Annotated in this window: 213 protein-coding genes, 2 pseudogenes and 2 riboswitches; of the genes and pseudogenes, 90 read left to right on the forward strand and 125 right to left on the reverse strand. The window is 69.4% G+C overall.

What is annotated here, in order from left to right:
- Both ITJ61_RS10350 and ITJ61_RS10355 read right to left on the reverse strand, forming a co-directional pair.
- Nucleotides 1-851: ice-binding family protein (locus tag ITJ61_RS10350; protein WP_194686116.1), on the reverse strand; the 851-nt coding region annotated here is incomplete at its 3' end.
- 133 nt (nucleotides 852-984) lie between these two features.
- The gene (locus tag ITJ61_RS10355) at nucleotides 985-1911 is read right to left on the reverse strand and encodes a LysR family transcriptional regulator ArgP (protein ID WP_104342150.1); all 927 of its coding nucleotides are present in this window, start codon (nucleotides 1909-1911) and stop codon (nucleotides 985-987) included.
- A gap of 69 nt (nucleotides 1912-1980) precedes the next feature.
- Here ITJ61_RS10355 and ITJ61_RS10360 point away from each other — a divergent pair, with 69 nt between their 5' ends.
- The 5 genes from ITJ61_RS10360 (at nucleotide 1981) to ITJ61_RS10380 (ending at nucleotide 4658) form a co-directional block, all read left to right on the forward strand.
- A complete protein-coding gene (locus ITJ61_RS10360; protein WP_194686117.1) occupies nucleotides 1981-2595 on the forward strand; it encodes a LysE/ArgO family amino acid transporter in 615 nt (204 codons plus the stop codon).
- 112 nt (nucleotides 2596-2707) lie between these two features.
- A complete protein-coding gene (locus ITJ61_RS10365; RefSeq protein ID WP_194686118.1) occupies nucleotides 2708-3652 on the forward strand; it encodes a hypothetical protein in 945 nt (314 codons plus the stop codon).
- Complete coding sequence (locus ITJ61_RS10370) at nucleotides 3649-3984, forward strand: GntR family transcriptional regulator (protein ID WP_104240053.1); 336 nt, start codon at nucleotides 3649-3651, stop codon at nucleotides 3982-3984. Before ITJ61_RS10365 ends, ITJ61_RS10370 begins: the two co-directional genes overlap by 4 nt.
- 108 nt (nucleotides 3985-4092) lie before the next feature.
- The gene (locus ITJ61_RS10375) at nucleotides 4093-4239 is read left to right on the forward strand and encodes a hypothetical protein (RefSeq protein WP_181057671.1); all 147 of its coding nucleotides are present in this window, start codon (nucleotides 4093-4095) and stop codon (nucleotides 4237-4239) included.
- Nucleotides 4240-4370: 131 nt separating this feature from the next.
- On the forward strand, nucleotides 4371-4658 hold the full coding sequence (locus ITJ61_RS10380) for a hypothetical protein (RefSeq protein ID WP_104240052.1): 288 nt from the start codon (nucleotides 4371-4373) through the stop codon (nucleotides 4656-4658).
- Here ITJ61_RS10380 and ITJ61_RS10385 read toward each other — a convergent pair.
- Genes ITJ61_RS10385 through kdpF form a run of 6 tightly spaced genes read right to left on the reverse strand, consistent with a single transcriptional unit; the run spans nucleotide 4655 to nucleotide 12513 of the window.
- Nucleotides 4655-5380: a response regulator gene (locus tag ITJ61_RS10385; RefSeq protein ID WP_104342147.1), complete on the reverse strand. Its 726-nt coding sequence runs from the start codon at nucleotides 5378-5380 to the stop codon at nucleotides 4655-4657. The genes ITJ61_RS10380 and ITJ61_RS10385 overlap by 4 nt on opposite strands.
- Complete coding sequence (locus tag ITJ61_RS10390) at nucleotides 5377-7929, reverse strand: ATP-binding protein (protein WP_194686119.1); 2553 nt, start codon at nucleotides 7927-7929, stop codon at nucleotides 5377-5379. The genes ITJ61_RS10385 and ITJ61_RS10390 overlap by 4 nt, the downstream gene beginning before the upstream one ends.
- Before the next feature lie 3 nt (nucleotides 7930-7932).
- Nucleotides 7933-8571 (reverse strand): potassium-transporting ATPase subunit KdpC, encoded by a 639-nt coding sequence (gene kdpC, locus ITJ61_RS10395; RefSeq protein ID WP_194686120.1) that lies wholly within the window; start codon nucleotides 8569-8571, stop codon nucleotides 7933-7935.
- A gap of 41 nt (nucleotides 8572-8612) precedes the next feature.
- On the reverse strand, nucleotides 8613-10739 hold the full coding sequence (gene kdpB, locus ITJ61_RS10400) for a potassium-transporting ATPase subunit KdpB (RefSeq protein ID WP_194686121.1): 2127 nt from the start codon (nucleotides 10737-10739) through the stop codon (nucleotides 8613-8615).
- 2 nt (nucleotides 10740-10741) lie between these two features.
- The gene (kdpA, locus tag ITJ61_RS10405) at nucleotides 10742-12403 is read right to left on the reverse strand and encodes a potassium-transporting ATPase subunit KdpA (RefSeq protein WP_416366853.1); all 1662 of its coding nucleotides are present in this window, start codon (nucleotides 12401-12403) and stop codon (nucleotides 10742-10744) included.
- Between the two features lie 20 nt (nucleotides 12404-12423).
- Entirely contained in the window at nucleotides 12424-12513 is a 90-nt protein-coding gene (kdpF, locus tag ITJ61_RS10410) for a K(+)-transporting ATPase subunit F (RefSeq protein ID WP_104240046.1), read from the reverse strand.
- 306 nt (nucleotides 12514-12819) lie between these two features.
- Between kdpF and ITJ61_RS10415 the strand changes: the two genes are divergently transcribed.
- Complete coding sequence (locus ITJ61_RS10415) at nucleotides 12820-13812, forward strand: NAD(P)H-binding protein (RefSeq protein ID WP_194686123.1); 993 nt, start codon at nucleotides 12820-12822, stop codon at nucleotides 13810-13812.
- On the opposite strand, the gene ITJ61_RS10420 is transcribed toward ITJ61_RS10415, so the two are convergent.
- Complete coding sequence (locus ITJ61_RS10420) at nucleotides 13802-14419, reverse strand: biotin transporter BioY (RefSeq protein ID WP_194686124.1); 618 nt, start codon at nucleotides 14417-14419, stop codon at nucleotides 13802-13804. The two genes, ITJ61_RS10415 and ITJ61_RS10420, sit on opposite strands and share 11 nt — an antisense overlap.
- 69 nt (nucleotides 14420-14488) lie before the next feature.
- On the opposite strand from ITJ61_RS10420, the gene ITJ61_RS10425 reads away from it, so the two are divergent.
- A complete protein-coding gene (locus tag ITJ61_RS10425) occupies nucleotides 14489-15169 on the forward strand; it encodes a TetR/AcrR family transcriptional regulator (RefSeq protein WP_194686125.1) in 681 nt (226 codons plus the stop codon).
- Here the strand turns inward: ITJ61_RS10425 and ITJ61_RS10430 are convergent.
- Nucleotides 15166-15813: a TrmH family RNA methyltransferase gene (locus ITJ61_RS10430; protein WP_194686126.1), complete on the reverse strand. Its 648-nt coding sequence runs from the start codon at nucleotides 15811-15813 to the stop codon at nucleotides 15166-15168. The genes ITJ61_RS10425 and ITJ61_RS10430 overlap by 4 nt on opposite strands.
- An 88-nt stretch (nucleotides 15814-15901) precedes the next feature.
- Between ITJ61_RS10430 and ITJ61_RS10435 the strand changes: the two are divergent.
- The 5 genes and pseudogenes from ITJ61_RS10435 to ITJ61_RS10455 all read left to right on the forward strand — a co-directional run.
- Nucleotides 15902-16552: pseudogene (locus ITJ61_RS10435) on the forward strand (NUDIX hydrolase); the annotation flags it as partial.
- A 22-nt stretch (nucleotides 16553-16574) separates the two neighbouring features.
- Nucleotides 16575-17873: a quinolinate synthase NadA gene (gene nadA, locus ITJ61_RS10440; RefSeq protein WP_104305740.1), complete on the forward strand. Its 1299-nt coding sequence runs from the start codon at nucleotides 16575-16577 to the stop codon at nucleotides 17871-17873.
- Between the two features lies 1 nt (nucleotide 17874).
- Complete coding sequence (locus tag ITJ61_RS10445; RefSeq protein ID WP_194686127.1) at nucleotides 17875-19596, forward strand: L-aspartate oxidase; 1722 nt, start codon at nucleotides 17875-17877, stop codon at nucleotides 19594-19596.
- Nucleotides 19596-20477 carry a carboxylating nicotinate-nucleotide diphosphorylase gene (nadC, locus tag ITJ61_RS10450; protein ID WP_194686128.1) on the forward strand — a complete coding sequence of 294 codons (882 nt, stop codon included), beginning with the start codon at nucleotides 19596-19598 and terminating at the stop codon, nucleotides 20475-20477. The genes ITJ61_RS10445 and nadC overlap by 1 nt, the downstream gene beginning before the upstream one ends.
- 1 nt (nucleotide 20478) lies before the next feature.
- The gene (locus tag ITJ61_RS10455; RefSeq protein ID WP_194686721.1) at nucleotides 20479-21615 is read left to right on the forward strand and encodes a cysteine desulfurase family protein; all 1137 of its coding nucleotides are present in this window, start codon (nucleotides 20479-20481) and stop codon (nucleotides 21613-21615) included.
- On the opposite strand, the gene ITJ61_RS10460 is transcribed toward ITJ61_RS10455, so the two are convergent.
- A complete protein-coding gene (locus ITJ61_RS10460) occupies nucleotides 21612-22550 on the reverse strand; it encodes a DNA-methyltransferase (RefSeq protein ID WP_194686722.1) in 939 nt (312 codons plus the stop codon). The genes ITJ61_RS10455 and ITJ61_RS10460 overlap by 4 nt on opposite strands.
- A 138-nt stretch (nucleotides 22551-22688) precedes the next feature.
- On the opposite strand from ITJ61_RS10460, the gene ITJ61_RS10465 reads away from it, so the two are divergent.
- A complete protein-coding gene (locus tag ITJ61_RS10465; RefSeq protein ID WP_194686129.1) occupies nucleotides 22689-23267 on the forward strand; it encodes a sugar O-acetyltransferase in 579 nt (192 codons plus the stop codon).
- Nucleotides 23268-23296: 29 nt separating this feature from the next.
- A complete protein-coding gene (locus tag ITJ61_RS10470; protein ID WP_194686130.1) occupies nucleotides 23297-23947 on the forward strand; it encodes a TMEM175 family protein in 651 nt (216 codons plus the stop codon).
- Nucleotides 23948-23974: 27 nt separating this feature from the next.
- On the opposite strand, the gene ITJ61_RS10475 is transcribed toward ITJ61_RS10470, so the two are convergent.
- Complete coding sequence (locus ITJ61_RS10475; protein ID WP_194686131.1) at nucleotides 23975-25324, reverse strand: PLP-dependent aminotransferase family protein; 1350 nt, start codon at nucleotides 25322-25324, stop codon at nucleotides 23975-23977.
- 89 nt (nucleotides 25325-25413) lie between these two features.
- Between ITJ61_RS10475 and ITJ61_RS10480 the strand changes: the two genes are divergently transcribed.
- Nucleotides 25414-26256, forward strand: a complete 843-nt coding sequence (locus tag ITJ61_RS10480) for an NAD-dependent epimerase/dehydratase family protein (protein ID WP_104240036.1) — start codon at nucleotides 25414-25416, stop codon at nucleotides 26254-26256.
- Between the two features lie 210 nt (nucleotides 26257-26466).
- On the opposite strand, the gene ITJ61_RS10485 is transcribed toward ITJ61_RS10480, so the two are convergent.
- The 10 genes from ITJ61_RS10485 to ITJ61_RS10530 all read right to left on the reverse strand — a co-directional run bounded on the left by ITJ61_RS10485 (nucleotide 26467) and on the right by ITJ61_RS10530 (nucleotide 34960).
- Nucleotides 26467-27525, reverse strand: a complete 1059-nt coding sequence (locus ITJ61_RS10485) for an ABC transporter substrate-binding protein (protein ID WP_104240035.1) — start codon at nucleotides 27523-27525, stop codon at nucleotides 26467-26469.
- Nucleotides 27526-27560: 35 nt separating this feature from the next.
- Nucleotides 27561-28370, reverse strand: a complete 810-nt coding sequence (locus tag ITJ61_RS10490; protein ID WP_104240034.1) for an ABC transporter permease — start codon at nucleotides 28368-28370, stop codon at nucleotides 27561-27563.
- A gap of 102 nt (nucleotides 28371-28472) precedes the next feature.
- A riboswitch (FMN riboswitch) is annotated at nucleotides 28473-28599 on the reverse strand.
- Nucleotides 28600-28789: 190 nt separating this feature from the next.
- Nucleotides 28790-29218, reverse strand: coding sequence for an SRPBCC family protein (locus ITJ61_RS10495; protein WP_104305733.1), 429 nt, complete (start codon nucleotides 29216-29218; stop codon nucleotides 28790-28792).
- Nucleotides 29219-29241: 23 nt separating this feature from the next.
- A complete protein-coding gene (locus ITJ61_RS10500) occupies nucleotides 29242-29832 on the reverse strand; it encodes a septum formation family protein (protein WP_194686132.1) in 591 nt (196 codons plus the stop codon).
- 9 nt (nucleotides 29833-29841) lie between these two features.
- Complete coding sequence (pyrE, locus tag ITJ61_RS10505; RefSeq protein WP_104240031.1) at nucleotides 29842-30405, reverse strand: orotate phosphoribosyltransferase; 564 nt, start codon at nucleotides 30403-30405, stop codon at nucleotides 29842-29844.
- Nucleotides 30406-30436: 31 nt separating this feature from the next.
- Nucleotides 30437-30655: a hypothetical protein gene (locus ITJ61_RS10510; RefSeq protein ID WP_146081914.1), complete on the reverse strand. Its 219-nt coding sequence runs from the start codon at nucleotides 30653-30655 to the stop codon at nucleotides 30437-30439.
- A 313-nt stretch (nucleotides 30656-30968) separates the two neighbouring features.
- The gene (locus ITJ61_RS10515) at nucleotides 30969-31805 is read right to left on the reverse strand and encodes an alpha/beta fold hydrolase (protein WP_194686133.1); all 837 of its coding nucleotides are present in this window, start codon (nucleotides 31803-31805) and stop codon (nucleotides 30969-30971) included.
- Between the two features lie 97 nt (nucleotides 31806-31902).
- A complete protein-coding gene (locus ITJ61_RS10520) occupies nucleotides 31903-33033 on the reverse strand; it encodes a GNAT family N-acetyltransferase (protein WP_194686134.1) in 1131 nt (376 codons plus the stop codon).
- Nucleotides 33030-34097, reverse strand: a complete 1068-nt coding sequence (locus ITJ61_RS10525) for an LLM class flavin-dependent oxidoreductase (protein ID WP_104240027.1) — start codon at nucleotides 34095-34097, stop codon at nucleotides 33030-33032. Before ITJ61_RS10525 ends, ITJ61_RS10520 begins: the two co-directional genes overlap by 4 nt.
- Complete coding sequence (locus ITJ61_RS10530; protein WP_104305727.1) at nucleotides 34094-34960, reverse strand: DUF1684 domain-containing protein; 867 nt, start codon at nucleotides 34958-34960, stop codon at nucleotides 34094-34096. Before ITJ61_RS10530 ends, ITJ61_RS10525 begins: the two co-directional genes overlap by 4 nt.
- Nucleotides 34961-35195: 235 nt before the next feature.
- On the opposite strand from ITJ61_RS10530, the gene ITJ61_RS10535 reads away from it, so the two are divergent.
- The 3 genes from ITJ61_RS10535 to ITJ61_RS10545 all read left to right on the forward strand — a co-directional run bounded on the left by ITJ61_RS10535 (nucleotide 35196) and on the right by ITJ61_RS10545 (nucleotide 37692).
- Entirely contained in the window at nucleotides 35196-36464 is a 1269-nt protein-coding gene (locus tag ITJ61_RS10535) for an ammonium transporter (protein ID WP_104330269.1), read from the forward strand.
- A 125-nt stretch (nucleotides 36465-36589) separates the two neighbouring features.
- Nucleotides 36590-37171 carry a hypothetical protein gene (locus ITJ61_RS10540; RefSeq protein ID WP_104240024.1) on the forward strand — a complete coding sequence of 194 codons (582 nt, stop codon included), beginning with the start codon at nucleotides 36590-36592 and terminating at the stop codon, nucleotides 37169-37171.
- A gap of 125 nt (nucleotides 37172-37296) precedes the next feature.
- A complete protein-coding gene (locus tag ITJ61_RS10545) occupies nucleotides 37297-37692 on the forward strand; it encodes a hypothetical protein (protein WP_104240023.1) in 396 nt (131 codons plus the stop codon).
- A gap of 61 nt (nucleotides 37693-37753) precedes the next feature.
- Here ITJ61_RS10545 and ITJ61_RS10550 read toward each other — a convergent pair whose 3' ends face one another.
- From ITJ61_RS10550 to ITJ61_RS10560, 3 genes are all read right to left on the reverse strand, one after another.
- Nucleotides 37754-38524 carry a lytic transglycosylase domain-containing protein gene (locus tag ITJ61_RS10550; protein WP_146081268.1) on the reverse strand — a complete coding sequence of 257 codons (771 nt, stop codon included), beginning with the start codon at nucleotides 38522-38524 and terminating at the stop codon, nucleotides 37754-37756.
- Nucleotides 38525-38699: 175 nt separating this feature from the next.
- Nucleotides 38700-39053 carry a DMT family transporter gene (locus ITJ61_RS10555; protein WP_104240022.1) on the reverse strand — a complete coding sequence of 118 codons (354 nt, stop codon included), beginning with the start codon at nucleotides 39051-39053 and terminating at the stop codon, nucleotides 38700-38702.
- A 2-nt stretch (nucleotides 39054-39055) separates the two neighbouring features.
- Nucleotides 39056-39370, reverse strand: coding sequence for a DMT family transporter (locus ITJ61_RS10560; RefSeq protein ID WP_104240021.1), 315 nt, complete (start codon nucleotides 39368-39370; stop codon nucleotides 39056-39058).
- Between the two features lie 10 nt (nucleotides 39371-39380).
- Nucleotides 39381-39447: riboswitch (guanidine-III (ykkC-III) riboswitch) on the reverse strand.
- Between the two features lie 156 nt (nucleotides 39448-39603).
- Here ITJ61_RS10560 and ITJ61_RS10565 point away from each other — a divergent pair.
- Both ITJ61_RS10565 and ITJ61_RS10570 read left to right on the forward strand, forming a co-directional pair.
- Nucleotides 39604-40929 carry an APC family permease gene (locus ITJ61_RS10565; protein WP_194686135.1) on the forward strand — a complete coding sequence of 442 codons (1326 nt, stop codon included), beginning with the start codon at nucleotides 39604-39606 and terminating at the stop codon, nucleotides 40927-40929.
- A 114-nt stretch (nucleotides 40930-41043) separates the two neighbouring features.
- Nucleotides 41044-41997: a manganese catalase family protein gene (locus ITJ61_RS10570; RefSeq protein WP_194686136.1), complete on the forward strand. Its 954-nt coding sequence runs from the start codon at nucleotides 41044-41046 to the stop codon at nucleotides 41995-41997.
- 31 nt (nucleotides 41998-42028) lie between these two features.
- Here ITJ61_RS10570 and ITJ61_RS10575 read toward each other — a convergent pair whose 3' ends face one another.
- The 9 genes from ITJ61_RS10575 to ITJ61_RS10615 form a co-directional block, all read right to left on the reverse strand.
- Complete coding sequence (locus ITJ61_RS10575) at nucleotides 42029-43564, reverse strand: HNH endonuclease signature motif containing protein (RefSeq protein WP_194686137.1); 1536 nt, start codon at nucleotides 43562-43564, stop codon at nucleotides 42029-42031.
- Between the two features lie 102 nt (nucleotides 43565-43666).
- Nucleotides 43667-45220 (reverse strand): PepSY-associated TM helix domain-containing protein, encoded by a 1554-nt coding sequence (locus tag ITJ61_RS10580; RefSeq protein ID WP_194686138.1) that lies wholly within the window; start codon nucleotides 45218-45220, stop codon nucleotides 43667-43669.
- Nucleotides 45178-46416 carry a Dyp-type peroxidase gene (locus ITJ61_RS10585; protein WP_194686139.1) on the reverse strand — a complete coding sequence of 413 codons (1239 nt, stop codon included), beginning with the start codon at nucleotides 46414-46416 and terminating at the stop codon, nucleotides 45178-45180. The genes ITJ61_RS10580 and ITJ61_RS10585 overlap by 43 nt, the downstream gene beginning before the upstream one ends.
- Nucleotides 46416-47069 (reverse strand): copper chaperone PCu(A)C, encoded by a 654-nt coding sequence (locus ITJ61_RS10590; RefSeq protein WP_228496647.1) that lies wholly within the window; start codon nucleotides 47067-47069, stop codon nucleotides 46416-46418. Before ITJ61_RS10590 ends, ITJ61_RS10585 begins: the two co-directional genes overlap by 1 nt.
- Nucleotides 47070-47118: 49 nt before the next feature.
- Complete coding sequence (locus tag ITJ61_RS10595; RefSeq protein ID WP_194686140.1) at nucleotides 47119-47826, reverse strand: copper resistance CopC family protein; 708 nt, start codon at nucleotides 47824-47826, stop codon at nucleotides 47119-47121.
- A 140-nt stretch (nucleotides 47827-47966) separates the two neighbouring features.
- Nucleotides 47967-48803, reverse strand: a complete 837-nt coding sequence (locus ITJ61_RS10600; RefSeq protein WP_194686141.1) for a hypothetical protein — start codon at nucleotides 48801-48803, stop codon at nucleotides 47967-47969.
- Between the two features lie 22 nt (nucleotides 48804-48825).
- Nucleotides 48826-50145: a glycosyltransferase gene (locus ITJ61_RS10605; protein ID WP_194686142.1), complete on the reverse strand. Its 1320-nt coding sequence runs from the start codon at nucleotides 50143-50145 to the stop codon at nucleotides 48826-48828.
- Nucleotides 50142-50843, reverse strand: coding sequence for a lysophospholipid acyltransferase family protein (locus ITJ61_RS10610; RefSeq protein ID WP_194686143.1), 702 nt, complete (start codon nucleotides 50841-50843; stop codon nucleotides 50142-50144). Before ITJ61_RS10610 ends, ITJ61_RS10605 begins: the two co-directional genes overlap by 4 nt.
- Before the next feature lie 70 nt (nucleotides 50844-50913).
- A complete protein-coding gene (locus ITJ61_RS10615; protein WP_194686144.1) occupies nucleotides 50914-51510 on the reverse strand; it encodes a hypothetical protein in 597 nt (198 codons plus the stop codon).
- A gap of 170 nt (nucleotides 51511-51680) precedes the next feature.
- On the opposite strand from ITJ61_RS10615, the gene ITJ61_RS10620 reads away from it, so the two are divergent.
- Nucleotides 51681-52727 (forward strand): alpha/beta hydrolase, encoded by a 1047-nt coding sequence (locus ITJ61_RS10620; protein WP_258063719.1) that lies wholly within the window; start codon nucleotides 51681-51683, stop codon nucleotides 52725-52727.
- A 92-nt stretch (nucleotides 52728-52819) separates the two neighbouring features.
- On the opposite strand, the gene ITJ61_RS10625 is transcribed toward ITJ61_RS10620, so the two are convergent.
- From ITJ61_RS10625 to ITJ61_RS10640, 4 genes are all read right to left on the reverse strand, one after another.
- Nucleotides 52820-54301 (reverse strand): MFS transporter, encoded by a 1482-nt coding sequence (locus ITJ61_RS10625; RefSeq protein ID WP_194686145.1) that lies wholly within the window; start codon nucleotides 54299-54301, stop codon nucleotides 52820-52822.
- 17 nt (nucleotides 54302-54318) lie between these two features.
- Nucleotides 54319-55341 carry an ABC transporter substrate-binding protein gene (locus tag ITJ61_RS10630; RefSeq protein ID WP_104240009.1) on the reverse strand — a complete coding sequence of 341 codons (1023 nt, stop codon included), beginning with the start codon at nucleotides 55339-55341 and terminating at the stop codon, nucleotides 54319-54321.
- Between the two features lie 71 nt (nucleotides 55342-55412).
- Nucleotides 55413-56231, reverse strand: a complete 819-nt coding sequence (locus tag ITJ61_RS10635; RefSeq protein ID WP_104240008.1) for an amino acid ABC transporter ATP-binding protein — start codon at nucleotides 56229-56231, stop codon at nucleotides 55413-55415.
- Nucleotides 56228-57325: an amino acid ABC transporter permease gene (locus ITJ61_RS10640; RefSeq protein ID WP_104305832.1), complete on the reverse strand. Its 1098-nt coding sequence runs from the start codon at nucleotides 57323-57325 to the stop codon at nucleotides 56228-56230. The genes ITJ61_RS10635 and ITJ61_RS10640 overlap by 4 nt, the downstream gene beginning before the upstream one ends.
- A gap of 340 nt (nucleotides 57326-57665) precedes the next feature.
- Here ITJ61_RS10640 and pcp point away from each other — a divergent pair, with 340 nt between their 5' ends.
- Nucleotides 57666-58307, forward strand: coding sequence for a pyroglutamyl-peptidase I (pcp, locus tag ITJ61_RS10645; protein WP_194686146.1), 642 nt, complete (start codon nucleotides 57666-57668; stop codon nucleotides 58305-58307).
- 8 nt (nucleotides 58308-58315) lie between these two features.
- Here the strand turns inward: pcp and ITJ61_RS10650 are convergent, their stop codons facing one another.
- The 4 genes from ITJ61_RS10650 to ITJ61_RS10665 form a co-directional block, all read right to left on the reverse strand.
- Nucleotides 58316-59377, reverse strand: coding sequence for a sulfate/molybdate ABC transporter ATP-binding protein (locus tag ITJ61_RS10650; RefSeq protein WP_194686147.1), 1062 nt, complete (start codon nucleotides 59375-59377; stop codon nucleotides 58316-58318).
- Complete coding sequence (locus tag ITJ61_RS10655) at nucleotides 59374-60195, reverse strand: ABC transporter permease (protein WP_258064891.1); 822 nt, start codon at nucleotides 60193-60195, stop codon at nucleotides 59374-59376. The genes ITJ61_RS10650 and ITJ61_RS10655 overlap by 4 nt, the downstream gene beginning before the upstream one ends.
- An 11-nt stretch (nucleotides 60196-60206) precedes the next feature.
- The gene (gene modA, locus ITJ61_RS10660) at nucleotides 60207-61016 is read right to left on the reverse strand and encodes a molybdate ABC transporter substrate-binding protein (protein WP_194686148.1); all 810 of its coding nucleotides are present in this window, start codon (nucleotides 61014-61016) and stop codon (nucleotides 60207-60209) included.
- Between the two features lie 213 nt (nucleotides 61017-61229).
- The gene (locus tag ITJ61_RS10665; RefSeq protein WP_194686149.1) at nucleotides 61230-62663 is read right to left on the reverse strand and encodes a hypothetical protein; all 1434 of its coding nucleotides are present in this window, start codon (nucleotides 62661-62663) and stop codon (nucleotides 61230-61232) included.
- Between the two features lie 137 nt (nucleotides 62664-62800).
- On the opposite strand from ITJ61_RS10665, the gene ITJ61_RS10670 reads away from it, so the two are divergent.
- Both ITJ61_RS10670 and ITJ61_RS10675 read left to right on the forward strand, forming a co-directional pair.
- On the forward strand, nucleotides 62801-63841 hold the full coding sequence (locus ITJ61_RS10670; RefSeq protein WP_194686150.1) for a Gfo/Idh/MocA family protein: 1041 nt from the start codon (nucleotides 62801-62803) through the stop codon (nucleotides 63839-63841).
- 88 nt (nucleotides 63842-63929) lie between these two features.
- The gene (locus ITJ61_RS10675; RefSeq protein ID WP_194686151.1) at nucleotides 63930-68708 is read left to right on the forward strand and encodes an NAD-glutamate dehydrogenase; all 4779 of its coding nucleotides are present in this window, start codon (nucleotides 63930-63932) and stop codon (nucleotides 68706-68708) included.
- 33 nt (nucleotides 68709-68741) lie between these two features.
- On the opposite strand, the gene ITJ61_RS10680 is transcribed toward ITJ61_RS10675, so the two are convergent.
- Together ITJ61_RS10680 and ITJ61_RS10685 are read right to left on the reverse strand one after the other, a co-directional pair.
- Nucleotides 68742-69371, reverse strand: coding sequence for a Fic/DOC family protein (locus ITJ61_RS10680; protein WP_104240000.1), 630 nt, complete (start codon nucleotides 69369-69371; stop codon nucleotides 68742-68744).
- Nucleotides 69371-69610 carry a hypothetical protein gene (locus ITJ61_RS10685; RefSeq protein ID WP_194686152.1) on the reverse strand — a complete coding sequence of 80 codons (240 nt, stop codon included), beginning with the start codon at nucleotides 69608-69610 and terminating at the stop codon, nucleotides 69371-69373. Before ITJ61_RS10685 ends, ITJ61_RS10680 begins: the two co-directional genes overlap by 1 nt.
- A gap of 129 nt (nucleotides 69611-69739) precedes the next feature.
- Between ITJ61_RS10685 and ITJ61_RS10690 the strand changes: the two genes are divergently transcribed.
- Together ITJ61_RS10690 and ITJ61_RS10695 are read left to right on the forward strand one after the other, a co-directional pair.
- Nucleotides 69740-70207 (forward strand): DUF1348 family protein, encoded by a 468-nt coding sequence (locus tag ITJ61_RS10690; protein ID WP_194686153.1) that lies wholly within the window; start codon nucleotides 69740-69742, stop codon nucleotides 70205-70207.
- Nucleotides 70208-70212: 5 nt separating this feature from the next.
- Nucleotides 70213-70776 (forward strand): TetR/AcrR family transcriptional regulator, encoded by a 564-nt coding sequence (locus ITJ61_RS10695; RefSeq protein ID WP_104342400.1) that lies wholly within the window; start codon nucleotides 70213-70215, stop codon nucleotides 70774-70776.
- 73 nt (nucleotides 70777-70849) lie between these two features.
- On the opposite strand, the gene ITJ61_RS10700 is transcribed toward ITJ61_RS10695, so the two are convergent.
- The 4 genes from ITJ61_RS10700 to ITJ61_RS10715 all read right to left on the reverse strand — a co-directional run bounded on the left by ITJ61_RS10700 (nucleotide 70850) and on the right by ITJ61_RS10715 (nucleotide 75179).
- Nucleotides 70850-71689, reverse strand: coding sequence for a DNA-3-methyladenine glycosylase family protein (locus ITJ61_RS10700; protein WP_194686154.1), 840 nt, complete (start codon nucleotides 71687-71689; stop codon nucleotides 70850-70852).
- 240 nt (nucleotides 71690-71929) lie between these two features.
- Nucleotides 71930-72919: a C-terminal binding protein gene (locus ITJ61_RS10705; RefSeq protein WP_104239995.1), complete on the reverse strand. Its 990-nt coding sequence runs from the start codon at nucleotides 72917-72919 to the stop codon at nucleotides 71930-71932.
- Nucleotides 72919-73704: an HpcH/HpaI aldolase family protein gene (locus ITJ61_RS10710; RefSeq protein WP_104239994.1), complete on the reverse strand. Its 786-nt coding sequence runs from the start codon at nucleotides 73702-73704 to the stop codon at nucleotides 72919-72921. Before ITJ61_RS10710 ends, ITJ61_RS10705 begins: the two co-directional genes overlap by 1 nt.
- Nucleotides 73705-73781: 77 nt before the next feature.
- On the reverse strand, nucleotides 73782-75179 hold the full coding sequence (locus tag ITJ61_RS10715) for an MFS transporter (protein ID WP_104305705.1): 1398 nt from the start codon (nucleotides 75177-75179) through the stop codon (nucleotides 73782-73784).
- 75 nt (nucleotides 75180-75254) lie between these two features.
- Between ITJ61_RS10715 and ITJ61_RS10720 the strand changes: the two genes are divergently transcribed.
- On the forward strand, nucleotides 75255-75926 hold the full coding sequence (locus ITJ61_RS10720; RefSeq protein WP_104342399.1) for a GntR family transcriptional regulator: 672 nt from the start codon (nucleotides 75255-75257) through the stop codon (nucleotides 75924-75926).
- 70 nt (nucleotides 75927-75996) lie between these two features.
- Here ITJ61_RS10720 and ITJ61_RS10725 read toward each other — a convergent pair whose 3' ends face one another.
- From ITJ61_RS10725 to ITJ61_RS10740, 4 genes are read right to left on the reverse strand one after another with little or no spacing between them, the layout of a single operon-like run.
- Entirely contained in the window at nucleotides 75997-76749 is a 753-nt protein-coding gene (locus ITJ61_RS10725) for an ABC transporter permease (RefSeq protein ID WP_194686155.1), read from the reverse strand.
- Nucleotides 76750-76754: 5 nt separating this feature from the next.
- Nucleotides 76755-77720 carry an ABC transporter ATP-binding protein gene (locus tag ITJ61_RS10730; protein WP_194686156.1) on the reverse strand — a complete coding sequence of 322 codons (966 nt, stop codon included), beginning with the start codon at nucleotides 77718-77720 and terminating at the stop codon, nucleotides 76755-76757.
- A 1-nt stretch (nucleotide 77721) separates the two neighbouring features.
- Nucleotides 77722-78027: a winged helix-turn-helix domain-containing protein gene (locus tag ITJ61_RS10735; RefSeq protein ID WP_104239989.1), complete on the reverse strand. Its 306-nt coding sequence runs from the start codon at nucleotides 78025-78027 to the stop codon at nucleotides 77722-77724.
- Entirely contained in the window at nucleotides 78024-78728 is a 705-nt protein-coding gene (locus ITJ61_RS10740) for a hypothetical protein (protein ID WP_194686157.1), read from the reverse strand. The genes ITJ61_RS10735 and ITJ61_RS10740 overlap by 4 nt, the downstream gene beginning before the upstream one ends.
- 66 nt (nucleotides 78729-78794) lie before the next feature.
- Here ITJ61_RS10740 and ITJ61_RS10745 point away from each other — a divergent pair, with 66 nt between their 5' ends.
- A complete protein-coding gene (locus ITJ61_RS10745; protein ID WP_104297979.1) occupies nucleotides 78795-79631 on the forward strand; it encodes an exodeoxyribonuclease III in 837 nt (278 codons plus the stop codon).
- 25 nt (nucleotides 79632-79656) lie between these two features.
- Here ITJ61_RS10745 and ITJ61_RS10750 read toward each other — a convergent pair whose 3' ends face one another.
- The 3 genes from ITJ61_RS10750 to ITJ61_RS10760 form a co-directional block, all read right to left on the reverse strand.
- Nucleotides 79657-80586, reverse strand: a complete 930-nt coding sequence (locus ITJ61_RS10750) for a carbohydrate ABC transporter permease (RefSeq protein WP_104342394.1) — start codon at nucleotides 80584-80586, stop codon at nucleotides 79657-79659.
- On the reverse strand, nucleotides 80583-81434 hold the full coding sequence (locus ITJ61_RS10755; RefSeq protein ID WP_201297692.1) for a carbohydrate ABC transporter permease: 852 nt from the start codon (nucleotides 81432-81434) through the stop codon (nucleotides 80583-80585). The genes ITJ61_RS10750 and ITJ61_RS10755 overlap by 4 nt, the downstream gene beginning before the upstream one ends.
- 129 nt (nucleotides 81435-81563) lie before the next feature.
- The gene (locus tag ITJ61_RS10760; protein WP_194686158.1) at nucleotides 81564-82820 is read right to left on the reverse strand and encodes an ABC transporter substrate-binding protein; all 1257 of its coding nucleotides are present in this window, start codon (nucleotides 82818-82820) and stop codon (nucleotides 81564-81566) included.
- Between the two features lie 225 nt (nucleotides 82821-83045).
- On the opposite strand from ITJ61_RS10760, the gene ITJ61_RS10765 reads away from it, so the two are divergent.
- Nucleotides 83046-84281: a Gfo/Idh/MocA family protein gene (locus ITJ61_RS10765; RefSeq protein WP_104305700.1), complete on the forward strand. Its 1236-nt coding sequence runs from the start codon at nucleotides 83046-83048 to the stop codon at nucleotides 84279-84281.
- 86 nt (nucleotides 84282-84367) lie between these two features.
- Nucleotides 84368-85348: a LacI family DNA-binding transcriptional regulator gene (locus tag ITJ61_RS10770; protein WP_104239982.1), complete on the forward strand. Its 981-nt coding sequence runs from the start codon at nucleotides 84368-84370 to the stop codon at nucleotides 85346-85348.
- A 57-nt stretch (nucleotides 85349-85405) separates the two neighbouring features.
- On the opposite strand, the gene ITJ61_RS10775 is transcribed toward ITJ61_RS10770, so the two are convergent.
- The 4 genes from ITJ61_RS10775 to ITJ61_RS10790 are packed head-to-tail and all read right to left on the reverse strand — an operon-like array spanning nucleotide 85406 to nucleotide 89773.
- Entirely contained in the window at nucleotides 85406-86125 is a 720-nt protein-coding gene (locus tag ITJ61_RS10775) for an NUDIX hydrolase (protein WP_194686159.1), read from the reverse strand.
- Nucleotides 86126-86153: 28 nt separating this feature from the next.
- Nucleotides 86154-86954, reverse strand: a complete 801-nt coding sequence (locus ITJ61_RS10780; RefSeq protein ID WP_194686160.1) for a DeoR/GlpR family DNA-binding transcription regulator — start codon at nucleotides 86952-86954, stop codon at nucleotides 86154-86156.
- Between the two features lie 7 nt (nucleotides 86955-86961).
- Complete coding sequence (locus ITJ61_RS10785) at nucleotides 86962-88392, reverse strand: GntP family permease (protein WP_104239979.1); 1431 nt, start codon at nucleotides 88390-88392, stop codon at nucleotides 86962-86964.
- Entirely contained in the window at nucleotides 88385-89773 is a 1389-nt protein-coding gene (locus ITJ61_RS10790; protein WP_104305698.1) for a homoserine dehydrogenase, read from the reverse strand. Before ITJ61_RS10790 ends, ITJ61_RS10785 begins: the two co-directional genes overlap by 8 nt.
- A gap of 140 nt (nucleotides 89774-89913) precedes the next feature.
- Between ITJ61_RS10790 and otnK the strand changes: the two genes are divergently transcribed.
- Nucleotides 89914-91167: a 3-oxo-tetronate kinase gene (otnK, locus tag ITJ61_RS10795; RefSeq protein ID WP_219820165.1), complete on the forward strand. Its 1254-nt coding sequence runs from the start codon at nucleotides 89914-89916 to the stop codon at nucleotides 91165-91167.
- Nucleotides 91164-91817, forward strand: coding sequence for a class II aldolase/adducin family protein (locus ITJ61_RS10800; RefSeq protein WP_104305696.1), 654 nt, complete (start codon nucleotides 91164-91166; stop codon nucleotides 91815-91817). The genes otnK and ITJ61_RS10800 overlap by 4 nt, the downstream gene beginning before the upstream one ends.
- Before the next feature lie 18 nt (nucleotides 91818-91835).
- Here ITJ61_RS10800 and ITJ61_RS10805 read toward each other — a convergent pair whose 3' ends face one another.
- Both ITJ61_RS10805 and ITJ61_RS10810 read right to left on the reverse strand, forming a co-directional pair.
- Entirely contained in the window at nucleotides 91836-92369 is a 534-nt protein-coding gene (locus tag ITJ61_RS10805; protein ID WP_104239975.1) for a ferritin, read from the reverse strand.
- Entirely contained in the window at nucleotides 92366-92920 is a 555-nt protein-coding gene (locus tag ITJ61_RS10810) for a hypothetical protein (RefSeq protein WP_104305695.1), read from the reverse strand. The genes ITJ61_RS10805 and ITJ61_RS10810 overlap by 4 nt, the downstream gene beginning before the upstream one ends.
- Nucleotides 92921-93013: 93 nt before the next feature.
- Here ITJ61_RS10810 and ITJ61_RS10815 point away from each other — a divergent pair, with 93 nt between their 5' ends.
- Both ITJ61_RS10815 and ITJ61_RS10820 read left to right on the forward strand, forming a co-directional pair.
- On the forward strand, nucleotides 93014-93673 hold the full coding sequence (locus tag ITJ61_RS10815) for a helix-turn-helix domain-containing protein (protein ID WP_104239973.1): 660 nt from the start codon (nucleotides 93014-93016) through the stop codon (nucleotides 93671-93673).
- Nucleotides 93674-93729: 56 nt separating this feature from the next.
- Complete coding sequence (locus tag ITJ61_RS10820; RefSeq protein ID WP_194686161.1) at nucleotides 93730-94455, forward strand: GOLPH3/VPS74 family protein; 726 nt, start codon at nucleotides 93730-93732, stop codon at nucleotides 94453-94455.
- 477 nt (nucleotides 94456-94932) lie between these two features.
- Here the strand turns inward: ITJ61_RS10820 and ITJ61_RS10825 are convergent, their stop codons facing one another.
- The 3 genes from ITJ61_RS10825 to ITJ61_RS10835 form a co-directional block, all read right to left on the reverse strand.
- Nucleotides 94933-97413, reverse strand: a complete 2481-nt coding sequence (locus tag ITJ61_RS10825; RefSeq protein WP_194686162.1) for a YhgE/Pip domain-containing protein — start codon at nucleotides 97411-97413, stop codon at nucleotides 94933-94935.
- Between the two features lie 14 nt (nucleotides 97414-97427).
- Nucleotides 97428-98114, reverse strand: a complete 687-nt coding sequence (locus ITJ61_RS10830) for a TetR/AcrR family transcriptional regulator (protein WP_104297969.1) — start codon at nucleotides 98112-98114, stop codon at nucleotides 97428-97430.
- 276 nt (nucleotides 98115-98390) lie between these two features.
- A complete protein-coding gene (locus ITJ61_RS10835) occupies nucleotides 98391-99635 on the reverse strand; it encodes an FAD-binding protein (RefSeq protein WP_219819680.1) in 1245 nt (414 codons plus the stop codon).
- A 321-nt stretch (nucleotides 99636-99956) separates the two neighbouring features.
- Here ITJ61_RS10835 and ITJ61_RS10840 point away from each other — a divergent pair, with 321 nt between their 5' ends.
- Complete coding sequence (locus ITJ61_RS10840; RefSeq protein ID WP_194686163.1) at nucleotides 99957-100499, forward strand: AAA family ATPase; 543 nt, start codon at nucleotides 99957-99959, stop codon at nucleotides 100497-100499.
- 109 nt (nucleotides 100500-100608) lie between these two features.
- On the opposite strand, the gene ITJ61_RS10845 is transcribed toward ITJ61_RS10840, so the two are convergent.
- Genes ITJ61_RS10845 through glnT form a run of 4 tightly spaced genes read right to left on the reverse strand, consistent with a single transcriptional unit; the run spans nucleotide 100609 to nucleotide 105188 of the window.
- Nucleotides 100609-101979, reverse strand: coding sequence for an FMN-binding glutamate synthase family protein (locus tag ITJ61_RS10845; RefSeq protein WP_201297698.1), 1371 nt, complete (start codon nucleotides 101977-101979; stop codon nucleotides 100609-100611).
- A gap of 21 nt (nucleotides 101980-102000) precedes the next feature.
- The gene (locus ITJ61_RS10850; RefSeq protein ID WP_323744340.1) at nucleotides 102001-102783 is read right to left on the reverse strand and encodes a protein glxC; all 783 of its coding nucleotides are present in this window, start codon (nucleotides 102781-102783) and stop codon (nucleotides 102001-102003) included.
- Nucleotides 102771-103679: a glutamine amidotransferase gene (locus ITJ61_RS10855; protein ID WP_104244798.1), complete on the reverse strand. Its 909-nt coding sequence runs from the start codon at nucleotides 103677-103679 to the stop codon at nucleotides 102771-102773. The genes ITJ61_RS10850 and ITJ61_RS10855 overlap by 13 nt, the downstream gene beginning before the upstream one ends.
- A 51-nt stretch (nucleotides 103680-103730) precedes the next feature.
- The gene (gene glnT / locus ITJ61_RS10860; protein WP_228496649.1) at nucleotides 103731-105188 is read right to left on the reverse strand and encodes a type III glutamate--ammonia ligase; all 1458 of its coding nucleotides are present in this window, start codon (nucleotides 105186-105188) and stop codon (nucleotides 103731-103733) included.
- Between the two features lie 1140 nt (nucleotides 105189-106328).
- Here glnT and ITJ61_RS10865 point away from each other — a divergent pair.
- The 4 genes from ITJ61_RS10865 to ITJ61_RS10880 all read left to right on the forward strand — a co-directional run bounded on the left by ITJ61_RS10865 (nucleotide 106329) and on the right by ITJ61_RS10880 (nucleotide 109155).
- Entirely contained in the window at nucleotides 106329-107297 is a 969-nt protein-coding gene (locus tag ITJ61_RS10865; RefSeq protein ID WP_194686164.1) for an aldo/keto reductase, read from the forward strand.
- Nucleotides 107298-107434: 137 nt separating this feature from the next.
- Entirely contained in the window at nucleotides 107435-108241 is an 807-nt protein-coding gene (gene fabG / locus ITJ61_RS10870) for a 3-oxoacyl-ACP reductase FabG (protein ID WP_228496650.1), read from the forward strand.
- A gap of 97 nt (nucleotides 108242-108338) precedes the next feature.
- Nucleotides 108339-108596, forward strand: a complete 258-nt coding sequence (locus ITJ61_RS10875) for a hypothetical protein (RefSeq protein ID WP_104244802.1) — start codon at nucleotides 108339-108341, stop codon at nucleotides 108594-108596.
- Between the two features lie 175 nt (nucleotides 108597-108771).
- The gene (locus ITJ61_RS10880; protein WP_194686165.1) at nucleotides 108772-109155 is read left to right on the forward strand and encodes a hypothetical protein; all 384 of its coding nucleotides are present in this window, start codon (nucleotides 108772-108774) and stop codon (nucleotides 109153-109155) included.
- On the opposite strand, the gene ITJ61_RS10885 is transcribed toward ITJ61_RS10880, so the two are convergent.
- On the reverse strand, nucleotides 109152-109592 hold the full coding sequence (locus tag ITJ61_RS10885; protein WP_194686166.1) for a bleomycin resistance protein: 441 nt from the start codon (nucleotides 109590-109592) through the stop codon (nucleotides 109152-109154). The two genes, ITJ61_RS10880 and ITJ61_RS10885, sit on opposite strands and share 4 nt — an antisense overlap.
- Before the next feature lie 122 nt (nucleotides 109593-109714).
- Here ITJ61_RS10885 and ITJ61_RS10890 point away from each other — a divergent pair, with 122 nt between their 5' ends.
- Nucleotides 109715-109900, forward strand: a complete 186-nt coding sequence (locus ITJ61_RS10890; protein WP_194686167.1) for a hypothetical protein — start codon at nucleotides 109715-109717, stop codon at nucleotides 109898-109900.
- A gap of 58 nt (nucleotides 109901-109958) precedes the next feature.
- Here the strand turns inward: ITJ61_RS10890 and ITJ61_RS10895 are convergent, their stop codons facing one another.
- From ITJ61_RS10895 to ITJ61_RS10925, 7 genes are all read right to left on the reverse strand, one after another.
- The gene (locus tag ITJ61_RS10895) at nucleotides 109959-110654 is read right to left on the reverse strand and encodes a cache domain-containing protein (RefSeq protein ID WP_104244808.1); all 696 of its coding nucleotides are present in this window, start codon (nucleotides 110652-110654) and stop codon (nucleotides 109959-109961) included.
- A 97-nt stretch (nucleotides 110655-110751) separates the two neighbouring features.
- On the reverse strand, nucleotides 110752-111255 hold the full coding sequence (locus tag ITJ61_RS10900; protein ID WP_194686168.1) for a DUF5956 family protein: 504 nt from the start codon (nucleotides 111253-111255) through the stop codon (nucleotides 110752-110754).
- 61 nt (nucleotides 111256-111316) lie between these two features.
- A complete protein-coding gene (locus ITJ61_RS10905; protein ID WP_181062847.1) occupies nucleotides 111317-112108 on the reverse strand; it encodes a FadR/GntR family transcriptional regulator in 792 nt (263 codons plus the stop codon).
- 145 nt (nucleotides 112109-112253) lie between these two features.
- Nucleotides 112254-113339: a DUF4870 domain-containing protein gene (locus ITJ61_RS10910; RefSeq protein ID WP_194686169.1), complete on the reverse strand. Its 1086-nt coding sequence runs from the start codon at nucleotides 113337-113339 to the stop codon at nucleotides 112254-112256.
- 79 nt (nucleotides 113340-113418) lie between these two features.
- Nucleotides 113419-113682, reverse strand: a complete 264-nt coding sequence (locus ITJ61_RS10915) for a hypothetical protein (RefSeq protein WP_104244816.1) — start codon at nucleotides 113680-113682, stop codon at nucleotides 113419-113421.
- Nucleotides 113683-113694: 12 nt separating this feature from the next.
- Nucleotides 113695-115044, reverse strand: coding sequence for a TRAP transporter large permease subunit (locus ITJ61_RS10920; protein WP_194686170.1), 1350 nt, complete (start codon nucleotides 115042-115044; stop codon nucleotides 113695-113697).
- Nucleotides 115045-115131: 87 nt separating this feature from the next.
- A complete protein-coding gene (locus ITJ61_RS10925) occupies nucleotides 115132-116487 on the reverse strand; it encodes an NAD(P)-binding domain-containing protein (protein WP_194686171.1) in 1356 nt (451 codons plus the stop codon).
- A 165-nt stretch (nucleotides 116488-116652) separates the two neighbouring features.
- Between ITJ61_RS10925 and ITJ61_RS10930 the strand changes: the two genes are divergently transcribed.
- The gene (locus ITJ61_RS10930; protein ID WP_323744341.1) at nucleotides 116653-117405 is read left to right on the forward strand and encodes an IclR family transcriptional regulator; all 753 of its coding nucleotides are present in this window, start codon (nucleotides 116653-116655) and stop codon (nucleotides 117403-117405) included.
- A gap of 51 nt (nucleotides 117406-117456) precedes the next feature.
- On the opposite strand, the gene ITJ61_RS10935 is transcribed toward ITJ61_RS10930, so the two are convergent.
- Nucleotides 117457-118497, reverse strand: coding sequence for a cation-transporting ATPase (locus ITJ61_RS10935; RefSeq protein WP_194686172.1), 1041 nt, complete (start codon nucleotides 118495-118497; stop codon nucleotides 117457-117459).
- Nucleotides 118498-118666: 169 nt separating this feature from the next.
- Between ITJ61_RS10935 and ITJ61_RS10940 the strand changes: the two genes are divergently transcribed.
- Nucleotides 118667-119275 carry a hypothetical protein gene (locus ITJ61_RS10940; protein WP_194686173.1) on the forward strand — a complete coding sequence of 203 codons (609 nt, stop codon included), beginning with the start codon at nucleotides 118667-118669 and terminating at the stop codon, nucleotides 119273-119275.
- 61 nt (nucleotides 119276-119336) lie between these two features.
- Nucleotides 119337-120833, forward strand: coding sequence for an RNB domain-containing ribonuclease (locus tag ITJ61_RS10945; protein ID WP_194686174.1), 1497 nt, complete (start codon nucleotides 119337-119339; stop codon nucleotides 120831-120833).
- A gap of 1005 nt (nucleotides 120834-121838) precedes the next feature.
- On the opposite strand, the gene ITJ61_RS10950 is transcribed toward ITJ61_RS10945, so the two are convergent.
- From ITJ61_RS10950 to ITJ61_RS10965, 4 genes are all read right to left on the reverse strand, one after another.
- Entirely contained in the window at nucleotides 121839-122063 is a 225-nt protein-coding gene (locus ITJ61_RS10950) for a hypothetical protein (protein ID WP_104244826.1), read from the reverse strand.
- A gap of 235 nt (nucleotides 122064-122298) precedes the next feature.
- Nucleotides 122299-122952 carry a GNAT family N-acetyltransferase gene (locus ITJ61_RS10955; RefSeq protein ID WP_194686175.1) on the reverse strand — a complete coding sequence of 218 codons (654 nt, stop codon included), beginning with the start codon at nucleotides 122950-122952 and terminating at the stop codon, nucleotides 122299-122301.
- The gene (locus ITJ61_RS10960; RefSeq protein WP_194686176.1) at nucleotides 122949-124184 is read right to left on the reverse strand and encodes an MFS transporter; all 1236 of its coding nucleotides are present in this window, start codon (nucleotides 124182-124184) and stop codon (nucleotides 122949-122951) included. Before ITJ61_RS10960 ends, ITJ61_RS10955 begins: the two co-directional genes overlap by 4 nt.
- Complete coding sequence (locus ITJ61_RS10965; RefSeq protein WP_194686177.1) at nucleotides 124181-124735, reverse strand: cyclophilin-like fold protein; 555 nt, start codon at nucleotides 124733-124735, stop codon at nucleotides 124181-124183. The genes ITJ61_RS10960 and ITJ61_RS10965 overlap by 4 nt, the downstream gene beginning before the upstream one ends.
- A 140-nt stretch (nucleotides 124736-124875) precedes the next feature.
- Between ITJ61_RS10965 and ITJ61_RS10970 the strand changes: the two genes are divergently transcribed.
- The 4 genes from ITJ61_RS10970 (at nucleotide 124876) to ITJ61_RS10985 (ending at nucleotide 128434) form a co-directional block, all read left to right on the forward strand.
- Nucleotides 124876-125790 carry a helix-turn-helix transcriptional regulator gene (locus ITJ61_RS10970; RefSeq protein WP_194686178.1) on the forward strand — a complete coding sequence of 305 codons (915 nt, stop codon included), beginning with the start codon at nucleotides 124876-124878 and terminating at the stop codon, nucleotides 125788-125790.
- 121 nt (nucleotides 125791-125911) lie between these two features.
- Entirely contained in the window at nucleotides 125912-126877 is a 966-nt protein-coding gene (locus tag ITJ61_RS10975) for a Gfo/Idh/MocA family protein (RefSeq protein ID WP_194686179.1), read from the forward strand.
- The gene (locus tag ITJ61_RS10980; protein ID WP_194686180.1) at nucleotides 126874-127899 is read left to right on the forward strand and encodes a lactonase family protein; all 1026 of its coding nucleotides are present in this window, start codon (nucleotides 126874-126876) and stop codon (nucleotides 127897-127899) included. The genes ITJ61_RS10975 and ITJ61_RS10980 overlap by 4 nt, the downstream gene beginning before the upstream one ends.
- A 28-nt stretch (nucleotides 127900-127927) precedes the next feature.
- Complete coding sequence (locus tag ITJ61_RS10985) at nucleotides 127928-128434, forward strand: GNAT family N-acetyltransferase (RefSeq protein WP_104305677.1); 507 nt, start codon at nucleotides 127928-127930, stop codon at nucleotides 128432-128434.
- Here ITJ61_RS10985 and ITJ61_RS10990 read toward each other — a convergent pair.
- On the reverse strand, nucleotides 128400-129305 hold the full coding sequence (locus ITJ61_RS10990) for a LysR family transcriptional regulator (protein ID WP_104244840.1): 906 nt from the start codon (nucleotides 129303-129305) through the stop codon (nucleotides 128400-128402). The two genes, ITJ61_RS10985 and ITJ61_RS10990, sit on opposite strands and share 35 nt — an antisense overlap.
- Nucleotides 129306-129380: 75 nt before the next feature.
- Between ITJ61_RS10990 and ITJ61_RS10995 the strand changes: the two genes are divergently transcribed.
- From ITJ61_RS10995 to ITJ61_RS11010, 5 genes are all read left to right on the forward strand, one after another.
- Nucleotides 129381-130928, forward strand: coding sequence for an aminotransferase class I/II-fold pyridoxal phosphate-dependent enzyme (locus ITJ61_RS10995; protein ID WP_104342365.1), 1548 nt, complete (start codon nucleotides 129381-129383; stop codon nucleotides 130926-130928).
- Nucleotides 130929-131006: 78 nt separating this feature from the next.
- A complete protein-coding gene (locus ITJ61_RS11000; RefSeq protein WP_194686181.1) occupies nucleotides 131007-132452 on the forward strand; it encodes an amino acid permease in 1446 nt (481 codons plus the stop codon).
- Nucleotides 132453-132521: 69 nt separating this feature from the next.
- Nucleotides 132522-132716, forward strand: a complete 195-nt coding sequence (locus tag ITJ61_RS19840; protein ID WP_228496651.1) for a hypothetical protein — start codon at nucleotides 132522-132524, stop codon at nucleotides 132714-132716.
- On the forward strand, nucleotides 132713-132925 hold the full coding sequence (locus tag ITJ61_RS19845; protein ID WP_104244848.1) for a DUF2945 domain-containing protein: 213 nt from the start codon (nucleotides 132713-132715) through the stop codon (nucleotides 132923-132925). The genes ITJ61_RS19840 and ITJ61_RS19845 overlap by 4 nt, the downstream gene beginning before the upstream one ends.
- A 10-nt stretch (nucleotides 132926-132935) precedes the next feature.
- Nucleotides 132936-133799, forward strand: a complete 864-nt coding sequence (locus ITJ61_RS11010) for a Cof-type HAD-IIB family hydrolase (RefSeq protein WP_104244850.1) — start codon at nucleotides 132936-132938, stop codon at nucleotides 133797-133799.
- 778 nt (nucleotides 133800-134577) lie between these two features.
- Here the strand turns inward: ITJ61_RS11010 and ITJ61_RS11015 are convergent.
- Genes ITJ61_RS11015 through rhaI form a run of 4 tightly spaced genes read right to left on the reverse strand, consistent with a single transcriptional unit; the run spans nucleotide 134578 to nucleotide 140580 of the window.
- Complete coding sequence (locus ITJ61_RS11015) at nucleotides 134578-135837, reverse strand: alpha-hydroxy acid oxidase (RefSeq protein WP_104244852.1); 1260 nt, start codon at nucleotides 135835-135837, stop codon at nucleotides 134578-134580.
- Nucleotides 135838-135856: 19 nt separating this feature from the next.
- Nucleotides 135857-137338, reverse strand: a complete 1482-nt coding sequence (locus tag ITJ61_RS11020) for a rhamnulokinase (RefSeq protein WP_194686183.1) — start codon at nucleotides 137336-137338, stop codon at nucleotides 135857-135859.
- Nucleotides 137335-139371: a bifunctional aldolase/short-chain dehydrogenase gene (locus ITJ61_RS11025; protein ID WP_104301566.1), complete on the reverse strand. Its 2037-nt coding sequence runs from the start codon at nucleotides 139369-139371 to the stop codon at nucleotides 137335-137337. Before ITJ61_RS11025 ends, ITJ61_RS11020 begins: the two co-directional genes overlap by 4 nt.
- A 42-nt stretch (nucleotides 139372-139413) precedes the next feature.
- Nucleotides 139414-140580, reverse strand: coding sequence for an L-rhamnose isomerase (gene rhaI / locus ITJ61_RS11030; RefSeq protein ID WP_104305669.1), 1167 nt, complete (start codon nucleotides 140578-140580; stop codon nucleotides 139414-139416).
- Nucleotides 140581-140889: 309 nt separating this feature from the next.
- On the opposite strand from rhaI, the gene ITJ61_RS11035 reads away from it, so the two are divergent.
- From ITJ61_RS11035 to ITJ61_RS11065, 7 genes are all read left to right on the forward strand, one after another.
- Nucleotides 140890-141945, forward strand: coding sequence for an FUSC family protein (locus ITJ61_RS11035; protein WP_194686184.1), 1056 nt, complete (start codon nucleotides 140890-140892; stop codon nucleotides 141943-141945).
- A 111-nt stretch (nucleotides 141946-142056) separates the two neighbouring features.
- A complete protein-coding gene (locus ITJ61_RS11040) occupies nucleotides 142057-143397 on the forward strand; it encodes an MFS transporter (protein WP_104342359.1) in 1341 nt (446 codons plus the stop codon).
- A gap of 118 nt (nucleotides 143398-143515) precedes the next feature.
- A complete protein-coding gene (locus tag ITJ61_RS11045) occupies nucleotides 143516-144583 on the forward strand; it encodes a Gfo/Idh/MocA family protein (RefSeq protein WP_194686185.1) in 1068 nt (355 codons plus the stop codon).
- Nucleotides 144580-145437 carry a DUF6807 family protein gene (locus ITJ61_RS11050; RefSeq protein WP_194686186.1) on the forward strand — a complete coding sequence of 286 codons (858 nt, stop codon included), beginning with the start codon at nucleotides 144580-144582 and terminating at the stop codon, nucleotides 145435-145437. The genes ITJ61_RS11045 and ITJ61_RS11050 overlap by 4 nt, the downstream gene beginning before the upstream one ends.
- 100 nt (nucleotides 145438-145537) lie before the next feature.
- Nucleotides 145538-146548, forward strand: coding sequence for a LacI family DNA-binding transcriptional regulator (locus ITJ61_RS11055; RefSeq protein WP_104342356.1), 1011 nt, complete (start codon nucleotides 145538-145540; stop codon nucleotides 146546-146548).
- Nucleotides 146549-146724: 176 nt separating this feature from the next.
- A complete protein-coding gene (locus ITJ61_RS11060; RefSeq protein ID WP_194686187.1) occupies nucleotides 146725-147240 on the forward strand; it encodes an adenine phosphoribosyltransferase in 516 nt (171 codons plus the stop codon).
- Nucleotides 147241-147310: 70 nt separating this feature from the next.
- A complete protein-coding gene (locus ITJ61_RS11065) occupies nucleotides 147311-148678 on the forward strand; it encodes an amidohydrolase family protein (protein WP_194686188.1) in 1368 nt (455 codons plus the stop codon).
- Between the two features lie 54 nt (nucleotides 148679-148732).
- Here ITJ61_RS11065 and ITJ61_RS11070 read toward each other — a convergent pair whose 3' ends face one another.
- From ITJ61_RS11070 to ITJ61_RS11095, 6 genes are all read right to left on the reverse strand, one after another.
- Entirely contained in the window at nucleotides 148733-149611 is an 879-nt protein-coding gene (locus ITJ61_RS11070) for an ABC transporter permease (protein WP_194686189.1), read from the reverse strand.
- Nucleotides 149608-150423, reverse strand: coding sequence for an ABC transporter permease (locus ITJ61_RS11075; RefSeq protein WP_323744342.1), 816 nt, complete (start codon nucleotides 150421-150423; stop codon nucleotides 149608-149610). The genes ITJ61_RS11070 and ITJ61_RS11075 overlap by 4 nt, the downstream gene beginning before the upstream one ends.
- Nucleotides 150420-151244, reverse strand: coding sequence for an ABC transporter ATP-binding protein (locus ITJ61_RS11080; protein ID WP_104244643.1), 825 nt, complete (start codon nucleotides 151242-151244; stop codon nucleotides 150420-150422). The genes ITJ61_RS11075 and ITJ61_RS11080 overlap by 4 nt, the downstream gene beginning before the upstream one ends.
- 4 nt (nucleotides 151245-151248) lie before the next feature.
- Complete coding sequence (locus ITJ61_RS11085; RefSeq protein WP_194686190.1) at nucleotides 151249-152340, reverse strand: ABC transporter substrate-binding protein; 1092 nt, start codon at nucleotides 152338-152340, stop codon at nucleotides 151249-151251.
- 94 nt (nucleotides 152341-152434) lie between these two features.
- On the reverse strand, nucleotides 152435-155206 hold the full coding sequence (locus ITJ61_RS11090; protein ID WP_194686191.1) for a molybdopterin-dependent oxidoreductase: 2772 nt from the start codon (nucleotides 155204-155206) through the stop codon (nucleotides 152435-152437).
- Complete coding sequence (locus ITJ61_RS11095; protein WP_194686192.1) at nucleotides 155203-156030, reverse strand: FAD binding domain-containing protein; 828 nt, start codon at nucleotides 156028-156030, stop codon at nucleotides 155203-155205. The genes ITJ61_RS11090 and ITJ61_RS11095 overlap by 4 nt, the downstream gene beginning before the upstream one ends.
- 168 nt (nucleotides 156031-156198) lie before the next feature.
- Between ITJ61_RS11095 and ITJ61_RS11100 the strand changes: the two genes are divergently transcribed.
- Together ITJ61_RS11100 and ITJ61_RS11105 are read left to right on the forward strand one after the other, a co-directional pair.
- Nucleotides 156199-157215 (forward strand): XdhC family protein, encoded by a 1017-nt coding sequence (locus ITJ61_RS11100; protein WP_194686193.1) that lies wholly within the window; start codon nucleotides 156199-156201, stop codon nucleotides 157213-157215.
- A gap of 411 nt (nucleotides 157216-157626) precedes the next feature.
- Nucleotides 157627-158217, forward strand: coding sequence for a nucleotidyltransferase family protein (locus ITJ61_RS11105; protein ID WP_194686194.1), 591 nt, complete (start codon nucleotides 157627-157629; stop codon nucleotides 158215-158217).
- Nucleotides 158218-159016: 799 nt separating this feature from the next.
- Here ITJ61_RS11105 and ITJ61_RS11110 read toward each other — a convergent pair.
- The 6 genes from ITJ61_RS11110 to ITJ61_RS11135 all read right to left on the reverse strand — a co-directional run bounded on the left by ITJ61_RS11110 (nucleotide 159017) and on the right by ITJ61_RS11135 (nucleotide 165115).
- Nucleotides 159017-159349, reverse strand: coding sequence for an L-rhamnose mutarotase (locus tag ITJ61_RS11110; protein WP_104244631.1), 333 nt, complete (start codon nucleotides 159347-159349; stop codon nucleotides 159017-159019).
- Between the two features lie 215 nt (nucleotides 159350-159564).
- Nucleotides 159565-160596 (reverse strand): rhamnose ABC transporter substrate-binding protein, encoded by a 1032-nt coding sequence (rhaS, locus tag ITJ61_RS11115; RefSeq protein ID WP_104244629.1) that lies wholly within the window; start codon nucleotides 160594-160596, stop codon nucleotides 159565-159567.
- A gap of 98 nt (nucleotides 160597-160694) precedes the next feature.
- Nucleotides 160695-161768, reverse strand: a complete 1074-nt coding sequence (locus tag ITJ61_RS11120) for an ABC transporter permease (RefSeq protein WP_194686195.1) — start codon at nucleotides 161766-161768, stop codon at nucleotides 160695-160697.
- Nucleotides 161765-162817: an ABC transporter permease gene (locus ITJ61_RS11125; RefSeq protein ID WP_104244625.1), complete on the reverse strand. Its 1053-nt coding sequence runs from the start codon at nucleotides 162815-162817 to the stop codon at nucleotides 161765-161767. Before ITJ61_RS11125 ends, ITJ61_RS11120 begins: the two co-directional genes overlap by 4 nt.
- Entirely contained in the window at nucleotides 162817-164325 is a 1509-nt protein-coding gene (locus ITJ61_RS11130) for a sugar ABC transporter ATP-binding protein (RefSeq protein ID WP_194686196.1), read from the reverse strand. The genes ITJ61_RS11125 and ITJ61_RS11130 overlap by 1 nt, the downstream gene beginning before the upstream one ends.
- Before the next feature lie 145 nt (nucleotides 164326-164470).
- Nucleotides 164471-165115 (reverse strand): TetR/AcrR family transcriptional regulator, encoded by a 645-nt coding sequence (locus ITJ61_RS11135; protein ID WP_194686197.1) that lies wholly within the window; start codon nucleotides 165113-165115, stop codon nucleotides 164471-164473.
- Between the two features lie 80 nt (nucleotides 165116-165195).
- On the opposite strand from ITJ61_RS11135, the gene ITJ61_RS11140 reads away from it, so the two are divergent.
- From ITJ61_RS11140 to ITJ61_RS11150, 3 genes are all read left to right on the forward strand, one after another.
- Entirely contained in the window at nucleotides 165196-166029 is an 834-nt protein-coding gene (locus ITJ61_RS11140; RefSeq protein ID WP_194686198.1) for an SDR family NAD(P)-dependent oxidoreductase, read from the forward strand.
- Nucleotides 166029-166811 (forward strand): SDR family NAD(P)-dependent oxidoreductase, encoded by a 783-nt coding sequence (locus ITJ61_RS11145; protein ID WP_104332709.1) that lies wholly within the window; start codon nucleotides 166029-166031, stop codon nucleotides 166809-166811. The genes ITJ61_RS11140 and ITJ61_RS11145 overlap by 1 nt, the downstream gene beginning before the upstream one ends.
- A 122-nt stretch (nucleotides 166812-166933) precedes the next feature.
- Nucleotides 166934-170566, forward strand: a complete 3633-nt coding sequence (locus tag ITJ61_RS11150; RefSeq protein WP_194686199.1) for a glycosyl hydrolase — start codon at nucleotides 166934-166936, stop codon at nucleotides 170564-170566.
- A gap of 95 nt (nucleotides 170567-170661) precedes the next feature.
- Here ITJ61_RS11150 and ITJ61_RS11155 read toward each other — a convergent pair whose 3' ends face one another.
- Nucleotides 170662-171285 carry a TetR/AcrR family transcriptional regulator gene (locus ITJ61_RS11155; protein ID WP_194686200.1) on the reverse strand — a complete coding sequence of 208 codons (624 nt, stop codon included), beginning with the start codon at nucleotides 171283-171285 and terminating at the stop codon, nucleotides 170662-170664.
- A gap of 160 nt (nucleotides 171286-171445) precedes the next feature.
- Here ITJ61_RS11155 and ITJ61_RS11160 point away from each other — a divergent pair, with 160 nt between their 5' ends.
- The 9 genes from ITJ61_RS11160 (at nucleotide 171446) to ITJ61_RS11200 (ending at nucleotide 186681) form a co-directional block, all read left to right on the forward strand.
- Nucleotides 171446-174952: a glycosyl hydrolase gene (locus tag ITJ61_RS11160; RefSeq protein ID WP_194686201.1), complete on the forward strand. Its 3507-nt coding sequence runs from the start codon at nucleotides 171446-171448 to the stop codon at nucleotides 174950-174952.
- Nucleotides 174953-175042: 90 nt separating this feature from the next.
- A complete protein-coding gene (locus tag ITJ61_RS11165; RefSeq protein ID WP_181059629.1) occupies nucleotides 175043-175669 on the forward strand; it encodes a TetR/AcrR family transcriptional regulator in 627 nt (208 codons plus the stop codon).
- Nucleotides 175670-175743: 74 nt separating this feature from the next.
- A complete protein-coding gene (locus ITJ61_RS11170; protein ID WP_194686202.1) occupies nucleotides 175744-179025 on the forward strand; it encodes a glycosyl hydrolase in 3282 nt (1093 codons plus the stop codon).
- Nucleotides 179026-179267: 242 nt separating this feature from the next.
- Complete coding sequence (locus ITJ61_RS11175; RefSeq protein WP_194686203.1) at nucleotides 179268-179849, forward strand: GNAT family N-acetyltransferase; 582 nt, start codon at nucleotides 179268-179270, stop codon at nucleotides 179847-179849.
- A gap of 38 nt (nucleotides 179850-179887) precedes the next feature.
- Nucleotides 179888-180922, forward strand: a complete 1035-nt coding sequence (locus tag ITJ61_RS11180) for an NADPH:quinone oxidoreductase family protein (protein WP_228496652.1) — start codon at nucleotides 179888-179890, stop codon at nucleotides 180920-180922.
- Between the two features lie 81 nt (nucleotides 180923-181003).
- Nucleotides 181004-182131 carry a Gfo/Idh/MocA family protein gene (locus ITJ61_RS11185; RefSeq protein WP_194686204.1) on the forward strand — a complete coding sequence of 376 codons (1128 nt, stop codon included), beginning with the start codon at nucleotides 181004-181006 and terminating at the stop codon, nucleotides 182129-182131.
- Nucleotides 182132-182253: 122 nt separating this feature from the next.
- Nucleotides 182254-183078: a PRD domain-containing protein gene (locus ITJ61_RS11190; RefSeq protein WP_194686205.1), complete on the forward strand. Its 825-nt coding sequence runs from the start codon at nucleotides 182254-182256 to the stop codon at nucleotides 183076-183078.
- Nucleotides 183079-183184: 106 nt separating this feature from the next.
- Nucleotides 183185-185137 carry a beta-glucoside-specific PTS transporter subunit IIABC gene (locus ITJ61_RS11195; protein WP_194686206.1) on the forward strand — a complete coding sequence of 651 codons (1953 nt, stop codon included), beginning with the start codon at nucleotides 183185-183187 and terminating at the stop codon, nucleotides 185135-185137.
- Nucleotides 185134-186681, forward strand: a complete 1548-nt coding sequence (locus tag ITJ61_RS11200; protein WP_194686207.1) for a glycoside hydrolase family 1 protein — start codon at nucleotides 185134-185136, stop codon at nucleotides 186679-186681. The genes ITJ61_RS11195 and ITJ61_RS11200 overlap by 4 nt, the downstream gene beginning before the upstream one ends.
- Before the next feature lie 265 nt (nucleotides 186682-186946).
- Here ITJ61_RS11200 and ITJ61_RS11205 read toward each other — a convergent pair whose 3' ends face one another.
- Nucleotides 186947-187585: a recombinase family protein gene (locus tag ITJ61_RS11205; protein WP_194686208.1), complete on the reverse strand. Its 639-nt coding sequence runs from the start codon at nucleotides 187583-187585 to the stop codon at nucleotides 186947-186949.
- Nucleotides 187586-187594: 9 nt separating this feature from the next.
- A complete protein-coding gene (locus tag ITJ61_RS11210) occupies nucleotides 187595-187699 on the reverse strand; it encodes a helix-turn-helix domain-containing protein (protein ID WP_228497005.1) in 105 nt (34 codons plus the stop codon).
- An 82-nt stretch (nucleotides 187700-187781) separates the two neighbouring features.
- Here ITJ61_RS11210 and ITJ61_RS11215 point away from each other — a divergent pair, with 82 nt between their 5' ends.
- The 5 genes and pseudogenes from ITJ61_RS11215 to ITJ61_RS11235 all read left to right on the forward strand — a co-directional run bounded on the left by ITJ61_RS11215 (nucleotide 187782) and on the right by ITJ61_RS11235 (nucleotide 190877).
- Complete coding sequence (locus tag ITJ61_RS11215; protein WP_323744387.1) at nucleotides 187782-188078, forward strand: PadR family transcriptional regulator; 297 nt, start codon at nucleotides 187782-187784, stop codon at nucleotides 188076-188078.
- 2 nt (nucleotides 188079-188080) lie between these two features.
- On the forward strand, nucleotides 188081-188608 hold the full coding sequence (locus ITJ61_RS11220; RefSeq protein WP_194686210.1) for a hypothetical protein: 528 nt from the start codon (nucleotides 188081-188083) through the stop codon (nucleotides 188606-188608).
- Nucleotides 188609-188999: 391 nt separating this feature from the next.
- Nucleotides 189000-189218: a hypothetical protein gene (locus tag ITJ61_RS11225; RefSeq protein WP_194686211.1), complete on the forward strand. Its 219-nt coding sequence runs from the start codon at nucleotides 189000-189002 to the stop codon at nucleotides 189216-189218.
- A 207-nt stretch (nucleotides 189219-189425) separates the two neighbouring features.
- Nucleotides 189426-189594, forward strand: a pseudogene (locus tag ITJ61_RS11230) (IS110 family transposase); the annotation flags it as partial.
- Nucleotides 189595-189635: 41 nt separating this feature from the next.
- Nucleotides 189636-190877 carry an MFS transporter gene (locus ITJ61_RS11235; protein ID WP_194686212.1) on the forward strand — a complete coding sequence of 414 codons (1242 nt, stop codon included), beginning with the start codon at nucleotides 189636-189638 and terminating at the stop codon, nucleotides 190875-190877.
- A 48-nt stretch (nucleotides 190878-190925) separates the two neighbouring features.
- On the opposite strand, the gene ITJ61_RS11240 is transcribed toward ITJ61_RS11235, so the two are convergent.
- Nucleotides 190926-191801, reverse strand: coding sequence for a DMT family transporter (locus tag ITJ61_RS11240; protein ID WP_194686213.1), 876 nt, complete (start codon nucleotides 191799-191801; stop codon nucleotides 190926-190928).
- A gap of 137 nt (nucleotides 191802-191938) precedes the next feature.
- Between ITJ61_RS11240 and ITJ61_RS11245 the strand changes: the two genes are divergently transcribed.
- Genes ITJ61_RS11245 through ITJ61_RS11255 form a run of 3 tightly spaced genes read left to right on the forward strand, consistent with a single transcriptional unit; the run spans nucleotide 191939 to nucleotide 193992 of the window.
- Nucleotides 191939-192685: a DUF429 domain-containing protein gene (locus ITJ61_RS11245; RefSeq protein ID WP_194686214.1), complete on the forward strand. Its 747-nt coding sequence runs from the start codon at nucleotides 191939-191941 to the stop codon at nucleotides 192683-192685.
- 59 nt (nucleotides 192686-192744) lie between these two features.
- Nucleotides 192745-193509 (forward strand): class I SAM-dependent methyltransferase, encoded by a 765-nt coding sequence (locus ITJ61_RS11250; RefSeq protein ID WP_194686215.1) that lies wholly within the window; start codon nucleotides 192745-192747, stop codon nucleotides 193507-193509.
- A gap of 45 nt (nucleotides 193510-193554) precedes the next feature.
- Complete coding sequence (locus ITJ61_RS11255; protein WP_194686216.1) at nucleotides 193555-193992, forward strand: VOC family protein; 438 nt, start codon at nucleotides 193555-193557, stop codon at nucleotides 193990-193992.
- Nucleotides 193993-194309: 317 nt separating this feature from the next.
- On the opposite strand, the gene ITJ61_RS11260 is transcribed toward ITJ61_RS11255, so the two are convergent.
- Together ITJ61_RS11260 and ITJ61_RS11265 are read right to left on the reverse strand one after the other, a co-directional pair.
- Nucleotides 194310-195161 (reverse strand): SDR family oxidoreductase, encoded by an 852-nt coding sequence (locus ITJ61_RS11260; RefSeq protein ID WP_194686217.1) that lies wholly within the window; start codon nucleotides 195159-195161, stop codon nucleotides 194310-194312.
- On the reverse strand, nucleotides 195158-195529 hold the full coding sequence (locus ITJ61_RS11265) for a winged helix-turn-helix transcriptional regulator (RefSeq protein ID WP_104244573.1): 372 nt from the start codon (nucleotides 195527-195529) through the stop codon (nucleotides 195158-195160). The genes ITJ61_RS11260 and ITJ61_RS11265 overlap by 4 nt, the downstream gene beginning before the upstream one ends.
- Nucleotides 195530-195708: 179 nt before the next feature.
- Between ITJ61_RS11265 and ITJ61_RS11270 the strand changes: the two genes are divergently transcribed.
- A complete protein-coding gene (locus ITJ61_RS11270) occupies nucleotides 195709-196353 on the forward strand; it encodes an NAD(P)-dependent oxidoreductase (protein WP_104244571.1) in 645 nt (214 codons plus the stop codon).
- A 169-nt stretch (nucleotides 196354-196522) separates the two neighbouring features.
- On the opposite strand, the gene ITJ61_RS11275 is transcribed toward ITJ61_RS11270, so the two are convergent.
- The 3 genes from ITJ61_RS11275 to ITJ61_RS11285 form a co-directional block, all read right to left on the reverse strand.
- Nucleotides 196523-197548 (reverse strand): NAD(P)-dependent alcohol dehydrogenase, encoded by a 1026-nt coding sequence (locus tag ITJ61_RS11275; RefSeq protein ID WP_194686218.1) that lies wholly within the window; start codon nucleotides 197546-197548, stop codon nucleotides 196523-196525.
- 131 nt (nucleotides 197549-197679) lie between these two features.
- Nucleotides 197680-198342 (reverse strand): GAP family protein, encoded by a 663-nt coding sequence (locus ITJ61_RS11280; protein WP_194686219.1) that lies wholly within the window; start codon nucleotides 198340-198342, stop codon nucleotides 197680-197682.
- Nucleotides 198343-198577: 235 nt separating this feature from the next.
- Entirely contained in the window at nucleotides 198578-199909 is a 1332-nt protein-coding gene (locus ITJ61_RS11285) for an aspartate aminotransferase family protein (protein ID WP_323744343.1), read from the reverse strand.
- A gap of 235 nt (nucleotides 199910-200144) precedes the next feature.
- On the opposite strand from ITJ61_RS11285, the gene ITJ61_RS11290 reads away from it, so the two are divergent.
- From ITJ61_RS11290 to ITJ61_RS11300, 3 genes are all read left to right on the forward strand, one after another.
- Nucleotides 200145-201194 carry a phosphotransferase enzyme family protein gene (locus tag ITJ61_RS11290; RefSeq protein WP_181063039.1) on the forward strand — a complete coding sequence of 350 codons (1050 nt, stop codon included), beginning with the start codon at nucleotides 200145-200147 and terminating at the stop codon, nucleotides 201192-201194.
- A 157-nt stretch (nucleotides 201195-201351) separates the two neighbouring features.
- Nucleotides 201352-202605: an ammonium transporter gene (locus ITJ61_RS11295; RefSeq protein ID WP_104301531.1), complete on the forward strand. Its 1254-nt coding sequence runs from the start codon at nucleotides 201352-201354 to the stop codon at nucleotides 202603-202605.
- Between the two features lie 136 nt (nucleotides 202606-202741).
- Nucleotides 202742-203080, forward strand: coding sequence for a P-II family nitrogen regulator (locus tag ITJ61_RS11300; protein WP_104244561.1), 339 nt, complete (start codon nucleotides 202742-202744; stop codon nucleotides 203078-203080).
- 193 nt (nucleotides 203081-203273) lie between these two features.
- Here the strand turns inward: ITJ61_RS11300 and ITJ61_RS11305 are convergent, their stop codons facing one another.
- From ITJ61_RS11305 to ITJ61_RS11340, 8 genes are all read right to left on the reverse strand, one after another.
- Nucleotides 203274-203876 (reverse strand): 2'-5' RNA ligase family protein, encoded by a 603-nt coding sequence (locus ITJ61_RS11305; RefSeq protein ID WP_323744344.1) that lies wholly within the window; start codon nucleotides 203874-203876, stop codon nucleotides 203274-203276.
- A gap of 17 nt (nucleotides 203877-203893) precedes the next feature.
- Nucleotides 203894-204787, reverse strand: a complete 894-nt coding sequence (locus ITJ61_RS11310) for a dihydrodipicolinate synthase family protein (RefSeq protein WP_228496653.1) — start codon at nucleotides 204785-204787, stop codon at nucleotides 203894-203896.
- Nucleotides 204780-205499, reverse strand: coding sequence for an NUDIX domain-containing protein (locus ITJ61_RS11315; RefSeq protein WP_104305656.1), 720 nt, complete (start codon nucleotides 205497-205499; stop codon nucleotides 204780-204782). The genes ITJ61_RS11310 and ITJ61_RS11315 overlap by 8 nt, the downstream gene beginning before the upstream one ends.
- Nucleotides 205500-205554: 55 nt before the next feature.
- Nucleotides 205555-206199, reverse strand: coding sequence for an HAD-IA family hydrolase (locus tag ITJ61_RS11320; protein ID WP_194686220.1), 645 nt, complete (start codon nucleotides 206197-206199; stop codon nucleotides 205555-205557).
- 103 nt (nucleotides 206200-206302) lie between these two features.
- Entirely contained in the window at nucleotides 206303-207763 is a 1461-nt protein-coding gene (locus ITJ61_RS11325) for a PTS ascorbate transporter subunit IIC (protein WP_194686221.1), read from the reverse strand.
- 73 nt (nucleotides 207764-207836) lie between these two features.
- Nucleotides 207837-208127, reverse strand: coding sequence for a PTS sugar transporter subunit IIB (locus ITJ61_RS11330; protein ID WP_104244953.1), 291 nt, complete (start codon nucleotides 208125-208127; stop codon nucleotides 207837-207839).
- Nucleotides 208124-208573 carry a PTS sugar transporter subunit IIA gene (locus ITJ61_RS11335; protein ID WP_104305654.1) on the reverse strand — a complete coding sequence of 150 codons (450 nt, stop codon included), beginning with the start codon at nucleotides 208571-208573 and terminating at the stop codon, nucleotides 208124-208126. The genes ITJ61_RS11330 and ITJ61_RS11335 overlap by 4 nt, the downstream gene beginning before the upstream one ends.
- Before the next feature lie 6 nt (nucleotides 208574-208579).
- Nucleotides 208580-209335 carry a GntR family transcriptional regulator gene (locus ITJ61_RS11340; RefSeq protein WP_194686222.1) on the reverse strand — a complete coding sequence of 252 codons (756 nt, stop codon included), beginning with the start codon at nucleotides 209333-209335 and terminating at the stop codon, nucleotides 208580-208582.
- A 153-nt stretch (nucleotides 209336-209488) separates the two neighbouring features.
- Here ITJ61_RS11340 and tkt point away from each other — a divergent pair, with 153 nt between their 5' ends.
- The 3 genes from tkt (at nucleotide 209489) to ITJ61_RS11355 (ending at nucleotide 213238) form a co-directional block, all read left to right on the forward strand.
- Nucleotides 209489-211555: a transketolase gene (gene tkt / locus ITJ61_RS11345; protein ID WP_194686223.1), complete on the forward strand. Its 2067-nt coding sequence runs from the start codon at nucleotides 209489-209491 to the stop codon at nucleotides 211553-211555.
- Nucleotides 211556-211720: 165 nt separating this feature from the next.
- On the forward strand, nucleotides 211721-212302 hold the full coding sequence (locus tag ITJ61_RS11350; RefSeq protein ID WP_104301009.1) for a nitroreductase family protein: 582 nt from the start codon (nucleotides 211721-211723) through the stop codon (nucleotides 212300-212302).
- A gap of 156 nt (nucleotides 212303-212458) precedes the next feature.
- Nucleotides 212459-213238, forward strand: a complete 780-nt coding sequence (locus ITJ61_RS11355; protein WP_104305663.1) for an isocitrate lyase/PEP mutase family protein — start codon at nucleotides 212459-212461, stop codon at nucleotides 213236-213238.
- 124 nt (nucleotides 213239-213362) lie between these two features.
- Here ITJ61_RS11355 and ITJ61_RS11360 read toward each other — a convergent pair whose 3' ends face one another.
- The 9 genes from ITJ61_RS11360 to ITJ61_RS11400 all read right to left on the reverse strand — a co-directional run bounded on the left by ITJ61_RS11360 (nucleotide 213363) and on the right by ITJ61_RS11400 (nucleotide 221903).
- A complete protein-coding gene (locus ITJ61_RS11360; RefSeq protein WP_104239755.1) occupies nucleotides 213363-214067 on the reverse strand; it encodes a GntR family transcriptional regulator in 705 nt (234 codons plus the stop codon).
- Between the two features lie 9 nt (nucleotides 214068-214076).
- On the reverse strand, nucleotides 214077-215450 hold the full coding sequence (locus tag ITJ61_RS11365) for an MmgE/PrpD family protein (RefSeq protein ID WP_194686224.1): 1374 nt from the start codon (nucleotides 215448-215450) through the stop codon (nucleotides 214077-214079).
- Nucleotide 215451: 1 nt separating this feature from the next.
- A complete protein-coding gene (locus tag ITJ61_RS11370) occupies nucleotides 215452-216603 on the reverse strand; it encodes a CaiB/BaiF CoA transferase family protein (RefSeq protein ID WP_194686225.1) in 1152 nt (383 codons plus the stop codon).
- A complete protein-coding gene (locus ITJ61_RS11375; protein ID WP_194686226.1) occupies nucleotides 216600-217439 on the reverse strand; it encodes an HpcH/HpaI aldolase/citrate lyase family protein in 840 nt (279 codons plus the stop codon). The genes ITJ61_RS11370 and ITJ61_RS11375 overlap by 4 nt, the downstream gene beginning before the upstream one ends.
- Entirely contained in the window at nucleotides 217436-217966 is a 531-nt protein-coding gene (locus ITJ61_RS11380) for a MaoC family dehydratase (protein WP_104305648.1), read from the reverse strand. The genes ITJ61_RS11375 and ITJ61_RS11380 overlap by 4 nt, the downstream gene beginning before the upstream one ends.
- Nucleotides 217967-217974: 8 nt before the next feature.
- The gene (locus ITJ61_RS11385; protein WP_104300999.1) at nucleotides 217975-219420 is read right to left on the reverse strand and encodes an aldehyde dehydrogenase family protein; all 1446 of its coding nucleotides are present in this window, start codon (nucleotides 219418-219420) and stop codon (nucleotides 217975-217977) included.
- A 91-nt stretch (nucleotides 219421-219511) separates the two neighbouring features.
- A complete protein-coding gene (locus ITJ61_RS11390; RefSeq protein ID WP_104342593.1) occupies nucleotides 219512-220642 on the reverse strand; it encodes a zinc-binding dehydrogenase in 1131 nt (376 codons plus the stop codon).
- Nucleotides 220639-221088, reverse strand: a complete 450-nt coding sequence (locus tag ITJ61_RS11395) for a zinc ribbon domain-containing protein (protein WP_104239748.1) — start codon at nucleotides 221086-221088, stop codon at nucleotides 220639-220641. Before ITJ61_RS11395 ends, ITJ61_RS11390 begins: the two co-directional genes overlap by 4 nt.
- Nucleotides 221085-221903 carry an N-acyl homoserine lactonase family protein gene (locus ITJ61_RS11400; protein ID WP_323744345.1) on the reverse strand — a complete coding sequence of 273 codons (819 nt, stop codon included), beginning with the start codon at nucleotides 221901-221903 and terminating at the stop codon, nucleotides 221085-221087. The genes ITJ61_RS11395 and ITJ61_RS11400 overlap by 4 nt, the downstream gene beginning before the upstream one ends.
- Before the next feature lie 214 nt (nucleotides 221904-222117).
- On the opposite strand from ITJ61_RS11400, the gene ITJ61_RS11405 reads away from it, so the two are divergent.
- Together ITJ61_RS11405 and ITJ61_RS11410 are read left to right on the forward strand one after the other, a co-directional pair.
- Nucleotides 222118-223284, forward strand: coding sequence for an acyl-CoA dehydrogenase family protein (locus ITJ61_RS11405; RefSeq protein ID WP_104239746.1), 1167 nt, complete (start codon nucleotides 222118-222120; stop codon nucleotides 223282-223284).
- 55 nt (nucleotides 223285-223339) lie between these two features.
- Nucleotides 223340-224449: an alcohol dehydrogenase catalytic domain-containing protein gene (locus ITJ61_RS11410; protein WP_104239745.1), complete on the forward strand. Its 1110-nt coding sequence runs from the start codon at nucleotides 223340-223342 to the stop codon at nucleotides 224447-224449.
- A gap of 568 nt (nucleotides 224450-225017) precedes the next feature.
- Here ITJ61_RS11410 and ITJ61_RS11415 read toward each other — a convergent pair.
- On the reverse strand, nucleotides 225018-226214 hold the full coding sequence (locus tag ITJ61_RS11415) for a hypothetical protein (protein ID WP_194686227.1): 1197 nt from the start codon (nucleotides 226212-226214) through the stop codon (nucleotides 225018-225020).
- Between the last annotated feature and the right edge of the window lie 47 nt (nucleotides 226215-226261).

The raw sequence follows: 226261 nt of genomic DNA on the forward strand, positions 1-226261 counted from the left end.
GGCGTCGTCGTCTCCGTCGGCGTCGTCGTCTCCGTCGGCGTCGTCGTCTCCGTCGGCGTCGTCGTCTCCGTCGGCGTCGTCGTCTCCGTCGGCGTGACAGTGACGCATTCACTGGTCGTGAAGGTGTTCGTGTCGAGGGTGACCGAGCCGTTCCTGGCGAGCGCACGTCCGTCGACGGTCGATCCCTCGTTCACGGTGATCGAGGTGAGGGCGAGGATCGAGCCGACGAAGGTCGTGTCGGTGTCCAGCGTGGCGGAGCTGCCGATCTGCCAGAACACGTTGCACGCCTGTGCGCCGTTGAGGAGCGCGACGGTGCTGTCGGGTGCGGTGGTCAGCGCGGAGCCGATCTGGAAGATGAAGACCGCGTCGGGATCGCCTTCCGCGTCGAGGGAGAGCGTCCCGGTGATGCCCGCGGTGCTCGAAGCCTCGTACACGCCGGCCGTGAGCGTCTGTCCGCCGAGGTCGGCGCTGATGGGCGCGTCGGCGGCCTGACCTTCGAGCGCGTTGTACGCGGTGGTCACATCCGCCTGGGCCTGCAGGGAGTTGGCGTCCGTGGCGTGCACGTCGCCGAGCACGATGCCGGGCGGGAACCCGCTGATCGCCGTCCCGGGGTTCACTCCGAGGTCGCCATCGAGCACGCTTGGGCCGGTGTTCGTCACCGACTGCCCGCCGAGCACCGAGTAACTGGCGGCGGTGCCGAGGTCGGGCGCCGTGCCGATGGCCTGGGCCGACTGGGAGCCGAGCAGGACTGGGAAGAGGCCCGCGACGGCGACCGTCGAACCCGCAAGGAGGAGGAGCTGCTTGCGTCGAAATCTGAGGGGAGGAGTGGTGCGAACGGATGTGCTTCCCATGGGGACCTTCCTGGTGCCGCGGATGCGGGCGCGCGCGAGAATGCGAGCCCGGCTGAGACTAGATGAACTCCGGGAAACTTATTGGGGGTTGCACTCTGCTCGGCAAAAGCGCACTGTTGGTAGCCATTCCAGGTCAGAGGCTGCGAGCGGCGGCGGCGAAGACCGCCGACGCGGTCCTGCCGAGGGCCTCCGTATGCAGCTGCCATTGCTGCCAGAACAGGGGCACCGAGATCGACGCGCCGGGGTCGATCTCGACGAGCGAGGCATCGTCGCCTCCCTGGAGGTCCGGCACCAGGCCCCAGCCGAAGCCGAGGCGAATGGCCCGCACGAAGTCCGCGGAGGACGGCACGAAATGGCAGGGCGGGCCCGCCGGGTCGACGCCGACCCCGCGCAGGTAGCGCTCCTGGAGCCTGTCTGCTCGGTCGAAGACCACAACGGGCGCGTGCGCGAGCACCCCTCCCGAGTTCCGAGCGCCCCCCGTGAACCAGCGTTCCACGAAGTCCGGCGATGCCATCGGCGTGTAGCGCATCTCTCCGAGCAGCGCGGAGGTGCAGCCCTGCACGGGGACCGGGTCGGCGGTGATCGCGGCGGTCACGGCGCCCCGCCTGAGGAGGTCCGTGGTGTGCGCCTCGTCGGCTCGGTGCAGGTCGAAGGCGATCTCTCCGGCCAACGGCGCGAGGGCGGGGAGCAGCCAAGTCGCCAGTGAGTCCGCGTTGACGGCGATCGGCAGCCGCTCGAGCGAGGGCGGCGCCTGGGCTGCTCCAGGAGTGGCGCCGGAGGCTCCGCCCACTCGCCCGAGGACGTTCGACGCCTCCCTGCCGAGCGCATCCACCTGCCGTGCGAGGCGGAGGAGGACCTCGCCCGATTCGGTCGGCACGACCGGCTTGCTGCGTTGAAGCAGCACGCGCCCGGTCTCGCTCTCCAGGGACTTGATGCGCTGGCTGATCGCCGAGGGCGTGACGCGCAGCTCCCGGGCGGCCGCCTCGAACGTGCCCGTCTCGACGGCGGATCGAAGCGCTGCGAGGCGCTGAGGGTCGAACGCGTTCGGGGAATCAGGCATGAAGCAATGCTAATGATTCACAAGAAACATGAGCTGGACCATCACCACGGGCACGAATACGGTCACACCATGACCCCGGATCTGCTCCCCCTGCTCGCTGGCTTCGGCTTCGGCCTGTCGCTCATCGTCGCGATCGGCGCGCAGAACGCGTTCGTGCTGCGCCAGGGACTGCTCCGCACACATGTCCTCGCCGTGGTCGCCGTGTGCGCCCTCTCCGACGCGATCCTCATCCTGCTCGGCATCGGGGGTGCCGGCATCGTCTTCACGGCGCTCCCCTGGCTGACGACCGTGGTCCGCATCGGGGGCACCGCGTTCCTCCTCGGCTACGCCGTGCTCGCGGCCCGCCGCGCCCTCAGGCCGAAGGCACTGGATGCGGACGAACCACGCGCCTCGGCCGCCCTGCTCCCGACGCTGCTCACGGCACTCGCGCTCACCTGGCTGAACCCGCACGTCTACCTGGACACGGTGGTCCTGCTCGGGTCCGTCGCGAACACCCACGGCGATGCGCGCTGGCTCTTCGGCGCGGGGGCGGCACTCGGCAGCATCGTCTGGTTCACAGCCCTGGGCTACGGGGCCAGGCTCCTGCAGCCGGTCTTCGCACGCCCCGCCGCGTGGCGCATCCTCGACGCCATGATCGCCGTGGTGATGGCTGGCATCGCGGCCTCCTTGCTACTCGGGCTCTGAACCAGGCAAACCGCCGACGCCTCCAACCTCAGCACTTGTACCGCCGAGCAGGTACAAAATCTTGTACCCTCGAAGAGTAACAAGAGGTTGACGACTGCCAAAGGAGGCGCAGATGAGCCCGCTGTTCTTGATCCTGATGTTCGACCTGGTCACATTCGTGCCGGCGGCAGTGCTCGCCCTCGGACTGAGCTTCGCCCCGTGGGTGCGCTCTCGAGTGCACGTCCCGACAGCGAGCCCGGGTCTGCTGCGCTCACGCCCGGATGCACTGGCCAGCCTGACCCTCGGCGTCGCCGCCCTGCTGGCCGCCCTCGTCGCGTTTGCACCCTTCGTCGAGGGCATGCTGCCCGGCTGGCTCACGCTCAACTCGGACCCGTTCGACTTCCGCTGGCACGACTTCTCTCGAGAGCTCATCGTCGGCAGCCTCGCCCTCATCGTGGTCGCTCTGATCCTCACACTGTTCCGCAGCACGCCTCGCGCTGCGGTTCCGCCTTCCGGGCCGCGCGGGTTGCGGACCTACGCCCCGGGTCACGGGCTCGCGACCCTCGCCGCGGCTCTCGCCGCGCTTCTCCTCCTGACCGTGTTCGCGGGCTCGATCTCGAGCGCGGACGAGGACGGCCGCCACACGCTGTTCGTCATCGAGACCGGTGGGCAGTTCTCGGCTGCATCGGGGCGCTTCTACGGGTGGGCGTATGGCGTTCCGGCAGCGATCGCGGCGGTCGCCCTCGTCGCGGCAACCGCGTTCGCACTGCACGCCAATGCGACGCGCACCTTCCTCGAGCCGAAGAGCGTCGAGTGGGAGAGCCAAGCACGTCGGGCGCTCGCAACACGCGTCCTCTGGTTCTCGATCGGGATCCTCGTCTTCGTGCTCGGCAACTGCGCGCTCCGGATAGGAGGCGCGGCCGGTGCGCAGCTGACCGCGCCCGACTACTCCTGGGGCACGAGCATGGCCGCCTTCGAGCCGGTGCTCACATGGGGCGGCCGCCTGCTCCGCGGCATCGGCCTCACGCTGCTCCTGCTCGTCGGCTTCACGCATCGGACCGGTCGGGGACGACGATGAGCGAGGGCACGTCGGAGCAGGTCGCGGCCCACTTCCGGGGGCTGATCCTGGCGGGACGGATCGGCGCGGGTGAACGACTGCCGACCGTTCGCCAGACCGCCAGGGACTTCGGCGTCGCCCTCGGCACCGCGGCGCGGGCCTACCGGCTGCTCGAGGCGGAGGGCACGATCGTCACACGCGGAGCCGCGGGAACCCGGGTCGCGGACCAGCCCTCGACACTGCCCGGTGCCGTCACCGCGAAGCTGCGGGCCGCCGTCGAGGAAGCACGGCGCTCAGGCACGTCGCAGACGGAGATCATGAACGCGCTGACGGCGATCTGGGACTCCGAGTAGCAGCCACCGCTCCCCGACGTCACCCCGCCGCGTCACGTCCCGCAAACTCCCCAGCCGCGAGCGCTATCGTCGGCCCAGTCAAGGAAGATCCCGACCGGAAGGCCAACGATGAGCGACCAGAAGATTTCCCACGACGCCGACGGCGAAGAGAAGCCGAACGGCCTCGGCGAAGACGGGACGATTCCCGACTCCGACGATGGAGTCGCGGTCGGCTACGACCCGGACGCCTCCACCTTCGAGCCCGAAGAGGACTGACACCGGCCACCCAGCCGGTTGATGCTGTGGCCCGCGACGCTCCGGCGACGCGGGCCATCTGCGTCGAGACTCACGGGCTCCACGCATCCGGACCCCCGCGGCTTCCCAGGACGAGCCCACAGGCTCGCGGGATGAGCCACCAGATGCACGATCACGAAGACAGCCTCTCCACGGACGAGCAGCTCGAGAAGGACACCGCCTACTCCCCCGGAAGCGAGACCGAGACGCAGGCGAAGCAGGAGACCGGCACCGCACGGGTCGACGAGGTCGACGGGCGCCTCGACGGCGACATCGACACCGACAAGGTGAACGTGCGGCCGGGCACGGGCGGGCCAGACGACGTCGGCGATATCGACGCGGAAGGCATTGAATTCCCCAGCGCGGAGGAGGCGAGCCGAGCGGCCCCCTCGGACAGCTAGCCCTTCTCGGCCAGCGAGGCCGAGGCGGGGCCGTCCGACCTCAACACCAGCCGGTAGCCCATGCCGGCCTCCGTGAGGAGGTGGCGAGGCTCGGACGGCACCGGCTCGAGCTTCTTGCGCAGCTGCGACATGTACAGCCGGAGGTATCCAGTGTCGGTGACATGCTCGGAGCCCCAGATGCTCGTGAGCAGCATCTGCCTCGTCACGAGCCTCCCCGCGTTGCGCACGAGCAGCTCGAGCACCTGCCACTCCGTCGGGGTGAGGCGCACGTGCGCCGCCTCTCCCCCTCCCGTGCGCACGACGCTCTTCGCGGCGAGGTCGACAGACACGTCGCCGAACGCGACGACGGGTTCCGCGTCGCCCTGCGGCACCCGACGAGACAGGGCACGGATGCGCGCGAGCAGCTCGTCGACGGAGAACGGCTTCGTGACGTAGTCGTCGGCGCCGGCATCGAGCGCATCCACCTTGTCGCCAGCCCCGCTGCGCCCGGAGACGACGAGGATCGGCGCGTCCGACCAGCCGCGGATGGCTTGGATCACTTCGATCCCGTCGAGCTCGGGCATCCCGAGGTCGAGGAGGTACAGGTCCGGGCGGCGCTCGGCCGCGATCGAGACGGCCTCCGTTCCGTTGCGGGCGACGAGCACCTCGTACCCCTTGGCGGTGAGGGTGATGCGCAACGCACGCAGCAGCTGCGGGTCGTCGTCGGCGATCAGGATCTTCATGCGCGATCTCCCTGGATCTGCTCGGGCGGGTTGCCGGCGACCGGCAGCGTCACGACCATCGTGAGCCCTCCGCCCGGGGTGTCCTCCGGCACCAGTGTGCCGTGCATCCCCTCCACGAATCCCTTCGAGATGGCGAGGCCCAGCCCGAGGCCCGTCGAGTTGTCGGTGTCGCCGAGGCGCTGGAAGGGCACGAACACGTCGTCACGGCGTTCGGCGGGGATTCCGGGCCCTCGGTCGATGACCCTGATCTGCACGCTCCCGCCGAACTCGCTCGTCGCGAGCCGCACGCGGCGGTTCGGTGGCGAGTGCCGGACCGCGTTGGCGAGGAGGTTCACGAGGACCCGCTGCAGGAGGGCCGGGTCGGCGGCGATGGATGCGGCGCTCGAGTCGAGCGCCAGCTCCACGTCGTCCGGGCCGAGCTGCAGCTCGTCGAGCGCGGGCACGATCACGTCGGCGGGGTCGGTCGGCATGATCGACACCGCGAGTCCCCCGGACTTCAGTCGACTCACGTCGAGGAGGTCGGTGACGAGAGCGGCGAGCGTTCCGAGGCTCTCGTCCGCGGTCTCGAGGAGCTCGTCACGGTCGGCTGCCGCGAGTTCCTCGCCAGCGGAACGCAGGCCGCTGACGGCCGCCGTCGCCGAGGCGAGGGGCCGCCTCAGGTCGTGGCTGAGGGCGGACAGGAGCGCCCGTCTGACCTTGTCGGAGGCGGCGAGCGGGGCCACCTCGTCTGCCGCGACCCGCAGGTCGCTGTGCTCCAGAGCCGCACCGAGCTGGGCGACGATGACCGTCAGGAGGCGACGCTCAGAGGCATCGAGCTCGCGCCCGTGCAGCTCGAGTCGCGCGCCAGCCCCGTCTGATGTCCCCGCGCTCACCGGGATGACCGCGTGGCGGTTCCCGCGCACCGGCTCTCCGCAGCTCGCGAGCACAAGCGGGTCAGCCCCACTGGCATCGCCTCGCGCATCCACGAGTCGTACACCCGCGAGCCCGAACGCCTCCCGTGTCCGCTCGACCAGCGCCTGCAGGGCGCTCTGCCCGCGCAGCACGCTGCCTGCAACCGTCTGCAGCAGCTGCGACTCCGCGGCGGCCCTCCTCGCCTCGCGCGCCCTCCTGGCCGCCCGGTCGACGACGAGGCTCACGAGCGTCGCGATGACCACGTAGAGGACGATCGCGACGAGGTGGCTCAGCTCAGTGATGAGGACCGTGCCGAACGGGGCGACGAAGAAGAAGTCGAGCGTGACCCCCGAGAGCACGGCAGCGAAGAGCGCGGGCCACAGCCCGCCGATGAGGGCGACCGTGACGACGAGGAGCTGGTAGCTGAGCGCGTGCGTCGTGAACGAGTCGACGCTGCCGAGCGACGCCAGGAGCCAGGTGAGCAGCGGTCCAGCCACCAGCGCGAGCGCGAGCCCCGCGATGCGGCGACGCATCGTGAGCGCACCGCCGAGTCGCGGCAGTCTGAGGCCGCCACCGGCGCGCGCGTGGTTCACGATGTGCACGTCGATGCTGCCCGCCTCGCGGGTCACCGCGCTCCCGACGCTCGGCCCCGTGAGCAGCGCAGCCAGACGATTCCGGCGGCTCACGCCGATGACCAGCTGGGTCGCGTTGACCGAGCGCGCGAACTCGATGAGCGCCGCCGGGACATCCTCGCCGACAACCTGGTGGTACGTTCCGCCGAGCTCTTCGACGAGCGCCCGCTGGCGCGCGAGGTGCGCTGGGTCACCGGCGCGAAGACCGTCCTGGCTCGTGACATGCAGCGCAAGCAGCTCCCCGCTGCCCGACCTCGCGGCGATTCGGGCGCCGCGGCGCAGCAGCGTCTCGCCCTCCGCGCCACCGGTGATCGTCACGACGACTCGCTCGCGGGCTTCCCACGTGGTGTCGATGCCCTGCTCGGCGCGGTAGCTCTGCAGGGACTGGTCGACCTCATCGGCGAGCCACAGCAGCGCCAGCTCCCGCAGCGCCGTGAGGTTGCCGAGGCGGAAGTAGTTGGAGAGCGCGGCGTCGACACGCTCCGCCGGGTAGACGAGGCCACCCGCGAGCCGATCGCGCAGCGCCTGGGGCGAGAGGTCCACCACCTGCACCTGGTCGGCGCGACGCAGCACCTGGTCGGGGATCGTCTCCCGCTGCGGTGCGCCCGTGATCTGCTCGACCACGTCGCCCAGCGACTCGACGTGCTGGATGTTCACCGTCGAGAGCACGTCGATGCCGGCCTCGAGGAGCTCCTCGACGTCCTCCCAGCGCTTGGCGTTGCGCGAACCGGGGGCGTTCGTGTGGGCGAGCTCGTCGACGAGGGCGATCTCGGGGCTGCGCTTGAGCACGGCGTCCACGTCCATCTCCGAGAGCGTCACGCCGCGATGGAGGGACTCCGCACGCTGCAGCACCTCGAGCCCGTCTGCTGCGGCAGCCGTCGCGGCCCGGCCGTGGGTCTCGACGACCGCGACGACGACATCCTGTCCGGCTTCGCGCATCCGCCTGCCCTCGTGCAGCATCGCGAACGTCTTGCCCACGCCAGGGGCGGCGCCGAGCAGCACCCGCAGCCGTCCGCGCTTCGCCATGACTCAGCGCTCCTTCGTATCCATGGTCGGGGCCTGCAGCTCGACCAGGGCCTGGTTGAGTTCGAGCACGTTGACGCTCGCCTCCCCGAGGAAGCCGAGGAAGGGGCTGGTCGTGTGCGCTGCGACCAGAGTACGGACGTCCGCCTCCGCGAGCCCGCGAGCCTCGGCGACGCGTGCCACCTGCAGGGCGGCGTACTCGGGGCTGATGTGCGGATCGAGGCCGGATGCGGACGCCGTGACGGCGTCCGCGGGCACCTCCGCGAGCGAGACGCCGTTGAGCTCCGCGACTTCGCGGCGCCGCTCGTCGATGGCTGCGACGAGCTCCGGGTTCTCGGGCCCCAGGTTCGAGCCGGAGGAAGCGCCCGAGTCGTAGCCGTCGCCCGCGGCCGATGGGCGCGACTGGAAGAACTCGGGAAGCGGGTTGCCCTCGGCGTCCGTGAAGGACTGCCCGATGAGGCTGGACCCGATGCTCGTGCCGTCGTCGTCGTGCAGCTGGGAGCCGTTCGCCTGGGCTCCGAACGCGAGCTGCCCGATGCCCGTGATGACCAGGGTGTAGCCGACGCCGAGCACGAGCGTGAAGAGGAGCATCGCCCGCACGGCGACCCAGGTGGTGCGCGCCGTGGCGCGAGTTGAGGAGTTCAAGGTGGAGTCCTGTCAGATCAGTCGGGGCGGTGGTGGCGGGGTCAGAAGCCGGGGATGAGGCGCACGACGAGGTCGATGAGCCAGATCCCGACGAACGGTGCGACGATGCCGCCAGCCCCGTACACGAGCAGGTTCCGGCCGAGCGTGCTCGCGGCGTTCGCTGGCCGGTACTTCACGCCCCGGAGCGCGAGCGGCACGAGCGCCACGATCACGATGGCGTTGAAGACGATGGCCGAGAGCACGGCCGAGGCGGGCGAGTGGAGACCCATGATGTTGAGGACCCCGAGCCCGGGGTACACGCCCATGAACATGGCCGGGATGATCGCGAAGTACTTGGCGATGTCGTTCGAGATGGAGAACGTGGTGAGCGCGCCGCGCGTGATGAGCAGCTGCTTGCCGATGCGCACCACGTCGATGAGCTTCGTCGGGTCGGAGTCGAGGTCGACCATGTTGCCAGCCTCCTTCGCCGCCGACGTGCCCGTGTTCATCGCGACGCCCACGTCGGCCTGCGCGAGCGCCGGCGCATCGTTCGTGCCGTCCCCCGTCATCGCGACGAGGTTGCCGCCGTCCTGCTCGCGGCGGATGTAGGCGAGCTTCTGCTCCGGCGTCGCCTCGGCGAGGAAGTCGTCGACCCCGGCCTCCTTGGCGATGGCGGCCGCCGTGAGCGGGTTGTCGCCCGTCACCATGACGGTGCGGATGCCCATCGACCGCAGCTCCGCGAAGCGCTCGCTGAGGCCCTCCTTGACGATGTCCTTGAGGTGGACGACACCGAGCACGCGCCCGGCGGCCGCGCCGGTGCCTCTAACCAAGCCGGGGCCGGGCGCATCCATCACGGCGACGACGAGCGGGGTGCCTCCGCTCTGCGAGATGCGGTTCGTGGCGTCCTGGAGCTCCTCGAGCCGTGAGGCCTCGAGTGGCGCGCCCTCGTCGGCGAGCCAGGCGGTCACCGCGGACCCGGCGCCCTTGCGGATGCGCGCGCCGTCAGGCAGGTCGAGTCCCGACATGCGGGTCTGGGCCGTGAACGCGACGACCTCGCCCTGCGTCGCACCCGGTTGGGCGGCGAGATCGACGCCCTCCTGGCGGGCGAGCTCGACGATGGAGACCCCCTCGGGGGTCGGGTCGGCGAGCGAGGACAGGGCAGCGGCGCGGACCAGTTCCTGCTCGCCCGTGGCGGGCATCCGCACGAACTCGGACGCGCGCCGGTTGCCGTAGGTGATGGTGCCGGTCTTGTCGAGCAGCAGCGTCGTCACGTCGCCGGCGGCCTCGACGGCCCGCCCGGACATCGCGAGCACGTTGCGCTGCACGAGCCGGTCCATGCCCGCGATGCCGATCGCCGACAGCAGCGCTCCGATGGTGGTCGGGATGAGGCACACGAGCAGGGCGATGAGGACCGTGATGCTGACGGGCTTCGCCGCGTACGAGGCGATCGGGTTGAGCGTCAGCGCGACGACCACGAACACGATCGAGAGGGACGCGAGGAGGATGGAGAGCGCGATCTCGTTGGGCGTCTTCTGCCGGGAGGCTCCCTCGACGAGGGCGATCATCCGGTCGACGAACGTCTCGCCCGGCTTCGAGGTGATGCGAACCACGATGCGGTCGGAGAGCACGCGGGTGCCCCCGGTCACGGCGCTGCGGTCGCCACCGGACTCGCGGATGACGGGTGCTGACTCGCCCGTGATGGCCGACTCATCCACGGAGGCGATCCCCCAGATGATATCGCCGTCGCCCGGGATCAGCTCGCCCGCGGAGACGACGACGACGTCGCCGAGGGTGAGGTCGGCCGAGGAGACCTCGACGGTGCTCCCGCGCTCCGCCCCCGGGTCGCCGGCGGGGTCGTAGCCGCCCACCCGGTGAGCCGCGGTGCTGGTCCTGGTCTGCCGGAGGGTCTCGGCCTGCGCCTTGCCTCGCCCCTCGGCCACCGACTCCGCGAGGTTCGCGAAGAGCACCGTCAGCCACAGCCAGACGGCGATGGCGATGGTGAACGAGGCGGGGATCTGCGTGCCGCCGGAGTCAGCCGGACCGCCCAGGAAGGGCTCGGCGATCGCGAGCGCCGTCGTGAACGCCGCTCCGACCCACACGATGAACATGACCGGGTTGCGCCATTGCGCGCGCGGGTCGAGCTTGCGGAACGCGCCGGGCAGCGACGCCATGATTGGGATGCTCTGCATGGTCAGGAGAGTCCTTCTGCGAGGGGGCCCAGCGCGAGCACTGGGAAGTAGGTGAGGGCCGTGATGAGGACGCTCACGCCGGTGAGCAGCCCGATGAACTGCGGGCGGTGCGTCGGCAGGGTGCCGACGGTGGCCGGCACCTTGTCCTGCGCGGCGAGCGAGCCGGCGAGCGCCAGCACGAACACGATGGGCACGAAGCGGCCGAGCAGCATGACGATGCCGAGGGCCGTGTTGAGCCATGGCGTGTTCGCCGTCAGGCCGGCGAACGCCGATCCGTTGTTGTTGGCGGCGGAGGTGAAGGCGTAGAGCACCTCGGAGAGGCCGTGCACGCCCGGGTTCCAGATGGACGTCGACTGCACGTCCAAGCGGATGCCCGGGATGGCGAAGCTCAGGGCGACTCCCGTGAGCACGAGGACGGGCGTGACCAGGATGTAGAGGCTCGCGAGCTTGATCTCCCGCGGGCCGATCCGCTTGCCGAGGTACTCCGGGGTGCGCCCGATGAGGAGGCCGGCGATGAACACCGCGATGATCGCCAGCACGAGCATGGCGTACAGGCCGGAGCCGACGCCGCCTGGGGCGATCTCGCCGAGCATCATGTTCAGCATCGGGAGGAGGCCGCCGAAGGCCGTGTAGGAGTCGTGCATGGAGTTGACGGCCCCGGTCGACGTGCCAGTGCTCGTGGTGGCGAAGAGCGTCGATCCGATGATGCCGAAGCGCTGCTCCTTGCCCTCCATCGCTCCCCCTGCGGCCCCGGGCGCGGCGCCGATGCCCGCGCTCTCGACGGCGGTGAGCACGGCGAACGACACGGTGAAAAGCGTGGCCATGACGGCGAGCACGGCGATTCCCTGGCGGCGGTCGCCGACCATCCGCCCGAACGTCCGAGGCAGCGAGAACGGGATCGCGAGCATGAGGACGATCTGCAGCAGGTTCGTCACAGCGCTCGGGTTCTCGAACGGATGCGCCGAGTTCGCGTTGAAGAAGCCGCCGCCGTTCGTGCCGACGAGCTTGATCGCCTCCTGGGACGCGACGGGGCCGCCTGGGATGGACTGCGTCGCCCCGGCGAGCGTCGCGACGTCGGTGAACCCGTTGAAGTTCTGGATGACGCCGCCTGCGAGCAGCGCGAGCGCGGCGATCGTCGACATGGGCAGCAGGACTCGGACGGTGCCCCGCACGAGGTCGACCCAGAAGTTGCCGAGCGTTCCGCTGCGCGTGGCGGCGAGACCGCGCACGAGGGCGATCGCGACGGCCAGGCCGACCGCGGCGGAGACGAAGTTCTGCACGGTGAGCGCCGACAGCTGGACGGTGTAGCCGAGCGTGAGCTCCGGCGAGTACGACTGCCAGTTCGTGTTCGTGACGAACGAGACTGCCGTGTTGAAGGAGAGGGGCTCGGACGGCGCCGTCAGCCCCAGCGAGTAGGGCAGCCACTGCTGGGTGCGCTGCAGCAGGTAGACGAGGAGCACACCGACCGCGGAGAAGATGAGCACTCCGCGGAGGTACGACTGCCAGGTCTGCGGGGAGGCGGGGTCGACGCCCACGAGCCGGTACGCGGCCCGCTCGAGACGCCAGTCCTTCTCTGAGGTGTAGACCCAGGCGAGGTAGTCGCCGAGGGGGCGGTGGAGTGCCGCGAGGATGAGCGCGAGAGTCAGGAACGTGAGGGATGCCATGAACACAGGAGATCCATCCATCAGAAGCGCTCCGGTTTCAGGAGTGCCACGACGAGGTAGACGATGGCGGCGATGCCGAGAGCGACGGCGACGATGTCGAAGACGATCACAGCTTCTCCATCGCCTTGCCGAGCAGGCCGATGGTGGCGAAGAGGGCGAGCACGCCCGCGACGAAGACGACGTCAAGCACTTGGGCTCCGTTCGGAGGTCAGCGGCCGAGCCGAGGCGGCTGGGCTGCACGCCGTGAGGCGCAGTGCTCGATACAACTCCTCTCAGAGCGCCAGGAGGGTCGTCCTAACGGAACCCATACGAGGTGGATGCCCTTCCTTACAGAACGCCGATGCCGCCTCGCAGCTTGCACCGCCATGATGAGGGTCGGCACCCGACGCGGTGCCGAGGAGGCAGGGCTTCGACCGATGAACGTACTGGTGATGGGCGCGACGGGATACATCGGCAGCCGAGTGATACCGGTCCTGCTCGACGCGGGCATGGAGGTCACGGCCGGCGCCCGCAAGCCGGGCGACCTCGACGCGTTCTGGTGGGCCGAGCGGGTGCGCCGGGTCGAGCTCGACGTGCTCGATGAAGCTTCCGTCGCGGCAGCGGTGACGGCCGACGTCGACGCCATCCTCTACCTCGTGCACGGCATGGCGAGCGACGACTTCCGCGAGGCGGATCTCGAGGCGGCGCGGCTCGTGCGCGCGGCCGCTGACCGCTCTGGGGTGCGACGCATCGTGTACGTCTCCGGCATCATCCCGCCCGTTGCGGAGGAGGAGCTCTCGGAGCACCTCACTTCGCGCCTCGAGGTCGAGCGCGAGCTCCACGAGGCGGACGCGGTGGTCGTCACCCTGCGAGCCGCCATGGTCCTCGGCGCGAGCTCCACGAGCTTCGAGCTCATGTCGCAGCTCGCCGCGCGGCTGCCCGTGACCGTGGTGCCTGCGTGGATGCAGAGCGACGTCGAGCCCATCGCGGTGGTCGACCTCGCCAGGGCCGTGAGCGGCGCGCTGACCGCCGACGTCTCGACGCGCGCCTACTCCGTCGGCGGCGGCGAGCGACTCCCCTACCCGAGACTCATCGACCGCTACGCCGACACCGTCGAGAAGCGCCGACCGCAGGTCATCCTGCCTGGACTGCCGGAGCCCCTGGTCGCGAGGCTCGCCACCCTGATCACCGACGTGCCGTCCTCGACCGTGACGTCGCTCATGGAGAGCCTGCGCGAGGACATGGTCGCCGACGACGACACGTGGATCGCCGAGCTCCTCCCGGAGGACGCCGAGCGCCCGCTGTCCATCGACGAGGCGCTTCGTCGCTCCGTCGCGCAGCCCGACCCCACCGTGCCCGCGTCGCAGCGAGACCCGATGGGGCGGCTCCCCGGCGACCCGTCCTGGGCCGCGGCTGCCGCTACCGTCTGAGCAGCTTCCAGGTCGACGGCAGGAGCGCGCTGACGGCCGCGATCTTGATGGCGTCGCCGATGAGGAAGGGCACGACCCCGAGCGCGAGGGCGGTGCCGAGGTCGACGCCGAGCGAGACCGCGAGCCACGGCACGCCGGCCGCGTAGACGAGGAGCGTGCCGAGCACCGTGGCGCCCACTGTGGACGCGACTTGGCGGTCGGCGCGGCGACGGGCGAGCGCACCGACGGCGACCGCGGCCAGCACGTAGCCGATGATGTAGCCGAACGACGGGAACAGCACACCGGAGGCCCCGTCGGCGAAGATGGGCGCGCCGAGAGCTCCGAGCGCGAGGTACAGGCCGGCGCTCGCCGCGGCCCGAGCGGGCCCGAGGGATGCGCCGGTCAGCAGCACGGCGAAGGTCGCGAGCGAGACGGGCACGGGCGTGAACGGCAGCGGGATGACGATGAAGCCGGCCGCGATGAGGAACAGCGTGCCGCCGAGCACGAGCGCGACGTTGAGGAGCTGAACTCCGGTGCGTGAACCGGCCCCGGCCACGAGATCGGCGAGAACGCGGGGCACGGCGCCATTGGCGGGACGCCTGGCGGCGTCGATCGATTCGGTGCTCATAGGGAGTTGGACCTTTCTCTCGAATCTCCTGAACGGTGTTCAGTGAACAGTGTTCAGTAGATTAGCGCCATGACACCCCGTGGTCCAGCCGAAGGCGCCTCGCGTGACGCCGCACGCACCCCTGCGAGCAGCCACGAGAAGCTCAGCCGCACCGAGATCGTCACCACAGCGCTCGAGGTGCTGGACGAGCACGGCCTGCCGAACCTCTCGATGCGGCGCATCAGCGACTACCTCGAGGTGCAGCCGAGCGCGCTCTACTGGCACTTCCCCAACAAGCAGTCGCTGCTGGCGGCCGTGAGCGACCGCATCCTGCGCCCCCTCACCGCCGAGACCTGGCTCCTCCCGGGTGCAGGGACCGAGCCCGGAACACAGCAGACCCGCACCCTCGCGCTGCAGCTTCACACCGCGCTCCGCTCCCGCAGGGACGGCGCCGAGCTCGTCTCGAGCTCGTTCGCCCTCGGCCTGCTGACCGTCGATCTGGTGCGGATGACCTCAGGCGCGGCCCGCAGCGACTTCGCCCTCGATGGCTGGGGCGGTCGCACGTGCGCCGAGGCGGTCGTGCACTACACGATCGGGCAGGCCTTCCACGAACAGCAGCAGACTCACGCCGCGGAGGTCGGCGCCCTCCAGGCCCACACCCAGGACCCACTCGAGCCGCAGGACCCCACCGAGCGCTTCACGGCTGGCCTCGACCTGATCCTCGCCGGAGCCGCGACGCTCGCGAAGGACGAGACGAGCACCGCCCCCTAGGCGAAGTCGACGTGCTGCAGCACCCACGTGTGCATCGCGACGGCCGCCGCCGCTGACGCGTTGATCGAGCGAGTCGAGCCGAACTGCGAGATCTCCAGCACAGCATCCGACACCTCGACGGCCTCCGCCGACACCCCTGGGCCCTCCTGCCCGAACAGCAGCACGCACCGCTCCGGAAGCTCGTAGGTCTCGATGGGCACGCAGCCGGGCACGTTGTCGATGGCGAACACAGGCATGTCCTCGCTCCTCGCCCAGGCGATGAACGCCTCGACCGTCTCGTGGTGCACGACGTGCTGGTACCGATCGGTGACCATGGCACCCCGCTTGTTCCAGCGGCGCTTGCCGACGATATGCACCGTGTCGGCGGCGAACGCGTTCGCGCTGCGCACGATCGAGCCGATGTTCATGTCGTGCTGCCAGTTCTCGATCGCGACGTGGAACGCGTGACGCTTCGTGTCGAGGTCGGCGACGATCGCATCCATCGACCAGTACCGATAGCGGTCGATCACGTTCCTGCGGTCGCCGTGCTCGAGCAGCTCCGCGTCGAACCAGGGCCCCTCTGGCCAGTCCTCGCGACCGCCGGGCCAGGGGCCGACCCCGTGCGGGGCGTCGTCTTCGCTGCCGAACTGCTGCTGTTCACTCACCGCCACAGCCTAGGCGCGCCGAGCGCCGAAGGTGGCGTACACTCCACTTAGAGTCGAACTGACTCTAAGTAATCAGGAGGAGCAGCGGATGACCGCCACCAACGCGACCCTCGCCGTCTCCACGGTGATCTTCGCGCTGCGCCCATCCCCGCCCTCGTCGCACCGGGCGCCAGCGCCCACGATCTGGGTGCCGCTCGTGCGCCGTCAGCGCCAGCCGTTCATCGACCTCCTCGCCCTCCCAGGCGGACCGCTCGGCGACGAAGACCTCGGCGCCGCCGCCTCGCGCACCCTCTTCGAGACGATGCGCCTCGCGCCCAAGTACCTCGAGCAGCTCTACGCCTTCGGCGACGCCGACCGCGTCTTCGGCAACGACCCCCGCGTCGTCTCGGTCGTCTACTGGGCGCTCGTGGGCGGCGAGGAGGCCAGCTCCGCCCGCCTCGGAGACAACGTGCGCTGGCACCCCGTCGACGACCTCCCGCCCCTCGCCTTCGACCACCGGCGCATCATCGACTACGCCCTCTGGCGGCTCAGGAACAAGGTCGAGTACAGCTCGATCGCGCACAGCTTCCTCGGCGACTCCTTCACCCTCGCCCAGCTGCGGGAGGTCTACGAGGCAGTGCTCGGCAGGCCGCTCGACGCCGCCAACTTCCGCCGCGACATGCTCGCCTCGAAGTCCCTCACCGAGACCGGGGAGACCCTCGCCGGCACCCGACACCGACCCCCGAAGCTCTACCGGTACCTCCCCCAGAAAGACGCAAGCCATGACCACGACCGCCTCAGTGCACACCACGATCACGCGCATCCAGAACGGCAAGCAGGCGGGCGAGAGCTGCTCGCCGGAGCTCGTGAAGTCCCCGTGGGTGTTCGACCTGCAAGTGCCGTCCTACGGGCCTGGGGCGTCAATGGCCGACCGGCTTCCGCCCGCGGCGCCCAGGCAGGAGCTCCTGCCGGAGGAGTACCGGACCGCGAGTGACGAGGAGATCCACGACCGCATCCTCGCCGCCAAGGCCACGCTCGGCGACCGAGTCGTGACCCTCGGCCACTTCTACCAGCGAGACGAGGTCGTGCAGTACGCCGACTTCATCGGCGACTCCTTCCAGCTCGCGAACGCCGCCAAGGCCAAGCCGGAGGCAGAAGCCATCGTGTTCTGCGGCGTGCACTTCATGGCGGAGACCGCCGACATCGTGTCGGCACCGGAGCAGGCCGTCATCCTCCCGAACCTCGCGGCCGGTTGCTCCATGGCAGACATGGCCGACAGCGACTCGGTCGAAGAGTGCTGGGAGCAGCTCACCGAGCTCTACGGCACGGAGCCGGACGCCAGCGGCCGCGTGCCCGTCATCCCCGTCACCTACATGAACTCGTCCGCCGAGCTCAAGGCGTTCTGCGGCCGCAACGGCGGCATCGTCTGCACCTCCTCCAACGCCGAGACGGTGCTGACGTGGGCTTTCGAGCGCGGCCAGCGGGTGCTCTTCTTCCCCGACCAGCACCTCGGCCGGAACACCGCGAAGGCCATGGGCGTGCCCACCACGGAGATGCCGCTCTGGAACTCGCGCCGCCCCCTCGGCGGGCAGACCCCGGAGTCGCTCGACGCCGCCAAGGTGATCCTCTGGAACGGCTTCTGCTCCGTCCACAAGCGCTTCACCGTCGCGCAGATCGAGAAGGCCCGCGCCGAGTACCCCGACGTGCGCGTCATCGTGCACCCCGAGTGCCCCATGGCGATCGTCGACGCCGCCGACGAGTACGGCTCCACCGACTACATCACGAAGGCCATCGCGGCCGCCCCAGCCGGGTCGGTGTTCGCGATCGGCACCGAGATCAACCTCGTGCAGCGCCTCGCCGCCGAGTACCCCCAGCACACCATCTTCTGCCTCGACCCCGTGGTGTGCCCCTGCTCGACGATGTACCGCATCCACCCCAGCTACATCGCCTGGGTGCTCGAGGGGCTCGTCGCGGGCGAGGTGCGCAACCAGATCAGCGTGCCCGCCCACATCGCCGAGCCCGCCAGGGTCGCCGTCGAGCGGATGCTCGCGGCAAGGCCAGACACCACGATGGCGTCCTGACATGGCCCGGGAGGCCGGGCCCCTGCGGGTCCTCGTCATCGGGAGCGGCATCGCCGGCCTGACCGCCGCCCTCTCCGCCTGCGCAGACGGCCACGACGTGAGCGTCGTCACGAAGACGACACTCGATGACACCGCCACGTCCCACGCCCAGGGCGGCATCGCGGCGGTGCTCGGCACTCGCACCGGGCCTGGCGGCGGCGACGCCGACGACAGCGTCGAGTCGCACGTCCGCGACACCGTCGCGGCCGGTGCCGGCCTCGGCGACCCGCGCGCCATCGAGGAGCTCTGCCGTTCCGCGGAGGCGCGCATCCTCGAACTGATCGCGCTCGGCACCCGCTTCGACCGGGAACCCGCCGGCGCGCTCAGCCGGGGCCTGGAGGCGGCGCATTCGCACGCCCGCATCCTGCACGCGTTCGGGGATGCCACGGGGCGAGAGATCCAGCGCGCGCTCAGCGCAGCAGTCCGGTCGGCGGCCGCGAAGGGCGAGCTCCGGCTGCTCGAGCACACGTTCCTCGCCGACGTCGCGGTGCGCTGCGAGCGTGCCGTCGGCGCGTGGCTGCTCAGCCCCGAGGCGCCGACGCCCCGGTTCCACTGTGCCGACGCCGTCGTCCTCGCGACGGGCGGCACCGGCCAGCTCTTCGCCCACACGAGCAACCCCGCTGTCGCGACCGGCGACGGTATCGCCGCCGCAGCCAGGGCCGGCGCGCAGCTCGCCGACCTGGAGTTCGTGCAGTTCCATCCGACGGTGCTCGCCGGTTCCGGCGGCGCGCTCATCTCGGAAGCCGTGCGCGGGGAGGGAGCCGTGCTGCTGAACGAGGCGGGCGAGCGGTTCCTCCTCGGCGTGCATCCCGATGCGGAGCTCGCGCCGCGCGACATCGTGGCGCGGGGCATCGCCGACGAGATGGCGAGGCAGGACGGCCGCCCCGTCCGCCTCGATGCGAGGCACCTCGGGCGGGAGTTCCTCGAGCGCCGATTCCCCAGCATCACCGCGCACATCGACGAGAGCGGGCTCGACTGGTCGCGCGAGACCGTGCCCGTGACGCCGGCCGCCCACTACCTCATGGGCGGGGTCGTGACCGACCTCTCCGGGCGCACGAGCATCCCCGGACTGTTCGCCGCAGGGGAGACCGCCCGCACCGGCGTGCACGGCGCCAACCGGCTCGCGTCGAACTCGCTCCTCGAGGGTGCCGTGTTCGGGCGCCGCGTCGCGGAGGCGATCCACCACGACGCCGCAGCGCGATCCCTCGCCGCCGCTGACCAACTTCCGGGACCAGATGGGGCCAGGCAAGCGGATGGCTGCGCGGATGTCGGTCTCATCCCGCAAGTTGGCCAGACGGCGGCGGCGGCAACCGCGGGGGTGGCGGGGGCGCAGGCGACGCCGGCCTTCTCGCGCGGGGCGCTGCAGGAGCTCATGTGGGCGCACGCGGGCCTGCACCGCAGCGGTCCGGCACTCGAAGACGCCAAGCGCACGCTCGACGCGTGGGCCGAAGCACGGCCAACAGAGGGGGCTTCCTCCTCCGTCTCCGACCGCGAGGACACGAACCTGCTCCTCCTCGCCCGCCTCACGGTGGCCGCGGCTCTTGCCCGCACCGAGTCGGTGGGCGCGCACTTCCGATCCGACGAGCATCCGGCGGCGGGGGCGGCAGTGGCCGCGTCCCCGCCCGCGTCGCCGCGCGCGCTCCCCCGCTCGCTCCCCCTCCGACAGAAGGCGATGGCGCACTGATGCTGACTCCTGCCCACATCGCGACCGCCGTGAGCGCGGCGCTCGCCGAAGACGCCCCGTGGGGTGACATCACGGTGCACGCGCTCATCCCCGTCGAGGCGACCGCGAGCGCGACGCTCGTCGCCCGCGAGGCGGGGGTGCTCTCGGGCATCGACGTGTTCGCGGCGGCGTTCCGGCTGACGGATGCCGAGGTCCTCGTCGATCTGCACGCCGAGGATGGCGAGGCGTTCGCGGCCGGGGATGTGCTGGCGACGGTGACGGGCCCCGCCGGGTCGGTGCTGACGGCCGAGCGGGTCGCGTTGAACTTCACGCAGCGGATGAGCGGCATCGCGAGCCTCACTCGGAGCTACGTCGACGCCGTCGCCCACACCTCGGCTCGCATCACGGACACCCGCAAGACGACGCCAGGGCTCAGGGCCTTCGAGCGGCACGCCGTCGCGAGCGGGGGCGGCCGGAACCACCGCTTCTCGCTGTCCGATGCGGTCATGGCGAAGGACAACCACCTGGCGGTGCTGCTCCAGCAGTCCGGCCTCGGGGTCACGGATGCGCTCCTCGCGGCGCGCGCGAGGCTGGGCCACACGACGCACGTCGAGGTGGAGGTCGATCGGCTCGACCAGATCCCGGCGGTGCTCGACGCGGGGGTGGACACGATCATGCTCGACAACTTCTCGCTTTCCGAGCTGCGCGAGGGCGTCGCCCTCATCGCTGGTCGGGCGGTAGTGGAGGCGAGCGGCGGGGTGAGCCTCGAGACGGTCGCGGCGATCGCGGAGACCGGTGTCGACGTCATCTCCGTCGGCGCGCTCACCCACAGCGCGCGGGCCATCGACCTGGGTCTCGATATGTCGCTCGAGGTCGGGCCCGTGTCAGACACCGGTGCCTGACGTGCTGCACCTCGACGCCGCGGCGACCTCGCCGGTTCGTGAGGAGGCGCTCGCCGCCGCCTGGCCGTTCCTGACGGTGTCGTTCGGCAACCCGTCGAGCACGCATGGACTCGGCGAGGAGGCGGCTGCAGCGCTGGCCGACGCCAGGAAGAGCGTCGCGGCCGTGCTCGGCTGCCGCGCCACCGAGGTCGTCTTCACCTCGGGCGGCACCGAGGCGAACAATCTGGCGGTCAAGGGCCTCGCGCTCGGCGACCCGCGCGGTCAGCACGTCGTGACGAGCCGCCTCGAGCACGAATCGGTGCTCGCCTCCGTCGACGCACTGGTGCGGCTCCACGGCTTCGAGGTGTCGTTCGTCGACGTGGATGCCCGCGGCACGGTCAGCGCGGAGTCGCTCGCCGCTGCCCTCCGCGACGACACGACGCTCGTCTCGCTCTCGACGGCGAACAACGAGGTCGGCACGGTGCAGGACATCGCCGCTCTCACCGACGTTGCCCATGCGCGCGGTGTGCCGTTCCACACGGACGCCATCCAGGCGGCGGGCTCCCTCGACATCTCGATGTCGTCGACCGGCGTGGATGCGCTCAGCGTGTCCGGCCACAAGCTCGGGGCACCGAAGGGGGTCGGGGTGCTCGCGGTGCGGTCGAGGCTGCCGCTGGAGCCGCTCATGCACGGTGGCGGCCAGGAACGAGGGCGTCGCTCGGGCACGGAGAACGTGGCCTTCGCGGTGGCGTTCGCGGTCGCGCTGCGGCTCGCCGACGAGGAGCGGCGCGCGGGCCAGCTCGACGCCGTCAGTGCCAGGGACGCCTTCGTCGCCGCGGTGCTGGAGTCGGTCCCGGGCGCGCGGCTCACGGGCCACGCATCCGCTCGCCTCCCCCGGCACGCGTCGCTCGTCATCCCCGGCATCAACGGCGAGACGGTGCTGCTCGAGCTCGAGCAGCACGGCGTGCTCGCCTCGGCTGGGGCGGCCTGCGCCGCCGGCCATGACGAGCCGTCGCACGTGCTGCTCGCCCTCGGCATCGCGGAGGACGACGCGCGGACGGCCCTGCGATTCACGTGGGGAGCGTCCACGACCGCAGAGGAGCTCGGTGGGGTCGCGGACGCCCTCCTCGAGTCGGTCGCGCGGGTCTCGAGGGGCTAGCGCCTGCGCTTCGGGGCGCCCGAGAGGAGCCTCGAGCCGTCCTTCGTGAGCTTCCGGTACTCGACCCCCTCAGGGCCGAGACGCCTCCGCATGGTGCGCAGCGCATCCACCGACGCGTCGACCGTCACGACCCTGCGCCCGCACTCGCGCGCCACCGCCGCCGTCGTGCCGGAGCCGCCGAAGAAGTCCGCCACCCAGTCGCCCTCACGGCTGGATGCGCGGATCATGCGCCGCAGCAGCCCCGCCGGCTTCTGCGTCGCGTAACCGGTGCGCTCCTTCCCGGTCGGGGAGACGATCGTGTGCCACCAGACGTCCGTCGGCAGCTTGCCCCGCTCCCGCTTCGCCTCGGTGACCAGGCCGGGTGCCATGTACGGCTCACGGTCGACCTCGGCGGCATCGAAGTGGTACTTCTTCGGGTCCTTCACGTAAACGAGGATCGTGTCGTGCTTCGCCGGCCACCGCTTCGACGTGCGCGCCCCGTAGTCGTACGCCCAGATGATCTCGTTGAGGAACTTGTCGCGCCCCACGAGCGCGTCGAGGACCACCTTCGCGTAGTGCGATTCCCGGTAGTCGAGGTGCAGGTACAGGGTGCCCGTCTCGTCGAGCAGCCGCCAGGCCTCCACGAGGCGCGGCTCGAGGAAGCCCCAGTAGTCGGCGAACTCGTCGTTGAACGCCGAGAGCTCCCCGAGGGTGTGCTCGTAGCTGCGACCCTGGAACCCCGTGCGGGTGAGCGGCGTGGATGCTGGGGCCGCGGTCTCCGATTCGGCGGGCGCGGCGTCGTGCGCGAGCGCCTCCCCGAGCTCGGCGGCTTCGACGGACTCCTCCACGGGCGACTGCCGTTTCACCTTCACCGACTGCCGCTTCTGCTGCTTGCCGGTGTTGAAGGGCGGGTCGAGGTAGATCACCTGGAAGGCACCGTCTGGGAGGCGGCTCATGGCGTCGAGGTTGTCGCCGTGCACGACGAGGTCGGGTCCTGCGGCGTTCCACAACGAGGTCACCCGTCGAGATTAACGCGCCGAGCGCGTCGGAATGTGCACACTCTGCCGTATCCGGGCGCAGGCTAGGGTTCTGCCATGACGGTGAACTTCGGCGACGGTCGCACCATGAAGCAGCGGATGCTGGCCGGCGAGCTGTACCACGCGGACGACCCGGAGCTGCTGGCGGGGGCGGAGCGCGCGGTTCGGCTGCAGGCCGAGTACAACGCCGCGTTCCCCGTCGACGCGGAGCGCGCATCCGGGATCCTCGCCGAGCTCCTCGGCAGTCTGGGCGCGAACGTCACCGTGAAGGCACCCCTGTACGTCGACTACGGCTCCAACATCACGATCGGCGACGGCACCTTCGTCAACGTGGGTCTCGTGGCGCTCGACGTCACTCCCATCACGATCGGTGCGAGCTGTCAGATCGGGCCGAACGTGCAGCTGCTGACGCCGACGCATCCGCTCGACCCCGAGCCCCGTCGCGCCGGCTACGAGGCGGGCGCGCCCATCACGCTCGGCGACAACGTGTGGCTTGGCGGCGGCGTCATCGTCTGCCCCGGCGTCACGATCGGCGAGAACACGGTCGTGGGCGCTGGCGCCGTCGTCACGAAGGACCTGCCCGCGAATGTCGTCGCCGTGGGCAACCCGGCACGCGTCATCCGATCCCTCGACTGACCGGACCTCACGGAGACGGAGCATCCATCATGGCTTCACGCAGCTACGCACGCGGCACCACGGAGTTCGACCGCGGGCTGACGTTCTTCGACGCGGTCTACGCGGTCGCCATCACCCTGCTGGTCGTCGATATCGTGCCGCCAACGGCAGACCATTGGGCGAGCTGGGAAGCGCTCGCCGGCTCCGGCGTGCTCGACCAGCTCCTCGCCTTCGCGATCAGCTTCTTCGTCATCGCGAACTTCTGGAAGGTCAACCACCGCCTCATGGGCGACGTGTCGGCGCTCGATGGCGCGCTGCTCAACACGAACATCGTGGCGATGTTCTTCATCGTGCTGCTGCCGTTCAGCACCGCGTCGATGAGCGAGGCGAGCCTCGACTCGCAGCCCCTGCCCGTCGTGCTCTACGCCGTGAACATCATCTGCGCGTCGCTCGCGCAGCACGTCATCTGGGTCGTGGCCGTGCACCGCGGGCTCACGGAGCCGTCACCGGCGGCGCGTCGCCGGTCCGCGTTCACCTTCGTCGTGCCTGCCGTATTCGCCCTGTCGATCCCGGTCGCGTTCCTCCTCGGCCCGGACCCTGCGCGCTACACCTGGCTGCTGCTGCTCCTCACAGGCCCCGTCACGTCGGCCATCCAGAAGCGGATGGCCGCGCGCGACGGCGAGGAGCCGGAGGACGCCTAGCCGTTGCTCGCCGTGAGGTTGTAGACGTCAAGGCGTGTTCAGTAGCGCGATGAGGGCGTTGATCGCTGGTTCGAATTGAGGGCGCGAGGGTGTAGCGAATCCGGTGACGAGCGCTCGGGGTTGCGGATGGCTTCGGGTGTAGCGGGAAAGCGTGTGCACTGCGACAGCGTCTGAGGAGAGGCCGTCATGGTCGCTCGCCAAGGTCACCTGATCCTCACTCACCGGGATCAGGGCGTGGAGTCCGGCCGGGATACCGGGGACGTCGTACCCCGCACTGTGGAGCGCGCGTTGAAGATAGGCGCGGCGTCGAGCGTATTCGCGGCGCTGGCGGCGGATGTGGCGTTCGTAGTCCCCGCTGCGGATCAGGTACGCGAGAGCGAGCTGGTTGAGTACCGGGGCGCCGCCAGTGAGGGCCTCGGAGACCTCAGTGACGGGCTGTACGAGATCGTGCGGAAGGACGAGCCAGCCGAGCCGAAGCCCGGGATCGAGGGTCTTGCTGGCGCTACCCGCGTAGACGACGTGTTCGGGCACGGATCGTTGCAGTGCCGCGATCGGGCGACGATCGAAGCGGAATTCGCCGTCGTAGTCGTCCTCGATGATGTAGCTGTCGTTTGTTGTGGCCCAATCAGCGACGAGTTGACGTCGGGTGGGGGCGAGCGCGCCGCCGAGCGGGAACTGATGCGCCGGGGTCAGCAGGACTGCGTCGGTCTCATTGCGTAGCTGACTGACATCGGCACCGTCGTTGTCTACGGGAAGATCGTTCACGGTGAGCCCGGCCGTGCGCCAGGGCCGGTCGATCCCGGGCAGCGATGGGTCTTCGATCTTGATCGTTGTCGCGCCCTGAGATGCGAGTGCGGCGGCAAGAAGCGTGCAGGCGGTGCGGAAACCAGCACAGATCACGATCGCCTCGGCAGTGGTCTCTACCCCGCGGGCTCGACTGAGATAGGCCGCGAGCTCGCTGCGCAACTCCAAGACGCCCGCTCCATCCGTTTCGAAGGCTCCCGCGGATGACGCGGCGCGCCGGGTGGCAGCGAGCCATCGTGCGGTCGGGAAGGAGCCACGCTCAGGCTGCCCTGGTCGCAGATCAAACCCAGACCGCATCCCGGGGGCAGTCTTCTCCGTGCGGTGTGCCGGGGAGGTGTTGCGAGCGACGAAAATCCCGGCCCGCGGCCGGGCTTCCAGGACGCCTTCGGCGACGAGGTCGTCGATCGCGGCCACGACGGTGTTGCGGGCGATGCCGAACTCCACAGCGAGTTCGCGCGTGGCAGGCAACCTGGCCCCTTGAGCGAGGGCACCTCGTGCGATCGCATTGCGGATGGTGTGCTCGACCGCACGCGCTTTCGGCAATGACCTGTCCAGACGGAAGAGATCATCCATTGGACCAAGATACTGCTCGTCATCTGGAACTTTCAGATGGTCCAGGGCTGGTTTAGCCTCGTGAGCGTTCCTGACGAGAGGGGTTCCTGTTGCGCATCTTCATTGCTGGTGGTTCCGGCGTGCTCGGGCGTGCACTCATTCCGCTGCTCAACGCGGCCGGGCACGAGGTGGCAGCCACAACCCGCTCCGAGGTCAGGGCGGCCCTCTTGAGCCGGCTCGGCGCGGCCCCGATCGTCGTTGATGCGCTCGACAGAGACGCCGTGTTGCAGGCGGTGGGCCAGGCAAGACCAGAGGTGATCGTGCATCTCCTGACGGATCTCGGCACGGGAAGCTCTGCAAGCAACGCGCGCTTGCGCATCGTGGGCACCCGCAATCTCGTCGACGCAGCCCGGCAGGCTGGTACGTCTCGGATGATCGCAGAGAGCATCTCCTGGGTCTACTCCTCTGGAGCCGAACTCGCCGGAGAGGCCGAGCCGCTCGATCCCGACCCCGCCGAACCCAGGCGTACGACGATCTCCGCGGTGAGGGCGCTCGAGTCTGCGGTCAGCGAGATCCCGGAGCATGTTGTGTTGCGGTTTGGTCAGCTCTATGGACCAGACACCTGGTACTCCCGCGACGGACGCTACGGACAGGACGCACGAGCCGGTCGCTTGCAGACCACCGAGACAGTGGCGTCCTTCATCCACACCGCCGATGCTGCCCACGCGGCCCTCCTCGCGCTGGGGTGGCCGAGCGGGATCTGGAACATCGTCGACGACGAGCCCGCGGCCGGGTACGAGTGGGCACCACTCTTCGCGGCCGCAGTCGGCGCACCCGAGCCGAACACCCCGGACTCCGGCAATATCGGTCGCCCCGTCTCGAACGCGCGCGCCCATGACACCGGTCTCGTTCTGCAGCACCCAAGCTGGCGCGAAGGTTTCAGCACTCTGTGAGGCCAGCATTCCGGCCCGGAACCTGGCGACAGGCCGTCATCACCTACACGGGAGTCCTGCCCGTCAGCCTGGTCCTCAACTTCGTCCGCCCCACTCACTGGCCACTGGCCACGACTGGTATTCGTCGTCTCCAACGCCGCCGTCCTCGTCGCAGCACTGAACTGGGCGTTATTGCCGGCGCCGCGTCAACAACGTCCTGGTCTCAGACGTCTAGCCCTTTGGCACGTACGCGTTCGTGAACGCGTCGCCGTCCAGCGGCTTCTCGAGCAGGTCCTGATCGCTCATGAACGTCGCCATCGTGGCCCACACGTCGGCGTCGTTCGTGAAGAGCGGCTGCCCCTCCTGCGCGGACAGGAACGGGATGGTCGCCTCGAGCGTCGCGAGCGCGTCGCTCTTCGCCTCGTCCGTGTAGAGGGTCGGGATGTACTCGGCGGCGATGTCGATCGACTCCTCCGGGTTGTCGATCACGTCCTGCGTGGCCAGGGCGAGGGCCTCGAGCACGGGGGTGATCGACGCATCGTCGCCCTCGATGATCGAGTCGGCGACCCCCAGGGACGGGCCGACGAGGGTCGGCGCATCCGCCGGCGCGATCTCGATCGTGCGAACCGGGAAGCCCGCCTTCTCGAACTGCACGGCGTCGTTGTTGATGTAGCCCATGACCCCATCGACCGCGCCCGTCGTGAGCGCCGCCTGCTGCGTGTAGCCGATGTACTCGATCTTCACGTCGTCCGCCGTCAGCCCGTTGCTCTGCAGCAGCGACAGCAGCGCGAAGTACGTCTGCCCGTAGGGGCCGGGCGTGCCGATGGTCTTGCCGCGCGCATCCTCGGCCGTCGTGATGTCGGAGTCCTCCGGCACGATGAGCGTCGCCGGGTACGTGTTGTAGAGCGTCGCCACCGAGGTGACGGGGATGTCGGCCGCCCGCGCCTGCGTGATCTCGTCGCCGCCCGCGTACACGAAGTCCTCCGTGCCGTTCGCGAGCGCACCGAACAGGTCCTCGCCCTCGCCGTGGTGGCGCAGCTCCACGTTGACGCCCTTGTCGTCGAAGTAGCCCTTCGCCTCGGCCACGTAGAACGGCACGAACTGGATGTTCGGGGTGTAGGTGAGGCCGATGGTCACGTCGCCCGCGGCCGCGGCGGGCGCCTCCGCGCCGTCGCCACCTGCCGAGGGGGAGCATCCGGCGAGCACGGCCACGGCTGCCACGGCGCCGGCCGCGATGACGGAGCGCACGGCCCGCGAGCGGAAGCCCGCGGTGGTTGGACGAGTGTTCATGGGCGTCTCCAGATCGAGAGAGGTGCGGTGGGAGGTCAGGCGGGGAGCGGTTCGTCGGCGAGCACGCGGGCGCGCCGCCTCGACTTGGGTTCGTCGTCGTTCCAGGTCACGGCGTTCTGGAACAGCCGCATGAGGATGTACAGGGCGACCGCGAGGAGCACGAGCATGAGCAGCGTGGAGAAGATACCGGGGATGTCGTTGGCGTCGCGGTTGAGGGTGAGGAGCATGCCGAGCCCCCGCCCACCCATCGTGAACTCGCCGACGACGGCACCCGTGATGGACAGCGTCACACCGGCGCGGATGCCGGCGAGCACGCTCGGCAGGGCGAGCGGCCCCTCGACCCACCACAGCAGCTGGTACCAGTTGGCGCCGTCGATGCGCCCCGCCTCGATGACGTCCTGCGGGAGCTGCCGCACGCCGAGCACGGTCGTGACGATCATCGGGAAGAAGGACATGATCGCGCAGAGCACGACCGTCGGGGCGAGGCCGTAGCCGATCCACAGCACGAGCAGGGGTGCGAGGGCGATGGCCGGGACGGCCTGCGACGCGGCGACGTACGGGGTGATCGCGACATCGACCCACGGGAGGCGCGCGATGAGGTAGCCGAGCGGCACGGCCACGAGGATCGCGAGGAGACTGCCGAGCAGGGCCGCCGAGAGCGTCACCCAGGCGTGGCCCAGCATCGGGCCCTTCGTCACGTCGAGCCAGAAGCGCTCGGCGAGCTGGCCGGGAGCAGGGAGGAACTGCGGCGAGATGAGCCCCGCCGCTGTGACGAGCCACCACACGGCGAGCACACCGATCGCCACCGTGATCGGTGCGAGGAAGCGTGCTGACGTCGTGTTCATCTACCCGGCTTTCGTGGAAAGCTCCGGGGATGACGAGGCGCGTGGAGGTCGCCGAACTGGTCGGCGGATTCCACGAGCTGACGGTACGCCGAGGCGTGCCGTCACGTGCGCCTCCCTTCCGGACTTTCACCGTCGGTTCCGGAATTTCACCAGATCAGCCACTCCCTTGCGGGAGCAGGTCGCGGACTATAACCGCCGGCTCGGAATTACACCGACCCCGGAGCACGTGGACTCTGTCGCCAGAATACGACACGCCCCCGTGATGCGCGACATCGTGACGCTCCGCGACGAGCGAACAGCTCCAGGGAATGCCTGGACAGCAGCGCCGTCGCCCTTGCCACCGTTCTCTCGGGATGGTCTGCACGCACGCGGATGGCTTGCAACACATCCCGAGGCGCGAAAGCCATCTCGAGACACGGCTATCCGGCGGCGGCCTGCGCCTCTGCGGTCTTCTTCGCGCTGCGGAGCTCGCTGGAGATCGCGGCTGCTGCGATGGGCTTCGCGAGGCCGAGGCGCTCGGCGATGCCGCCGGCGTCGAACTCCGCATCCACCGTCACGCGGGTGCTGGCCGGGGTGATCGCCTCGGTGCGCACCTCGGCGGCGAAGGACGCACGGCCCTCGACCGATTCCCAGCGAAGGCGCTTGCCCGGCTCGTTGACGACGACCTTCGCGTCGATCGAGCGTCGCTGCCCGACGAGCTCGACGTCCCACCGGATGAGGTCAGGGCCGAGCACCTCGACGTGCTTCACGATGCTGAGGACGCTCGGGAGCGACTCCGGCTCGGCGTAGAGGTTGAAGAGCACGTCGACGGGCACATCGATGTCGATGGATTCACTCACGAAGGTCATGCGATGAGCGTAGCCGTCGCACGCTACTGGTTCGCCGCGAGCGAGCCGGTCGTGGACGCCCCCGGCGTGGAGGCGAAGCAGCGGTAGCCGCGCAGCCCCGCGTCCCAGTCGGCCTGGTTCAGGGGGTAGCTGGCCTCGATGACGAGCCCGGGCACGGCCGCGGCCGCGGCGGTGTCGAGGACGTCGCTCGCCTGGCACGTGATCTGGGCGCGGTCCCTGAGCGCTTCCTCGCCCGGATACTCGGCGTCTGCGGACAGCGTCGTCGCCTCGACGTCGGCGAGCAGCTGCCCCGAGTGCTCGGCGTCGCAGTTGACGACATCGAACCTGGGCTCCCAGGGCGAGACGTAGTCGCGGATGCACTGGCCCGGCTCGAGCAGCGACGCGTCGACGCCCGCGAGTGGCACCTCCGTGAGCGCGGGCCCGGCCGTCTCCTCTGGCGGGACCTGCCCGTCGCCGAACGGCTGGAGCCAGACTCCGAGCGCGGACCCACCGAGGAGGAGGACCCCGATCAGCGCTGCGAGGACGCCGCGGTTGCGGCGCTTCGCGGCGCGCTCCACCTGCTGCTCGCGCGCTTGAGGCTGCTCGCGCGCTTCAGGCGTGGGGGTCGCTGCCATGGGGAGTGCCTAGGCGAGGCCCAGGTCTTCGAGGCCGATCGCGGCGCGATACGGGTAGCCCGCGGCTTCGATGACGCCCTGCGCTTCCGTGGCGCGGTCGACGATGACGGCGACGCCGACGACCTTCGCGCCGACCTTCTCGAGGGCTTCGATGGCCTTGAGCGGCGAGCCGCCCGTGGTGGACGTGTCCTCGAGCACGACGACCCGCTTGCCTTCCAGGTCCGGCCCTTCGACCTGGCGGCCGCGGCCGTGGTCCTTCGGCTCCTTGCGCACGACGAACGCGTCGACGATCTTGCCCTGCGCGAGCCCCTGGTGCATGACGGCGCTCGCGAGCGGGTCTGCACCCATCGTGAGGCCGCCGACTGCATCCACCGGCGCGCCCGTGAGGGTCTCGAACTCCTCGATGACCTCGAGCAGCACGCGGCCGATGAGCGGCGAAGCGCGGTGGTCGAGGCTCAGCTTGCGGAGGTCGATGTAGTACGTCGCCTTCTTCCCGCTCGTGAGGGTGAAGTCGCCGTGGAACACGGCTTCGTCGCGGATGAGTTCGATGAGGGCGTCGCGGTCTGTCGTCACGGTCCTCAAGCCTAATCGCCCGAGGGGCCGGTCAGCGCGCTGAGAGCGGGTCCGCTGCGATGGCGTCGGCGATCGTGGCCCGCGGATGCGCGCGACGCCACTCCCGCAGGGCGGCGCCCGTCGGCAGCCCGTGTTCGTCGCGGCTCGCGGTCATACCGCCGCCACCGGAGGACGCGGGCCGATGGTCGCCTGCCCCGGACGACGTGGTCGGGTCGAGTTCGCTGGTCTTCGTCACGGTGTTCGTCTTCATCACGCCTCCTCCGGCCAGCGCCTCGCTGGCCTTCGTTGTCTCGGGATGCTTCCGGTCCTGCGCGTCGAGCTGCCGCCAGCCCATCAATCCCCTCGGGCCGCTGTCAAGCGCCGAGGGCTGTCCATGGCCCGGATTCGCGCGACCCCACGACTCCCAGCGAACTCTGCGAACCCTGCGATGGCGGCGATCCCGTCGCCTCCAGGGCCGCCGAGCGCGCGCACACTGTGAGATTGCCGAGACGCCGAGACCCGGCCACCGAATGAACGGTGGCCGGGTCTCGGCGTTCGGCGGAGTTGTCGCCCTCCGCGCGGAATCAGCGGCTGAGGAACTCCAGCACGACCCGGTTCCACTCGTCGGCGTGACTCACGTTGACGCCGTGGGGCGCATCCGCCACGACGTACAGCTCGGAGCCGGCGACGGCCTCGTTCGTGCGAGCTCCGGAGCCCTCGAAGGGCACGGTCGCGTCGCTGTCACCGTGGATGACGAGCGTCGGCACCTTCACGGCCTGCAGGTCGTCACGGAAGTCGGTGCTCGCGAACGCCGCCATGGCCTGCAGGGCGGCGGGCTTGAACGCCTGCTTGGTCAGCTCGATGGCCGCCTGGCGCTCCTGCTCGGAGACGACGAGCTTGTCGTCGACCGAGTAGAACGTGGTGATGAAGCCGTCGTAGAACGACTCCTGGTTGGCGGTGAGCGCGGCCGTCATCTTGGCGGCCTCTGCAGCTTCGAGGGGGCCGTCCGGGTTGCCGGCGGTCTTCAGCAGGTACGGCGGGACAGCGGATGCGAAGACGACGCTGTGCACGCGCTCGTCGCCGAACTTCGCGAGGTAGCGGGCCACTTCGCCGCCGCCCATGGAGAAGCCGACGAGGGTGACCTCGCGCAGGTCGAGAGCCTCGAGCACCGACTGCAGGTCGTCGGCGAAGCTGTCGTAGCTGTACCCCGTGAGGGGCTTGTCGCTGCGGCCGAAGCCGCGGCGGTCGTAGGTCACGACGCGGTGGCCGGCGGCCTCGAAGGCCGGCACCTGGTGGTTCCAGGCTTCACCCGAGAGCGGCCAACCGTGGATGAGGACAACGGGGCGACCGGTTCCGCCCGTGTCGTCGACGTGGAGCTTCGTTTCCGCGAGCAGGCCATGGTGTGCGGTGATCTCAGTCATTGCGGTGCCTTCCCGCGCCGCGACTTGCGACGCATCGGGAATGATTCGGAGCCGGGCTTCGCATCGGATCGGTGGCTCGGAGGTTCGGAGGCAACGCTCAGACGTCGATCGTGAAGGCGAGGAGCTGGAACGGCGGCCGCCCGTCGCCGGGGTCGACGGTGCGCACGCGCGACTCGAGGATGGAGAAGCCGAGCCGCTCGTAGAGGCGGTGCGCTCGCACCATCTGCGGTCCGCTGTTCATGACCACGCGCCGCAGCCCGCGCTGTCGCGCGAGCTCGATGACGAGCCTGGTGAGGATCGCGCCGACCCCGCGCCCGCGAGCGCCGGGATCGACGGCGAGCAGCCGGAAGTCGAGCTCCTCGTCGCTCTCGGGCAGCGTCGTGAGGTGCTCCCCCGGCTTCGGCGTCACGACGGATCCGAGCAGCTCCCCGTCCCCCGCATCCACGGCGACCCACACCTGGTTGGCTTCGGCGCGCTCGGCGACGGAGACGATGTCGTCGCGGTAGTGGCCCGAGATCGTGTACTCGAGTTCGTAGGCGCGCAGCGAGAGGGCTGAGACGGCGTCGATCTCGTTCGGCCGCACGAGCCGCACCACGACGCCGGGGTCGAGCTGCAACGGCAGCCGGTAGTCGATGTGCGGGACGCGGGACGCGTCGGCGACCGCCTCCGTGTCGCTCGCGTCGTCGGCCCCGTTGGTGCGCCGATACCCCAGGCCCTCGTAGAGCGCCTGCGCGGCGAGGTTCTTGCCGCCCGTGTCGAGCACGAGCGCGGATGCGCCCCACCCGAGCGCCGTCTCGCTCGCCGCCTGCATGAGGCGCTTCGCGATGCCGAGCCGCTGCGCGGTGGGTGAGACGGCGAGGAGGCGCACCTCCGCTTCCTCCCCCGTGGCGAGGCGCGATGGGCCCGTGCCGGCGCGCGCGATGCTGAGCGTGCCCACGATCTCGGCGCCGTCGCGACTGCCGGAACCGTCGCGTTCGGCGACGAGCACGGCACCAGCTGCGGCTCGGCCTTCGACGTCGCGCACGAAGCGTCGGCGCTCTTCGCCGACCTGCAGGTGCCCGTATGGCCCAGCGGCGAACGCCGCCTCGCTGACGCGGATGACCTCGGGCCAGTCGGCGGGCGCTGCCTCGCGGACGCGGATCCCAGCGGGCACAGCGGGCACAGCGCGCCTTGCGGGCTCTGGCCCGGCCGATGCCCCCTGCGTCGGCACGGGTGCGGTCTGCGTCATGCGGCGGATGCCCCGACCAGCTCGTCGCTCCAGAGCGTCGTGGGGAACTCCTCGCGGAGCGCTGGGATGACGGCAGTGGCGAAGTACTCGAGCTGGTCGAGCTGCTGCTCGTGCGGGAGCGTGGTGGGGAGGCTGATCGACTGCAGGTCGTGGTCGAAGGCGCCGTGGAAGCGGCCGATCTTGTCGATCACCTGCTGCGGGCTGCCGACGAGCGCCGGCCCCTCGGCGATGGCGTGGTCGATGTCTCGGAACACGGAGTTGTTGCCTGGCACGTTGGTGGCGGCGACGAGGGCCTCGTAGACGGGCCCGTACTGCTCCTTCGCCTCCTGGGAGGTCTCGGCGATGAAGAGCGAGCCCGCGCCCGCGCCGACGAACGCGGTGCGGGGGTCATGGCCGTGGCGCTCGAACTCGTCCCGGTAGTGGCGCACGAGCACCTCGTAGTTGCGCAGGGGCTGGATGGCGTTCGCCGAGAAGAGCGGGTCGCCCCACTTCGCCGCGAGGGCGGCCGAGGCGAGCGTCGTCGCCGAGCCGTGCCACACGCGGGGCGGTCCGGCGTACGGCCGTGGCAGAGTCGTGACCTTCGTGAGGGGACGCGTGAACTCGCTGCCTGGCCAGTCGAGCTCGGTCTCCCGCCACAGCTGCCGAAGCAGCGCGTACTTCTCTGCGAGCAGCTCCCACTGGTCGTCGATCTCGAGACCGAACAGCGGGAACTGGGCGACCTCGTTGCCCTTGCCGATGGTGATCTCGAGGCGGCCACGCGAGAGCTGGTCGATCGTCGCGAAGTCCTCGGCGACTCGAACGGGGTCGAGGATCGACAGCACGGTCACGCCCGTCTGGAGGCGGATCGTCGACGTCTGCGCCGCGATGGCCCCGAGGAGCACGCTCGGCGAGGACGACAGGAAGCGGCCAGCGTGGCGCTCCCCCACCGAGAAGGCGTCGAAGCCGAGCTCCTCAGCGCGCAGCGCGAACTCGAGGGTCTCGTGGAGCCGCTCGGACGGCGTCAGCTGCTCGCCCGTGACCGGGTTGGCGACGTACGGGACGATGTCGAGGACCTGGAACTTCACGCTGAGGCGCCCTCTGCGTGCTCGCCGGCCTTCGCGAGCGGCGTCTTCTCCCCGGCCTCGATGCCGACGGGGAGTCGGTTCTCGGCGGGAGGCAGCGGGCAGGTCGCGAAGACCGTGTACGCGCAGGGCAGGTTCACGGCGCGGTTGAAGTCGACCGTGACGCGGCCATCCGCATCCGGCGCCGAGACCGACAGGGCACGGTTCGCGGCGTACGTCGTGAGGCCGCTCGTCGCATCCGTGAACAGGACGAGCAGCGATCCAGCCTCGTGCCCGTTGAACGCGGTGAGCGAGAACTGCTCGCCGCGAAGCTCGAAGGTGACCCTGCCCGGCGAGGAGTAGACGTGCTCGAGCCCCTCGACCGCCGCACCGACGGTGACATCGCGCGGCTCGTCGAACGCCTCGAATGTGCCCTGCGCGCGCCAGCGCGGGTTGGGGAGGTAGGTGGGGGTGCCCGAGTAGGCGGCCAGGTAGTCGTAGTCGGGGTCGCGGGGGCGCACGATCGTGAAGCCTCCCCGCTTGGCGATCTCGATGAGCACCCTGCCGGCGCGGGCGGTGACCCCGTCGCGCTCGGCGATGCACGGGAACCGGTGCAGCCGGGGCCCCTGCAGCAGGAGGCCGTCAGCCTCGAGGGTCTCGCCGTCGGCAAGATCGACGATCGCCTGCCCGTCCTCGAGCGACCAGGAACCGGGGATGCCGTCGATGGCCTGCGGATCCTCCGACAGGAAGTTCAGGCTGGTCACGGCCAGGAACCCGTGGCCATCGGTGCGCCGCTTCTCGTGCTCGACGTGCCACGCCTCCCAGTCGCGGTTGAACTGGGCGCGGTCGACGTCGCGGACAAGGGACGGGGAAGCCGAGATGCTCATGCCGGGATGGTAGGCAGACGCCGCCTGGAACCGTAAGACGGGGGCTGCGCCGGACTACTCAGGGCGTCACATTGTGCAAGGCGGGCGGTGCGTTTCAGGGGCCACACCGGAAACACGACTGCAACACACTTCGTTCGTTCGCGTAACACCACCGCCGCGCAGGCGAAACAGCACGAGCGCACCATGAGTGCACCCCGACGCCCCACGTGCGTCCCTTGCAGAGAGGTCTACAACGATGGATCAAGGAAATACCGCATTCATCCTCTTCGCGGCGGCGCTCGTGCTGCTGATGACACCAGGACTGGCGTTCTTCTACGGAGGCCTGGTCAAGGCGAAGAGCGTGATCAGCATGATGATGATGAGCTTCGGAGCGATCGGCCTGATCGGCGTGCTCTGGGTGCTCTTCGGCTACTCGATCGCCTTCCCGGCGGCTGAGGGCCTGAGCCCGCTCTTCGCGATCGACCCGTCCGCGATGGGGCTCTCCAGCCTCCTCGAGGTGCCGGAAGACGCCGCCTACCCACCGCTCGCGTTCGCCGCCTTCCAGGCGACCTTCGCGATCATCACCGTCGCCCTCGTCTCCGGAGCCATCGCCGACCGCGCGAAGTTCGGCTCGTGGATGATCTTCGCCGGCATCTGGGCGACCGTCGTCTACTTCCCCGTCGCCAGCTGGGTCTTCAACTTCGGCCTCGCCGACGACGGCTCCTTCGCCTACGGCGGATGGACGACCTACGGCCTGCAGGAGACGTTCGGCCTCGGCGTCATCGACTTCGCCGGCGGCACGGCAGTGCACATCACGGCCGGCGCGGCAGCCCTCGCCCTCGCACTTGTCCTCGGCCGCCGCGTCGGCTTCGGCAAGGGAGCTCACGTCCCCCACAACCCGCCGTTCGTGCTCCTCGGCGCCGGCCTCCTCTGGTTCGGCTGGTTCGGCTTCAACGCCGGGTCCGAGCTCGCCGCTGACGGCGTCGCAGCCCTCGCCGTCGTCAACACGATCGCAGCCCCCGCGGCCGCGCTCCTCGCCTGGCTGGTCGTCGAGAAGATCCGCGACGGCAAGCCCACCTCGGTCGGCGCAGCATCCGGTGCCGTCGCGGGCCTGGTCGCCATCACCCCCGCCTGCGCATCCCTCGACCCCGTGTGGGCGATCCTCCTCGGCGTCATCGCCGGAGCCGTCTGCGCCATCGCGATCGACCTGAAGTTCAAGCTGGGCCTCGACGACTCGCTCGACGTCGTGGGCATCCACCTCGTCGGCGGCCTCATCGGAACCCTCTACCTTGGCTTCTTCGCCAACGGCACCGGCCTGTTCCTCGGTGGAGACGGCACGCAGCTCCTCGTGCAGGCCATCGCGGCCTTCGCCATCATGGCGTACTCCTTCGTCGGAGCCCTGGTCATCGGATTCATCATCCACAAGACCATCGGCTTCCGTGTGAAGGACGAGGACGAGATCGCCGGTCTCGACACCGTCTCGCACGGTGAGGCTGGCTACGTGCTCGAGGACACGCGCGTCTAGCGTCGCCCCGTTCACCGACCTCGAAGGTGGCGGCACAGTTCACAGACTGGCCGCCACCTTCTGGCCTTCCCCCACCAGGGCAGCGCCAACCCCAACTGAGCTACACGCAGATTGGACGCCGTTCGATGAAGATCGTCACGCCGCAGTCGCTGCCCCGGGAACGACTCGGCACCGACCTCCGCTCGGGAAGCGTGCACGAGATCTGGCGCGACCCGGACGACGAGGTCGACCCCAGGTGGAGCCTCTCCCTCGTCGACGTGAAGCGAAACGTGAAGTCGCTGCACCGGCCCGAGGGAACGGTCGACCACTGGCTCGGCATCAGCGGGCCGCAGCTGCGACTCGTGGATGGGACACGGCAGGAGAAGGTGCGCGCCGACCACCAGATCGTGGTCGAGTCGACGACGCCGCTCCTCCTGCTGCGCAGCTCCATCGGACGAGCGAAGAGCACCCGGCTGCTGCGGGTGACCCGCAAGTCGGAGATGCAGCCCATCATCCTCGGCCGCGTCTTCGTGAGCGACCCCGTCGAGTTCGACCCGGACGTGCGCGCCATCTACCTCATCAGCGGACGCCTCCGCGTCGCCGACACCGATCTTGCCGAGGGCGAGGCGGCGATCTTCGACGAGACCGTCCCCCCGGTGATGCACTCGGATGGTGCCTTCGTCGCGACCATGGCGATCCCCTGCGTCGAGGTGCCCCAGGGCTCGTGACCGGGCTGTGACAGGTACGCGCTTGATCGTGCCGAACCGTTATCGCAAACGTCGCCGCGCATCTGCTCGCTCCCCATACGGTGGTGAGCGACAGCTGGCAGAGAGCCGGCAGACGGGGAGCATCAATGCGCGTCGACTTCTTCCGTCTGGCATCCCTCGTCGCTGGGCTCGCAATCGCCCCACTAGCGCTCAGCGGTTGCACGGCGCTCGATACTGCACAGGAGGCAGAGCCCAGCCCGACCGCGACGCTCGTCGCGGAGTACACGATCGAGCCCGCGCTTGAGCTGACTCGCGAAGAGGCGATCAGCAAGTGCGTGACCGCGATCAAAGACAAGTACGCCGGGCCGATCTTCGGTAGCGACCCGGAGGTGTCTTCCTACGAGGCGATCTTCGGACACCTCGCGCCTCAGGTGCACCAGGACGGAATGAATTGGGTGGTCTCCTACTCAGGCGCAGAAGCGTTCTCCCTGAAATGCACGACACAAGGCGATCAGGTCAAGATCTCACTCCCCGGCAACTGAGCCCGCATTCCGCTCCCCGTTCGACGCATTCTCGCGTCCCTCCGCGGTTGCTCTGAAACCCCTACGGGGCGTAGAGCACGGCGTAGCCGGCGACCTCGCGTGCGTACTCGGCCGGGAGGTTGTAGGCGGAGATCGCGGTGTTCCAGCCGTCATCGCTCGTGAGCTCGCCACCCCGCTCGCACAGGTAGGCGGCCGCCGTCTGCACGGCGTCGTCGATGTGGTGCGGGTCGGCGACCCCGTCGAAGTTCGCGTCCTGCCCGAACTTCGCCCACGTCTCCGGGATGAACTGCATGGGGCCGACGGCGCGGTCCCATTCCGTGTCCTCATCGAGGGCACCGCCGTCGGTGTCCGGGATGGCGAGGAACCCTGCGCTGCCATCGAGCGGCACGCCGATGATGCGCGGCTCGACCTGACCCGAATCCAGTACCTGAGACCCGCCGTACGTGCCGTGTCGGGACTCGACGGCCCCGATACCGGCGAGGGTGTTCCAGCCGATGCCGCACTCCGGACGTGTCTCCGAGACGCGGATCGCGGCTCCCGCGTACGCCGAGAGCGCCCTGGTCGGGATGCCCGTCGCCTCCGAGGTCGCCTGCACCCAGGCCGGAGCTGCGAGCTCGGCGAGCGGCACATCCCAGATCCCGTACCCCGCCGACTCGGGCAGGGCCTGCGCAGGCGCCGCCGGGTAGCCCTCGGCCGCGGGGTCGAGTTCCGGCTCCGTCTGCACCTGAGCCTCCCCGCTGCCGACCTCGTCCTCGCCGTAGGCGGGTGAGAAGAAGGACCCGGCGCATCCCGTCAGCAGCGAAGCGGACGCGACGCCGACACCCAGGGTCATGAGCAGACGGGTGCGAGCGGGGGTGCTGGCAGACGAGGTGATGATGCTGGCCCTTCCTGGGGTCGGCGGCGGGGGTCGGCGGCGGGGGTCGGCGGTGGGTTCGGCGGTGGCTGGGGCCGAAAGGCTCAGCGTACGTGCGACCACGGACACCCGACTGGATGCGCGCCGAACGCGCTCAGGCGCGTTCGGCTTCTTCGGCCAGCCCAGCCTTCTTCTCCGGCACGAGCTTCAGCCCGATGACGGCCAGGATGATGCCGGAGATGAACACGGCCTTCCACGGAGAGAACGCTTCGTCGCCCGTCGCCATCGCGTAGATGACGGTGAGCGCCGCCCCGATGCCGACCCACACGGCGTAGGCGGTGCCGATCGGGATGCGAGCCGCGGCCCACCCGAGGCCCAGCATGCTGAGCACGACCCCGACGAAGAAGACGATCGTCGGGCCGGGCTGCGTGAACCCGTCCGACTGGCCGAGGGCGGTGGCCCAGACGGCTTCGAGGATGCCGCTGATGACAAGCGCGATCCACGCCATGGTCAGCTCACCACCTTGAGGCCGATGACGGAGCCGACGAGCAGCAGGAGCAGGAGGACTCGGGCGACCGAGACGCGTTCCTGCTTCGTGACCATGGCCCAGACGACGGTGAGGGTCGCGCCGATGCCGACCCAGACCGCGTAGGCGGTGCCGGTGGGCAGCTGCGTCATGGCCCAGGCGAGGCCGGCCATGCTGATCGTGAGCGACACGAGGAACACGACGACGGGGACGGGCTTCTTGAAGCCCTTCGAGGCGGAGAGCGCTGAGGCCCAGACGGCCTCCAGCATTCCAGACAGAATCAACACGAACCAAGCCACGACGGCTCCTTCTGAGTCAGTCTTGTCGTGGTGCGGGTACTGCTCCCTCGTCCGCAAGCCCGATTCCGGGGCTTCAACATCCAACGGTAGCAACAGCCAGGACCATTGGCCAGGCCTGAGGCGCGGTCGCTGCGGATGCACAGGGGCCGTCGGATGCACACCGTCGGATGCACACCACGGCGCACCTGACAAGGGGCGGGGGCATCCATCCCGACGCGGCACAGACTCTGAGCATGTCCCCAACCACGCAGCCCCCATCGCAGACTCCGGCACTCAAACGCGACGTCACGGGGCTGCTGCTCTTCGTGTTCATCCTCGGCGACGTGCTCGGGGCCGGGATCTACGCCCTCGTCGGCACCATCTCAGGCGAGGTCGGCGGCGTCACCTGGCTGCCGCTGCTCGTCGCCCTCGGCCTGGCCCTGCTCACAGCGGCGTCGTACGCGGAGCTCGTCACGAAGTACCCGAAGGCGGGCGGCTCCGCGGTGTTCGCGCAGCGCGCCTACCGTTCGGAGTTCGTGTCCTTCATGGTGGGCTTCTGCATGCTCGCGGCCGGCGTCGTGAGCGCGGCGAGCCTCGCACTCGCGTTCAGCGGCGACTACCTGGCCACGTTCGTCGATCTGCCGCCAGTGGTCGGCGCATCCCTGCTGCTTGTGCTCATCGCCCTCGTCAACCTCCGCGGCATCAAGGAATCGCTGCGCTCGAACATCATCATGACGTGCATCGAGCTCACCGGTCTCGTCTTGGTCGTGGTCCTCGTGGGGGTGCTCGTCGGCAACGGCGGTGGTGACATCGGCCGGGCAGTGTCATTCGGCGACGGCATCAGCCCGCTCCCGGCCGTGCTCGGCGCGGCCCTGCTCGCCTACTACTCCTACGTTGGATTCGAGACGTCGGCGAACCTCATCGAGGAGGTGCGCGAACCGTCGAAGGTGTACCCGAAGGCCCTCTTCTTCTCGCTGCTCACCGCCGGCTTCATGTACATGCTCGTCGGCACCGCCGCATCCATCGCCGTGCCCGCCGGCGAGCTCGCCGAGTCCACCGGCCCGCTGCTCGACGTCATCGAGGCGACCGGAGTGCCGGTTCCGGCTTGGCTGTTCAGCGCGATCGCCCTCATCGCGGTCGCCAACGGAGCCCTGCTGACCATGATCATGGCGAGCCGTCTCACCTACGGCATGGCAGGGCAGGGCCTGCTGCCCCGGATGCTCGGGCGCGTGCTCCCCGGGAGGCGCACCCCGTGGGTCGCCATCATCGTCACCACCGTCTGCGCCATCGTGCTCACCGCAACCGGCGGCATCGCCGTGCTCGCCGAGACCGTCGTCATCCTGCTGCTCATCGTGTTCATCAGCACCAACCTCGCCGTGCTCGTGCTGCGTCGCGACAAGGTCGAGCACGCCCACTTCCGAGCCTGGACGGCGCTGCCCGTGCTCGCGATCCTCTCCTGCATCGTCCTGCTCACCCAGCAAAGCGGCGAGGTGTGGCTGCGCGGCGGGATCATCGTCGCGGTCGGGCTCGTCACGTACGTCGTGCTGCGCTTCGCGCGGCGAACACGGACGAGGGACTGAGGTTCTACACCCCCGCGGCCATTCGCGATACCCCACGGGGAAACACAGGGCGGCTTGGTCTGGTTGCGACAGCGGCGTCTTCTTGGCGTCGCGCTCGATGACGAGGAGACACCCATGTACTTCCACGCACAGACCTGGATCAATGACATCGCCGACGGCGAGCCAGACCCCGCAGCGGCGAACGCGCTCCAGGAGGGGCTCGGTGGGCAGTTCGGCGAGATGCGCACCATGATGCAGTACCTCTTCCAGGCGACGAACTTCCGGGGCCCCACCGCGAAGCCCTACCGCGACCTCATCCAGGGCATCGGCACGGAGGAGATCAGCCACGTCGAGCTCATCGGGACGACGATCTCGCGCCTCCTCGACGGCTCCCCCGAGTACACGGGCAAGCTCACCGACCCCGTCGACAAGCCGGGCGCCGGCGGCGCGACGCCACTGAAGATCGCGCTCGACACGAGCAACATCCACCACTATCTCGTGGGTGCGCAGGGTGCGCTGCCGGTGGACGCGGCCGGCAACCCGTGGAGCGGCAGTTACGTGTACAACTCCGGCAACCTGCCCCTCGACCTGCTGTACAACCTCATGCTCGAGTCGACGGGGCGCCTGCAGAAGTGCCGCATCTACGAGATGACCGACAACCCGACGGCGCGCGGCACGATCGCCTACCTCATCGTGCGCGATCAGGCGCACGAGAACGCCTACGCGCGGGCGCTGGAGACGCTCGGCGTGAGCTGGAAGTCGCTGCTGCCCATCCCCAAGACGAACGCCGAGGCGTTCCCCGAGGTGAAGGAGCTCCTCGACCTGGGGTTGCAGAGCAAGCAGTACTCGTTCGACCTCGACGGCAAGTCGGAGGCGGGCAAGATCTTCCAGGGAGCGTCGCCCTCGAAGGACGGGACGACGCTGGACGCCTCCGAGCAGGCGCCGGCCGGCGCCCCGTCGTTCATCGCCGACGAGCGTCTCGAGGAGTTCGCGCCGGGGCTCGACGCCGAGCTGCTCGCCCTCATCCAGGCGACGGCCGAGCTCGAGCTGTCGGAGGTCAACGGGTTCTACGGGCCGACAACGAAGTAGAGCGAAGACAGGGCAGCGCGACCGGCCCCGGTCAGAACGGCGGAGGGTCGAGGCCAGAGGCTGGGCCAGGCGACGGGCCAGGCGACGGGCCAGGCGCCGGGCCAGTCGACGGGCCAGTCGACGGGCCAGTCGACGGGCCAGTCGACGGGCCGGTCGACGGGCCAGAAGCCGAGTCAGCGTCTGGGCCAGCGACTGGACCAGAAGCCGGGCCAGAGAACGGGCCAGACGCAGATCCCGGCGGTTGCACCCGGTAGGTGCTCCCGCGGATCTCGATGCTGGGCGCACCGCCCGGCGAGGGCCCGAAGGTGACGCCGCGCGGTTCAGGAGCGTCGACCAGGACGATGCCGCTGGGCGAGGTCCACTCGAGGACCCCGCCCGGCAGCTGGCGGACCCGCCAGGCCGTGTTGCCTTTCACCGTGTGGTTCCAGCGACACAGCCCGGCGAGGTTGACGAGGCTCGTCGGTCCACCCTCGGACGCCGGGATCGTGTGGTCGAGGTCGCACTTCTCGGCGGGGAGGCGACACCCCGGGAACCGGCAGTGCACGTCTCGAGCGCGCAGCCACGCACGCATCTCCTCGGTCGGCCGATAGCGGTCTACCTCGACCACCGTTGCCGTGATCGGGTGGGTCAGGATGCGCTCGAAGCTCGGCACGTTGGCGGCGAGGGCCTTCGCGACGCTCATCGGGATCGGCGTCACGCCGTCCAAGAGCGCGGGAGTCGTCTCGAGCGGGCTCCCGTCGCCTGCCCTGGCGTCGAGCATCGTCAGCACCGGCATCGTGACCGATGCCTTCGCGGTGATGCCTGCCGCAGCCGGGCAGGACGTCAGCTCGCCGGTGAGGAGCAGCTCGACGAACACGTCGGCCCGCACCTGGTGGAAGGTTCGCGGGTCGTCGGATTCGCCGCCCCGCGCCGCGATGATGGACTTCGCCATTTCGGACAAGCGCCCGTCGATCGCCGTGAGCACCGGCAGCGAGTGCCGCGCGCCAAGCGACGCCATGCCGTCCGCCTCGCGCGTGACGAGCACAGCCCGCGACCCCATCGCCTGGTCGTAGCGTTCCTCCAGCGACGAAGCCGTCAGTCGCTCGGCCTGCTTGATCGCGAAGTCCTTCAACCTGCCCGGCGACGTCGACCGGGCCTTCTCGAGCGCAACCTGCACGAGCAGCTCACGCCGCGCGGCCTGTTCCGCTGGGTCTTCGTGCACGACGATCGTGCCCGCCTCGCACACGATGCGCGCGTGCGCCATCGACACCTCACCGGCCGCGAGCGCCGCGTGCACAAGCGGGAAGTCCTCCGTGAGAACCGCCGAGCGGCCCATGATGCTCGCGACGGCCTGCCTCGAGGTGTTCGTGACCGCCGCGATCTCCGCCTTCCACGACCGCAGCGCCCACTCCTGCTCGAGGGTGCCCGCTCGCTCATCTTCAGCGACCCCGGTTCGTGCCGCCAGCGCGTAGACGCGCGCCTGCTCTGCCTGCGCGCGGGCCACGGCGGCGTTCGCCTCGGCGATCAGGGACACCAGCAGGAAGCGCTCGAGGTTGCGCACGCGCTCGACCATCTGGGCAGGTGGCATCCACCCTTCCGGGATCCTCGTTGCGAGCGCTTCATCGATAATGCGACCAGCTTCCCCCGAACCACCGACATTCTTGGTCCGGTCCGACGACACGCTCGAAACTCACCGCTGAAGATGAGGAGTTCTGCTGCGCTCCTTTCCCCGACCCCGACCCCGACGCCCGACCACGCCAACGGCGAGGTCGACCAGCAGGAACGCGGCGAGGCTGGCTCCCATGAGCGGCAGGAACACTCCGACCGCTGCCGCACCCGCCAGCACGAGCAGGACGCCCCACCACGGCGCGCGCCGGAGCGCTCCCCGCGGTGGAGACGCGCCGACACGACGCGACGGGTCGTGCTTCGGGCGCCGCTGCCACCACATGGCATAGCCCCACACGACCATCGCCGCGATGCCGATGGCGACGGCGAACAGCACGAGCTGGTTGGCGAGGCCGAACATGGAGCCCATGTGAAGGTCGATGCCCCATCGGCTGAGCTTCGCGACCGGCCCGAACTCGGCGAAGTCGACCCGGTCGACGACCTGCATCGTCGCGCCATCGATGGCCACCGCATCCACCTCGGTCGGGAAGCTGCGCTGGATCTCCTGCACGACCCACGACGTGCCCGGCTCGGCCGGCGGCCTGATCTCGACGAGCCCCGTGTTGACGTTCACCTCGCGCGCGACCGAGAGCACCGAGTCGTAGGCGCGCGGGCTCAGCGCTGCGACGTCGGCACTCGGCGTCGGCGCACCGTGACTGTGCCCGTGCCCGGTGTGCTCGTCGTGCTCGTCGGCAGCTGGGCCGCCCACGCCGTCGAGGCTCGTACTGACCGACGGCGTCGTCCAGCCCACGGCGGCGCGCAGCTCACTGAAGTTCGCCCCGCCGTACTGCGACCAGGTGATGCCCGTGACCGACAGGAAGAGCGCCCCGGCGAGCACCCAGATGCCGGTGGATGCGTGCAGGCTGCGCGTGCGAACGAACCCTGTCGCAGCGAGGTTCGGCCGCAGCAGCTCGCGCTGCTGCGACGCCCGCTTCGCACTGCGAGCCCGCAGATACCTGGTCGCCCAGAGGCCAGCTCCGGCGAGTGCGACGACCCCGAGCCAAGACGCCGCGAGCTCGCTATAGAGCCTGCCGGCATCGCCGAGGTGGAGGCTGCGGTGCAGGTCGGAGACCCAGGTTCGGAACGGCAGGGAGCCCGAGGTGCCATACACGGGCAGGTCCCCGCGCACCTCGGCGGTCGCGGGATCGACGAAGACGGCTCTGGTCGTGCTCTCCCCCAGCCCGGCATCCGCGTACATGACCCGCGTCGTGTCGCCGGGTTCCGGGGCCGGCCGCACCGCGACGATCGCCGGGGCTGCACCGTCCGCACCGGCCGCACCGGCCGCACCGTCCGCACCGTCCGCGATGTAGGCGTCGGCCGCCTCGATCTGCTCGGCGAGCGGCAGGACCTCGTCCGCCGTCGGCGCGTGCAGCTCGCGGTCGTACACGAGCTGCTCGATCTGCGGTGTCAGCGCGTACAGTGCGCCGCTCAGCGCCGCGATGAGGATGAACGGGCCGACGAACACGCCGGCGAAGAAGTGGAGGCGCATCAGCAGCTGAGCGAACCAGCCTTGCCGTGGAGTCGGACGCGCAGCGCTCACGCGAGGATCCCCTCTCCGATGTAGCCGCCTTCCGCGCATCCGGGTGGGATGGCGAACACCGCGGAGCCGATCGGCGTCGTCCACTCGTTGAGCAGATCGAGCTCGTCGAGGCGCCGCTGCACGGGCACGAACTGCGCGTCCACGTCCGCCTGGAAGGAGATGAAGAGCAGGCCGGAGTTCGAGATCTGCTCGCCGCTCGGGGCGTCGTCGTAGTTGTAGCCGCGGCGGAAGAACCGCTCCGCCGTGTTCTCCGACCGCGCCCGCCGCAGGTGCGAGAACTCGGCGATGACGGGGAATCCCGCGGCGTTCTTGGCGGTGAAGTCGGGCTCGTCGTGCTCCTGGGTTCCGGTGAGCGGGGCCCCGTTCGCGAGGGTGCGCCCGACCGACTGCTCGCGGCCGCTGCGGTCGAGCCTGTCCCACTTGTCGAGGTCCATGCTGATGCGCCGCACCACCATGCCCGTCCCTCCCGCGAACGCGCCTTCCGTGATCCACACGAGCTGCTCGAAGTCGACGGTCGGCGGCGCGGGGTTGACGGTGCCGTCGACCTGCCCGAACAGGTTCCGCATCGTCGTGCCGGATGCCTCGGAGCCGCGTGCCCGGCGGAACCCGGGCTGCGTCCACCGCACGGTCGCGAAGCTGCGGGTGTCCTTCAGCAGCATCCGCAGCGCGTGGGCGACGGTGAACGGATCATCGGCGGCGACCTGCAGGAGCAGGTCGCCGTCGTTCCACGCGTCCTCGAGGCGGTCGATGCCGAAGGCGGGGAGTGGCCGCAGCCAGGCGGGGGCCTGCGTCGAGGAGGGGGAGGCGCGGCGGACGAACTCCGGCCCGAACCCGAACGTGACCGTGAGGTTCGCGGGCACCTGCGCGAGCTCGGGTTCCGAGTCGGCGAGCGCCGGTTCGCCGCGTGCGAGCCTCGCCGCGTCGTCGGTGAGGAGCTGCATGAGGCGGCGCAGCGCGTCGCGGTCGGTGCCGTCGCGCAGGTCGAGGGCGACGAGTGTCGCGTGCGCCTGTGGCGGCGTCGCGATGCCGGCCTGATGCTGACCGTAGAACGGGACGGTGTCGTCCCCCGGCAGGGGAACGGGAACGCTGTCGTCCTGGCTCGCAACGGGTGCCGCGAGGCGGAGCGCCTGGTCTGCGCCGATGGCCGCGGCCGCGCCGAACCCGGCGACAGCTCCTCCGAAGAGGAGCTGCCGCCGAGTCGGGCGGGTGCGACCAGGGCTCTGGTCGCCGTGCATCAGCTGTTGTCCGCGTGGTCGCTGTTGTCCGCGTGGTCGCTGTTGTCCGCGTGGTCGCTGTGGTCGGCGTGGTCGCTGTTGTCCATCTCCATGTCGCCGCCCATGTCATCCATGTCGCCGTCTTCGTAGGTCTCGTTGGCGCCCGCGTAGTCCTTGGCAGGGGCGGTGAAGTCGAGCGTCGAGTCGTCCGAGAACGTGAGGGTGAACGTGACCTCGTCGCCAGCGACGATGGGCTCCGGCAGGTCCATGAGCATGATGTGGTTGCCACCGGGCTCGAGGGTGAGCGCTTCGCCAGCTGCGATCATGAATCCGCCGCCCTTCTCGCGCATCGTCATCTCGCCGGTCTCGTTCGCGACGGTCTCGTGCAGCTCGAGGGCGGTGGATGCCGGGCTCGCGACCGAGACGATCGTCACGTCCCCGGCACCCGTGTTCTCGATCTCGCCGAACGCGGCGGACATGCCGGAGTCCTCGGCCTTGACCCAGGTGTTCTCGACGGTGACGGACTCGGCGGCGGGCGTCGCCGAATCGGCATCAGCCCCGGTCGCGGTGCTTGCCGTCGCGCACCCCGTGAGGGCGAGCGCCGCGGCCGCGAGGAACGCCGCTGCTGCGAGGGGGCGGGTGGTGGTGGTCGTCATGCTGGTCGTGCTGGCCATGAGTGGGGTTCCTTTTCGGGAGGAGAAGTGAAGGTGTTGGGCGGCCGAGTCAGCGCGCATCGGCGTCGCCGTCCTGCTGGGCGCCCTTGCGGGAGCGGACGATCACCCAGGCGACGCCGAGCGCGACGACCGCGCCCAGCCCGCCGATGAGGAGCAGCCGCGGCACGTCGAACGCCGACCGGGAGGTGACCTCGGCCGTGGGCTCGGTCGTCGCTCCGGAGTCGGACTCCGAGGCAGGGGCCGAATCGGCGTCCGGCACGACCGCCTCGCTCGGCGCCGGTGTGGCGGCCTCAGCGGCGAGCGCATCCGCTGCACTCACATCGCCGACCGTGAACGGGATCGTGCCAGTGATCGGGTGCCCGTCTGACGAGACGACGCGCCAGTTGATGGTGTAGGAGCCGTCCGGCAGCGCGTCGTCGATGGTGCTCGTGACCGCGGAGCCGTCGATGACCGGTTCGCCGGTCGCCCAGGCGGTGCCGTCGGCGTCCTCGAGGACGATCATCGGCCCGATGTCCATGATGTCGGCGGAGTAGCGGAGCGTGACGTCGGCGGGTGCCGCGTCGAGCGCCGCCCCCGGCGCTGGTGCGCTCTCGATGAGCTGGTCGTGCCCCTGCGCGGGGGCCGCGCCGGCGAAGCCCAGGAGGCAGGCCACGAGCAGCGCGAGCACTGCGGAGGCCGCGCGGAGGGCGCGCTTCGGTTCGGTGGTCGGTGGGAGGAGTGCTTGGGTCGTGGAAAGGGAAGTTGAGTCGATTGACATCTCGAGAATTCCTCGGGTCTGTCCGACCGCACGCGAACCGAGCGCGCAGAGGGCGCGCGGCTGCCGCGGACGGAGAAAGTTCGACGCCGACCAGCACCGGAGCGCCTCCCCCGTGGAAGAGGGGGTGAGGGAATGCGGTGCTAGCTCGGGGTCGCGAACGTTGAGGGTCGCTGGGGCGCGGGCGGGCCGCGTCGCGGCTGCGTGCGCCCGGCGCGAACCGTCAGCGACGGCACCCAGGGCAGGTCGAGTGGCGCCGAGTCGACGGTCGCCGTGGGGCGCGCGCCTCGGGCGAGGAGGAGGAAGATCGTGCGCAGCAACGGCAGCAGCAGCTCGACTGCCGCGTCCTTTGCCTTGACGAGGCTCGCGACGAGCGTCTCGCCGAAGAAGAGGGCGAGGGCCGTCAGCACCGCGGCCACGGCGTGCATCGCCCACATCAGCGCGCCGTCGTGGGCCAGGTGCAGCGCCGCGCCAGAGGGAGCCGCGCTGCCCGCGCTCGACGCGAAGTCAGCCATGGCGGAGGCTGCGGCGAGCTGGCCGTGGCCGGCGTGCGCATCCGCCGCCGACCCCGCGCCGACGGTCGCGGACGGCGTGCCGAGCACGAAGAGCGTGTGGAAGAGGAACTGGCTGGCCCCGACCGACAGGGCCAGGCGCAGCGAGTCGGTGCGGATGCGCGCGAGCAGCAGGCACGCGAGCACGGCAAGGCCGAACGGGAAGGCGACGCCGAGGAGGCCCGGCATCCCGCCACCCGCGAGGACGTGCGAGGCAAGCGCGATGAACGTGGAGACGGAGGCGGCGACGAACGCGAGCTGCACGCGGCGGACCCGGGCGGCATCGCTCGGGCGCTGATCGACGGGCGCGGCCAGGCCGGCCTCGACGTCGAGATCGGTGCCGAAGTCGAGATCTGTGTCGAGATCGAGAACGGTCCCTCGCAGCTCCACTTCACCCATGGCGGGTGTCAGCAGGCCGGTCGAGGTCACCCCTTAAGTCTAGGCGGCTCTTCTACGCCTCGTAGACGCGGCCCTTCCATGCGACACGGCGTCGCCCGGCCAGCGCGTAGACGGGCAGCACGAGCAGCGGACTGATCGGGCCCAGGATCCCCTCCGCCAGGTCGAGCGGCCGGTATCTCCCTGTGATGACGCTCACGAGGGTGCGATCGAGGAGCCCGGCGATGCGGACGAAGTGCAGGATGCGGGCGGTCGCGCCCCTGCCCGCGCTGGCTTGGGCACCCGGCCACACGCGCAGCACCCAAGGCAGCGTGTAGACGCAGATCGTGAGGATGCTCGTCGCCGCCATGAGCGCTCGCGAGCCGTGGTGGAGGCCGAGGAGCGACTTCGCGAAGCCGCGCACGGAGCTGCCGTAGCCGTCGTACATGCGCACGGCGATGGCGGTTCCGCCGCGCGCGACGACGACCCGCCCGCCAGCGGCGCGCATCCGCTCGGCGAGGCGCATGTCCTCGACGAGCTCCCCGCTCACCGCTGTGTGGCCCCCGATGCGGTCGTAGGCGGCGCGGGTGAACGCCATGACCTGGCCGTTCGCGACGACCGGCGCGCGCCGGTGCTGCAGGGCCACGGGCACCGAGCCGAGCACGACGGCGTCGTTCAACGGGGTGATGAGCCGCTCGCCGAGCGTTCGCGTCTCCTGGCGCGGGAACACCGTGAGCAGATCGGCGCGGGACTCGCGCATGGTGGCCAGCAGCGCATCGAGCGCGCCGGGGCTCCAGCGCACGTCGGCGTCGGTGAACACCAGCACGTCGCTCGGGTGCCGCGCGACGGCGTCTGCGTCTGCCTCGGCTGCTTCAGGATCTCCTGACCAACATCGGTGCGATTCCGAGTGTTCTCGGCCCGGAGCGGGCGCTGCCGGCGGATTCTGCACGGAAGTTGGACACTGGCTTGCGCGACCAGCGGGACCGGGAGCGGCACGACCGGGAAAAGGAGCGGGAGCGGGAGCGGGCGCAACTGCCTCTGCGAGCTGCGCGCACGACCAGTTCTTGCCCGTCCAGCCGTCGGGGCGGGGCGCGCCGCCGAGCACTCGGGCGCCCGCCGACTCGCTGAGGGCCCTCGTCGCATCGCTCGACTCGTCGTCGAGCACGACGACCTCATCGGCGCCCTGCCCGAGGAACCCTGGCAGCGTCTCCTGCAGGGTCGCCTCCTCGTCGCGGGCGGGGATCAAAAGCGAAACGCGAGGAGCAGGCTCCCGAGCTGGTGCGCCGGCCCGCAGGCTCGGCTGCGTCAGCAGGTTCGCGAGCAGCACGACGGACCGTGCACCGAGGTAGGCGAGCGCGATTCCAGCGACAGCGCGGCTCGCGAGCCCCCGGTTCACCCGCGCCCCCTGCCGCGCGCCCCGCCGCGGCGCATCCCGAAGCCCTCGGGTCTCGTCAGGTAGGCGAGCATCCGCCCGGCGATCCCGACCCGGTCTCGGCGGAAGCGCTGCGCGTCGAACACGACCCGGTACCCGGGGAGCGGGCGGGCGGGATCGGCGGCGTCGAGCGCCCGGTCGAGCTCGTCGAGCATCGACGCGAGCGCCGCCCGGAGCTGCTCCGGGCGCACCGGTGCGCCGAAGCGGATGAACGCCTCCGGCTTCGCGGCGCCCCGCAGGACGACGCGGATCGCGACGGGCACAAGCGGCACTCCAGCTCGCTCCGCGACCCACTCGGCACCAGGGTGCAGGGCGGACAGGCCGCGTCCGGCGCGCAGCTCGCCCTCGGGAAAGATCAGCGCCCAGTCGCCCGCACGGGCGCGGGCCGCGAGGGTGCGGAGCGCGCGCGGAGGCACGGCCCCGACCAGCCGCAGGAACGGGAAGCGCTGCAGCTGCTCGTCGCCCATCATGACGGCCACGTCGGAGCCGACGTTCCTGGCGAAGAGGCCGAGGAGATAGGCGTCCCACCAGGAGCCGTGGTTCGCGGCGAGCACCGCCCCGCCCGCCGGGGGCGTGCCCGTGACGGCGATCGAGAGCAGCCCCGTCCGCACGTCGCGCACAGCGCTGCGCACGAGCAGTGCGCGGGCCAGGCGAAGCATCATGGTGTGCCCGACGCTATCGCAGGCGAGGGAGCGACAGGCCGGTCGGGTGACAGGCCGGTCGGGTGGATGCTCACCAGCCGCGCAGACCCGCGGCGACGACGCCCCCGACGACGAGCAGGAAGACCAGCAGGTCCGTCCAGGTGGCGACGAGCTCGTTCGTGCTCTTGCCGCGCTTCGCGAGGTGGCGCAGGCCCGCGAGGCCGAGGTAGATCGCCCCGGGGAGCGCGCCGATGAGCCCCCAGCCGGGGACGAGCGACGAGACGAGTGCAACCACGCCGAGGCTGAGGTTCGCGAGGCCGAGCTCTTGGACGACCTGCGCGGTCGCCGCTCCGGTCTTCATCATCGTGTCGGTCGCGGCACCGGTTCCGGTTGCGGTCCCCGTCTCGTCGCGCACGGCGGCGTCGTCGTCGTCGTCATCGTCATCGTCATTGTCATTGTCAGGAGCGTCTTGCGAGTCGTCGTGCGCCGCCCCGAGAATCGTCTGCGTGGTGCGCCGCGGGTTCGTGAGCTGGCTGATGCCGGCGACGATGAGGCGTATCCCCACACCCCAGAACGCGAACCAGATCCCGAACACGATGGCCGGGTTCCCGCCCGCGACGCCCAGGTGGACGCCGCCGAAGATCAGCGGCAGCACCACTGTCTGGAGGATCACGAGGAGGGCGTACATGCACGGTCCGATCGGCGTCGGGATGCCCGCAGCACCACTGCCGATCTGAGCGGTCAGTGCTGCATCGCTGCATCGAGGGAGGGGTGATCTGCACGCTATTGCATGCCGAGTACCGCCGACAACACGGCGACGTGCGTTTACATGGACCGCGGTACTGAAAGAATGGCCGGGTGAGCATCCACCCGAGTGTCACGCCGAAGAAGCCCTGGTACCGCCGGAAGAGCAGGACGGTGCCCCTCGGCGTGCTCTCGGCCGGGCTCGTGGGCGCGATCATCTGGGTGTCGACCCCCTGGCCAGCTGCCATGCTCATCCGCGCCCTGTTCGAGCTCGACGCGAAGCGCACCATCACCGAGATGGAGTCGTTCGCGCCGACCGCCGACACCCTGCAGGCGCAGCTCGACGTCCCCTACGGCGACGACGGATCGGACACGAGCTTCGACCTGTACTCCCCCGCTGGCACGAGCGAGGCACTGCCGACGGTCGTATGGATCCACGGGGGCGCGTGGATCTCCGGCGGCAAGCAGAACGTCGACCCGTACGTGCAGATCCTCGCCGCCGAGGGGTTCACGACGGTCGCCCTGAACTACACGGTGGCCCCCGAGGCCACGTACCCGACGGCGCTCACGCAGCTGAACGACGCGCTCGCGCACCTCATCGAGCACGCCGCCGAGTACAACATCGACCCGAACCGCATCGTCCTCGCCGGCGACTCCGCGGGCGCGCAGCTCGCGAGCCAGCTCGCGACGCTCGCCACGAACCCCGACTACGCCGAGCTCGTCGGTCTGACGCCGGCTCTCGCCGGCGAGCAGATCGCCGGGATGGTGCTGAACTGCGGCATCTACGACGTGAGCGGCATCCCGGACGCGCCCGGGCTCGGTGGCTACGGCTTCCGTGTCGCGCTGTGGGCCTACCTGGGTGAGAAGGACTGGTCGCAGACGCCCGGCGGCCTCGAGATGTCGACCCTCGACTCCGTGACCGCCGACTTCCCGCAGACGTGGATCTCCGGCGGAAACGCCGACCCGCTCACCTCGAACCAGTCGCAGCCGTTCGCGGCGAAGCTGCAGGGGCTCGGCGTGCCGGTCACGACCGTCTTCTACCCGGACGACCACCAGCCCGCGCTGCAGCACGAGTACCAGTTCAAGCTCGAGGGGGCGGATGCGCAGAGCGCGCTCACCTCGACGATCGACTTCCTGAAGTCGGTCACGTCGGCTGCCTGACCGCCGCCCGCAGCCTGCAACCCGCAGCACCGCCGCGCCGCCAATAGGCCGCTTTCACCCCGTTCTCGGCGTCGAAATGGGGCGAAGCTGACCTATCCGGCGGCGTGGTTGGCGGCGGCGGCGGCGGGGGTGGCGGCGGCCGAGATGAGCAGCGCCCCGAGCGATGCGGCGATCGTGATCGACGCGGCCGCCCCGAACGCGAAGCTCGCCGGCATGTTCGCCCCCACGGCGAGGTAGGTGCCCGCGTAGACCGAGAGCGCCAGGGCCGCCGCGAGGCGTTGGCTGAGCTGGAAGAATCCTGCCGCGACCCCGTTCACCCCTGGCGGCGCCTCGTTGAGCGTCAGCGATTGGTTCGATGGGATGAAGAGCCCGGAGAAGAACCCCTGCAGCGTCCCGGCGCCCAGGATCCCGAGCACGATGAGCGGCTCCGATCCGGTCGTCACCAGGGCGATCTCGACGGTCACCACGATGAGCGCCAGGCCGAGGACCCACGTGATCCCGCTGCGGCCGAAGCGCCGCACGAGCCGCCAGCTCAGCATCGACCCGACGACCATGCCGAGGGCGCGGGGCGTGAGCAGCAGCGCCGCAGCGAACGGCGAGTAGCCGAGCCCCTCGATGAGGAACAGCGTGGTCAGCAGTCCGATGCCGAGGGCAGAGCCGAACGTGAGCGCGGCTACGGCGGTCCCGAGCAGGTAGCCGCGGTTGCGGGCGAGCTCGGGATGCAGCACCGCGGCGCCACCCCGCGCGTATACGTGACGCTCCCAGAGGGCGAAGAGCACGAAGAGCGCAACCGCAGCCGCAGCCAGCGCTGCGAGGAGGACCCCGTCGCTCACCGCCGCGACCAGCAGCGCGAGCGTGCCGGTGCCGAGCAGCACGACGCCCACCGCGTCCACCTGTCGCAGCGCACTTCGCACACCGCCCGGCACGGCAGACGGCCGCGGCAGCACGAACACCGCCGACACGATGAGCACCACGGCCAGCGGCACGGCGAGCAGGAAGACGAGCCGCCATCCCGTGTCGTCGGGGAGGACGGTCAGCAGGATGCCCCCGCCGAGCGGTCCGACGAGCCCGGCGGCCGAGCCTGCGGTCGTGTACCCGGAGAGCGCGCGCGAGCGCATGATGCCGCGGAAGGTGTCTTGGAAGAGCCCAAGCACCTGGGGGTTCACGACGCCGGCTCCGAACCCCTGCACGAGGCGGGCGATGATGACGGTGGTCGTGTCGTCCGCGAGCGCGGCCGCGAACCCGGCGACCGCGAACAGCGCGAGCCCGAGCAGGTACAGCGAGCGTCGCCCGAGCAGGTCGCCCAGCCTCCCGGCGCCCACGAGGGCGAGCCCGAACGCGAGTGAGTACGACGACGTCAGCCACTGCACCTGTGCGCCATCGGCGTCGAGGGAACGCTGGATGCTCGGCACGGCGAAGCTGAACACGGCTTGATCGAGGAGGGTCGTAAAGGCCGTCGCGACGCCGAGCGCCAGTATGAGCCCGTCCGGGCGCCCTCGACGACGGAGAGCTGAGGGCGCGGCGAAACCCGCCGCGCCCTCAGCCTTCGAGGACGCGACGGGTTCCGTCGCCATGGGGTGCGCGGCGATGGCTACTCCTCGCGCGGGAGGCCCGCGGGGTTCACCTCGGAGACGTCGATGCGCTCATCCTGCAGTCCCCAGCGGTCGAGGATCGCGTCGTACTGGCCGTTCTCGATGGCGTGATTGATGACGATCGAGACGGCTTCGATGAGGCCGTTGTCCTTCGCGGTGCCTGCTGCGATCTGCGCGTTGGCGGGGAAGCCGCCGTTGAGGGTGCCGACGAGCTTCGTCTCGCCGTCGCTCGCCGCCTTGAACGCGGCGGTCGCGTTCGGGCCGAAGTTCACGTCGACTCGACCCGACTGCAGCGCGAGGGTGCCTGCCGCGTCGTCTTCGAAGTACTGGAAGTCGACCGGCTCGAGCCCTGCGGCCTTGTTCTCCTCATCCCAGGCGACGAGGATCTTCTCCTGGTTCGTGCCGGCGCCGACGATGACGGAGAGGCCCGCGACGTCCTTCGCCTCGGTGATCGACTCGATCTCGCTGTCGGCCTTCACGTAGAAGCCGAGCACGTCCTCGCGGTAGGTGGCGAAGTCGAAGAGGTCCTTGCGCTCTTCCGTGACCGTCACGTTCGAGGTGATGAGGTCGTACTTGCCGGACTGGATGCCGAGGGGCCAGTCTGCCCAGGCGGCGACCTCACCCTTCAACTCGAGGCCGAGCCCGTCGGCGATGAGCTGCGCGAAGTCGGCCTCGCTGCCGAGGCGCGTCACGTTGTCGTCCTCGGCGAGGAAGCTGAGCGGCGGGATGTACGCGCTGCCGACGACGGTGAGCTTGCCCGCCTCGGCGGGCTGCCATCCGGAGGCCTCGAGAGCCGCGATGGCTTCTGGGACCGGGTCGATCTGCGGGCGGCCGTCGACGTTCGCGCTGGTCAGGTCGAACTGGATGAGGTCGCTCGCGGGGGCCGCGCCGTCTGGCTCTGCTGCCGTGACGGGGGCCGACTGACCGTTGACGATGAGGGTCGTGGCGACGACGCCGATGACGGCGAGTGCTGCGACACCGCCGGCGATGACGCCGACCTTCTTCTTGTTGAGCTTTGCCATGGGTGGCACCTTTCGGGTACGTGCGTTGCTGAAGTTCTGGGGTGGGAGATGAGCGACAGGCCAGGGTGTGGCTAGAGCACCTTGCGGATGAAGTCCTGCGTGCGCGGATGCTGCGGGTTCGTCAGCACCTGCTCCGGTGTGCCCTGCTCGATGACACGGCCGGCGTCGAGGAACACGATGCGGTCGGCGACCTCGCGGGCGAAGCCGATCTCGTGCGTCACGATGACCAGCGTCGTGCCGCCGTGGGCGAGTTCGCGGATGACGTCGAGCACCTCACCGACCAGCTCGGGGTCGAGTGCGCTCGTCGGCTCGTCGAAGAGGAGCACGTCCGGCTTGAGTGCAAGCGCCCTGGCGATCGCGACGCGCTGCTGCTGGCCGCCGGAGAGCTGCCGCGGGTAGTGGTGCTCCTTGCCCTCGAGGCCAACGCGCTGGAGGAGCTTGCGCGCCTGCGCCTCTGCGTCCGCTTTGGATGCTCGCTGCAGCGCCACCGGCGCGGCCGTGATGTTCTGCAGCGCCGTGAGGTGCGGGAACAGGTTGAAGTTCTGGAAGACCATGCCAACCCTCGTACGGCGGCGAAGCGTCTCAGCTTCGCGCAGCTCGAAGAGGCGGTCTCCCTTCCTGACGTAGCCGATGTACTCGCCATCGATGAGGATCGATCCGCCGTCGACGGACTCGAGGTGGTTGATGGTGCGCAGGAGCGTCGACTTGCCGGAGCCGGAGGGCCCGAGGAGGGCGACGACCTCGCCTGGTTCGATCTCGAGGTCGATGTCGTGCAGCACCTCGTGGGTGCCGTACGACTTGCTGACGCCGCACACGCTGACCTGCCCGGATGCTGCGCTGCTGCGCTCGAGTTCCGCTTCGGCGTTCCGGTTGATGGTTGCCTGGCTCATGCTCCGCTCACGTCCTTCCGTGCTGGTGTTGGCGCTGGTGCTTCTGTGGGGCGGGCTGTCGCGCCCGCGGGGATGCCGTGCTTCTTCCGGTCGAGCGCCTTCGCGCTCTCGGCGCTCTCTCCGTCCGGCTTCTCTGGGTCCTCGCGCTGTTTCTCTCTGCCTCCGCTTTGCTCACCGTCGTCGAGCAGCGCCCACTTCTCGGAGATCCACGCGCGCGCCTTCTGGATGGGCGTCGGCGGCAGCTCCCGGTGCGCGCCCTTCGAGAAATGCCGCTCGATGTAGTACTGCGCGATCGAGAGGAGCGTCGTGATGATGGCGTACCAGACGACCGCGACGAGGAGCAGCGGGATGATGCGCTGGTTGCGGTTGTAGATGACCTGCACCGTGTAGAACAGCTCAGGCAGGGCGACGACGAACACCACGGAGGTGCCCTTGACGAGGCCGATGATCTCGTTGAAGGCGTTCGGCGTGATGGCGCGGGCCGCCTGCGGCAGGATGATGCGGAAGAAGCGGTACCGGCGGGGCAGGCCGAGCGCGGCGGATGCCTCGAGCTGGCCCTGGTCGACGGACAGGATGCCGGCGCGGATGATCTCCGCCGAGTAGGCGGCCTGGTGCAGGGAGAGGCCGAGCGTCGCCGCGGCGAACGAGGAGATGAGCTGCACCGTCGGGAACTCGACGAGCCAGAAGTCGGTCGTGAAGGGCGTCCCGAGCCCGAGCGTCGGGTAGAGGTAGCCGAGGTTGTACCAGACCACGAGCTGCACGACGAGCGGCACGGACCGGAAGAACCAGATGAAGCTCCACGAGAACGAGTTCAGGAGGGGCGACTTCGAGAGGCGTGCGACCGCGAGCAGGGCACCGAGGATGAAGCCGATCGCGCCGGAGAGCACCGTCAGCTGGAGCGTCAGGACAAGCGCGTTGAGCACGATCTGGCTGAAGAAGTACTCGCCGAAGACGTTCCACTCGTAGCGCTGGTTCGTGACGAGCGACCACGCGAACTGGGCGACGGCGAACACGGCGACGGCGGAGAGGATCCACAGCACCCAGTGCTTGGGGTGGACGACCTTGAGGTGCTCGCCCGGCCCGAGCGTCTGCATCCGCCGGCTCGCGAGTGGCTTCGCGTCGTCTGGCGGCGTCGACGACGGGCTGTCGGTGGTCGGTGCGGTGTCGAGTTGTGACATCGCGTTCTCCTCTCGGCGGACCCTCGATTCGAGGGGCTCACCCTCGATTTCGAGGGCATGTCGAGAAGGTATGGGCACGCGGATGCGGGGGCGACGGCCTCCCTTCACGGAAGTTCCGACACAGTCGCGCGGCGAAGCTCCGCGTCACATTCGGTCACCTGCTCGTCAGGTGAGGGGCCAGCGAGGGGTGCATCCGCGGCGTAGCGTTGAGGTCTCCCCCCTCCGGCCGCCCCACCCGCACGACAGGAGCCCCCGCATGCCGACCGTCCTCCTCACCGGCTTCGAACCCTTCGACGGCAACACGAGCAACCCGTCGTGGACGGCCGTGCAGGAGGTGCGCGATCGCTGGGACGGCGACGCGGAGATCCACGTGCGTCAGCTCCCCGTCGACTTCGCGAGGGTGGACGACGCGCTGCGGGCCGCCCTCGCCGAGGTCGACCCCGACATCGTGATCGCCGTCGGGCTCGCCGGCGGCACCGACACGATCAGGGTGGAACGGGTCGCGATCAACGTCGACGACGCGCGCATCCCCGACAACAGCGGCTTCCAGCCGATCGACGAGCCCATCGTGGGCGACGGCCCCGCCGCGTACTTCAGCACCCTGCCCATCAAGGCCGCGGTGGAGGCCGTGCGCTCGAGCGGCATCCCTGCCGTCGTCTCCCAGACCGCCGGCACCTACACCTGCAACCACGTCTTCTACCTGCTCCTGCACGAGCTCCGGCAGCGGGCCGACGCACGCGGCGGCTTCGTGCACATCCCGTACTCCGCGGAGGAAGCCGTCGGCACCGACCGCCCCTTCCTGCCCATGGACCAGCTCGCGAGCGCGCTCACCGCCGTCGTGCGAGCGACCCTCGCGCACGAGAGCGACGTGCGGGTCGGCGGCGGCACCCTCGACTGAGCAGGGCCTCAGAGCCGGTACGCGATGGCATCCGAGGCGGCGAAGGCGAACCACACGCGAGTGCCGGGCGCCAGGTCGAGCTCAGCGACTCTGCCAGGCGGCACGTCGGCGGAGAACTCGGCGCTCCGGACCCGGATGATGTCCCCTCGCGGCTCGAGGTCCGTGACGATGCCGGGGAGCACGTTCCGTGAGGCGCTCGGCTCCGACGGTTCCTCGGTGGTGACGGCGACCTGCGTCGGCCGCACGGAGATCCCGACCCGCGTGCCAGCCGAAAGCGATTCGACGAAGCTCGCCGCGAGGCGCTGCCCGCCGTCGGCCCTGACGGAGGCGTCGTCGAGGGCGGTGCCGGTCACGAGGTTGAGCGCGGCGAGGCCGGCCGCGAACTGCGTGGCGGGCCGCTCGAGCACTTCGCGCGTGGGGCCGACGTCGACGATGCGCCCGCCCTCGAGCACCACGACGCGGTCGGCGAGCATGAAGGCGTCGAGCACGTCGTGCGTGACGATGATCGTCGTCTGATCCGCCAGGACGTCTCGGAGCATCCGTCGGATCGCCGGCGCGACCGACACGTCGAGGGCTGCCATCGGCTCGTCGAGCAGCAGCAGAGCGGGGTCGGACGCGAGCGCCCGGGCGACGGCGATCCGCTGCGCCTGGCCCCCGGAGAGCTGAGCGGGCCTGCTCTGCGCCAGTCCTCCCGCATCGACGCGGTCGAGCCAGCCGGATGCGCGCGAGTTGGCCTCGGCACGCGAGCGTCCCTTGCTGCGCGGACCGAAGGCGACGTTGTCGAGTGCGGTGAGGTGCGGGAAGAGCAGCGCGTCCTGCGCGAGCATCGAGACGCCGCGAGCATGAGGGGGCAGCCAGCGCCCACGGCCGCGATCGCCGATGTCGAAGAGGACGTCGTCGTTGAGCCGGGCCGTGCCGGTGTCGGGGCGGACCAGGCCCGCGATGAGCGTGAGAAGCGTCGATTTCCCGGCACCGTTCGGCCCGAGCACCGCGACGGTCTCGCCGTCGGCGATCGTGAGCTCGACGTCGAACGCCCGCGCCCGCACTGTGGCGGCGAACTCGAAGCTCACGACGCGCTCCGCCGGAGCCGGAAGCCGTTGGCCTCGCCGGCCTGGTGGGCCACCGCGACCACGATCACCGCGACGGCGACCAGGACGAGCGACAGGGCGACCGCCGCATCCGGATCGGTTTCACGCTGGAGGTAGATCTCGAGCGGGAGGGTGCGCGTGACGCCCTGCAGCGAGCCCGCGAAGGTGAGAGTGGCCCCGAACTCGCCGAGCGCGCGCGCGAAGGAGAGGACCGCGCCGGAGATCACGGCGGGCAGCACGAGCGGCAGCGTGATGCGGCGCAGCACCGTGGTGGGCCGTGCACCGAGCGTGGCGCCGATCGCCTCGTAGCGCGTTCCGACGGTGCGCAGCGCCCCCTCGAGGCTGAGCACGAGGAACGGGAGCGCCACGAAGGTCTGCGCGAGGACGACGGCCGTCGTCGAGAACGCGATGGTGATCCCCATGGCCTCGAAGCTCTGGCCGAGGAGCCCGCGCCGACCGAAGGTGGCGAGCAGGGCGATGCCGCCGACCACGGGTGGCAGCACAAGCGGGAGCAGCACCAGGGATCGGAGGAGCTTCTGCCCCCAGAAGTCGGTGCGGGCGAGCACGATGGCCATGGGCACCCCCAGGAGGACGCAGAGCACTGTCGCGCTGAGGGAGGTGCGGAGGCTCAGCAGGAGCGCGTCGATCGACGACTCCGACGTGACGAGCGGAACGAACTCGGCCCAGTTCACGCGGGTGACCATCCCGATCAGCGGAAGCAGCACGAAGGACGCGCCGATGATCGCGACGCTCAGCACCCAGCCGGGCACGGCGGCAGCGGCGGAGCTTCTTCGGGGCACTGGATGCGTTCCTACGGCTGGCCGAACCCGGCGGTCGCGAGCACGTCCTGGCCCACTGCTCCCGTGACGAAGTCGATGAACGCCTGGGCGACCTCGGGGTTCGTCGACGCGGCAACCGGGGCGATCGGGTAGGTGTTCACGGCCTCGCTCGACTCGGGGAACCGGATGCCGGTGACGGCGTCTCCTGCGGCGATGATGTCGGTGACGTAGACGAGTCCGGCGTCCGCTTCTCCGGAGGTGACCTTGCCCAGCACGTCGGTGACCGACGACTCCTCACTCACCGGGGTGATGTCCACACCGGTCGCCGTCTCGACGGCGAGCGTCGCGGCGCCGCACGGCACCTGGGGAGCGCAGACGACGGTCTTCGCCTCCGGCTCGGCGAGGTCCGCGAAGGTGGCGATGCCGGCCGGGTTGCTCGGCGGGACCGCGATCTCGAGCACGTTGGTGGCGAAATCCACCGGAGCGTCTGGCGCGATGAGGGTGGCGTCCGTGAGCTTCGCCATGTTCTTCTCATCGGCCGAGGCGAACACGTCGGCCGGGGCGCCCTCGGTGATCTGGGCGACCAGGTCGGAGGAACCGGCGAAGTTCAGCTCGACCGTCACGCCCGGGTTGCTCGACTCGAACTCGTCGGCCAGCTCCGTGAACGTGCTCTTGAGCGACGCCGCCGCGAACACCGTGATGGATCCCTCGAGGGCGGACGCGCTCGCCGGGGCAGTTTCCGCGGCGGGAGCTGCGGGGGCGCCACTGCCCGCGCAGGCCGAGAGGCTGAGAGCAACCGCCGCCGTCAGCAGCGTCGCCGCGATCTTCCTGGTGGGGGTCATATGTCGGGACCTTTCGGGCAGTGGTTCGAAGATCGAGGCACGGGAGCTTCTGAGTGATCCTGGATCTGAGGAACCAGTTTGGCCCAGGGCCCGAATCTGCGCCACGAAGCCAACTCTACTGCCGCAGCTGCGGTTCTGCCGTGCCTGCCGGAGACCCGAGGGCACGCCGGCCGAAAGCACCCACGCACGACACCCCGCACCTCACGACCACCCCTAGGGCTGTGCGACCTGGATGCTCCAGGGCTGCGGGGTGCCGTCGATGCGCCTCGCCTCTTCGACGTCGACCACCATCGGACCCGGCTGCCAGGTGCGCGAGACGGTCTCGGGAAGCTCGACCTGCGTCAGCTCGGGCGTCGCCCCGTGCGTGGTGATCTGCAGCTTCCCGTAGTCGCCGGCACTGATCGCGGCCTCCCCGCCAGCCCCCGTATAGAGGTACAGACCGGCGCCCTCACCGGAGAGGGTCGCATCGAACGTCGGAAGGACGTCGACAGCGGAGAGCGTCATCTCCCACACGCCACCCGAGATGACCTGGATGCTGTTGGTGGCCACGGGCGTCGGGTCTTCGCCCCGAGCCGCGGCGTCCGCACCAGCCGTGTTCACGAGCCATTGCGTGGTGTCCCCCGGGATCCCGCTGCTGAACTCCACGTCCTCCGTGGCCTGCGGGTTCGCGACCAGGAAGGTGACGTCGCCCATGGTGTCGACGACCTCCAGCACCGCGAGCTCTCCGGCGCCGGAAGGAAGCAGGACGTCGATGTTCGCCTCCCCGTATCCGCTGAGCGGCACCCCTGGCTCGAGCGTGAGCTCTGGCACCGGATCGGTCACGACGGCGTCGCCCTCCAACCCGACCGGCGTCGACGTCGCGCTGCTCTCGGCGGCAGAGCTCTCCCGCGAGTCGGAGGCGAACTGCAGCAGCTGGATGCCGGCGGCCACCACGAACAGGAGGATTGCGAGGATCGAGACGGCGACGCCCTTGGCGCCCGAGCGGAAGCCGCGCCTGATGGACGGGGCCGCGAAGATCAGAGCCAAGACGATCCCGAACCAGAGGCCCACGAGGGCCGCGACGATCGCGGCGACGCCGGCACCCACGGCGAGGCCCGGCTTGAGCCCGGGTTGATTGCCGGTCGGCCTGCCACCCTGGCGAGCCGCGCGACCAGACGGCGCCGGCGGGAGTGGGGGTGGCGGGGCTTGCCCCGCGGTGGTGGGCTGCGGTGCGTCGGCCGCCTCGAAGGGAGCCGACACCGAGGGAGACGCGGGCCCGGACCCGCGCCGCAGGGCGTCCTGCGAGCCGCCGTGCGTGTAGGCGAGGCCGCGCTTCGCCCCCTCACCGAGCCGGTCGAGGTCGTACGTGGCGCGCGCTGCGGTGCTCGTCGCGGCGCGCCCCTCATCGCGGGCGAACTGCTCGGCCGCGCGCTGCGCATCCCGCGCCGACTGGCCAGCCGAGCGCTGGGCGTCCTGCGACGTCTGATCGAGGGCACGCTGTCCGTCCTGCGCGCGCTGCGCGGCGGCCCGCTCGGCGTCCCTCGCCCGCTGCTCGCGCTCCTGCTCGATGCGGTCTGCGCCGCGACTCGCGGTGTCGGCCCACTGCCGCACGAAGTCAGGCGCCTTGTAGTCCGCCGGCGGCGTGTACCCGTTCTTGCTCTCCACCACGGTCGCACCCCTTTGTCACTGTCTGCGCCCATTCAACACCACACCCCCGACAGGCGAGCCGTTGTCACCCGGGCACCCCTGACGTAGCCTTGTCCTGTCATTAGAACGAATCACAGCAGCGCAGAATCGAGAGCACCATGAGCGCGTCCACCCCCGCACGCATCGGCGTCGTCGGCTACGGGGCTGGCGGCCACCGCTTCCACGTGCCCTACATCCAGGCCGTCAAGGGCTGGGAGCTCGCCGGCGTCGTCACCCGCTCAGCGGAACGCCGCGCGATCCTCGCCACCGAGGCACCGGGCGTGCCAGCCTTCGATTCGCTCGACGCCCTCCTCGACGCCGGCGTCGACGCGGTCGTCATCACCACCCCACCGGACACACGCCGCGAGCTCGTCCTGCGAGCCCTCGAGCGCGGCGCGCACGTCGTCGCCGACAAGCCCTTCGCGCCCACCGCGCAGGGAGCGCGCGAGCTGCAGGCAGCCGCGGAGCGCAGCGGTCGCATCCTCACCGCCTACCAGAACCGCCGCTGGGACACCGACCTCGTCACGCTCAAGCAGGTCATCGACGAAGGCCAGCTCGGGGACATCTGGCGCGTCTCCTCCCGCATGGACCAGGACGACTCCGGCACCCTCGAGACCGGCCCAGCCCACGGACTCCTGCGCGACCTCGGCAGCCACCTCGTCGACCAGATGGCCTTCCTCTTCGGCCCCGTCGAGCGCGTGAGCGCCCACCTCGACATCACCGAGGTGGCCGGCGTCGAGGTCGACTGCGGCTTCGACGTCGCCCTCCACCACGCGAACGGCGTCTTCACCCGCGTCGCCTCCAGCAAGATCAACCACCTCGACGGCCGCGAGCTCATCGCGTACGGCGACCTCGGCGCCTACGAGTCGCGCATGGACGACGTGCAGACGGCGCAGATCGATGCCGGCCTGCGCCCAGCATCCGCCGCCGCCGGCTGGGGAGTCGAGGCCGAAGCGCGCTGGGGCACCCTGCACACCACCGAGGGCAGCCAGCAGATCCCGTCCGCGCGCGGCGACTACGCCGAGTACTACCGGATGCTCCTCGCCGCAGTCCGGGGCGAGTCCGCTCCCCCGGTTCCCATCGAGCAGGCCGTGCACACCGTCGAGATCCTGGATGCGGCACGCGAGAGCGCGCGCACCGGACTCACCGTGGAGATCTGAGCCGCACCCCTCGCCCCTCCACCCCGCTACCATCAAGGCACGGGGTGCGACGGCGGGCCAATGGGGGCTCGCCTGCGAAGGGGGAAGCATGATCCACGGAACCGAGTTCACCGGACTGCGCGAGGCGCTCGACGACATCGAGCCGAGCTTGCGGACCGGACTCGAACGGCTCATCGACGACGTCGATGCCGACGACATCGCCACGCGCGAGCCACGCGACATCGTGGGCGCCGCGGCGACCATGCGCCGGCTCGCCACACGACGCAAGACGGGCGATACCCTCATCGCCGTGTTCACGCCGACGCTCAAGGAAGAGGGCTGGAGCTCCCGGCGCACGATCGTCGACATCTGCACCGCGGATGCGCCGTTCCTCGTCGACTCCGTCACTGCGGCGATCGCGCGCCAGGGCCTCGCCGTGCACCTGCTCGCGCATCCCGTCGTCTCGGTTCGCCGCGACGACGACGGCGAGCTGCTCGAGATGCACGCCCACGGCGGCACCCTCGAATCGTGGATCCACCTCGAGGTCGACCGCATCCCCACCGAGGAAGGCCGCGACGAGCTCGCCGACCGGCTGCAGCACGTGCTCGACGACGTGCACACCGCTGTCGCCGACTGGCGGCCCATGCGCCGAGCCTGCCTCGACCTCGTCACCGACCTGCGCACGGAGCCGCCCACGAGCGTCGACGACGGCGAGGTCACCTCCGCCGTCGAGTTCCTGACCTGGCTCGCGGAAGACAACTTCACGTTCCTCGGCTACCGCGAGTACTCGCTCGAGACCGATGAGCGGGGCGAGGAGGTGCTGCGCCCGCTGCCGCACACCGGGCTCGGCATCCTGCGCCGACCGTCCACCGCGACCACCCATCTCACCCCGGAGGCCCAGCGCACCGCCCGCGAGCCGCGACTCCTCACCATCACGAAGGCGAACTCCCGCGCCACCGTGCACCGCGACGTGTACCTCGACTACATCGGTGTCCGCAGCTTCGATGAAGCGGGCAACGTCACCGGGGAGCTCCGCTTCCTCGGCATGTTCACGTCCGTCGCCTACGCCGCCTCCGTGCTCACCCTGCCCATCGTGGGTGCCAAGGTGCGATCCGTGCTCGCCGCATCCGGCCACGCGCCGAACTCCCACTCCGGCAAGGACCTCCTGCAGATCCTCGAGCAGTACCCGCGAGACGAGCTGTTCCAGGACAGCACCGAGCACCTCCACGCCGTCGCGTCCGAGATCAGCCGGCTGCGAGAGCGCAGGCGCTACCGCATCTTCCTGCGCCGCGACGAGTTCGGCCGGTTCGCGTCCGCACTCATCTACCTGCCGCGAGACCGCTACAACACAACCGTGCGCCTCCGCATCGAGCAGGAGCTCCGCACCGCCTTCGACGCGAGCCAGGTCGATCACGCGACGAAGGTCGGCGACTCCCCGCTCGCCCAACTCCACTTCGTCGTGCGCGCCGCCAAGGGCGTGCACCTGCCAGAGGTCTCCGAGCAGGACATCCAGCCCCGCATCGAGCGCGCCATCCGCGGCTGGGATGAGGAGCTCGTCGACGCCCTCCACCTCGACCACGATGAGGAGCGGGCAGCCGAGATCCTGAGCACCTACGGCTCGGCCTTCCCCGAGGGATACAAGGAGAACATCCCCCCGAGCGACGCGGTGAAGGACATCGCCCTCCTCGAGCAGCTCGACGAGGACACCACCTTCGCCGTGCACCTCTACGCACCGGAAGAGGACGAGCCCGGGAAGCGCTACTTCACGTTCGCGTCGCACGACGTGTACCCGCTCACGATGGTGCTCCCCACCCTCACCGATCTGGGCGTCGACGTCGTCGACGAGCACCCGTACGTCGTTACCCTGCCGGACGGGCGCAACCTGCACATCTCCGACTTCGGGCTCACCGCGCCGAGCGCGTCCGTCTGGAACGACGCCGAATGGGGTGCCGAGCTCGAGTCGGTCTTCAGCGCCGTCTGGTCGGGGGCCGCGGAGAGCGACCGCCTCAACTCGCTGGTCCTCCTTGGCGGGCTGCGCTGGCGGCAGATCGTGATCCTCCGCGCTATCAGCATGTACCTGCGGCAGGTCGGCACCACGTTCTCCGTCGACTACATCGAGCAGGCCCTCATCGCCAACCCCGTCATCGCCGCCGATATCGTGCGGCTCTTCGAGACGAGGTTCGACCCGGACTTCGCCGGCGACCGAGAAGCGGCGCTCGCCGCGCTCGCCGAGCAGCTCCAGGAGGCCCTCGACAACGTCGCCAGCCTCGACTACGACCGCATCCTCAGCTCCATGATCGGCATCGTCGACGCCACCTGGCGCACCAACTTCTACCAGGTGGATGCGCAGGGCGAGCCCAAGTCGTGGGTGTCGATGAAGCTCGACTGCACCCGCGTGCCCGGCCTCCCGAAGCCCCACCCCATGGCCGAGATCTGGGTCTACTCGCCAGAGGTCGAGGGCGTCCACCTCCGCTTCGGCCGCGTCGCCCGCGGCGGGCTGCGCTGGAGCGACCGGCGCGAGGACTTCCGCACCGAGGTACTGGGCCTCGTGAAGGCGCAGATGGTGAAGAACGCCGTCATCGTGCCGACCGGATCGAAGGGCGGCTTCTTCGCGAAGCAGCTCCCCGCGCCGAGCGACCGGGGCGCGTGGCTCGAGGGCGGCCGATCCGCCTACCGCACCTTCATCCGCGGGCTCCTCGACATCACCGATAACCGCGACGGCACCGACATCGTGCCGCCGCCACGGGTCGTGCGCCACGACGGGGACGACTCCTACCTTGTCGTCGCCGCCGACAAGGGCACGGCCTCGTTCTCCGACATCGCGAACGGCATCTCCGAGGAGTACGGCTTCTGGCTCGCGGATGCCTTCGCGTCTGGCGGCTCGGCCGGCTACGACCACAAGGGCATGGGCATCACCGCCCGCGGCGCGTGGGAGTCCGTGAAGCGGCACTTCCGGGAGCTGGGCCACGACACGCAGACGCAGGACTTCACGGTCGTGGGCGTCGGCGACATGTCGGGTGACGTGTTCGGCAACGGCATGCTGCGCTCGGAGCACATCCGCCTCGTCGCGGCGTTCGACCACCGGCACGTGTTCGTCGATCCGACCCCGGATGCGGCGGCCACGTTCGTGGAGCGTCAGCGGCTCTTCGACCTCCCCGGCTCCTCGTGGGACGACTTCGACCGCAGCGTCATCTCGGAAGGCGGCGGCGTCTTCCCGCTCTCCCAGAAGTCGATTCCGGTGACGCCGCAGATGCGGGAAGCGCTCGGCCTCGACGCCGACGCGCAGCGCCTGACCCCGCTCGAGCTGAAGAAGGCCGTACTGCTCGCCCCCGTCGACCTCCTCTGGAACGGCGCCATCGGCACCTACATCAAGGCCAGTGACGAGACGAACGCGGAGATCGGCGACCGCGGCAACGACGCGGTCCGCGTCGACGGCCATCAGCTCCGGCTGCGCGTCGTCGGCGAGGGCGGCAACCTCGGCGTGAGCCAGCGCGGTCGCATCGAGGCGGCCCTCGCCGGGGTGAGCCTCAACACCGACGCGATCGACAACTCCGCTGGCGTCGGCACCTCCGACCGCGAGGTCAACATCAAGATCCTCCTCGGCGCCGTGGAACGCGACGGCCGCCTCGACCGCGACGCCCGCAACGAGGTACTGCGCGCCATGACCGACGAGGTCGGTACGCAGGTGCTGCGCGACAACTACGAGCAGAACGTGCTCCTCGGCAACTCGCGCTCGAACGCCGCCAAGATGCTGCCTTCCCACAAGCGGCTCATCACGTGGCTGGAGGAACGCGACGAGCTCGACCGCGACCTCGAGTTCCTGCCGAGCAACGCCGAGATCAGGCGCCGCATCGACGAGGGACGCGGCCTCACGAGGCCCGAGTTCTCGGTGCTCGTCGCCTACGCGAAGCTCGCGCTCAAGAGCGACCTCGCCGAGACCGACCTCGCCGAGGACCCGTGGTTCGCGAACACCCTCGCCGAGTACTTCCCGGCCGAGGTGCGCGAGCGGTACGCGGACGACCTGCACGCGCATCCGCTGCGCCAGGAGATCATCGTGAACTCCGTCGTGAACTCGATGGTCAACCGCGGTGGCATCACCTTCGCCTACCGCGCCCAGGATGAGACGGGCGCAACGAGCGAGGAGATCGCGCGCGCCTACGTCGCCGCCCGGGAGATCTTCGACCTGCGCGGCTTCGTCGTCGAGATCGAGGCCACCGACAACCTCGTGCCGGCGTCCATCCAGACCGAGCTGTACCTCGGCTTCCGTCGACTCCTCGACCGGGCGACTCGCTGGATCGTGCAGCACCGGCCCGACAGCATCGACGTCGGTGCGGAGATCGAACGGTTCAGCGGCCCGGTCGCGCAGTTTGCCAGCCGGATGGGCGAGCTGCAGCAGGGCGAGGAACGCGAGCGCTTCGACGCCCGCGTGCAGGAGTTCGAAGATGCCGCCGTCCCGCGTGCGCTTGCGCTGCGCGGGGCCGGCCTCCTCGAGCTCATGCCGCTGCTCGACATCATCGAACGCGCGGACCAGCACGGCTGGGACCTCGAGGAGTTCGTCGGCCTCTACTACGTGCTGTCGGCGCGCGTCAGCTTCGACGACATGCTCGTGCGGGCGACGGCACTGCCGCAGGACGACCGCTGGGGGTCGATGGCGCGCGCCGCCATGCGTGACGACCTGTACGCGGTCATGATCGAGCTCGCCGCCTCCGTTATGACGCAGACCGCGCCGGCCGAGCACACCGCGCGCATCGACGCGTGGATCAGCCAGCTCGGCCCCAGCGCCACCCGCGCGCTCGACGAGGCTGCGGATGCGGTGCACGCTGGCGACGACACGGGTCTCGCCACGCTGTCGGTCGCGCTGCGGCGCCTGCGGTCGCTCGTGCGCTGACCGCGGGCGCGGGTCCGGCCTCGACGCCGGCCCTCACCGCTCAGCGGCGAGCGCGCGGAATACTGGCACGAGCGAGTCGGGCACCGGCTCGTAGGAGAAGCGATCGGGACCGGAGAATCGTGATCCCTCGTTCCACATGGCAGCCGTGACACCTGACGTTGCGGGGTCGTAGTCGATCTCGAAGCGACTCAGCTCCGAGACGTGCTGCATGAAGAGCTTCGATGCGCGCCCGTTGCCTTCACGGAACGGATGCGCATGGTTGACGTACGCGAACACCTCGGCAGCCGCGGCCGCGAACTGGTCGATGTCGAGCTCCGACCAGTCGAGCTCGTCGATGATCCGGCCGGCGTCCTCGAGGTATCTGGGGATGTCGTCGAGCTCCGCGAACCCGAACTGGTCTTTGTAGATGGGCACCGTGCGGTACTCCCCTGCCCACTCGTAGATGTTCCCGAAGAGCTGCCTGTGGAGCGCTTTCACGTGTGCAGCGTCGTATGTCTTCGGGATCGACAGCAGACCCTCTTCGACGAGCGCCTGCTGCGCATTCGCCTCGGCGAACTCCGCCCTCGCCAGATCGGCCTTGTCCCGCAGCCCGAAGAGGTTGCGCAGCACGGAACCGCCCGGCTCCCAGAGGTACGAATCCCAGGCGGCGCAGTCGGCCGCCATCAGCTCGCGGCAGCGTGCGCGTGCCTGCGCTCGATCGCACCGGCGACTCGACGGTCGTACTCGGCCTTGTCGATCGCTCCGCGCAGCAGGTCAGTCAGGTTCTCGACGTCTTCGCGATTCGGCACCCAGCCCTCGTGCCAGCTGGAGGCGAGCGCGTTCACGACGATCTTGCGCTGCTGTGCGCTCAGCGGGGCGAAGAGCTCCGGCCAACGCTTCTGGATGTCGAATTCGACGGCCATCTCGAGCCTCTCGCTCAGTGGGCTCCAAGTCTACCAAGCAACCCATCCCGCATCCTGGCTTTACCGATCGATACAGCGTAGCCTCTGTACCAATCGGTAAAGAACCGGTGGTGACATCGAGGAGCTTTCATGGACGAGCGTCCACCCCTTCCCCCGTTCACAGCAGAGACCGCTGCACGCAAAGCGCGAGCGGCCGAAGATGCTTGGAACACGCGTGATCCCGAGCGGGTCTCCCTGGCCTACACCGTCGAGAGCGCCTGGCGGAACCGTGATCGGTTCGTGAACGGGCGCGCCGAGATCGTGGCGCTGCTGACAGAGAAGTGGAGCCGGGAGCTCGACTACCGGCTCATCAAGGAGGTCTGGGCCTACGAAGGGAACCACATCGCTGTCCGCTTCGTCTACGAGTCCCACAACACAGCTGGGCAGTGGTTCCGCTCGTTCGGCAACGAGAATTGGGAGTTCGATGAGCACGGCCTGATGCGTCGTCGACTCGCGGCGATCAACGACGTTCCGATCGACGAGGCCGACCGGCTCTTCCACTGGCCCCTCGGCCCGCGACCGAGCGATCACCCGGGGCTGACCGAGTTGGGCATCTGAGCGTCATGGCCAAGCCGTCGACGACTCGCGAAGCCGTGATCCCCCTCCTGACGGAGGCATTCCGCGAGCACGGATACGAGGGGGCCAGCATGGCCATCCTCCAGGACGCGACCAGCCTCGGCCGCGGGAGCCTGTACCACTTCTTTCCCGGTGGCAAGGAAGAGATGGCGGCGGCAGTCCTCGCCGATATCCAGGCATGGTTCGACGAGCGCATCTTCACACCGCTGCGCGCCACCAGCACCAACGCGGAGGAGGCGCGACAGGGCATCCACGCCATGATCGACGAGGTACGGGCCTACTTCCGCTCCGGTCGGCGCGCGTGCCTCCCCGGCGCATTCGCCACCGGCCGCGAGCGCGACCAATTCGATGAGGCCGTGCGCGGCTACTTCACCGAATGGGTCGACTCGCTCACTGCCGCCCTGGCCGCCGCGGGGTCGCCGGAGCCCCGCTCGCACGCGCTCCAACTGGTCGCTGCCATTCAGGGCGGCATCGTCCTCGCCCGCGCGCTGGATGATCCCGACGCGTTCGACACCGTTCTCGACGCAGCATCGCCAGCGCGCAGGCGCTAGCGGCTCACTGCCGCTGGCCGTCACTCATCCTGAGTTCGGCCCGCGCCTGCGGCGACGCGATCGTGACGATCGTCTACTCGTCGAGCGCCCGCAGCGCGCGCAAGTGCACCCCTGCCCACGAGCGGAACGGCTTCCACGCCTCGGCGATCTCGTCGATCGAGCGGTCGGGGCCGTAGCGCTTCATGACCTCCTCGCTCAGTCGACCCTCGTTGCGCGGCAGGACATCGGGGAAGTTCGCGCCGCGAATCACGACGAGCTCGGCCGAGAACGGCCCCATCCCCAGGATGCTCTGCACCTGGATGAACGCCTCGGACGACTGCAACGAGCGCAGGTAGGTGCCGGAGAGCTGGCCGTCGAGCGCGGCCTCGGCGATCGCGTGCAGGTACTCCGCCTTGCGCCCGGGCAGGGTGAGTGACGCCGCCCGCAGCGTGGCCGGAGACGGAAAGGCTCCGTCGTCGCCGAGCTGCAGCGTGAGCCGCGTCTTGATCGCCACCGCCTGGCGCATCTGCAGCCGTTGCGACAGCACCGACCACACGGCCGCCTCGTATGGCGAGAAGAAACCGCACGGCCTGAACCCGGGGAGCCGAGCCTGCGCTTCCGCGACGACCTCATCGCGCGCCGCGACATCGGGCCAGCCGCGCGCATCGATGTCTATCGACAGCAGCCGACGGACTTGCTCGGTCGCGGCATCCAGATCACCCGGGCCCTCCACCACGATACGGACGGATGGCCCGTCCTGGGTGATGACGGCATCCACTCGCTGCCAGTCGGTATCGCAGAGAAAAGTGGTCTGGATGCCCGCGGTCTCCGTCTGGGACGCGAGCCTGCCGGGGGCGAACCCCTCCCAGAAGCGCTTGCTGGTGGCGAGCGACCAGGGCCCGACGATCTCGTGAACGGTCTCGAGTCGAGTCATGTGTCCGGCCTTGTCGTGAAGAGTGATGGCAGTGCCGCCGGACTCGGTGGAGGTCAACGCGCGGCCAAAGGCTCCGTCGACGGGCGCTGGGAACGATCGCAAATATAGGGCCATCCACCTGGATCGAGACCCGGAGACGTCCGACATCGGCCACCACCAGTCGATGGCCACGCCAGCAGGGAGGGCGCCGCTGAGCCGACGACGCCTTCCCTGCCCAATGCACCTCAGCGCCGAGGCTGGTCAGCCGATGCGCAGTGACAGAGGATCGTTCACGGCATAGATCGGGCTTTCACCGCGCAGCGCCCTCGCAACGTCGTCGAGCGCCTTGGACTTCGTCTCGGCGAGCGACTCCACGCTGTAGTGAGCAGAATGCGGGGTGAGGACCACGCGCTCCAGGCCACGCAGCGGATTGGTTACCGACATGGGAGCCGGTTCGCCCTCACGAGCGTCGATCCCTGCCCCGGCGAGGCGCCCGGAACGGATCGCAGCAGCAAGCGCGCCCTCATCGACCAGGCCGCCTCGCGAGACGTTGATGAGTGCTGCGCCGGCGGGCATGCGATCAATGACGGCACTGCTGATGATGTTTCGCGTGGACTCGAGGAGGGGGACGTGCAGCGAGAGGATGTCCGACGTCTCCACCAGCTCGTCGAAGCTCACGGGAACGAATCCGAGCGCTCGGATGTCGTCGGCCGAGACACCCGGATCGTAGGCCTGGACGTGATATCCGATCGCCGAGGCCATGCTGGCCACGCGTCGGCCAATCCGTCCAATCCCGAGCAGCCCGAAGGTCTGGTCATCCGGTCGCCTGGTTCCGGCCGCGAGAGCGAGCGACGCCGTCCCGTCTCGGTGCATCGCCTGGTCGAGCGAGGCAATCCGCCGCGAGACGGAGAGCGCGAGCGTGATGGCGTGAACGGCCACTTCGCGGTAGTTCGAGTCCGGCACGTTGGTGACCCACATCCCATTGGAGGTTGCCGCATCGATATCGACACCATCCAGGCCGATACCGAATCTCGTGATGGATCGGCAGCGGGAGAGGCTGTCGATCACGCGGCGGCTCAGGGGCTCCGCCAACGCGATGATCGCGTCGGCGTCCCCGGCAACCCTGATCAGCTCGTCTTCAGTGGGTGCATCCACCGTCACGAACTCGACATCCATGCCGAGGAAGGCCTTCTCTGCTTCTTCGGCCAGCGGGACAGCGCTGTTGGTCAGGACCACTTTGTAGGACGCCATCAGCGGGTACCTGCGGTTTCTGCCTCGGTCGAGAGGCTCTGGATAGCGTGCCACTCGGACATCGCGCCGCTGACGGCCCAGTTCAGGTCGCCACCCGACAGGATCACCCGTGCTCCGCTCGCGAGGTACCGCTGCGCATCCGGAACCGTGAAGCAGAACGCGCCCGTGCCGACGCCGTGGGCGGCAGCGCTGCTCAGCACGCGATCGATGGCTGCCCAGTGCTCGTCCGATCCCATGCGAACGCCGAGGGAGAGGGCGAGATCGCCCGGGCCGATGATGACCGCGTCGAGGCCAGGAGTGGCAAGGATCTCATCGGCCGCTTCGACACCTTCCGCGGATTCGATCTGGATCGCGACGAGGACGCTGGCGTTGGTCACGGCGGAGTAGTCCGGGGATGCGAGGCTGGCTCCATAGGCAGCACCACGGCCAGGACCGCTTCCTCGCTTCCCCTCCGGGGCGTATCGAGCTCGTTCGACGACTTCAGCTGCCTGAGCCGCCGTCTCGATACGGGGAACGATGATGCCGGCGGCGCCTGCGTCGAGCACGCGGGAGATGTAGTGACCGACTTCGGGCACCCGCACGAGCGCGGGAGTCCTGTGCACGTCAGCAGCACGGACGAGCTGCTCGAGCTGCTCGATCGTCGTGGCGGAGTGCTCGAGGTCCATGCAGAGCACTTCGAAGGGGGTCGCGGCGAGGGCTTCGACGAGCGTGGGGGAACCGGTGAGGATCGTGGTGCCGATCACGGGTGCGTCTCGCACACGGGACCGGAGGTCGTACTGCGGCATTGCTGCTCATTTCTTTCTGGTGGTGCTGGTGGGATGTGTGCAGCGCGGAGTGCGGTGCATCGGTGAGACGTCGAGGATCATGCGGAGGACTTCACTCCGAGCCCGCGATGGGCAGATGCTGATTCCACTTCCTCAGCGGTGAGAGTCGGGCGGGCGATGAGCATTCCGACGATCGTCATCGTCTGAGCGAGCACGATCATGGCGGCGACGAGCCACGGCGCACCGCCGAGTGCGAGGACGAGAGCCGTCGCTATCAGCGGAGTAGGACCGGCGACCAGCGCCCCCTGCAGCTCACGCGAGGAGGTGAGACCTGATGATCGATATTCCGTGCGGAAGATGGCCGGGAGGATGATCAGCTGGGCGGCATTCCCAGCGGCCCAGCCGACAGCCCAGATGAGGACGCTCGCGACCACGATGAGCGGGAGGTTTCCCGTCTGGAGCGCCATGAAGTACGGGAACGCGAGGATGATGCCGCCGATCGCTCCCGCGTACAGGACGAGCTTGGCGCCCAGCTTGTCGGTCAACCGCCCCCAGAGTGGCAGGACCAGAACGCCGACTCCCATCATCACGAAGATCGTGAGCAGGGTCTCATCGGCGCTGAGCCCGATCTGACCCGAGAGGTAGCTGATGCCGAATGCCTGCGCGACGAAGCCGGTGACGTTCAGCCCTGATGGCAGGAGGAAACCGGCAATGAAGTTTCTCGGGCTCGCCTTGAACGCGTCCCCCATCGCCGCGAGCGGATTCCTGCGCGCCATCGGGGCCCGGCCGGCGTCACGCTCACGCTGGACTCGCTCGAACTCGGGCGATTCACCGACCTTTCGGCGCAGGAGGAGACCGATCACCGTGAGCACGGCCCCGAGCAGGAAGGGCACACGCCATCCCCACTCGAGGAACGCTTCGGAGGTCAGCGCGGCGCTGAGTCCCGTGAAGAGCACGAGCGAGAGGATCGCGCCCATCATGGATCCGACCAGCAGGAAGGAGGAGTGATAGCCCTTGGCCTTCTGCTGAGTGGATTCGTTGACGTAGATCATCGCCGAGGCCAGTTCGGCTCCTGCTCCGAATCCCTGCATGAGGCGGAACAGGACCAGGAGCGCTGGTGCCCAGATGCCGATCGCGGCGAACGGCGGGAGGAGACCGATGCTTGTCGTTGCGACTCCCATCAGGATGATCGAGAAGATCAGAACCGGGCGCCTGCCCCATCGGTCGCCAGCGGCGCCGAGGACGATGCCGCCGACCGGGCGGGCAGCGAAACCGACCGCGAACGTTGCGAAGGTTGCCAGCACCGCGACGGAACCCGCCCCTTCGGGGAAGAAGAGGGGCGCGATGACCAGGCCCGCGACGTAGGTGTACAGGCCGTACTCGTACCACTCGATGAATGTGCCTGCCGTCGCTGCGGCGATGGCGCGAAATGATCGCGCTCGGGTAAGTCCGTCTGCCGGCGATGTTGGGGACGCCACGACATCTTGGTTGGACACTAGAGCTCCTTTGCTCGGTTGAGGTCAGAGTATTGCGTACTGTCGACAATCGCAAGTCGCCTGTACTCTAAGAACATGGCCTCACGCAGCGACTTCCAGAAGATCAGACCCATGTCGCTGACCGATGAGGCTCAGATGCAGATTAGGGAGCAGATCCTGAACGGCACGCTCCGGCCGGGCGACACGCTGCCGGACTCGGTGATCGCCGAACGCATGGGGGTCAGCCGTTCGCCTGTGCGCGAAGCGCTGCGGCTGCTCGAGCAAGTCGGACTGGTGGAGAAGGCGACCCATCGCGCATATCGCGTGCTCTCGATCGACCGCTCCGACCTCCCGGAGCTGGCCGCGCTGAGGGTTGCCGACGAACTCCTCGCCGTGCGACTCATCGTGCAGAACCGCACCCCGGTTGATTCGCTCCGCGTGCACATCGACGAGATGCGCACGGCGGAAAGCTCCGAGGAGTTCGTCGCAGCCGACACTGATTTCCACGCCGGCGTCGTCGCCCTGGCCGGGCTGCCGCGGCTGTCGAGTCGCTACGGGGCTTTGCGCGACCAGATCCGACTCGCGCTGAGCGTGACGCCGCACCCGTCCGGTCTTGGGACTCCCGAGTTCCTCCGGTCTCACGAGGAGTTGTATGACCTGCTGGAGGCGGCTCTGGCCCACGGGCAGACACGCGAGCTGCTCCGAGCTTGGGAACTCCACGTCCTGGCGGGCATGTCATCGACGGGAATGCTGACGCCGCAGGACTAGGCCGACTTCGGCGCAGCACGCGGTGCTGCCCAGCAGAACGCTGTGCACATGCGGCCTCCCCCACGGCCCCCTAGGAGAACTTGCGGCCCTCGTCGCGCTTGTACAGGAACACGGCGAGGAAGCCGAGGACCGCAGTCCAGGCGAGGATGCCGAGCAGCGCCCACACGGGGAACTCGCCGCCGGAGACGGTCGCGATGACGAGCTCGCGGGCCTGGCGGACGGGCAGCACCTTCGACGCCGAGTCGAGCCAGTCGGGGAACAGGAAGGGCGGCAGGAACAGGCCCCCGCCGAACGCGAGCAGGAACATGAGCACCTGCGTGATCGCGATGGCGGCCTTCGGGCCGGCCGTCGTGCCGACGATCGCGCCGATGAGGGCGGAGGGAACCGCGGTGAGCACGACGGCGACGAGTCCGAGCAGCACGCGCATCGGGGTCGGGTCGGCGGCCGTGAACAGTCCGCCGACGACGAGCAGGGGGATGATGGCCAGCGTGGCCATGACCAGCGTGCTGATCACGAGACCCGCGATGCGCGCCGACGGCTTGCCGGGCAGCGTGCGCAGGTAGGGCACCCACGGCTTCGACCGCTGCTCCGCCAGGTCGAGGCCGAGGCTGAAGAGGCCGTTCGTCATGAATGCGAAGACGATCATGGACGCGGTGGCCTGCGTCGCGAACGCCGGGTCGTCGACGATGGCGCTCTGCGGCAGCACGAAGAAGCAGAACGCGAGCGTCGGGAAGACGAGCGAGCCGATCACGGCGATGGGCACGCGCGCGGTCTCGATGAGCGAGTACTTGACGTGCGTGGCGATGAGTCCTGCAGTGGACATGGTCCTCAGCTCCTGTTCTGGGCGTTCTGCGTCATGGCGAGGAACGCCTCCTCGAGCGTGGCTCCGCGAACCGTCAGGTCCGTGAAGGGGGCACCGGATGCGACGAGCGAGCGGATGAACGCGTCCGAGTCGCGGACGAGTGCCGTCACGAGCCCCGCATCCGCTGTCCGCCCGCCGGACACCGAACCCTCGACAACTTCGGTGAGGGCGTCGGCGTCGATGGCCTGGATGCGCGCGACGTCCACACCGCGCATCGTGACGCGCCGCCGAGAGACGCTGCCGACGACCGAGGCGAGGCTGCCGTCGGTGATGACGCTGCCGTGGTCGATGACGACGACTCGCTCGGCGAGCTGCTCGATCTCCTCGAGGTGGTGGCTCGTGACGATGACCGCGCAACCGCTGCGGTGCTTGGCACGGAGGGCATCCCAGAGACTGCGCCTCGCATCGACGTCGAGGCCCGTGGTCGGCTCGTCGAGGAGCACGAGCTCGGGGTCGCCGACGAAGGCGAGGGCCACGGCGAGCCGACGCTGCTGCCCGCCAGAGAGCGAGCCGCACTGCTTGCCGAGCAGGGGGCCGAGGTCGAACGCATCCACCAGCCCTCCCCTCGCCGCGGGTCTCGGGAAGTGCGCAGCGACGTAGTCCAGCACCTCCCCGACCTTGAGGGCCTCCGGCAGCGCGCTCGCCTGCGGTGTCGAGCCGACGCGGGTGCGGGTGCGCACGTCGAGCGGGTCGCCGTCGAAGAGACGGACCGTGCCGGTCGTGGGCGAGCGGAGGCCGAGCAGGAGCGACAGCAGCGTCGTCTTGCCCGCGCCGTTCGGGCCGAGGAGACCCACGCACTCCCCCGCCCGGACGTCGAGGGTGACGCCGTCGAGGGCCGCGTGCTGGCCGAAGCGCTTCACGACGTCGGTGACCTCGACGATGGATCGTGCCGGCGTGGTGGCGCGCTGTTCGCGGGTGGGCTGTGCGTCCATGTCATCCTCCGAGGAGCTTCAGGAGCGCCGTCCGGTAGCTGCGAAACGCTGCGCGTCCGGCGGGGCTGATGGTCAGATACGTGATGGGCTTGCGGCCGGCGAAGGCCTTGTCGATGACGACGTAGCCGGCGTCCTCGAGCTTCGAGAGGTGCGTCGTGAGGTTCCCGGCGGTCATGTCGAGGAGGCTGCGGAGCTTCGAGAAGGTCATCTCGTCGCCGTCGTCGAGGCTCTCGGCGAGGGTCGTCATGATGCGCAGCCGGGCAGGGGCGTGGATGATCGGGTCGAGGTCGATGCTCGTGTCGCTCATGCGGCCACCTCGTCTCGCAGCGTCGGCTCGCTCGAGATGACGCCCGTGCGCAGCAGCACGATGAACGTGATGAAGATGAGCGGACCGACGGTGCCGTAGACGAGGTAGTGCGTGGGGGCGCCGAGCGCCGTCGCGACGACCACGAGGGCGACGACTGCGGCGCCGAGGGCGAACTGCGCCTTCGACCGGGACATGGCGGCGCCCGCCATGTAGAGGACGCCGATCGTGAGGGCGAAGATGCCGGGCATGAGGAGCGGCGCGAGCAGGGGATCGTTCACCTGGCGCAGGAGCGACGCCGCGAAGAACCAGGCGCCCATCATCGAGATCGACCAGGAGAAGCCGTAGAGCATGCCCGCGGTGTTGCTGCGGCCGCGCATCCCGCGGCCCATGGAGATGCCGGAGACCGCCGAGACGATGACGCCGATGACCATGAGCACCCCGAAGACGACGAATGCCGTCGTGGTCGGGATGCGCAGCACCGGGTTGCCGCCCCCGTCCTCGGCGCTCCAGAGGGCGAGGAATCCGACGAGCCAGGCGAGGGCCCAGGTGGCGAGCAGGATGTAGAGCGCCCGGTCGAGGCGGGTGCGCGTGGTGCGCTGCTGCTCGCGCATGAGGGCCAGCATCTCGCTCGGGGCAAGGGCTGCCTCGTCGTCCTGCGACGGGGTGATACCTGCGGGGGTCGAGCTTCCGTTGGTCTCCATGCAAAGTAGTTTGCGTTACAAACTGGTTTGCGTCAACCCCGATACCTGGGCGATAGCCTTGACCGCATGCGCATCGCCACCTGGAACGTCAACTCCATCCGGGCCCGCTCGGGCCGAGTCATCGACTGGATGGTGCGGGCCGACATCGACGTGCTCGCGATGCAGGAGATCAAGTGCAAGCCAGAGCAGTTCCCTCGCGAGGTGTTCGAGGAGGCCGGCTACGAGCTCGAGATCCACGGCCTCAACCAGTGGAACGGCGTGGCCTTCGCGAGCCGCCTCCCCATGAGCGACCCTGAGATCACGTTCGCCGACATGCCCGGCTTCGGCAAGACGACCCCGGAGGGCACGCTCCCCCTCGAGGCCCGCGCGCTCGGCGTCACCGTCGAGGACCTCCGCCTCTGGTCGCTCTACGTGCCGAACGGGCGCGAGCTCACGCACGAGCACTACACCTACAAGCTCGCCTGGCTGAAGGCGCTGCTCGCGGACATGACCACGTGGCGGCAGGCGCATCCTGACACCCCGCTGGCCCTCATGGGCGACTTCAACATCGCGCCCCTCGACATCGACGTGTGGGACCTCGCCGCCTTCGTCGACTCGACGCACATCTCGGCCCCCGAGCGTGCCGCGTTCGAGGCATTCCTCGAGGCCGGCTTCGTCGACACCGTCCGCTCGCGTGGCGTCGAGGGCTACACGTACTGGGACTACAAGCAGCTCCGCTTCCCCCGCAACGAGGGCATGCGCATCGACTTCATCCTCGGGAACACCGAGTTCGACGACCTCGTCGTGGATGCATCCATCGAGCGCGACGAGCGCAAGGGCGACGGCCCGAGCGACCACGTGCCCGTCGTCGTGGAGCTCGACCTCGAGACCTCCCTCGACGACGACCGCCCGATGATCTTCTAGAGCCGGCCCCGGGATGGGACGCCGGCTACTTCTCGGAGCCGGCGACCATGCCCTTGATGAAGTACTTCTGCAGGAAGAGGTAGGCCACGAACACGGGCAGGACGGCGAGCAGCGACGCCGCCGCGGCGGCCGGGAGGTTGCTGCTCTGCACCGAGAAGAACGAGGCGATCGCGGGCGCGATGGTCTGCATCTCGGGCGAGGTGAGGATGTACCCGGAGATCGCGAACTCGTTCCACACGGCGACGCCGGTGAGGATGACGACGGTCGCGGTGACCGGCTTGAGCATGGGGAACACGACGAGGAAGAGGATCTGCAGTCGGTTCGCGCCGTCGATGGTGGCCGCCTCCTCCACCGACTGCGGCAGCGACCTCATGAACGCCGTGTAGAGGAAGATGCTCAGCGGCAGCTGGTGGGTGACCATGACGAGGATCGCGCCCCAGTACGTGTTGAGCGCTCCCATCTGGTTGAGCAGCGTGTAGAGCGGAACGAGGATCGACAGCGGCGGCACCATGATCAGGCCGAGGATGCCGAACGAGACGATGCTGTTGAGCGTCGAGGCGCGTCGGGCGAGCGGATACGCGGCCAGTGCTCCCAGCACGCACACGAGCACCGTCGAGACTCCGGTGACGATGACGCTGTTGCCGATGGCCCGCAGGATGTTGCCGCTCTCGACGGCGATGGCGAAGTTGCCGAAGAAGATGTCCGTCGTCGGGAACAGCCATTGGGAGGAGCGGTCGGTGCGCTCCTTGAAGGCCGTGGTGACGGCGATGAAGAACGGGAGCAGCTGCACGACGGAGGCGACGATGAGGACGGCGCCGAGCCCCAGGGCCGTCCCCGTGGCTCGGCTCGTTCGCTTCGGGCGGCCGGTGCTGCGCGCACGCCCGGCGCTGCGAGGCGGCTTGGTCGGTGGGGCTGGATGCTCCACCTTCGATTCGGTCACGGTCGTTGCAGTCATGCGCGGTCCAGTCGTCGTCGGTTGAGCAGGGTGTTGAGCCCGAGGGTGAAGAGCACGATCACGAGGAACAGCACGATGCCCATCCCCGAGGCGTAGCCGGCGCTCTGGTTGTCGAAGTAGGCGACGCCGATGAGCGTCGAGACCGAGTTGGTCGAGTAGCCGGGGCCTCCGCCGGTGAGCACGACGATGACGTCGAAGAGCTTCAGCCCGCCGATGAGGTTGAGCACGATGCTCGTCGCGAACGCCGGCTGCAGGAGGGGCAGCGTGATGTGCCAGAACTGCTTCCAGTACCCGGCACCGTCGAGGGTGGATGCCTCGTAGAGCTCGGTGGGGATCGATTGCAGCCCGGCGAGGTAGATGATCATGGAGACGCCCACGAACTGCAGCGAGTTGACGAGCACGATGATGGCGATCGCGGCGCCCGAGTCGCTGAGCCAGGCGACGCGCTCGCCGCCGAGCCCGACGACGATGTCGTTGAAGGCGCCGTTGTTGTACTGGAAGAGCAGGTAGTACATGGTGCCCATGACCACGGGCGAGACGAGCACCGGCAGGTAGATGATCGCCCTGGCCAGGTTGCGGCCGCGCACCTTCTGGTCGAGGGCGAGCGCGAGCCCGAGCCCGAGGGCCTGCTGGATGATGGTCGACCCGAAGCCGTAGATGAACGTGTTGATGAGCACGAGCCGGAACGTCTCGTCCTGGAAGAGGCGAGTGTAGTTCGCGAAGCCGACGTCGCTGCGGTCGGCGCTGTACCCGTTCCAGTTCGTGAAGGAGATGGCGGCGCCCGTCACGAGCGGGTAGATGGTGAAGACGGCGAACAGCAGGAGGGCCGGCACGTAGAGCAGGTTCATCCCTGCTCCGGCGAGAGGGGAGGACCCCCTGCTCCGCCGCGCCCTTGGTGCTCTGGCTGGCAGCTTCTGTGGCGTTCTTGCAGTGTCAAGCGAGCTCATGGGGATCTCCTCTCAGCATCCGCTCGCCGTTCAGCTCTGGCCCCAGAGGCTGGTGAAGTCGGCGTCGACCTGGGTCACGGCCTGGTCGACGCTGGACTGGCCGGTGATGATCGAGTCGGTGGTGGTCACCATCGTGTTCCACATGCCGTTGGGCAGGTAGACGCGGTCGAAGTACGGCACGAGCGGCGCTGAGCCGGAGATGACGTGGGTGTCGAACGACTCCTGCAGCGGGCCGAGGTCGGCCGAGGCGTCGGTGAGTCCGGGGAGGTTGCCGACGGATTCGGCGAGCACGGTGATGTTCTCCGGCTGCGCGAGGAACGCCAGGTAGGCCTTCGCGTCGTCGAGGTGCTCGCTCGTCTTCGAGATGCCGAAGGCGTTGAACTCTCCGCCGACCAGGTACGGGTCTTCGTCCGTGAGGGAGGGGACGGGCATGAAGCCGAGGTTGGCGTCTGGGTTGTACTGCAGGGCGTTGTTGGCTGCCTGGTTCTGGCTGAAGACGAAGGCGGTGTTGCCGTCGGCGAGCGCGCGCGACACGTCGTCGGAGGTCGCCGAGGAGTAGTCGGGGTTGAAGTAGCCGGAGGTGCGCCACCCGTCGATGAGGTCGAGCGTCGTCGCGTAGGGCGCGTCGACGAAGGAACCGGCGCTGAGCTCGCCGAGCTGCTCGGGCGTGTAGGCGCCGGCGACGATCCAGTCGGCGAGGTTGCCGGCGGGGCCACCGTCCTTGCCGGACACGGCGATCGGGGCGATGCCGCTCGCGTCGACGGCCGCGGCGGCTTCGGCGAAGTCGTCCCAGGTGGAGATGGAGGCGGGGTCGACGCCGGCCGCGGTGAGCACGTCGGCGTTGTAGATGATGCCTGCGACGTCGGTGTCGATGGGGAGGGCGAAGAACTCGCCGGCGTCGTTGCGCATGGCCGAGTCGAGGGCTGGGTTGAAGTTGGCGGCCCAGGCCTCGTTCTGGAGGGGCTCGAGGAACTCGCTGTAGCGGAGGAGCGACCATCCGTGGGTGGCGAAGATGTCCGGGGCGTCGCCTGCTGCGAGCCTGACCTTCATGTCGGCCTCGTACTGCGAGCTGGGCGCGACGAGGTCGATCGTGACGCCCGGGTTGGCCTCTTCGAACGCGGCTGTCACTTCCTCGAGGGCGATCATGAGCTTGGAGTCGACGGAGGCGTTGGTCTGGAACTCGATGGTGCTGCCGGATTCGGCGGAGCCGCCACTGCAGCCGGTGAGGGCGAGGAGGAGCGTCGCTGCGACGGAGGCTGCCGCGACGGTGGTAGCGCGAGACTTCATTGTCATTCCTTCGTGTGGGCGATGGATCCGGCCGACCGCAAGGACGCGGATGGCTCCATCGCTATCTGCCGACAATTTATGCGAGTAAATATTTAACCGCAAGGGCCAATAATTCAGACACATATCGTGTTGACGCGAGTAAATAGTCATGCGATGCTCGAGGTCCGCGCCCGACTCCCCACCGTGGTGGAGCCAGGGTTTTCCTGTCACCTTGAAAGGTCACCAATGTCGTTGTCCCTGGGAATCGTCGGAGCCGGTCAGTTCGCCGGCCAGTTCGCCACCCTCTTCAAACTCCACCCCGGCGTCGACCGGATCCTCGTGACCGACGTGCTGTCCGAGCGCGCGGAGGCGCTCAACGCATCCGCCGACCTCGACGGAACCGCCGAGAGCTTCGAGGCCCTCCTCGCCGACGACTCGATCGACGCGATCGCCCTCTTCACCCAGCGCTGGACGCACGGTCCGCTGGTGCTCCGCGCACTGCAGGCTGGCAAGCACGTGTACTCGGCTGTGCCCATGGCCATCTCGGAAGACGAGATCGCCGCCATCATCGAGGCGGTGCGCGAGACCGGCCTCACCTACATGATGGGCGAGACCAGCTACTACAACCCGGCGACGATCTACGCGCGCAACCAGCTCGCCGACGGGAAGTTCGGGCGCATCTTCTACGCCGAGGGCGACTACGTCCACGACATGGACCTGGGCTTCTACGATGCCTACGCCTACTCGGGAGGCGCCGAGTGGAAGCGCACCGCGAGCTACCCGCCCATGCTCTACCCGACCCACTCCATCGGCGGCGTCCTCGGCGCCATCCCGGGCCACGCCACCAGCGTGAGCTGCATCGGCGTGGTCGACGATCGCCAGGACGGCGTCTTCGACCGCGAGATCAGCATGTTCGACAACAACTTCTCGAACGCGACGGCGCTCTTCGAGCTTTCCGAGGGCGGGTCCATGCGGATCAACGAGATGCGTCGCGTCGGCTACCCCTCGCACATCCGCGAGAGCCGGTTCCGCTACTTCGGCACGGAGGGCAGCTTCGAGCAGCTCGCCGAGGTCGCCGTGTGGCAGGACAAGCAGGGCGTCACGGATGTCTCCGACCTGATCGCGACGGATGCGACTGCGGATGCCGACGACCCGTCGCTCGCGCACGTCGCCCCCGCCCTGCGCGACGCGTTCGTGTCCGGGCACTCGAAGGTGCACGACACCTCGCGGCTCCCCGCGGAGTTCTCGGGTGTCCACAACGGACACGAGGGCAGCCACCACTTCCTCGTCGACGACTTCGTCACCGCCGTCAACAACCGCACCCTCCCGCCCGTCAACGCCTGGGTCGCCGCGCGCTTCACGCTGCCAGGCATCGTCGCGCACCGCTCTGCCCTGGCGGGTGGAGAGCGACTCCCGATCAACGACTTCGGCGACGCACCCGCGGCGCTCGGTGCAGTGAGCGCCGACGCCGCACGCGCCTGACGGAGCGAGCGATGAAGATGCGGGCGTCCGAGGATTCGGGCGCCCGCATCGACCGTAAGATCGACTCGAGTGAACGAGGAGTAGTGATGCCCGAAGGTGCACCCCGGAAGGTCACGCGCCGGGACGTCGCGCGCCACGCAGGTGTCAGCGATGCCGTCGTCACGTACACCCTCAACGGCCGCGCCCCCGTCGCGCCGGCGACCGCGGCGCGCGTGCGCGAATCGATTCGCATCCTCGGCTACACGCCGAACGCCGCGGCCCGCGCGCTGAAGATGGGCTCCTCACGGCTCATCGGCATCATCGTGCCGGACACCACGAACCCCTTCTGGTCGGAGCTGTGCCAGCAGGTCGAGAACGTCGCGGCGCGTGAGGGCTACGCCGTGCTCGTCGTGAACTCGCGCGACGACGACAACCGGGCCATCGCACTCGCCCGGTCCCTCGCCTCCCGGCAGGTCGACGGATTCCTCGTCGCCTCCATCGTGCACCCGAACGAGGTCACCGCCTTCAACGCGCTCGGCATCCGCTGGGCCACCCTCAACAACCCCCACCCCATCGCAGGCACCATGGGTGTCGGCGTCGACCTCGATCAGGGCGCACGCGACGCCACGCGCCACCTCATCGATCACGGCTACCGCAGGATCGCCTTCGTCGGCTCGACGAAGGATGCCCGCTACGGCGGGTGGACCGCCGAGCTCGCCTCCGCCGGCCTCGAGCCCGGGCTCGTGTTCCCCGCCGACTTCGAACGCCGATCCGGGTACCTCGCCGGCCGCAACCTCGCCGCCGCGAGCGCCCAGGTCGACGCGGTCTTCATGAGCTCCGACCAGCTCGCGATCGGAGCGATGCGGGCGCTCCACGAGGCCGGCGTCGACATGCCGGGCGACGTCGCCGTCGTCTCGTTCGACGGCACGGACGACGCCGAGTACGCCTGGCCAGGGCTCACGACGCTCGCCCAGCCCATCGCCGAGCTCGCCGAGCAGGCCGTCTTCCGGCTGCTCGGCGTCGGGAGCATCCCGGACGAGCGGCCTCGGGGCGAGCTCGTCATCCGGAGGTCCTGCGGCTGCGAGTGAGCCCACCGACTCGGCGGTCGCGGCATCGCGCCACGCTGTTTCGGGCGAATGGCGAGCTCAGGTGTCGGGGAGCTCGAACTCCCGCGCCTGGTCCCAGGGCTCGGTCCAGCCGAGGCGGTCGAAGATGCCGTCGAGCAGCATCGCCGTGAAGCCCCAGACGAGGTGCTCGCCCGATTCGTTCCGCACCAGGAACGCCGGCCCACGCCATTCCTCGCCGTCGCGGCGCAGCACCGTGGTGCCCCGATTCATGGGGTCCAGCAGCTCGGCGACGGGGGCCCGGAACACGGCCGCCGACTCCGCCTCATCGACGACACCGACCTCGGACGCACGCCGCCACCAGGCGAGCACGGGCGTCACGAGATGCCGCGAGTAGGTGAGGGGCACGGGCTCGAGGGGGCCGAGCACGTCGATGCCATCGGCATCGAGACCCGTCTCCTCCACCGCCTCGCGCAGCGCGGCCGCGACCGCATCCCTGTCCTCCGCGTCGACCCGGCCGCCCGGGAACGCGACCTGGCCCGGGTGCGAGCGCAGCGTCGAAGCTCGCGCCAGCAGCAGCACGTCGAGGTCACGGGAGACGGCACCGGCCTGTGCTTCGCGATCGCTGGGAAGCGAGTCGAGGACGCCGAAGAGGATGAGCACCGCAGCCGAACGGGAGACGCGCACGAGGCGCTCATCGACGGGCGACAGGTGCACGGCAGGCTCTCGCCCAGCAGCCGCGCACTCGGCGAGCTCGGTCAGCTGCGCTCGCGCCGCCTTCGTCACGGGTTCAGGATGCACGGCTTCAGCGTACGCGGCGCTCGCTGGCTCAGCCCTGCACCGCGGCGGTCACGAGCTCGACGCCGATCTCGCGCACCGCCGCCGCGTCGGCATCGGAGATGCCCTCGTCGGTGATGACGGTCGAGAACCGATCGAGCCCGCAGACGCGGTAGATCGAGTAGCTGCCGAGCTTGCTGCTCGTGGCCAGCAGCACCGCGCTGCTCGCCACCTCCATGGCGGCCAGCTTCACATCCACCTTCTCAGCGCTCGGCGTGGTGACTCCACGCTGGGCGTCCCACGAGCTGGCGCTCACGAACGCGATGTCCACCGCGAGCTGGCGCAGCACGCCTGCCGCGAGGTGCCCCACGCTGGAGCGGTTCGCGTGGTCGAGCTTGCCGCCGATGTGCACGACCTCGACGTGAGCGTCGCCAATGAGGGAGCTCACGATCGTGAAGTCGTTCGTGACCACCGTGGGCGCGGCCAGCGCCCGGATCGCGGGGAGCAACGACGAGGTCGTCGTCCCCGCGTCCAGGTAGTAGACGCCGTCGTCGCGGAGCAGCTTCCCCGCGGCGAGGCCGATGGCCGCCTTCTGCGCCCGCTCCGAGCTCGCCTTCGCGTCGAAGCTGGGCTCGACCGCGACGGAGCGCGCCGAGCGCACTCCCCCTGGCACCACCGCGGCGACGCCCTGGCTCACGAGTTCGCCGATGTCCCGGCGCACCGTCATGTGCGACACCCCGAGCAGCTCCGTGAGCTGATGCACGCTCAGCACCTCGTGGGCACTCAGCAGCTCGAGGATCTTCTGACGTCGCTGGTCCGGAATCAACGGCGGCTCCTCGGTGTGGCTTCTCATGCGACCTCTAGATCAGTCCTGCGTAGTACAGCACGAGAACGATAGCGAATCCCGTCACGCCCGAGATGATCGAGGCGACGCCGATCGACCTGATCCCCTGGCCGACCGTCATATTCGACAGGGTCGTCGTCACCCAGAACCCGGACGAGTTGGCGTGCTTGAAGATCTGCGCGCCCGTGCCGCAGGCGAGGTAGACGGCGAGCGCGGACACACCGAGGTCGTCGATGAGGGGAGCCATGATCGCCGACGCGGTGAGCATCCCGAGGATGTTGGAGCCCGTGATCGTGCAGATCGCTGCCGCGACGAGGAAGGGCACGATGAGGGGCGGGATGCCGACCTCCTGGATGACCTCCGACATGCGCTCGGCCACCCCGGTCTCGCGGATGAGGAGGGCGAGCGCGCCGCCGACTCCGGTCAGGGCGAGCGGCATGGCGGCCGTGCGCAGGCCATCCTCGAACATGCCGTTGACGATCTCCTTGCGACGCCACGCGCCACCGAAGAGGGGCAGGGTCGACAGCACGCCGATCGCGAGCGCCATGATGGGCGCTCCGACGAATCCGACGAGCTCCTGGATGAACGAGCCCTCCGGAAGCGTCGGACCCAGCAGCGAGTCGATCATGATGAGCGAGATCGGCAGGTAGATGGGGAGCAGCGCGAAGCCGAGCCGGACGGGGAGCCCCGTGAACGGGCTGAGCGCGAGCGTGCGGCCGACGCCGCCGTTCTGAGCCGTGAGCGTCTTCGTGGTGCCGGAGCCGCCTTCGCGCTGCTCCTGCTCTGCCTGCTCCGCCTTGGCGATCGACTCGATGAACTCCGCCTTGGGCGCGACGTAGGTCTTGATGCGCGTCAGGTAGAACGTGGCGACCGCGATGCCGGGCAGACCGACGAGCAGTCCGTACATGATGGACATGCCGAAGTCGAGGCCGAGCACTCCCGCCGCGGCGAGGGGGCCGGGCCCTGGCACGACCAGCGAGGTCATCACGTAGGCGCCGATGTAGAGGATCGGACCGAACTTCATCATCGACTCCTTCGACCGGTAGGCCATGGCGGAGACGATCGGGATGAGCATGATGACGGTCGTGTCGGCGATCAGGGGGATGCCGATGATGGTCGAGGCGAGGGCGATGCCCCATGGCATCTTGCGCTTCGTTCCGAGCATCTTCTCGACGGACTGCGTGATGCGCAGCGCCCCGCCGCTGATCTCGAGCGCCTTGCCGAGCACGCAGCCGAACACGATGAGGAGGCCGACGTTCGCGAGCGTGTTCCCGAAGCCCTCGTTGATGAGGGAGACGGTGCCGGCGCCGCCCTGCCCGAACATGAGGCTCAGCACGGCGACCACCACGAAGAGCACGAACACGGGATGCACCTTGAACCGTCCGATCATGAGCACGAGGCCCACGATCGCGAACGCGAAGGAGAGGAGGATGAAGACGTCAGACATGGCTGCCCTCCCGGACGTCGTCGCCAGCCCACGCGGCGAGGAGCTCGGCGTCGTGGTCGGCGAGGTCATCGATGAGGATGAGCTCGCCGGCACGCACGTCCCGGGCGAGCGTCGCGCGCGACGCGACGTAGAGCGGGGCCACCTTCTCGGACTCGGGACCCGCCTCGAGCAGCACGGCCTGCACGCCGGTCACGTCGTGGTGGTGTCCACCCATCTCGAGGAGCGTCCCCGCGGCCAGGTCCGCTTTCGCTCGACCTGCCATGAGGATGCTCCTCGTCGGCTCCGGGCTGCCGTACGGCGCCCCGAGGTGCACGGCGAGCAGCAGCGTCATCGGCGTCTCGACGCCCATGAAGTGATACGGCAGGTAGATGCAGGCGTACTCGCCGGAGCGACTGACGACGTGGCCCTTGCCGCGCAGCACCTCCCAGGTCTGCGCGTCGTAGGTGCGCACGACGACGAAGACGCCGCCGCCGAACGATGCCTCGTCCGGGGTTCGCAGCACGGAGAACACGTCGACGACGCCGGTCCGCTCGAGGACTCCGCCGGAGGACTTCGGCGCGTAGATGTCGGCGAGCTCGCTGATGCGGGCCACCGGGTAGTGCATGAGCTCGTCGTCGACGACGAAGCCGGTGTGGTTGGCGACGACCGCCATCTCGCAGTAGTCGGCCGTAGCGCCGGTGGGGAGCGCCGCGACGGCTTCGGCGCGAGCGCACAGCGTCGCGGGGATGTCGTCGCCGAGCGTCAGGTGCTCGCCGAGCTGCGGTGCGTGGATCTGCTTGTCGAGGTGGGTGACGGTGCCGGCGGACGGGTCGAAGACGAGGTCGTACTCGCTGGACTTGCCGATGGCGACGATGTCGAGTCCGAGGGTCCGCACCCAGGAGACCAGGGCGATGAGGTTCGCGGGCTGGTCTCCGCTCGCGGGCGTGTAGACGACGCCGTTCTCGCGGGCGATCGAGGCGAGCTCGATGCCAGCGACCGAGTCGACCTCCTTCGAGACCATGGCGACCGGCCTCGACGCGCGCAGCGCATCCGCGGCCACCCGGTAGCCGAACCCCGGGTCCCCGGTTGCCTCGACGAGGATGTCGAAGGCGTCGGGAAGCAGGAGCTCGCGACTCGCGACCACGGCGGTCTTTCCGGCCGTCACGACCTCGAGTACTTCGCCTGGTGTGCCGCAGACGACGACGGAATCGGCCGTAAAGCCGACCTCGAGGGCGAGCTCACGCGCACCCTCCGGGTCGAGGTCGCAGAGCACGCTGGCGTGCAGGTCCTCGATCTGCGTGGTCTGCGCGAGCAGGGTGCGAGCGAATCCGCCCTTGGCCCCGGTGAGCGCATACTGCACGCGGGTCCCGCGATGCGCGGCGAGAAGGTACTCGATGTTCATTGGTCTCCGTTTGGCGTCGTTGCCAACGACCGGCAGGTCGTCGTGCTGACATCATGTATAAAGGATTCACAGATCATGTGCAAACACTCACAGATATTCACACTGTCTCGTTCGAGTGCTGCAGCAGGAGGGAACCCAACTTGACGATTCTTCACGGCTGCGTGGCCGACGACTTCACCGGAGCAGTCGACCTCGCGGGAAACTTCGCGGCACGAGGGCTGAACGCAGTCGTCATCACCGAGCCCGACGCAGCGCTGCACGAGCTCCCCGGCGACACCGAGGCGGTCATCATCGCCCTCAAGACGAGAACCGCGCCGCCCGACGCAGCTGTCCGCCAGAGCGTGGATGCGTTCCGCCGGCTGTCCGAGGCAGGCGCACGCCAGCTGTACTTCAAGTACTGCTCGACCTTCGACTCGACCGAGCAGGGCAACATCGGCCCCGTCATCGACGCCATGCTCGCCGAGCTCGACCTCACGACGACGATCGTCGTCCCATCGTTTCCCGGCAACGGGCGAACCGTGCGCGACGGCCAGCTCTCCGTCTGGGGCGAGCTGCTCGAGCACAGCTCGATGCGCCACCACCCGCTGACGCCCATGACCGAATCCGACGTGCGTCTGCTGCTCAGCCGGCAGGCGCAGACCCCGGTCGGCTTCATCGACCTCGCGACGGTTCGCGACGGCGCGGAGGCGCTGAGCGCGGCGCTCGAGGGCGCCTCGACTCCAAGCGCGGTGGTCATCGACGCCGTCACGGACGCCGACCTCACCACCATCGCGGCAGCCAGCGCAGAGCTGAGGTTCGTCACGGGCGGATCCGGACTCGCGCTCGGCATCCCAGTGCCCGAACGTCGCGCAGCCGAGGCGCCCCGACTCGCGGCGCTCGCTGGCCACCGCGTCATCCTCTGCGGCAGCGCCTCCAAGCGGACCCAGGAGCAGGTGCAGGCAGCCAAGAAGGCGGGATTCCTCAGCCTGCAGGTCGATCCGCGCGCCGGCACCGAGCAGACCGTGTCCATCGTCAGGTGGGCCCGTGAATACTGGGCGGAGCGCCCAGACGTACCCGTCCTCGTCTACGCGACCGGCTCCCCCGACGACCTCGCCACCGACGACGCGTCAGCGCACGCCGACGCCGCCGATCGCATCGAGCGCACGCTCGCCGAGGCCGCAGTCGCGCTCATCGACGCCGGCGCCGTCGAGGTCATCTCGGCAGGCGGCGAGACCTCCGGCCGCATCGTGACCGAGCTGGGGATCAGCAGCCTCAAGCTCGGACAGCCGATCTGCCCTGGCGTGAGTTGGGCCCGAGCGACGACCGCAGACAGCCACGTGATCAACCTGGCCCTCAAGTCCGGGAACTTCGGCTCCACCGAGTTCTTCGTCGAGGCCTGGGACGAGCTCGCGTGAGCCCGACCGCCAAGCTCGACCAGGTCGCCGAACTCCTCGACGCCGGCCGCCGACTCTCCGACCTCGGACTCAGCCCCGGCACCTCAGGCAACATCTCCATGCGATTGGGCGAGCGGATGCTCATGAGCCCGACCGGCACGGAGCTCGGACGCCTCCAGGCCGACCACCTCTCCGAGGTCTCCCTGGCGGACGGCGCGCACCTCGCCGGCCCCCGACCGTCGAAGGAGCATCCGCTGCACCGGGCGTTCTACGAGCGCAACCCGGGCACGCACGCCGTCATCCACCTGCACTCCATGCACGCCGTCGCCGTGTCCCTGCTGGACCCGTGGACCACGAGGTCGGCGCTCCCGCCGCTCACCCCGTACTTCGTCATGCGCGTGGGGCAGACCCCGCTTGTGCCCTACGCGCACCCCGGCGATCACGACCAGGCCGACGGCATCCGCGCACTCGACTTCGCGTTCGACGCCGTGCTCATCCAGAACCACGGGCCAGTGACGAGCGGCGCCAGCATGGACGCCGCGATCCAGGCCGCGATCGAACTCGAAGAGGTCAGCAAGATAGCCCTCATCACCCGAGGGCACCGGGTCGCCCAGCTCACCCAGACGCAGGCGCAGGAACTCGCGCTGCAGTACGGACGGAACTGGGACTGACCCGGGCCGAGCCGGCTGCTAGAGCGCGCCGCCTGCCGCCGCAGGCGCGTCCGCGTCCTGGCCGCTGTCGCCGATGGTCTCGCGGGCGATGAAGTTCTCGATGTCGAACAGGTTGTCGCCCGCGCGCTTCGCGATCGTGACGAGCGTCGACATGGAGGCGACCTCCTCGACCTGCTCCTTGAGGAACCAGAGCATCGCCTGCTCGCCGATCGCGTCGCCGTCAGCACGCGCAGCGCGGAACAGCGCCTCGATCTGCGAGGTCACCTCCTGCTCCTGCGCGAGGGCAAGCGCGATGGGCTCGACCACATCTGCGAACTCGGTCTTCGGCGCGGCGACGCCGGGGATCGTGACGCCGAGGTCGCGGTCGAGGCGGTACTGCACGAGCATCATCGCGTGGTTCCGCTCCTCGACCGACTGCTGGTAGAAGTGCGCCGCGAGCTGCGGGAGGTCGTGGTTGTCGAACCAGACGGCGATCGCGATGTACTGCTGCGAGGCCGAGAACTCGTTGCCGATCTGGGCGGTCAGAAGGTCATTGAACGTAGATGAAGTCACGCCGCAACGCTACTCCTGGCAGGTTTCGCGTGGCGGTCAAGTTTCGTCGCGGTGCGAATCGTCCACAGGAGCAGGGCGACACCGGTCGCCGCCACGAAGGGGAGGCAGGTCAGGCCGAAGGCATCCCCGATGATCGCCCCCGTGCTCCCCCAGTACCTGGTCTGGTCCGCATCAACGCCGATCCCCGCGACGATGCTGTCCACGATGACGGCGACGCTCAGCGCTGCGCAGGCGGATGCAGCCAGGACGGCGACCGAGGCAAGCCACAGCAGCGACGCTCGCAGGCTCAGCGCGATGGCCCTCGTCACATCGAGCGCCAGCCATACGCCGAGCACCACCGCTGCCGCGATGCTCGCGTACGCGATCGGGATGAGCGTGCCGGCGAGGCGCGCACCCTCCGCGGAGTCGCGATCGACGTCGGATCCGGCCGCCGCGTTCGGGAACACCAGCAGCATGTACGCCAGGTACCCGGCGATGATGACGAGCAGCACCGCCCTGATCGCGGCGCGCGCGACCCAGCCACGGTCAGCACCAGCGCTCGTCTCGCTCATGACCGCAACGCTAGAGCCAGGCGCGCCCAACACCAAACGACGCGGGCGGGCCGGTCGGCGAAAGCTAGGCTTGAACGGAACCCCGGAGGCTGCATGAGCGACGCACACGACCACGACGAGATCGGCGTGGGCTCCGTGCACCGCGAGGTCGACCCGGCCACGGTCGGCCCGCAGCCGGGCGACCTCGAGCGTGCCATCGCCATCCAGGTGCGTGCGTACCGCCTCGCGACCGGGATGTCGGTCGCCGAGATGGCCGACAAGGTCGGCATCTCCAAGGCCATGCTCTCGAAGATCGAGAACGCCCTCACCTCCTGCAGCCTCACCACGCTCGGCCGCCTCGCGCACGGCCTCGACGTGCCCGTCACCGCCCTCTTCCGCGGCGTCGACTCCGACAGGGAGGCCGTCTACGTGCCGGCAGGCCACGGGGCGCAGATCGTGCGCCGCGGCTCCCGATCCGGCCACCTCTACGAGCTCCTCGGCGCCCTGCGCGGCCAGCACAAGCGCATGGAGGCGGTGCTCGTGACGCTGACCGAGGCGAGCGAGGTGTTCCCCCTCTTCCAGCATCCGGGCACCGAGCTGCTCTATATGCTCGAGGGACGCATGGCCTACGGGCACGGGGACGCGCGCTACGAGATGGGCCCCGGCGACACCCTGCAGTTCGACGGCGAGGGCCCGCACGGCCCGGAGGAGCTCATCGAGCTCCCGGCGCGTTTCCTCTCCGTCACGGCATACGGAGACCGCGCGGAGGGCTGAGGCGCGGCTGGTACCTTGGCCGGCACGACGACTCGCGCACCTGCCAGGGGGGAACCATGGAACAGCCCGACCACATCCCGACCACCGGCCCCGACGAAGCGCAGCCGTTGCTCGCCGAAGATCTGCTGCTGCTGCTCTTCAATCCAGACGACGGAACGATCGGCGGCGAAGGCACCCTCTTCTACGTGCTCGCCGGTGCCGTGCTCACCGAGCTGGCCCTGGACGACCAGGTCGCTATCGAGAAGGCCGGCCTGCGCGGGACCCTGGTGCTCTCCGTGGGTGAGACGGCGCCGGACGACGAGATCCTCCGGGCCGCGTGGGAGTACTCCGACGGGAAGCGGCGCGAGGTGCAGGGCATGCTCGCGTCCATCGGCCCCAAGCTGCGCGGCCAGCTGCTGGAGAGCCTCATCTTCCGTGGCGACCTGCACCGCGAGCAGGGCAAGACGTTCGGGTTCATCCCCAAGACCACCATCAGCCTGGGCGACACGGGCCGACGAGCCGCACTCATGAGCCGAGTTCAAGCCGTGCTCATCGACGGCGCCGAGCCCGACGCCCGCACCGCCGCCCTCGCGGCGCTGCTCTCCGCGAGCGGCTCGCTGCCCACCCTGCACCGAGAGCTCCCGTGGGAGACCGAAGTGATCAACCGAGCGAAGGCACTCGAGGCCGGCGACTGGGGAGCTGCCGCCGCGAGCTCGGCGGTCTCGCGCACCATGAACGCGATCACCATCAACGCCGCCGTCGCCGCGAGCGTCGCCGCCAACGCGAACGCAGCGAACAGCTAGCCCTGCGCTGCCCCGGGCCGGCGCGAACCCCGCGAGCCCCGCGGCCCCCGCGACCCCGCGACCCCGCGAGCAGTCTCCGGGTGGGTTCCACGCTTCGGGATGGCTTGCACCCCATCCCGAAGCGTCAAAGCCATCCCGAACACGGCAAGAGAGCGCACGCAACGCGAACCCGACCGAACCCCGCGGTCCCCGCGGCCACCGCGGCCACCGCGAGCAGTCTCCGGGTGGGTTCCACGCTTCGGGATGGCCTGCACCCCATCCCGAAGCGTCAAAGCCACCCCGAACGCGGTAGGAGAGCGCGCGCAGCGCGAGCCCGACCGAACCCCGCGGCCCCGACCGAGCCCCGCGGCCCCCGTGGCCCCCGCGAGCAGTTTCCGGGTGGGTTCCACGCTTCGGGATGGCTTGCACCCCATCCCGAAGCGTCAAACCCATCCCGAACACGGTAGGAGAGCGGACGAGACGCTCGCCCGCCGACAACTACCGAACCGCAACCGGCTCCGAAACAGCCGCCGCCGGGGCCGCCGCTGGCTTGAGGCGCTCCCGGCGCCGCTTGAGCGCGATCGACAGGGTGGTGAGCGCGAGGGCGGCGACGAGCCAGACGGTGAGCATCCCGTATGCCTCGCCGATGCCGATCGACCCGCCGGCCACGAGTGAGCGGAACGCCGTGACGGCGTAGTTCAGCGGCAGCCAGGAGTGGATCAGCTGGAAGAACGCGGGCGCCGTCTCGACCGGGTAGGTGCCGCCGGCCGAAGAGAGCTGGAGCACGATCATGACGAGCGCGAGGAATCGACCGGGAGGGCCGAGCAGCGCGTTGAAGGCCTGGTTGACGGCGACGAACGTGACGCTCGTGAGCAGCGCGAGCGCGACGAGCCCGAGCATGTTCGCCGGCTCGAGGCCGAGACCGAACCGCACGATCGTGAGCATGAGGAGGCTCTGGGCCGCGCCGAGCATCGCACCGGGTGCGAAGCTGCGCAGTGCCACGACGATCGCTGGCTGGCGGCCGAGCACGAGCCGCTCCCGCAGCGGCGGGAACATCAGGTAGAAGGCGAGCGCGCCGACCCAGAGGCCGAGCGTCATGAAGTACGGCGCGAGACCGTAGCCGTATGCCGGCACCTCGTTGAGGCGGGTCTTCGTGATCTCCACGGGCGTCGACGTGACGCCGGCGAGGTGGTCGGCCTGCGCATCCGTGTAGCTGGGGATGTCGGAGACCCCGTCGTCGAGGCCGTCGGCGAGGGTCTTGCTGCCGTCCGCGAGCTGCGTGATGCCGTCGTTCAGCTCGGTGCCGCCTGACTCCGCGTCGGCCGTCCCGTCGGCGAGCGTCGTCGCGCCCTGCTCGAGCTGCGTCGCGCCGGAGGCAAGCTGCGGCGTCGACTGCGCGAGGGTGGATGCACCAGCCGAGAGCGTCTGCGTTCCCGTCGAAAGCGTGGATGCGCCATCGGCGAGGGACTGCGTGCCCGTCGCCAAAGTGGCTGCGCCGTCGGCGAGGGACTGCGTGCCCGTCGCGAGGGTCGACGCGCCGGATGAGAGCTGCGAAGCGCCAGCCGCGAGTTCTGCGGACTTCGTCGAAGCCGTCGAGATAGCCGCGACGAGCTCGTCGGCCTTGCCGCTGAGCGGCGCGACGGATTCGGAGAGCTGGGTTGCACCGGCCGCGAGGTCTGCCGACTTCGACTGGAGGAAGCTGAGCCCCGTACCGGCCGCCGCGTCGCCGACCAGGCCCGTCATGCCGGCGCTGAGCCCCGCGGCTTGCGTGTCGGCGGCTTGTGCGGATTCGGAGAGCTGCGTGATCTGCTCCTTGCGCTGCTCGTCCGAGAGCGTGTCCCAGCTCGAGAGCAGCGAGTCGACGTCACCCGAGAGCTCGCTGGTGCTCGACGCCAGCTGCGACGCCCCGCCGTTGAGTGTCTCGGCTCCGGTCAAGGCGGTGTCCACTCCGCCGGCAAGAGCTGTCGCCCCTGTGTCGAGCGCCGTGGCACCGGATGTGAGGGCGGTGACCTTCCCTGGCAGGTCGGTGGCGGCCGTGGACAGCTCCGCGAGTCCATCGCTGAGGAGCTGCGCACCGGAGCTCGCCGTGCCCAGCCCCGTGCTGAGCTCCTGCGCGCCGCCGTTCGCGCTGGCCGCGCCCGCGCTGAGCTGCTGCGCGCCCGTGTTCGCATCCGCGGCGCCGGAGCTGAGCTGCTGGGCACCCGAGTTGGCGGTGACGAGGCCGGTGTTGAGCTGCTGCACCCCCGCATCCACCTGGGTCGCCCCATCAGCGAGGGTCGCGCTGCCGTCGGCGAGCGCGAGGCCGCCTTCCCGCAACTGCCCGAGACCCACAACCAGCTCGCCGGACCCCGTGCGCGCCTGCTCGGCGCCGTCGTTGAGCTCGGTCGCGCCGTCGGCAGCCTCCGAGACGCTCTCGTGGATGTCGGTGAAGCCCACGTAGACGTTGCGGAGGTACTCGTCGGAGACCTCGGCGGCGAGCTCGTCGGCGACCGTGGTGCCGACCGTCGACGCGATGTTGCCGACGATGATGTTCGCGCCGTCGTTGGTGGTGATGGAGAGGCGGGCGATCGCCGCATCCAGCGGTTCGTCGCCGCCCGCCGAGACAGCTGCCGCCGAGAAGCCCGCCGGAATGTCGAGCACGGCGAGCACCTGGCCGGACTCGAGCGCGCTCTGCGCCTCATCCGCCGCCATCTCGTGCCAGCTGAAGTTGTTCGACTCGGTGCTGTCGACGAGCTTCTCGGTGAGCGTCGCGCCGAGGTCGACGGGCTCGGCGGGCTCGCCGTCGGTCGTCGTTGCGGGCGTCGCGGCCTGGTCGCTGTTCACGATCGCCGCGTTGATGTGGTCGAGGCGGTGCGTCGGGTCCTCGTTCGACCAGATCAGCGAGCCCGCGTAGATGAGGGGGATGAGCATGATGCCGACGATGACGACGAGCGTCCGCCGGTGCGTGCGCACGAAGTCGGGGAGGGAGAAGGAACGCATGGGCGTGGGGAGTCCTATGAACGAGCGTGCTCGACGCGGAGGGCGTCAAGCTCGGCGACAGTCGCGCCGGAGGATGCGAGAAGCAGGGAGGAGAGGCGTTCGACGAGCTCGTCGATGGATGCGCGTGCATCCGCTGCCGTGCCGGCTGCCGTGGCCGCCTCGGCCGGGGCATCGGCCGGGGTCGCGACCTCAGCGGCGGCGAAGAGCCACCTCGTGACGTGCCACATCGCGCCGGCCGCGAGGAACTCGGCGCGATCCTGCGGGGTGTCGGGACCGCGGCGGCGGCGGATGACGGGGCCGAGCGGCGACGACTCGAGCAGGCGCGTAGCGAGGTAGGCGATGATGTCGCCCGTCAGGAGGCCGAAGCTGCTCTCGAGCGCCGCCCGGTAGAAGGGCGCGTCGGCGGCGAGCTCACCGAGCAGGGCGCGCAGTGTGCCCCGCACGAAGGTCGGCCACGACGGGTCGTCGCCGACGCTCGGGATGCGGTCGAACGCCGACTGCAGACGCCGCAGCGCGGCCTCGCGGATGAGGGCGGCGGTGTCGTCGAAGTGCTTGTAGAAGGTGGGGCGGCTCACTCCTGCGCGACCGACGATGTCGGTGATGCTGAGCTGCGCCGCATCCGTCCCCTCATCCAGCAGTTCGACGACGGCTGCGACGAGCGCCGCCCGTGAACGGACGAACCTCGCATCTTCCTGGGTCACGGCACTCCTCGATCAGATCTAATTTACAAATGTAAATTAGCACGATCGAATGAGAACGCAAGGGCCAGGCAGGAGACGGCCAGGGTAAGGCCAGGCCAGAGCGGACCGGGGTCGAACCAGGGACGGACGCCAGATGCCCGCAAGCCCTGACCAACATCAGTGCAGAAACCTGCAGATTCGGGCGCGGGGCCGCGAAACGAAGCCGAATTGCACTGAAGTTGGTCAGGCGTCGCGGCGAGCGGCCCCCGGCGCACCGCCAGCGCGCGGGCCGCCGCGCTACCGCAGCACGCGCCGCGTGAAGTCGTTGGCGAAGACGCCGCTGGGGTCGTAGCGTTCGACGAGCTTCCGGAAGTCGGCGAAGCGCGGGTACAGTTCCGAGGCCCTCACGCGCTCGTCGAACACCTTGCCCCAGTGGGGGCGCCCGCCGAGCGGCGCGAAGATCTCGTCGAGCAGCGGCAGCAGCTCGGCGACCTCCGGGTCCTGCTTCCACGTGAAGTGCAGGCCGACGACGTCGTTGCCGTGCATGGGGCTCAGCCACAGCGAGTCGCGCGCGACCGTCCGCACCTCGTTGACCAGCAGGTGGGGGCGGATGCGGTCGGCGATGCCCGCGAGCGCGAGCAGCGCATCCTGCGCCCGAAGCCGTGGGATGAGGTACTCGCTCTGCAGCTCGGCGCCGTTGGAGGGCTGGAACTCGAGCTTGAAGTGCGGCAGGCGCTCGTACCAGGGGCCGGCGACGCCGAACTGCTCGCTGCAGGCCACGGCGGAGACGCCGCGGATGGGGTGCATCGCCTCGGTGGCGGGTGTTGCGCCGAAGAAGTCGCCAGGTGCCACCTCGCTCGCGAGCTGCTTCACCCACACCTGGTCGATGAGCTCGGGCTCCGCCCACGTCGTGAAGGCGCTCACGCTGTACCCGGCGCCCGTGATCTCGTCGAAGTTCTCGAGCAGCGCCGCGAACGGCAGGTTCTCGAAGACGCGCTGCCGCACCTCGAAGTGGGGCACGACGTCGAGGCGGATGCGCGTGACGACGCCGAGAGCGCCAAGCGACACGACGGCCCCATCGAACCCCTCGTCTCCCCGCTCGAGCACGACGACATCCCCATCGCCGGCGACGAACTCGATGGCGGCGACGGCTGCCGCGAGGCTCCGGTTGGTGTTGCCGGAGCCGTGCGTTCCCGTGGCGACCGCACCCGCGATGGAGATGTGCGGGAGGGAGGCGAGGTTCGCGAGCGCCAGGCCGTGTTCGGCGAGGTCGATCGCGAGCTCGCCGTAGCGGGTGCCCGCTCCGATGGACACCCACCGCCGGTCCTCGTCGATGCGGAGCGGGCTGCGCAGGCCGCGCGTCGAGACCTGCACGCCGCCCGTGTCCGCTATGCGGTTGAACGAGTGCCCACTGCCGAGCGCGCGCACCGAGTGCCCGCCGGCCACCGCAGCCCGCACCACCTCGCTGACCTCGGCCGTGCTCGTGGGGGTGGCGATCTGCTCCGCCTCGAAGGTGATGTTCCCGGCCCAGTTGGAGGTCACTGCGGTCCTGCTTTCTGCGACGTTGCGAAGTGGATGCACCCGGCGGAGCCAGGCCAGAGAGTCAGGCCCGAAGCTCCACCGCCGACCACCATACGGGGGCAAGGCGGGTTGATCAGTCGCTGGCCGACTTCCGCGACCAAACCCGCACGTCCGACCCGGGCAACACGCTGGCCCGCCTGACCAACATGAGTGCGATTTCGCGCCGAATCGCCGCAGGACACCGGCAACGCGCTGTTTTCGCACTGATGTTGGCCAGCCGAGCGCGAGCTCGCGGACCCGCCCCCTGGCGGTGAAGCCGCGCACCACCTAGGCTCGCCTGCCATGCGGATCGTCGTGTCGGGAACCCACGCAAGCGGCAAGAGCACGCTCATCGGCGACTTCGTGGCCGCGCATCCGGAATACCGTGTCCTCCCCGACCCGTTCGAGGAGCTCCTCGACGACCGCTTCGATGACCTCGACGCGGCCCTCTTCAGCCGCCAGCTCGACATCGCCGCCCACCGGCTTGCCGAGCTGCCGGAAGGCTCGGACGTCATCGCGGAGCGCGGGCCGGTCGATTTCCTCGCCTACCTGCACGCGCTCGAGGCGCTCGGCAGGCCCGGGCGCTCGCGCGCGGCGATCCGGCGCGGTGCAGCGCTCACCCGGCACGCGGCCGAGCGGGTGGATCTCCTGGTGCTGCTCCCCCTCGCCTACCGCGACCAGATCTCGGTGAGCGATGACGAGGACCTCGAACTCCGGGATGCCATGAACGACGCGCTCCTGGACCTCGCCGCTGAGCCGGAGCTCAGCGGCCCACGCGTCGTGGAGCTCACGGGCGACCGAGCCGAGCGCCTCGCGGGGCTCGAGGCGGCCGGCCTGGAGCGCTGACCAACCTCCGTGACAAGACCCCCAGCTCCGGGGCTTCAAGGCCGGGAGGTGGGGGTCTCGTCACGGAAGTCGGTCAGGCGGCGTCGGTGGCCGCAAACCGGCCGTCGCCCTAGTACTGCTTGCCGGGGATCCAGCTCGTGCCGGCGAGCGGCACGTTCGCCATCGCGGCCGACTCGACGGTCAGCGCGACGAGGTCCTCCGGCTCGAGGTTGCGGATGTGCGACTTGCCGCACGCGCGGGCGATGGTCTGCGCCTCCATGGTGAGCACGCGCAGGTAGTTCGCGAGGCGTCGCCCTCCCTCGACGGGGTTGAGGCGGGAGGCGAGCTCCGGGTCCTGCGTCGAGATGCCGGCCGGGTCGCGCCCGTCCTGGAAGTCGTCGTAGAAGCCGGCGGCCGAGCCGATGTCGGCGTACTCCTGCTGGTAGCGGGGGTCGTTGTCGCCGAGCGCGATGAGCGCGGCCGTGCCGATCGCGACGGCGTCGGCGCCGAGCGCCATGGCCTTCGCGACGTCGGCTCCCGTGCGGATGCCGCCGGACACGATGAGCTGCACCTTGCGGTGCATGCCGAGCTCCTGGAGCGCCGCGACGGCCTGCGGGATCGCGGCGAGCGTCGGGATGCCGACGTTCTCGATGAACACCTGCTGCGTCGCAGCCGTGCCTCCCTGCATGCCGTCGAGCACCACCACGTCGGCACCGGCCTTCACGGCGAGCGCCGTGTCGTAGTAGGGGCGGGATGCCCCGATCTTCACGTAGATCGGCTTCTCCCAGCCGGTGATCTCGCGAAGCTCGGCGATCTTGATGGTCAGGTCGTCCGGGCCCGTCCAGTCGGGGTGGCGGCTCGCGGATCGCTGGTCGATGCCGATCGGCAGGGTCCGCATCCCGGCGACGCGCTCGGTGATCTTCTGCCCGAGCAGCATGCCGCCGCCGCCAGGCTTCGCGCCCTGGCCGAGGACGATCTCGATCGCATCCGCCTTGCGCAGGTCGTCGGGGTTCATGCCGTACCGGGAGGGCAGGTACTGGTAGACGAGGTGCTTCGACTGTCCACGCTCCTCCGGCGTCATGCCGCCGTCGCCCGTCGTCGTCGAGGTGCCGACCTCGGAGGCGCCGCGCCCGAGGGCCTCCTTGGCGTTCGCGGAGAGAGCGCCGAAGCTCATCCCGGCGATCGTGACCGGAATGTCGAGGTGCAGGGGCTTCGAGGCGAAGCGATCGCCGAGCACGACGTCGGTGCCGCAGCGCTCGCGGTACCCCTCGAGCGGGTAGCGCGACATGGATGCGCCGAGGAACAGCAGGTCGTCGAAGTGCGGCAGCTGCCGCTTCGCGCCCCACCCGCGGATGTCGTAGATGCCCGTGCGGGCGGCGCGCTGGATGTCGGAGATCGTCGCGCGGTCGAACGTCGCGGACTCGCGGAGGCCGAGCTCGGCGAGGCGAGCGGGTGACTGCGGTGCGCCGACGGTGGACGTGGGCTGGTCGATGAGAGTCATGAGTGGCGCTTCCTGCTCGGCCTAGTAGGCGTTGTCGACGTTGAAGTGGTAGAGCTTGCGGGCCGAGCCGTAGCGCTTGAACGCGGCCGGGTCGTCGTCGCGGCCGGCTGCGACGAGCAGCTCGGCGAGCTCGGCGAGGTGCTCCTCGCGCATGGGCTTCTCGATGCAGTCGGCGCCGAGCGATTCGACGGTGCCCTGCACGTAGATGCGGGTCTCGTAGATGGAGTCGCCGAGAGCTTCCCCGGCGTCGCCGCACACGACGAGGCGGCCGGCCTGCGCCATGAACGCAGACATGTGCCCGATGCTTCCCCCCACGACGATGTCGACGCCCTTCATGGAGATGCCGCAGCGGGCTCCGGCGTTGCCGTCGATGACGACGAGGCCACCATGGCCGGTCGCGGCGGCCGACTGGGAGGCGTCGCCCGTGACGTGCACGCTGCCGCTCATGATGTTCTCGGCGAGCCCGACTCCGGCGTTGCCGTTGATGGTGACGGCGCCCCGCTGGTGCATTCCGGCGGCGTAGTAGCCGACGTGCCCGTCGATCGTGACGTCGATGGCCGAGCTGATGCCGACGGCCACGTTGTGCTTGCCGGCGGGGTGCTGGATGCTCCACCTGGTTCCGTCTTCCGCCGCCTGGACGGCTGCGTTCACGACTCGCACATCCTGGCCGGCGAGGTCGATCGTGGTGGGGCTGGCCTCAGCAGTCGCGGACGACGAGGGGGCTGCCGCGGGAGCAGCGGCGCGAGGAGCTGCGGGTGCGGCCGCTGGGGCTGCCGCGTACTGGGTGCTGTCTAGAGTGACCACGTGTAGACCTTTCCGGGGACTGGTTCGAAGATGTCGGCGGACTCGATGCCGGGGAGCTGCGCGAGGGCGCGGTACTCGGAGGCCATGGCCACGTAGTCGTCGGTGACGGCCACGATGGCGGGCTTGCAGGCGATGGGGTCGCGCACGATGGCCATGCTGTCGGCGGTCGTGACGACAAGCGTGTAGAAGCCGTCGAAGACGTCGCCGAGGTTGATGAGCGCCTCCTCGAGGGTGTCGCCCTGCTCGAGGCGGGAGGCGATGTAGCGCGCACCGACCTCGGTGTCGTTCTCGGAGTCGAACTGCACGCCCGTGCGCTTCAGCTCGCGACGGATGGAGGCGTGGTTCGAGAAGGACCCGTTGTGCACGAGGCAGAGGTCGTCGGCGACGGCGAAGGGGTGCGTGCCGCCCGCGGTCACGGCCGATTCGGTGGCCATGCGGGTGTGCGAGACGCCCTGGCTCCCCGACATGGACTCGAGGCCGTGGTTGGAGGCGACGTCCATGGGATTGCCGACGCTCTTCATGACGGCGAGGTGGCCGCCACGGCCGATGATCGTGGCGGTGGGGAGGGCCGCGCTGACCGCATCGGCGAGGATGCTCGTCGACAGCTCGCCGCTCACGAGCGTCGTGTCACCCACGACGGACACCTTCGGCGCCGCCCCGGCTGGGAGGGTGCGCTCGAGTTCGGCGGTGAGCTCCTCCACGGTGAGCAGCTGCGTGCCGCCGAGGAGGCTGAGCGTCGACGCGGCGCTGCCCGTGAGGTCGGGGTTGTCGTACACGGCGAGGCCCGCGGAGTCGGGTCCACGGTCGACCATCTCGCAGAGCATGGTCTGGAGCAGGTCGCCCATCTGCGGCCTGAGCTGGGGGTTGCGCAACTGCAGCGCGGCGATTCCACACACGGGCGTGGTCCTTTCGGGGGTGGTCTTGTCTGGTCTCTGGATGCGGGAGGGTCAGAAGGCGGTGAGGTAGGTGTCGAGCTCCCAGTCGCTGACCTGCGCGTGCCAGGTGAGGAACTCGGTCTCCTTCGCGTCGGCGAAGTAGCGGCCGGTGGCCTCGTCGCCGCTGAGGCTGGCGAGGATCACGGGATCGCGGCGCAGCGCCTCGACGGCGTGGAGGAGCGTCGCGGGCAGCACGGCCGCGCCTTCGGGCGCCTGGCCTGGACCGGAGGGGTTGCCTGGGTCGATGCTGTTGTCGATGCCATCGAGGCCGGCCATGATCGAGGTCGCGACCGCCAGGTAGGGGTTCGCTGCGCCGTCCCCCGAGCGGAGCTCGACGCGCTTGTTGTCCGGGACCCGCACCATGTGCGTGCGGTCGTTGCCACCGTACGACGCCTTTCGCGGCGACCAGGTCGCGCCCGAGCTGGACGTGGCCGTGCCGATCCGCTTGTACGAGTTCACCGAGGGAGCGAGGAACGCCTGCAGGGCGGGCGCGTGCTCGAGGAGCCCCGCCACGAAGCCGTACGCGACGGGCGAGAGGCCGAGGCCCCGCGCATCCGGTGCCGACTCGCTCGCGGCGTCATCGGTGGATGCGGCGGCGCCGCTCGCGCTCGGGCCCGCCGGGAAGAGCGGCTCATCCTGCTCGCTCCATAGCGACAGGTGGAGGTGGAGGCCCGTGCCCGTGCGGTTCGTGAAGGGCTTCGGCATGAACGTCGCCGTCATGCCGCGCTCTTCGGCGAGCACGTTGAGGATGTAGCGGAGCGTGATGACGCGGTCGGCGGTCGTGAGCGCGTCGGCGTAGTCGAAGTTCTGCTCGAACTGGCCGGCGCCGTCTTCGTGGTCGTTGGCGTAGTTGCCCCAGCCGAGCGAGTTGATGGCGGTCGAGACGGAGGCGAGGTGGTCGTACATGCGAGTCACGCCGCGGGCGTCGTAGCAGGGGCGAGGGCCGTTGTCGCGCTTGTCGGCGGGGGCGAGGGTGCCGTCTTCGGCGCGGTCGACGAGGAAGTACTCGACCTCGGCGCCGACCTTGGCGGTCATGCCGCGCGTGGCGAGCTCGGCGATGGCGCGCTTCAGGATGTTGCGGGGCGCGTACGGCCACGGCTCCCCGTTGACGTGCGGGTCGCAGTGCACGAGCGCGAGGCCCTCGCGGACGAACGGCAGAGGGGTGAACGAGTCGAGGTCGGGGATCGCGATGAGGTCGGGGTCGTGCTGCTCCTGGCCGATGAGGCCGGCGGCGAAGCCCGCGAAGCCGAGGGCGCCCGCCTCGAGCTCGTCGGCGGCCGAGGTCGGCACGAGCTTCGCGCACGGCTTGCCGTTGAGGTCGACGAACGTGGCGAGGATGAACTGCACGCCGTGCGCCTGGGCGAGGTCGCGGAGCGTGATGCGGTCGCCTGCCGCGAGCTCTCCTTCGACCAGCTTGGGGGCTAGTTGTGTCATGGTCGTCTCCCGCATGGTGTTGATGTTACCTGACATGAAACCTTGTTCGCCAATAGTAGACAGACGGATGTTTCCGCAGCGTTCGCCCCTGTAAACACTGGGTTACGGGAACCGGGGTGAGGGCCGCCCATCCCACCCGCAGACCTCGCGCATTCGCAGACCTCGCGCATGCGCACCCCTGCGCACCGCCAGACGTGCGCAACCCCCAAGTCTCGCGAAGCCCCACCCGCAGACCCCGCACTTGCGCACCCCAGCTGCCACCTTCTGGTGCCCTAGCCCCAGGTCTAGCGAAGCCCCACCCGCAGACCCCGCACTTGCGCACCCCAGCACACCCAAAGACGTACACAACCCCCAGGTCTCGCAAAGCCGCGTCCGCAGACCCCGCGCATGCGCAGACCTCGCACTTGCGCACCCCCGCACACCAAAAGGCGTGCACAACCCCCCGGTCTCGCAAAGCCCCACCTGCAGACCTCGCACATCCGCACCCCTGCTGGCGCCTTCTGGTGCCCTAGCCCCAGGTCTGGCAGAGCCACATCCGCAGACCTCGCACTTGCGCACCAACAGACGTACACAACCCCCAGGCCTGGCGAAGCCGCATCCGCAGACCTCGCGCATGCGCACCCCAACGCACCGCCAGGCGTGCGCAAGCCCCAGGTCTCGCAAAGCCACGTCCACAGACGTCGCACATCCACACCCCTCCGCACCAACAAGCGTGCACAACCCCCAGGCCTGGCGGAGCCGCGTCCGCAGACCTCGCGCATGCGCAGACCCCGCACTTGCGCACCCCAGCGCACCAACAGACGTGCACAACCCCCAGGCCTCGCGAAGCCCCGTCCACAGACCTCGCGCATCCGCACCCCTCCGCACCAACAGACGTGCACAACCCCCAGGTCTCGCAAAGCCCCATCCGCAGACCCCGCGCAGGCGCAGACCTCGCACTTGCGCACCCCTGCGCCCGGAAAGGCGTGCACAACCCCCAGGTGCAGCGAAGCCGCATCCGCAGCCCCCACGCATCCGCAGACCTCGCACTTGCGCACCCCAGCTGGCGCCTCCTGGTGCCCTAGCCCCAGGTCTGCAGCCGACAGGCCAGGCCAGGGCGCAGGGCAGGGCAGGGCGCGAAGCAGGGGGCACTGCCAGGGCCTCCCTGGTGTCGGTGGTGCGACATACGCTCCTGGCATGGAGCACACGAACCTCGGCCGCACCGGCCTCCGCGTCAGCCGCCTCGCACTCGGCTGCATGAGCTTCGGCGACCCGACACGCGGCCTGCACAGCTGGACCCTCGACGACGACGCGGCAGCACCGCTGCTCCGCCAGGCGGTCGAGCTCGGCGTCACCTTCTGGGACACGGCGAACGTGTACCAGCAGGGCACGAGCGAGGAGATCATCGGGCGCGCGATGCGTCGCTTCAGCCGCCGGGAGGAGATCGTGCTCGCGACGAAGCTCTCCGGCAAGATGCACGACGGCCCCGGCGGCTCCGGCCTGTCCCGCACGGCGATCCTCGAACAGGCGAACGCGTCCCTCGAGCGACTCGGCACCGACCACATCGATGTGCTCTACATCCACCGCTTCGACGACAGCACCCCCGTCGAGGAGACCATGCAGGCGCTCGACGACCTCGTGCGTGCCGGCAAGGTGCGCTATCTCGGCGCATCGTCGATGTACGCGTGGCAGTTCGCGAAGCTGCAGCAGGCCGCCGCGGTAGGCGGATGGACCCCGTTCGTCGCCATGCAGGACCAGTACAACCTGCTGAAGCGCGAGGAGGAGCGGGAGATGATCCCCATGTGCGCCGACATGGGCGTCGGCCTCGTCCCGTACTCGCCGAACGGCAAGGGGCGCCTGACCCGGCCGCGCGGCGAATCGACGGCACGCGCCGAACTCGACTCGGTCGCGAAGGCGTTCGATGCCGATGCTGACGGCCCCATCATCGACGTCGTCGAGCAGATCGCGGCCGAGCGCGAGGTCCCGATGGCACGAGTCGCACTCGCGTGGGTGCTGCGCAACCCGACGGTCGCAGCCCCCATCGTCGGGGCGACCAAGGCGAAGCACCTCGATGACGCCGTCGCAGCCCTCGAGCTGACGCTCACCGACGACGAGGTCGCACGACTCGAGGCGCCGTACGTGACCCAGCCTCCGTTCTGGTGGTGACCAGAAGGCGCCGGCGGTGATCCGGCGGCGGGCGTAAACACTGCGTTACGAGCGGTCGCAGGCAGGTTTCCAGAGGGGCATCCTGCCCGCCCGGGCGATGGAATGGGCGCATCCACCCCATTCTCGAAAGGCGCACCATGCCAGCTGCTCCCCTGTTCGACCTCTCCGACACTCGCGTCGTCGTCACCGGCGGCACGAAGGGCATCGGCTTCGGCATCGCCAGCGTGTTCGCACAGGCGGGCGCGCGGGTCGCGGTCGCTGGTCGCTCGCAGGCGGGGGTGGATACGGCCGTCGCTGCACTCTCGCTCATCGCCGACGCCGGCACCGGCACTCGAGCTCAGATCTCGGGGTTCACGGTCGACGTCACCGACCCCGAGTCGTGCCGCGCGCTTGCGGCGTCGACCGCGGCGGCGTTCGGCGGCATCGACGTACTCTGCGCCAACGCTGGAATCTTCCCGCAGGCGGACCTCGCGACGATGACGCCGGCACAGCTCGACGAGGTGCTCGACACGAACGTGAAGGGCACCATCTACGCCGTGCAGGCCTGCCTGCCAGCCCTGCAGGAATCAGGCCGCGGCCGGGTCGTGCTGACCTCATCCATCACGGGCCCGACGACCGGCTACCCGGGCTGGTCGCACTACGGGGCCTCCAAGGCCGCGCAGCTGGGCTTCATGCGCACGGCCGCGATCGAGCTCGCGAGGCACGCCATCACCGTGAACGCAGTCCTGCCCGGCAATGTCGAATCCGCTGGACTCGACGAGATGGGCGAGGACTACCTCGCGTCGATGACCTCCGCCGTCCCGCTGCGCAGATTGGGCCGAGCCGAGGAGATCGGCTACGCCGCGGCGTTTCTCGCGAGCCGCGAGGCGGGGTACATCACGGGTCAGACGATCGTCGTCGACGGCGGCCAGACGCTCCCCGAGTCTCCGGATGCACTGGGCTGACCCGAGCAGCACCGCGTCCAGCGAACCCTGTGGCGACTCTCAGGATTAGCTAGCTAACCTAACTATCCGATCATCCACTCTTGAACCGAGGAACCCCATGAGCCTGCTCGAGATCCCCCGCGAGTCCACGACCCGAGCGGTCGTCGATTCCGCTCCTCGACAGCTCCGCTGGCTCTCCCCCGCGAACGGACTCTGGGTCGCGATGCGGGAGACGGCCTCCGGCGACGACTTCGCCGGGTTCGTGGAGCTCGTGCACGGAGAGTTTCGCGCACACGACGGGCAGGGCACCTTCCTCGGCGCCTTCGCCACGCGCGAGGCCGGGCGAGACGCCATCGAGGGCGCAGTCCGCAGCTGAACAGGCGCACCGGGCGGTCGGAGGCCGGAACCGACCAGCTGGTAAAGTTGGGTCCACCAGACACCAACGACCAGCGACGCTTCCGTCGCCGGCCGTCACGCGCCAGGGCTGAGCCCGCGCGAAGCGGTCCGCCGAGGACAGTGCTGGCCTACCGCGAGATTGGATCCCATCCCGCATGCCTCTCCTCACCATCCTCATCGGTGCCGCCCTCGTCGTGACGGGCGCGATCGCCTATTTCGTCAGCGACACCAGCAGCCTCACGGCCCTCATCCCGGCCGCCGTCGGCCTCCTGCTCGTCATCGCCGGCCTCATCGCCCGCAACCCGAAGCTCCGCAAGCACGCCATCCACGGCGCGCTCGCCGTCGCGCTCCTCGGCGCGCTCGGGTCGCTCATGAACGTCGCCCAGCTGGGAGACCTCTTCGCCGGCACCGCCGAGCGCCCCGGCGCGGTCATCAGCAGCACCGTCATGCTGGTCCTGCTCGTCGCCCTCATCACGGCCGGCGTGCGCTCGTTCATCGCCGCCCGCCGCAGCCGTCAGGCGTCAGCCGTCACGAGCTAGCTGGCAGCTCTCCGCCCCAGGCTCGCCTGGAAGCGGATCAAGTACCCGTCGGGGTCCGTCACAAGGAATTGGCGGACCCCGACTTCGTCCCCACCCACCCGGTACCACTTCGTTTCCGGCGGCATGAAGAGCTCCCGACCGGTCGCGAGGACAGCCGCCGCGACCTCGTCAGCATCGGCCACGGAGATCTGGAAGTTGATGCCCCTCCCGAGCGGCGGCTCGAGCGGCCCGGTTACCCAGTTCCGGCCGACGCCGCGCTGTTCGAGCATGAGATGAGCGTTGCCACGGGTCAGATACGCGAACCCCTCCTCGGGTCGGTCGTACTTCACCTCGAAACCGCATCCATCGACCCAGAACGCAAGGCTGATTCGGACGTCGGTGACGAGCAGCTCGGGTACGAGGTCGGGCAGATACTCGGATGGGGCGAGAGCACTCATGTCCGCATCGTCGCACGTCGATGCAGCCATGTTCCCGTCGTGTCGCCGAGCTACGGCGTGACCCGCATCCGCCGCCCGCTTCCACTGACCCGACGCCCAGTCTCGCGACGTACCGTCGATCGATGATCGGACTCAACCCAATGCACACCGTCGTGATGGTCGCCTACTTCGTGGCCATCCTTGCGATCCTGGTCCTGACCATCTGGGCACTGATCCTCGCCATCAAAGCCCTTCGCAAGTACCTGCGCACCCCGGATGCGCAGCAGCAGCAGCGGCTGCAGCCGCCAGCTCCGCCCGAGATCGACTGAGATCGACTGAACCCGGACTCGGGACTCCGACCTGCCCCGAGGTCCCGCGCGTCGAGGCCTAGACCCGGGTGAGCACGCGGAGCCCGGCGATCGCGCAGTCGGTGCTCCCGTAGCCGTCGAGGTCGCGCACCGAATCTCCCGGCGCGAGCCGCGATTCGGTGGATGCGAGCACGCGCTGGGCTGCGTTCACGACGCTCACGTCGCCGAACTCACGCAGCGCCGGGAGCAGCTCCCGTTCGACGTCGTCGACGAGGAGGTCCATGGCGACGACGCCGAGGAATCGCCGCCCGTTCCAGACGGGCATGCTGACGGTGAGCGTGTACTCGTCGCTGCACAGGTAGTCGACGTGCGGGCCCGCGACATGACCCTCGCCGGTCTCCCGGGGCACGCGGAACCATTCGAATCCGCTGTAGTCGATGTGCTCTCGGCTTGGCGTCTGCGCTGCGAGCCGCAGCTGCGAGCGCATCGGGCCCTGCCACCAAGACAGGTGGCCGCGGGACGGGCCGCGAAGGTCGAGGGATGCGACGAATCCGGCCCCGAACGCGGCCGGCCAGGTACGAGTGAAGACCGCGAGCGCGAGCGGCTCGACCAGCTCGTCGAGGCGACGGTCGCTGAGTTCGCCCCGCGACTCGAGGTCGCCGAGCACGGCACCGAGGTCGCGGCTGAGCGTTTCGAGCACGTTGAGTGTCGATCGGAAGTAGTCGTCGAGGAGCGCAGCTGGGCCGCGTCGAACCGCGGTGGCGTCGATCGTCATGGAGCGGCTCCTCTGCCTCGGTGTTGGCCGATGGTACACAGCGGAGGGCCGCTTTCACTGGGTCGACCGGCGAAGATCGGCGAGAGCCCGTTCCGCGTCACCAGGCGAGCGGCGACATGCGACCATTCAACAGCACCCGCATCGCCGCGTGCACCTCGAGCGCGTTCCTTCGGTGGTCGTCGGGTGCGACGTCCCGCGCCGCACGGAGGCACACTCCCTCGAGGTCTCGTTCTGTGACCCCGTCGGGGAGGCACAGCATCCACTGCACCGCCCGCGGGGGCGCCGGCAGCCCAGCATCTGCGAGGTACTGGACCATGTCGTCGTGGATCCCGCTGATGTCCTCCTCACTTGAGAAGGTGCCGTCGGCTGGCCCGCCGACACGCTGGCCACCGCCGTCCGTCTCGACGACGGGGTCGTACCGCGCCGGCTCCTGATACACCCAGCTGGGGCCGGCGAGGTAGGCGATGAGCGCCAGCCACCCGTTCGGCTCCAGCCTCATGAGGTTGGTGGTCTGCATCACGTTCTCCGTGAAGTCGCTCCAAGACCAGTTCGGCAGCCCCGCGAGTGCGGCGATCCTCACCTCGTTGTCGTTGATCGGCATACGTTGGCCCCCCAGCCATAGTCGTTCCCCGGCACCCGGCACCATCACGGCGCCGGCGCGCCTACCGCTCGAGCAGCGACCTGCGCTTTGCCTCGAGCCGTTCGACGACGTCGCTCACCGTCGCGCGCAGAGTCTCGCGCGCGCCAGCGGTGTCCCCCCGAGCGACATCATCGACGAGTCCAAGTATCTCGCCTCGTTGCGCCTCCCGCTCGGCGTCGTCCACAGCGAGCAGCCCGAGCAGCGGCGAGAGCTCGGATTGCACGCGCATCTGCTCCTTGGTGAGCCGCACCGACTGCCCGAGTGCGCACAGTTCGACGACGATGTCGTCGGCGACGTGTCGCCAGAGCGCGGGCGTCGGCTGAGCCTGCCGCCCGGAGATCGCGGCGTCGCCGAACGCCGTGAGCCGAGCGCGGATCGCGTCGACCTCGCTCGGCGCAGCCCTGGAGGCTGCGAGTTCGAGGCAGCCAGCGGTGACGGCGAAGTAATGGGCGGCGAGGTCACGCAGCGCCGTGCGGGAGATGGATGCGAGCTCGGCGGCGGCGTGTGAGGCAGGGTCGGCGCCCGCGGTGACGAAGCTGCCGCCTCCGCGTCCTCGTTTCGTCGTGACGAGGCCGCGTTGCCGCAGGAGGACCAGCGCTTCGCGAACGGTGACCGGCGAGACCCCGAGCGACTTAGCGAGCTCGCTCTCCGGGGGCAGCCGCTCCCCTGCCTGCAGAACGCCGCGGTTGATGGCGACGCTCAAGCGACGCTCGACGAGCGCGGCCTTGCCCTGGTCGGCGACGGACCGAAACACCGCGTTGCGCAGGCGCGACGGCACCCCGGCTTCGGGGTTTGTCCGCTGCGGCGTTGGCACCCCGCCATTGTCGCCCATCCGCCCCTGTACTGGCAGGGTGCAGATCAGACGCGGCGGGCGCGGCGGCCCCTGTCCAACATGAGTGCAGAATCGGCCCCTGAATCGTCAGTGACGTCCAGAGGCGACGAGTCTGCACTGAAGATGGTCAGCCCCGCAGGCGCGGACTGAAGAACGGCAGCGCGATGGGGGCGAACACCACGCCGCGCGAGGCCTTCACGCTGCCCACGATCGAGAACACGATGTGCGTCACGGAGACGGCGAACCAGAGCGTGATGGGGATGCCGATGGGGAAGAACGACCCAGAGTAGGTGTCGTCGAGGACGAAGAGGAACGCGATGTGCAGGGCGATGAGGATGATCGAGGAGAGCAGGTAGGTGAGCCCCCAGTTGGCGGCGTTGGTGCGGTTTCGCTCGCCTGCCTCGGTGGCGGGCGCGCGCGACCGGCCGGCCGCGATCATCACGATGCCTGCCGTGATGGCGGTCACGAACGGGAACGGGATGACCGCGATCAGCCCGAGGCTCCACTGTGTCGCGCCGTTCGCCAGCGGCCGCGTCAGGAAGACCGGCGAAGCCGACGCACCGGTGGGCGGGGCGAACTGCGGTGCGTTCGGGCTCGTCGGCGGGGCGCTCTGGGAGGGCAGGCTCGTCGCAGGGATATTCGGCGCCGCCTGGACCGGTGCCGCCTGGGCGGGCGGCTGCGGCTCTCCGGACGGCTCGAAGTAGAGGTTGCTCGCCCACGCCCCGGAGCCCGTCAGCTCTTGCAGCCGCTCCGGCGGCAGCTCGAGTGCTGTGCGGATGAGCGCGTCCACGTGCTGCTCGGTGTCGCAGACCATCCCCTGCGCCTCCCGGAGCATCTCGGGGTGCGGGTTCTCGTCGTCCGTGGCGCTGAGCACGTGGATCTCCGCGACCTCGAGCAGCAGGTAGCGTCCACGGTTCGCGGGGTCGCGCAGCACGCTGCGCGCCTCGGCGATCTGCCGCTGCGTCTCCTGGTCCTGCGGGAGCCGAGCGAAGAGGCGCTCGAGGTTGGCGACGCCCTGGTCGTAGTCGCCGAGGATCGCTGCCGCCGGCGCATCCCAGATCGTCGACGGCACCAGCCGACCAGACCCCGAGACGAGCAGCTCGTGCACGAGCGGCACATCCCAGTTCCACTCCGACAGCCCGGAGACACGAGTGAGCGGAGCCCCCTGCCCCGGAACCTCGTCGACAACGTAGAGATAGCTGCGGTTCGCCATCACGCGAGCCTAACGGGAGACGCCCGCACGCCGAGATCGCTCGCGGCGATCCGGGGTGCGGGCGTCGAGATCGACCCGGTCAGTCTTCGTCCTCATCCTCCAGCTCGGCCTTCTTCTCCACCTTCGGGAGGCAGTTGAAGAGGGCGTAGCCGATGAGGCCGACGACGATGGCCGAGATGATGGCCGGATGGAGGAGCGTCTCCGAGGCTCCCTCGATGAGCCAGGGCTGCGCGAAGATGAGCCCGATGACCTGGGCGAAGACGAGCACGAACGCCAGCAGCAGGAAGACGATCATCGCGATGCCGAAGAGCGGATGCAGGATGCGGTGCAGTGAGGTGCGCATGATTTCAGACTCCTATCCGCCGGGGACCGGGACGATCCCGAGCGCGATCAGGACGCCGAGCGCGAAGAACGGCACGACGTAGTAGATGATGAGCGGCACGAACGTGGACTCCGGTTTGGCTCCCGTGAGGCCGCTCGCGACGAAGATGGCGCCGGAGGCGGGCGGGGAGGCGCCCTCCGTCGAGGCGAACACGAGGATCGCGATGACGGCGAGCAGCGGGTCGATGCCCGCGGCGATGAGCGTGAACAGCGACACCTGACCGACGGCGGTGAGGGTTGCCGTCGACGACAGCGGGCCCGCGACCAGCACGATCAGCAGCCCGATGAACGTCACGAGCAGCCACAGCGGGATGTCGACGCCGCTCAGCAGGTTGTCGACGTCCTCCGCGAGGCCGAGCTCGGCGAGCACCTCGCTCGCGACGACGGCGAAGAAGAGGAGCGCGACGATCGTGTAGAACTTCGGCGCCCCGCTCGTGATGAGCTCCCACCATCCGCGCGGCGAGCGCGGCAGGTCCTTCCAGGCGACGAGCGCGGCGAAGAACATGATGAGGACGGGGATCCACACGATGAGCGAGATCGATCCCATGGCTTCGGAGAGCACCGGCGACGCCTTGAGGGCGTCGGCGAGGGGCCCGACCGAGATCGCGATCGGGATGATCGCGCCAAGGAAGATGAGGGTCGACGTTCCGCCGCGCTTCATCGCGCTGCGCCACGGCAGGATCTCGGGTCCCGAGGCTGCCGTGATCTTGTCGCACTTCACGAACCAGCCGATGAGGCCCATCCGGAACACGAACTGGTAGATGCCGGCGACGAGCAGCGCCAGGTAGACCTCGCTGGTCGTCACGAGCGTGCCGGCGAATCCGATCATGATGACCATGGACGCGCTCGGAGGAAGCGCGGTGCCGAGGCCCGCGTTGCCGGCGATGACGGTCGCGGCGCGCGAGCGCTTCCATCCGGTGCGCACCATCCACGGACCGGTGATCGCTCCGGAGGAGGCCGCGTTGCCCGTGTTGGAGCCGCCCGCGACGGCTCCCATGGCACCGGATGCGAGCGTGTCGACGATCGCGGGGCCGCCCGGCAGCTTGCCGAAGAGGGAGGAGAGAATGGCAATGAGGCGATCAATGACGCCGGTGCGCTCGACGAAGTGCGTCATGAAGACGAACGCGACGGCGGCGTAGAGGACCTGGTTCTCGGATGCTTCGACGACGGCGGTCACGGCGTACTCGGGGGCGTTGAACCCGGCGAAGGCGAGCGTGACGAGGAAGCCGAGGATCATGGCTTCCGCCATGTTCCGCTTGACGACGACGTTCCAGGTGACGATCGTCGCGATGAAGGCGACGAGGGCGATCAGTGCGACAGGCATGACCCTCCCCTGCGTCGGCGGGGCGGGTGCCCCTGGTCGGTGATGCTCATGGCAGCTCCTTTGCTGTCTATGGTCTGGTGCGCCGGATCAGGCGCTGGGATTCGCTTCGGCGCGCTGGCGCAGGATCTCGACACGGCGGCCCGCCTCGTCGGCGAGCACCGCCCGGCCTGCCCTGAGCGCGGCAGCCGCGCGGTCGATCGGGAGGACGAGCACGCCATCCTCGTCGGCGACCACGTAGTCGCCGGTCGAGCAGATGGCGCCTCCGAGCGAGATGGTCTCGCCGACCCGCCCGGGGCCGGACTTGTAGGGGCCCGCCGGGGAGACTGCGACGGCCCAGACGGGCAGGCCGATCTCGGCGATGGCGGAGACGTCGCGCACTGCGCCGTCGACGATGATGCCGCGCACCCCCGCGTTGACCGCGCGCTCCGCGATGAGCTCGCCGAGCAGCGCACGCTCGGCGTACCCGCCGCCCGCGATGACGAGCACCTCGCCGGGCCGGACCACCTTGAGCGCCTCGTGCAGGGCCCGGTTGTCGCCTGGATTGACGAGCACGGTGTGTGCGCGTCCGGCGATGGGGCCGGAGGGCCAGATGGGCTTGATGCTCGAGTGCGCGAATCCGAGCCGGTCCCCGCCGTCGCCGAGCGCCGCCGTCGGCACCGACTCGAGTTCCGCCGCGAAGTCGGGCTTCGCCTCGAGGGCGAGGTCGACGTGTCGGCGCCTGGCGCCTTCGGTGACGGGCCAGTTCCCCGGAAGCGCGCTCAGCAGCTCGAGGCTGTCGCCGAGCTCGTGGCTTCGCCGGTCTGCGTGGATGCGCGTGCCCTCGTCGAGACGCGTGACGGCGGCCTCTCCGTCGACCAGGGTCTCGACGATCTGGGCGCGCATCCACGCTTCCTCGCCAGCAGCACGGCCGGCGGACATGGCCTCGCTGATGAGCGCGCCGAGTCCCTTCATGTACACGCTGCGCAGGAGCTTGCGGCCGGATGCGTCCCCGATGGTGTCACTGACGACGTCCGCAGTGGCGCCGATGGAGCGCAGTACGTCGGCGGCCGAGTCCGCGTCGGGGCCGGAGAGGATGACGCGCACCTGCGCGCCGAACTTCTTCACCGAACCGATCACGGCCCCGTCGACGACCTTGGCGCGTTCGCCGATCTCGTCGGCGACGGCCCGCTTCAGCTGCGGGGATCCGGCGTTGAGGTCGAGGAACACCGCGGTCGGCTCGAGGTGCGGTGCCGCGTCTCGCGCTGCCCCTGCGGCGTGGGCCGCCGTGGTGAGGCCGAGCACCGCGTCGGCGCCGGCGACCGCCTCGGCGATCGAGGTGGCGCTGGTCATTCCGGGGATCTCGACGCTCCTGGGGTCGAAGCCGACGACCTCCCAGGAGGCTTCGACGAACGCCTTCGCGTACATGCTTCCGGCTTCACCGAGGCCGAGGACAGCGATTCTCATGAACGACTCCGTTGTCATCAGGCAGAGTTTTCTATCACTCTGCGCAAGTTGATTTCGCGTAACGATAGCAGGCGTCCACGTTCGCGGCCAGGGACGGGACCAAGCAGGGTCTCGTTGCACCCGGTGGTACGTTGAGGAATCACCTGGCACGGAGGGGAAAACGCAGTGAGCGTTGAGCGCGTCAATCAAGGCCGGACGCTCGAACGAGCGCTCGACGTCATCGAGTGCGTCGAGGCATCACGGACGCCGCTGAAGCTGACGCAGATCTCCAAGGCCACCGGCCTGCACATCACGACCACGCAGCGCATCACCACGACCCTCGCGCGGCGCGGGTACCTCAACTCGACCGAGGCCGGCTACACGCTCGGTCCCGTCGTCCTCGCGCACGCGCACGCGTTCATGCTCCAAGATCGGCTCGCCTCCGTCTCGCATCCGGTGCTGCAGAACCTCACCGAGACGACCGGGTTCACGTCGTCCGTCTACGTGCGCTCGGGCTGGTCGCGCATCCTCGTCGCGCGCGTCGAGCCACCCGAGTCGCTCCGCTACCGGTTCCCGATCGGGCAGCGCCTCGACCTCGACGTCGGTGGCGGCAAGGTGCTGCTCGCGGCCGTCGCACCGGAAGAACTCGACGAGTTCCTGCAGGACTACTCGGGGCTCACGCTCGCCAGCGGACGGCAGCAGAGCGCCGACTCGCTTCGCGCGGAGCTCGCCGAAGCAGCGGCGACGGGCACCTACGAGAGCCATTCAGAGCGCTACCCGGGAACCGTGAGCCTCACGGCAGCCATCACGGACTCGCGCGGCACGGTCATCGGCGTCGTGAATCTCGTGACGACGGAAGAGACGATCAGCGACGACGGGCTCGCGAGGTTCAGGTCCCGGGTCATCCAGGCGGCTCGCGTCATCGGCGAGCAGCTCTGACGGATCAGGCTCCCAGCGCCGGCCGTCCTCCCGGGTGCGCCAAGGCGTGCATCACTTGCCGAACAGGTCTCCGAGGCCGGGGATGTCGAAGCCGAAGTTGCCTGCCTGCTCCTCGACGCCGCCGAGGAACTGGTCGCCCGCGCCCGTGAGCTGCTCGCCGGCGCCCGTGAGCTGGTCGCCGAATCCGCTGGCCTGGTCGCCGAGCCCCGAGACGGCCTCACCGATCCCGCCGAACTCGCCGAGGTCAGCCGTGAGCCCCTCGAAGCCCTCGATCCCGGACGCGGCGATGCCGTCGAAGTCGATTCCGGATGCCATCGCGTCGCCGATCAGCGGAAGCGCGACGGAGCTGGCGACGGCACCGCCGACGACGCCGAGCGCGATGCCGCCGAGCGCACCAGCCCCGACACCCGCCGCAGCTGCACCGGCGACGCCCGCGCCACGGCCGAAGCGAGCGGACCCGCCACGACTCGAGCCGGGCGTGAAGTTGGAGCCACCGCGGGAGCCCGCGATGCGCTTGCCCGCCCCGAGCACCTTCGCCATGAACCCGGGTCGCTGCACCTCGCCGCGCGTCGCCGCCCGTGCCAGGTCGTCAGGGGAGCTCGACTGCGGGCGGTCGTACGGACCGGACTCCGCGCTCAGGCGCTCACGCACCTGGTCGCGCTGCTCCGGCGTGAGTCGCTGGAACGCCTCACGGTGCGCCTGCTCGAGCTGGTCAGGCGCCGCGGTCTTGAGGAGGTAGTCGTACTTCGCGATGGCCGCCTTGTCCGCGGCAGACCCTGAGCTCGGATTCGAGGCCGGGCGCGAGCCGTAGCTCGGAGCGCTCGGCGGCTGCTGCCCGTACCGTGGGCGGGAGTCGCGGGCGGTGTACTGGTCAGACTGCTGGTACTGGTCGCGCTGCTGCGCAGCGTCCCGGGCGGGGTAGCCCTGCTGGCCGCGTGGCTGCTGCCCATCCCCCGTCACCTGATCGGCGACCTTGCGGACCATGTCCTTCCAGTCCCCGGAGCCGCTCTTGCCGCCCCGGTTGCCCCCGGAATTGCCGGAGTTGCCGAGGGCCTTCGAGGCCGCGCCGAGGATCTTGTTGAAGTCAACCATGCGCTTATCGTCGCCTATCGATCTATGGAGAACGTATGGAGCACGTGCGCGTCCGCTCAGAGCGTCTTCGGCAGCATCCGGCAGAGTCCGACAACCGACCTCTTCTGCCCGACGCCCGCAGGCCGTATCGTTCGCAGAGCGGCGCCCCCACGCCGCAGACCGGAGCATCATGCCTTCCTTCCTCCCCTCGAGCCACACGACCGCAGAACGGCCTGCGCCTGGCCGCCCGTCCCGCCGAGCACTGCTCTCGAACGCGGCCTGGACCACCCCTGTCTTCGCCGCCGCCCTGGCAACTCCCCTCGCCGCCGCATCCACGGCCCTCTCCACGATCGAAGGCAACTTCACGCCCTTCGACACCGAGCTGGCAGTCGGCCAGAGCACGGAGGCGGTCATCGCCTTCATCGAGACCTCCGGCGTCGACTACACGGGCACCGTGTCGATCCTCATCTCCCCCTCCCGCGAGACGGATACGGTGATCGCCACCCTCTCCGCGTTCGGCCCGATCACCACCGACCCGGAGACGACCGGCCAATGGAACTACGCGCAGGAGGGCACCAAGCTGCGCGTCACCTACTCGGGCTACATGGAGGGCTCCGTCGGCATCCGCGGCTACCTGCAGTCGGACACGAATTCCGGGATCACGGTCGACACCGGCGGACAGTATCTGCTCACGGAGACCAGCCACACCATCGAGGTCGAGTCGGCGAAAGCCGTCGCCGACAACGTGCAGACGGCGTGGACGATGACCTACGGCACTGACGGCATCGGCGCCCCCTGATCTGGTGCGGGTAGCGTGACGCCATGAAGTTCACCGTCGAACCTGCATCCGTTCCCCGCCGATGAACACGCGTGCTGTGCAGGCCGGTGCGGCCGCGGAGGTGCTCGGCCCGTATCTGGAGCGGCTCCGCACCGAGCTCGAGATCCCGGCCGACTACCCAGCCGACGCGCGAGCCGAGGCCGAGGTAGCCGCAGCCCACAAGTTCGGCTCGGACTCCGGGCGACACGATCTCCGCGAGCTGCCGTTCGTGACCCTCGACCCTGTCGGCTCGCGTGACCTCGACCAGGCATTCTTCCTTCGCCGCGTCGAGGCCACCGGCGAGGACGCTGACGGCTTCGAGGTGTTCTACGCGATCGCGGACGTCGCATCCTTCGTCGAGCCCGGTGGGGCGCTGGACGCGGAGACGCACCGCCGCGCCCTCACCGTCTACGGGCCGGACGGCCGATTCGGCCTGCACCCGGCCGTGCTCAGCGAGGGCGCCGCGAGCCTGCTCCCCGGGGTCGATCGCCCCGCCGTCGTGTGGCGGATGCGTCTCGACAGCTCGGGCGCGCTGCTCGATGACATCGAGGTGCGTCGATCCATGGTGCGTTCCCGGGCGCAACTCGACTACCCCTCGGTTCAGGCACGGCTCGACGCCGGAACCGCCGACGAGCTGCTCGGGCTGCTGGCGGAGATCGGCCGGCTGCGCATCGACGCCCAGTTCGCGCGCGGCGGCGCGACGCTCGAGGTGCCCGACCAGGAGATCGAGCGCAGCGACGACGACAAGCGCTACCGGCTCGTGCTGCGGGAGCCGCTCGCCTGCGAGGAGTTCAACGCGCAGCTGTCGCTGCTCACGGGAATCGCAGCCGCGACCCTGCAGCGACGGGCGGGAGTGGGAATCTGGCGCACCCTGGATCCCGCCCGCGACGAGGACGTCGAGCGCCTGCGTCGCGTCGCCGCCTCCCTCGGCTTCGACTGGGCACCGGAGGTCTCGTACGCCCAGTTCGTCAGGACCATCGACGTGGCCCGGCCCGAGTACGCGGCGTTCGCGACCGAAGCCACCCGCCTGTTCCGCGGAGCCGGGTACGCGGCCTTCGGCACGCCCGAGCATCCGGACGTGCCGAGCGCCGCATCCCACAGCGCCATCGCCGCCGAGTACGCGCACGTGACCGCCCCGCTGCGGCGCCTCGTCGACCGCTACGGCACCGAGATCGCGCTGGCGTTCTGCGCCGGAGAACCCGTGCCGTCGTGGGTCGTGGATGCGCTCGAGGCACTGCCCGGCGAGATGGCCGAGGGCTCACGCCGTGCGAACGCGTACGAGCGGGCGGCGGTCGATCTGCTCGAGGCGGTCCTGCTCGCGCCCCGTGTGGGCGAGGAGCTCGACGGGATCGTCGTCGATTCGTCGCCCACCGGGGCCGCCGATGCGGGTCAGGCGAAGGCGACCGTGCTGTTGCGCGACCCCGCAGTGCGGGCGAGGGTCGTCGGCGGCGCCGCGGCCCTGGAGCTGGGCGCCGCCATACGAGTCCGCGTCGACTCGGCTGATCCGGAGAAGCGCGCCGTCACGCTGAGCGTCGCGTGATCCGCCCCTGCCGCCGAGTAGGGCGCTTTCAGCCCGTCGCGGGGGCCCAGGTGGGGCGAAAGTGACCCGCTTGAGCCGCGCGAGCTCGCCTAAACCGCGCGACGCCGCGCTGCCACCCCCGCCGCCGCCTCCAAGTAGGCCACCTTCAGCCCATCCCGGGAGCCCAAGTGGGACGAAAGTGGCCCATCTGGACCGGATGAGCCCGCCTGGCCTGCGCGAGCCCGCCGAACCGCGCAGCGCCGCGGGCGCCGCGCTACCGCCGCCAAGAAGGCCACTTTCAGCCCATCCCGGCAGCCAAAGTGGGGCGAAAGTGGCCCGCCTGGCCCGCGCGACGCCGCTGCCGCCGCCGCCAAGTAGGCCACTTTCAGCCCATCCCGGCAGCCCGACTGGGGCGAAAGTGACCCGCCTGAACCGCATGAGCCCGCCTGGCCTGCGCGAGCCCGCTGAACCGCGCAGCGCCGCGGGCGCCGCGCTGCCGCTGCCTCGGCCGCTGCCGCTGCCGCTGCCAAGAAGGCCACTTTCAGCCCATCTCGGGAGCCCAGGTGGGGCGAAAGTGGCCCATCTGAACCGCGTGAGCCCGCTCTACCTGCGCGACGCCGCGGCGCCGCCCCTTACACCGCTGCCGCTGCCGGCGCCGAGTAGGCCACTTTCATCCCGTTGCGGGGCCCGGGTGGGGCGAAAGTGACCCGCTTGAGCCGCGTGAGCTTGCCGGATCCGCTTGAGCCCGGCTGAGCCGCATGAGCCCGCTTGAACCGCGCGACGCCGCGCCGCGTATCCGCCGCCGCCGAGTAGGCCACTTTCTGCCCGCTCCGGGAGCCCGGGTGGGGCGAAAGTGACCTTCTTGCCGCAGATGCGTTGCCCGGCGGTGCGCAGGCGACGCGCGCAGAAGGCGCGGTCAGGAGAAGCCGACCAGGGCGAACCAATCAGGCCAAACCGGTCAGGACAGAGCTATCAGGACGAACCAATCAGGCCGAACGGAGCATCCACGACCTCGCCGGAGACGCCTTAGAGCGAGGTCCAGGTGAACGAGTAGCCGTTGCCGTTGCGGTGGCAGGCCTCGGTGATCTTGGTCCACGAGCTGATGTAGGTGCGCTGCACGGCCTGGCAGTCGGCGAGCGATCCGCCGGTCCAGTACGACTGCGTGGTGCCGGCGCTTGCTATCGCGGGTGCTGAGACGGCGATGCCGACGGCGAAGAGGGCTGCGGTGACGGTCGAGACGATGCGACGCATGTTGACTCCTTCGACTGGCCCGGCTGGTCCGGGGTGTCGGCGAGCGTAGTCCCGCGCATTGGGGTGGGCTGGTGGATCCGCGCTCCACGGCGGGGCGGGGAGAACTCCCCTCCCCCGAACCGGCGGGCGAAGCGGCGCAGAGCTGGGCGTTTCCTTGGCGATCTCGCCGGGTCTTGGAGCAGAGAGTGCTATCCACCCGGAGGAGAAACAGGATCAGCCGGACCATGTGAGCAGTTCAGCAGGGCCCGCCTCCATTTGCCGGTCGAGGAGGCGCCATGTCCGGATCCCGCTCGGCACCGCGGTCGGCCAAGGCGAAGTCATCTCGGGTCAAGACGAGCAGCCGTTCGCTCTCGCGGCGGCTCAGCCCGTGGAATCCCAGACGCTCCGCGAGCCTGAGCGATCCGGTGTTGCGCGAATGCACGACCGCGAGGACCATCCGGGCATGCACAGCCTCGAATGCGAACTGGATGACGGCCTCCGCCGCCTCCCGCGCGTATCCATTGCCCTGAGCATCGGGATGCAGCACCCACCCGATCTCGACGCTGCGCACTTCGCTGGCAACGGCCCGCAGCTGCAGGGAGATATCACCGATGAGCCGCCCCTCGAGTTCGACGGCCAGCGCCATGAAGTCCTCGGCCCTGCAGAGCCTCGTGGACTGCGTGCGGACACGGAGGTGGCGCAGTGCCTGGCCGCGACTCCTCGGTGGCCAGTTCAGGAACTCGCGAACTCGCGCTTCCTCGTGGAGGAGGAACCACTCCTCAGCGCTCGCCAGAGTGTGGGCGCGCAGAAGGAGACGTCGAGTCTCGAGCGTCGGAGCGGAGACCGCTTCGCCGATGCCTTTCCCCCGGAGTCGCCCCACGCTCGCCCTCAGGAAAGCGCGGAAGCTCATGCTTTCCCATCACCTGATCCCGTCTCCCTCTGCCGGAATGCCGACCGCCGGCCGACGAAGGTCAGCAGCAACGCCACCGCCCCGAGCAGCATCATGGCAGCGGGCAGGATAAGGCCATCGAAGACTTCGAGGAGCCCTGCGCCGAGAATGCCGGCGCCGAAGATCGCGAGATTGAACGCGACGGGAAGGAATGAGTTCGCGACGTCCGAATTCTCGCCCCCGGCTCGCGTGAGCGCGTTCTGCAGCTGCGGCGAAGCCCCTCCGAAGCTCACACCCCACAGCGCCGCCGCCGCCAGGAGCGCGACGGGCGAGCCCTGCCCTGCCAGCAGCACGACCGCAGCGACGATGAAGGCCAGCACGCTGAGGTGGAGCAGCAGGCTCGGATACCTATCGAGGAGCAGGCCGGTCACCGCCACGCCGAGTAGAGAAGCGATCCCGTAGGCGAGCAGCATCAGGTCCGGGGTTATCGCGGTGCCCGTCTCACGGAGGTAGGGCGCGACGTACGTGTAGATCGTGCTGTGCGCGAGCATCCAGACGAAGATCACCGCGAGCACGACGGGGACCCCTCGCAGGCGGAGCACCCGCGCCATGGGCAGGCCCGCGAGCGCGGGACGGCCTGGCGCGTCCGGGACGACAAGTACAACCGCTATGGCGACCAGTGCTGCGAGCGCGGAGAGACCGGCGAACGACCATCTCCAGTCGGACACGGCTCCGATCCAAGCCCCAAGTGGCGTCCCGAACGCGAACCCGAGGGGCGCGCCGATCGCGACGATCGCGATCGCGGCCCCCAGCCGCGAGGGCGGACTGATTCGCACGGCGTAGGGCGCGAGCATCCCCCAGATCACTCCAGAGAATGCCCCGGCGATGAACCTCGTGACGAGTGACAGCGCGATGTCAGACGAGAACGCGGTCACGGTGTTGGCCGCAACCAGCCCCGCGATGCTGACGAGCAGCAGGGGCTTTCGACGGAGGCGGCGCGTTAGCGAGATGGCGGGAATCGTGACGATGACCGTGCCAAGTGCGTAGGCGCTGACGAAGAGCCCCACGGTGCCCTCCGCGGCTTTCAGCCCGTCGGCGATCTCCGGCAGAAGACCGGCGGGCATGGTCTCCATCGCGACCAGGATGAATCCCATGAGTGCGAGGACGATGAGCGGTGCGAGGCGCAGCTGCGGAGCCCTCGCGCCTCCAGTGGACGCCGGCGCTTCGGATGTGCGCAATGAGGGTGAGGTCATTCGGCGGACACCGTTCCAGTCGCAGGCACAGCAGCACGCACTGACTCGACGTCTTCGAACGTGCCAATCGGGATGATCCCGGGGAAGTGACCGACGGAGTCGTAGTAGAGGACGAGCCCCTCATTGGGTGCGTAGTAGCCGATCGTCCCCGCTTCGGCGGCGCTTCCGGACGGCATGCCCTCGAGGGAGAGCGCCCTGGGGAGGGTCGCGATCTTCTCCTGACCGCCGAAGTCCTCGAACGACAGCTCGAGGGGCAGCTGCGTGAGGAGATCGGCGGAGGTCGCGGACTGGTTCAGCACGCCGCGGACGGTGACGTCCCCCATGCTGATCGTGATGTTCGTCGTGGTGGGCATCAGGTCTTCGCCTTCCGTTGCGCTCGCCGCGGATGGTGGTGTCGAGCTCGTGGCGCCAGTACCGTGCGGTGCCGCCTCGCCCGCGCTCTCTCCGGGGGCATCCACACCCGTGCAGCCCGCCAGCAGGAGTCCTGCCGCGAGCAGGCTCGCGGCGGCGGCGCGCGTCTTGCCTGCGCAGACGATTGCGATGGTGCTCATGTTGTCCTCTCCGAGGGAGCGGTCGTCGTCCCTGTGTCGTCCAGCAGTCAACGCCTCACGTGAGGTAGGAGGGAGAGTCCCGCTAAAGGGGTTCCAGCAGAGGCACCCCAGAAGGCGGGCACTGGTCGTACCGTGGATCCATGGACAACCGGGGCGAAGTGCGAGCATTCATCAGCTCCCGCAGAGGCAGGCTGACCCCAGAGCAGGCGGGGATCGATCCGGGCACGACCCGACGGCGTGTGACCGGCCTCCGACGGGATGAGGTGGCACGGCTCGCGGGGGTGAGCGTGGAGTACTACACCCGCGTGGACCGGGGCAACCTGACGGGTGTCTCTGAGAACGTGCTCGATGCTGTGGCTCGGGCGCTGCAGCTCACCCAGGCGGAGCACGACCATCTGAGGGATCTCGCTCGGACGGCCAACCTGGGCGCGAAGGTCCGCTCTCCCAAGCCGCGGGCGTCCGGGCTGCGCCCGACCGCGCAGCATCTGCTCGACTCGATCACGGGCGGTGCCGCGATCATCGGGAACAGCCGCATGGATATCGTGGCCGCGAACGAGCTCGGCTTCGCGCTCTATTCGGAGATGTACCGGGGCACTGCGCGGCCCGCGAACCACTCCCGATTCATCTTCCTCGACCCTCGTGCGCGCGACTTCTACCCTGACTGGGAGCGGGCAGCCAACGTCAACGTCGAGATCCTCCGGCGAGAGGCCGGCCGTTCGCCGTTCGACAGGCAGCTCACGGACCTGGTCGGAGAGCTGTCTGTGCGCAGCGACGAGTTCCGCATCCGATGGGCAGCCCACGATGTCCGCCGACATTACTCCGGCGCGAAGCACTTCCGACACTCGGCGGTCGGCGCGCTCGAGCTGGTGTACCACGCAATGGACCTCGAAGACGACCCCGGCCACACCATGACGGTCTACACCGCCGTGCCAGGCAGCTCTTCCGAGGAAGGCCTGCGTCTGCTCTCGTCCTGGGCCGCCACGGAGAACATCGCGGCCATCGCCCGCGAAGGAACGGCGCGGAGCATCGCGCAGGCTGACCGCGCTGACGCCTAGCAGCGTCGCACAGGTCGAGGGCTACCTGCCGGGTCCGTCGAGCTCCGACTACGATCGACAGCGTGCATTTCTCGAGCTCCCCCAAGCAGGCAGGCGCCGTCACGCAGTCGAGGTCGATCCGATGAGGCTCGCCGTCATCGGTGCCGGCCAGATCGTCGCAGACTTCCTGCCGCACGTCGTGAACGTACCCGGGCTGGAGCTGGCGGCGATCTACGGTCGCCCGCCGCGTCTCCAGCACCTGGAGGAACTGCAGGAGCGGTTCGGCATCGAGCGCGTCTTCACCGACCTCGACGAGTGCCTCGCCGACCCGAGCGTCGACACGGTCTGGGTCGCCGTCCCGAACTCGCTGCACTTCGAGGTGTCGCGCAAGGCGCTCGAGGCGGGGAAGCACGTCATCTGCGAGAAGCCGTTCGTGCTCCAAGAACGGGAGCTGCAGGAGCTGCGCAGACTCGCGACGGCGCGTGAGCTGATCCTGATCGAGGCGATCACGACGCAGTACCTCGCGAACTACCGGTGGATCAAGGAGCATCTCGACCTCGTCGGCAGGATCAAGGTCGTCCAGTCGGACTACTCCCAGTACTCGTCCCGCTACGACGCCTTCCGCGAGGGCACGGTGCTGCCGGCGTTCGACCCCGCGCAGGGCGGCGGTGCGCTCATGGACCTCGGCATCTACGCCATCCACTTCGTCGTGGGGCTGCTCGGCCGGCCGAAGCGGGTCAGCTACACCGCGAACGTGCAGCGCGGCGTCGACACGTCCGGCGTCCTGATCCTCGACTACGGCGAGACCACGGCGGTCTGCGTGTGCGCGAAGGACTCGGATGGCCCCATCCGCAGCAAGATCCAGGGAGAGGACGGGTGGATCGTGGCCGACGGCTCCCCGAACGTCCTGCCATCGCTGAGCTACGCGACCCGCGGCGGCGAGGCCGAGCAGATCGACCTCACGAAGTACCCGCACCGCATGGTGGAGGAGTTCCGCGAGTTCGAGCGCATCATCCGCGAACACGACACCAACGAACGCGACCGGCGCCTCGACCACAGCGCCGACGTGCTCTCCGTCCTGACCATCGCCCGAGAGGGGCTCGCATGACCACACCACTCGTCCTCGTCGCGAACGCAGGCGAAGGCTCGATCTCGGTCTTCCGCTTCGACGGCGCCGCCCTCGAGCGGACCTCGGTCGCAACGGATCTGCAGGGATGCTCGAACTTCGTCGTCGACGCCAGCCGCGACCTCGTCTACGCCGCGGTGAAGGGCAGCCCCGCGGCGATCGTCACGTTGCGCCTCGACCGCGAGGCGGGCGAGCTCACCCCGATCTCGCGTCGCGAGACGCCCCGCGGCGGTCTGAACTACGTCGCGCTCACACGGGACGGATCCGCGCTGCTCGGCGCGGCCTACTCCGCCAGCTACGGCCTCATCGCGCCGATCGACGAGGGCACGGTCGGCGAGCCGACGACGATCGTGGAGCATCTGCACCTGCACTCCGTCGTGGCGAGCAAGGACGGCCGTTTCGCGTACTTCGTGTCGCTCGGCGACGATCTCGTCGGGCAGTACGCCATCACCGATGACCTCGAGCTCGAGGCGCTCCACCCGGTGGGTGCGACCGCGCCGACCGGCAGCGGCCCGCGCCACATCGTGCTCAACGGTGCCCAGACGCAGGCCTACGTGATCACCGAGTTCAGCGGCGAGGTGCTGCGCTTCGAACGCGACACGAGCACCGGTGTGCTCTCGCTCCTCGATTCGGCGAGCTACGCGGACGCGCTGCAGGGCCTGCAGCGCGGAACCCTCGGCGCGAATCCGCTGGAGCCCCGCTCGATCTGGGGTGCCGACGTGCACTGGGGCGCGGATGAGCGGTTCCTGTGGACCTCGGAGCGCACGACGAGCACCCTCGCGCCGCTCGAGGTCGCGGAGGACGGCTCCCTCGAGGATGCGCGGTCGTTCACCGTCACCCAGCAGCATCCCCGCGGGTTCGCGCTCAGCCCCGACGGCCGCTTCCTCGTCGCCGCAGGCGAGGGTGGGGCGCAGGTGTCGCTCTACGAAGTGCGCGGCGACCACCTCGCCGAGTTGCAGCAGGTCGAGACCGGCGCCGGCGCGAACTGGGTGCGGTGGGCGTGACGCCCGGCCTGGCTGTGAGCGTCGTGCCGTGACCGAGCCGATCATCCGCCCCGCCGTTCCCTCCGATGTCCCGCAGATCCTCGACCTCATCCGCGGCCTCGCCGTGTACGAGCGCGAACCGGATGCGGTGAAGACGACCGAGGCGCAGCTGCACAGGAGCTTCTTCGGCGAGCGGCCTGCGGTGTTCGCGACCGTCGCCGAGGCGGCGGGAGCGAGCACAAGCGAGCCCGGTGCCCCTCGCCTCGACGGCATGGCGCTCTGGTTCCTGAGCTACTCGACGTGGGAGGGCGAGCACGGCATCTGGCTCGAAGATCTCTACGTGCGCGAGGCTACGCGCGGCGGCGGCCTCGGGACGGCACTCCTCCGCTCGCTCGCGCAGGAGTGCGTCGCGGAGGGCTACCGGCGCCTCGAGTGGTCGGTCCTCAAGTGGAACGAGCCGTCCATCGGCTTCTACAGGAGCCTCGGCGCGTTCCCCATGGACGAGTGGGACACGTTCCGGCTCACGGGCGATCCGCTGCAGGCGCTGGGCGGCTGAGCAGGATCTCGCCGAGCCAGGCGGCGGCCGGTGGTGCGGCGCCCCGACGGGTGACGTACGACACGTGCCGCTCCCCCAGGTCCTGCACGGCGGGCCGAAGCACGACGTCGAAGTCGTGGTCGATGGCGGCGTCCGTCGAGAGGGCGAAGCCGAGCCCCTCGGCGACGAGGCCGTGGATCATGTAGAGGTCGTCCGTGCGCATGAGCTCACGCACCGGGTAGCCGAGCGATTGGCCGACGCGGCGCAGCACGCGGTCTGAGGCCTCGTCGTTGCTGCGGCTGAAGACCCACGGCACCTCCCGCAGGTCGGCGAAGTCGATGCTGTCGCGGCTCGCCCATTCGCTGTCGCGGGCGACCATCACGCCGTATGGCTCGGTGAGGAGACGCTGCAGCATGAGGTCCGGGACGGCGAAGGCGGGCTCGACGGACACGTCGAAGATGAGCCCCGCGTGCACCTCGCCGCTCCTGAGCATCCGCACGATCTCCGTCGGCTCCCCTTCGACCACCTCGACCCGCACCGACGTGCGCTTCTGCAGGCTGGCGATCGCTGAGGGAAGCAGGCGTGAGCCCATCGAGGCGAACGTGCCCACGCGCAGGGTGACGACGCCCGCGTCGCGCTGATCGGCGACCAGCTGCTCGGCCCGGTCGATACGCGTGATCGCCTGCTCGATCTCGGCGGCGAACGACACTCCGAGCGGGGTCAGCGACGTGCCCCGCCGCCCGCGGTCGACGAGGCGGGCGCCGAGGTGCGACTCGAGGCTGCGCAGATGGTGCGTCACCGTCGGCACCCCGTACTGCAGCGCCTTCGCAGCCCCCGTGAGGCTTCCGTGCTCCTGGACGGCGAGGAGCACGCGGAACTGCTGGAGGTTCATCACCCCTAGAACGTATGTCACTGACGGCAGGATCCTGCTATATCGCCGTCGTCAGTTCGTTCCTAACCTGAACGCATGTCCATCCTCCACGCACCCGTCCCGAGCAGCGCAGCTCAGGTCGACGGCATCACGACCCCCGCCGGGCACCGCATCCCGCGAGCGCAGTTCGAGACCCCGTACGCCGACGCTCTCCGCTCCCTCGCCACCCACGACTGGCAGCGGATGCACGTGCCGGCACATCACGCGAAGGCGGTGAATGCGCCCGGCGTCGCGAGCATCGTCGGGGCCGACGCGCTGAGCCTCGACTTCCCGATGCTGTTCAGCGGCGTCGACCAGGACACGTGGCGCCTCACGACGCCGGGCCGAGTCACCCCGCTCATGCGGGCGCAGGACCTCGCCGCCGATGCGTGGGGAGCGAGCCGCGTCTGGTTCACGACCAACGGAGCCTCCGGCGGCAACCACGTCGCGACGACCGTTGTGCGTGGCCTCGGCACCGAGTTCGCGGTGCAGCGCAGCGTGCACTCGAGCGTCATCGACGGCATCACGCACGCCAACCTGACCCCGCACTTCGTGCACGGCGCCGTCGACTCCGGCCTGGGTGCCGCGCACGGGGTGACTGCGGAGCAGGTCGCGGCGACCCTCGCCGAGCATCCCCGATCCGCTGCCGTCTACATCGTCTCGCCGAGCTACTTCGGGGCGGTGGCCGATGTCGCGGCGATCGCGGCCGTCGCCCACGGGCACGGGGTGCCGCTCATCGTCGACGAGGCGTGGGGTTCGCACTTCGGGATGCACCCGGCGCTCCCCACGAACGCGGCACGCCTCGGCGCAGACCTCGTCATCTCCAGCACCCACAAGGGCGCGGGCTCGCTCACGCAGTCGGCCATGCTGCAACTCGGCCACGGGCCCCACGCCCGGCACCTGGAGTCGCTCGTCGACCGGGTCGTCCGCTCCTACCAGTCGACGAGCTGCAGCGCCCTGTTGCTCGCCTCGCTCGACGAGGCGAGGAGGCATCTCGTGACGCGGCCAGACGCGGTCGAAGAGGCCCTGGCATCAGCGCAGCGCATCCGCCGACTCGTGCACGACGACCGCAGGTACCGCGACGCGACTCCCGACATCCTCGCCAGCCCCGATGCCATCGCGAACGACCCCTTCAAGATCGCCATCGACACTCGAGGTGCCGGCATCACGGGCACGGATGCGCACTACCAGCTGCTCCGCGACCATCGTGTCTACTGCGAGCTGTCGACCCCCTCCGCGTTGCTGGTGCTGGTCGGCGCGACGGCTCGGGTGGACGTCGAGCGCCTGTGGGGCGCACTGCAGGCGCTCCCCGAGGCGGAGGTCGAGCCGATCCGCCCCGTCTCGCTCCCCGCGAGCTGCGAGCGCGCGATGGGCCTCTCGGACGCGTTCTTCAGCCCCGTCGAGACGGTGCCGCACACGGAGGCGGTCGGCCGCATCTCCGCCGACTCACTCGCTGCCTACCCGCCAGGTGTGCCCAACGTGCTGCCAGGCGAGGTGCTCAGCCAGGAGGTCGTCGACTTCCTGCGGCACACGGGCGCAGCGCCGTCCGGCTACGTGCGCGGCGCGAACGACCCAGAGCTCTCCACGTTCCGCGTCGTCGCCTGACCCCCAGTTCTGCCCACAACCACCAGCGCGCACGCGGCGCCCAACCTCAGCACCACGACATCAGCACAAGGGAGTGTCATGTCCACGACAACCACCGCACATCCGCCTCAAGGCGAGATGCAGCGCGGCCTCAAGAACCGCCACCTGCAGCTCATCGCCATCGGCGGCGCCATCGGAACGGGGCTGTTCCTCGGCTCCGGCAAGCTCATCAGCGTCTCCGGGCCGTCGATCATCTTCGTCTACATGGTGATCGGGTTCTTCGTCTTCTTCATCATGCGCGCCCTCGGCGAGCTGCTGCTCTCGAACCTGCACTACAAGACCTTCGGCGACATCGCGAAGGACATGCTCGGGCCGTGGGCGGGCTTCTTCGTCTCCTGGAACTACTGGTTCTCGTGGGTGATCGCGTGCGTCGCCGACATCGTCGCCATCACCGCCTACGTGCAGTGGTTCAACGCCGACATCCCGAACTGGCTGCCCGCGCTCATCGCCGTCGTCGTGCTCACCGTCCTGAACCTCCAGCCCGTGAAGTGGTTCGGGGAGACCGAGTTCTGGTTCGCGATCATCAAGATCGTCGCCATCCTCGGCCTCATCGCCGTGGGCATCGTGCTCATCCTCACCCGGTTCCAGAGCCCAGACGGTGACACCGCCACACTCGCGAATCTCTGGGAGCACGGCGGGATGTTCCCCATGGGCGCGAGCGGGTTCGTGCTCGGCTTCCAGATGGGCATCTTCTCGTTCATCGGCGTCGAGCTCGTCGGCACGGCCGCCGCTGAGACCGAGAACCCGCGCAAGACGCTGCCGAAGGCCATCAACTCGATCGTCGCTCGCATTCTCATCTTCTACGTGGGCGCCCTCATCGTCATCATGAGCGTCACGCCGTGGGACAAGATCGAGCCGGGCAAGAGCCCGTTCGTGTCGACCCTCGCGATCGCCGGGTTCGGCCTCGCCGCGTTCGCGATCCAGCTGGTGGTGCTCAGCTCGGCCGCGTCGAGCGCCAACTCCGGCCTGTACTCGGGCACGCGGATGCTGTTCGGGCTCTCGAAGGACGGCCACGCCCCGAAGGCGTTCGCGATGACCAGCAGCCAGGGCGTGCCGACGAAGGCCGTCTTCTTCACCTGCGTCTTCCTGTTCTCCGCCATCCCGCTGCTCTTCGCGGGCGACGAGGTCATCGCCGCCTTCACGTTCGTCTCCTCGATGTGCGCGACCCTCATCCTCTTCACCTGGGGCTCCATCGTGGTCAGCTACATCGTGTACCTGCGCCGCTTCCCCGAGAAGCACCGAGCGTCGAAGTTCAAGATGCCGATGGCGCGCGTCGCACCCTGGCTCGTGCTCGCCTTCTTCGTCTTCATCGCGGGCACGCTGCTGTACGGCGACGACACCCGGCTGCCGTTCCTCGCGGCCCCGGTCTGGTTCGTCATCCTCACCTTCCTGTGGCAGCTGCGGAAGCGGAAGCTGCAGCGGGAGGGTCGTCCGCTGACCGCCCCGATCCCGACCATCCCGCATCCGCTCGACGAGCGGGACTGACCGGGTGGAGGTGCGGCATGCGCGTCGCACCTCCACCCTCCGCCCAGGACGGCCGGGCATGCTCTGCGCATGAGGAAGCTGATGCTGAACACGTACCTATGGGTGGCGGTCGCCTTCTACGTCATCGCCCTCGCCGATCTCGCGAACGACGGCAGCATCTGGATCGTCTGGTTCGCCCTCGGCATGGTGTTCACGGTCATCGCCTTCCGGAGGCCGAAGCCCGAGCCTCACCCCGAGACCGCCGAGCAGGAGGAGAGACCGTGACCGCAGATCTGAGCAAGGGTGACCGCGTGAGCTGGAACACCCCGCAGGGCCGCACGCAGGGCGAGGTCGTCGAGAAGAAGACGAAGGACTTCCAGTTCGACAAGCAGAAGTTCACCGCCTCAGAGGACGAGCCGGCGTACATCATCGAGTCGGAGAAGTCTGGGGCGAGGGCCGCGCACAAGGGATCAGCGCTGCGCAAGCTCTCGTAGGCTGGGGCGCATGGCAGATACCGTTCTCGAGACCGCCGACCGCCACTACGAGTCCTCGCTCGAGGGCAACGACGTGCGCCTCGTCGTCGCCGACATGGACGGCACGCTGCTGCTCGACGACCACACGGTTCCCGACGCGTTCTGGGCTCTCCTGCAGCGGATGCGCGAGGCCGGCGTCGAGTTCACCCCCGCGAGCGGCCGACAGTACGCGACCCTCGCGAAGCTCTTCGAACGCGACTCCGACGGCATGTCGTTCATCGCCGAGAACGGCACGTTCGTGGTCCGCGACGGCCAGGAGGTCAGCTCGCTCACGCTCGATGAGTCGTTCATCCGGCAGGCGATCGCGCTGCTGCGCGGCCTCATCGAGAGAGGTCACGACCTCGGGGTCGTGCTGTGCGGCAAGAAGTCTGCGTACATTGAGCGCGGCGACGACGTGTTCATCGCCGAGGCCCGCAACTACTACGAGGCGCTCACGGTCGTCGACGACATGCTCGACACCGATGACGAGTACGTGAAGATCGCCGTCTACGACTTCGCCGAGGTCGAGACCGGGGCGGCCGCCGAGGTGGACGAGCTGCGCGAGTCCCACCGGGTCGTCGTGTCGGGCCACCACTGGATGGACATCATGCCGCCTGAGGCCAACAAGGGCCTCGCGGTGCGACAGCTGCAGGAGCGCCTCGGAGTGACTGCGGCGCAGACAGCGGTCTTCGGCGACTTCTTCAACGACGTCGAGATGTTCGCGGAAGCGGAGCGCTCCTACGCGATGGCTGGCGCGCATCCCGAGGTCAAGGAACTCGCGAAGTACCTCGCCCCCTCCAACCAGGAGCAGGGCGTCGTCACCGTCGTGAGCGCGCTCCTCGACGCGCAGGCGTAGCGCTCCAGATCAGTCGTTCCCCGAGCCGCGGGGATGCGTCTGGGCCGGGTTTCGGCGACCGTGATGGGTTTTCGCTCGGGCTCGTGATGGGTTTTCGTGACCGTGATGGGTTTTCGCGCGGCCTCGTGATGGGTTTTCGCGACTGGTGATGGGTTAATTCCCATCACGGTCACCGAAACCCATCACGGCCACCGCTCGGGGCACCGGCAGAGCACCCAAGGGCCCGCGCGAGGGGCTCCACAGGCAAGGTCGGCGCCACAGACAGTTGTGGGCTGACGCTGCCGCGGACAGTTGTGGCCTGGTGCTGTTCCACGGAGAGGGAACGACATCAGGCCACAACTCTGCCGCGGAGGAGTGGGCCGGGGCTGTCGCGCAGAGTCGTGGGCCGGCAGTGTCGCGCGGAGTGGTGGGCTGGCACTGCCGCGGACAGTTGTGGGCTGACGCTGTTCCACGGAGAGGGAACGGCACCAGGCCACAACTCTGCCGCGGAGGAGTGGGCCGAGGCTGTCGCGCGAAGTCGTGGGCCGACAGTGTCGCGCGAAGTCGTGGGCCGACAGTGTCGCGCGGAGTGGTGGGCTGACGCTGCCGCGCGGGCCGACGCTGCCGCAGACAGTTGTGGCCTAGTGCTGTTCCACGGAGAGGGAACGACACCAGGCCACAACTCTGCCGCGTGGATGCGCGCGGCCGGCGGGCGCATCCGCCGGCCGCGCGAGACCCCGCCAGCCTCAGCCCTCGCGGGCGCGAGCACGCGAGGCCTGACCGGGCGGACTCGCGCGGGCTACACGCGGTCGGGGGCCGCTTCGATGAACGTCGTCGGCACGTAGCGCTTCAGCTGCGTGACGTGCGACGGGTTCAGCTCCTCGAGGGAGTGCGCACCGAGCAGCTTCATGGTGCGGATGATCTCGTCGGAGAGGATCGCGATGGTGCGGTCGACACCCTCGCGCCCGCCGGCCATGAGGCCGTACAGGTAGGCGCGGCCGATCATCGTGAAGTTCGCGCCGAGTGCCACGGACGCGACGATGTCGGCGCCGTTCATGATGCCCGTGTCGACGCCGATCTCGAGATCTTTGCCGACCTCGCGTGCAACGGCGGGGAGCAGGTGGAAGGGGATCGGAGCCCGATCCAGCTGCCGCCCGCCGTGGTTGGAGAGGACGATGCCGTCGACGCCGAGGTCGGCGAACGTCTTGGAGTCCTCCAGGTTCTGGACGCCCTTGATGACGATCTTGCCCGGCCACATCTCGCGGATGACCTTGAGGTCCTCGAAGTTGATCGTCGGGTCCATCGCCGAGTCGAGCAGCTCGCCGACCGTGCCGCCCGTCGTCGCGAGCGACGCGAACTCGAGCTTCGGGGTCGTGAGGAAGTCGATCCACCACCAGGGGCGCGGGATGGCGTTGATGATCGTGCCGACGGTCAGCTGCGGCGGGATCGAGAAGCCGTTGCGCTTGTCGCGCAGGCGGGCGCCGGCGACGGGGGTGTCGACCGTGAAGTGCAGCGTGTCGAAGCCCGCCTTCGCGGCGCGCTCCACGAGGCCGTAGGAGATCGAGCGGTCCTTCATGACGTACAGCTGGAACCAGTTGCGGCCGTTCGGGTTGACCTTCGCGACCTCTTCGATCGTCGTCGTGCCGAGCGTCGACAGGGTGAAGGGGATGCCCGCGGCGGCGGCGGCGCCGGCACCGGCGGTCTCGCCCTCGGTCTGCATGAGGCGCGTGAACCCGGTCGGGGCGATCGCGAACGGCATCGCCATCGGCCCGCCGAGCACAGTGCTCGACGTGTCGACGTTCGCGACGTCGCGCAGCACGGACGGGTTGAACTCCACATCCCGGAACGCGGTGCGCGCGCGGCGCAGCGACAGCTCGCCCTCGGCGGCGCCGTCGGTGTAGTCGAACGCCGCCTTCGGGGTGCGCCGCTTCGCGATGCGCCGCAGGTCCTCGATCGTGAGCGCCGAGTTGAGGCGGCGGCGACGGCCGTTGAGGTCGGGTTTCTTGAACTGCATGAGCTCGAGCAGCTCGAGGGGCTTGGGGGCTTGACGTTTCACCATGGGGCAGCTGCCTTTGCTTCTATCGGGTGATCTTCGGGTCGTAGCGGATGATCTGCGTCGATCTGGCGACGATGGAGCGGATCTCAGAGAGACTGTCGGGGATCCAGCCGTGCGCGCGCGCCTGCACAAGCAGGTTACCCATCGCGGTCGCCTCGACGGGGCCCGCGAGCACGGGCATCCCGGATCGGTCGGCCGTCGCCTGGCAGAGAAGCGCGTTCTGCGATCCGCCGCCGACGATGTGGATGACGCTCACCGGATGCTCGGCGAGGGCCGCGGCTGTCGTGACGGCCTCGGCGAAGGCCTGCGCGAGGCTCTCCACGATCGAGCGGACGATGCCGGCTGGTGTCGTCGGCGCCTCGAGGCCGCGCTGGGTGAGCCACTCGGCGATGCGCCCTGGGATGTCGCCTGGCGCCATGAAGACGGGGTCGTTGACGTCGAAGATCGGCACGTCGCCGCCCACCTGGGCGGCGTCGGCGAGCAGCTGCTGGAGGGTGCTCGAGCGCTGCGCGTCCGTCGCCGCCGGCTCCCAGTGCCGCTGCGATTCCGACAGCAGCCAGAGGCCCATGACGTTGTGCAGGAAGCGCACGCGGCCGTCGACGCCGCCCTCGTTCGTGAAGTTCGCCTCGCGGGCGGCGTCGGTGACGACCGCCTCGTCGAGCTCGAGGCCCACGAGACCCCACGTGCCGCACGAGATGTACGCGAAGTCGCGCCCCTCGTTGGGGATGGCGACGATCGCGGAGGCCGTGTCATGGGAGCCGACCGCGACGACGTCGATGTCACGCCCGACGTCGCGGGCCGCCTCGCCCTCGAGCGAGCCGAGCACGGCACCAGGGTCGACGAGGTGCGGCAGGATGCGGGCGGGGACCCCCACGCGCTCGGCAAGCTCCGCATCCCACTCACGCGTGTCGGCGCGAAGCAGACCCGTCGTGGAGGCGTTGGTGCGCTCGGCGACCTGCGCGCCCGTCAGCCAGTAGGCGAGCAGGTCGGGCAGGAGCAGCAGCTGGTCGGCGAGGCCCAGCAGCTCACCGTCGGTCGCGAGCTGGAAGACCGTGTTGAAGGGCAGGTGCTGGAGGCCGTTGCGGCGGTAGAGCTCCTCGGCGGAGGCGATGGCGTGCACGGCTTCGACGCCCCGGGCGGTCCGCTCGTCGCGGTACGCGTACGGGACCCCGAGGACACGGCCCTCGCGCAGCAGCGCGTAGTCGACCGCCCACGAGTCGATGCCGATGCTCGCGATCTGGCCTGGCGCGTCCCGCTCAGCGGCGGCCAGCCCGTCGAGGACATGCTGGTAGAGGCCGAGGAGGTTCCAGTGCAGCCCGTCGCGTGTGCGGACGGGGTTGTTCGGGAAGCGCGCCTCGTGGCGCATCGTGAGCACGCCGTCCGTGATCGTGCCCGTGATGACGCGACCGCTCGTGGCTCCGAGATCGACCGCCGCGACCGTGCGGGGCGCATCCGCCCCGCCCCGGCCCGCGGCGCTCGATCCCTGCGCAGCAGACTCGGTCATCGCAGGAAGGCCGCCGCGACGCCCGAGTCGACGGGGATGTGCAGGCCGGTCGTGCGTGTGAGCTCTGGCCCCGTGAGCACGTACACCGCGTCGGCGACGTTCTCCGGTACGACCTCGCGCTTGAGGATGGTGCGGTTCGCGTAGTACTGGCCGAGGTCCTCTTCCTTCACGCCGTAGGTCGCGGCGCGGTTGGCGCCCCAGCCTGCCGCGAAGATGCCGGATCCGCGCACGACGCCGTCGGGGTTGATGCCGTTGACGCGGATGCCGTGCTCGCCGAGCTCGACCGCGAGGAGGCGGACCTGGTGGGCCTGGTCGGCCTTCGTCGCCGAGTACGCGATGTTGTTCGGGCCCGCGAAGACGGAGTTCTTCGAGGAGATGTAGATGACGTCGCCACCGAGCTTCTGCTCGATGAGCGCCTTGGCGGCGGCCTTCGACACGAGGAAGGAGCCCTTCGCCATGACGTCGTGCTGCAGGTCCCAGTCCTTCTCGGTCGTCTCGAGGAGCGGCTTCGAGAGGGAGAGGCCGGCGTTGTTGACGACGAGGTCGATGCCGCCGAACGCGAGGAGGGTCGCGTCGATGGCGGCCTGCACGCCGGCGGCGTCCGCGACGTTCGCTGCGACGCCGATCGCGACGTCGGTGCCGCCGAGCTCGGCGGCGGCGGCCTGCGCCTTCTCGAGGTCGAGGTCGGCGACGACGACGCACGCGCCTTCGGCTGCGAGGCGGGTCGCAATGGCCTTGCCGATACCGGATGCGGCGCCCGTGACGAAGGCGATGCGGCCCTGGTGCGTCTTCGGCTTCGGCATGCGCTGCAGCTTCGCCTCCTCGAGCGCCCAGTACTCGATGCGGAACTTCTCCTCGTCGGAGATCGGGGAGTAGCTCGAGAGCGCCTCGGCGCCGCGCATCACGTTGATCGCGTTCAAGTAGAACTCACCGGCGACGCGCGCGGTCTGCTTGTTCTTGCCGTAGGAGAACATGCCGACGCCGGGGACGAGCACGATGAGCGGGTCGGCGCCACGGATGGCGGGCGACTCGGCCGTCGCGAACTTGTCGTAGTAGGCCTTGTAGTCGGCGCGGTACGCCGCGTGCAGCTCCTCGAGGCGAGCGCGCTGCTCCTCGACGGATGCCGTGGTCGGCAGGTCGAGCACGAGCGGCTTGACCTTGGTGCGCAGGAAGTGGTCGGGGCAGCTCGTGCCGAGGGCGGCGAGCTCGGTGAGCTTCTCGCTCGCGAGGAAGTCGAGCACGCGCTCATCGTCGGTGAAGTGACCGATCATGGGGGCGTCGTGCGAGGCGACGGCGCGGATCGACGGCGCGAGGGCCGCCGCGCGTGCACGGCGCTCGTCGGCGGGGAGCGCCTCGAAGCCGCTCACGACGCCGCCGAAGGGGTCGGCCTTGCCATGTGCATCGATGTACGCCGATGCGGTCTCGATGATCCAGAGCGAGTTGCGCTCCGACTCCTCGGAGGTGTCGCCCCACGCGGTGATGCCGTGCCCGCCGAGGATGCAGCCGATGGCCTGCGGGTTCTCGTCCTTGATGTTGGCGATGTCGAGGCCGAGCTGGAAGCCGGGGCGGCGCCAGGGCACCCAGACCACCTTGTCGCCGAAGATCTTCGCCGTCAGCTCCTCGCCATCGGCCGCTGTCGCGATCGCGATGCCCGAGTCGGGGTGCAGGTGGTCGACGTGCGCCGCATCCACGAGGCCGTGCATGGCCGTGTCGATCGACGGGGCCGCGCCTCCCTTGCCGTGCAGGCAGAAGTCGAAGGCCGCGACCATCTCGTCCTCGCGCTCGACGCCCGGGTAGACGTTCGTGAGCGCGCGGAAGCGGTCGAGGCGGAGCACGGCGAGGCCCTGCTCGGTGAGCGTTCCGAGGTCTCCCCCGGAGCCCTTCACCCAGAGCAGCTCGACGGGCTCGCCCGTCACGGGGTCGGTCTCGGTGCCCTTCGCGGAGGTGTTCCCACCCGCGTAGTTCGTGTTCTTCGGGTCTTCGCCGAGGCGGTTGCTGCGCGAGATGAGATCGGCTGCTGCTGGGTTCGTCATGTCAGTTCCTTCGAAGCTCGTGAGGTCGGTGAGGGGTGACGCTTACGCGCCCCAGCTGGCCTGGACGCCGCCGACGCGCTCCTCGGCGACCTGCTGCTCGTACCCGGATGCGCGGAACGCGGCGAGCGGGTTCGCGGGCAGGCCGCGCGACTCGCGCCACTCTGCGAGGGCGGGGCGCACGTCGGTCGAGAACGCGTCCATGTAGATCTCGTGCGCGACGAGCACGTCGCCGGCCTTCTGCGCCGCCGTGAGGGCGTCCTTGTCGATGAGCAGCGCGCGGGCCGTCATCTCCTGCACGTTGAGGACGGAGCGCATCTGGCCCTGGATCTTCGACTCCACGTTGTGGCACTGGTCGAGCATGAAGGCCACGTCGGGGTTGTTGAGCCCACCGCCGCGGATGACCTCGGCGAGGATGCGGAACAGCTGGAACGGGTCGGCCGAGCCGACGATGAGGTCGTCGTCGGCGTAGAAGCGCGAGTTGAAGTCGAAGGAGCCGAGGCGTCCGAGGCGCAGCAGCTGCATGACGATGAACTCGATGTTGGTGCCGGGCGCGTGGTGGCCGGTGTCGAGGCAGACCATGGCCTTCTCGCCGAGGGCCGCGACCTGCACGTAGCTCGTGCCCCAGTCCGGAACGTCGGTGTGGTAGAACGCCGGTTCGAAGAACTTGTACTCGAGCACGAGGCGCTGGTCGTCGCCGATGCGGGCGTAGATCTCCTGCAGCGAGTCGTGCAGGCGGTCCTGACGGCCGCGCAGGTCGGCCTGGCCGGGGTAGTTGGAGCCCTCGGCGAGCCAGATCTTCAGGTCGCGCGATCCGGTCTCGTCCATGACGTCGATGCAGCGGAGGTGGTGGTCGATGGCCTTGCGGCGCACCGCTGCGTCCTCGTGCGTGAGGGCGCCGAACTTGTAGTCGTCGTCCTGGAACGTGTTGGAGTTGATCGTGCCGAGCTCGACGCCGAGGTCTTCGGCGTGCTTGCGGAGCGCGCCGAAGTCGTCGACGACGTCCCACGGGATGTGCAGGGCCACGCTCGGGGCGAGCGCGGTGTACGTGTTGACCTGGGCTGCGTCGGAGATCTTCTCGAACGGGTCGCGCGGCGTGCCTGCCGTCTGGAACACCTTGAATCGGGTGCCTGAGTTGCCGAACGCCCAGGACGGGAGCTCGATGCCCTGTCCTTCGAGCGCTGCAAGCTGGTCTGCGGAGAGGATGCTCACGGTTCGTCGCCTTCGTTGGTCGGTTGCGGATGCGCTCCCGGGCCGAACGACGTCGTCCACGGCTTCGGGAACTCGATTCACGGTATGCGGGCGAGCGGGGATGCCCGTTCGCGCCGAACCGTATTGAATCGTTTCAGTGATCTCAGATTACGAGCCGGAGTGAATCGTGTCAAGCACGTGCGGCGGTTCACGTCCGCCCACCGGGGTGAGCCGGGCGGGACATCCGCGTGAACACGGGCGAAACCCGCATCCACTACCCTCGGAAAGCGCATTCCAGGACACCGCACGAGCAGGGACCATCGCACGCACATGACACGAACCCACCCGATGGCCGAGCTGCCACACCCCCGCCGCCTCTTCGACCTCGGCCCCCACAACGGCGCCCACCGTGTCGCGATCCGCGCCGGCATCTCCGTGGGCGTCCCCCTCCTGATCCTGTGGAGCATCGGGCACGTCGAGCTCGCGCTCTACTCGACCTTCGGCGCCTTCGTCTCGTTCTACGGGCGCAGCCACTCGCACGTGATCCGCGCTCGCCTGCAGAGCGGCGTGGCCGTCGGCATGGTCGGCGCTGTCAGCGTCGGCGCCGCAGTGAGCCTCTCCGAGCAGCGCGAGTGGCTCGTCCTCCCGGCGACCGCCGCCTACGCGGCGGTCATCACGGGCGCCGCCCAGCGGTTCGGATGGAAGCCGACTGGCGCGCTCTTTCCCGTCTTCGCGCTCTCCGCGACGGCCTCCATCCCGGGAGGCGAGGCGGATGCGCTCCTCGCGGCCGGCACGGCGGCCGCGTCGGCCGCCTTCGCCCTGATCGTCGGCATCTCGGGCCTGGTCCGCCCAGCCGCCCGCGAGTTCGAGCGCCGGGCACGAGCATCCGCCGCCCCGACCAGACCCGAGAGACTGCGCATCAGCGCGACAGTGGGGGCCGGCCTCGTCGTCGGCGTCGCGGGACTCATCCCCACATCTCTCGGGCTCGACTACCCCTACTGGGCCATGGTCGCGGCCGCCGCCGCGCTCGCGACCTCGGGCCCCGACGAGCAGCTGGTGCGGGCCGGCCACCGCCTCACGGGGACCATCGCCGGAGTGGGCGTCGCGTGGCTGATCATGGCCGTCGACCTGCCTCCGCTGGTGACGATCGCCATCATCTGCGTGCTGCAGATGTGCGCGGAGCTGTTCGTCGTGCGCAACTACGGACTCGCCCTCGTCTTCGTCACCCCGCTGGCGCTGGTCATGCTCGACTTCGCGCACCCGCAGCCCGATCTCACCCTGCTCTTGGCCAGGATCCTGGAGACGGCCATCGGCGTCGCCGTCGTGATCGCGGCCGCCCTGGCCTGGCGCTGGACGGAGCGCTCGCGGGAGCCGACGGCGGGTTGAGACCTTCGTCACGATCGCACTTGACACGTTTCAGAGCGAGTGGCAAAGTGGAAAGCGCTTACCCGCTCCGAGTGGGATATCGACCACGGTCAAAGATGACGAGGATTTTCAATGACGAGAACACAGAGTGACACTGGTGCGGTGTCACAGGAGAACGAGGGCAAGACGCCCCGCAAGGCCGCGCTCAGCGGATGGATCGGCAGCGTCCTCGAGTACTACGACTTCACGCTCTACTCGCAGGCGGCGGCGCTGGTCTTCCCCGTCGTCTTCTTCCCGACCGGCGACCCCACCGTCGCCCTCATCTCCTCGCTCGCGACCTACGCCGTCGGCTACGTCGCGCGCCCCATCGGCGCCATCGTGCTCGGCAACTGGGGAGACAAGCACGGACGCAAGAACGTGCTCGTCATCGCGATGCTCCTCATGGGCCTCTCGACGCTCGCCGTCGGGTTCCTCCCCACCTACGACCAGATCGGCCTCTGGGCGCCCCTGATCCTCGTGTTCCTGCGCCTCATCCAAGGCTTCGCCGTCGCCGGCGAGCTCGGCGGTGCGAGCGCCATGATCGTCGAGCACGCCCCAGCAGGCAGACGAGGGTTCTTCGCGAGCTTCGGCCTGCAGGGCACCCAGGCCGGCTCGATCATCGCGACCGCAGTCTTCATCCCCCTCACCGCGGTCCTCACGGACGAAGCCTTCATCGAGTGGGGCTGGCGCATCCCGTTCATGCTGAGTGCCGTCGTCGTCCTCGCCGGCTTCCTCATCCGCAAGCACGTCGAAGAGCCGCCGGCCTACACCCGCTCGCTCGCGGTCCAGCAGGCCCAGAACCGCCAGGCGCCTGTCATCGAGCTCTTCAAGAACAACGGCTGGACGGTCTTCCGCGCCATCCTCATGACCCTCGCCAACGTCGCCGGCGTCACGACCCTCGTCTTCGGAACGAGCTTCGCGACGCAGGAGGCCTACGGCGTCGCGATGCCCGCCTCCACGTTCCTGTGGGTGCCGCTCATCGCCAACGTGGCGGCCGTCATCGTCATCCCCGTCTTCGGCATGCTCTCCGACAAGATCGGGCGCCGCACGCTCATGATCGTCGGTTCCTTCGGCTCCGGGCTCGTCGCGATCGGCTACCTCACCGCCATCCAGTCCGGCAACCTCGTGCTCACGATCGTGCTCGCGATCCTCATGATGGGCGTGCTCTTCCAGATGTGGAACGCCACCTTCGCGACGTTCTTCCAGGAGCTGTTCCCGACGCAGACCCGAGTGACCGGCTTCGCGATCTCGCAGAACGTCGGCCTCATGATCGTCGCCTTCCTGCCCTCGATCTTCACGTTCGTGGCCCCTCCAGGCTCGGACAACGTGCCGCTGGTCGTCGGCGGGCTCACCCTCGCCATCGCCACCGTCTCAGCCCTCGCGACGCTGTTCACTCCGGAGACGCGCGGCAAGGACATCGAGAACCACGACTGAACCCACCCGAAGGGGCGTTGACCGAGGCCGTCCCCGCGCGGGGGCGGCCTCGACCGGCATCGAGGACACCGCACGCGCCGGCATCGGCGAGACTGCATCACGACGGAACGAGGACACCATGACGAGAATGCGCGCAGCCATCGTGGGCACCGGCGACGTCGCTCGACTGCACGCCGAGGCGATCGCGGCCAGGGACGACGCGGAGGTCGTGGTCGCCGTGGACGTCGACGCGGACCGGGCAGCCGCCTTCGCCCAGAAGTACCGCATCCCGCGCTCCGCGACCTCGCTGCCAGACGGGCACCTCGACGTCGTGCACCTCTGCACCCCGCCGGCAGGGCACGCGGCTCAGGCAGAAGACGCCTTCGCGCGCGGAGCTCACGTCGTCGTCGAGAAGCCGCCGGCGCTCACCCTCCGCGACGTCGACCGGATGGTCGCAGCCGGCGAGGCCGCAGGCAGGCACCTCGCCGTGGTCTTCCAGCAGCGCACCGGCACCGCGACGGCGCACGTCAAGCGCCTCCTCGACGACGGCCACCTCGGGCGCCCGCTCCTCGCCCGCTGCGACACCTTCTGGTTCAGGGACGACACGTACTTCGCCGCGCCCTGGCGAGGCACGTGGGCGAACGAAGGCGGCGGGACGACCCTCGGCCACGGCATCCACCAGCTCGACCTGCTCGCCTACCTCCTCGGTGAGGTGGATGAGGTGCACGGCCAGACCTGGCGCCTCGCGCGCGACATCGAGACGGAGGACGTCTCGACGGCGGTGCTGCGCTTCGAGTCCGGTGTCGTCGCGACGGCGATGACCAGCGCCGTCTCACCCAGGCAGGCGAGCTCCATCCGCATCGACACCGAGCTCGCGACGGTCGAGCTCGAGCACCTCTACGGCCACGGGCACGCCAACTGGCGCATCACCCCGCGCCCGGGGGCGGATGCGCAGAGCAGCTGGGCCTTCCCCGCGGCCGAGCGGGCGAGCGGGCACGACGCCTACATCGACGCCGTCTACCCCGCCTTCGCGGCGGGTGCCGCGCTGCCGGACGTCGCCTCCGCGCCCGCCAGGTCCATGGAGATCGTGGCCGCCCTCTACGCGTCGAGCGAGCGCTCGGCCGCCGTCGCCCTCCGTGAGGTCAGGGAGTCGGGCGAGCTGCGCGGACAGATGTCCGCGCGGGTGCGCGACGAGCGCCGGTCATGAGCTCACCCTCCCGCGAAGAGCTGCCCTTCGGCCTCGGCACGGTCGTGCACCGCGACCCAAGCGCGCTGCCGATCGAGTCGCCCCGCCCCTACGTGCATCCGCTGCGCACCCCCGCGGGCGCCGTCGTGAGCGACTTCCGGCCCGCCGACCACACCTGGCACTGGGGCCTCTCCGTGACCGTCGCCAACATCCGTATCGACGACGCCGCTCACGACGTCAACCTGTGGGGCGGCGTGACCTGGGTGGATGGTCGAGGCTACGTGCAGCTCGACAACAACGGCTCGCAGACGGTCGACGAGACGCAGCCGGTCGACGGCACGCAGCTCACGTGGCGCGAGGCCGACGGCTCCGCGTTCCTGCGGGAAGAGCGGATGCTCGACGCGAGCATCCGCGACGACGACGGGCGCAGCATCGGCGTCCTCGATGTCAGCAGCCGCTGGACGAACCTCCGCGACGTCGAGCTCGCGTTCGGCTCACCCACGACCGCCGGACGCCCGGACGCCGGCTACGGCGGACTGTTCCTTCGACTGCACCCCAGCTTCTCGGGCGCGCGCCCGCTGTCGCCGCTGCTGCCCGCCGACCCGGACGCCACCCTGCACGGCGGGGAAGCCGCCTGGCTGGGTCTCGAGAGCGGACCCGTGACCGTCGTCATGGGCGCGCATCCGGCGAACCCGGTCTCCCCCACCCCGTGGTTCGTGCGGAACGACGCCACCCCCATGCTCTGCGCGGCCCCGTTCTTCCACGAGGAGTGGAGGCTGGGGCCCGGCGAGGGCGCGACGTGGCGCTGGCGCATCCTCCTCTCCGACTCGCCGCTCCGCGCCGAACGCATCACCCACCTGCTCGACGAGGCCTGAGCGGCGAGCCTCCGTGGCCTTCGGAGTTGCCGCCCACGAGCGAGGCACCCGCCCCGCAGACCCCGCGTGCCCTAGCATCGCTGTACACCGAAGGAGGCCCATGGCAGTCAGCGTGCGCGACGTCGCGACACTCGCAGGCGTCTCCGTTGGCACGGTCTCGAACGTGCTGAACCACCCAGAGAAGGTCTCGAAGGCCACCGTCGACAAGGTGCAATCGGCCATCGAGGAGCTCGGCTTCGTGCGCAACGACGCCGCCAGGCAGCTGCGCGCAGGCGAGAGCCGCACCGTCGGCCTCATCGTCCTCGACCTCCGCAACCCGTTCTTCACCGAGGTCGCGCGAGGCGCCGAAGAGCGCGCCGCGGAGCTCGGCTTCTCCGTCCTCGTCGCCAACAGCGACGAGCAGGAGGAACGCGAGCGCACCCACCTCGGCCTCTTCGAGGAGCAGCGGGTCTTCGGCGTGCTCGTCACCCCCATGGCCGCCAACATGCCCCAGCTCGAGCGGCTCCACAAGCGCGGAACCCCCGTCGTGCTCGTCGACCGTGAGAGCGCCGACGAACGCTACCCGTCCGTCGCCGTGGACGACCGCACCGGCGGCCGCATCGCCGTCGAGCATCTCCTCGAGACAGGGCACCGCCGCGTCGCGTTCCTCGGCGGGCCGATGGAGATCCAGCAGGTCACCGACCGCTTCGAGGGTGCCCGCGACGCGGTGCGCGAGGTCCCGGGCGCGACGCTCGAGGTGCTGACGACGGATGCGCTCTCCATGTCCGAGGGCAGGCGGGCGGGGCTGCTCCTCGCCGAGCGCGACGGCGCCGATCTCCCCGACGCGGTCTTCGCGGCGAACGACATGCTCGCGCTCGGGCTCCTGCAGAGCCTCCAGGGCACCAGCCACGCGACGGTGCCCGAGAGCATCGCGCTCATCGGCTACGACGACATCGACTTCGCGGCTTTCGCCTCGACCTCGCTCAGCTCCATCCACCAGCCGGCGCACCTCATCGGCTCGAAGGCCATGGACCTGCTCGTCGCCGCGGCCCGGGACCCGAAGTCGACCCCCGAGCACATCCGCTTCACCCCTGAGCTGGTCGCCCGCGCCTCGACGGCACCCCGCGCCTGACGCCCCCTCCCCCGCGCCCCGTACCCGTCCCCGCCCAGGGCTGAGTTGTGGTCGTCAAGACCGCTTCCGAGCGACCACAACTCAGCTCCGGACGGCCGGGCGCGCCGACGACCACCGGTCGATCCTGCGCGCGGTCATCGCCGCGGACGGGTGCGGATCGCACGTATCCTGGAGCCGTGACCCCAGAGCTCGCGCGCGCCGAGTCGCTCATCGCGACCATCCCGGATTTCCCCGAAGCGGGCATCCAGTTCCGTGACATCACCCCGCTCTTCGCCGACGGCGCCGCCCTGCGCACCGCCGTCGACGCCGTGATCGAGCCCTTCGCCGGCACCTTCGATGTCGTCGCGGGCGTCGAGGCGCGAGGGTTCCTGCTCGCCGGCGCCATCGCCAACGCCGCGGGCGTCGGCCTCATCCCCATCCGCAAGGCCGGGAAGCTGCCCCGCCCAGCGGCGTCGATCACGTACGACCTCGAATACGGGTCGGACAGCCTGGAGGCGGCACAGGACCTGCCGGCCGGCACCCGCGTCCTGCTCGTCGACGACATCCTCGCAACGGGCGGCACCCTCCGTGCGGGCCAGGATCTCCTCGAGCAGCTCGGCTACACGCTGATGGGCACGGCCGTCCTCATGGAGCTCGTCGGCCTCGACGGGCAGCAGGTCGCCGGCCCCGTGCACAGCCTCTTCGAGGTCTGAAACGCAACTCGCCCCGGGGCGCCTCCGAGTCGTGACAGGCCCGAAACATGGGCTGGCTAGCGTTGCGAGCATGTCCCTTCTTGTCACCCACGCGCGCCTCATCACGATCCCAACGGGCTCCACGGATGCCGGTTACATCGAAGACGGATGGATGCTCGTCGAAGACGGCCGCATCGCCGCGATCGGGAGCGGGACGCCGTCCGTCACCGCCGACGAGACGATCGACGTGGCCGGCAGATTCGTCGCCCCCGGCTTCGTGTCGAGCCACTCGCATCTCTTCACGAGCGGCCTCAGGGGCCTCGGCGTCGCCGACACCCTGTACGGCTGGTGCGACTCCATGCTCGGCACGACCGCCCACATGACGCCGGAGCAGCTGTACTGGTCGACCCTGCACGGCTCGCTCGACTTCCTTTCCAACGGCGTCACGACCGCATACAACTTCACCGACCCGCTGCAGGCGTGGGAGTCGATGGTCGACGGGAAGCGAACGGGCACCGCGGGCATGCGCCCCCTCGAGTACCACTACCGCCAGGCGGACGGCACGCTCGATTCCGGCATCCGCTTCGTCGACGCCTCGGGGATGGATGCGACCGTCGGCAGCGACGACGAGATCTTCGACCGGCTCCAGGCGGAGGTCGCCCACACGAGGTCCATGGACCCGGCGTACGCCCTCGGCTCGTCCATCATGGGCCAGGTGCAGTGGTCGCCGCGAGCCGATGCCGCCGACCTCGAAGCCGAGGCCATGCGTCGCTTCGGCATCACGAACCAGGCGCACTTCCTCGAGTCGCCAGAGGCCGTCGAGCACCAGCAGTCGAAGTTCGCCCTGTACCGGGTTGCTGGGGCCCTCGAGCTTGGCCTCATGTTCGGGCACTTCATCCAGACCACGCCGGAGATCATCGCCGAGGCCGCCGCTCGCGGGGCGAGCATGTCCTGGCAGCCGGCCTCGAACGGGCGGCTCGCCTCCGGCGTCGCGCTCGTGCCGGAGATGCTCGAGCTCGGCATGAAGGTCGGCGTCGGCCTCGACGACCAGGCCTGCACCGATGTGAGCGACCCGTGGCAGAACATGCGCATGGGCATCTACATGCAGCGCTCGCGCACGAAGGATCCCCTGTCGATGATGCCCGAGCTGATGCTGCGCCTCCACACGCTCGGCGGGGCCGAGATCATGGGGGTGGCCGACCGGGTCGGCTCGCTGGAGGTCGGCAAGTTCGCCGACTTCGTCATCGTCGACCCGCGCTCCCCCGACGTCGGGCCGCTCTGGCACCCCGTGCGGTCGTACGTGCTCGCGATGAGCCCGCGGAACCTCAAGGCCGTCTACGTGGGCGGTCAGCTCGTGAACCGCGACGGGACATCCACGAACCCCCTCGCCGAGGAGGCATCGGCGAGGCTCCACGAGCTGCCGGCGGCGATCATCCCGCTGCGCGGCCACCCGCACTGAACGACGTCGCGGCCGGGAGGATGCTCCCGGCCGCGAGGTTCGAGCGCAGACTGCTCAGCGCTGGGAGACGCCCATCCCCATGCGGTCGAGGACGATGTTCTCGACGATCTGCACGAGGTTGTACGACACCAGCGTGATGATGGTGATGAGCGCGATCGAGGTCCACAGCTCGGCGAACTGCGCCTGCGCGTTGAACTTCAGGATCGCCCCGCCGATGCCCGTCCCGGTCGAGAGCCATTCGGCGAGCAGCGCACCGGTCACGGCTCCCGGCACGGAGACCCGGGCGGCGGCGAAGATCGACGGGAGCGCCCCGGGCAGGTTGACCTTCGTGAGGCCGGCGAGCCGGCCGCCGCCGAAGACGTGCACGACGTCGAGGCTCTCCTGGCTGGCACGGCTGAGGCCGAACAGCACGCTGGCGAGCGCTGGGAAGAGCACGACGATCGTCCCGATCACCGCCACGGAGGCCGTGGTCCCTCGGCCGGTCATGAGGATGATGACGGGTGCGATGGAGACGAGCGGGATGGTGCGCAGCAGGAGCACAAGCGGCATGACGCCGGCCTCGATGGCTCTGGAGAGGCTGAAGGCGATCGCCAGGACGATGGCGACGGCCATGCCTGCGACGAAGCCGAGCGCCGAGTCCATGAGCGTCTGCCCCACGAGGGGGAACATCTGCGCGCGGTGCTCGGCGGCGTCCTCGCCCACGAACAGGAACTGCCACACGTCGAGCGGCCCCTTCGCGATGAACGAGGAGATGCCGGTGAGGCTCACCACCGCCTGCCAGAGCAGGAGGAGCACGAGCAGCGTGATGCCGGCGGATCCCAGCGAGCGGAGCACCGTCTTCCGGAGCGCGCTGCGCCGCTCGCGCGCGATCCGCGTCTCGGCGGCGTGATCGGCCGTCGTCGCTGTCTGCTTGTCCTGCACGATCACGGTCATCGCACTGCCTTCCCTGAGACCCACGGCGTGATGAAGCGGATGACCAGCCCGAAGAGCCCGTACGCGGCGAGCGCGAACACGGCGCACAGCAGGAACACCGACCAGACGCCGGCGGAGTCGAGCTGCCCCTGCAGGCGGATGAGGGTGGGCCCGACTCCCGCCGTGATGGAGCCGAGGTATTCGCCGAGCACGGCCCCGAGGAACGCCGAGGGGACGGCGATCTGGAGCGCGTTGAGGATGGCGGGCAGCGCGGCCACGAGACGGACCTTGCGCATCTGCATCCACGAGCCGCCGCCGAAGACGCGGACGACGTCGAGCGAGGCCTTGTCCGCGGACTTGAACCCGAGGATGGCGCCGATGACGGTCGTGAACACGCACACGAGGGCGGCGAGGAAGACGGCCGTCTCCGAGGGGTCGCCCGGGCTCTTCGCGCCGCCGAGCACCACGATGGAGATGCCGCCGACGGCGACGATCGGCAGGCAGTAGGTGACGACGGCGATCTGCGTGATCACGGTCTCCAGGCGGGGGAACACGAGCACGACGGTCGCCAGGAGCAGCGCGATGCCGTTGCCCCACACGTAGCCGATCGCCGCCGCGGTGACCGTCGGGGCGAAGACGCCCCAGGTGCCCGCGACGTTGCCCTGCACGAAGAGCCAGTCGATGACGGCGAGCGGTGAGGGCACCGGCGTGAAGCTCGTGCCCTCCTGCGGCCGGAACGCCGTCGCCGACGCCAGCCACCAGATCGCGACGAGGGCGGCCCCGCCGATGAGCGCGGCGAGCCAGCCTGGGATGCGCTCCCTCGCCACCGTCACGCCTCGGCTTCTGCGTGCCCGTGCACGCCGAACAGCAGCTCGGAGGCACGGTCGACCAGCGCGTGGAACTCGGGAGTGCGCATCATCTCCGGGGTGCGCGGCCGCGGCAGGTCGACCTCGATGATCTCCTGCACGCGCCCGGGGCGGGCCGACATGACCGCGACCCGGTCGGCGAGGAAGATCGCCTCGCTGATGCCGTGCGTGACGAGCAGCGTCGTCGCGGGCTTCTCCGTCCAGATGCGCAGCAGCTCCAGGTTGAGGTTCTGCCGAGTCATGTCGTCGAGCGCTCCGAAGGGCTCGTCGAGCAGCAGCACCGACGGCTTGAGCACGAGGGCCCGCGCGATCGACGCCCGCTGCCGCATGCCGCCGGAGAGCTGCGCCGGCTTCGCGTTCGCGAAGTCGCTGAGCCCCACGAGGGCGATCAGCTCGTCCACGTACGCCTTGTCGACCGGTCGCCCCGCGACCTCGAACGGCAGCTCGATGTTCTTGCGGATGCTCCGCCAGGGAAGCAGCGCATGGTCCTGGAAGGCGATCCCGAGCTCGCTGTTCGCGCGCAGCTGGTCGGGCGTCTGCCCGTCGACGAGCGCGCTGCCGGTCGTCGGGTGGTCGAGCGCGGCGAGGATGCGGAGGATCGTGGACTTGCCGCATCCGGACGGGCCGAGCAGCGCCAGGAACGAGCCCTTGTCGGTGTGCAGGTCCGTGTCCTGCAGCGCCAGCAGCGACTTGCCGCCGCGCAGGTCGAAGGACTTGGACACTCCGGAGATCTGGATTCCGGTGCCGGTTGCGGCACCGGAATCCGTCGTTGTATCGGTGAGGGTCATGAGCTTAGGGCTGGTAGTTCTTCAGCTCTGGGTTCTCGGTGTAGATCTCGTCGAGAATCGTCGTGTCGAAGAGGTCGTCGACTTCGAGCTCCCACCCGGCGGCCGCGAGGGAGGAGATGGACTGGGCCTTGAGCTCGTCGGAGATCGTGAACAGGCCGTTCGCCTCCGTCTCCGGGGTCGAGATCAGCGCCGCCTGGGCTTCGAGGCCCGCCTTCACCTTGGCGGGGTCGAGCTCCCCGAAGGTGAGGTCGCCAGCTGCGGCCGAGGCGTTGTAGTGCTCGGTCACCTTCGTGACGGTGTCATCCGTCGGCTGCGTGAACGTGTCGGTCCAGCCCTTGATCTCGGCGATGAGGAACGCCTTCACGAGGTCGGGGTTCTCATCCAGGTACTGCTGGGTCACCGTGATCGCCTCGGCGACGTACGGCAGGCCGTTGTCGGCGTAGGCGAGGTTCGTGACCTCGTAGCCCTCCATCTCGACCGTGATGGCCTCGTTCGTCAGGTAGGCCATGAAGCCGTCGACCTCCCCGTTCATGAGGGGCGTCGGGTCGAAGTCGACAGGGACGACGGTCACCTGGTCCTCGTCGATGTCGTTCGCGGCGAGGAGCGCCTTGAACACGGACGCGTTCGAGTCCTGCACGCCGATCTTCTTGCCGATCAGGTCCTGCGGCGTCGCGATGTTGCCCTTGTCGGTCAGCGAGAGCACCGTGAACGGGTTCTTCTGGAAGGTGGTCGCGACGATCTTCAGGGGCGCGTCCTGCTCGGCGACCGCGGCGCCGACTGAGGCGGCGTCGCTGAGGGCGAACTGTACCGACCCGGAGAGCAGCTTCGCGACGCCCGTGTCGGGGCCGGCGATGCCCTGCACCGCGGAGAACCCCGCCTCGTCGTAGTAGCCGTTGTCGTAGGCGTAGTACTCGCCCGCGAACTCCTCGTTCTTGATCCACGAGTACTGCACGCTGATCTCGCCGTGGTCGACGGATGCGCTCCCTGGGGACGTCTCGGATGCGGTGGGTGAGCACGCGGTGAGGGCAAGCGCGGCGGTGGCTGCGAGAGCGATGGCCGCGGTGACGCGTCGGCGTGGTCTGGTGAGTGTGTGCATCGGATCTCCTTGACTGCAGTGGGCTGGGTCGTGTCTGCCGGTGTCTCGCCTGCTCAGCTCGTCCTGACACTCCCTAGCCGCGACATTAGGCAGTTCATATTTCGGGGACGGGTTCGTGGGTGTTACGGGCGTGATTCGCAATCCGCCAGACCCGGTCGCGGCTGAAGGGCTGCTCGAACGGGCGGCTGCCGATGGCGCGCGCGATGGCGTTCCCGATCGCGGGAGCGACGGGGTTGTACGGCGACTCGCTCATCGATTTCGCGCCGAACGGCCCGAGGTCGTCGCTCGTGTCGGCGAAGTACACCTCGGTGACGGGCACGTCGGCGAACTGCGGCACCCGGTAGAGGCGGAAGACGGGGTTGGCGACGCGCCCCTCGTCGTCGAGCGTCACCTCCTCGTACAGCGCGCTGCCGAGGCCCTGCGCGACGCCTCCCTCGATCTGCCCGCGGCACTGGGCTGGGTTCATGACGTAGCCGGCGTCGGCGGCGTGCACCGACTGCAGGATGCGCACCGTTCCCGTCTCCGGGTCGACGGCCAGCCTGACGGCGTGCACGTTGAAGGCGAGCGAGCGTCGCGCGCCGAGCTCGCTGCCGTCTGCCGTGATCTCCCCGCCGTTCTCCTCGGCTGCCAGCTGCGCGAAGGTGACGAACCCCGCGGGCGTCAGCACCCCGTCCGCGGTGAGCTCGCCGCCGTCGGGGGCCGAGCCGGTGAGCTCGGCGGCCCGCTCCCGCATCCGCATCGCCAGGGTCAGGCAGGCGGCGTGCAGCGCCTTGCCCGCGACCGTGATGCCCGCGGATGCGAAGGCGCCCGTGTCGTGCTCGACCGCATCCGTGTCCGAGTTCCACAGCTCCAGCCGCTCGAAGCTCGTGTTCAGGTCTGTCGCCGCGATCTGCTTGAGCACGGTCGTCGTGCCGTTGCCGAACTCGGCCGTCCCCGTGCGCAGCAGGTACGTGCCGTCGGCCCGGAGCGTGGCCGTCGTGTGCGCGATGTGCCCGAACGGCGCCATGGTGGCGATCATCGCCGCCGCGACCCCCTCGCCGACGAGCCAGCCGGGCGGAGCCGCCTGGCCGTTTCCTCGGCGGAGCGCGTCCTGCGCCAGGTCGAGGCACTGGTCGAAGCCGTAGCTTCCCCACACGAGGTCGTCGTGCCCCGGATCGTCGCCTTCCCTGATGGCGTTGCGTCGGCGCAGCTCGAACGGGTCGAGACCGAGCTTCTCGGCGAGCATGTCCATCGCCGATTCGACGCCGAGGATCACCTGGCCGAGGCCGTAGCCGCGGAACGCGCCGGACGGCACCGTGTTCGTGTACACGACCTCCGCATCCAGTCGCCGCAGCGGGACGCGGTAGATCGTCGTCGACTCGGCGAGGGAGTGGAAGAGGACGCCACGCGAGTGGTTGCCGTAGGCGCCGGTGTCGCTGAGCACGTCGAGCTGCATGGCCGTGAGCGCCCCGTCCGCGTCTGCGCCCAGCGTCACCGACACGCGCATCGGGTGCCTGACGGCGGCGCGCTGGAACTCATCCGTGCGCGAGAACTCGTACGCGACGGGTCGGCCGGTCCTGAGCACCGCGAGCGCGACGAGATCCTCCGTGAAAATCTCCTGCTTGCCGCCGAACCCGCCGCCGAGCCGAGCCGCGAGCACCCGCACGCGGTCACGGTCCAGGTCGAACAGGCGCGCGATCTCGTCGCGGGCGAGGAACGGCACCTGCGTGGAGGAGCGGATCACGAGGCGTCCGTCGTCGTCGAGCCAGCCGATCGAGCCGTGGGTCTCGAGTTGCGCGTGCGTGACGCGGGCCGTCTGCCACGTGCCGGAGACGGTGGCGGCGCTCGAGGCAAGCGCTTCGGTGACATCCGGTCCGGCGTGGACGCTCGTGATGACGTTGCGGGCGGCCTCGTCGACCCGCTCCTGTGCGGTGCGGTCCGGGTGGAGGAGCGGCGCGCCTGGCCTGCGGGCCTCTTCCGGGTCGAAGACCGCCGGCAGCAGCTCGTACTCGACGCGGACGAGTCGGCGCGCGGCGTCGGCCGCCTCACCGGTCTCCGCGACGACGGCCGCCACGCGCTGCCCGACGTGGCGCACCACGTGGTCGAGCAGGAGCGTGTCGTCCGGGTCGTCGGTACGGTGCTCGTGGCGGGCCGAGGAGTACCGGAGCTGCGGCACGTCCTCGTGCGTGAAGATCTGCACGACCCCCGGCACGGCGAGGGCCTCCGCGGTGTCGATGCTCAGGATGCGCGCGTGCGCGTGCGGGCTCGTCACGACCCGCAAGGTCAGGGCATCGAGCGCCGGATGCCCGGGCGGCAGGTCGAACGTGAACGGCTCGAGGCCCTGCACGATCCGGCGCGCGGCCTCAGGGACGACGGAGTTGCCGACGGTCTGCGCCGTGGCCCGCATTTCCGGGTCGGCGGCCTTGGGCGTGACGCACGTCTGCGCGCAGGCGCCCGCTCGCACGGAACCGCAGATCGCCTCCCGGATGGGGCGGTAGCCCGTGCAGCGGCACAGGTTTCCCCGCATCCGCTTGTCGAACTCGCCCAGGTCGGCTTCACCGAGGGTCGACGCGGTCACGCTCATCCCCGGCGTGCAGAAGCCGCACTGGAAGCCGAACCCCTCAGCGAGCGCCTCCTGCACGGGATGCAGCTGATCGCCGGGTGCGAGGCCGGCCGCCGTCGTGACGCTGCGCCCCTCCGCCCGCACCGCCGGCACGATGCAGGAGTGCACGGGAGCGCCGTCGAGCAGGACCGAGCAGGCTCCGCAGTCGCCGGCGTCGCATCCCTTCTTCACCGTCGTTGAACCCGTCTCGCGCAACAGGGTCCGCAGGCATTGGCCCGCCCGCGGCTCGGCCGAGCGGTCTGTGCCGTCTACTTCGAACTTCACGCGAATCCCTTCCGGATGCGCTCCGCCAGCACGATGCTCACGCCGCGGCGCCAATCTGCTGAGCCGAGCGGGTCGCTGTAGTAGCCGTCCGCGTCGGCGACGCGCGCGGCGAGGTCGGCTGCGGTCGGGAGGTGCGGGAACGCGAGCACGGTCGGGGTCTGCGTGGCTGCGGTGACCGTGAAGACGCTGCGCCCTGAAGGGTCGACGCGCCCCGTGACGACGGCGCCAGAGCGTCCATGCTGTGCGAGCGCGATCTTGAGGAGCAGCGCCCGCGAGCGCAGCGCGGCTGCGGGCAGGTGGATGCTGCGGAGCACGTCGCCCGGTTGGAGGATGGTCGTCCCGTCCCCGGTCACGAGGTCAGCGACCGGCAGGCGTACCGCCTCGGCTCCTCGCCAGATCTCCGCCTCCCCATCGAGCGCGACGCACAGCGAGACCATGCCGGCAGCTGCGAACGCCCGGCAGATGTTGCCGCCGACCGTCGCCGTGTTCCAGATCTTGAACGACGCGAGGAGAGCATCCGCCGCGGCCGGCACGAGCGAGAGCGCCGGCCAGTCCTGCTGCGACGGGAGCGTGCCGGCGTCCCGTGCCTCCTTGGTCCACGCGACCAGCGTCGCGATGGTGCAGGTGGCCGAGATCCGGAGCCCATCGTCGTCGGCCTCGATATCGGGCCACCCCATGCCGGTCACGTCGACGAAGCCCGTCGTCGTCGGCTGCGGCTCGCTCATGAGCCAGGTGCCGCCCGCCAGGATGGCCTCCCCAGGGGCGAGGAGCAGCTCCGCGCGGGTTCGTGCGACGCGGTACGAGCGCACCGTCGTGATGTCCATGGCCCTCCCGGTCGAGACTCCGCGCCGTCGGTCGCTTGCTGGCGCGAGTGGATTCTCGGGAGTGAACCAGAACGCCGTTTCGGCGGTGTTTCGATCGTGGGTCGGAGATCGTGACGACCTTCACGTGCCCGCAACAGCCACGCAATGGGCCCGGCTTAGCGTTTCGTCATGCGTGGAATCCTGCCGATGGGCGCCGAGTGGTCGCGCCGAGGTCGACCGTTCGCGATGGCGACGCTCGTCGCCGTCAGCGGCAGCGCGCCCCGCGAGGTGGGCGCGAGCATGATCGTGTCGGCTGACGGCGAGGTGTTCGGCAACGTGTCCGGCGGATGCGTGGAGGGGGCCGTCTTCGAGCAGTGCCTGCACGCGATCCAGAGCGGCAGCGCGAGCGTCGAGACCTTCGGGTACAGCTCGGCGGCCGCGTTCTCTGTTGGGCTGAGCTGCGGCGGGGTCATCGAGGTCCTGGTCCGCCCAGTCCTGCCGGGCAGCGCGGCGGCCGCTGACGTGCTGCTGCTGGCGGAGCGTGAGGCGCGCGCGATGCCCGCGAGCTACACGCTGACGGTCGCCGGAGCCGACGTGGGCCGCGGCGTGATCGACCAGGCATCGCCGCCCTCGTCGGGAGCCGTGACGATCGCCCTCGGCTCGCCGCCCCGGCTGATCATCGTGGGCGCGGTCGAGTTCGCCGTGGCGCTCTCCCGCATCGCGATCGCCGCGGGCATGCAGGTCACCGTCGTCGACCCGCGCGAGGTGTTCGCGACGACGGCCCGGTTCCCGGGCGCCGAGGTGGTTGTCGCCTGGCCGCACCGCTACCTGGAGACCGCGGAGGTGGACGCGCGCACCGCCGTGTGCGTCCTCACGCACGACCCGAAGTTCGACGTGCCCGCGCTGCGCGTCGCCCTGGCCTCTGCCGCCGGCTATGTCGGTGTCATGGGGAGCCGTCGGACCCATGAGGAGCGGCTCGAGCGGCTCACCGACACATCGGCACCCGCCGCCGAGGCCGTGCCAGCCGAGCAGCTGGAGCGGCTGCGCTCGCCGATCGGGCTCGACCTGGGCGGGCGCTCCCCCGAGGAGACGGCCCTCTCGATCCTCGCCGAGATCGTCGCCGACCGGCACGGCGCATCCGGTCGCCGCCTGTCCGAGCTGTCGGGGCCGGTTCACCGACCGCTGGGAGCGCGCGTCGCCTCGTGAGCGGTGACGGGTGCGGGGTGGGGTGGGGGTGCTGGTGCTGGTGCTGGGGGCGAGGTTCGGAGGTCGGGCTGCGGAGTTCGGAGGTCGGGGCCAGGGGCTTGGCGGGGGTTGTGCGCAGTCCGGGTTCCTGCGCCTGGGCTGGCGAATGCGGGTGGCGGAAGCACAGGTCTGCGGCGGGGGCGCGGATGGACCCTGGGCTCGTGCCTGCGGCGTGCAGCTGCGGCGAGACCAACCCAAGCGCATCCACCCCAGCCGCGCGGAAAACGGTGCGCAAATGAACGTGTGCGGAGTTGTCCTCGCGGCCGGCGCCCGTCCGCGACGCAGCGGACGCGCCAACAGACCCACGACCCAAACCCGCGGCGAGACCAACCCAAGCGCATCCACCCCAGCCGCGCGGAAAACGGTGCGCAAATGAACGTGTGCGGAGTTGTCCTCGCGGCCGGCGCCGGGTCGCGATTCGGCGGGCCGAAGGCCCTGGCATCCCTGCCCGACGGCACACCCTGGGTTGCGCGCGCCGTGGAGACCTTGCTCAGGGCCGGATGCTCTGATGTGCTGGTCGCCCTGGGCGCCGGTCGCTCGGAGGCGGCCGCGCTCGTACCGGCGAGCGCGACGGTTGTGCCCGTGCCGGAGTGGTCTGGAGGGCTCGCCGCCTCGGTCCGCGCCGCGCTTCACGCGGCCGCCATGACCGACGCGGACGCCGTCCTGCTTGTTCCCGTCGATACGCCCGACCTGTCAGTCGCGTCCTGCCGGAGGGTCCTCAGCGCGGGTGCGGTACTCGCCCGGGCGACCTACCGCGGCGAGCCCGGGCATCCGGTGCTCATCGGGCGCACGCACTGGGCCGCCCTCGCATCGACGCTCGACGGTGACCGAGGCGCGGGCCGGTACCTGGCCGAGCAGGGCGCTGTCGTGGTGGAGTGCGGCGACCTGTGGCACGGCCGCGACATCGACGAGCCGGTCGTGCCTCCCGTCGCGGCACGCTCTCCGCGCCACCCCCTCCGCTGATTAGGTCACTTTCACCCCGTGCCGAACGCCAAAACGGGGCGAAAATGACCCATCGGCGGTGGATGCGGGGGATGCGGCAGCGGAGTGGGACGAAAGTGACCCATTCACGGCGCAGAGCCCGGTCGACGAACCCTCCACACCACGACCTCCTCTGAATGGGTCACTTTCACCCCGTATCGGGCGCCAGAACGGGGCGAAAGCGCCCCATCCACGGCAGACAGGGTGGCGAAACGGGGGAAAGTGACCCATCCCGGGAGATGCGGATGCCGAACGGGGCGAAAGTGACCGCCCCATCCGGGCCGGACGCACTGGATGCCGCAGATGCAGTGGCGAAGCCGGACGAAAGTGCCCAATTCCGGCGCAGGGCCAGCCAGGTCGACGGCCCCTCCGCGCCACGACCACCGCCAATTGGGTCACTTTCACCCCGTAGCGGGCGCCAAAACGGGGTGGAAGTGCCCCATCCCGGCGGATGCGGATACCGAGCGGGGCGAAAGTGACCCATCCACGGCGGAGGACCCGGTCGACGACCCCTCCACACCACAACCTCCGCTGATTGGGTCACTTTCCCCCCGTAGCGGGCGCCAAAACCGGGTCAAAGTGACCCATCGGCCGCAGAAAGGGTGGCGGAACGGGGCGAAAGTGACCCATTGGCGGCAGACAGGGCGGCGGAGCGGGGTGAAAGTGACCCATCGGCGATGGATGCAGCGTCGAGTGGGGCGAACGTGACCCATCGCGCGCAACGCGGACGCGACGGCGCCAGCGGCAGCGGCGCCGGCGGCAGCGCCTCGGGGACGGACCGCTACGCGCCGAGCTGGTCTTCGAGGTTGAAGACCTCGACGAGGGGCGACGCCGCCTGGTCGGCGCGGCCCTCGAGGCCGTCGAAGAACTGCGACATGTCCGCTTCCCAGCGCGCCGCGACCGGCGAGGCCGCGAGGTAGGCGTTCGCCGCCGCCTCGTCGTCGACGTCGTAGCTGCCGAACAGGGTGCCGTCCGGAGCGAGGAACAGGGAGTAGTTGCGGCGGCCGGCGGCGGCGATCTCGGCGAGCATCTCCGGCCACACCTCCGCGTGACGGCGCACGTACTCGTCGATGTGCTGAGGTGCGACCTTCAGCTGGAATCCGATTCTTGGCATGTGGTTCTTCCTATCTGCGTTCGTGTTCCCGGAGTTCGTGACCCCGGACCATGCCGGGCAGGGCCGCGCGGACGCGGACGTGGACACGACGCGCGCCGGGACTTGGGCCGGGATGCGCGAACGCCGCGCCGGGAGATGGTCCCGGCGCGGCGTCCGCAGTTCAGCTCAGCGGGGCGACTGGCCCCCGCATCCTGCTTCGAGAAGCTCGTCAGCTCCTAGAAGCTGAAGTCGCCGATGTTGGCCTTGTCGAAGACGAAGGGGTCGCCGAGGAGGACGACGCCGTCGGCGCCGACCGTGTACTCGCCGAGCTTGCCGGCTTCGAAGGTGTCACCCTCGGCGCCGGTGATGTCGCCGGCGATGAGCGCCTGGGCGGCGAACGCCGACAGGTAGCCGAGGTCTTCCGGGTTCCAGAGCGCGAACGAGGTGACGGTGCCGTCTTCGACGAACTCGCGCATCTGGTTCGGCGTGCCGAGACCGGTCACCGCGACCTTGCCCTTGAAGTCAGAGGTCTGGATGTAGCGTGCCGCAGCCGCGATGCCGACCGTCGTGGGCGAGACGATGCCCTTGAGGTTCGGGTGCGTCTGGAGGAGCGCTGCGGTCTTGTCGAACGAGGTCTGGTCGTCGTCGTCGCCGTAGACGGTCTCGACGATGGTGATGTCGGGGTACTCGGTGCCGACGTACGCTTCCATCTTCTCGATCCAGGCGTTCTGGTTCGTGGCGTTGGCCGCGGCGGAGAGGATGGCGATCTCGCCAGATCCGCCGATCTGCTCGGCGATGAGGTCGATCTGCGCCTTCGCGATGCCGTCAGCGTCTGCCTGGTTCACGAACAGGTCGCGACACTCGGGGTTCGTGTCGGAGTCGAAGGTGACGACCTTCGTGCCGGCTTCGCGTGCCTCGTTGAGGGCGTCGCAGATCGCTTCGGGGTCGTTGGCGGAGATGACGATGCCGCCGACGGCCTGCTGCGTGAGCGTGTTGATGTAGCTGACCTGCGCGTCGGGGGTGGCTTCCGACGGGCCGACCTCGGCGAACGTTCCGCCGAACTCGGTGGCGGCTGCCTGTCCGCCGACGGAGGACGCCTCGAAGTAGGGGTTTCCGAGGTTCTTCGGGAGGAAGGTGACGGTGAGGTTGCCGGTGTCTCCGCCGCCTGCGGCGGTGTCGTCGCCGCCGGTGGTGCATCCAGTGAGCACGAGTGCAGCGCTTACTGCGAGTGCGCCTGCTGCGCTCAGCCGCTTCGTTGCGAGCTTCATGGGGGTTCCCTTCGGGTACTGAGCCGCTCGGTGTTCCGGGCGACGGTTGGGGTGTTGCGTGTTGGGTTTGAGGTGGGGCTGCAGTTCTTGGGAGGCGATCAGCCCTTGGGAACTGTCCCGCTGGTCGTGCCGACCAGCGGTTTCTCTGCCTTGGGCCGCTTGCGGCGGATCCTGGGCAGGAGGCTTGCTCCGACGACGGAGGCCACGAGGAGCACTCCGGTGATGATGTTGATGACGTCGGAGGTGACGTTCGCGAGGCGCAGGGCGCTGGCGAGGACGCCGATGAGGAGGACTGCCGCGACGACTCCGTAGAGCTTGCCGCGTCCGCCGAAGACGGACACGCCACCGAGGACGACGGCTGCGATGACCTGCAGTTCGAGGCCGGTCGCGTTGTCGCCTCGCGCTGAGCCGTAGCGCAGCGTGAAGTAGATGCCGGCGAGGGCGGCGAGGCCGCCTGCGAGCACGAAGAGGACGAACTTCGTGCGGCCGACGGGCACGCCCGAGAAGTGGGCGGCTTCCTTCGAGAGGCCGATGGCATAGACGCCGCGGCCGAAGGGCGTGTAGTGGAGCACGATGATGAAGATCGCGAGCAGGATGAGGAACGGGATCATGATGGCCGGGATGGGCGTGCCCACGATCTTGGCCTTCGCGATGTCCGTCCAGAACTCGGGGAACGAGGTGACCGCGGCGGTGCCGAGCACGCCGACGGCGATGCCGCGGAAGAGGGCGAGGGTACCGATGGTGACGGCGAGCGACGGCAGGCCGACCTTCGTGACGAGGAAGCCGTTGAAGGCTCCGCCGACGACGCCGACGATGAGGGCGGCGAGGGCGGCGATTTCGAACGGCACGCCAGCCTGGTACAGGGCACCCGTGGTGACGCTCGCGAGGCCGACCATGGAGCCGACCGACAGGTCGATCTCGCCCGTGATCATGATGAGCGTCATCGGCAGGGCGATGATGAGCACCGCGGCGACGTCCATGAGCAGGTACGTGATGGTGATGGGCTGCGAGAAGCCCTTGACCGCGGACATCGAGACGACGCACACGACGACGAGGAGGGCGACGATCGCCATCTCGCGAGTGAACAGCATCCGACGCCAGGCTGGCTGCGAGTAGTTCTCGATGGTGCGCTGCGTTGCAGCGGACGACGTTGGGGTCGTGAGAGCGGTCATGATTCCTCCCTCGCTTCGACGAGCTTGCGGGATTGGCGGATGGCGAGGACGCGGTCGAGGACGATCGCGGCGAGGATGAGCACACCGACGACGGCGCGCTGCCAGAAGTCCGGGATGCCGACGAGCGGGAGCACTCGGTTGATGGTCATGAGGAGCATCGCGCCGATGGCGGCGCCCCACAGGGTTCCGACGCCGCCGGTGATGGCGACGCCTCCGATGACGGCGGCGCCCACCGCATCCAGTTCCCAACCGGCACCGGCCTGCGAGCTGACCGTGCCGTAGCGGGCGGCGTAGAAGACACCGGCGAGGCCGGCGAGTGCGCCCGAGAGTACGAACGCGGTGAGCACGCGGCGCACGTCGGGGAGGCCGTAGAGCTTCGCGGCGTCCGGGTCGGAGCCGATGGCGTAGAACTCGCGGCCCGCTCGCGTGTTCTTCATGACCCAGGCGGCGATGGCGAGCACGATGACGGCGATGATCGTGAGGATCGGGATGGTCAGGATCTGACCCGTGCCGAGTGCGAGGAAGTCGCGGGGCATGTCGCTTGCGTTGATGCGGCTCGAGCCGGCCCACATGACGTTGATGCCGCGGTACGCGTAGAGCGTGCCCAGCGTGATCACCATGGCCGGCACTCGCACGTAGGCGACGAGTGCGCCGTTGACGAAGCCGAGGATCGCGCCGAACAGCACTGCCGCGACGACGACGACGGGGATCGGGATGCCCGGGTAGTCGATGAACAGTCGGCCCGTGAGGAAGGCGGTGAGGCCGATCACGGAGCCGACCGACAGGTCGACGTTGCGGGTGATGAGCACGATCGCCTGGCCGACTGCGACGAGCAGCAGGATGGACGGCGTGAGGAACAGGTCTCTCCAGCCGTCGGGGCTGAAGAGGAAGTTCGGGTTGGCGATGGTCGCGACGATGAGGACGACCGCGAGGGCGAGGAGGATGCCGAGCTCGCGGGCCTTGCCGAAGTTGCCGAAGCGGATGGCCTTCTTGGGCGGCATGGGCGCGCCGGCGGTGGGGTGCGGCCCCTGGGTGGTGGTCGTGGTCATCAGAGCACCACCGTCACTGCGCCGGTCGCGGCGCGCATGACGCTTTCGCTGGTCGCCTGGCTGCGGTCGATTTCCTGGGCGATGCGGCCTTCGTGCATGACGAGCACGCGGTCTGCCATGCCGAGGACCTCTGGGAGCTCCGAGGAGATCATGAGGATTCCCATTCCGGTGCCCGCGAGCTCGGAGAGCAGGCGGTGCACTTCTGACTTGGTGCCGACGTCGATTCCTCGTGTCGGCTCATCGATGATGAGGAGCTTGGGGTTCGTCGCGAGCCACTTGGCGATGACGACCTTCTGCTGGTTGCCGCCCGAGAGGGTGCCGGCGATCGTGTCGAGCGCCTGCGCCTTCACTTCGAGCTTGGTCGCCCAGGTGCGGGCGTCGTCGTGCTGCCTGCGGCCGCTGATGACGCCGAGCTTCGTGAGCTGGTTCAGGATGACGCTCGTGATGTTCTCGCCGACTCCGGAGTCGACGACGAGGCCCTGCTTGCGGCGGTCTTCTGGGATGAGCGCGAGGCCGGCCTGCATGGCGGCGACGGGCGAGCCCGGCTTGACGACCTTGCCCTCGACGCTGACGCGACCCGACTTGTACTTGTCGACCCCGAACACGGCGCGGGCGACCTCGCTGCGGCCTGCGCCGACGAGGCCGGCGAGGCCGACGATCTCGCCGGAGCGGACGGTGAAGTTGATGTCGTGGAAGACGCCGGGGCTCTCGAGGTCCTCGACGACGAGCACTGGCTCGCCGATGACGGCTTCCTGCTTCGGGAACAGCTCGGTGACCTCGCGGCCGACCATCTGCTGCACGAGCGCATCCACGGTCGTCTCGCTGATGAGGTTCGTCGCGATGTAGCTGCCGTCGCGCATGACGGTGACCTTGTCGCAGAGGGCGAAGACCTCGTCGAAGCGGTGGGAGATGAACATGAGCCCTCGGCCCTCGTCGCGCAGGCTGCGGGCGATGGCGAAGAGCCGGTCGACCTCGACGCCGGAGAGGGCTGCGGTCGGCTCGTCCATGATGAGCACCCGCGCGTTGAGCGAGACGGCCTTGGCGATCTCGATGACCTGCTGGTCGGCGATGGAGAGGCCTTCGGCGGGGCGGTCGGGGTCGATGTTCACGCCGAGTCTGGCGAACAGCGCCTTCGCCTCGTCGCGCATCGCCGAGCGGTTGATGCGGCCGAAGCGGTTCGTGGGCTGGCGGCCCATGAAGATGTTCTCGGTGACCGAGAGGTCGGGGAAGAGCGTCGGCTCCTGGTAGATGACCGCGACGCCCGCGGCCTTCGACTGGGCCGTGGATGTGAAGTTGACGTCTTCGCCGCCGAGCTGGAAGGTGCCGGCGTCGCGCTGGTAGAGGCCAGCGACGATCTTGACGAGCGTGGACTTGCCGGCGCCGTTCTCACCCACGAGTGCGTGGATGGAACCGGACTCGACGGCGATCGTGCCGGATCGGAGTGCGACGACGGATCCGAATGACTTCTGCACATCGCGCAGCTCGAGTACGACTTGCGAACTCGTCACGGTGGCTCCGTTCTCTTCGTTGAGTATTGCGGGGGTGTTGAGGGGTGCTCGGTGGTGAGCGGCGTGAGCCTGCCTGCTGTTTCACGGACTTTGTGAATCGTTTCAAGCGACTGGATGCGACACTACGCGACGCTCGCAGAAAACGTCAAGCCAAGGATGCAGAGTTGTTACCGGAGGGCGTGCCGCACTCCTCGGAAGCTGACCCCAACAGCCCCTCCAACCCCTGGAAAGCTCGCGCGACGGCAGTGTGGGCGGCCTCATCTGCGCCCGCCTCGGTCGCCCACCAGGAGAGCGCCTCGGCCATGGCAGCCTGCACGGCCGCACTGGCGGCACGCGCAACAAGGCCGTCCGGATGCAGTCCGCCCCTGCGCGCCAGGAACACGGCGACCTCTTGCCGCCAGCCGAGATAGGCATCCGGGCGCGAAGACTGCCCTGGAGGCATCGCGGCGATGGCGCGGAGCCGGAGGCGTGCGGTCGGCTCCTCCTCGACCTCGAGGTCGAAGACCCTGCCGACAGCGACGGCGAGCGCCTGGAGGGGCGCCAGCCCCTGGTCAACCGCGTCGAGCTCGCGCCTGAGCGCTTCGTGCCCACCCTCGGCACCCAACCAGACGATGTCGCCCTTGGCCGGAAAGTACCGATGCAGGGTGCGCAGGCTGATGCCCGCCTCGGCGGCGAGCTGCGCCATGGTGACGTGCTCATACCCCTCGCGGAGGATGATCTCCAGCATCTGCACGCGGAGCTGGCGCGGATCTGCAGACGCGGGTCGCCCAGGCCGACGTGTCTCACTCATGTCCACATTGTTGCTCCTTGCCGGGTTCGGAGTATTGACATACTCTGCCAATACTCGCCTGAACTCAACGTGGAGGTCTCATGCCGCATCCGCTCCCCGACGTCTCGAACGCCCCGATCTCGGACCTCGTCTCGCTCAGAGGACGGCGCGCCGTCGTAACCGGAGGCGCCCAGGGCCTGGGGCGGGCCATCTGCGAACGACTCGCCGAAGCCGGTGCAGATCTGCTCATCGTCGACCTCGACGCGACTCGTGCGACAGCCGCAGCTGACGAGATCGCCGCCAAGCACGGCAACCGCGCCATGGGCGCCGCCGCAGACGTGAGCGTCGCGGACTCCGTCTCCGCCGCAGCCGCCCGCGCCGCCGCTGAGCTCGGAGGAATCGACATCTGGGTCAACAACGCGGGCATCTTCCCGAATGCCCCCGCCCTCGACATGCCGGTCGAGATGTGGGACCAGGTCTTCGCGGTGAACGCCCGAGGCGCCTTCCTCGGCTCCCGCGAGGCGGCGAAGCACATGAGCGGGAACACCTCCGGCGGCGTGATCATCAACGTCATCTCGACAGCGGGGTTCACGGTCGAATTCCCCGGCATGGCCGCCTACGCAAGTTCGAAGCACGCAGCACGCGGACTCACGAAGTCGCTCGCGCTCGATCTCGCTCCCATGGGGATCCGCGTCCTCGGGGTCGCCCCGAGCTACGTGCCGACCGAGGGCAACATCGCCGCTGCCGCCGCCGGCATGGAGGCCGCGAAGGCCGCCGGCGTAGAACTGCCCGAGCTCGACGTCATGAACCACAGCTTGATCGGCCGCACCGGCACTCCGGATGACATCGCGCGCGTCGTGCTGTTCGCCGCCAGTGATCTGTCGATGATCATGACCGGCAGCACGCTCCTCGCCGACGCCGGGGAGACGATCTGATGTCGGCGCAGCACCAGGGGCGCCTGCACGGCAGGGTCGTCATGATGACGGGCGTCAGCAAGGGGCTCGGCAAGCAGAACGCGATCGAGCTGGCGAAGGCCGGAGCGAAGCTCTCGATCTCAGCACGGAGCGAGGCCGCACTGCGCGAGACCGTGGCGCTCTGCGAAGCCGAAGGGGCAGAGGTTCTCGGCGTGGTCTGCGACGTGACCGACGTGGAGCACCTCGAGCGCTATGTCGCGCGAACCGTCGAGCGCTTCGGCCGCATCGACGTGCTGGTCAACAACGCCAACTTCGAAGCTGAGCTCACGCCGTTCCTGGAGCAGGACGTGTCGTCGCTTCGCACCGCGTTCGAGGTCGGCGTGGTCGCCGTGTGGCGCCTCATGCAGCTCTGCCATCCGCACATGTCCAGGACGGAGGGGACAGCTTCCATCATCAATCTGGTCTCCGGCGTGTACGAGACCGGGATGGAGGGCTACGCGTCCTACGTTCCCGACAAGGCGGCGATCCGAGGCCTCTCCATGGTGGCTGCCCGAGAGCTCGGGGCGAGTGGCATCCGCGTGAACACGCTCGCGCCGGTTGCACTCACTGACACGATCCTGCACGGCCTCGCGCCCGAGTACTCGGAGTTCGTGAAGCAGCAGATGTCGGTGAACCCGCTTGGCAGGTTCGGCGACCCAGCGACGGACATCGCCCCGGTCCTGATCTTCCTCGCCAGCGACGACAGCCGCTGGATCACCGGCCAGAACTTCAACGCCGACGGCGGAGCCGTCATCCAAGCCTGAGTCCGTCACCCCCGCTTCCTCGAGCAGTCGAGGGAGCGGGGTTCTTCCGGCCTAGTTGTGAATCGTTTCACCTTCCGATCGAACCACTCGAATCCTGCCGAGCGCAGGGAGAGGAACACTCCGTGACCCAACCAAGACGAGGTCGAAGGCGGCGCACCGTCGCCATCGCCACGGCAGCGAGCCTGTCCGTCCTCCTCAGCCCACTGCTCGCCACTCCCGCAACGGCCGACCCGACGCCTCCCACGGCCGCGGTCCCCGTCATCGACACCGCCGCCTTCGCTGACCCGCCCTCAGCCGTTCGCCCGATGTTCCGGTGGTGGATGCCATTGGCCTACACGGAGGACAGCGTGCTGCGCGAGCAGCTCGACCAGATCGCCGCCTCCGGCGCCGGCGGTGTCGAGGTCGCTCCCTTCATCGTCGCCGGCGAAGGCAACCAGAGCAACGCGTTCCTGGCCGAGTACGGCTGGGGCACCCCCGCGTGGGCACACAAGATGGAGGTCATCACCGAGAAGGCCGCCGAGCTGGGCCTCATCGTCGACCAGAACCTCGGGCCGCACTACCCGCCGACCGTGCCGACGCTGAACAGCTTCAACCAGCCGGAGGCAGAGCAGCAGCTCATCTTCGGCTGGTCAGCTCACGCAGCAGGCGAGGCCGTCACCGGCGCCCTCCCCTCGCCCCTGACAGCACCACCCTCGGTCGCGACGAAGCTCGCCGAGGGAGCGACCGCAGGCCAGACGGCCCTGACCGTCGCGAGTCTCGGTGGCTTCGCGATCGGCGACGTCGTGACGCTCGGGGCAGAGGGAACGTCCGAAACCGTCACCGTCACTGCCGTCGGCGACCGCCTCGGCGCAACCGGAATGCTCAGCGTGACGCCGATCTCCGGCGATCACGCTGTCGACGCGCCCCTCGTGAACGTCGCGGAGACCACGCGCCTCCGCACCGTGATCGCACAGTGCGAAGCCGAATGCGCCCCCGGCAGCGAGGGGCCCGCCGCACTCGTGCCGGGATCGATCGTCGACGTGACCGACAAGGTCGTCGATGGCCAGCTCGACTACACGTTCCCAGCCGACGGCGCACGCTGGGTGATCATCGACTTCCAGCAGACCGCATCCGGTCTGGTCGGACAGCGCGGAGGCTACACGGCGACGCAGCCGAACTACGTGGTGGATCACCTCGGCAGGGGCGGCGTCGACATCCAGGCCGACTTCTGGGACGAGAACATCCTCACCGACGCCGTGAAGGCGAACCTCGACAAGGTCGGAGGCGGCGCCATCTTCGAGGACTCCCTCGAGCTCGGCGAGTCGCAGAAGTGGACCTGGAGCTTCCTCGACCAGTTCGAAGAGCGACGCGGCTACGACGCCACGGAGGTACTGCCCGCACTCGCAGGTATCGGCATCCAGGGCTCGCACGAGGCGGCATTCGAGATCGGAGAGGTCGGCGAGAAAGCCCGCGAGGACTACCGCGAGACCGTCAGCGACCTGTTCGTCGACGAGTACGTGACCCCCATGCAGTCCTGGGCCCAGACGCATGGCCTCGACTTCCGAGTCCAGGCGTACGGCCTGCCCACCTCGACGTCGCACGCTTCCTCCGCATCAGGCATCCCCGAGGGCGAGTCGCTGAACTTCGGCAGCCCGAACCCGCTCGGCGCTGAGCAGAACTACCGCGTCGTCAGCGGTGGCGCCCACCTCGCCGGCAAGGACACCGTCTCGGTCGAGTGCTGCGCCGTGTTCTTCGGCGGCTACCGCTCCGGCATGGCCGGCCCGAACATCGGTGGTCAGTTCTCCGACAGCGGCGAGGGCTCAGTGCTCGGCGGCAAGTACTCGCAGGGTCTCCTCGACAGCGTCTACAAGAGCTACGCGGGTGGTGTGAATCAGCTGGTCTGGCATGGCTTCGCCTACCCGGATGCACCTGCGGGTGTGGGCACAGCGGGCCGCGATGGCGGCACCTGGCCCGGCTACCAGCCGTGGGATATCTTCGGCGCGCTCAACGTGAACGATGTCTTCGGACCCCGCCAGGCCAACTGGGAGGACATGACGGGAGTCAACGACGCCCTCGCCCGCACGCAGTACGTGCTGCGTGAAGGCCAGGCGAAGCTCGACCTCGGCGTTTACTACGAGGACCTGGGCCTCAAGGGCTCGTCAGTGAGCGGACAGCAGGCAGAGCAGCACATGCTCGGCACCGACTCCGCGACCTCATCGGCCGGGTACACCTACGACTACTTCGCGCCCCAGTTCCTCGCGGAAGAAGGACTGGCACCGGATGCGGACGGCGGCCTGTTCGGCGACCGTTCCGGCTACAAGGCGGTTGTCCTCAACGAGCAGCGCACGATCTCCCTCGACGGGGCACGCTCACTGCGTGACCTCGCGAAGCAGGGGCTCCGCGTGTATGTCGTCGGCCAGGCGCCGAGCGAGCTGACGGGCGCTGAGCCGGGAGCTGACGAGCTGGCGACGGTCGTCACGGAGCTCCTCGCGCAGCCGAGCGTCACGCAGCTCGGCACCGAGGCGGAGCTGCCCTCTGCCCTCAGCGGCGATTCGATCGCGCCCGCCGTGTCCCCGAGCGACCAGGGCTCAGCACTCGGCTTCGTCCGTCGCGCGACAGAAGGCGTCACGTACGACTTCGTGTACAACCGGTCCGGCGAGGCTGTCCAGCAGTCGCTGACCCTCGCGGGCACCGGCCGCCCCTACCAGCTCGACCCCTGGTCTGGAGAGGTGACTCCGATCGGCGAGTTCACGCAGGATGGTGACAGCGTCACGGTCTCCATCGACGTCGCCGCTCACGATACGGCGATCTTCGCCCTCGTCGACGACGACGGATCCGCCGTGCACGCGGTGTCCAGCGATGCTGACGTGCTGGCACCGGCAGCCGACGGCAGCATCTCGGTGCGCGCGACCGGCGATGGCACGTTCGGGACGGAGTTCAGCGACGGCTCGTCGACGACGACCGACGTGACCGGCCTGGCGGCTCCGCAGGGCCTGAGCACCTGGTCGCTCGCCGCCCAGACGTGGGGCCCGGCGCCCGATGCGACGGGAATGACCGCATCCAAGACCGAGAAGGTCGACCAGCCAGCCATCGACATCACGGCCGACGCCGACGGGAAGCTGCCGTCGTGGCGAGAGGTGACCGGCGAGGTCGACCTGAGCAACGCATCCGGGCTCGGCACGTACTCGACGACGGTCACGCTTCCGGAGGCCTGGACGGAATCGGATGGCGCCTACCTCAGCCTCGGTGACGTGCTCGATACTGCCCAGGTCTGGGTGAACGGCGTGCAGGTCGTCGTGAACCAGGCCGACCGAGCACGCATCGACCTCGGCCACCACCTGGAGCCGGGCGAGAACCGCGTCGAGGTTCGGGTTGCCACGACGATGTTCAATGCAGTCAAGGCGACCGGCGACTCGAACTACCAGACCGCGGAGCAGCAGCGGACCGGCCTCATGGGCCCGGTCACGTTGACGCCGTACCGCGACACGGTCGCGTTCGAGGCACCGACGGCGACGGCCACCCCGCAGCCGACCGGCGAGCCGCAGCCGACGTCGACTGACGGCACCGGGACCACGGCGCCGACCTCGGCACCGGGCAACGGTGGCAACGGTTCGAGCAACGGCGACTCGGATGCTGGTGGCCAGGACGGCGACCTCGCCACGACGGGCGTCGACGGCAGCCTCGCGGGCCTCCTCGCGCTCCTCGGGGTCGTGCTCGCCGGCACCGGAGCCGCGTTCCTCATCAGGAAGCGCCGCGGACGCGTGACGAGCGAGTAGTTCGGCTCAGAATGCGGCCCCTGCTTCCACGATCGTGTGGATGCAGGGGCCGCTTTCGTTGCACGAGCCCGACGATTCTTGGCGCGGTTCCTGCCTCACAGCGGCTCGCTCACGTACGCCTGCAGCTGCACGCGGAACGCTGCGGCCGCATCCACTTCGGGCGCCAGGAGCCACTGCTGCGTCAACCCGGCCCTGAGGCCGGCGATCTGGACGGCGGCGAGTTCGACGGGTACGTCGGCGCGAGCGTAGAGCCCCTTCTCCTGCAGATCCGTGAGCGCGTCGAATGCCGTCGACCGGAGGAACTCGTACCACCGCGCGATCGAGGCGTGCGCTGGATGCGTCGGGGCCAATGCCTCCGCGGACACGATGCTGAACATCAGGACCCCGTCCGGCTTCGCAACGTCGCGTTCCGCGAGCGCCAGGAGTCCGCGCAGGTAGGAGAGACCGGTGGAGAAGTCGAGGCCGACCTCCGCGGCGGCGCGCTGGCCACGGCGCTCGAGGAGCGTCTCGAGCAGCACCGCCTTGTCGGGGAAGTGGTGGAGCACTCCTGTGTGGGACATGCCAGCCTCGACGGCGATCTCGCGGATCGACGCCGCGTTGAAGCCCTTGACCGTGAAGACCCGCGTGGCCGCATCCAGAATCTGGTCGCGCCGCGGATGCGGGGTGACGTCCCTCTGCGAGAACCGCGGGACGGGATCGGCGGCTGCTCCTGAGGACATGGCGACCATTCTCCCTTGCCGAGATTGCCTAACACGTGTTAGGTTCGCGACTGAATCGATTCAACTCCCCGAATTCGGTCCCACTCGCGCCCTCGGACCCCACGAGCTGGCGCGACAGTTCACACCCCGTCGTTGGCAAAGATGCCAGAGAGGTCACAAGATGAACGATCCACGAAGACGAGGGCGACGAGCCGTTGCGCTCGGCGCAGCCCTCACCGTCGCCTGCACGCTCGCCGTCGCCGGCCCAGCCGTCGGCGACGAGCACACCACCACGACCAGCGCCATCGACCCCACCGAGTTCGCAGAGCCAGGCGTCGACTTCCGACCAGGCGTGCGCTGGTGGTGGCCCGGCAACGCGGCCAGCCAGGAAGACCTGCTCGCTCAGGTCGACTACCTGCACGAGAACGGCTTCGGCGCCGTCGAGATCGTTGCCTTCTCGAAGGGGTTCCTGACACCGCAGGCGCTCGAAGGTAACCCAGGGCTCGGTGGCTCGATCTACGACGCTGTGCCCGGCTATGACACGGAGGCCATCCTCGGCTACGAGTCGCCCGAGTACTTCGCGAAGCTCGACGCGGTCATCGCCCGCGCCAATGAGCTCGGCATCACCGTCGACCTCAACATCGGCAGCGGCTACCTCGCGAGCGACGACTCCATCGACCTCGAGGACAGCCAGAACACGATGGCGCTGGGCCGGGCCACCGTTCGGGTGGATGCAGCTGGCGCGCTCACCCTCGTGTCCGGCGACGTGTCGGTCCCGACCGGCGCGGGCAAGCTCTCGCTCGGCATCCCCGAAGCCGAGGTGAGCCCGTTCTTCGCGTCCGAGAAGTTCGGCTTCGATTTCGGCGAGTGGGACCCGGCCAACGTGCACCTGAACTCGGTCATGCTCGCGCCGATCACCGGACAGGGCGCAGACCTGACGACGGCCAACCAGACCCTCACCTCCGACTTCAGCTCGGTCAAGACCTACGAGCAGCAGTCGGTGCTCGACCTCGATACCGCGCAGCTCTCCTACCCGAGCGACGGGCAGACGACCTTCGGCGTCGACACCTCGACCCTCGCGGCAGGCGACTACGAGATCGTCGCGCTCTACAGTGCAACGACGGGCGCGTACGGCTTCAACTCGATCATCGAGAACACGACGACCGACAAGCGCAACTACATCGTCGACCACCTCAACCCGGTCGCGATCACGAAGCTCGTCAACGGCTGGCTCGGCGAAGCCGCGCTGAACGACATCGTCGAGTCGCGCGACATCCGCGCGGCCTTCAACGACAGCTACGAGTTCTACACCGACCGCCACTACAACGATCTCATCCAGGCCGCGGCGGAGTCGCAGGAACTGCTCGGCTACGACATCACGCCGTACCTCCCCTCCCTCTACTCCATCTACCAGGACTCGTTCCTCATCGACGGAACCCCGACGGTCAAACCGGAGTATGCCGCGCTTGGACTGCAGACTCCGGAGGTCAGCCGCTTCGGCGGCGGCAGCGGAGTGCCGCTGCTCGCCAGCAACCTCAGCGAAGAGGAATCGCAGCGCATCGTGCACGACTACGGCGTGCTCCTCAACGACTCGTTCCTCCAGGGCCTTGAGGCGTTCTCGAGCACCCTCGGCGAGTACGGCATCGACTACCGCCAGCAGGCGTACAACCCGCCCATCGACACCCTGAAGTCGTCGCAGTACGTCGACATCCCCGAGACCGAGGGCCTCGACGAATACCAGCTGAAGCGCGTCGCATCCGGAGCGCACCTCTACGGCAAGAACCTCGTCACCTCGGAGGTCTTCACGCTGGGCTCGGTGCCGTTCCAGATCACGCCGGAGTTCATGAAGCAGGGGTACGACCTCATGGCCACGAGCGGTGTGAACAACTTCTTCTACCACGGGCTCAGTGCCACCTACAGCGGCAACGACGACCCCGCCTTCACATCCGACGACAACCTCTTCGCCGAGGAGGGCTGGCGCGCCTGGCCCACGATCGGCGTCGAGATGGCCGACACGGCCGGCATCGCCGACTACTACGCGTCGATGAACGACTACGCGTCGCGCGCCAACTACGTCATGCAGTCGGGCACGAACAGCAGCGACGTGGCGATCTACATGCCCCTCTTCGGGGCGCTGGCGAGCGGCGGCGGCTTCGGCGGCGGCTCCACGCCGCTCGCATCCGTCACCACGGCCCAGGCAAACGGCTGGGCGTGGGATGCCATCAACGACGACACCATCCAGACGGGCCTGAGCTGGGACGGCTCGCATCTCGTCGCGAACGGCGGCAACGCATCCTTCGACGCCATGCTCGTCGAGAGCGGCACCGTGCCCCTCGAGACGATGCAGGCGCTGCAGAAGCTCAAGGATGCGGGCGCTCCGATCGTCTTCGTCGATTCAGCTCCCGCCGCGCAGCCCGGCTACGCAGGCGGCGAGTACGCGGCCCTCGATGCTCAGGTGAGCGAGATCGCCGCCGCCATGGGTGGCGCCGTCGAGGCAGCCGCCGTCCCCGCGGCACTCGCAGCCTCGGTCGACGCTCCCATTTCCTACGAGGAGAACGCGGACATCCGCTTCGGGCGCCGCACGCTGCCGACCGGAGGCGAGCTCGCGTACGTGCGCAACACCTCCGCGGAGGCAGCAACGGGTGTCAACCTGACGGTCGCCGACGGCCTCGACTCCTGCTGGTGGCTCGACCCCGAGACGGGCGAGATCTTCGACGCGGAGGTCGACGGCAACGTCGTCTCGGCGACGCTCGACGCGAGCGGAGCGGTTGTCCTGCTCTGCGAGCCAGCAGGCACCGGCATCGCCGATTCCGCCGTCTCCGACGGGACCCCCTCGTCGATCGACACGACCGAGCGCAGTGTCGGCCACCAGCTCGGTGCCTTCTCGCTCGAGGTCACGGCAGACAACCTGGGCACGAACGCACCGGGTGAGCCGAGCACGTCCGAGTACACGGGCGAGGTCCTCGGCGACTGGAGCGCCGACGGGGTCCTCGGCAACGAGCTGCGGTACGTCACCGATTCTGGAACGTACCGAACCACGGTCGAGATCCCGGATGCGGCCGACCTCCTCGAGGGCGGCGCGGTGCTGAACCTCGGCACCGTGAACAACGCGGCGACGGTTCGCGTGAACCCCGGCACCGAGCACGAGCTCGTGACGCAGCTGTACGCCGCGCCATACGAGGTCGACATCGCGCCGGCGCTCGTGAACGGCTCCAATGTCATCGAGATCGACGTGCAGCCCGTGCAGAGCAACCGCCGCGAGGGCCTCAAGGAGCTGTACAACAGCGACCCGGTCGCCAACGTGAAGTACCAGGCGTACAACAGCGTGCACGGCGGGTCCGGCCTCATCCCGGCCGGCCTCGTCGGCCCGGTCACGCTGAACAGCGCCGTCGAGAGCATCGCTGAGCCGAGCCCGACAGGCACGACTGATCCCACACCGCAGCCGACCTCGACGGACGGTACCGGGACCACGGTGCCGACCACGAGCCCCGGGAACGGCGGCGGGAACGGGTCCGGGAACGGGTCCGGGAACGGCGGCTCCGACGCCGGCGGCCAGGACGGCGACCTCGCCACGACGGGCGTCGACGGCAGCCTCGCCGGTTTCCTCGCCCTCCTCGGGGTCGTGCTCGCTGGCACCGGAGTGGCGTTCCTCATCAAGAAGCGCCGCGGACGCGTGACGAGCGAGTAATCCGACGGGCCTCGCAACCGCGGCCCCGCGCATCCACTTCAGCGTGGATGCGCGGGGCCGCGGTCGTGGGAAGGCGCATAGCATTGCGTGGTGGCAACAGGAGAACCTGCCGGCAGGAAGCCGAATCGAGCCGGCATCCGGCGGCGGGAGGAGATTCTCGCCGCGGCGGAGCGGCTCGTGCGGGAGCACGGCCATCTGCGAGTCTCCCTGCAGATGATCGCGGATGAGGTGGGCATCAGCCAACCGGCGATCCATCACCACTTCCCCAGTCGCGACGAGCTGTTCGTCGAGTTGCTCAGGTACCGAGACACGCACGCGGTTGAAGTCGTCGAGCCTGATGCGATCTCCGCGCTCCTCAGTGCGGCGAGCAACAGCGCCAAGAGCCGCCATCTGGCCGCGCTGTTCACCCACTACGCGAGTTCCGCGTCCGACGAGCAGCATCCTGCGCATGCCTACTTCCTGGAACGCCAGCGTCTGATGCTGCATTACTTCACGCTCGGCGTACAGGCGCGTGCCGCGCGTGCCCAGCTCCCTCAGGACTTCGACGCGCGACGTGCGGCGACGCTCCTCCTGACACTCAGCGATGGCCTCCTCACCCGTTGGCTCATCGATGCGGACGTCGATATGCGCTCCGAACTCGAGCACGCAGTGCACGCTCTCGGCCTTGGCACAGCAGTGACGGACGCCGCGCCGGCCCCGGACAAGCAAACTTCTTGATTACTTATAAATAATCAGTTATTACTTGATTCGGTTGCGCCATCGAGGCGACATCGTGTTCAAGGGAGAACTGCATGTCATTGAAACGTTCCACACCACCCATCTTGCCCCGCTGGGTCAGAGCCTGTGCCGCCGGGGCTGTGCTGGCGGTCGGCGCGACTGGACTCGTGACGGGACCGCTCGCCTCACCCGCGAGCGCCGTCACCCAAACCGGAGCTCTTTCTGCCGAAGAGCTCTCCGATCCCGGCTCCGAGTCCAGGCCTGGGATGCGTTGGTGGTGGCAGACCCCGATCTCTGAGGCGGAAGCCCTCCGCGAGGTCCGTGCCATCGCCGAAGCAGGCTTCAGTTCCGTCGAGATCGCCTTTTCATCAACGTTCTGGGCGAGCGACATACAGCGCCAGATGCTCGGCGTTGTCCTCGATGAAGCCGAGACTCTTGGCATCGAGGTGAGCATGACCATGGGCGCGGCCTGGCCGGTGCAGACGCCGAACACCGGTATCGGAACGCCCTACGTGCAGAAGGAGCTCCAGTACGGTCGCGTCGATGTCAGCGCAGGATCCGTGTTCTCGGGCGCTCTCCCTCGAGCGCTCGACGATGCGTCTGGGGAACGGCCCGCTGAGCTCGTCGCGGTCACGGCGGCACGCGTCGTCGAAGCGGGCCCGGTTGTCGCGGGTGAAGCGACTCCCCCGGAGAAGTCGACGATCCTCGATCCGAACTCCGTAGTGGACCTCACGTCAGCGGCTGTCGACGGCTCGATCTCTTGGGCCGCCCCTGCCGAAGGCGACTGGATCCTCTTTGCATACTGGCAACGCGATGCCGAGCAGAATGTCACGAGCGCCTTCGACCCGGCAGCCGCGAAGGCCGCAACCGAGTACCTCGACGAGCAGCAGATCGGCGACAACGGCGAACAGCTCGGGAAGGTCGGTGGCGATCTTTTCGAGGATTCACTCGAGCTGCACGCTGATTCCTTGTTCTGGACTCAGGATTTCTTGGCTTCTTTCGAGAAGACGCGGGGCTACGACGCCACGGCGTATCTCCCGTTCTTCTTTGCACATGGGATGTCGCACTACTGGGTCCCCAACGAGGAGCCGACTCCCGACTTTGCCGCGGTTGATGAGACTGGCGAGCGAGTCCGGACCGACTACTACACGACGCTCACAGATCTCTACGTCGACGGCCACCTGAAGCCGTACCAGGAATGGGCCGAGGGCTACGGCATCGACTTCAAGACGCAGCCCGCCTACGGTCAGAACCTCGACGTCATCCGCAGCGCACGCGAGCTGGCACTCATGGGCGCGGGCATAGAAGGCGAGTCCCTCAACTCTGGAGACAGGTTCCCCGTCCGGTCCGACGAAGCAACGTGGCGGTTCGCGCTCGACTGGCAGCGCACCCTCGTCGCCGGAGCCCACCAGGGCGGTGCGAACCGAGTTTCATCGGAGCTTGGCGCACAGTTCCAGGGAGCCTTCGAGATCACCCTCAACGATTACCAGCAGCTCATGGACAAGGAATGGGCCGCTGGCATGACGCAGCCGTACGTCCACGGTTATGCCAGCCAGGCCGACGACGCGCCGTGGCCCACCCAGGACCGATTCTGGGGATTGACCGGTGAGAGCTGGAACGACGAGACGTACCCACAATGGGCAGCTTGGAGCGAGCTCACCGACTACTGGGCACGCGGCACGCTGGTTCTTGAAACGGGAACCCCGAAGACGGACGTCGCGATCTACTCCACGGACTTCCTCACGACGTCCGCCAGAGGCGTTTTCGACCCGAGCGAGGATGCGACGACACCGGACCAGCTGTTCGAGACACGAGGCCTCGAGAACCATGGGTACTCGGTGCAGTACCTCGACCCCCAAGGAATTGTCGATGCGGGCCCCGTTCGCGATGGGACGCTCTTCCCTGATGGCCCCGCCTACCAGGCGCTTGTCATTGATGAGCGGAGCATGGACGGCGCGGCCGCCGGAGCGCTCGCCGACGCCGCCACCGGCGGTCTCGCGGTCGTCGTCGTCGGCGATGCGCCGAAGGTCGACTCGAGCTTCACGAGCGGCGAGGCTGGCAACGCGAAGGTCGAAGCGGCGATGTCAACGGTTCTCGCGTCGGAGAACACGCGCACGGTGTCCACGCAGGCCGACGTGCAGCCCGCCCTCGAAGACCTCGGCGTATCCGCCCGCGTCTCCTGGGACTCCGCGCCTGTACTGACCCAGTACCGTCAGAGCGGTGACACCACGTACGTCTACCTCTACAACACCTCTTCGGAGACCGTGAACTTCGCGCCAGAGATCAACGTGCACGGGTCGGTCAGCGAGATCGACCTGTGGGAGGGCGAACGCAACCCGCTGGCCCAGTTCGCAGCCAGCGGCACGACCACGGTCGTTCCGCTTTCGCTGGAGCCGCTCGGCACGAGGGTCATCGAGATCGACTCGACCCAGGCGCCGTGGTCCGGAGCGATCACGAACACCGAGCCGCTCCCGCTCACGTTCGATGATGGAGGATCCCCGGTCTGGACGACGAAGGTGACCGGTGGCGCAGAGCTGAGCCGCGCGGACGGCTCGACCGCGTCCGTCGCAGCTGAGCTCGGTACCGATCGCGCTCCCATTGAACTGAACACTTGGGATCTCCAGGTCACGAGCGCCGCAGCCGACGGAGGCGCGACGATTCACGTCGAAGGCCTCACTGAGCTGAAGGACTGGCGAGAGATCCCGGGACTCGAAGACAAGTCGGGGACTGGCACGTACACGTCGACCTTCGACCTGCCAGAGAGCTGGTTCGATTCGGGGGCCGGAGTGGAGCTGGACATCGACGGCGCGCTCGGAACCAGCGTCGTCAGCGTCAACGACACCGTGGTCTCGCGCCACGTGGGTCGCGACACGACACACGACATCACCGACGCGCTTCGCCCAGGCGAGAACATCATCGAGATCGAACTGGCGACAACGCTCCGCAATGCCGTCTCAGCGGCTGGCGGCGTTCCCGCGCCGTTCCCGAACCCCGGCCAGGTGAAGACGCACGCGGTGGGCCTCACCGGCCCGGTACTGCTGATCTCGACACAGCAAGTGCCTGTTGACGTCGCCCCGGAGCCGACGACTGAGCCCACGCCGCAGCCGACCTCCACCGACGGCACCGGGACCACCGCGCCGACGTCGAGCCCCGGCAACGGCGGCGGCAACGGGTCCGGGAACGGGAACGGGTCCGGGAACGGCGGCTCCGACGCCGGCGGCCAGGACGGCGACCTCGCCACGACGGGCGTCGACGGCAGCCTCGCCGGTTTCCTCGCCCTCCTCGGGGTCGTGCTCGCAGGAACCGGAGCGGCGTTCCTCATGAAGAAGCGCCGAGGACGCGTGACGAGCGAATAGCCGCGACTCACGAAAACGCCCGGGTGGAAGGACTGGCTCTCACCAGTTCATCCGCCCGGGCTTTTTCTCCACCTTCAACGGCTCTGCCTGCCCAAGAGCGACCTGGTGCGCGACCGCGCCTTCGCCATCGCTCTCGACCGCGCACTTGGCGAACTCCCCCGACGCCAATAGCGTGGCCCGCGACACGAGGTGTTCGCGCTCACCCGAGCACCAAGCCAGCTCGCCCCGCGCAAGGAGTCCCGATGAAGGTCACCACCACGACCCTGGAGATGCTCGAGCAGCCCCGAGACGAGCCTCGGGCGTTTCCCGACGACGTCCGCCTCGACCGTGCGGGTTCGATCTCGCCGGAGTACGCACGGTTCCTCTACGGACTCGTCGGCGGGCCATGGTTCTGGACAGAGCGGCTCGACTGGACGAGGCGCCAGTGGGTGGATGAGCTCGCGGAGCCAGGGACCGAGTTCTGGATCCTCTACGGCGACGGCAATCCGCTCGGGTACGTGCACCTTCAGCCGAAGCCGTCCGGCAAGGGAACCGAGGTGGAGATCCGGTACTTCGGCCTCGACGAGGCGGCCCAGGGTCGCGGACTCGGGGGACGATTGCTCGAGCGCGGCGTCCTCGCCGCGTGGACGCTGCCGGAGCGCGCCCAGCTCGCACCCGTCTCACGGGTCTGGGTGCACACCTGCACCCTCGACGGCCCGCTCGCCCTGGCGAACTACCAAGCACGTGGATTCGTGATCACCGGAACCGAGGAGACCTTCGAGGACCTCCCAGATCGACCGCTCGGGTCCTGGGTTTCCACGGGTGGGCGGGCCGCGCAGCCATGATCGCCGAACACAGGGGGGCAGCGGCTAGCGTGAAACGCATGCCGGAAGCTCAGCCAGACCAGCCCACGCACGACGCACCACGTGACCGAGGCACCTCGATGCGGGCGGTCGTGAACTCGACGGATGGCGGCCCACGGAGCTTGCAGCTCCGCGAGGTGCCGGTCCCGCACCGAGCTCCCGGTCACGTGCTCGTCGAGGTGCGGGCGGCCGGCGTCGCGTTCCCCGACGTGCTGCAGTCGCGCAGCGAGTACCAGCACCGCATCCCGACTCCGTTTGTGCTCGGCAGCGAGTTCGCGGGAGTTGTCGCCGAGGCCGACGAAGACTCCGGGTTCGCGGCAGGCGACCGGGTCTTCGGCGTCGCCAGCCATGGCGCCTTCGCCGAGTACGTCGTCGCACCGGCCGACCGGGTGCTGCCGCTAACCGAATCGATCAGCTTCGTGGATGCCGCGGCGCTGCCCATCAACCTCCTGAGCGCCGACTTCGCCCTCCGCGACCGCGGGAAGGTGCGGCCGGGCGAGACCGTCCTCATCCAGGGGGCCGCTGGCGGGCTCGGCGTCGCCCTCATCCAGCAGGCGAAGCTCATCGGTGCCACCGTCATCGCCGTCGTCTCGACCGAGGAGAAGGCTGCGCTCGCACGCGCGGTCGGCGCTGACCACACGGTGTTCGCGGCTGACTTCCTCGCCGAGGTCCGCCAGCTCACCGACCACCGCGGTGTCGACGTCGTCCTCGACCCCGTCGGCGGCGACCGCTTCACCGACTCCCTGCGGTGCCTCGCGAAGCGCGGGCGCCTCGTCGTGCTCGGCTTCACCGGCGGCAGCATCCCGACTGTCAAGACCAACCGGCTGTTGCTTGGCAACATCTCCGTCGTCGGCGCGGCTTGGGAAGGGCTCATGCCCGAGTGCCTCGTGTCACTCCCCGAGCAGTGGGCGCGGCTCTCGCCCGCCGTCGAGCGCGGCGAGCTGCGCGCCTCGGTCACCGCGGTCGTCCCCCTCCGCGAAGCGGCCGAGGCCGTCGCGAACCTCGAGGAGCGCCGCGCCCGCGGCAAGGTCGTGATCGACCTGGGCCTGGAGTAGGCGGACGCCGCGAGCTGCGCCGGGGCTCACGAGACGACGCGCCCCTCGACTCACTCCCTCGCCCGATGCCAGACTCGGATGATGACCGGCCCCACCACCCCCGCGTTCGTCGCCGAACTCCCCGCCCCCATCGCTCGCCTCGCGGAGGGTGTCGAGCTGCTCGACCCGGCGGATGCTCCCCCGTTGCGCTGGGGAATCCTCGGCGCCGGCCACATCGCGCGCAGATTCGCGCACGAGGTGCCGCGTCACACCCGGTCGGCGATTGCGGCGGTCGGGGCGCGCGAACTGTCGCGCGCCGAAGCCTTCGCCCAGGAGCTGGGCGTCGAGCGTGCGTACGGTTCCTACGGCGAGCTCATCGCGGATCCGAGCGTCGACGCGATCTACCTGGCAACCATCAACTCGACACACCACGAGCTCGCGCTCGCGTGCATCCGCGCAGGCAAGCCGGTGCTCGTCGAGAAGCCGTTCACGCTCAATGCCCGCGAGGCCCGCGAGGTCTTCGCCGCTGCCGAACAGCGTGGAGTACTCGTCGTCGACGGCATGTGGACGCGGTTCCTCCCCCAGTTCACGGTGACAAGGCAGATTGCCGCCAACGGAACGCTCGGCCGCCTCGTCACCGCCCACGCGAACTTCGCCGGGATCATGGAGGCCCCCGTCCCGCGCATCGTGGACGTCGAGCAGGGCGGTGGCGCGCTGCTCGACATCGGCGTCTACTCGGTCGCCGCGGTCCACGACCTCATGGGCTCGCCCATCGAGGTCGCCGCGGCAGGCAACCTGCTTCCCGGGTACGCCGTCGACGGTTCCGCATCCGTCATCATGCGCACCGCGAGCGCCGTCGGCACGGCCCGCTGCAGTTTCGAGGGACGAGCCGCGTCGAGCGCGGAGTTCGTGTTCGAGCGCGGCATCGTCGAACTGCCCGGGGAGTTCTTCGTTCCGGGAATGCTCCGCGTGAGCGAGTTCGACCGCGACGGGTCCGAGGAGGCCACGGACGAGTCGACCGATGGCGTCGGCGGCGCCACCGTCAGCGAGTGGGACGCGACGGTGCCAGGCGGCTTCCAGTTCGAGGCCGCCGAGTTCGCGCGTCTCCTCGCAGGCGGGGCCACGCAGTCTCCCGTGATGCCCTGGCAGGCATCCATCGAGATCTTGGAAGTGCTCGACCAGGCCCGGGCCGCGGTTGGCGTTGTCTACCCGGGCGAGACGACCCCGTAGCCCTCCCGCTTGCCATGTCTCGAGGATGTGGTTACAGTGACAGCGGCTTGTCACTGCTTCCGCAGGCAACACCGCAGCTGTTTCGACGACGATTTCAGCAAGCGTGTTCCTAGGAGAGCAAGATGATCATTCGGCGGGTACTCAACAACAACGTTGTTGACGCGTTGGACGACTCCCTGCAGGAGGTCATCGTCTTCGGCAAGGGACTCGGCTTCCGCTCGAAACCGGGCGAGCGCGTCGACCAGTCGCTCGTCGAGAAGGTCTTCCGGCTCGAGGACGACGCGGCCAGCCGGCATTTCGCCTCCATCGTCGACTCGATCCCGGCCGAGATCCTCACCGCCACCGCCGACCTCGTCGCCCGCGCGCGCGCCGAGTTGAGCGCGAAGATCAGCGACAGCCTGTACGCGAGCCTCGCCGACCACTTCGTGTTCGCCGTGCAGCGCGCCCGCGACGGCGGCGACTTCACCGTGCCGCTCGCCGTCGAGGTACGCCGCTACTACCCGAGCGAGTACGCCTTCGCGAAGAGCGCCGTCGCCGAGCTCAACTCGCGCCTCGACGTCAACCTCCCCGAGGAGGAGGCGACGAGCATCGCCCTCCACGTCATCAACGCCCAGGTCGGCGGCGCCGCCGACAGCGCGGCCCGCCTCATGGAGCTCACCCACTCGATCCTCGACATCGTGCGCCTCCACTTCGGCCTGCACTACGACGACGCCAACTCGTCGTACCTCCGCTTCGTCACCCACGTGCGCTTCTTCGCGCAGCGTGTGCTCCTCGGCGAGACCGTGCAACGCGACGACGCCGAGCTGCTGCGCATCCTCACCGAGCAGAAGCCGGCAGCGTTCTCGAGCGTCGACAAGGTGGATGCGTTCGTGAAGCGCAGCCACGGGCACGCGATGAGCGCCTCCGAGAAGGTCTACCTCGGCCTGCACATCGCGAACTTCCTCTGACACGGCACCGCCGCATCCACCCCACAGTTTTCAACACCCCAAGAATCCACCGCAGCGTGAGGGCAACCGCGTGAAGCCGGGATTCTCCCCAACCAGGAGACACCCCATGAAGTATGAGAAAGACGCCGCAGCGATCATCGCCGCGGTCGGCGGCGAAGAGAACATCTCCTCGCTCTACCACTGCGTCACCCGCCTGCGCTTCGGCCTGAAGGACAACACGAAGGCAGACCAGGCCGCGCTCACCGCGATCGGGCCCGTCGTCGGCGTCAACGACGCGGGCTCGCAGTACCAGGTCATCATCGGCAACGACGTGCCGCTGGTGCACACGGCGATCGTCGCCGAGCTGCCGCGGCTCGCGAGCTCCGAGGAAGGGGCAGCGGATGCATCCGCCGGTACCAAGGGCGGCAAGCAGAAGCTGCACACCCGCTTCTTCGACTTCATCTCCGGCGTGTTCGCACCCATCCTCCCGGCCATCGCCGGCGCGGGCCTCCTCAAGGGTGTGCTCGCCCTCATCAACGCGTTCGGCTGGGTCGACCCGAGCTCGCAGACGTTCCTCATCTTCTCGGCCATCGCCGACGCGGTCTTCTTCTTCCTGCCGATCGTCGTCGCCGTGTCGGCAGCGCGGAAGCTCAACGCGAACCCCTACGTCGCGGCATCCCTCGGCGCGGTGCTCGTCTACCCGGCGCTCACGACCATGCTCAGCGCCGGCGAGCCGGTCGCGCTCCTCGGGGTCACGGTCACGTCGGTCTCCTACGCGTACTCCGTCATCCCGGTGCTCCTGGGCGTCTACCTCATGTCGTGGGCTGAGCGCCTCTTCACGAAGATCATCCCGTCGTTCCTGAAGCTGACCTTCGTGCCAATGCTCACGCTCGTCACGGTCGTCCCGATCACGCTCGTCGCCCTCGGCCCGCTGGGCACCTTCGTCGGCAACGGCGTCGCGGGCGGCATCAACTGGGCGCTCGACAACGGCGGCGCACCCGCCGGCTTCGTGATCGGCGCGCTGCTCCCGCTCATCATCATGACCGGGATGCACTACGCGCTCGTCCCCTTCATCCTGCAGAACCTCGCGACTCTCGGCTACGACAAGTTCCTGCCCCTCACCTACGTGCAGACGTTCGCGACCGCCGGTGCCGTCTTCGGCGTCTTCCTCCGCGCCAAGAACGCGCAGATCAAGGCACTCTCCCTCTCGACGACCTTCACGGCCCTCATGGGCGTCACCGAGCCAGCCCTCTACGGCCTCGCACTCCCGCTGCGCCGCCCCCTCATCGCCTCCATGGCGGGAGCCGGCGTCGGCGGCGCCATCTCGCTCGGCTTCGGCGTGCAGGCCTACGTGCTCGCCGGCAACGGCGGCCTCCCCGGCCTGCCGGGCCTCGTCGGAGCCACCTTCGGGTGGGCGATCCTCGGCATCGTCCTCGCGTTCATCGTCTCGACCGTCGTCTCCGCCATCCTCGGCATCGACGAGTCAATCCTCGCCAAGGCCTCCCAGACCGTCGCGGCGAACGAGAAGCCGGCGGCCGCAGCCACCGCAGCCAGCGCCGCCTCGACGACGGATGCACCCCTCGCGCCCTCGAGCGGCGAGCTCATCGCCTCCCCCATGGCAGGCGAGCTCATCCCCCTCGACGACGTGCCAGACAAGACGTTCTCGCAGCGTCTCGTCGGCGACGGCGCCGCCATCCGCCCGACCAGCGGTCACGTCACGTCGCCCGTCACGGGAGAAGTCGTCACCGTCTTCCCGACCAAGCACGCCGTCGCCATCCGCAGCGACCAGGGCACCGAAGTGCTCATCCACATCGGCATCGACACGGTCTCCCTGCAGGGCCGCGGCTTCGAGGCGCACGTCGCGGAAGGCGACCGCGTCACCATCGGCGACCCGCTCATCGACGTCGACCTCGACGCCGTCAGCGCCACCAACGACACCGTGACGGTCATCGTCATCACCAACCTCGGCCTGCGCTCGATCGTGCCGGGCACCCCCGGCACGCGCGGGAACGGCGACGCGCTCATGCACGTCCTCTCCACCATCGACGCCGAGGCCAGCCACAAGGAGGCAACCGCATGACCCGCACCACGGAGCAGCGCACCGCAACCGACCCGAGCCCGCACGGAGCCTCCGGCGCCTTCCCCGACGGATTCCTCTGGGGCACCGCGTTCGCCGCGAACCAGGTCGAGGGTGGCTTCGACCAAGACGGCAAGGGCCTCTCGCAGGCCGACGTCATCCCCTTCCGCAAGACCGGCGACTACGTCGACATCACCTCCCTCATGAAGGCGACGGATGCGCAGATCGCCGAAGCCATCGCCACCCCGGGCGCTGCCGGCTACCCCAAGCGCTCGGCAAGCGACTTCTACAACCGCTGGGAGGGCGACGTCGAGCTCTTCGCGGAGCTCGGCCTGAAGTCACTGCGCATGTCGATCGCCTGGTCGCGCATCTTCCCCAACGGCGACGACGCCCAGCCCAACGAGGAAGGCCTCCTCTTCTACGAGCGTCTCTTCACGCGCCTCCGCGAGCGCGGCATCGAACCGGTCGTCACGATGTCGCACTACGAGATGCCCCTGCACCTCGTCACCGAGTACGGCGGATGGTCGAACCGCGCCGTCGTCGGCCTCTTCGAGACGTACGCGAGGACCATCCTCACGCGGTACCGGGGACTCGTGCGCTACTGGCTCACGTTCAACGAGATCAACACGACCCTCATCGAGCCGTACACGGGCGGCGGCATCATCGAGCGCGAACCCGAGGAGGGCGTCGACCCACGCCAGGTCGGCTACCAGGCGCTGCACCACCAGTTCGTCGCGAGCGCCATCGCCACGAAGGCCGCCCGCGAGATCGCCCCGGATGCGCAGGTCGGCTGCATGCTCGCCCGCATGGCCCACTACCCGGCCACCTCGGCGCCCGCCGACATCGTGCGGGCCCAGTGGGACAACAACATGAACCTGTTCCACACCGACGTGCAGGTGCGCGGCCGGTACTCGGGAACCGTGCGGCGCTTCTGGCGCGACACGGGCATCCACGTCGCCATGGAGCCGGGCGACGAGGCGCTCCTCGCCGCCAACACGGTCGACTTCATCTCGTTCAGCTACTACATGAGCCTCGTCTCCTCCGTGAGCCCCGAGCAGTACGGCGCAACGGGCGGCAACCTGTTCTCGACGATCAAGAACCCCCACCTGCAGACCACCGAATGGGGCTGGCACCTCGACCCGGAGGGCCTGCGGTATGTGCTCAACGACCTGTGGGACCGCTACCAGGTGCCACTGTTCATCGTCGAGAACGGGCTCGGGGCGACGGATGTGCTCGAAGGGTCCGGCGACGACCGGGCCGTGCACGACGAGTACCGGATCGACTACTTCCGCCAGCACCTGCAACAGGTTCGGGAGGCCATCGAGGACGGCGTCGACCTGCTCGGCTACACGTCGTGGGGCGGACTCGACATCGTCAGCGCCTCCACGTCGCAGATGACGAAGCGGTACGGGGTCATCTACGTCGACCTCGACGACGAGGGCGCCGGCAGCGGCGACCGCGTGCGGAAGGACAGCTTCCACTGGTATCGGGAGCTCATCGCCTCGAACGGCGCGACGCTCGAGGCGCTGCCCGCAACCGGCGCGTAGGCACCGGCCGTCGACCACGGCCGTTCGTCCCGAGAGGGCCGCCATGCGTGCATGGCGGCCCTCTTCTGGCGCGCCGCATCGGCCAGCCGGACGATACGCTCGAAGCCACGCCTTCTCCCCCAATGCGCAGATTCTGTCACGCGAGGGGCCCTCGTCAAGAGCGTTCCGCGTCGCATGCGATGCGGCAAGCCGCACCCTGGGCCGCGGCCTCTCCCATCGAGGGGCAGCAGGTATTGGGAGGACGGGGAAGAAGCGGGCAGGCCGCTTACGCGGAGAGCTGCGTGCCGTCGAGCTTGGCGTCTTCGGCGGCGCGACCGAGCGCACGCGAAACGGACGAGCTGCCGACGCCGAGCACGGTCGCGATGCGCTGGATGCTGTGCCCTTGGGCGCGCATGTTCAGCGCCTGCTCTGCGCGCTCGGGCGTCATCACGGACGGGCGGCCGCCGACGCGGCCCTGGGCTCGCGCGTGCGCGAGCCCGCGCTGTGTGTTCTCCCGAATCGTGTCCACGCGGAGCTGCGCGAAAACGGCGACGATGCCGAACAATGCGCGCCCCATCGGCGTGGTCGTGTCGATGTTGGGCTCAGTGAGACTCTTGATGTTGATGCCGCGAGCGTGCAGCTCACTGATGGCCTGAATGGCCATCGTCTCGCTACCCGCGATGCGGTCGAGACGGCGCACGACGAGGGTGTCACCCTCGCGCAGATAGTCGAGGCAGGCGAGCCTCTGCGGCCGCTTGGCGGTGCCCGTTCCGGCGCCGGGTCGAGTGGCCTCCAGACACTGCGGGGCCCAGCGTCGCAGAGTCCGCACCGCAACGCCGGAGTGCTCCGCAAAACGCGTCCACGGCACGCCGTCCTGGTGTTGGCGCACGAGCTCGGCTTTCTGCCGGTCGCTGAGGTGCGCCATGATCCCTTGTCAGGCCCGCTCGACGTGCTCGGCCAAGTGCCGATAGATCGTGGGCCGGGACACCCCGAACGTGTCGGCAATTTCCTGCACGGTGTGGCCGCATTCGAGAATCAGCTTGCCAGACTCTCGCTATTCATGCTTCACTACTAGTGTGTCTCGCATACAAGCTCGACAGGATGCGCAACTGACGCGCGCAGTGCTCCCGTTGCTAGTTCTGCAACTCATTCAGCAGGAGGAGTCCTACGGGTATGAGTTGGTCGAGCGCTTGACGGCGCTCGACCTCGAAGTCAGTACGGGGCTGGTATACCCCGTCCTGAACCGGCTCGAACGGGACTCTCTCGTCACGACGTTCTCCAGGTCGTCGCCGAGTGGCCCGCCTCGTAAGTACTTCGCGCTGACGGCTGCAGGCGCAATTGCACTCGCGGTCGCCCGACAACAGTGGGAGCAAACTGCTACGGCCGTGTCCGAAGCCATCGAACTCGAAAGGGAATGAGCATGTCACACTTCACTCAAGCCAAACATTCGACCTCCATGCGCGCATCCATGTACTTGCTTCGTCTGGACTGGCACCTTGAGGGAGTCGTCTCTGCCTCCGAGCGTAGGCGCATTCTGAGAACGCTGCGCGACGAGATCGACACGGATGGGCGGCCGGTGCAAGCGGTAATTGCCGACCTGGGTGCCCCGCGAACACTTGCAGCACGCTATGGCGAGGGAGGATGGATGCGGCCGCTCTGGTCAATCGGCACGTTGACTGCCGCGGCAGCGCTCGGCACGTACTGGGTCGTGTTCCTCTCGTTCGCCGGGGGCATGCTGGCAGTGGTGGATAGCGCTGCACCGATGAAGGCGGAGGCAACCTTCGTCTTCGTGCCCGTCAACGCGTTCTCGAATGATCAGGGCTTCGGCATCGGGTGGTCGGGGGGATGGGAATGGCTCGTCGTGCCCATCGTTATCATCGCCATCTTCCTGCTCGTCGGCGCAAGGGTCTGGCGCCTATTCCGTCGCGACAGAACGACCACCGAGTAGATCGAAGGATCAATCGGTGACGGCGGGAACGACCACCACTCCCCAAGGTCGATGACAGAGATCGGCGTCAATGCGCCGCCACGAGGCGAATTGATTCACGCATGAGACAGGACATACATCGCCGTGATCACGGCGACATCTACGGCTGTGATTCACAACGTTGACGGCGTCCGACTCAACCTCTCCCCCATAAACGATCGTTTGCGGGGGAGCAGCTGCCGGGCCATGCTTGTGGGAACGAGCCGAGCGCGACGCCGAGGAGCAAGCTGATGACCGTCCGTCTAGACCGCCCGAAGCGTATGACCACGATCTCGTACCGCCTGCACGACGCGGCCGATTTCGAGACCTCCAAGGGCGGCTATCTCGTGAGGCCAACGTACTGCGAGGTGAAGTGGTTCTCCGGGCAATCGGCAAGATCGAGGTGACGGGAAACGTCGTCTCTCGCAAGACGGGAGTCGTCGGCAACCGGCTCATCAGCGAGACGTTCATCATCCACGCGGCCAGCGAGGGGGAAGACGTAAACCCGAGCCAGGCCTTCGACGGCCCCGACGTAGTCGTGGAGATCTTTCAAGCCGCAGTCGCGCTCGGCGAACGCGGTTCCATTGACTGATAGCAGGACGGCGGTCACTGACCGGTTCCGGCAGCGGCTCAGGCATCCAGGCTCTGGCGCTGGAGGTCAGCAGCTGACATCACTCGCCCCATAGACCCGAGCCGTCTGGTCGAAGCGGGAGCGACCCATGGCCTGCGATCTCGGTCCAGTCACCGTCACAACCAATCAGTTTCGAGCGCTTGCTGAAATCTACAAGACCGCATCCGCGCCACTTTCAGAGACCCAGTTTCAAGGTCGTACTACGACCGGAAACGAGGGCAAGGCAAACGCCACAACCAAGCACTCGTGAACTCTCGCGAGACGACGCTGCGACGTTCTCTGCGCAATACTCCGAAACGGCACCATCTACCAGCCACCTATGGCTCCTGCCGCTTGACAAGACCATAGGGACACCCCCTCATCTGAAACGGACCTCAATTGCCCGCTTCCCCCCAGCGCCGCCGCTTCGCGCTGTTCGTGCTCTTCTTCCTGCCGGGCATCACGATCGCATCCTGGGTGACCCGCACCCCCGACGTCCGGGATGCGCTCGGCGCGTCGACCGCGGAGATGGGGCTGATCCTCTTCGGCCTGTCGGTCGGGTCGATGGTCGGCATCCTCAGCTCGGGCCGGCTCGTCAGCAGGTTCGGCGCGCGCCCGGTCATCGCCGTCGGCATGACCCTCGTCGCGGCGAGCGCGCTGACGATCGGGGCGGGTGCGGCGCTGGCCTCCGGCATCGTCGTGGCCCTCGGGCTCGCCCTCTTCGGCCTCGGCATGGGCGGCGCCGAGGTGGCGCTCAACATCGAGGGGGCCGACGTGGAGCGGCAGCTCGGCAAGTCGGCGCTGCCCGCCATGCACGGCTTCTTCAGCCTCGGCACCACCATCGGCGCGGTCGGCGGCATCGTCGCAACCGCCACGTCCTTCCCCATCCTGGCTCACCTCAGCATCGCCGCCGTGGTCGTCGTGGTGGGGCTCATCGTCTCCATCCGCCTCCTTCCCCCGGCTACCGGCAGGGCGGCGCTCGAGGCGAGCATCGTCAAGGCAGATGCGCCAGCCGGCAACCCGCTCTGGCGCGATAAGACGCTGCTGCTGATCGGCGTCATCGTGCTGGCGCTCGCCATGGCCGAGGGCAGCGCCAACGACTGGCTCCCTCTGGTCATGGTCGACGGACACGGCTTCGACGCGGCCTGGGGCTCCGGCATCTTCGCGGTCTTCGCCCTGTCGATGACCGTCGGACGGTTCGTGGGCGGCTCGTTCGTCGACCGCTTCGGCCGGCCCGCGGTGCTATGCGCGAGCGCGCTGATCGGCGCGGCAGGGCTCGCGCTCATCATCTTCGTCGACAGCCAGGCGGTCGCCGCCTGCGCCGCGATCCTGTGGGGCCTCGGCACGGCACTCGGCTTCCCCGTGGCCCTCTCGGCCGCTGGCGCCTCGGGCGACCGGCCCGATGCGCGCGTCGCGTTCGCCGCGACGCTCGGCTACATCGCGTTCCTCGTCGGGCCGCCAGCACTCGGCTTCCTCGGCGAGGACTTCGGGCTGAGGTCCGCGCTCATCGCCGTGCTGGCCCTCGTCGCCGTCGCCGCCGTCGCGAGCTGGCTGGTCGGCCGCGGGGCACCGCGGCAGGAGGGCTCCGACGTCGCAGTCGCACCGCGATCGAGCTCCGAGAACTCGACCTCGCAGCGCTGAAGACGCCCGCGCTCGTCAGCTACCCGGTTCGTTGCGACACAGGCGGATTCAAGCCGCCCGCCGGAACGCCTGCGCGTTCGCGACGACCACGCCGACGATGACGATCGCCCCGCCCACAAGCTGCCCGATCGTGAACGGCTGTCCTGCCAGCAGGGTGAACGCGACCGTGAACACGGTGATCAGGTTCAGGAACACCCCTGCTCTGGCCGCCGGGATGACGGCGAGCGCGCGGTTCCAGAGCAGGTAGGACAGCACCGACGGGAACACTGCGATGAGCAGCAGCGACGTGAGCGCTTCCGCTGAGACCGGGAGCTGCGGGCCGCCCGTCGCGAGGGTGACCGGCGCGACGAGGAGCACGGTGATAACCGCCTGGATCGACGTCGAGGTGATCGGGGGCAGCGGCGGCGATCGGCGGCCGATGATCGTGTAGGCCGTCCAGATGCCGACGGCGCCGAACATGAGCAGCTGCCCGATCCCGAACCCCGCCTCCAGGAACGCACCGACGTCGCCGCCGCTCACAACGACGAACACGCCGACGAGGGCGATCACGACACCCCAGACGCCGGTGCTGGTGAGGCGCTGGTTCAGGAAGACCGCGGCGGCAACCGCGATCACCGCCGGGTTGAACGCGTTGATGAGGGATGCGCTGAAGGCATCGCTGTACTGCAGGGCGGCGTAGAGCGTCAGGTTGTAGCCGACGAGCCCCGTGCAGCTGAGGGCGAGCAGCCACGGCCAGGCTCGCAGCACCTCACGCCATTCGGGACGCTCCACGAAGTGCGCGATCGCGAGCAGCGGCACGGCGGCGAGCGTCCAACGCCACAGCACGAGGCTGAGCGGGTCCATGGTCTTGAGCACTGCCTCGCCGACGATGTAGTTGCTCGCCCAGAAGAGGGTCGCCCCGAGCAGCGACAGCACTGCGATCACCAGCGAGCGATGAGCGGATGCGTCCTGCGCCGCACCCAACGAGCCCACACGCACGAGCACCCTCCCTGACCCGGGCAGCGGAACGCGGCTCGACCACGTCAGCCTAGCCAGGCGGCTCGCCCGCTAGCGTTGGCGGCATGAGAACCGTTGGCGTTGACCTGGCCGCCGAGCCCACCCGGACGGCGCTCGCCGCCATCGAGTGGGGAGCGGATACGGCCCGCGTGGCCGAGCTGCGGCTCGGCATCCACGACGCGGACATCGTCGACCTGTCGGTGGATGCGACGAGCATCGGCATCGACTGCGCGTTCGGCTGGCCCATCGAGTTCGTCGAGTTCGTGACGGCGCACGCAGGACGGGCGACGGGGGCGCGCACGCACTCCGGCATCGACCTGCGTCGGCGTCTCGCCTACCGAAACACGGACCGGGTCGTGCGCGAGCGCACGGGGCGGTGGCCGCTGAGCGTATCCACGGACCGGCTCGGCATGACGGCCATCCACTGCGCCGAGCTGCTCGAGGCGTTCGAATCGACCGGCGAGGAGGTCGACCGCTCCGGCCGCGGACGCTTCGCCGAGGTCTACCCCGCCGCGGCCCTGCGCGCCTGGGGGCTGCTCACTCCCGGGTACAAGACCAAGCCGGAGGCGCGCGTCCTGGCGGCGGCGGCACTGCTGGATGCGCTCCCCTGGCTCGAGACGACCGACGAGCAGCGCCTGCTCCTCGGCCGCTCCGACGACGCCCTCGATGCCCTCGCCGCATCCCTCAACGCGCGCGCCCACGCGCTCGGCAAGACGCTGCCCGTCGCACCAGACCTGCTCGACGCAGCGAAGGTGGAAGGCTGGGTCGCCCTGCCGACCTGCTCCATCGCCGAGCTGGCGCCCCACACCTGACGCCTGACTCCAGCCGGAACCGCCGCCGAGCGCTCAGCCCCCGCACCTAGCATCAGCGCATGACTCGAGCTGCGCGCAACTGGTTCACCGAGGGCGGGCGGGCCTACGCCGACTTCCGCCCGAGCTACCCCTCGTCGCTGGCCGTTGAGCTGGCCGAGCTCACGCCGAACGCGGACCTCGCCCTCGACGTGGGCTGCGGGAACGGCCAGTTCACGACCACCCTCGGCGACGTCTTCGAGGAGGTCATCGGCCTCGACCCGAGCGAGGAGCAGATCGCCAACGCCGCGCCGCATCCGCGCGTCGAGTACGTGCAGGCGCCCGCCGAATCGCTGCCGAGCAGCATCCACGACGGCTCCGCCAGCCTGGTCAGCGTCGCCCAGGCCGCGCACTGGTTCGACCTGCCCAAGTTCTACGACGAGGTCACCCGAGTGAGCGCCGACGGCGGCATCCTCGCACTCCTCTGCTATGGCATCCTCCACATCGACGATCCGGCGATCGACGAACGCGCCCAGCGCTTCTACGCCGACGACCTCGACGCCTACTGGCCGCCGACACGGCGCCTCGTCGAACGCGAGTACCGCGACCTCCCCTTCCCGTTCGAGGAGCTCGAGTTCCGCGCCCCCAGCATCGAGAAGAACCTCACGCTGGATGCGCTGCTCGGCTACTTCTCGACCTGGTCGGCCGTCCGCGCCGCCCGCGAGGCCGGCCAGGAGCATCTCCTCGAAGCCGTCGGCCGTGACCTCGCCGAGCTCTGGGGCGACCCCTCGACCGAGCGGCGGACGACCTGGCCAATCGGCGGTCGGGTCGGGCGAGTGAACCGGTAGCGCAGGCCCCGCATCCGCTCGGCAAAGCTGAGTAGCATGCCGACCATGCCCATCAGACTCGAGAATGTCGGCATCGCCGTCCGTGACCTCGAAGCGACCATCGCCTTCTTCACCGACCTCGGCCTGACCGTGCTCGGCCGCGACGAGGTGAGCGGCGAGTGGGCGTCCACGGCCGTCGGCCTCGACGGGAACCACGCGAAGATCGCCGTGCTGCAGACACCGGACGGACACGGACAACTCGAGCTCTTCGAGTACCTCAACCCAGAGGCCATCGAGACCGAGCCGACGCTGCCCAACGAGATCGGCATGCACCGCGTGGCGTTCTCCGTCGACGACCTCGACGCCTCGCTCGCGATCGCCGCCAGGCACGGCTGCCTTCCGCTTCGCGGTGTCGCGAACTACCAGGACGTGTACAGGCTCACCTACCTGCGCGGGCCGAGCGGCATCATCGTGATGCTCGCCCAGGACCTCACGAAGAGCTGACACGCCGCGCAGCCAGCGCGACCCCGGTGCCCGGATCGCCGACGAGCGGAGCCGAGGACGGAGACCGAGCCGGAAACCGAACCCCAGACCGCTCCTGCCACCCCCGCGGCGCCGCCTCCCTGACCAGCATCAGTGCAAAACCGCCCGAAATCGAGCGCAACTTGGCCCAGCGGGCCGAATCTGCACTGATGTTGGTCAGCCGCCGACCGGAGTTCTGTGCCCGACGCGAACCTCGTCGCGGATGATCCCGCGAGCTCGTCCGTGATCACGCGCCCGACGATCAGCGCACTCGGGGGTTCGGCGATCGGTGCCCTCGGCTACGCTCTCGCAAGGTACTCGGCGAACGAGACGGGGGCCCTGCCCGTGACCCGTTCGACGTCGACCGAGACCCTCGACAGCTCACCGCTCGCGATCGCCGTATACGTGCTCACCCAGGCATCGTTCTGCCAAGGCGGCGCGCCCCACTTCGCCCGCGACTCGTATGCCTCCTCGAGCGTCTCGTCGTGGAACGTGACGGCGGTGCCGCTGGCGAGCGCGATCGCGTCCGCGATCTCGGCCGCACTGAGGGCCTCAGGTCCCGTCAGGTCGTACGACGCACCCTGGTGCGCATCCGGCGCGAGCAGCACGCTCGATGCGACCGCGGCGACGTCGGCGCGGCTCACGATCGACACACGTCCGTCTCCCGCGGGGCCGCGCAGCACGCCGTCGTCGCCGACGAACATGGGCATGACGTCCATGTAGAAATTGTCGCGCAGGAACGTCCACGCCATCCCAGACGCCTTGAGGTGCTCCTCCGTAGCGAAGTGGTCTCGCGCCAGCGTGAACGTCGAGTCCGGCGATGCCCCGAAGAACGACGTGTAGACGACGTGCTCGACCCCGGCGTCTGCCGCCGCGTCGATGAACGCGCGATGCTCGTCGAGCCGTGTCTCGCTCTCGGACGCCGACACCATGAAGAGCGTGCGCACGCCGCGCAGGGCGGCCGTCGATGCGGCACGATCCGCGTAGCTGAAGGGCGCGACGACGCAGCCGGGCAGCTGGGGCGCCTTCGCCGGCGTGCGCGCGAGGAGGAGCTGCGGGGCTCCCGCATCCGCGAGCTGCCTGGCGACGCGTCCGCCGACAGCGCCCGTGCTGCCGGTCACCGCGATGCGATCGACGCGTGATTCGCTCATGCCGCCCTGCTCTCGTCGTACCGGAGCTGGGCATCCCCGACGTCGGACATGTGCTCGGCAGCCCAGTCGGTGAGGATGCGGAGCGGACCGAGCAGGCTGCGGCCGACCTCCGTCAGCTCGTAGTCGACACGGGGCGGCACCTGCGGGAAGACGGTGCGCGTGACGAGGCCATCGCGTTCGAGGCCGCGGAGCGTCTGGGTGAGCATCTTCTGCGAGACGCCATCGACGGCCGCCTGGATCTCCGAGAATCGCTTCGGCCCGTCGTGCAGCGTGCCGACGACCAGCACCGTCCAGCGATCGCCGATCCGATCAAGCAGTCGCCGCGACGGGCAGTCACGGACGTACGGGTCCCACAGCGGCTCGGACATGGTCCACCCTTCCTCGAAGTATCCACAGGTTACCCAGTCACCAGCGGAGACTCAAGAGGTGCGCAAAAGGCACTTCGCGGTAACCGACTCCCCGCAAAGTGCCTTCTTCCCCTCCCCGCAGTCGGTCTCCTACGGTGACCTTCGGCGGCTGAAACGGCCGCCGCGACGAAAGGACCATCATGGCCAAGATCACCATCCTCGGCGGGACCGGATACGCCGGCAGCCACCTCGTCCGGGCGGCAGCCGCCGCTGGCCACGAGGTCACCTCGTTCAGCCGTTCGCGTCCCGCGGAGCCGATCGAGGGCGTCTCCTACGTCAACGGCAGCGTGCTCGAGGACGGCACGCTGGAGCACGCGATCGACGGCGCGGAGGTCGTCGTCTCTGCACTGGCACCCCGCGGCGAACTCGAGGGACGCACCCGGGGACTCCTCGCGAAGGCCGCCGAGCTCGCGGCTTCGAAGGGGGTGCGCTTCGGTGTCATCGGCGGCGCCGGCTCGCTGTTCGTCGCCGAGGGCGGCCCGAGGCTCTTCGACACGGAGGGCTTCCCGGATGCGGTGAAGCCCGAGGCCTCCGAGATGGCGGGCGTGCTCGACGACCTGCGCGCATCCGCCCCCGAGCTCGACTGGTTCTACGTGAGCCCTGCCGCCGCGTTCGGCGCCTGGGCGCCGGGCGAGGCGACCGGCGAGTACCGCATCGGCGGCGACGTGCTCCTCACCGACGCGAACGGCGACTCGAACATCTCCGGTGCCGACTTCGCGACGGCGATCGTCGCCGAGATCAACACCCCCACCCACCGCCGCGCCCGCTTCGGCGTCGCGTACTGACTGACGGTACCCCCAGCCTCACCCTGCTTGCAGCACTCCTCATCCAGTCGCAGACCTGGGGGTTGCGCATGCTCGTTGCTCAGCAAGCATGCGCAAACCCCAGGTCTCCGGGAGGTGCGACAGCCAGGCAGGCAGACTGACCGGCGGGCCGGTGACCGTCAGACGAGGACTACGGGACGATGACCGCGCGACCGCGGATCTCGCCAGCGTGCAGCTTCTCGTAGGCGGTGGTTGCCTCGTCGAGGGAGAACTGCTCGACGTGGATGTTGATGGCCCCGCGCTTCGCGAGCTCGACGACCTCCATGAGCTCCGTCCTGGAGCCCCAGTTGATGGCGCGGCCGGTGACGTCGAGCGGCACCGTCGTCTGACCGATCGGCACCGCGCCGCTCGCGACGCCGACGACCACGACGGATCCGGCGGCCGCGACCATCTTCGCGGACAGGTCAGCCGTCGGCTGGATGCCGACGAAGTCGAAGACCACCGTCGCGCCCAGGCCGCGGGTGAGGTCCTTGACTGCGGGGACGGCATCCGGGTGCGACAGGAACGTGTGGTCCGCGCCGACGGTGCGGGCCAGCTCGAGCTGCGGCTCGCCCACATCGAGCACGACGACCGTCGCCCCGGAGAGCGCCTTGAGCAGCTGGATGGCGACGTGGCCGAGACCGCCGGACCCGATGACCACCGCAGTCGAGCCGGGGACGAGCTTCGGGAGCGCCGACTTCACGGCGCGGTACGGGGTGAGGCCGGCGTCGGTGAGCGACACGTTCTTGACCGGGTCGAGGTCGCCGATCGGCACCAGGTGCCTGGCATCGTCGACGATCATGTACTCGGCCATGCCGCCGTCGCTGAAGATGCCAGGTGCGCGCATCCCCTTCTCGCAGTTCTGCTCGGCTCCGCTTGCGCAGTGGTAGCACCGGCCGCATCCCCACGGCCCGTAGACGATGACCGATTCGCCGATCTCGACGTCGTGGACGCCGCTGCCGATCGCCTCGACGACACCCGCGACCTCGTGGCCGAGCGTGAGTGGGAGCGGCTTGAAGTAGTACTCCTCCTCGGAGGCCCCCATGATGAACTCGTCCGAGTGGCAGGCTCCAGCGGCCGTCACCTTGAGCAGGATCTCGCCGGCGGCAGGCGTCGGGGTGTCGATCTCGACGAGTTCTGGGCGCGAGCCGATCGCGCGGTACTGCAGTGCTTTCATGGCGCTGCCTCTCTCCGGGCGGAGGGACAGCCCGGCGTCATCGGGCGACGCGAAGCGCCGCGAACCCGGAAGTGGGGTTCCGTTCGATGCTACGCCTCGCTATGTACCGGGTCAGCGACCGCGCGTGAGTTTCAGACGAAGAACAGCGCGACCGCGAAGCAGCCAGCCGCGAGCGCGAAGTGCAGCGTCGCCATCTTGCGGCTCGTCTTCACCTCCCCGGTCGTGAGACGCGCGTAGACCTCGCGGAAGCGCTCCCGGGGGCGATCCTTGAACAGGACTCCGAGCACAAGCGCGATCACGGTCGGCACCGCGTAGATCACCGTGTAGGCCGCGAGCGCCGCAACCGCCGTCGGGGCGGAGACCTCGGCGTCGATGAGGCGCTCCACGGCAAAGAACATCGGGAACGCGTTCGGCAGATCCGCGACCGTCGCGACGACCCCGAGCGGAAACGCGGTGGCCGGATTCACCCAGCGCAGCAGCGGGTAGCCGCGGCGCTCGTGAGTTCGGAAGCGCCGCACCCCGAAGACGACGAACAGGATCCCGAAGCCGAGGAAGATGATGCGGCGCATCCACGTGGCGAGGTCGTCGACGAGCGTCCCGGCGAAGCTCGCCCCGAAGTACACGAGCATCGTCAGCCCGAAGAAGGCGACCGCTGCGCCCGCCGCGTAGACCCAGCCCGTCGGGACGGGTCGCTGAACGGTGAGCAGGATGAGGATGACAACCGCGATCGTCGACAGGTTGAGCGAGTCGATGACGGCGAGGCCGATGAGCGCGGCGACCAGACCGCCGCTCACCCCTCGCTCCCCCGCATGCCGTGGACTCTACCGGGCGGGCCGTCCGCTGACTCGCCTCGCCGGCCGCGATGCCCGCCGCGTCTGACCAACTTCAGTGCTCATTCGGCTGAACACGCTCCTCAAAGCCGGCCAGGCCCTGGATGAGCACTGAAGTTGGTCAGGCGGCCCGGGGTAGGGCAGATCGGGGGCAGGCAGCGGCGACCGCAGTCCGAGTCCGCGACCGCGCGCCCTCGCCTCAGCGCACCGGCACGTCCGCGAGCGCCGCGGAGAGCGCATCCGTGAACCGGTCGATGTCGTGCTCCTGGAACGACAGGGGCGGCCGGACCTTGAGCACGTTGTTGCTGGGACCTGCCGTCGAGGTGAGCACGCGGTGCTCGCGCAGCGCGTTGACGAGCGCGAGCGCCGTCACCCCGTCGGCTTCCTTGCTGGATGTGTCGAAGACGATCTCGACGCCCGTGAACTGCCCGGCGCCGCGGACGTCGCCGATGCGCGCATCCCCGACCGAGCGGATCGCGGCGCGCAGCTGGTCGCCGACGCTCGCCGCACGCTCCGGCAGCCCTTCGTCGCGCAGCACATCGAGCACCGCCTGCGCGGCGGAGATCGCGACCGGGTTCCCGCCGAACGTGTTGAAGTACGGGATGTTCGTGGCGAAGGGCTCGAGCACCTCGGGGCGCGCGGCCATGCCGGAGACGGGGATGCCGTTGCCCATGGGCTTCCCCATGGTGACGATGTCGGGCACGATGTCATGCCTCGCGAAGCCCCACATGCGCGGCCCGAGGCGACCGAAGCCCGGCTGCACCTCGTCGGCGATCCACACGCCGCCGGCCTCGTGCACGGCGTCGAACGCCGGTTTGAGGAAGCCGCTCGGGTCGGCGGCGACACCATCGGACGAGAAGACGGAGTCGGCGAGGAAGGCCGAGAACTTCACCCCGTGCCTGGCGAGGTCGGCGATGGCCGCGCGGATGTCGGCGGCGAGCTTCTCGCCGACGAGCTCGGGGGCGGTTCTGTAGGTGTCCGGCCCCGGCACGGTGCGCACCTCGAGCCCGAGCGTCTGCCCGCTGCCGAGCGCCGGGGAGACGCCCGAGGTCAGTCCAGAGGTGCCGTGGTACGCCTCGCTCGTGACGATGACGCCGCTGCCGCCGGTGTACGCGGCGGCGACGCGCAGGGCGAGGTCGTTCGCCTCCGACCCCGTGCACTGGTACATGACCTGGCCGATCTCCGCCGGCATCGTCGAGAGCAGGTCCTCCGTGTAGTCGAGGATCGCCTCGTGCAGGTAGCGGGTGTGGGTGTTGAGGGTGCCAGCCTGCGCCGCCATCGCCGCCACGACCCGCGGATGCGCGTGGCCGAGGCTCGCGACGTTGTTGTACATGTCGAGGTACTCGACGCCGTCGTTGTCGTAGAGGTACGTGCCGCTGCCCCGAACGAGGTGGACGGGGTTCGAGTAGAAGAGCCGGTAGGAGGGTCCGAGGAGCCGTGTTCGCCGCTCGACCATGGCCTCGGTCTCGGCCGCCGCTGAGGACTCCCCCACCCGGTAGCTGTTGCCGTCCATGATCGTCGATCTGCTCACGTGACGTGTCCTCTCCCGCGGGCGCACTTCGCCCGGTCGGCGCTTCGATCCTGTCCGGCCCAGTCGAGCGCACTGTTTCCTCCTGGTAAATCGTGTGTAACGAGTGCCCGTACATCGCTCATCTTCAGCGAATCAGCACCTAGACATGGATCACCCCGCACTCAGCCGGCACACACCAGAGCCGCCGCGAGCCGTGCATCCGCTGCACGAATCGCCCCAGCCCGAGGAGACGACCATGATCGAGGCAACGCTCAAGCAACCCGTCTCGGGGCTGCGCGTCTTCGACGCCCTCGTCAAGGGGGAATCGGCTCCCGCCTGGCTGCACGACGGGATGCTCGCAGCCTTCGGACTCCCGCCCGAGGCCGCGACGAAGCTCATCTCCGTCTCCGAGAACGCGTCGTACCTCGTCGAGCTGGCAGGCCAGCCGATCGGCGTCGTTCGCCTGCAGCAGCCCGGCTACCAGGAGGGTGAGGGCCAGCTCCGCTCGGAGATGCTGTGGGTCGAGGCGATCCGCGACTCGGGATGCGCGGAGGTCCCGTCTCCCATCCCGGGCGCCGACGGACAGGTGACGCAGAGCATCCCGTCGCCCGACGGGATGGCCCTCAAGGCGGTGTACTTCGAGCATGTTCGCGGCTCGATCCTGCAGGACGTCGAGGACGCGACGCCGTGGTTCACGGAGCTCGGGCAGATCACGGCCCGCCTCCACGACCACGCGCGCAGCTGGCGGCGACCGGCGGGGTTCGACCGGTTCACGTGGGGTCTCCCCGACCTCCTCGGCTCGACCGCGAGGTGGGGCGACTGGCGCCGCGCCTCGCTGACGCCGGCGCAGCTCGATCAGCTGGAGCGCGCCGAGATGTCGGCCCTCAGCCTCGTGCAGGCCGCGCCAGCTGGCTGGCAGGACTGGGGGCTCGTGCACTCCGACCTGCGCCCCACGAACGTGATCCGGGACGGCGAGCGGCTGATCGTCATCGACTTCGACGACTCCGGTTTCAGCTGGTTCCTCTACGACTTCGCGTCGGCGCTCACCTTCCAGGAGCACAAGCCCGAGGCACGCGTCATGGCCCGCAACTGGATCGATGGGTATCGATCCGAGGGACGACTGACGGATGCGCAGCTCGAGCTCGGCTGCGCCCTCTCCATGGTGCGCACGCTCACGATGCTCGGTTGGAGCACGACCCACCGCGATGAGGCGCTCCCGCCGGACCTGCAGGGCGGTGGCGTCATCGACGCCGCACTGTTCACCGCCGACCGGTTCCTGGCCTCCCCGACCTGGCTCATCGACTGACTCCCGCGGCTGTGGTCCGCTGACCGCCGCCGCGCACCCGAGGCCCAAAGCCCCATCACGAGCGTGGCGCGCCCGCGAGCCGCCTCCTCCCCAGACTGCTCCACCCGTGCATCCCGCACGCCATCTCCCTCCATGACCCCAACACAAGGAGCCATGTATGCCCGCTGCCGATCTCGCCTGGATGCTCGCCGCATTCGGACTCGTCCTCCTGATGTTCCCCGGAATCTCGTTCTTCTACGGAGGAATGCTCAACAGCAAGAACATGCTCAACATGGCCATGATGGTCTTCGGCTCGATGGCCGTGGTCGCCGTCATCTACGTGCTGTTCGTGCACGGGATGGTGCTCGGAAACTCGGTGGGGGGCGCCGGAATCATCGGTGACCCGCTCGCGTTCGTCGGCATGGAGTCGTTCATGACGGACTCGTCCGAGGGCGACATCATCGCCGTCGACGCCTACTGGGGTGCCTTCTACATCCTGTTCGCCGCCATCAGCATCGCGATCGTCGCATCCGGTGCGGCTGGGCGCATGAAGTACTGGGCGTGGCTGGTCTTCGCCGCACTGTGGACGATCCTCGTCTACGCACCCCTCGCCCACTGGGTCTTCGCGTTCACGAGCGACGACGGCGAGACGGTCGGCGGGTGGATGCGCAACGTCCTCGGCCTGCACGACTACGCGGGTGGCACGGCGGTGCACATGAACGCCGGCGCTTCGGCTGTGGCCCTCGCCCTCGTGCTCGGCCGCCGCAAGAACACGGAGCTCCGCCCGCACAACATGCCGCTCGTCCTTCTCGGCGCCGGCCTCCTCTTCTTCGGCTGGATCGGCTTCAACGGCGGAACGGCCGCAGGCGCGAACTTCCTCGCCGGCTACGTGGTGCTCACGACGACCCTGTCCGCGCTGACCGGCGCGTTGGGCTACCTGCTCATCGAGCGCATCCGCGACAAGCACGCCACGACGCTCGGCATGGCGACGGGCATGATCTCGGGCCTCGTCGGCATCACCCCGGCAGCGGACGCCGTCACCCCGCTCGGCGCGCTGGCCCTCGGCTTCATCACGGGTGCCGTGGTGGCGCTCTGCATCAGCTGGAAGAACCGTGCCAAGGTCGACGACGCGCTCGACGCGTTCTCGGTGCACGGCATCGGCGGCATCGTCGGGGCCCTGTTCGTGGTGTTCCTCGGCGCGGCCGCGGCACCGGCTGGCATCGCGGGCCTCTTCTTCGGCGGAGACCCGAGCCTCCTGTGGCGTGAGCTCGTCGCCATCGTCGTCACGTGCGTCTACGCGTTCGTCGTCACGTACCTGATCGCGTGGGTCATGAACAAGATCGTGCCGATCCGGGTGCCCGACGAGGTGGAGTCAGTTGGTCTCGACCGCGGCATCCACGCCGAGAGCGCCTACGAGTTCGAGGCACGTTGACCATGATGGAGACAGGCCGCTCCGGTGTGCTCGGCAGGTCCGAGTTCACCCCGCGCGATCAGAACACGCAGTCGACGCGCGACCCCCACGACCAGAACGCACAGACAACGCCAGCACAGAAGAGGAGCGCACGCCGATGAAGCTCGTGACCGCAGTGATCCAGCCGACGAAGGTCGACGATGTGAAGGATGCTCTGGAGGCCGCAGGCTTCACGGGCCTCACGATTACCGAGGTGGAGGGGCATGGCCACCAGAAGGGCCTCACCGAGTTCTACCGCGGGCAGGCCGTGAAAGTCTCGTTCCGCGCCAAGACGCGTGTCGAGGTGCTGGTCGCCGACGAGACGCTCGAGAAGGCTCTGGACGTCGTGGTCGAGGCGGCCCGCACCGGCAACGTCGGCGACGGGAAGGTGTGGGTGACGGATGTCAGCCACGTCGTCCGCGTGCGCACGGGCGAGTCGGGCCCCGCGGCCGTGTAGTCCGCGCACCGTGTAGCTCACGCCATCGCGGCGCCCCAGATCGTTGTGGCCCGTTGCTGTTCCCGGCACTGGGAGCAGCAACGGGCCACAACTTTGCGGTTGGGGATGGGAGGGGGCGGCGGCAAGGGCGGGGCGGAGCGGGCGGTGCGGGCGGTGCGGAGCGGAGAGAGGGGGCAAGGGCGGGGCGCGGGGGTCAGGAGCCGCCCAGCAGCTGGACGGTACCGACGCGCGCATCCCAGAGCCGAAGCTCGGTGGCGAGCGCGGGCAGCGGCGCCAGCTCGAGCGCGGACAGCGCTCGCTCCAGGTCGGCGAGCCTCAGGCGCCGGGCGAGCGTCACGTGCGGCGTCCAGCTCCCGGGCGTCGTGTGCGGCAGGTCGACTGCGATCTCCGCGTCGCCCGCACGCGCGTGCAGCTCGGCGTGGAACTCGAGCAGGCCGGCGGATGGCACGACGCTTCGGGCCAGGACGGCGCGCGCTCCGGACGTGAACAGCTGCGGGCCGCCGAGCGTGAGGGCGATCGGCAGCCTGGCTACTGCATCCCGGACGGCATCGACGTCGAGCAACGGCGGCCCGCCAGGATCACCCTGACCAGAGGCCGCCTCGGTACCCTCCCCCTCGCCCCGCACCTCATCTGGCGAGGCGCTGCGAACGAGCAACGACAGGTGCGGACGGTTGCTCGCCCCGGTGTGCGCGCCCATGCTGGACACGCCCAGCTCCTGCAGCAGCCGCCACTCCTCCCGGATCTGCGTCTCCGTAGCGGTGTCGAACAGCAGCTCGAGGCTGACGATGTCACTCACGGCTCATGCTGCCCACCTCAGAGAGCGCGGAGTGCGCCGGCGACGGCTCGTTGCCCCGCGGCGTCGAGCTCGTGGACTGGCCGCGGGAGGTTCACGGTCGGCACGAGACCGAGCTGGGCGGCGATCGCGGATGCGACCCGGTAGCTGCCGTGCGCGCGGAACAGCTCCCACAGCGGGTCGAGCCGCGCGGAGAGGCTCATCGCGAGTTCCGCTTCCCCGCCGAGGGCGGCTCGCGTGATGGCGAGGCAGGGCTCGGGCAGCACTCCCGCGAGCACCGAGTACCAGACGTCGCAGCCGCCGAGCAGCCCGGAGGCCGCGTACGGGTCTCCGCTGATGCCGACGGAGATGGGCGAGCCGACCTCGTCGCGGAGGGCGGTGACGCGTGCGCTCACCTGGGCGACGTCGAGGGACGCCGGCGGGATCTTGATGGATCGCACGAGGTCGAGGCCGGCGATGCGCGCGTGCAGGGCGTCGCTCACGACGATCCCGGTGGTGGTCGGGTTGTCGTAGACGATGATCGGGATGCCCGAGGTGGCTGCCACGTCCTCGTACAGCCCGTACACCTCGTCTTCGGTGAGGGGCTGGTAGGCGACGGGGGCGAGCAGGACCGCCGAGGCCCCCGCGTCCTCCGCGGAGCGGAGGTTCTCGAGCACGTCGCGGGTGCGGAGGGCGCCGATGCCGACGATGACGGGCACGGCGCCTGCGTGCTGGACGGTGAGCTTCGCGACGGCTGCCCGTTCGGCGAGGTCGAGGTAGGCGTAGCTGCCGGTCGAGCCGAGGGCGCTGATGGAGTCGACGCCGGCCGACTGCAGCCGTTCGACGAGCGCCGCATAGCTGCCTGCATCGATGCCCGTCGATGTGACGGGCGTGAGGGGGAAGGCGCTGACGCCCTCGAACAGCGAATCAGACATGGGCTCCCCCTTGCGCGTCGGTGTTCGTGGCGGGCCATGGCAGGTTTAGGGCGGCCCATTGCAGGAGGAGCACGGTCTTGGCGTCCTGGATCTCACCGCTGGCGACCATGCGAAGCGCCTCATCGAAGTCGAGCGCGACGGATTCGATCTCCTCGCCCTCCTCCTCGACGCCGCCGCCACCGGTGACCGGGGCGCCCGCCGACCAGGGGGCCGCGAAGAAGTGGATGCTCTCGGTCACGGAACCCGGGCTCATGAACAGCTCGAAGACGGGCGTCACCTCGCCGACGACGACGCCGAGCTCCTCCTCGGCTTCACGGCGGATGGCGTCTTCCGGCGAGTCGCCGTCGAGGAGGCCGGCCGCGGTCTCGAGGAGCATGCCGTCGGGGTGTCCGTTGACGTAGACGGGGTAGCGGAACTGGCGGCCGAGCAGCACTTTCCGGCTCTCGAGGTCGTAGAGGAGGATCGTGGCGCCGTTGCCGCGGTCGTAGGTCTCGCGCTGCTGCGTCGCCCACTCGCCGTCGCGTCCGCGGTAGCGGAACGTGGTGCGACGCAGCACGTGCCACCCGTCGGAGGTGACCTCGACGTTCTCGATCTCGACGTTCGGGTTGCGGGTCAGCTCGCGACCGGCCCGGTCGAGGCCGGTGCGGCCACGGCTGTCGGGCACGTCGACGCCGAGGTGACCGTGGGTGAGTGCGTGCTCGTGAGACGACATGGCCTAACGATGCTTCATGCGCCCAGCGAGAGCAAGACGGGCGGCGTGGGAACTTCTAGAGCGCGTCGACGATCGTCAGGCGGCCGCCCTCGTAGCTCAGCGCGCGGAGGTCGAGAACGTGAGCGTCGACGACAGCATCTCCGAGGTGGTCGCCGACGCCGATGATGAACCCGACTCCTGCGGCTCGAGCCGCTTCCACGCCCGCTGGGGCATCCTCGAGCGCGACGCAGTCGGCCGGGTCGAGCCCGAGCAGCTCGGCTCCTCGCCGGTAGGGTTCGGCGTCCGGCTTGCCCTTCGTGACGCTCTCGGCGGTCACGAGCGCGGCCGGGACGCGGTGGCCGGCTGCGAGCAGTCTCGCCTCCGCGAGGGCTCGGGTACCGGAGGTGACGACGGCGAAGCTGGCGTCGGGGATGCTCGCCGTGAGGTCGATGGAGCCGGGGATGGCGAGCGTCGCATCCGCCCCCGCGATCTCCGCGGCTTCGAGGGCGGCGAAGGCCCCGGCGAACGAGTCGGGTGACACGAGCTGCGCCACGGTGTCCGCGGCCCGCACGCCGTGCTCGACCTGCGTGCGGAAGTCGTAGCCGGGCGCGTGGGTCTCGGCCCACGCGTCCCAGGCGACCGCGGCGGCTTCGAGCGAGTCTACGAGGACGCCGTCGCAGTCGAACAGGAACCCGGCGACGGGGTGGACGGTGGAGGTCATCTGTGCCCTTTCGAGAGCTGGAGGAAGCGTGGTGCGGGGCAGGCGGCGACGCGAGCAGGGCGGGAGCGTGTGCTCCCGCCCTGCTCGCGTGCGTTGCGCTGCCTTAGCGGCGGGAGCCTGAACCCGTCGAGGTGGACGCTCCGGCCGAGGCCGTGGTCGAACCGAACTGCGCCGACTCGTCGATGTCCGCGACCTCGGCGCGCAGCTTCGCGCGGTCGCGGCGACCGAGCACGAGGGTGAGCGTGTAGAGGATGGCGAGTGCGACGAAGAGACCCACGACGATGGCGATCTGGCCGCCGGCGATGGAGAGGCCGCCGAGCAGCAGACCGAAGACCCCGTAGTCGGCATCCGAGAACGTCGAGTTCGCGAGGCCGACCTCGCCGAGCACCGGCAGCAGGAGCAGCGGCAGGAATGAGATCGCGATACCGTTCGCGAAAGCGCCGAGCACTGCGCCACGGCGTCCGCCAGCGGCGTTGCCGATGACACCGGATGCCGCGCCGGTCATGAAGTGCGCGACGACGCCCGGGACGATGATCGTCGTTCCCATGCCGACCATGGCGAGCATCGCGACGATGCCGCCGACGAAGCTCGAGAGGAAGCCGATGAGCACGGCGTTCGGTGCGAAGGTGAAGACGATCGGCACGTCGAGCGCCGGCTTCGCGTTCTTGACGAGCTTCTCGGAGATGCCCTTGAAGGCGGGGACGATCTCGGCCAGCACGACGCGGACACCGGCGAGGATGATGAACACGCCCGCCGAGAACGTCGCGGCCTGCAGGAGCAGGAAGACGATGAAGTTCTGGCCGTCGGACAGCTCGGTCTCGATGTAGTCGGCGCCCGCGAAGAGGCCGACGATGACGTAGATGATCGCCATCGAGATGGCGACGATGACCGTGGTGTCGCGGAGGAAGCCGAGGCCCTTCGGGAAGTTCAGGTCCTCCGTGGACTTGGAGGTTCCCTTGCCGCGGGTCGCGAGGGCCACGAGGCCGCTCAGCGCGATGCCGGCGCCTCCCGTGTGGCCGAGGGCGACGTCGTCGGTGCCGGTGACCTTGCGCATGAACGGCTGCACGAGCGCCGGCGAGACGACCATGTAGATGCCCTGGGCGATCGAGCCCCAGAGGATGACGGCCCACGGCTCGAATCCGGCCGCGCCGAAGATGACGGCGAACATCGCCGCGATGTAGAACGCCACGTGCCCCGAGAGGTAGACGTACTTGAAGCGTGTCGTCGCGGCCAGGAAGATGTTGACGACCATGCCGAAGAAGAAGATGAGCGCGGCCGCGGCACCGTAGTCGAGCAGCACCTGCGCGACGATGGCCTCGTTGTTGGGCACGACGCCCTGCACGTCGAAGGCGGCCTGGAACATCACGCCGAACGGGTCGAGGGACCCGACGACGACGCCGGCGCCGGCCGCGAGCACGAGGAAGCCGACGAGCGTGCGGACCGTGCCCTTCAGCACGTCGCTGAAGCCCTTGCCCTGGACCGCGAGCCCGATCAGGGCGATGAGCGCGACGATGACGGCCGGCTGGGTGAAGATGTCCAAGAAGACATCGAGTACTGCATCCATCGGATGCTGTCCTTTCGATGGAGCCGAAGACGCGGGAGAGCGCTCCGGAAGTTGGGGAGAAGGAGGGGACCGGCTACGCGGTCGCGATGCCGTTGCGGCTGAGCGCCTCGCCGACCTTGGCGCGCAGCTCGTTCAGGTCGATGATGCTGTCGAGGGCGACGACGTCGCCGAGGTCCTGGGCTGCTTCCGCGATGTCGCGTCCGACGAAGATGGTGTCGGCGTCACCGCGGCTCACGGAGCCGAGGTCGGCGTGGTCGACGGTCACGTCGGTGACGCCGAGCTCCTTGAGGACCTTCTCGATGTTGAGGTGGACCATGAAGCTGCTGCCGAGGCCCGAGCTGCAGACTGCGAGGAATTTCGTCATTGATGTTCTCCTGCGTTCAGGACCGCCATGACTTCGGCGGTCGTTGTCGCAGCGAGCAGGGAGTTGCGGGCTGCGTCGTCGGTGAGGAGCTCTCCGAGCTTGGCCATGGTGGCGAGGTGACTCGATGAGTCGGTCGCCGCGAGGCAGAAGAAGAGCGTTATGGGATGCGCGGGTTCGTCGTTGAGCAGCACGGCGGGGCGAACCCAGAGGGCCGAGAGGCCCGTGTCGAGCACGCCGTGCTCGGGGCGCGAGTGCGCCAGGGCGATGCCGTAGCCGAGGTCGATGTAGGTGCCGCCTGCCGCGATGGACGCGAGCATCGCATCCACGTACTGCCGTGTGATCGCGGCTGATTCGAGGAGGGGTTCGCTGACGAGTTCGATCGCGTCGCGCCACCCTTCGACGTGGTCGGCGAAGCGGATGTTCTCGGGGCTCAGATGGTCGATCATGTTCGGTCAGTCCTCCTGTGAAGGTGCGCCGCTCGAGCGCAGGCTCAGTGAGATCTCGCTGTTCTCCGGCGTATGCCAGGCCGTGCCTTCTGCAACGGCCCTGCCGTCGGCGTCGAACACGGTCGATGAGATCCCGAGGAGCCGCATCCCGACGGGGATGTCGAGGTTGAGGGCGATCTCGGGGGTCGCCTCCTCGACGGTGACGACGAGGTCGTTGCGGTGCAGGGTCACGCCGTAGCGCTCGTTCAGGTACGCGTAGAGGGACGCCTCGGAGAAGTCGGCGGTCTGCGCGTCGGGGAAGCGCTCGTAGGGCAGGTACGTGACGACGTACTGGTGCAGCTGGTCGTTCACGTAGCGCAGGCGGACGAGTTCGACGACGGTTGCGGCGAAGTCGATGCCGAGGAGCTTCGCGATGCTCTCGGATGCCGGCGCGAGGCCCTGCCGGAGCACACGCGTCTTGACGGTGTGACCTGCCGAGGTCTGCTGACGGTGGAAGCCGGTGACCTCGTCGGCGAATCGCTCGGGGTAGTGGACGCCGGCCTGCGGTTCGGTGACGAAGGTCCCTCGTCCGTGCTCTCGCGTGAGCCTGCCATCCTGGACGAGCCCGTCGACGGCGTGCCGGAGCGTGATGCGGCTCACCTCGAACTCGGCGCACAGTGTCGGCTCGGCCGGGAGCCGCTCGCCGATCTCCATCGTCGATACCCGCTCGAGCAGGCTCTTGCGCACCGCCAGGTACTTGCTGGTGCCGGCGTTTGCCTCCATGATCGCCTCCTCGCGCTCATCCGTGCCAACTGCATTCGTTATGTCGTCATGATGACACGAAGCTCGACTGAGCGCAACGCCGAACACTGACCCCTGATTTTCCGGGCATCTCATGGCTTGCTTCCTAAGTCATCATGACGACATAATCACTCCATGACACTCATCACGGAGCCCTCCCCCGACGCGACCCTCGACAACGACCTCGACGCCGACGTCGTCATCGCCGCGCGACTGCTCTCGCTCGACGCCGTCGAGCAGGCGAAATCCGGCCACCCGGGCGCCGCGATCGCGCTCGCACCGCTTGCGACGCTGCTCTTCCAGAAGCACATCCGCCACGACCCCCGCGACCCCGAGTGGGCCGGGCGCGACCGCTTCGTCCTCTCCTGCGGACACGCCAGCATCCTCCTCTACACGCAGCTGCATCTGACCGGCTACGACGTCACGCTCGACGACATCCGCGCGTTCCGCACCCTCGACTCCCGCACCCCGGGACACCCCGAATACGGACACACGGCAGGCGTCGAGACGACCACGGGACCGCTCGGCCAGGGCCTCGGCACGGCCGTCGGCATGGCCATGGGGTTCGCGCACGAGCGCGCGCTCTTCGACGCCGATGCGGACGCTGGCGAGTCGATCTTCGACCGCCGCGTCTGGGTGCTGGCCTCCGACGGCGACCTGCAGGAGGGCATCTCGTACGAGGCCGGCGCACTCGCCGGCCGCCTCGGCCTCGACAACCTCACCGTGGTCTACGACGACAACGACATCCAGATCGAGGGCGACACCCGCCTGACGAGCAGCGAACGAACCGCCGATCGCTTCCGCGCCCAGGGGTGGCACGTCGACGAGGTCGAGCTCCGGGCCGACGGCGAGGTCGACACCGCCGCAGTGGATGCGCACCTCAGCACCCCCGGCCCCGCCGGGAAGCCGCGCCTCGTGATCGTGAAGTCGCAGATCGCGTTCCCCTCCCCCGGTGCCGTCGGCACTGCGGCCTCGCACGGCGCACCGCTGGGTGCCGTCGAGGCATCCGCTCTCCGGGAGGTGCTCGGTGTCACGACGGGGCCGTTCGAGATCGCCGACGACGTCCTGCGCACCGCGAGGAAGGCAGTCGACCGCGGCGCCGAGCTGCACGCGCGATGGGATGACGACGCCGCAGCGTGGCGGGCGGGCAGGCCTGAGCTCGCCGCCGCCCACGCAGCCTTCGCCTCCCGCGACCTGCCCACCGAGCTGGACAGCCTCCTGCCCTCGTTCGAGATCGGCACGAGCGTCTCCACTCGAGACGCATCCGGAGCCGCCATCCAGGCCCTCGCCGCAGCAACTCCTTCGCTCTGGGGCGGCTCGGCGGATCTCGCGGAACCGAACCGCACGGCCATCCACGACGGCGGCTCGTTCCTTCCGGCCTCCACCGCGCTGGGCTCCTACGCCGGCCGCAACATCCACTGGGGAGTCAGGGAGCACGCGATGGCCGCCGCCATGAACGGCATCGCCCTCGCCGGCGGCTGGCGCGTCTTCGCCGGCACGTTCCTGGTCTTCAGCGACTACCAGCGCCCATCCATCCGCCTGGCCTCGCTCATGGGAGTGCCGGTGACCTACGTGTGGTCCCACGACTCGGTCGCACTCGGCCAGGACGGGCCGACGCACCAGCCCATCGAGCACCTCGCGAGCCTGCGCGCCATCCCCGGCTTCACGGTCGTGCGTCCCGCGGACGCGAACGAGACCGTGGCCGCCTGGAGCGCCATCGTTCGCAGCGAACGGCCGAGCGGGCTCGTGCTCGGTCGCCAGGGGGTGCCGGTCCTCGACCTGCCGGCCGACGCGGTCCGCGCGGGTGTCCCCCGCGGCGGGTACGTCGTCTCGGATGTCGAGTCGCCCGCAGCAATCGTCATCGCGACGGGCAGCGAGGTGGCACTCGCGCTCGAGGCCGCGGAGCGTCTCGCCGCCGATGGCGTGCTCGTCCGGGTCGTCTCCATGCCGAGCCGCGAGTGGTTCGCGGCCCAGGACGCCGACTACCGCGAGGCCGTCATCCCGAGCGAGCTCACGGCCCGCGTGGTCGTCGAGGCTGCGACCTCGTTCGGCTGGCACGACCTCGCCGGCGTGCACGGCGAGATCGTCGGCATCGACGAGTTCGGCCTCTCGGCGCCCGCTGACCAGGCGCTTGCAGCCCGAGGCATGACCACCGAGCGAGTCGTCGAGGCGGTGCGGGCGACGATCAGCCGCTCTGCGTGAGGCTCCCCGCGTTGCACCGACGAGCCTCGTCGGTGCAACGCGGCGTCATGTAACCCGGCGGTCCCAGGTCGCAGGAATAGCTTGCAGGTACAAGCGGTTGTTGACCTTCGGGTGGCAACGACCACGCCCCACAGACCCCGCGCATCGCGCATCGAACGGAGACCCATGACCGAGCAGCTGACCGTCCGCAACGAGACCTCCGTCCCCATCCTCGATGCCCTCTCCGACCGCTGGAGCCCCCGCGGCTTCGACGCGAACCACGCCATCGCGGATGAGGACCTCACGGCCATCTTCGAGGCGGGACGCTGGGCTCCGTCGGCGAGCAACACGCAGCCCACGACGCTCGTCGCCGGAGTCCGCGGCACGGCGACGTTCGACAAGATCTACGGCACGCTCATGGAGTTCAACCTCGCCTGGGCCGACCGGGCATCCGTGCTCATCGCGGTCACCGTCGAGCACGAACGCGACGGCAAGCCCCTGCGCTGGGCCGAATACGACGCCGGCCAGGTCGCCGCACACCTCTCGATCGAGGCGCAGTCGCGCGGCCTCCACACGCACCAGCTGGGTGGCATCCACGTGGATGCCCTCGCCGAGGCCCTCGAGCTGCCTGCGGGCCGCACCCCGATCACGGTCATCGCCGTCGGCCAGCACGACGACTCCGACGCCGTGAGCGAGGAGATCCGTGCCCGCGACAGCTCGCCCCGCTCGCGCCGCGAGCTCAGCGACTTCGCCCAGATCGAGCGCTGAGCGCGGCGGATCGCAGCGGGCGCCGCCGCATCCCGGCTCGCCCCAGCCGCGTGGCGTATACACGTTGACGGCGGAAGTCCCCACCGCCGGTTCCGGGCACCGAGCCCCGACACCGCAGGACCCAACTTCATGACAGCAGGAGCAGAGGACAGCACGATGACACATGTCAGCACCGCCGACCGCGCCAACCGTTTGGCTGAACTTCACCAGGCCCCGGAGATCCTCCGAGTCGTGAACGTGTGGGACGCGATCAGCGCCCAGACGGTCGCGGCCCTCCCGGAGACGCAGGCCATCGCGACTGCGGGCCACTCGATCGCGGCTTCGTACGGCTACCCGGACGGCGGCATGTCGCTCGACGTCGCCCTCGCAGGGGCGAAGGTCATCGTGGATGCGGTGGACCTGCCCGTCACGGCAGACCTCGACGACGGCTACGACGACCCGGCGGAGACCATCCGTCGCGCGATCGGCCTGGGCATCGTCGGCGCGAACGTCGAGGACCGCCTGCGGCCGTTCGACGAGTCCGTCGCCCGCGTCGCCGCGATCATCCGCGCCGCTGAAGCCGAGGGCGTCAACTTCCAGCTCAACGCCCGCACCGACGCCATCGCGCGCGGCGGCGAGCGCCCCATCTCGGAGAGCATCGACGACGCCATCGCGCGCGGTCGCGCGTTCCTCGACGCGGGTGCGTCCCTCGTCTTCGTCCCCGGCGCGGTCACGCGCGAGACGGTGGAGCCGCTCGTCGAGGGCCTCGGCGCCGGCAAGCTGTCCGTCATCGGACTCCCCGGCGCGCTCACCGCCGCCGAGTTCCAGGAGCTGGGCGTCGCCCGCGTCTCCTACGGACCGCTCACGCAGCGGGTCGCCCTGCGCGCGCTGCGCGACCTCGCCATCGACCTGTACGGCAACGGGGTCATCCCGACCGACACCCCGGCACTCAACTAGGCACGAGCATCCACGCCCCCCGAGCGGGGCGAGATGCAGAGCGGACTTGTGGTCGTCAACCCTCATGGTTGACGACCACAAGTCCGCTTTCGGCGTCTGGGGGCGGGGGCCGGGGCCGGGGAGATCAGGTTTCGGGGAGAGAAGCCGAGGCCGTCGCCGACCTGAAGTGCGCGGCCAGCAGCTCCCCGGAGTGGATGATGTGCTCGCTCGCGGCATGCCTCGCCGCCTCCGCGTCCCTGGCCTTGATGGCGTCGATGATCTGCGTGTGGTCCGCACGGGTCGCCTCGGGCCACCCCTCGATCTGCGCGTAGAAGTTGCGGGGCACGTACTTGGAGAAGAGGGCGACGAGCCAGCGGAGCCTCGGAGCATCCACGATGTGGTTGAGCAGGTGGTGGAACTCGTTGTTGCGGGCCTCGAGCGCTTCGACGTCCCCGCGCACGGCTGCGGCGAGCAGCTCGTAGTGCAGGGCCTCGAGCACTCGCAGCTGCTCATCGGAGATGCTGCGCGCGGCACGCGCGGCGAGCTCTCCGGCCACGTTGGCGTGCACGAGGAAGACGTCTTCGATGTCCGCAGCCGTGATCGGGTGCACGCGGAACCCCTGGCCGCGCACGCCGTCGACGAAGCCCTCCACGCGGAGCGACTGCAGCGCCTCGCGAACCGGAGTCGCCGACACCTTCAGCCGCTGCGCGATCTCGTCGATCTGCAGGGATTCCCCGGGCAGGAGCACCCCGGAGATGATGCGCTCTCGGAGGTACTCGGCCGCGAACGAGCGCATGCTGCCGTAGCGACGGGCTGCGTCTTCGAGGCGTTCGTCGGGTGGGAGCGGCACGGGGACATCTTACTGAGCGGGCAATTCGGGCCGCGGCATGGCTTCCATGAGCTCCGCGACGGATGCGGTGCGGTCGCGTTCCACGAGCGCCCAGAGCGCGTTCGCGCACGTCTCGCCGACGAGCCCCCTCGCCTTGGCGTGCAGGTCCTGTCGGGAGGCGCGTGCGCCGGGCGAGCCGCGGTAGGCGCTCGTCGAAGCCTCGTGCACGGTGCCGTCCGTGAAGGTGACCCGCACTTCGGCGGTCCAGTCTGCCGGGAACGCCGCTTCGACTGCAGGCGAGGTCACACATCTCACCTTCCTCATGAGCGGGAGCAGCTCGTCCGCGAGCTCCGCCGCCCGGTCGAACTGGTCGACGGTCGCGGTGCCCGTGGTGAGCGCGAGCGCTGCGCCGAACGGCATGTTGAACTGCGCATCCACGGCCGATTCGACGCGCAGCTTCGCGTCTGCTGGCACGCTGACGAGGCGGGCGCCCGCTTCGATGACGGCCACCTCGACATCGTCGACCTCGGCCGCGGACAGGCCTGGCCGCTGCGAGGCGACGTCGAGGAGCAGGTCGATATTGCCGTGCATGTAGCGGCAGCAGGGGTAGAGCTTGATGCTCGTCCGCCAGGCGTATTCTCCTGGCGTGATGGTGCGCACACGGTCGGGGTGGAAGCCGTCGCCGTAGTTCGCGAGGAACCCGTCGCGTCCTTCGAGGGCCGCGGCCGGCGCGACGAAGCCGACGGCGGCGAGCCGGGTTGCGCGGATTCCGACGGCCGCGGCGTGACCAGCGTTGAGGCGCTTCGTCCAGGCGCCGTCGGAGACAAATTCGAGCGAGCCCGCCGCGAGGTTCGAGGCGAGGCCGATGGCGTCGACCGTCTGCGACTCGTCGAAGCCGAGGAGGCGGGAGACGGCTGCGGCGGCTCCGATGGCGCCTGCGACTCCGGTCGGGTGGAAGCCGCGGCCGTAGCTCTCGGCGGCTCCGAGGACGACCCCGATGTCGCACATCACGTCGTACCCGACGACCGCGGCATCGAGGAGGGCACCGTAGCTCGCCCCGTGCTCTTCCGCCGCGGCGAGGAGGGCCGGGAACAGCACAACGGCGGGATGCAGTGACGCTTCCTCGAAGGTGTCGTCGAGCTCCAGCCCGTGGGCGGTGATGCCGTTGACGAGCGCCGCATCCTCAGCGGACAGCCGGATCGCAGCCCCGAGCACGGACGACGGCGCGACGTCCGTGGCGAGCCCTGCGTAGGCGTCGCGTGCAGCTCGGGCCGACTCGCGTCCGCTGCCTCCGAGCGTCACGGCGAGGGCGTCGAAGAGCAGCGCGCGCATCCACGCGGAGCGCTCCCCGTCGAGGTCAACGGGGCCGAGGGCATGCTGCGCGTAGCTGCGGGCGAGTGACATGTCAGTTCCGTTCTTCGGTGGCGGCGAATTCGCGTCGGACGCGTTCGGTGTGCTCGCCCGTGTCCGGCACGGGCTTCATCGCCGGCCGGTAGGAGCCGGCCGTCACGGGGGGAAGGAGCGAGCGGGCTGAACCGCCTGGGGTCTCGACCTCGACCCACCTGTCTCGCTCCGCGAGCTGCGGATGCGCGGAGAACTCCGCCATCGTCCGCATGCGAGCGTTGGCGATCGCCAGGGAGTCGAGGCGTCTGATCACCTCAGCGCTCGGGGTCTCGGCGATCGCCGCTCCGATGAGCTCGCTGAGCACGTCCCGGTTCGCGACCCGATGCTCGTTGAGGCTGAACCTCGGGTCGTCGGCGAGCTCCGCCGCCCCCAGGACGTCGCGGCAGAAGCCCGCGAACTCCGTCTCGTTCTGGATGCCGATGAACACGGTCCCGTCGGAGGCTTCGAACGGGCCGTACGGGGCGATGGTGGCGTGGGATGCACCGTGGCGCTGGGGCGGGCGGCCGCCGTATTCGGCGAACAGGTAGGGCTGCTGCATCCATTCGCCGAGCGCCTCGAGCATGGAGACCTCGATGCGGTCGCCGACGCCGGTCCGTCCGCGCTGGATGAGCGCGGCGAGCACACCGGAGTACACGTACATGCCCGCCGCGATGTCGGCGACGGAGGCCCCGACCTTCGACGGCTGCTCCGGGGTGCCGGTCACCGAGAGGAGACCGGCTTCGCACTGCACGAGGAGGTCGTAGGCCTTCTTGCGCGTGTAGCTGCCGCCCGTGCCGTATCCGGAGATCTCGGCGTAGATGAGTCGGGGGTTGCTTGCCGCGAGTGCGTCGTAGCCGAGGCCGAGGCGGTCGAGCGCGCCTGGTGCGAGGTTCTGCACGACGACGTCGGCGGTCGCGGCGATGCTGCGGAAGAGCTCGGCATCCGCCTCGTCCTTGAGGTCGAGCACGACCGATTCCTTGCCGCGGTTGAGCCAGGCGAAGAAGCTCGATGTGCCGTGCACGGTGGAGTCGTAGCGGCGCGCGAAGTCGCCACCTGCACGCTCGATCTTGATAACGCGGGCGCCGAGGTCGGCGAGCTGTCGCGTCGCGAAGGGGGCGGCGACCGCCTGCTCGACGCTGAGAACGGTGATGCCGTCGAGCGGCCTGCCGTTCACGATGCCTCCCCGACGGCGGCGAGCATGCGCCGCGCTCGCCGCAGCACGGGCGCGTCGACCATGGCCCCGTCGACCTGCACGGCGCCGGAGCCTGCGCCGACCACGCGGCGGGCCCAGTCGATCTGGGCGTCGGTCGGCCGGAACGCCGAGGCGATGACGGGCAGCTGGGCGGGGTGGATGGCGAGCATGCCGCCGAAGCCGAGGGCGACGGCGTGCTTGGCGGCGGACTCGACGGCCGCGACGTCGCGGATGCTGGCGCTCGGGGATTCGACTGGGGCTGGTGCCCCGGTGAGGCGCGAGACGAGGACCAGCTCGACGCGTGCCGCATCGAGCAGCGAGTCCGCGTCGCCGCCCGCATCGACCGCGAAGTCGAGCGCCCCGAAGGCGAGGCGCACGTCGAGCCCGGGCTCACCCGGGCCGCGGGTGACGAGCGTCTCCGCCACGCAAAGGCCGCGCACGGTCTCGACGAGCGCGAGGAGCGGCGCGCCACCCGAGGCGTCGCTCACCTGCCGGAGGTAGGCCCGCGACTCGGCCTTCGGCACGGCGACGCCAGCGAGGGCGCCGGGCGACCTGGCGGACACGTCCTCCAGCAGCGCGAGGTCGGCCGCGCTGTCGCCCGTGTCCGCCGGGTTGACCCGCACGAGCACACGACCGGGTGCGGCCGTGGCCAGCAGATCGCGGATGGCGGTCCGCGCCCGTTCCCGGTTGTCGGCCGCGACCGCATCCTCGAGGTCGAGGATCACCAGGTTGGCCCCGGAATCCAGCGCCTTCGAGAAGCGGTCGGGCCGATCCCCCGGGACGAAGAGCAGCGTCTGCGCTGCCGCGAGGGCGCTCATCGCTCGACCGCGTCGGGCAGCGACGACTCGTCGGGGCGTGGCGTCGGGGAGACGGGCAGGAACCCGCGTCTCGAGACCATGAACGTGCGTCGGAAGCTGATGACGACGACGCCCTCCTGGTTGTACCCCTCGGTCGCGACCTCGACGATGCCGACCGAGGGGCGCGAGCGCGACTCCCGGAGCGAGAGCACCTTGGAACGCGACGAGATCGTGTCTCCCACGAAGACCGGATGCGGGAGCCGGACCTCGTCCCAGCCGAGGTTCGCGAAGACGTTCATGGACAGATCGATCGTCGACTGCCCGGTGACGAGGGAGAGCGTGAAGCAGGAGTTCACGAGGATGCGCCGGAACTCGGTGCTCTCCGTGAGGCGCGCGTCGACGTGCACCTTCGCGACGTTCTGCGTCATGAGGGTCGACGTCATGTTGTCGTCCTCGGTGACGGTCTTGGAGAACGGGTGGTAGTAGAGGTCTCCCGGGGTGAAGTCCTCGAAGACCCGCCCCGTCCATCCTTCGACGATCTGCGTCATGATGCTCCCTACAGTTTGACGATGACGGTCTTGGTCTCGGTGTACGCGTCGAGCGACTCGACGCCCTTCTCTCTGCCGTAGCCGGACTTCTTGAAGCCGCCGAACGGGTACTCGACGCCGCCGCCCGCCCCGTAGGCGTTGACGTATACCTGCCCGGCCTCGACGCGCGCGGCGAGGCGGTGTGCCCTGGAGATGTCGCGGGTCCAGATCGCCGCCATGAGCGCGTAGTCGGTTCCGTTGGCGATGCGGACCGCCTCGTCCTCGTCGGCGAAGGTCGTGGCGACCAGCACGGGGCCGAAGACCTCCTTCTGCGCGATCTCGGAGCTCGGGTCGACGTCGGCGATGAGCGTCGGGGCGAAGAAGGCGCCAGCCCCGTGCCCGTCTGGCACGTGCCCGCCGGTGATGACGCGGCCGTCGGCGCCGTCGACGAGGCCGCGCACCCGGTCCTGCTGCTTGACGGACACGAGCGGGCCGAGGTCGCGGTCGTCGGAGCCCGGGCCGATGGTCACCCGCTCGAAGGAGGTCTTCAGCTTCGCGAGAAGCTCGTCGGCGACATCCTCGTGGACGATGAGTCGTGAGCCCGCCGAGCAGGTCTGACCCGCGTTCTGCAGGATGCCCTTCGTGATGAACATCGTCGCCTCATCGAGGTCGGCGTCGGGGAACACGACGTGGGGGCTCTTTCCCCCGAGCTCGAGCACCGCCGGGATCACGTTCTGCGCGGCCGCGGTCGCGATCGACGTACCGACCGCAGTCGAGCCGACGAAGCCGATGTGGTCGATGCCCGGATGCTCGGCGAGCGCGGCACCGACCTCGACCCCGATGCCGGTGACGATGTTCAGCACCCCGGCGGGGATGCCGACCTCGACCGCGAGCTCCGCGATGCGCACCGCGGTGCGGGGCGTCTCGTCGGCCGGCTTCAGCACCACGGTGTTGCCCGTGGCCAGGGCGGGCGCGACGGCCCGACCGAAGAGCTGCATGGGGTAGTTCCAGGCGATGACGCTGCCGCAGACGCCGAGCGCCTCCCGCCGCGTGTACACGTGGAACGCCGGATCGACGGGCAAGGACAGGCCGTAGTAGGAGTCGATGGCCCTGCCGTAGAAGGTGAAGTACCGAGCAGCGACCGTCGCATCCGTTCGCGCCTGGGTGAGCGGCTTGCCCGTGTCCTGCGATTCGAGCAGCGTGAGCTCCTCGCGGTTCGCGATGATGGCCGCCGCGAGCGCCTGCAGCAGGTCGGCGCGCACCTCCGGCTTGGTGGCGGCCCATCCGGGTTGCGCGGCCCGTGCGGCTGCGACCGCGGCATCCACGTGGGATGCATCGCATCGCGCGGTGAGGCCGAGCACCTCCCCTGTCGCCGGGTCGATGTTCTCGTAGCTGCGCTCGGAAGCTACGCGCTCGCCGCCGATGTAGGCCGTCGTCGTGGCAGCTCCCGACGCGGTGTGCACTGATTGGGACATGTCTCTCCTGGAATCTCTGCTGGCCTGGAATCTCTGCTGGCCAAAAATCTCTGCTGGTCGTCGGCGGATGTCGACGTGGTGTCGCCGGTGATCAGTCGTCGATGACGATGCCGGCGCGGGTCACCTGCCGCGCCTCTGCGGCGGCGAGGGCCTCTGGCACCTGATCGAGGGTGTAGTCGGCGTCCACGAGCGACTCCCACGGGAACTGCGGCGTCGCCTCGATGAAGCGCACGGCCTTGCCGAGCACCTCGAGCGGGTAGCGGATGGCGGCGCGGATCTGCACGCCGGTCCGGGTGAAGAGGCCAGGGTCGAAGTCCGTGAACTTGTTCGGAGAGATGTTGCCGATCTCGACGACGATGCCGCCGGATCTCGCCGACCGCACCGACTCCGAGAACGCGGACGGCACGCCGGTGAGGTCGATCACGACGTCACCGCCCCCGCCCGTCGCGTCGCGGACGAGCTGCACGCGTGCCGCGCCGTCAGCGGCCTGCGAGAGATCGATCGTGTGGTGGGCGCCGAAGTCCTTGACCTTCTCGAGGCGACTCGGCGTCATCTCCGCCACGTAGACCTCCGCCCCAAGCACCGAGGCGACGGCGGAGGCGCAGACACCGAGCCCGCCGGCGCCGAAGATGACGACCTTGTCCCCGTAGGAGACCTCCCCGAGGAGGCACCCGTAGTAGACCTGCGACAGGGCGCAGTTGGCCGAGGAGGCAGCCTTCGAGGTGACGCCGTCCGGCACCTTGTACACGGCCTGGTTCGGGCCCACCGCATAGTGCGTGCCGAACGTGCCGAAGAAGTGCGGGGCCTCGTCGGCCTGCTTCGACCATCCCGTGTAGGCGTTGCGGCAGATGTTGCCGTGCCCGTTGTTGCACTCGGGACAGCGGCGGCATGCCTGGAAGTACGTGGCCACGACTCGGTCTCCCACGGCGAGCGGCTCCCCCGCGAAGTCGGTCGTGACGCCGTCTCCGAGGGCGGCGACTCGGCCGACGCCCTCGTGTCCCATGACGCAGCCGGGTCGAACCAGCGGGTGGCTGCCGTGCAGGATGTGCACATCGGAGCCGCACACGTTGGCGCGGATCATGGACAGCACGACCCCGCCCGGCACGGGGGAGGGCACCTCGTAGGACCGGGACGCGGTGCGGTCGATGTCGTCGAGGATCGTCGTCGTGCCGTGCGCCTGCTGCGCGTCGGTCTGGGCGTGCGTGGAAGCTGTCGCAGTCATGCTCCGGTCCCTCTCCTGGTGGTTGTGCTCGCCGTCGAGGCCGGCGATTCCGATACGCGAGCTGCGGCGGCCGTCGCGGAGGCGACCGATGCGCCGATGTCGTCGCCCGCACGCAGCGGGCGTCCCTGGAAGATCCCCTCGTGGGCGAGGATCGGGCGCCGATCACCGGCGAGCTCCGGGTACTTGGCCTCGAGCTTCTCGCGCTTCTCGATCTTGGAGCGCCAGTGGGCGACCGCTTCGGGGCGGCCGCGATCGATGCCCTGCCAGCTGTGCGGCATCTCGGCGCGGCTGGGTCCTGCGTCGGCGGCGCCCCCGATCCGCACCGCGGAGGGGACACGGCTGGTCGCCGTCCCGCATCCGGGGCAGGCGGGGTTGTCGGCAAGCATCGACTCGATGCCGGCCTCGAAGCGATGCCCTTCCTGGCAGCGGAAGTCGTAGAGGATCATGAGTAGAACCCGTTCGGCGCGAAGGTGAGCTCCTTCTTCTGCTCTTCGTCGTGGCCGAAGATCACCTGGGCGTCGGTCTCCTGGGCGATGCGGCGGAGCTTCTCGACCGACTCGAGCCACGCGAGGTTGTTCCACACGATGGCCGCGCCGACCGCGGGCGGCCCCCAGGAGTCGGCGAGGTAGACGGCGTCAGAGGTGAAGATCTTCGTGCCGTCGTTGGGCAGGTCGACCTTGAGCGACATGGTTCCCCACGTGTGGCCCGGCGTCTGGATGACGCTGACGCCCGGCAGGATCTCGTCGTCACCGGCGATGCCGCCGATGTTGAGGCCCTTGAAGTCGTCGGGGATGTGCGCGCCCTGGTTGTACCCGGTGATGGTGGCGACTCCGTCGAGCTCGGCCTGGCTCGTGAAGATGCGGGTCTTGCCGTTGTCGAACATCCTGGCGTTGGCGGCATGGTCGAAGTGCAGGTGCGAGAGCACGAGGATGTCGATGTCGTCCGGGGTGAGCTCGAGCTGCTTGAGGCTGGAGTCGAGGTAGCCGGTGTCTGCCTGTGGGTCGTCGATGACGGGGAAGAACTCGTCGAAGCCGGTCGGGGCCCAGTGCTCAGCCCAGTTGCGTGGGACGCCGGTGTCCCACAGGATGCGCCCGTCCGGGTGGTCGATGAGCACGGCGTGCGTCGGCACCTGACCCCATGCGCGTTCGTCGTGGCGGTGGTCGCGGGTCTTGATGACCCTGCCTGGCTTGAGCAGCAGCCAGGTGAGGTCGGCTTCCATGGTTCCTGACTCCAGGATGTGGAGCTTGATGTCGTTCGTCACTTGCCATCTCCTTTGATTGGCCCAGCGGGGGAAGGCGCTCGGGCTCTAGGTGGCGAGCGTGAGGAGCGCTTCACGATTACCGTAAGCGAATATATTCAAGGGGTCAATACCTTGTAGCCCGCTCTCAGCCTTGCTATGTTGGCGAACATCCTAAAAATATTTGACGGCCCGTCGCCCTGTCGCGAGTGCCGCCCCTGATCGAAGGAGAGCCGCTGTGACAAGCCGGACTGCCAGCGACGACAGAACAGCCTTACGTGCGCGCACTGAAGCGGTCTGCGACGAATTCGACGACACCTACTGGCGTGAGACCGACCGCGAGCGCCGCTATCCGCAGGAATTCGTGGACGCCATGGGAGCCGCCGGCCTCCTCTCGGTCATGATCCCCCGCGAGTACGGCGGTGGCGGCTACGGCATCGACGCCGCCACGGGAGTCATGGAGGCGATCAACCGCTCCGGAGGACACTCCGCCGCCTGCCACGCGCAGATGTACACGATGGCCGCACTGCTGCGGCACGGCACCGACGCGCAGAAGGACCGCTACCTCCCCGGCATCGCGGACGGCAGCATCCGCCTCCAGGCGTTCTCAATCACCGAGGACGCCGGCTCGGACACCCTCGCCATCACGACCACCGCGACGCCCGACGGCGACAGCTATGTGATCGACGGCCACAAGACCTGGACGAGCCGGTTCGAGGAGTCCGACCTCGCACTCGTGCTCACCCGCACCTCCGAGACCCCGAAAGGAACCACGGACGGCCTCACGCTGTTCCTGCTCGACCTTCGCGAGATCCGCGCACAGCAGCCGGATGCCCTGCTCGTCACCCCGGTGCGCACCATGTTCAACTACGCCACCAACCAGGTCACCTACCGAAGCGTCCGCGTGCCCGCCGACGCGGTCATCGGACGAGTCGGCAACGGCTTCCGGCACGTGCTCGACGGCTGGAACGCCGAACGCATCCTACTCGCCTCCGAAGCCATCGGCGACGGCTACTGGTTCATCGAGCGCGCCGTCTCCTACGCCAAATCCCGCCACGTGTTCGGACGCGCCATCGGCACCAACCAGGGCGTCCAGTTCCCCATCGCCGACGCCTACATGAAGGTTCGCGCGGCCGAGCTCATGCGGGACGAGGCGACCGCGCGCTTCGATGCGGGGGAGCCCGCCGGCGCGGAGGCGAACATGGCGAAGCTGCTCAGCTCCGAAGCGTCCTGGGCGGCCGCAAACATGTGCCTCGACACGCACGGCGGCTACGGATTCGTCGACGAATACGACGTCGAACGCAAGTTCCGGGAGACTCGCATGTTCTCCGTCGCACCCATCAACAACAACCTGGTCCGCAGCTTCGTCGCCACGAAGGTGCTCGGGCTGCCGAAATCGTACTGAACCGAGCCCACCCCGGGCCGCAGCATCCACCGCATGTATCGACGAAGGAGTCAGCATGAACATCCAGGGAGCAGTTCTCGAGGAGATCGGCCTGCCGCGGCCGTACTCGGAGTCGAAGCCGTTGAAGGTCGTCGAGCTGGAACTCGACGATCCGGGACCCGACGAGGTCCTGATCCGCATCAGGGCGGCAGGGCTCTGCCACTCCGACCTGTCCGTCGTCGACGGGAACCGGGTACGGCCGACGCCCATGCTGCTCGGCCATGAGGCTTCGGGGATCGTGGAGAAGGTGGGTTCGAACGTCACCGACCTCGAGATCGGCGAGCAGGTGACGACGGTCTTCCTCCCCCGCTGCGGTGAGTGCGACAACTGCAAGACCGACGGGAAGCTGCCGTGCACCCCCGGCAGCGTGGCCAACAACGCCGGCTACCTGGTCGGCGAGCATTTCCGGCTGCACCGCGACGGGAAGGACATCTTCCACCACGTCGGCGTCTCCGGATTCGCGACGCACGCGGTGCTCAACCGCCAGTCGGTGGTGCCCATCGGGCACGACGTGCCCCCGGAGATCGCCGCCGTGCTCGGCTGCGCGGTGCTCACCGGTGGCGGCGCCGTCATCAACGCGGGCAAGCCGCAGGACGGCGACACCGTGATGATCGTCGGCCTGGGCGGCGTCGGGATGGCGGCGCTCCTCACGGCCGTCTCGCTGGAGAAGGGCAAGGTCATCGGCGTGGACGCGAACCCCGAGAAGCTCACCCGAGCCCTGGAGCTTGGCGCGAGCGAGGTCTACACGCCAGCGGAACTCGCCGAGAACGGCGTGAAGGCCCCCATCGTCATCGAAGCGGCTGGCCATCCTCGCGCCTTCGAGACCGCAGTCGCCGCTACCGGCGTCGGCGGCACGACGGTCACGGTCGGCCTGCCCTCACCGGATGCGCGTTCATCGATCGCTCCGCTCGGGCTCACCGGGGAAGCACGGACCATCGTGGGCTCCTACCTGGGATCAGCAGTCCCGGCTCGCGACATTCCCGTCTACGCGCAACTCTGGCGCGACGGGAAGCTGCCCGTCGAGGAGCTCATCTCGGGACGCATCCGGCTGTCGGAGATCAACGATTCCCTCGACAAGCTCGCCGACGGGCAGGCCGTGCGACAGGTCATCATCTTCGACGAGTAGACCGATCGCCGCCGGGCTCCGACCGGGGCGAGCCCCAGAGCTGACTTGTGGTCGTCAACCCTCAAGGTTGACGACCACAACTCAGCTCTCGACTTCCGGGCCACCTCGCGCCTCGCGCCTCGCACCTCGGGCCTCGGACCTCGGGACCTCGAACAGCACGCTGCGCTCCAGCACCCACGGAATCCGCGCGACTCCAACCCGGATGCCGCAGGCCCCCGCGAAACGCAGAGCTGACCTGTGGTCGTCAACCCTCAAGGTTGACGACCACAACTCAGCCCTCGACTTCCAGGCCACCTCGCGCCCCGCGCCTCGGGCCTCGGACAGCACGCTGCCCTCCAGCACCCACGGAATCCGCGCGACCCCAACCCGGATGCCGCAGCCCCCCGCGAAACGCAGAGCTGACTTATGGTCGTCAACCCACACGATTGACGACCACAACTCAGCTCTCGGCGTTCAGGGGGACGCGAGCGCCGGGTGCCGGGTGCCGGGCGGCGGGCGGCGGGCGGCGGCCCGAGGAGTTACGCGTCACGCGGACGCGGGCCCGGACGGCGGACCGCGGGGTTACGCGTCACTCGGGCGCGGGCGCGGGCGCGGACGCGGGCTGGAGAGCCTCCGCGGCGGCTACGAGGTCGGGGTGCCCCGCGAGCCCACGGACCCCGTGCATCGAGTACGTCGCCATCATGATCGCGACCGGCACGTGATCGCCGACGAGCATCAAGGGCTCCGCCCCTTCGAACTGCAGCACCAACGACCGCTCGCGCAACGACGGGTAGCTCGCGACGACCCCCGAGTACCAGAACGACAGCCACCGCCCGCCCGCGAAGCAGATCAGTCGCTGGTTCGAGACCAGGACCCTGGCCGTCTGCCACTCGCGCCACTGCTCCGCGGCTTCTCGCTCAGCGCTCGACCGGGCGGATGCGTTGCCGAGCGCATTCACTGCAAGCCCGGCCGCGACGAAGGCCGGGCTGCCGAAGAAGAAGCCGGAGTTGGTGGAGTAGCTGACGTCTCGCCCGTAGTAGCGGGCGTAGGTCGCTGGCGCATCCTGGAAGAACACCTCGTCGGGTGAGGCGCGGAAGTCCCACACTTCGACGGTCTGCGGGATGCGCTGCTCGAGCAGCTCATCCCGGAAGCGAAGCGCAGCCGTGAGCCGGTCGTGGGAGTAACGCTGCGCGTCGAGCCGCTCGCGCTCTCGGCTCGTGTACTTGCCGCGGCGGTGCCTGCTCTCACGGCGATTCACGGCGGCCCCTCGGAGCGCCGCGCGGCCCAGACCGAAGAGGAGGAGGACAGCGAAGAGCATGCACGCCCAGAAGAGCAGCGAGAGGCCGAGTCCTGTGAAGGAGCGGCCGACCTCGTCGTCCGACGAGGGAGCCCCATCGAACCCGGAGAGCACCGGGGAGACGATGGCCGCGATGAGCACGAACACGGCCCCGAGGACGAGCAGCGGTACGAGCCAGCGCCCACGCCGCTTCCACCGCTCGGCGTCGCCGCCATCGCCGTGATTTCGCGCCGCCCAGCGTCGTTCGACGGCGCGCAAGAGGTCGACTCGGACGACGTACGTCGACAGGATCACCAGGGCGAGCAGCGCGGCAGGGAGGAGCAGGAAGTACGCGAGTGTGGAGAAGCTGAACGCGAGCTCGTCCGCCGATTGCGCTGCGTGGAGCCGTTCGAGCGACTGGGGTGCAGCACCGAGCCCGAATGCGACCAGGGCGACGAGCAGCCCGAGCCAGATGAAGCGGCCGACCTGCGAGCCCCGTTTCGTCGTCATGACGCCAACGTACGACGATCCACCGACGTTCGGCCAGGTCAGTCCTC

The sequence above is a fragment of the Pseudoclavibacter sp. VKM Ac-2888 genome, from assembly GCF_015351285.1.
Classification (GTDB): domain Bacteria; phylum Actinomycetota; class Actinomycetes; order Actinomycetales; family Microbacteriaceae; genus Pseudoclavibacter.

Coding starts and splice junctions, on each gene's coding strand:
- ITJ61_RS11050 (WP_194686186.1), top strand. CDS start 144,580: ATGAGCTCACCCTCCCGCGAAGAGCTGCCCTTCGGCCTCGGCACGGTC.
- ITJ61_RS10885 (WP_194686166.1), bottom strand. CDS start 109,592: ATGAGTGCTCTCGCCCCATCCGAGTATCTGCCCGACCTCGTACCCGAG.
- ITJ61_RS11380 (WP_104305648.1), bottom strand. CDS start 217,966: ATGACGCAGATCGTCGAAGGATGGACGGGGCGGGTCTTCGAGGACTTC.
- ITJ61_RS10490 (WP_104240034.1), bottom strand. CDS start 28,370: ATGAACACGACGTCAGCACGCTTCCTCGCACCGATCACGGTGGCGATC.
- ITJ61_RS11070 (WP_194686189.1), bottom strand. CDS start 149,611: ATGACCGTGATCGTGCAGGACAAGCAGACAGCGACGACGGCCGATCAC.
- ITJ61_RS10585 (WP_194686139.1), bottom strand. CDS start 46,416: ATGCACGGCGACCAGAGCCCTGGTCGCACCCGCCCGACTCGGCGGCAG.
- ITJ61_RS11205 (WP_194686208.1), bottom strand. CDS start 187,585: ATGGCGCACCTCAGCGACCGGCAGAAAGCCGAGCTCGTGCGCCAACAC.
- ITJ61_RS10995 (WP_104342365.1), top strand. CDS start 129,381: ATGTCCATCCTCCACGCACCCGTCCCGAGCAGCGCAGCTCAGGTCGAC.
- ITJ61_RS10565 (WP_194686135.1), top strand. CDS start 39,604: ATGTCCCCAACCACGCAGCCCCCATCGCAGACTCCGGCACTCAAACGC.
- ITJ61_RS10680 (WP_104240000.1), bottom strand. CDS start 69,371: ATGGCGGCCGACTGCGCCGCCTGGGATTCGTACCTCTGGGAGCCGGGC.
- ITJ61_RS10530 (WP_104305727.1), bottom strand. CDS start 34,960: ATGAGCATCTCGGCTTCCCCGTCCCTTGTCCGCGACGTCGACCGCGCC.
- ITJ61_RS10540 (WP_104240024.1), top strand. CDS start 36,590: ATGAAGATCGTCACGCCGCAGTCGCTGCCCCGGGAACGACTCGGCACC.
- ITJ61_RS10445 (WP_194686127.1), top strand. CDS start 17,875: ATGGCCCGGGAGGCCGGGCCCCTGCGGGTCCTCGTCATCGGGAGCGGC.
- ITJ61_RS10720 (WP_104342399.1), top strand. CDS start 75,255: ATGGCCTCACGCAGCGACTTCCAGAAGATCAGACCCATGTCGCTGACC.
- ITJ61_RS11200 (WP_194686207.1), top strand. CDS start 185,134: ATGACCCGCACCACGGAGCAGCGCACCGCAACCGACCCGAGCCCGCAC.
- ITJ61_RS10950 (WP_104244826.1), bottom strand. CDS start 122,063: ATGCGTCGCATCGTCTCGACCGTCACCGCAGCCCTCTTCGCCGTCGGC.
- ITJ61_RS10520 (WP_194686134.1), bottom strand. CDS start 33,033: ATGACGCAGACCGCACCCGTGCCGACGCAGGGGGCATCGGCCGGGCCA.
- ITJ61_RS10610 (WP_194686143.1), bottom strand. CDS start 50,843: ATGATGCTTCGCCTGGCCCGCGCACTGCTCGTGCGCAGCGCTGTGCGC.
- ITJ61_RS11250 (WP_194686215.1), top strand. CDS start 192,745: ATGACTCGAGCTGCGCGCAACTGGTTCACCGAGGGCGGGCGGGCCTAC.
- ITJ61_RS11020 (WP_194686183.1), bottom strand. CDS start 137,338: ATGACCGAGTCTGCTGCGCAGGGATCGAGCGCCGCGGGCCGGGGCGGG.
- ITJ61_RS10970 (WP_194686178.1), top strand. CDS start 124,876: ATGGACAACCGGGGCGAAGTGCGAGCATTCATCAGCTCCCGCAGAGGC.
- ITJ61_RS11295 (WP_104301531.1), top strand. CDS start 201,352: ATGCCCGCTGCCGATCTCGCCTGGATGCTCGCCGCATTCGGACTCGTC.
- ITJ61_RS10365 (WP_194686118.1), top strand. CDS start 2,708: ATGAGCCCGCTGTTCTTGATCCTGATGTTCGACCTGGTCACATTCGTG.
- ITJ61_RS10535 (WP_104330269.1), top strand. CDS start 35,196: ATGGATCAAGGAAATACCGCATTCATCCTCTTCGCGGCGGCGCTCGTG.
- ITJ61_RS10420 (WP_194686124.1), bottom strand. CDS start 14,419: ATGAGCACCGAATCGATCGACGCCGCCAGGCGTCCCGCCAATGGCGCC.
- ITJ61_RS11025 (WP_104301566.1), bottom strand. CDS start 139,371: ATGACGAACCCAGCAGCAGCCGATCTCATCTCGCGCAGCAACCGCCTC.
- ITJ61_RS11195 (WP_194686206.1), top strand. CDS start 183,185: ATGAAGTATGAGAAAGACGCCGCAGCGATCATCGCCGCGGTCGGCGGC.
- ITJ61_RS11140 (WP_194686198.1), top strand. CDS start 165,196: ATGCCGCATCCGCTCCCCGACGTCTCGAACGCCCCGATCTCGGACCTC.
- ITJ61_RS11290 (WP_181063039.1), top strand. CDS start 200,145: ATGATCGAGGCAACGCTCAAGCAACCCGTCTCGGGGCTGCGCGTCTTC.
- ITJ61_RS11310 (WP_228496653.1), bottom strand. CDS start 204,787: ATGTCTGATTCGCTGTTCGAGGGCGTCAGCGCCTTCCCCCTCACGCCC.
- ITJ61_RS10785 (WP_104239979.1), bottom strand. CDS start 88,392: ATGTCTGACGTCTTCATCCTCCTCTCCTTCGCGTTCGCGATCGTGGGC.
- ITJ61_RS10935 (WP_194686172.1), bottom strand. CDS start 118,497: ATGGTTGACTTCAACAAGATCCTCGGCGCGGCCTCGAAGGCCCTCGGC.
- ITJ61_RS11325 (WP_194686221.1), bottom strand. CDS start 207,763: ATGGATGCAGTACTCGATGTCTTCTTGGACATCTTCACCCAGCCGGCC.
- ITJ61_RS10470 (WP_194686130.1), top strand. CDS start 23,297: ATGGCTTCACGCAGCTACGCACGCGGCACCACGGAGTTCGACCGCGGG.
- ITJ61_RS11175 (WP_194686203.1), top strand. CDS start 179,268: ATGAAGGTCACCACCACGACCCTGGAGATGCTCGAGCAGCCCCGAGAC.
- ITJ61_RS11330 (WP_104244953.1), bottom strand. CDS start 208,127: ATGACGAAATTCCTCGCAGTCTGCAGCTCGGGCCTCGGCAGCAGCTTC.
- ITJ61_RS10820 (WP_194686161.1), top strand. CDS start 93,730: ATGGAACAGCCCGACCACATCCCGACCACCGGCCCCGACGAAGCGCAG.
- ITJ61_RS11320 (WP_194686220.1), bottom strand. CDS start 206,199: ATGACCTCCACCGTCCACCCCGTCGCCGGGTTCCTGTTCGACTGCGAC.
- ITJ61_RS10550 (WP_146081268.1), bottom strand. CDS start 38,524: ATGACCCTGGGTGTCGGCGTCGCGTCCGCTTCGCTGCTGACGGGATGC.
- ITJ61_RS11335 (WP_104305654.1), bottom strand. CDS start 208,573: ATGATCGACCATCTGAGCCCCGAGAACATCCGCTTCGCCGACCACGTC.
- ITJ61_RS10615 (WP_194686144.1), bottom strand. CDS start 51,510: ATGTACGCCCTCCTCGTGATCCTCCAGACAGTGGTGCTGCCGCTGATC.
- ITJ61_RS10725 (WP_194686155.1), bottom strand. CDS start 76,749: ATGTCCACTGCAGGACTCATCGCCACGCACGTCAAGTACTCGCTCATC.
- ITJ61_RS10960 (WP_194686176.1), bottom strand. CDS start 124,184: ATGACCTCACCCTCATTGCGCACATCCGAAGCGCCGGCGTCCACTGGA.
- ITJ61_RS10965 (WP_194686177.1), bottom strand. CDS start 124,735: ATGAGCACCATCGCAATCGTCTGCGCAGGCAAGACGCGCGCCGCCGCC.
- ITJ61_RS11315 (WP_104305656.1), bottom strand. CDS start 205,499: ATGTCGTCTCACGAGCACGCACTCACCCACGGTCACCTCGGCGTCGAC.
- ITJ61_RS11080 (WP_104244643.1), bottom strand. CDS start 151,244: ATGACCCTCACCGATACAACGACGGATTCCGGTGCCGCAACCGGCACC.
- ITJ61_RS11095 (WP_194686192.1), bottom strand. CDS start 156,030: ATGGACATCACGACGGTGCGCTCGTACCGCGTCGCACGAACCCGCGCG.
- ITJ61_RS10940 (WP_194686173.1), top strand. CDS start 118,667: ATGCCTTCCTTCCTCCCCTCGAGCCACACGACCGCAGAACGGCCTGCG.
- ITJ61_RS19840 (WP_228496651.1), top strand. CDS start 132,522: ATGAGGAAGCTGATGCTGAACACGTACCTATGGGTGGCGGTCGCCTTC.
- ITJ61_RS10695 (WP_104342400.1), top strand. CDS start 70,213: ATGGCCAAGCCGTCGACGACTCGCGAAGCCGTGATCCCCCTCCTGACG.
- ITJ61_RS10810 (WP_104305695.1), bottom strand. CDS start 92,920: ATGAGCGAGACGAGCGCTGGTGCTGACCGTGGCTGGGTCGCGCGCGCC.
- ITJ61_RS11160 (WP_194686201.1), top strand. CDS start 171,446: ATGAACGATCCACGAAGACGAGGGCGACGAGCCGTTGCGCTCGGCGCA.
- ITJ61_RS10710 (WP_104239994.1), bottom strand. CDS start 73,704: ATGCCGCAGTACGACCTCCGGTCCCGTGTGCGAGACGCACCCGTGATC.
- ITJ61_RS10555 (WP_104240022.1), bottom strand. CDS start 39,053: ATGGCGTGGATCGCGCTTGTCATCAGCGGCATCCTCGAAGCCGTCTGG.
- nadC (WP_194686128.1), top strand. CDS start 19,596: ATGCTGACTCCTGCCCACATCGCGACCGCCGTGAGCGCGGCGCTCGCC.
- kdpA (WP_416366853.1), bottom strand. CDS start 12,403: ATGGCATCCCTCACGTTCCTGACTCTCGCGCTCATCCTCGCGGCACTC.
- ITJ61_RS11300 (WP_104244561.1), top strand. CDS start 202,742: ATGAAGCTCGTGACCGCAGTGATCCAGCCGACGAAGGTCGACGATGTG.
- ITJ61_RS10825 (WP_194686162.1), bottom strand. CDS start 97,413: ATGCGTTCCTTCTCCCTCCCCGACTTCGTGCGCACGCACCGGCGGACG.
- ITJ61_RS10760 (WP_194686158.1), bottom strand. CDS start 82,820: ATGAAGTCTCGCGCTACCACCGTCGCGGCAGCCTCCGTCGCAGCGACG.
- ITJ61_RS10975 (WP_194686179.1), top strand. CDS start 125,912: ATGAGGCTCGCCGTCATCGGTGCCGGCCAGATCGTCGCAGACTTCCTG.
- ITJ61_RS10895 (WP_104244808.1), bottom strand. CDS start 110,654: ATGACGATCGACGCCACCGCGGTTCGACGCGGCCCAGCTGCGCTCCTC.
- ITJ61_RS11040 (WP_104342359.1), top strand. CDS start 142,057: ATGACGAGAACACAGAGTGACACTGGTGCGGTGTCACAGGAGAACGAG.
- ITJ61_RS10700 (WP_194686154.1), bottom strand. CDS start 71,689: ATGACTCGACTCGAGACCGTTCACGAGATCGTCGGGCCCTGGTCGCTC.
- ITJ61_RS10570 (WP_194686136.1), top strand. CDS start 41,044: ATGTACTTCCACGCACAGACCTGGATCAATGACATCGCCGACGGCGAG.
- ITJ61_RS10925 (WP_194686171.1), bottom strand. CDS start 116,487: ATGAGAATCGCTGTCCTCGGCCTCGGTGAAGCCGGAAGCATGTACGCG.
- ITJ61_RS10730 (WP_194686156.1), bottom strand. CDS start 77,720: ATGGACGCACAGCCCACCCGCGAACAGCGCGCCACCACGCCGGCACGA.
- ITJ61_RS10690 (WP_194686153.1), top strand. CDS start 69,740: ATGGACGAGCGTCCACCCCTTCCCCCGTTCACAGCAGAGACCGCTGCA.
- ITJ61_RS11035 (WP_194686184.1), top strand. CDS start 140,890: ATGACACGAACCCACCCGATGGCCGAGCTGCCACACCCCCGCCGCCTC.
- ITJ61_RS10685 (WP_194686152.1), bottom strand. CDS start 69,610: ATGGCCGTCGAATTCGACATCCAGAAGCGTTGGCCGGAGCTCTTCGCC.
- ITJ61_RS11340 (WP_194686222.1), bottom strand. CDS start 209,335: ATGGAGGCAAACGCCGGCACCAGCAAGTACCTGGCGGTGCGCAAGAGC.
- ITJ61_RS11350 (WP_104301009.1), top strand. CDS start 211,721: ATGACCGAGCAGCTGACCGTCCGCAACGAGACCTCCGTCCCCATCCTC.
- ITJ61_RS10495 (WP_104305733.1), bottom strand. CDS start 29,218: ATGACCTTCGTGAGTGAATCCATCGACATCGATGTGCCCGTCGACGTG.
- ITJ61_RS10640 (WP_104305832.1), bottom strand. CDS start 57,325: ATGCAGACGCTCGGGCCGGGCGAGCACCTCAAGGTCGTCCACCCCAAG.
- ITJ61_RS10360 (WP_194686117.1), top strand. CDS start 1,981: ATGACCCCGGATCTGCTCCCCCTGCTCGCTGGCTTCGGCTTCGGCCTG.
- ITJ61_RS11155 (WP_194686200.1), bottom strand. CDS start 171,285: ATGTCCTCAGGAGCAGCCGCCGATCCCGTCCCGCGGTTCTCGCAGAGG.
- ITJ61_RS11180 (WP_228496652.1), top strand. CDS start 179,888: ATGCCGGAAGCTCAGCCAGACCAGCCCACGCACGACGCACCACGTGAC.
- ITJ61_RS10875 (WP_104244802.1), top strand. CDS start 108,339: ATGAGCCTGCTCGAGATCCCCCGCGAGTCCACGACCCGAGCGGTCGTC.
- ITJ61_RS10545 (WP_104240023.1), top strand. CDS start 37,297: ATGCGCGTCGACTTCTTCCGTCTGGCATCCCTCGTCGCTGGGCTCGCA.
- tkt (WP_194686223.1), top strand. CDS start 209,489: ATGACACTCATCACGGAGCCCTCCCCCGACGCGACCCTCGACAACGAC.
- ITJ61_RS10375 (WP_181057671.1), top strand. CDS start 4,093: ATGAGCGACCAGAAGATTTCCCACGACGCCGACGGCGAAGAGAAGCCG.
- ITJ61_RS10840 (WP_194686163.1), top strand. CDS start 99,957: ATGCGGATCGTCGTGTCGGGAACCCACGCAAGCGGCAAGAGCACGCTC.
- ITJ61_RS10670 (WP_194686150.1), top strand. CDS start 62,801: ATGAGCGCGTCCACCCCCGCACGCATCGGCGTCGTCGGCTACGGGGCT.
- ITJ61_RS11245 (WP_194686214.1), top strand. CDS start 191,939: ATGAGAACCGTTGGCGTTGACCTGGCCGCCGAGCCCACCCGGACGGCG.
- ITJ61_RS11015 (WP_104244852.1), bottom strand. CDS start 135,837: ATGGTGAAACGTCAAGCCCCCAAGCCCCTCGAGCTGCTCGAGCTCATG.
- ITJ61_RS11355 (WP_104305663.1), top strand. CDS start 212,459: ATGACACATGTCAGCACCGCCGACCGCGCCAACCGTTTGGCTGAACTT.
- ITJ61_RS11135 (WP_194686197.1), bottom strand. CDS start 165,115: ATGAGTGAGACACGTCGGCCTGGGCGACCCGCGTCTGCAGATCCGCGC.
- ITJ61_RS11375 (WP_194686226.1), bottom strand. CDS start 217,439: ATGAGCGCCCTCGCGGCAGCGCAGACGCTGCTCTTCGTCCCGGGGGAT.
- ITJ61_RS10635 (WP_104240008.1), bottom strand. CDS start 56,231: ATGAGCCAGGCAACCATCAACCGGAACGCCGAAGCGGAACTCGAGCGC.
- ITJ61_RS10790 (WP_104305698.1), bottom strand. CDS start 89,773: ATGAACATCGAGTACCTTCTCGCCGCGCATCGCGGGACCCGCGTGCAG.
- ITJ61_RS11270 (WP_104244571.1), top strand. CDS start 195,709: ATGGCCAAGATCACCATCCTCGGCGGGACCGGATACGCCGGCAGCCAC.
- ITJ61_RS10630 (WP_104240009.1), bottom strand. CDS start 55,341: ATGGCAAAGCTCAACAAGAAGAAGGTCGGCGTCATCGCCGGCGGTGTC.
- glnT (WP_228496649.1), bottom strand. CDS start 105,188: ATGTCAGGTAACATCAACACCATGCGGGAGACGACCATGACACAACTA.
- ITJ61_RS10500 (WP_194686132.1), bottom strand. CDS start 29,832: ATGGCAGCGACCCCCACGCCTGAAGCGCGCGAGCAGCCTCAAGCGCGC.
- ITJ61_RS10595 (WP_194686140.1), bottom strand. CDS start 47,826: ATGTCAATCGACTCAACTTCCCTTTCCACGACCCAAGCACTCCTCCCA.
- ITJ61_RS11220 (WP_194686210.1), top strand. CDS start 188,081: ATGTCACACTTCACTCAAGCCAAACATTCGACCTCCATGCGCGCATCC.
- ITJ61_RS11100 (WP_194686193.1), top strand. CDS start 156,199: ATGCGTGGAATCCTGCCGATGGGCGCCGAGTGGTCGCGCCGAGGTCGA.
- ITJ61_RS10390 (WP_194686119.1), bottom strand. CDS start 7,929: ATGGCGAAGCGCGGACGGCTGCGGGTGCTGCTCGGCGCCGCCCCTGGC.
- ITJ61_RS10415 (WP_194686123.1), top strand. CDS start 12,820: ATGAACGTACTGGTGATGGGCGCGACGGGATACATCGGCAGCCGAGTG.
- ITJ61_RS11120 (WP_194686195.1), bottom strand. CDS start 161,768: ATGACCGCTCTCACGACCCCAACGTCGTCCGCTGCAACGCAGCGCACC.
- ITJ61_RS11105 (WP_194686194.1), top strand. CDS start 157,627: ATGAACGTGTGCGGAGTTGTCCTCGCGGCCGGCGCCGGGTCGCGATTC.
- ITJ61_RS11000 (WP_194686181.1), top strand. CDS start 131,007: ATGTCCACGACAACCACCGCACATCCGCCTCAAGGCGAGATGCAGCGC.
- ITJ61_RS10955 (WP_194686175.1), bottom strand. CDS start 122,952: ATGAGCTTCCGCGCTTTCCTGAGGGCGAGCGTGGGGCGACTCCGGGGG.
- ITJ61_RS11385 (WP_104300999.1), bottom strand. CDS start 219,420: ATGTCCCAATCAGTGCACACCGCGTCGGGAGCTGCCACGACGACGGCC.
- ITJ61_RS10370 (WP_104240053.1), top strand. CDS start 3,649: ATGAGCGAGGGCACGTCGGAGCAGGTCGCGGCCCACTTCCGGGGGCTG.
- ITJ61_RS11255 (WP_194686216.1), top strand. CDS start 193,555: ATGCCCATCAGACTCGAGAATGTCGGCATCGCCGTCCGTGACCTCGAA.
- ITJ61_RS11275 (WP_194686218.1), bottom strand. CDS start 197,548: ATGAAAGCACTGCAGTACCGCGCGATCGGCTCGCGCCCAGAACTCGTC.
- ITJ61_RS10910 (WP_194686169.1), bottom strand. CDS start 113,339: ATGGCGAACCGCAGCTATCTCTACGTTGTCGACGAGGTTCCGGGGCAG.
- modA (WP_194686148.1), bottom strand. CDS start 61,016: ATGACCCCCACCAGGAAGATCGCGGCGACGCTGCTGACGGCGGCGGTT.
- ITJ61_RS10815 (WP_104239973.1), top strand. CDS start 93,014: ATGAGCGACGCACACGACCACGACGAGATCGGCGTGGGCTCCGTGCAC.
- ITJ61_RS11410 (WP_104239745.1), top strand. CDS start 223,340: ATGAACATCCAGGGAGCAGTTCTCGAGGAGATCGGCCTGCCGCGGCCG.
- ITJ61_RS11365 (WP_194686224.1), bottom strand. CDS start 215,450: ATGTCACTCGCCCGCAGCTACGCGCAGCATGCCCTCGGCCCCGTTGAC.
- ITJ61_RS10475 (WP_194686131.1), bottom strand. CDS start 25,324: ATGGATGATCTCTTCCGTCTGGACAGGTCATTGCCGAAAGCGCGTGCG.
- rhaS (WP_104244629.1), bottom strand. CDS start 160,596: ATGAAGCTCGCAACGAAGCGGCTGAGCGCAGCAGGCGCACTCGCAGTA.
- nadA (WP_104305740.1), top strand. CDS start 16,575: ATGACCACGACCGCCTCAGTGCACACCACGATCACGCGCATCCAGAAC.
- ITJ61_RS10900 (WP_194686168.1), bottom strand. CDS start 111,255: ATGCCGATCAACGACAACGAGGTGAGGATCGCCGCACTCGCGGGGCTG.
- ITJ61_RS11085 (WP_194686190.1), bottom strand. CDS start 152,340: ATGCACACACTCACCAGACCACGCCGACGCGTCACCGCGGCCATCGCT.
- ITJ61_RS11415 (WP_194686227.1), bottom strand. CDS start 226,214: ATGACGACGAAACGGGGCTCGCAGGTCGGCCGCTTCATCTGGCTCGGG.
- ITJ61_RS10735 (WP_104239989.1), bottom strand. CDS start 78,027: ATGAGCGACACGAGCATCGACCTCGACCCGATCATCCACGCCCCTGCC.
- ITJ61_RS11260 (WP_194686217.1), bottom strand. CDS start 195,161: ATGAGCGAATCACGCGTCGATCGCATCGCGGTGACCGGCAGCACGGGC.
- ITJ61_RS10580 (WP_194686138.1), bottom strand. CDS start 45,220: ATGCGCGGAAGGCGGCTACATCGGAGAGGGGATCCTCGCGTGAGCGCT.
- ITJ61_RS10355 (WP_104342150.1), bottom strand. CDS start 1,911: ATGCCTGATTCCCCGAACGCGTTCGACCCTCAGCGCCTCGCAGCGCTT.
- ITJ61_RS11145 (WP_104332709.1), top strand. CDS start 166,029: ATGTCGGCGCAGCACCAGGGGCGCCTGCACGGCAGGGTCGTCATGATG.
- ITJ61_RS10590 (WP_228496647.1), bottom strand. CDS start 47,069: ATGGCCAGCACGACCAGCATGACGACCACCACCACCCGCCCCCTCGCA.
- ITJ61_RS10770 (WP_104239982.1), top strand. CDS start 84,368: ATGCCCGAAGGTGCACCCCGGAAGGTCACGCGCCGGGACGTCGCGCGC.
- fabG (WP_228496650.1), top strand. CDS start 107,435: ATGCCAGCTGCTCCCCTGTTCGACCTCTCCGACACTCGCGTCGTCGTC.
- ITJ61_RS11110 (WP_104244631.1), bottom strand. CDS start 159,349: ATGCCAAGAATCGGATTCCAGCTGAAGGTCGCACCTCAGCACATCGAC.
- ITJ61_RS10510 (WP_146081914.1), bottom strand. CDS start 30,655: ATGAAGACGAACACCGTGACGAAGACCAGCGAACTCGACCCGACCACG.
- ITJ61_RS10460 (WP_194686722.1), bottom strand. CDS start 22,550: ATGAGCCGCCTCCCAGACGGTGCCTTCCAGGTGATCTACCTCGACCCG.
- ITJ61_RS10755 (WP_201297692.1), bottom strand. CDS start 81,434: ATGAACCTGCTCTACGTGCCGGCCCTCCTGCTGTTCGCCGTCTTCACC.
- ITJ61_RS10780 (WP_194686160.1), bottom strand. CDS start 86,954: ATGAGAAGCCACACCGAGGAGCCGCCGTTGATTCCGGACCAGCGACGT.
- ITJ61_RS10890 (WP_194686167.1), top strand. CDS start 109,715: ATGATCGGACTCAACCCAATGCACACCGTCGTGATGGTCGCCTACTTC.
- ITJ61_RS10920 (WP_194686170.1), bottom strand. CDS start 115,044: ATGCCTGTCGCACTGATCGCCCTCGTCGCCTTCATCGCGACGATCGTC.
- ITJ61_RS10705 (WP_104239995.1), bottom strand. CDS start 72,919: ATGGCGTCCTACAAAGTGGTCCTGACCAACAGCGCTGTCCCGCTGGCC.
- ITJ61_RS10625 (WP_194686145.1), bottom strand. CDS start 54,301: ATGGCGACGGAACCCGTCGCGTCCTCGAAGGCTGAGGGCGCGGCGGGT.
- ITJ61_RS10425 (WP_194686125.1), top strand. CDS start 14,489: ATGACACCCCGTGGTCCAGCCGAAGGCGCCTCGCGTGACGCCGCACGC.
- ITJ61_RS11055 (WP_104342356.1), top strand. CDS start 145,538: ATGGCAGTCAGCGTGCGCGACGTCGCGACACTCGCAGGCGTCTCCGTT.
- ITJ61_RS11010 (WP_104244850.1), top strand. CDS start 132,936: ATGGCAGATACCGTTCTCGAGACCGCCGACCGCCACTACGAGTCCTCG.
- ITJ61_RS10845 (WP_201297698.1), bottom strand. CDS start 101,979: ATGACTCTCATCGACCAGCCCACGTCCACCGTCGGCGCACCGCAGTCA.
- ITJ61_RS10750 (WP_104342394.1), bottom strand. CDS start 80,586: ATGACTGCAACGACCGTGACCGAATCGAAGGTGGAGCATCCAGCCCCA.
- ITJ61_RS11125 (WP_104244625.1), bottom strand. CDS start 162,817: ATGACCACGACCACCACCCAGGGGCCGCACCCCACCGCCGGCGCGCCC.
- ITJ61_RS10380 (WP_104240052.1), top strand. CDS start 4,371: ATGAGCCACCAGATGCACGATCACGAAGACAGCCTCTCCACGGACGAG.
- ITJ61_RS11190 (WP_194686205.1), top strand. CDS start 182,254: ATGATCATTCGGCGGGTACTCAACAACAACGTTGTTGACGCGTTGGAC.
- ITJ61_RS10515 (WP_194686133.1), bottom strand. CDS start 31,805: ATGACTGAGATCACCGCACACCATGGCCTGCTCGCGGAAACGAAGCTC.
- pcp (WP_194686146.1), top strand. CDS start 57,666: ATGCCGACCGTCCTCCTCACCGGCTTCGAACCCTTCGACGGCAACACG.
- ITJ61_RS10745 (WP_104297979.1), top strand. CDS start 78,795: ATGCGCATCGCCACCTGGAACGTCAACTCCATCCGGGCCCGCTCGGGC.
- ITJ61_RS10765 (WP_104305700.1), top strand. CDS start 83,046: ATGTCGTTGTCCCTGGGAATCGTCGGAGCCGGTCAGTTCGCCGGCCAG.
- ITJ61_RS11395 (WP_104239748.1), bottom strand. CDS start 221,088: ATGATCCTCTACGACTTCCGCTGCCAGGAAGGGCATCGCTTCGAGGCC.
- ITJ61_RS10880 (WP_194686165.1), top strand. CDS start 108,772: ATGCCTCTCCTCACCATCCTCATCGGTGCCGCCCTCGTCGTGACGGGC.
- ITJ61_RS10465 (WP_194686129.1), top strand. CDS start 22,689: ATGACGGTGAACTTCGGCGACGGTCGCACCATGAAGCAGCGGATGCTG.
- ITJ61_RS11170 (WP_194686202.1), top strand. CDS start 175,744: ATGTCATTGAAACGTTCCACACCACCCATCTTGCCCCGCTGGGTCAGA.
- ITJ61_RS10385 (WP_104342147.1), bottom strand. CDS start 5,380: ATGAAGATCCTGATCGCCGACGACGACCCGCAGCTGCTGCGTGCGTTG.
- ITJ61_RS10575 (WP_194686137.1), bottom strand. CDS start 43,564: ATGCCACCTGCCCAGATGGTCGAGCGCGTGCGCAACCTCGAGCGCTTC.
- ITJ61_RS10675 (WP_194686151.1), top strand. CDS start 63,930: ATGATCCACGGAACCGAGTTCACCGGACTGCGCGAGGCGCTCGACGAC.
- ITJ61_RS10945 (WP_194686174.1), top strand. CDS start 119,337: ATGAACACGCGTGCTGTGCAGGCCGGTGCGGCCGCGGAGGTGCTCGGC.
- ITJ61_RS10485 (WP_104240035.1), bottom strand. CDS start 27,525: ATGAACACTCGTCCAACCACCGCGGGCTTCCGCTCGCGGGCCGTGCGC.
- ITJ61_RS10915 (WP_104244816.1), bottom strand. CDS start 113,682: ATGCGCACCTCACTGCACCGCATCCTGCATCCGCTCTTCGGCATCGCG.
- kdpB (WP_194686121.1), bottom strand. CDS start 10,739: ATGCAGAGCATCCCAATCATGGCGTCGCTGCCCGGCGCGTTCCGCAAG.
- ITJ61_RS11045 (WP_194686185.1), top strand. CDS start 143,516: ATGACGAGAATGCGCGCAGCCATCGTGGGCACCGGCGACGTCGCTCGA.
- ITJ61_RS11065 (WP_194686188.1), top strand. CDS start 147,311: ATGTCCCTTCTTGTCACCCACGCGCGCCTCATCACGATCCCAACGGGC.
- ITJ61_RS10740 (WP_194686157.1), bottom strand. CDS start 78,728: ATGGAGACCAACGGAAGCTCGACCCCCGCAGGTATCACCCCGTCGCAG.
- ITJ61_RS11265 (WP_104244573.1), bottom strand. CDS start 195,529: ATGTCCGAGCCGCTGTGGGACCCGTACGTCCGTGACTGCCCGTCGCGG.
- ITJ61_RS10865 (WP_194686164.1), top strand. CDS start 106,329: ATGGAGCACACGAACCTCGGCCGCACCGGCCTCCGCGTCAGCCGCCTC.
- ITJ61_RS10990 (WP_104244840.1), bottom strand. CDS start 129,305: ATGAACCTCCAGCAGTTCCGCGTGCTCCTCGCCGTCCAGGAGCACGGA.
- ITJ61_RS10980 (WP_194686180.1), top strand. CDS start 126,874: ATGACCACACCACTCGTCCTCGTCGCGAACGCAGGCGAAGGCTCGATC.
- ITJ61_RS11185 (WP_194686204.1), top strand. CDS start 181,004: ATGACCGGCCCCACCACCCCCGCGTTCGTCGCCGAACTCCCCGCCCCC.
- ITJ61_RS11390 (WP_104342593.1), bottom strand. CDS start 220,642: ATGACTGCGACAGCTTCCACGCACGCCCAGACCGACGCGCAGCAGGCG.